This window comes from Luteococcus sediminum, from assembly GCF_054783495.1.
On record NZ_BAAGQL010000006.1, the window covers coordinates 1 to 186,436 of the forward strand.

162 protein-coding genes, 2 tRNA genes and 6 pseudogenes are annotated in these 186,436 nt (G+C 68.8%); 80 read left to right on the forward strand and 90 right to left on the reverse strand.

Going from position 1 to position 186,436, the window contains the following annotated elements:
• The 3 genes and pseudogenes from ACYVKA_RS04180 to ACYVKA_RS04190 all read right to left on the reverse strand — a co-directional run.
• A pseudogene (locus ACYVKA_RS04180) lies at positions 1-476 on the reverse strand (hypothetical protein); the annotation flags it as partial.
• Positions 477-878: 402 nt separating this feature from the next.
• Entirely contained in the window at positions 879-2,237 is a 1,359-nt protein-coding gene (locus ACYVKA_RS04185; protein WP_460703228.1) for a HAMP domain-containing sensor histidine kinase, read from the reverse strand.
• A gap of 38 nt (positions 2,238-2,275) precedes the next feature.
• The gene (locus ACYVKA_RS04190; protein ID WP_460703230.1) at positions 2,276-2,941 is read right to left on the reverse strand and encodes a response regulator transcription factor; all 666 of its coding nucleotides are present in this window, start codon (positions 2,939-2,941) and stop codon (positions 2,276-2,278) included.
• Positions 2,942-3,141: 200 nt separating this feature from the next.
• Here ACYVKA_RS04190 and ACYVKA_RS04195 point away from each other — a divergent pair, with 200 nt between their 5' ends.
• Together ACYVKA_RS04195 and ACYVKA_RS04200 are read left to right on the forward strand one after the other, a co-directional pair.
• A complete protein-coding gene (locus ACYVKA_RS04195; RefSeq protein ID WP_460703232.1) occupies positions 3,142-4,536 on the forward strand; it encodes a sensor histidine kinase in 1,395 nt (464 codons plus the stop codon).
• A gap of 5 nt (positions 4,537-4,541) precedes the next feature.
• The gene (locus ACYVKA_RS04200) at positions 4,542-5,213 is read left to right on the forward strand and encodes a response regulator (protein WP_460703475.1); all 672 of its coding nucleotides are present in this window, start codon (positions 4,542-4,544) and stop codon (positions 5,211-5,213) included.
• A 118-nt stretch (positions 5,214-5,331) separates the two neighbouring features.
• On the opposite strand, the gene ACYVKA_RS04205 is transcribed toward ACYVKA_RS04200, so the two are convergent.
• A complete protein-coding gene (locus tag ACYVKA_RS04205; protein ID WP_460703234.1) occupies positions 5,332-6,099 on the reverse strand; it encodes a nuclear transport factor 2 family protein in 768 nt (255 codons plus the stop codon).
• 176 nt (positions 6,100-6,275) lie between these two features.
• On the opposite strand from ACYVKA_RS04205, the gene ACYVKA_RS04210 reads away from it, so the two are divergent.
• The 4 genes from ACYVKA_RS04210 to ACYVKA_RS04225 all read left to right on the forward strand — a co-directional run bounded on the left by ACYVKA_RS04210 (position 6,276) and on the right by ACYVKA_RS04225 (position 10,892).
• Positions 6,276-7,658, forward strand: coding sequence for an NAD-dependent succinate-semialdehyde dehydrogenase (locus ACYVKA_RS04210; protein ID WP_460703236.1), 1,383 nt, complete (start codon positions 6,276-6,278; stop codon positions 7,656-7,658).
• Positions 7,659-7,952: 294 nt separating this feature from the next.
• Complete coding sequence (locus tag ACYVKA_RS04215) at positions 7,953-8,834, forward strand: ABC transporter ATP-binding protein (RefSeq protein WP_394275652.1); 882 nt, start codon at positions 7,953-7,955, stop codon at positions 8,832-8,834.
• Positions 8,831-10,060, forward strand: a complete 1,230-nt coding sequence (locus tag ACYVKA_RS04220) for an ABC transporter permease (RefSeq protein ID WP_460703238.1) — start codon at positions 8,831-8,833, stop codon at positions 10,058-10,060. The genes ACYVKA_RS04215 and ACYVKA_RS04220 overlap by 4 nt, the downstream gene beginning before the upstream one ends.
• A gap of 88 nt (positions 10,061-10,148) precedes the next feature.
• Complete coding sequence (locus ACYVKA_RS04225) at positions 10,149-10,892, forward strand: VIT1/CCC1 transporter family protein (RefSeq protein WP_394275650.1); 744 nt, start codon at positions 10,149-10,151, stop codon at positions 10,890-10,892.
• A gap of 69 nt (positions 10,893-10,961) precedes the next feature.
• Here ACYVKA_RS04225 and ACYVKA_RS04230 read toward each other — a convergent pair.
• From ACYVKA_RS04230 to dnaN, 11 genes are all read right to left on the reverse strand, one after another.
• Positions 10,962-11,035 (reverse strand) — tRNA-Ile (locus ACYVKA_RS04230).
• Between the two features lie 66 nt (positions 11,036-11,101).
• Positions 11,102-11,716: a DUF3566 domain-containing protein gene (locus ACYVKA_RS04235; protein WP_460703240.1), complete on the reverse strand. Its 615-nt coding sequence runs from the start codon at positions 11,714-11,716 to the stop codon at positions 11,102-11,104.
• Positions 11,709-14,360, reverse strand: coding sequence for a DNA gyrase subunit A (gyrA, locus tag ACYVKA_RS04240; protein WP_460703477.1), 2,652 nt, complete (start codon positions 14,358-14,360; stop codon positions 11,709-11,711). The genes ACYVKA_RS04235 and gyrA overlap by 8 nt, the downstream gene beginning before the upstream one ends.
• Before the next feature lie 252 nt (positions 14,361-14,612).
• A complete protein-coding gene (gene gyrB, locus ACYVKA_RS04245) occupies positions 14,613-16,598 on the reverse strand; it encodes a DNA topoisomerase (ATP-hydrolyzing) subunit B (protein ID WP_460703479.1) in 1,986 nt (661 codons plus the stop codon).
• A gap of 371 nt (positions 16,599-16,969) precedes the next feature.
• Positions 16,970-17,608, reverse strand: coding sequence for a DciA family protein (locus tag ACYVKA_RS04250; RefSeq protein ID WP_394275070.1), 639 nt, complete (start codon positions 17,606-17,608; stop codon positions 16,970-16,972).
• Entirely contained in the window at positions 17,605-18,903 is a 1,299-nt protein-coding gene (gene recF, locus ACYVKA_RS04255) for a DNA replication/repair protein RecF (RefSeq protein WP_460703242.1), read from the reverse strand. Before recF ends, ACYVKA_RS04250 begins: the two co-directional genes overlap by 4 nt.
• A gap of 157 nt (positions 18,904-19,060) precedes the next feature.
• The gene (gene gnd / locus ACYVKA_RS04260; protein ID WP_460703244.1) at positions 19,061-19,981 is read right to left on the reverse strand and encodes a phosphogluconate dehydrogenase (NAD(+)-dependent, decarboxylating); all 921 of its coding nucleotides are present in this window, start codon (positions 19,979-19,981) and stop codon (positions 19,061-19,063) included.
• 174 nt (positions 19,982-20,155) lie between these two features.
• Positions 20,156-21,679 (reverse strand): acetaldehyde dehydrogenase ExaC, encoded by a 1,524-nt coding sequence (gene exaC, locus ACYVKA_RS04265; RefSeq protein WP_460703246.1) that lies wholly within the window; start codon positions 21,677-21,679, stop codon positions 20,156-20,158.
• A 417-nt stretch (positions 21,680-22,096) separates the two neighbouring features.
• Entirely contained in the window at positions 22,097-22,249 is a 153-nt protein-coding gene (locus ACYVKA_RS04270) for a hypothetical protein (RefSeq protein ID WP_460703248.1), read from the reverse strand.
• Positions 22,250-22,310: 61 nt separating this feature from the next.
• Complete coding sequence (locus ACYVKA_RS04275; RefSeq protein WP_460703250.1) at positions 22,311-22,469, reverse strand: hypothetical protein; 159 nt, start codon at positions 22,467-22,469, stop codon at positions 22,311-22,313.
• Between the two features lie 48 nt (positions 22,470-22,517).
• Positions 22,518-23,678: a DNA polymerase III subunit beta gene (dnaN, locus tag ACYVKA_RS04280; RefSeq protein ID WP_394275075.1), complete on the reverse strand. Its 1,161-nt coding sequence runs from the start codon at positions 23,676-23,678 to the stop codon at positions 22,518-22,520.
• A 575-nt stretch (positions 23,679-24,253) separates the two neighbouring features.
• On the opposite strand from dnaN, the gene ACYVKA_RS04285 reads away from it, so the two are divergent.
• Complete coding sequence (locus tag ACYVKA_RS04285; protein WP_460703252.1) at positions 24,254-24,898, forward strand: TetR/AcrR family transcriptional regulator; 645 nt, start codon at positions 24,254-24,256, stop codon at positions 24,896-24,898.
• Here the strand turns inward: ACYVKA_RS04285 and dnaA are convergent.
• Complete coding sequence (dnaA, locus tag ACYVKA_RS04290) at positions 24,879-26,327, reverse strand: chromosomal replication initiator protein DnaA (RefSeq protein WP_460703481.1); 1,449 nt, start codon at positions 26,325-26,327, stop codon at positions 24,879-24,881. The genes ACYVKA_RS04285 and dnaA overlap by 20 nt on opposite strands.
• A 542-nt stretch (positions 26,328-26,869) precedes the next feature.
• Here dnaA and rpmH point away from each other — a divergent pair.
• The 8 genes and pseudogenes from rpmH to ACYVKA_RS04330 all read left to right on the forward strand — a co-directional run bounded on the left by rpmH (position 26,870) and on the right by ACYVKA_RS04330 (position 34,804).
• On the forward strand, positions 26,870-27,007 hold the full coding sequence (gene rpmH / locus ACYVKA_RS04295; protein ID WP_394275078.1) for a 50S ribosomal protein L34: 138 nt from the start codon (positions 26,870-26,872) through the stop codon (positions 27,005-27,007).
• A gap of 9 nt (positions 27,008-27,016) precedes the next feature.
• A complete protein-coding gene (rnpA, locus tag ACYVKA_RS04300) occupies positions 27,017-27,385 on the forward strand; it encodes a ribonuclease P protein component (protein ID WP_394275079.1) in 369 nt (122 codons plus the stop codon).
• A gap of 11 nt (positions 27,386-27,396) precedes the next feature.
• Positions 27,397-27,615: pseudogene (gene yidD / locus ACYVKA_RS04305) on the forward strand (membrane protein insertion efficiency factor YidD); the annotation flags it as partial.
• A 137-nt stretch (positions 27,616-27,752) separates the two neighbouring features.
• A complete protein-coding gene (gene yidC, locus ACYVKA_RS04310; RefSeq protein WP_460703254.1) occupies positions 27,753-28,877 on the forward strand; it encodes a membrane protein insertase YidC in 1,125 nt (374 codons plus the stop codon).
• A gap of 220 nt (positions 28,878-29,097) precedes the next feature.
• Complete coding sequence (locus ACYVKA_RS04315) at positions 29,098-29,655, forward strand: Jag family protein (RefSeq protein WP_460703483.1); 558 nt, start codon at positions 29,098-29,100, stop codon at positions 29,653-29,655.
• 2,341 nt (positions 29,656-31,996) lie between these two features.
• On the forward strand, positions 31,997-32,611 hold the full coding sequence (rsmG, locus tag ACYVKA_RS04320; protein ID WP_460703256.1) for a 16S rRNA (guanine(527)-N(7))-methyltransferase RsmG: 615 nt from the start codon (positions 31,997-31,999) through the stop codon (positions 32,609-32,611).
• A gap of 487 nt (positions 32,612-33,098) precedes the next feature.
• Positions 33,099-33,866 carry a ParA family protein gene (locus ACYVKA_RS04325; RefSeq protein ID WP_460703258.1) on the forward strand — a complete coding sequence of 256 codons (768 nt, stop codon included), beginning with the start codon at positions 33,099-33,101 and terminating at the stop codon, positions 33,864-33,866.
• On the forward strand, positions 33,866-34,804 hold the full coding sequence (locus tag ACYVKA_RS04330) for a ParB/RepB/Spo0J family partition protein (protein WP_460703260.1): 939 nt from the start codon (positions 33,866-33,868) through the stop codon (positions 34,802-34,804). Before ACYVKA_RS04325 ends, ACYVKA_RS04330 begins: the two co-directional genes overlap by 1 nt.
• 88 nt (positions 34,805-34,892) lie before the next feature.
• Here ACYVKA_RS04330 and ACYVKA_RS04335 read toward each other — a convergent pair whose 3' ends face one another.
• The 4 genes from ACYVKA_RS04335 to ACYVKA_RS04350 all read right to left on the reverse strand — a co-directional run bounded on the left by ACYVKA_RS04335 (position 34,893) and on the right by ACYVKA_RS04350 (position 38,379).
• Positions 34,893-35,294: a DUF3817 domain-containing protein gene (locus ACYVKA_RS04335; protein WP_460703261.1), complete on the reverse strand. Its 402-nt coding sequence runs from the start codon at positions 35,292-35,294 to the stop codon at positions 34,893-34,895.
• Positions 35,295-35,317: 23 nt separating this feature from the next.
• On the reverse strand, positions 35,318-36,034 hold the full coding sequence (locus ACYVKA_RS04340; RefSeq protein ID WP_460703263.1) for an SURF1 family protein: 717 nt from the start codon (positions 36,032-36,034) through the stop codon (positions 35,318-35,320).
• Positions 36,031-36,981, reverse strand: coding sequence for a D-alanine--D-alanine ligase family protein (locus tag ACYVKA_RS04345; RefSeq protein ID WP_394275086.1), 951 nt, complete (start codon positions 36,979-36,981; stop codon positions 36,031-36,033). The genes ACYVKA_RS04340 and ACYVKA_RS04345 overlap by 4 nt, the downstream gene beginning before the upstream one ends.
• 63 nt (positions 36,982-37,044) lie before the next feature.
• A complete protein-coding gene (locus tag ACYVKA_RS04350) occupies positions 37,045-38,379 on the reverse strand; it encodes an aminotransferase-like domain-containing protein (protein WP_460703265.1) in 1,335 nt (444 codons plus the stop codon).
• A 97-nt stretch (positions 38,380-38,476) separates the two neighbouring features.
• Here ACYVKA_RS04350 and ACYVKA_RS04355 point away from each other — a divergent pair, with 97 nt between their 5' ends.
• Positions 38,477-39,088, forward strand: a complete 612-nt coding sequence (locus ACYVKA_RS04355) for a hypothetical protein (protein WP_460703267.1) — start codon at positions 38,477-38,479, stop codon at positions 39,086-39,088.
• A gap of 85 nt (positions 39,089-39,173) precedes the next feature.
• On the opposite strand, the gene ACYVKA_RS04360 is transcribed toward ACYVKA_RS04355, so the two are convergent.
• From ACYVKA_RS04360 to trxB, 5 genes are all read right to left on the reverse strand, one after another.
• Complete coding sequence (locus ACYVKA_RS04360; protein ID WP_460703269.1) at positions 39,174-39,767, reverse strand: transglycosylase family protein; 594 nt, start codon at positions 39,765-39,767, stop codon at positions 39,174-39,176.
• Between the two features lie 186 nt (positions 39,768-39,953).
• Positions 39,954-40,406 carry an OsmC family protein gene (locus ACYVKA_RS04365; RefSeq protein ID WP_460703271.1) on the reverse strand — a complete coding sequence of 151 codons (453 nt, stop codon included), beginning with the start codon at positions 40,404-40,406 and terminating at the stop codon, positions 39,954-39,956.
• On the reverse strand, positions 40,403-41,029 hold the full coding sequence (locus tag ACYVKA_RS04370) for a hypothetical protein (protein WP_394275091.1): 627 nt from the start codon (positions 41,027-41,029) through the stop codon (positions 40,403-40,405). Before ACYVKA_RS04370 ends, ACYVKA_RS04365 begins: the two co-directional genes overlap by 4 nt.
• Before the next feature lie 78 nt (positions 41,030-41,107).
• Positions 41,108-41,431, reverse strand: coding sequence for a thioredoxin (gene trxA / locus ACYVKA_RS04375; protein ID WP_394277035.1), 324 nt, complete (start codon positions 41,429-41,431; stop codon positions 41,108-41,110).
• 64 nt (positions 41,432-41,495) lie between these two features.
• Positions 41,496-42,524 (reverse strand): thioredoxin-disulfide reductase, encoded by a 1,029-nt coding sequence (gene trxB, locus ACYVKA_RS04380; RefSeq protein WP_460703273.1) that lies wholly within the window; start codon positions 42,522-42,524, stop codon positions 41,496-41,498.
• Positions 42,525-42,735: 211 nt separating this feature from the next.
• Here trxB and ACYVKA_RS04385 point away from each other — a divergent pair, with 211 nt between their 5' ends.
• Entirely contained in the window at positions 42,736-43,245 is a 510-nt protein-coding gene (locus ACYVKA_RS04385; RefSeq protein WP_460703275.1) for an arsenate-mycothiol transferase ArsC, read from the forward strand.
• Between the two features lie 225 nt (positions 43,246-43,470).
• Here ACYVKA_RS04385 and ACYVKA_RS04390 read toward each other — a convergent pair whose 3' ends face one another.
• On the reverse strand, positions 43,471-44,421 hold the full coding sequence (locus ACYVKA_RS04390) for a sugar-binding transcriptional regulator (RefSeq protein ID WP_460703277.1): 951 nt from the start codon (positions 44,419-44,421) through the stop codon (positions 43,471-43,473).
• Positions 44,422-44,608: 187 nt separating this feature from the next.
• Between ACYVKA_RS04390 and ACYVKA_RS04395 the strand changes: the two genes are divergently transcribed.
• From ACYVKA_RS04395 to ACYVKA_RS04405, 3 genes are all read left to right on the forward strand, one after another.
• Complete coding sequence (locus tag ACYVKA_RS04395) at positions 44,609-45,370, forward strand: MIP/aquaporin family protein (RefSeq protein ID WP_460703279.1); 762 nt, start codon at positions 44,609-44,611, stop codon at positions 45,368-45,370.
• A gap of 57 nt (positions 45,371-45,427) precedes the next feature.
• Positions 45,428-46,945 carry a glycerol kinase GlpK gene (gene glpK / locus ACYVKA_RS04400; RefSeq protein ID WP_460703281.1) on the forward strand — a complete coding sequence of 506 codons (1,518 nt, stop codon included), beginning with the start codon at positions 45,428-45,430 and terminating at the stop codon, positions 46,943-46,945.
• 335 nt (positions 46,946-47,280) lie between these two features.
• On the forward strand, positions 47,281-47,838 hold the full coding sequence (locus ACYVKA_RS04405) for a TetR/AcrR family transcriptional regulator (protein ID WP_460703283.1): 558 nt from the start codon (positions 47,281-47,283) through the stop codon (positions 47,836-47,838).
• 101 nt (positions 47,839-47,939) lie between these two features.
• Here the strand turns inward: ACYVKA_RS04405 and ACYVKA_RS04410 are convergent, their stop codons facing one another.
• The 9 genes from ACYVKA_RS04410 to ACYVKA_RS04450 all read right to left on the reverse strand — a co-directional run bounded on the left by ACYVKA_RS04410 (position 47,940) and on the right by ACYVKA_RS04450 (position 61,060).
• Positions 47,940-49,859, reverse strand: coding sequence for a protein kinase family protein (locus ACYVKA_RS04410; protein WP_460703285.1), 1,920 nt, complete (start codon positions 49,857-49,859; stop codon positions 47,940-47,942).
• Between the two features lie 35 nt (positions 49,860-49,894).
• Complete coding sequence (locus tag ACYVKA_RS04415; RefSeq protein ID WP_460703287.1) at positions 49,895-51,976, reverse strand: DUF6049 family protein; 2,082 nt, start codon at positions 51,974-51,976, stop codon at positions 49,895-49,897.
• 36 nt (positions 51,977-52,012) lie between these two features.
• A complete protein-coding gene (locus ACYVKA_RS04420; protein ID WP_460703289.1) occupies positions 52,013-53,485 on the reverse strand; it encodes a CCA tRNA nucleotidyltransferase in 1,473 nt (490 codons plus the stop codon).
• 31 nt (positions 53,486-53,516) lie between these two features.
• Positions 53,517-54,866 (reverse strand): sodium:proton antiporter, encoded by a 1,350-nt coding sequence (locus ACYVKA_RS04425; RefSeq protein ID WP_460703291.1) that lies wholly within the window; start codon positions 54,864-54,866, stop codon positions 53,517-53,519.
• Positions 54,867-54,917: 51 nt separating this feature from the next.
• Positions 54,918-55,790: an EamA family transporter gene (locus ACYVKA_RS04430; protein ID WP_460703293.1), complete on the reverse strand. Its 873-nt coding sequence runs from the start codon at positions 55,788-55,790 to the stop codon at positions 54,918-54,920.
• 140 nt (positions 55,791-55,930) lie between these two features.
• On the reverse strand, positions 55,931-56,296 hold the full coding sequence (locus ACYVKA_RS04435) for a GntR family transcriptional regulator (protein WP_460703295.1): 366 nt from the start codon (positions 56,294-56,296) through the stop codon (positions 55,931-55,933).
• Positions 56,293-57,213 (reverse strand): hypothetical protein, encoded by a 921-nt coding sequence (locus tag ACYVKA_RS04440; RefSeq protein WP_460703297.1) that lies wholly within the window; start codon positions 57,211-57,213, stop codon positions 56,293-56,295. Before ACYVKA_RS04440 ends, ACYVKA_RS04435 begins: the two co-directional genes overlap by 4 nt.
• Positions 57,214-57,472: 259 nt before the next feature.
• Positions 57,473-58,357 (reverse strand): mechanosensitive ion channel family protein, encoded by an 885-nt coding sequence (locus ACYVKA_RS04445; protein ID WP_460703299.1) that lies wholly within the window; start codon positions 58,355-58,357, stop codon positions 57,473-57,475.
• A gap of 759 nt (positions 58,358-59,116) precedes the next feature.
• The gene (locus ACYVKA_RS04450) at positions 59,117-61,060 is read right to left on the reverse strand and encodes a penicillin-binding transpeptidase domain-containing protein (RefSeq protein WP_460703301.1); all 1,944 of its coding nucleotides are present in this window, start codon (positions 61,058-61,060) and stop codon (positions 59,117-59,119) included.
• Positions 61,061-61,216: 156 nt separating this feature from the next.
• Between ACYVKA_RS04450 and ACYVKA_RS04455 the strand changes: the two genes are divergently transcribed.
• Together ACYVKA_RS04455 and ACYVKA_RS04460 are read left to right on the forward strand one after the other, a co-directional pair.
• Entirely contained in the window at positions 61,217-62,374 is a 1,158-nt protein-coding gene (locus ACYVKA_RS04455; protein WP_460703303.1) for an LLM class flavin-dependent oxidoreductase, read from the forward strand.
• Positions 62,375-62,644: 270 nt separating this feature from the next.
• A complete protein-coding gene (locus ACYVKA_RS04460) occupies positions 62,645-62,923 on the forward strand; it encodes a hypothetical protein (RefSeq protein WP_460703305.1) in 279 nt (92 codons plus the stop codon).
• Between the two features lie 56 nt (positions 62,924-62,979).
• Here ACYVKA_RS04460 and ACYVKA_RS04465 read toward each other — a convergent pair whose 3' ends face one another.
• Positions 62,980-64,314 carry an MATE family efflux transporter gene (locus tag ACYVKA_RS04465; protein ID WP_460703307.1) on the reverse strand — a complete coding sequence of 445 codons (1,335 nt, stop codon included), beginning with the start codon at positions 64,312-64,314 and terminating at the stop codon, positions 62,980-62,982.
• A gap of 87 nt (positions 64,315-64,401) precedes the next feature.
• Here ACYVKA_RS04465 and ACYVKA_RS04470 point away from each other — a divergent pair, with 87 nt between their 5' ends.
• The 11 genes from ACYVKA_RS04470 (at position 64,402) to ACYVKA_RS04520 (ending at position 74,631) form a co-directional block, all read left to right on the forward strand.
• Positions 64,402-65,055: a CE1759 family FMN reductase gene (locus ACYVKA_RS04470; protein WP_460703309.1), complete on the forward strand. Its 654-nt coding sequence runs from the start codon at positions 64,402-64,404 to the stop codon at positions 65,053-65,055.
• Between the two features lie 113 nt (positions 65,056-65,168).
• Positions 65,169-65,402 (forward strand): hypothetical protein, encoded by a 234-nt coding sequence (locus ACYVKA_RS04475; protein ID WP_460703311.1) that lies wholly within the window; start codon positions 65,169-65,171, stop codon positions 65,400-65,402.
• Between the two features lie 443 nt (positions 65,403-65,845).
• The gene (locus ACYVKA_RS04480) at positions 65,846-66,430 is read left to right on the forward strand and encodes an SAF domain-containing protein (RefSeq protein WP_460703313.1); all 585 of its coding nucleotides are present in this window, start codon (positions 65,846-65,848) and stop codon (positions 66,428-66,430) included.
• A 1-nt stretch (position 66,431) separates the two neighbouring features.
• Positions 66,432-67,283 carry a hypothetical protein gene (locus ACYVKA_RS04485; RefSeq protein WP_460703315.1) on the forward strand — a complete coding sequence of 284 codons (852 nt, stop codon included), beginning with the start codon at positions 66,432-66,434 and terminating at the stop codon, positions 67,281-67,283.
• A complete protein-coding gene (locus tag ACYVKA_RS04490; protein ID WP_460703317.1) occupies positions 67,280-68,737 on the forward strand; it encodes a CpaF family protein in 1,458 nt (485 codons plus the stop codon). The genes ACYVKA_RS04485 and ACYVKA_RS04490 overlap by 4 nt, the downstream gene beginning before the upstream one ends.
• Positions 68,734-69,615 carry a type II secretion system F family protein gene (locus tag ACYVKA_RS04495; protein ID WP_460703319.1) on the forward strand — a complete coding sequence of 294 codons (882 nt, stop codon included), beginning with the start codon at positions 68,734-68,736 and terminating at the stop codon, positions 69,613-69,615. Before ACYVKA_RS04490 ends, ACYVKA_RS04495 begins: the two co-directional genes overlap by 4 nt.
• On the forward strand, positions 69,608-70,510 hold the full coding sequence (locus ACYVKA_RS04500; protein ID WP_460703321.1) for a type II secretion system F family protein: 903 nt from the start codon (positions 69,608-69,610) through the stop codon (positions 70,508-70,510). Before ACYVKA_RS04495 ends, ACYVKA_RS04500 begins: the two co-directional genes overlap by 8 nt.
• Positions 70,511-70,607: 97 nt before the next feature.
• Complete coding sequence (locus ACYVKA_RS04505; protein WP_394276919.1) at positions 70,608-70,820, forward strand: hypothetical protein; 213 nt, start codon at positions 70,608-70,610, stop codon at positions 70,818-70,820.
• Between the two features lie 6 nt (positions 70,821-70,826).
• A complete protein-coding gene (locus tag ACYVKA_RS04510) occupies positions 70,827-71,210 on the forward strand; it encodes a TadE/TadG family type IV pilus assembly protein (protein WP_394276920.1) in 384 nt (127 codons plus the stop codon).
• Complete coding sequence (locus ACYVKA_RS04515) at positions 71,207-71,662, forward strand: TadE/TadG family type IV pilus assembly protein (RefSeq protein WP_394276921.1); 456 nt, start codon at positions 71,207-71,209, stop codon at positions 71,660-71,662. Before ACYVKA_RS04510 ends, ACYVKA_RS04515 begins: the two co-directional genes overlap by 4 nt.
• Positions 71,659-74,631, forward strand: a complete 2,973-nt coding sequence (locus ACYVKA_RS04520) for a LysM peptidoglycan-binding domain-containing protein (RefSeq protein ID WP_460703323.1) — start codon at positions 71,659-71,661, stop codon at positions 74,629-74,631. Before ACYVKA_RS04515 ends, ACYVKA_RS04520 begins: the two co-directional genes overlap by 4 nt.
• Positions 74,632-74,748: 117 nt before the next feature.
• On the opposite strand, the gene ACYVKA_RS04525 is transcribed toward ACYVKA_RS04520, so the two are convergent.
• A complete protein-coding gene (locus ACYVKA_RS04525; protein ID WP_460703325.1) occupies positions 74,749-75,474 on the reverse strand; it encodes a GDSL-type esterase/lipase family protein in 726 nt (241 codons plus the stop codon).
• Positions 75,475-75,554: 80 nt separating this feature from the next.
• On the opposite strand from ACYVKA_RS04525, the gene ACYVKA_RS04530 reads away from it, so the two are divergent.
• Positions 75,555-76,109, forward strand: a complete 555-nt coding sequence (locus ACYVKA_RS04530; RefSeq protein WP_394276924.1) for an NADPH-dependent FMN reductase — start codon at positions 75,555-75,557, stop codon at positions 76,107-76,109.
• A gap of 80 nt (positions 76,110-76,189) precedes the next feature.
• Here the strand turns inward: ACYVKA_RS04530 and ACYVKA_RS04535 are convergent, their stop codons facing one another.
• The 3 genes from ACYVKA_RS04535 to ACYVKA_RS04545 all read right to left on the reverse strand — a co-directional run bounded on the left by ACYVKA_RS04535 (position 76,190) and on the right by ACYVKA_RS04545 (position 79,450).
• Positions 76,190-76,966: a fructosamine kinase family protein gene (locus ACYVKA_RS04535; protein WP_394276925.1), complete on the reverse strand. Its 777-nt coding sequence runs from the start codon at positions 76,964-76,966 to the stop codon at positions 76,190-76,192.
• Positions 76,967-76,968: 2 nt separating this feature from the next.
• Complete coding sequence (locus tag ACYVKA_RS04540) at positions 76,969-77,163, reverse strand: hypothetical protein (RefSeq protein WP_394276926.1); 195 nt, start codon at positions 77,161-77,163, stop codon at positions 76,969-76,971.
• Between the two features lie 73 nt (positions 77,164-77,236).
• Positions 77,237-79,450, reverse strand: coding sequence for an MMPL family transporter (locus ACYVKA_RS04545; RefSeq protein ID WP_460703327.1), 2,214 nt, complete (start codon positions 79,448-79,450; stop codon positions 77,237-77,239).
• Between the two features lie 108 nt (positions 79,451-79,558).
• Between ACYVKA_RS04545 and ACYVKA_RS04550 the strand changes: the two genes are divergently transcribed.
• The 6 genes from ACYVKA_RS04550 (at position 79,559) to ACYVKA_RS04575 (ending at position 86,409) form a co-directional block, all read left to right on the forward strand.
• The gene (locus tag ACYVKA_RS04550; RefSeq protein ID WP_394276928.1) at positions 79,559-80,380 is read left to right on the forward strand and encodes a sensor histidine kinase; all 822 of its coding nucleotides are present in this window, start codon (positions 79,559-79,561) and stop codon (positions 80,378-80,380) included.
• A complete protein-coding gene (locus ACYVKA_RS04555) occupies positions 80,370-81,077 on the forward strand; it encodes a response regulator transcription factor (RefSeq protein ID WP_460703330.1) in 708 nt (235 codons plus the stop codon). Before ACYVKA_RS04550 ends, ACYVKA_RS04555 begins: the two co-directional genes overlap by 11 nt.
• The gene (locus tag ACYVKA_RS04560; protein ID WP_460703332.1) at positions 81,074-82,102 is read left to right on the forward strand and encodes an extracellular solute-binding protein; all 1,029 of its coding nucleotides are present in this window, start codon (positions 81,074-81,076) and stop codon (positions 82,100-82,102) included. Before ACYVKA_RS04555 ends, ACYVKA_RS04560 begins: the two co-directional genes overlap by 4 nt.
• On the forward strand, positions 82,099-83,688 hold the full coding sequence (locus tag ACYVKA_RS04565; protein WP_460703334.1) for an ABC transporter permease subunit: 1,590 nt from the start codon (positions 82,099-82,101) through the stop codon (positions 83,686-83,688). Before ACYVKA_RS04560 ends, ACYVKA_RS04565 begins: the two co-directional genes overlap by 4 nt.
• Before the next feature lie 17 nt (positions 83,689-83,705).
• Positions 83,706-84,839 (forward strand): ABC transporter ATP-binding protein, encoded by a 1,134-nt coding sequence (locus ACYVKA_RS04570; RefSeq protein WP_460703336.1) that lies wholly within the window; start codon positions 83,706-83,708, stop codon positions 84,837-84,839.
• Between the two features lie 184 nt (positions 84,840-85,023).
• Positions 85,024-86,409, forward strand: a complete 1,386-nt coding sequence (locus ACYVKA_RS04575; protein WP_460703338.1) for an MFS transporter — start codon at positions 85,024-85,026, stop codon at positions 86,407-86,409.
• Between the two features lie 77 nt (positions 86,410-86,486).
• On the opposite strand, the gene ACYVKA_RS04580 is transcribed toward ACYVKA_RS04575, so the two are convergent.
• On the reverse strand, positions 86,487-87,686 hold the full coding sequence (locus ACYVKA_RS04580; protein ID WP_394276934.1) for an AAA family ATPase: 1,200 nt from the start codon (positions 87,684-87,686) through the stop codon (positions 86,487-86,489).
• Between the two features lie 550 nt (positions 87,687-88,236).
• Between ACYVKA_RS04580 and ACYVKA_RS04585 the strand changes: the two genes are divergently transcribed.
• From ACYVKA_RS04585 to ACYVKA_RS04600, 4 genes are read left to right on the forward strand one after another with little or no spacing between them, the layout of a single operon-like run.
• Positions 88,237-89,169 carry a siderophore ABC transporter substrate-binding protein gene (locus ACYVKA_RS04585; RefSeq protein WP_460703339.1) on the forward strand — a complete coding sequence of 311 codons (933 nt, stop codon included), beginning with the start codon at positions 88,237-88,239 and terminating at the stop codon, positions 89,167-89,169.
• Positions 89,166-90,260 (forward strand): ABC transporter permease, encoded by a 1,095-nt coding sequence (locus tag ACYVKA_RS04590; protein WP_460703340.1) that lies wholly within the window; start codon positions 89,166-89,168, stop codon positions 90,258-90,260. Before ACYVKA_RS04585 ends, ACYVKA_RS04590 begins: the two co-directional genes overlap by 4 nt.
• Positions 90,257-91,216 carry an iron chelate uptake ABC transporter family permease subunit gene (locus ACYVKA_RS04595; protein WP_460703342.1) on the forward strand — a complete coding sequence of 320 codons (960 nt, stop codon included), beginning with the start codon at positions 90,257-90,259 and terminating at the stop codon, positions 91,214-91,216. Before ACYVKA_RS04590 ends, ACYVKA_RS04595 begins: the two co-directional genes overlap by 4 nt.
• Positions 91,213-91,974, forward strand: a complete 762-nt coding sequence (locus ACYVKA_RS04600) for an iron ABC transporter ATP-binding protein (RefSeq protein ID WP_394276938.1) — start codon at positions 91,213-91,215, stop codon at positions 91,972-91,974. The genes ACYVKA_RS04595 and ACYVKA_RS04600 overlap by 4 nt, the downstream gene beginning before the upstream one ends.
• Before the next feature lie 140 nt (positions 91,975-92,114).
• On the opposite strand, the gene ACYVKA_RS04605 is transcribed toward ACYVKA_RS04600, so the two are convergent.
• A complete protein-coding gene (locus ACYVKA_RS04605; protein ID WP_460703344.1) occupies positions 92,115-93,530 on the reverse strand; it encodes a nitronate monooxygenase in 1,416 nt (471 codons plus the stop codon).
• Between the two features lie 142 nt (positions 93,531-93,672).
• A complete protein-coding gene (locus ACYVKA_RS04610) occupies positions 93,673-95,940 on the reverse strand; it encodes a 6-phosphofructokinase (protein ID WP_460703346.1) in 2,268 nt (755 codons plus the stop codon).
• Positions 95,941-96,098: 158 nt separating this feature from the next.
• Here ACYVKA_RS04610 and ACYVKA_RS04615 point away from each other — a divergent pair, with 158 nt between their 5' ends.
• A complete protein-coding gene (locus tag ACYVKA_RS04615; protein ID WP_394276941.1) occupies positions 96,099-96,542 on the forward strand; it encodes a hypothetical protein in 444 nt (147 codons plus the stop codon).
• A 114-nt stretch (positions 96,543-96,656) separates the two neighbouring features.
• On the opposite strand, the gene ACYVKA_RS04620 is transcribed toward ACYVKA_RS04615, so the two are convergent.
• From ACYVKA_RS04620 to ACYVKA_RS04635, 4 genes and pseudogenes are all read right to left on the reverse strand, one after another.
• Positions 96,657-98,528: a Na+/H+ antiporter gene (locus ACYVKA_RS04620; protein WP_460703348.1), complete on the reverse strand. Its 1,872-nt coding sequence runs from the start codon at positions 98,526-98,528 to the stop codon at positions 96,657-96,659.
• Positions 98,529-98,629: 101 nt separating this feature from the next.
• The gene (locus ACYVKA_RS04625; RefSeq protein WP_460703485.1) at positions 98,630-99,571 is read right to left on the reverse strand and encodes a diacylglycerol/lipid kinase family protein; all 942 of its coding nucleotides are present in this window, start codon (positions 99,569-99,571) and stop codon (positions 98,630-98,632) included.
• 2 nt (positions 99,572-99,573) lie between these two features.
• A complete protein-coding gene (locus tag ACYVKA_RS04630) occupies positions 99,574-100,800 on the reverse strand; it encodes an FAD/NAD(P)-binding protein (RefSeq protein WP_460703350.1) in 1,227 nt (408 codons plus the stop codon).
• A 46-nt stretch (positions 100,801-100,846) separates the two neighbouring features.
• A pseudogene (locus ACYVKA_RS04635) lies at positions 100,847-101,023 on the reverse strand (FAD/NAD(P)-binding protein); the annotation flags it as partial.
• A 518-nt stretch (positions 101,024-101,541) separates the two neighbouring features.
• Here ACYVKA_RS04635 and ACYVKA_RS04640 point away from each other — a divergent pair.
• From ACYVKA_RS04640 to ACYVKA_RS04655, 4 genes are read left to right on the forward strand one after another with little or no spacing between them, the layout of a single operon-like run.
• Positions 101,542-102,507, forward strand: a complete 966-nt coding sequence (locus ACYVKA_RS04640) for a transporter substrate-binding domain-containing protein (protein WP_460703352.1) — start codon at positions 101,542-101,544, stop codon at positions 102,505-102,507.
• 2 nt (positions 102,508-102,509) lie between these two features.
• Positions 102,510-103,169, forward strand: coding sequence for an amino acid ABC transporter permease (locus tag ACYVKA_RS04645; protein WP_460703354.1), 660 nt, complete (start codon positions 102,510-102,512; stop codon positions 103,167-103,169).
• Complete coding sequence (locus ACYVKA_RS04650) at positions 103,150-103,830, forward strand: amino acid ABC transporter permease (RefSeq protein ID WP_460703356.1); 681 nt, start codon at positions 103,150-103,152, stop codon at positions 103,828-103,830. Before ACYVKA_RS04645 ends, ACYVKA_RS04650 begins: the two co-directional genes overlap by 20 nt.
• On the forward strand, positions 103,827-104,615 hold the full coding sequence (locus ACYVKA_RS04655) for an amino acid ABC transporter ATP-binding protein (protein WP_460703358.1): 789 nt from the start codon (positions 103,827-103,829) through the stop codon (positions 104,613-104,615). Before ACYVKA_RS04650 ends, ACYVKA_RS04655 begins: the two co-directional genes overlap by 4 nt.
• Before the next feature lie 51 nt (positions 104,616-104,666).
• On the opposite strand, the gene pdxH is transcribed toward ACYVKA_RS04655, so the two are convergent.
• The gene (gene pdxH, locus ACYVKA_RS04660) at positions 104,667-105,299 is read right to left on the reverse strand and encodes a pyridoxamine 5'-phosphate oxidase (protein WP_460703360.1); all 633 of its coding nucleotides are present in this window, start codon (positions 105,297-105,299) and stop codon (positions 104,667-104,669) included.
• Between the two features lie 56 nt (positions 105,300-105,355).
• Here pdxH and ACYVKA_RS04665 point away from each other — a divergent pair, with 56 nt between their 5' ends.
• Positions 105,356-106,039, forward strand: a complete 684-nt coding sequence (locus ACYVKA_RS04665; RefSeq protein WP_460703362.1) for a hypothetical protein — start codon at positions 105,356-105,358, stop codon at positions 106,037-106,039.
• 4 nt (positions 106,040-106,043) lie between these two features.
• Here ACYVKA_RS04665 and ACYVKA_RS04670 read toward each other — a convergent pair whose 3' ends face one another.
• Positions 106,044-106,727: a class I SAM-dependent methyltransferase gene (locus tag ACYVKA_RS04670; RefSeq protein WP_460703364.1), complete on the reverse strand. Its 684-nt coding sequence runs from the start codon at positions 106,725-106,727 to the stop codon at positions 106,044-106,046.
• 132 nt (positions 106,728-106,859) lie between these two features.
• On the opposite strand from ACYVKA_RS04670, the gene ACYVKA_RS04675 reads away from it, so the two are divergent.
• Positions 106,860-107,702 carry a hypothetical protein gene (locus ACYVKA_RS04675; protein ID WP_460703366.1) on the forward strand — a complete coding sequence of 281 codons (843 nt, stop codon included), beginning with the start codon at positions 106,860-106,862 and terminating at the stop codon, positions 107,700-107,702.
• A 94-nt stretch (positions 107,703-107,796) separates the two neighbouring features.
• Entirely contained in the window at positions 107,797-108,840 is a 1,044-nt protein-coding gene (locus ACYVKA_RS04680) for an NAD(P)-dependent alcohol dehydrogenase (protein WP_460703368.1), read from the forward strand.
• A gap of 151 nt (positions 108,841-108,991) precedes the next feature.
• Here ACYVKA_RS04680 and ACYVKA_RS04685 read toward each other — a convergent pair whose 3' ends face one another.
• Entirely contained in the window at positions 108,992-110,386 is a 1,395-nt protein-coding gene (locus ACYVKA_RS04685) for a DASS family sodium-coupled anion symporter (RefSeq protein ID WP_460703370.1), read from the reverse strand.
• Between the two features lie 738 nt (positions 110,387-111,124).
• On the opposite strand from ACYVKA_RS04685, the gene ttdA reads away from it, so the two are divergent.
• The 3 genes from ttdA to ACYVKA_RS04700 all read left to right on the forward strand — a co-directional run bounded on the left by ttdA (position 111,125) and on the right by ACYVKA_RS04700 (position 113,999).
• Positions 111,125-112,027, forward strand: a complete 903-nt coding sequence (gene ttdA, locus ACYVKA_RS04690) for a L(+)-tartrate dehydratase subunit alpha (protein ID WP_394277524.1) — start codon at positions 111,125-111,127, stop codon at positions 112,025-112,027.
• A gap of 53 nt (positions 112,028-112,080) precedes the next feature.
• Positions 112,081-112,821, forward strand: coding sequence for a L(+)-tartrate dehydratase subunit beta (gene ttdB / locus ACYVKA_RS04695; RefSeq protein WP_460703372.1), 741 nt, complete (start codon positions 112,081-112,083; stop codon positions 112,819-112,821).
• Positions 112,822-112,886: 65 nt separating this feature from the next.
• Positions 112,887-113,999, forward strand: coding sequence for a helix-turn-helix domain-containing protein (locus ACYVKA_RS04700; RefSeq protein WP_460703374.1), 1,113 nt, complete (start codon positions 112,887-112,889; stop codon positions 113,997-113,999).
• Between the two features lie 6 nt (positions 114,000-114,005).
• On the opposite strand, the gene ACYVKA_RS04705 is transcribed toward ACYVKA_RS04700, so the two are convergent.
• The 4 genes from ACYVKA_RS04705 to ACYVKA_RS04720 form a co-directional block, all read right to left on the reverse strand.
• Positions 114,006-115,370 carry a citrate:proton symporter gene (locus ACYVKA_RS04705; RefSeq protein WP_460703376.1) on the reverse strand — a complete coding sequence of 455 codons (1,365 nt, stop codon included), beginning with the start codon at positions 115,368-115,370 and terminating at the stop codon, positions 114,006-114,008.
• A 232-nt stretch (positions 115,371-115,602) separates the two neighbouring features.
• A complete protein-coding gene (locus tag ACYVKA_RS04710; RefSeq protein WP_460703378.1) occupies positions 115,603-116,004 on the reverse strand; it encodes a VanZ family protein in 402 nt (133 codons plus the stop codon).
• 46 nt (positions 116,005-116,050) lie between these two features.
• Positions 116,051-116,539: a MarR family winged helix-turn-helix transcriptional regulator gene (locus tag ACYVKA_RS04715; RefSeq protein ID WP_460703380.1), complete on the reverse strand. Its 489-nt coding sequence runs from the start codon at positions 116,537-116,539 to the stop codon at positions 116,051-116,053.
• A 142-nt stretch (positions 116,540-116,681) separates the two neighbouring features.
• Positions 116,682-117,569 carry a D-hexose-6-phosphate mutarotase gene (locus tag ACYVKA_RS04720; protein ID WP_460703382.1) on the reverse strand — a complete coding sequence of 296 codons (888 nt, stop codon included), beginning with the start codon at positions 117,567-117,569 and terminating at the stop codon, positions 116,682-116,684.
• Between the two features lie 64 nt (positions 117,570-117,633).
• On the opposite strand from ACYVKA_RS04720, the gene ACYVKA_RS04725 reads away from it, so the two are divergent.
• A complete protein-coding gene (locus tag ACYVKA_RS04725; RefSeq protein WP_460703384.1) occupies positions 117,634-119,988 on the forward strand; it encodes an ATP-binding cassette domain-containing protein in 2,355 nt (784 codons plus the stop codon).
• 82 nt (positions 119,989-120,070) lie between these two features.
• Here the strand turns inward: ACYVKA_RS04725 and ACYVKA_RS04730 are convergent, their stop codons facing one another.
• Positions 120,071-121,300, reverse strand: a complete 1,230-nt coding sequence (locus tag ACYVKA_RS04730) for a cytochrome P450 (protein WP_460703386.1) — start codon at positions 121,298-121,300, stop codon at positions 120,071-120,073.
• An 82-nt stretch (positions 121,301-121,382) separates the two neighbouring features.
• On the opposite strand from ACYVKA_RS04730, the gene ACYVKA_RS04735 reads away from it, so the two are divergent.
• A complete protein-coding gene (locus ACYVKA_RS04735; RefSeq protein WP_460703388.1) occupies positions 121,383-121,919 on the forward strand; it encodes a methylated-DNA--[protein]-cysteine S-methyltransferase in 537 nt (178 codons plus the stop codon).
• 18 nt (positions 121,920-121,937) lie between these two features.
• On the opposite strand, the gene ACYVKA_RS04740 is transcribed toward ACYVKA_RS04735, so the two are convergent.
• The gene (locus ACYVKA_RS04740; protein WP_394275285.1) at positions 121,938-122,429 is read right to left on the reverse strand and encodes a DUF456 domain-containing protein; all 492 of its coding nucleotides are present in this window, start codon (positions 122,427-122,429) and stop codon (positions 121,938-121,940) included.
• A gap of 80 nt (positions 122,430-122,509) precedes the next feature.
• On the opposite strand from ACYVKA_RS04740, the gene ACYVKA_RS04745 reads away from it, so the two are divergent.
• Entirely contained in the window at positions 122,510-123,310 is an 801-nt protein-coding gene (locus ACYVKA_RS04745) for a PIG-L deacetylase family protein (protein ID WP_460703391.1), read from the forward strand.
• Between the two features lie 43 nt (positions 123,311-123,353).
• Positions 123,354-123,782 (forward strand): thioesterase family protein, encoded by a 429-nt coding sequence (locus tag ACYVKA_RS04750; RefSeq protein ID WP_460703393.1) that lies wholly within the window; start codon positions 123,354-123,356, stop codon positions 123,780-123,782.
• 30 nt (positions 123,783-123,812) lie between these two features.
• Here ACYVKA_RS04750 and ACYVKA_RS04755 read toward each other — a convergent pair whose 3' ends face one another.
• Positions 123,813-124,796, reverse strand: a complete 984-nt coding sequence (locus ACYVKA_RS04755) for a ribose-phosphate diphosphokinase (RefSeq protein WP_394275288.1) — start codon at positions 124,794-124,796, stop codon at positions 123,813-123,815.
• Positions 124,797-124,946: 150 nt separating this feature from the next.
• Between ACYVKA_RS04755 and ACYVKA_RS04760 the strand changes: the two genes are divergently transcribed.
• Positions 124,947-125,348, forward strand: coding sequence for a hypothetical protein (locus ACYVKA_RS04760; protein WP_460703395.1), 402 nt, complete (start codon positions 124,947-124,949; stop codon positions 125,346-125,348).
• 72 nt (positions 125,349-125,420) lie between these two features.
• Here ACYVKA_RS04760 and ACYVKA_RS04765 read toward each other — a convergent pair whose 3' ends face one another.
• Complete coding sequence (locus ACYVKA_RS04765; protein ID WP_460703397.1) at positions 125,421-126,251, reverse strand: TetR/AcrR family transcriptional regulator; 831 nt, start codon at positions 126,249-126,251, stop codon at positions 125,421-125,423.
• A 63-nt stretch (positions 126,252-126,314) separates the two neighbouring features.
• Here ACYVKA_RS04765 and ACYVKA_RS04770 point away from each other — a divergent pair, with 63 nt between their 5' ends.
• Complete coding sequence (locus ACYVKA_RS04770; RefSeq protein WP_394275291.1) at positions 126,315-126,680, forward strand: cytochrome b5 domain-containing protein; 366 nt, start codon at positions 126,315-126,317, stop codon at positions 126,678-126,680.
• A gap of 79 nt (positions 126,681-126,759) precedes the next feature.
• On the opposite strand, the gene ACYVKA_RS04775 is transcribed toward ACYVKA_RS04770, so the two are convergent.
• From ACYVKA_RS04775 to ACYVKA_RS04815, 9 genes are all read right to left on the reverse strand, one after another.
• On the reverse strand, positions 126,760-128,766 hold the full coding sequence (locus ACYVKA_RS04775) for a glycosyltransferase (RefSeq protein WP_460703399.1): 2,007 nt from the start codon (positions 128,764-128,766) through the stop codon (positions 126,760-126,762).
• Positions 128,723-129,688 carry a metallophosphoesterase gene (locus tag ACYVKA_RS04780; protein WP_460703401.1) on the reverse strand — a complete coding sequence of 322 codons (966 nt, stop codon included), beginning with the start codon at positions 129,686-129,688 and terminating at the stop codon, positions 128,723-128,725. Before ACYVKA_RS04780 ends, ACYVKA_RS04775 begins: the two co-directional genes overlap by 44 nt.
• Before the next feature lie 143 nt (positions 129,689-129,831).
• Positions 129,832-129,902: transfer RNA gene (locus ACYVKA_RS04785), tRNA-Gly, on the reverse strand.
• A gap of 217 nt (positions 129,903-130,119) precedes the next feature.
• Positions 130,120-131,493 (reverse strand): S8 family serine peptidase, encoded by a 1,374-nt coding sequence (locus tag ACYVKA_RS04790; RefSeq protein WP_460703403.1) that lies wholly within the window; start codon positions 131,491-131,493, stop codon positions 130,120-130,122.
• A 192-nt stretch (positions 131,494-131,685) separates the two neighbouring features.
• A complete protein-coding gene (locus ACYVKA_RS04795) occupies positions 131,686-134,046 on the reverse strand; it encodes a nitric-oxide reductase large subunit (protein ID WP_460703405.1) in 2,361 nt (786 codons plus the stop codon).
• A gap of 347 nt (positions 134,047-134,393) precedes the next feature.
• Positions 134,394-134,654, reverse strand: a complete 261-nt coding sequence (locus ACYVKA_RS04800; RefSeq protein WP_394276571.1) for an HPr family phosphocarrier protein — start codon at positions 134,652-134,654, stop codon at positions 134,394-134,396.
• Between the two features lie 58 nt (positions 134,655-134,712).
• A complete protein-coding gene (locus ACYVKA_RS04805; RefSeq protein ID WP_460703407.1) occupies positions 134,713-136,755 on the reverse strand; it encodes a PTS fructose transporter subunit IIABC in 2,043 nt (680 codons plus the stop codon).
• A 51-nt stretch (positions 136,756-136,806) separates the two neighbouring features.
• Positions 136,807-137,766 carry a 1-phosphofructokinase family hexose kinase gene (locus ACYVKA_RS04810; protein ID WP_460703409.1) on the reverse strand — a complete coding sequence of 320 codons (960 nt, stop codon included), beginning with the start codon at positions 137,764-137,766 and terminating at the stop codon, positions 136,807-136,809.
• Positions 137,763-138,530 carry a DeoR/GlpR family DNA-binding transcription regulator gene (locus ACYVKA_RS04815; protein ID WP_394276568.1) on the reverse strand — a complete coding sequence of 256 codons (768 nt, stop codon included), beginning with the start codon at positions 138,528-138,530 and terminating at the stop codon, positions 137,763-137,765. Before ACYVKA_RS04815 ends, ACYVKA_RS04810 begins: the two co-directional genes overlap by 4 nt.
• Positions 138,531-138,813: 283 nt before the next feature.
• On the opposite strand from ACYVKA_RS04815, the gene ptsP reads away from it, so the two are divergent.
• Positions 138,814-140,478, forward strand: a complete 1,665-nt coding sequence (gene ptsP / locus ACYVKA_RS04820; RefSeq protein WP_460703411.1) for a phosphoenolpyruvate--protein phosphotransferase — start codon at positions 138,814-138,816, stop codon at positions 140,476-140,478.
• A gap of 193 nt (positions 140,479-140,671) precedes the next feature.
• Positions 140,672-140,983 (forward strand): hypothetical protein, encoded by a 312-nt coding sequence (locus ACYVKA_RS04825; protein WP_394276566.1) that lies wholly within the window; start codon positions 140,672-140,674, stop codon positions 140,981-140,983.
• Between the two features lie 95 nt (positions 140,984-141,078).
• On the opposite strand, the gene ACYVKA_RS04830 is transcribed toward ACYVKA_RS04825, so the two are convergent.
• The 3 genes and pseudogenes from ACYVKA_RS04830 to ACYVKA_RS04840 all read right to left on the reverse strand — a co-directional run bounded on the left by ACYVKA_RS04830 (position 141,079) and on the right by ACYVKA_RS04840 (position 143,451).
• Positions 141,079-141,582: a universal stress protein gene (locus ACYVKA_RS04830; protein ID WP_460703413.1), complete on the reverse strand. Its 504-nt coding sequence runs from the start codon at positions 141,580-141,582 to the stop codon at positions 141,079-141,081.
• A gap of 673 nt (positions 141,583-142,255) precedes the next feature.
• Positions 142,256-142,963: pseudogene (locus ACYVKA_RS04835) on the reverse strand (MFS transporter); the annotation flags it as partial.
• Positions 142,960-143,451, reverse strand: coding sequence for an SRPBCC family protein (locus tag ACYVKA_RS04840; protein WP_460703415.1), 492 nt, complete (start codon positions 143,449-143,451; stop codon positions 142,960-142,962). The pseudogene ACYVKA_RS04835 and the gene ACYVKA_RS04840, both read right to left, overlap by 4 nt.
• A 281-nt stretch (positions 143,452-143,732) precedes the next feature.
• On the opposite strand from ACYVKA_RS04840, the gene ACYVKA_RS04845 reads away from it, so the two are divergent.
• Positions 143,733-145,841, forward strand: coding sequence for an ArnT family glycosyltransferase (locus ACYVKA_RS04845; protein ID WP_460703417.1), 2,109 nt, complete (start codon positions 143,733-143,735; stop codon positions 145,839-145,841).
• A 157-nt stretch (positions 145,842-145,998) separates the two neighbouring features.
• Here ACYVKA_RS04845 and ACYVKA_RS04850 read toward each other — a convergent pair whose 3' ends face one another.
• Genes ACYVKA_RS04850 through modA form a run of 3 tightly spaced genes read right to left on the reverse strand, consistent with a single transcriptional unit; the run spans position 145,999 to position 148,598 of the window.
• Entirely contained in the window at positions 145,999-146,961 is a 963-nt protein-coding gene (locus tag ACYVKA_RS04850) for a TIGR00730 family Rossman fold protein (RefSeq protein ID WP_460703419.1), read from the reverse strand.
• A gap of 42 nt (positions 146,962-147,003) precedes the next feature.
• A complete protein-coding gene (locus ACYVKA_RS04855; protein ID WP_460703421.1) occupies positions 147,004-147,813 on the reverse strand; it encodes an ABC transporter permease in 810 nt (269 codons plus the stop codon).
• The gene (gene modA, locus ACYVKA_RS04860) at positions 147,810-148,598 is read right to left on the reverse strand and encodes a molybdate ABC transporter substrate-binding protein (RefSeq protein ID WP_460703423.1); all 789 of its coding nucleotides are present in this window, start codon (positions 148,596-148,598) and stop codon (positions 147,810-147,812) included. Before modA ends, ACYVKA_RS04855 begins: the two co-directional genes overlap by 4 nt.
• 94 nt (positions 148,599-148,692) lie before the next feature.
• Here modA and ACYVKA_RS04865 point away from each other — a divergent pair, with 94 nt between their 5' ends.
• Together ACYVKA_RS04865 and ACYVKA_RS04870 are read left to right on the forward strand one after the other, a co-directional pair.
• Complete coding sequence (locus tag ACYVKA_RS04865) at positions 148,693-150,138, forward strand: hypothetical protein (RefSeq protein WP_460703425.1); 1,446 nt, start codon at positions 148,693-148,695, stop codon at positions 150,136-150,138.
• Between the two features lie 41 nt (positions 150,139-150,179).
• Complete coding sequence (locus ACYVKA_RS04870; RefSeq protein ID WP_460703427.1) at positions 150,180-150,827, forward strand: HAD family hydrolase; 648 nt, start codon at positions 150,180-150,182, stop codon at positions 150,825-150,827.
• A gap of 75 nt (positions 150,828-150,902) precedes the next feature.
• On the opposite strand, the gene ACYVKA_RS04875 is transcribed toward ACYVKA_RS04870, so the two are convergent.
• Together ACYVKA_RS04875 and ACYVKA_RS04880 are read right to left on the reverse strand one after the other, a co-directional pair.
• Positions 150,903-151,064 (reverse strand): hypothetical protein, encoded by a 162-nt coding sequence (locus ACYVKA_RS04875; protein WP_394276557.1) that lies wholly within the window; start codon positions 151,062-151,064, stop codon positions 150,903-150,905.
• Positions 151,065-151,214: 150 nt separating this feature from the next.
• On the reverse strand, positions 151,215-151,370 hold the full coding sequence (locus ACYVKA_RS04880) for a hypothetical protein (protein WP_394276556.1): 156 nt from the start codon (positions 151,368-151,370) through the stop codon (positions 151,215-151,217).
• A gap of 411 nt (positions 151,371-151,781) precedes the next feature.
• Between ACYVKA_RS04880 and ACYVKA_RS04885 the strand changes: the two genes are divergently transcribed.
• The gene (locus ACYVKA_RS04885) at positions 151,782-153,539 is read left to right on the forward strand and encodes a DEAD/DEAH box helicase (protein ID WP_394276555.1); all 1,758 of its coding nucleotides are present in this window, start codon (positions 151,782-151,784) and stop codon (positions 153,537-153,539) included.
• 162 nt (positions 153,540-153,701) lie between these two features.
• On the forward strand, positions 153,702-154,547 hold the full coding sequence (locus ACYVKA_RS04890; protein ID WP_460703429.1) for a type IV toxin-antitoxin system AbiEi family antitoxin domain-containing protein: 846 nt from the start codon (positions 153,702-153,704) through the stop codon (positions 154,545-154,547).
• 184 nt (positions 154,548-154,731) lie between these two features.
• On the opposite strand, the gene ACYVKA_RS04895 is transcribed toward ACYVKA_RS04890, so the two are convergent.
• The 3 genes from ACYVKA_RS04895 to ald all read right to left on the reverse strand — a co-directional run bounded on the left by ACYVKA_RS04895 (position 154,732) and on the right by ald (position 159,637).
• On the reverse strand, positions 154,732-154,878 hold the full coding sequence (locus ACYVKA_RS04895; RefSeq protein ID WP_394276553.1) for a hypothetical protein: 147 nt from the start codon (positions 154,876-154,878) through the stop codon (positions 154,732-154,734).
• Positions 154,879-155,022: 144 nt separating this feature from the next.
• Positions 155,023-158,412: a hypothetical protein gene (locus ACYVKA_RS04900; RefSeq protein ID WP_460703431.1), complete on the reverse strand. Its 3,390-nt coding sequence runs from the start codon at positions 158,410-158,412 to the stop codon at positions 155,023-155,025.
• A gap of 106 nt (positions 158,413-158,518) precedes the next feature.
• Positions 158,519-159,637: an alanine dehydrogenase gene (gene ald / locus ACYVKA_RS04905; RefSeq protein WP_460703433.1), complete on the reverse strand. Its 1,119-nt coding sequence runs from the start codon at positions 159,635-159,637 to the stop codon at positions 158,519-158,521.
• Positions 159,638-160,100: 463 nt separating this feature from the next.
• Here ald and glpA point away from each other — a divergent pair.
• The 3 genes and pseudogenes from glpA to ACYVKA_RS04920 all read left to right on the forward strand — a co-directional run.
• Positions 160,101-161,651, forward strand: a pseudogene (gene glpA / locus ACYVKA_RS04910) (anaerobic glycerol-3-phosphate dehydrogenase subunit GlpA); the annotation flags it as partial.
• 197 nt (positions 161,652-161,848) lie between these two features.
• Entirely contained in the window at positions 161,849-163,111 is a 1,263-nt protein-coding gene (glpB, locus tag ACYVKA_RS04915; RefSeq protein ID WP_460703435.1) for a glycerol-3-phosphate dehydrogenase subunit GlpB, read from the forward strand.
• A gap of 116 nt (positions 163,112-163,227) precedes the next feature.
• On the forward strand, positions 163,228-164,478 hold the full coding sequence (locus tag ACYVKA_RS04920; protein ID WP_394276733.1) for an anaerobic glycerol-3-phosphate dehydrogenase subunit C: 1,251 nt from the start codon (positions 163,228-163,230) through the stop codon (positions 164,476-164,478).
• 185 nt (positions 164,479-164,663) lie between these two features.
• On the opposite strand, the gene ACYVKA_RS04925 is transcribed toward ACYVKA_RS04920, so the two are convergent.
• The 4 genes from ACYVKA_RS04925 to ACYVKA_RS04940 all read right to left on the reverse strand — a co-directional run bounded on the left by ACYVKA_RS04925 (position 164,664) and on the right by ACYVKA_RS04940 (position 167,790).
• Positions 164,664-166,235, reverse strand: coding sequence for a DEAD/DEAH box helicase (locus tag ACYVKA_RS04925; RefSeq protein WP_460703437.1), 1,572 nt, complete (start codon positions 166,233-166,235; stop codon positions 164,664-164,666).
• Between the two features lie 228 nt (positions 166,236-166,463).
• Positions 166,464-166,664: a hypothetical protein gene (locus tag ACYVKA_RS04930; RefSeq protein WP_460703439.1), complete on the reverse strand. Its 201-nt coding sequence runs from the start codon at positions 166,662-166,664 to the stop codon at positions 166,464-166,466.
• Positions 166,637-166,858: a hypothetical protein gene (locus ACYVKA_RS04935; protein WP_460703441.1), complete on the reverse strand. Its 222-nt coding sequence runs from the start codon at positions 166,856-166,858 to the stop codon at positions 166,637-166,639. The genes ACYVKA_RS04930 and ACYVKA_RS04935 overlap by 28 nt, the downstream gene beginning before the upstream one ends.
• Positions 166,859-167,046: 188 nt before the next feature.
• Positions 167,047-167,790 carry a FadR/GntR family transcriptional regulator gene (locus ACYVKA_RS04940; protein ID WP_460703443.1) on the reverse strand — a complete coding sequence of 248 codons (744 nt, stop codon included), beginning with the start codon at positions 167,788-167,790 and terminating at the stop codon, positions 167,047-167,049.
• Positions 167,791-168,161: 371 nt separating this feature from the next.
• On the opposite strand from ACYVKA_RS04940, the gene ACYVKA_RS04945 reads away from it, so the two are divergent.
• From ACYVKA_RS04945 to ACYVKA_RS04960, 4 genes and pseudogenes are all read left to right on the forward strand, one after another.
• Positions 168,162-170,054 (forward strand): BCCT family transporter, encoded by a 1,893-nt coding sequence (locus ACYVKA_RS04945; RefSeq protein WP_460703445.1) that lies wholly within the window; start codon positions 168,162-168,164, stop codon positions 170,052-170,054.
• Positions 170,055-170,160: 106 nt separating this feature from the next.
• Positions 170,161-170,394 (forward strand): annotated as a pseudogene (amrB, locus tag ACYVKA_RS04950) (AmmeMemoRadiSam system protein B); the annotation flags it as partial.
• Positions 170,313-170,960, forward strand: coding sequence for an AmmeMemoRadiSam system protein B (gene amrB, locus ACYVKA_RS04955; RefSeq protein ID WP_460703447.1), 648 nt, complete (start codon positions 170,313-170,315; stop codon positions 170,958-170,960). The pseudogene amrB (ACYVKA_RS04950) and the gene amrB (ACYVKA_RS04955), both read left to right, overlap by 82 nt.
• A 92-nt stretch (positions 170,961-171,052) precedes the next feature.
• Positions 171,053-172,063 carry an NAD(P)H-dependent flavin oxidoreductase gene (locus tag ACYVKA_RS04960; protein WP_460703449.1) on the forward strand — a complete coding sequence of 337 codons (1,011 nt, stop codon included), beginning with the start codon at positions 171,053-171,055 and terminating at the stop codon, positions 172,061-172,063.
• Between the two features lie 92 nt (positions 172,064-172,155).
• Here ACYVKA_RS04960 and ACYVKA_RS04965 read toward each other — a convergent pair whose 3' ends face one another.
• The 3 genes from ACYVKA_RS04965 to ACYVKA_RS04975 all read right to left on the reverse strand — a co-directional run bounded on the left by ACYVKA_RS04965 (position 172,156) and on the right by ACYVKA_RS04975 (position 175,334).
• A complete protein-coding gene (locus tag ACYVKA_RS04965) occupies positions 172,156-174,279 on the reverse strand; it encodes a catalase (RefSeq protein WP_460703451.1) in 2,124 nt (707 codons plus the stop codon).
• Positions 174,280-174,425: 146 nt separating this feature from the next.
• On the reverse strand, positions 174,426-174,587 hold the full coding sequence (locus ACYVKA_RS04970; protein WP_460703453.1) for a hypothetical protein: 162 nt from the start codon (positions 174,585-174,587) through the stop codon (positions 174,426-174,428).
• 150 nt (positions 174,588-174,737) lie between these two features.
• Positions 174,738-175,334, reverse strand: a complete 597-nt coding sequence (locus ACYVKA_RS04975; protein WP_460703455.1) for a hypothetical protein — start codon at positions 175,332-175,334, stop codon at positions 174,738-174,740.
• A gap of 461 nt (positions 175,335-175,795) precedes the next feature.
• Here ACYVKA_RS04975 and ACYVKA_RS04980 point away from each other — a divergent pair, with 461 nt between their 5' ends.
• A complete protein-coding gene (locus tag ACYVKA_RS04980) occupies positions 175,796-176,590 on the forward strand; it encodes a transposase (protein WP_460703457.1) in 795 nt (264 codons plus the stop codon).
• Positions 176,591-176,909: 319 nt separating this feature from the next.
• Here ACYVKA_RS04980 and ACYVKA_RS04985 read toward each other — a convergent pair whose 3' ends face one another.
• Together ACYVKA_RS04985 and ACYVKA_RS04990 are read right to left on the reverse strand one after the other, a co-directional pair.
• Positions 176,910-178,526: a UvrD-helicase domain-containing protein gene (locus ACYVKA_RS04985; RefSeq protein ID WP_460703459.1), complete on the reverse strand. Its 1,617-nt coding sequence runs from the start codon at positions 178,524-178,526 to the stop codon at positions 176,910-176,912.
• Positions 178,523-180,271, reverse strand: a complete 1,749-nt coding sequence (locus tag ACYVKA_RS04990; protein ID WP_460703461.1) for a DUF2813 domain-containing protein — start codon at positions 180,269-180,271, stop codon at positions 178,523-178,525. The genes ACYVKA_RS04985 and ACYVKA_RS04990 overlap by 4 nt, the downstream gene beginning before the upstream one ends.
• A 204-nt stretch (positions 180,272-180,475) precedes the next feature.
• Between ACYVKA_RS04990 and ACYVKA_RS04995 the strand changes: the two genes are divergently transcribed.
• Positions 180,476-180,898: a recombinase family protein gene (locus tag ACYVKA_RS04995; protein WP_460703463.1), complete on the forward strand. Its 423-nt coding sequence runs from the start codon at positions 180,476-180,478 to the stop codon at positions 180,896-180,898.
• Here the strand turns inward: ACYVKA_RS04995 and ACYVKA_RS05000 are convergent.
• The 3 genes from ACYVKA_RS05000 to ACYVKA_RS05010 form a co-directional block, all read right to left on the reverse strand.
• Positions 180,843-181,505, reverse strand: a complete 663-nt coding sequence (locus ACYVKA_RS05000; protein ID WP_460703465.1) for a DUF4231 domain-containing protein — start codon at positions 181,503-181,505, stop codon at positions 180,843-180,845. The two genes, ACYVKA_RS04995 and ACYVKA_RS05000, sit on opposite strands and share 56 nt — an antisense overlap.
• Entirely contained in the window at positions 181,505-182,050 is a 546-nt protein-coding gene (locus ACYVKA_RS05005; RefSeq protein WP_460703467.1) for a TIR domain-containing protein, read from the reverse strand. Before ACYVKA_RS05005 ends, ACYVKA_RS05000 begins: the two co-directional genes overlap by 1 nt.
• A gap of 239 nt (positions 182,051-182,289) precedes the next feature.
• A complete protein-coding gene (locus tag ACYVKA_RS05010; RefSeq protein ID WP_460703469.1) occupies positions 182,290-183,537 on the reverse strand; it encodes an AAA family ATPase in 1,248 nt (415 codons plus the stop codon).
• 527 nt (positions 183,538-184,064) lie between these two features.
• Between ACYVKA_RS05010 and ACYVKA_RS05015 the strand changes: the two genes are divergently transcribed.
• From ACYVKA_RS05015 to ACYVKA_RS05025, 3 genes are all read left to right on the forward strand, one after another.
• Positions 184,065-184,850, forward strand: a complete 786-nt coding sequence (locus ACYVKA_RS05015) for a hypothetical protein (protein ID WP_460703471.1) — start codon at positions 184,065-184,067, stop codon at positions 184,848-184,850.
• 71 nt (positions 184,851-184,921) lie between these two features.
• Positions 184,922-185,344, forward strand: a complete 423-nt coding sequence (locus ACYVKA_RS05020) for a recombinase family protein (RefSeq protein WP_460703487.1) — start codon at positions 184,922-184,924, stop codon at positions 185,342-185,344.
• Between the two features lie 69 nt (positions 185,345-185,413).
• On the forward strand, positions 185,414-186,436 hold a 1,023-nt coding region (locus ACYVKA_RS05025; protein WP_460703473.1), incomplete at its 3' end, for a tyrosine-type recombinase/integrase.

Below are 186,436 nucleotides of genomic sequence, written 5' to 3' on the forward strand. Positions count from 1 at the left end.
GGGGTCACCACGGGCTTGCTGGGCTCGGGGGTCACCACGGGCTTGCTGGGCTCGGGGGTCACCACAGGCTTGCTGGGCTCGGGCGTGGGCGTCTCGCCGGGCTCACAGGGCCCACCGGAGGGATTGCACTCCTCACCGGGGGTGGGCTCGGGCGTCACCACAGGCTTGCTGGGCTCCGGGGTCACCTCGGGAGTGGGTTCTGGCGTGGGACGGGGCGTGGGCGTCTCGCCGGGCTCAGAGGGCCCACCGGAGGACGGGGTCTCCTTGCCCGAGGACGGGGCCTCCTTGCTCGGCTCGGCCGTCGGGCGCACCTCGGGGGTGGGCTCGGCGGGGGCAGTCACGCTCGGCGTCGGCTCGGCAGAGCCGCCCGACGGAGTGGCGAAGGCCGCACCGGTGCCGAACCAGCTTCCGCCGGCCAGAACCAGGGCACCAGCGCAAGAGGCGGAGCGGATGGTCGTACGGGTGATGGAACGCATCAGGTGCGATCCCCTTTCCTGACAATGCGCGGTATTGCCGCGCTCCCCCGAGCGCGGGACATCAATCCGCTTCATCGCCAGTGCTGATTCCCAGTCACCTTGGTGACTTCCCCCGGGAATACATGGCGACGTGTCTCCATCCTCGTCTGCCCAGCGGGAAATAGCCAGCACTTGATTTATAGCGTTTGACTAGGGACTCCACTGCATCACCCCTAGTCAAAACGATTCTGATGGTGGACTGAAAAGGAAGATCAGCACAAGAACAGGCATCCTCAGGAAAACCTGCAGGGAAAGAACGACTCATCTCATCATATTATTTATGATGGCGTACATAGATATTGATCACGTAACACTTCTTTCCAATGAACAGAAGCAGAAACAAAATATGTCGATCGTCTTGAATCAGGCAGCGACGGAACGTCGCGCCAGAGGGATGGACATCTCGAAGCAGGCTCCGGGCTGCCTCACCTGGCCATCCTCGTCCAGCGGGAGCAGCTCCTGCACGTCATCGCGATAGACCACATCGCCGCCATGTGCCCTGGCATAGCCCCGGGCGATCGGAAGCCCCAGTCCCGAGCCCTTGGTGGTCGTGGCCGTGCTCGACAGCCGCACCAGACGGTCAAAGACGCGCTCACGGTCCTCCGGGGCAATGCCAGTGCCTGAATCAACCACCCGCAGCACCGCCGTCGCGATGCCACCCTGACCGTCCTCGGTCGACAGGTCGATCACGATCCAACCGTCAGGGGCAGCCGCCCGCCCCGCATTGTCCACCAGGTTGCGCAGCACACTGGTGATGCCCTGCCGGTCCGCATTGACCAGCAAGTTGTCCCCCTGGACGATCACCTCGAGATTGGGATAGACCAGCTGCAGGCGACGCTGCTCCGCCAGGGCAAGGTCGCCCAGGTCGAGCAGCTCCATGTTCAGGGTGGGGCCAGCATCCACCCGGGCAGCCTCCAACAAGCTGTTCACCAGGTGCCCGCCACGACTGGCCTCCCGCCCCAACAGAAAAGCCAGCTGCTCCCGGTCCTCGTCCGCACCCGGGGGCAACTGGATGAGCGACTCCGCCGCGGCCTGGATCCCCGCCATCGGCGTCTTGAGCTCGTGCGCCGCATCCGACAGGAAACCCTGCATCTGCTCAGCCGACGCCCGGGCCTGCGCCTCCGCGGCACGGGCGCGGATCTCGGCACCCTCCAGCTCGTCGAGCATCTCGTCGATGGCGGCCGCAGTGCGGCCCACCTCCGTGTCGGTGTGCGTCGCAGCCATTCGGATCCCGCGCTCCCCCTCGGTGATGCGATTGGCACGGTCGGCCATCACATCGAGCGGCTTGAGCGCCACGTCGGTGATCGCCACCGTGAGCAGGCTCGCCCCCACGATCCCGAGGACCCCCACCAGCACCAGCGCCCCATCCAGCGAGCGCCTGGCCGCGATCGCGGGCTCGGTCGACTCCCAGATCGTCACCTCCGCCCCCTTGAGCGGACCGGAGGTCTCCAACGGGAACCTCACAAAGCGTGACTGGTCCTGGGGCGGCGGATCGCCCATGGTGCGCCCGTCGGCGAGTCCGTCCACGAAGACATGGGTCGCCCCACGCCCCACCTGCGCCACGATCTGCTCGGCACCGATCGACGGGTCCTTCGCCAAGCTCTGGGCATGGGCCAGCCCGTCATTGAGGCGCGTCTCCATCTCGTTGACCTGGCGGTTCATGAAGACGGCATCAGTGACGATGCCAACCCCCAGCATGGTGAGCGCGAGAACCACGAACATGGCCCCCAGCACTCGGGCCCGGATTGACCGGCGACCGATCACGTAGTGCCCAGCCGGTACCCGCGGCCACGGACCGTGTGGATGACACGGGGTCCGTGGGCCTCGAGTCGGCGCCGCAGGCTGGAGATGTGGACTTCGACGATGTTCTCGTCGTAGCCGTCATATCCCCACACCGCGGTGAGGAGCTGGGTCTTGGACACCACGCGCTCGGGGTGTTTGGCCAGCTGGCTCAACAGGCGTCGCTCGGTCTCGGTCAGGTCGATGGTGACCCCATTGCGGGTGACGCTGGCAGCGTCGTCGGCGATCGTCATGTCGCCAACCGTGACGGTGCTGCCCATGGATCCAGTGCGGCGCAAGACGGCCTCGATGCGGGCCATCAGTTCCACCATGGCGAAGGGCTTTGCCAGATAGTCGTCCGCGCCCTGGCTCAGGCCGCGGATCCTGTCCGTCATCTCGTCACGCGCGGTCAGCATCAGCACCCCGGCACGTGAGAGCTTGCGCACCACGTCCAGAAGTTCGAAACCATCCCGCCCCCCGGGAAGCATGACGTCGAGGATGACCAGATCAGGCTGGCTCGAGGTGATGGCACGCTCCAGGTCAGTCCCGTCCGGCAAGGCCTGTGCCAGGTGCCCCTGCGAACGCAGGGCCGACACGACCGAGGCCCTGATGACCTCGGAGTCCTCAACAATCAATACCTTGCTCACATTCACATTCTGCATGGTCCACCCCCGATGTGCGAGCAGGTGGGGTCGGTTTCGACACGTGCCCTTTCGACATTCCAAGACCTGCCGTGGACTGCACGAGACAATTGTCCAAACGGAACATGCCCTCCGGAAGTCTCGGACAGCCGAATCCCCCCTACGACGGAGCCGCGCGGACGTCTGAGATGCCTAGGCTGATCGTCATGGACTGGTTGGGTGTGTTGGGCGGCGACGACGCATGGGAGCGGGACAATCCCCCCATCTCGCGCCAGGACTGGATCATCGCCCTGGCCGTGATGGCCGGCGTGGCGCTGATGCTGGAACTCTTCCGGGCCTTCGCCCCCGCAGACCAGATGCGATCGCCCTGGGTGCAGTACCTGATGCTCGCCGGCCAGTGCCTGCCCCTGGTAGCGCGACGGCGCCATCCGCTCGTCGTGGCCATGCTCGGCTTCCTTGGCTTCTTCGTCGCCTACACCTATGTTCCCGAGCTCGGCTACCAGACCTTCACCATGGCCATCACCTTCTTCGCCCTCTACTCAGGCACGGCCTGGGCCAGTGACCGTCGCCAGGCCGCCCTGGTGCTCGGCGGCCTGTTGGTGGCGATGATGGTCTGGGTGGCCTGGGACGTCTCGCTGGGCCGCGCCATCGACAACTTCCGGACGATGCGCGACGAGGAGGACCTGGGCCACGGGATCCTGCCGCCGCTGGTCTCATGGGTCCTCTACTCGACCGTCGCGAACCTGGTCTACGTGCTCGGGGCCATCGCCATGGGACAGTCGGCCTGGCGCCAGGCGCGCGACCGTGCCCTGCTGGAACGCTCCGCCCGCACCATCGAGCAGCAGAGCCGCGAGCTGCAGGAGCAGGCCGTGGTGCAGGAGCGACTGCGCATCGCCCGCGAACTGCACGATGTCGTCGCCCACCACGTCTCGGTGATGGGGATCCAGGCGGCCGGCGCGCGGCGGCTGCTCGACCGCGACCCCTCGGCCGCAACCCAGGCGCTGGAGAACGTGGAGGACTCCGCGCGCCAGGCCGTCACCCAGATGCGCGGCCTGTTGGGGGCCCTGCGCGGCTCTGGCGAGCAGGACCCGTCCGATGGCCTCGACACCAGCCGCGATCCCCAGCCCTCCTTGGCCGAGCTGGACTCGCTGGTGCACTGCTTCCGGGCCGACGGACTGTCGGTGGAGCTGTCGCGCGTCGAGCACCGACCGGGAGCGCTCGAGTCACTTCCCCTGCCGGTGCAGCTGTCGCTCTACCGCACGGTGCAGGAGGCGCTGAGCAATGTGGTGCGCCACTCCACCGCGACCCGGGCCAGCGTCACGCTGCGCTCCGACCAGCGCGGTGGGGAGGACTTCGTCGAGGTGGAGGTGCTCGACGACGGCCGGCCCCGCGCCGGGACCAGCGGTTCAGGCCTGGGGCTGCTCGGGATGCGTGAGCGGGTCCATTCGCACGGCGGCAGCTCCGAGATCGGCCCTCGGGTCACCGGCGGCCACCGGGTGCGGGTCCGCTTCCCCGTCCCGTCGACGCCGGGCACGCCCACAGGCACCCCAAACCCAGTGACCCCGACCCCAGTGACCCCAGCAACCGGAGCCAGGCCATGACCCCCATCACCGTCCTGCTGGCCGACGACCAGGCCCTGGTCCGCAGTGGCTTCCAGATGATCCTGTCCATCGAGGACGACATCGACGTGGTGGCAACCGCCGCCAACGGGCAGGAGGCCGTCGACCTGGCTCGGCGCCTGCGCCCCGACATCACCCTGATGGACGTCCAGATGCCTGTGCTGGATGGGATCGCCGCTACCCGCACGGTGGTGGCCGAGGAACTCTCGCGCGTGGTGGTGCTGACCACCTTCGACCGCGACGACTACCTCTTCGACGCCCTGGAGGCGGGTGCTGCGGGTTTCCTGCTCAAGAATGCCGAGCCGGAGCGGCTGGTGGATGCCATCCGCGTCGTCGCCCAGGGGCAAGGCCTGTTGGCCCCCGATGTCACCACGCGGGTGATCCGTCGCATGACCCGCCACGAGGCGGCACGGCAGACGGGCAGCGCGTCCGCCACACCGCCGACCCTCCCCCATGGGGTGGAGCTGACCGCCCGCGAGACGGAGGTGCTGCAGCTGGTGGCCGAGGGGATGAGCAACCACGAGATCGCCGACCACCTGGTGGTGGGCGAGGCGACGGTCAAGACGCACGTCTCGAACGTGCTCGCCAAGCTCGGGGTGCGCGACCGGGTCCAGGCGGTTGTCTGGGCCCACCGCGCCGGCCTGGCGCTGCGCGGCTGAACCCTCCCCGCCCCCGAGACGCCGTGATTGCAGCACATACGGCCACGGAGGCAATTTGAACGTGTCGTGCGCCGCGGGGGGCGCAATTCCGGCGTCGCAGCCCGAGAAGTCACCGGCCTCAGAAGACGCCGTGGCTGTGGACGGCGTCCAGATCGCTCGGCACCTCGGCGATCGCGTCCCACAGCTCGACGATGGCACCGTCCTTCACCCGCCACAGCTCGCAATAGGAGTGCCGCTTGCCGTTGATCGAGCCCTCCGAATGGGTCAGGACGAACTGCCCGTCGGCAATGGTGCGATGGGTCCTGTCGTAGACCAAGCCCTCGCCCGAGGTGCGCAGATCCTCGAGGAAGTCCACAACGGCCTCGACGCCATCGGCGATGTCCGGTGAGTGCTGCAGGAAGACCCCGTCGCGGGTGAACTCCCGGAATCCCTCGTAGTCGCCCCCGATGAGGGTCCTGATGAAGAAGTCGGTGACCAGCTCCCGGTTGGCCTCGGTGCGTTCCCGATCTATCACCTCAATGGGGCCGGTCAGCTGGGTGCGGCCCGAGGCATTCGGCTCCTGCCGCGGCACCAGGGTGTCCCAGTGCTCGACAATCTGGCCGTCGCGCACCCGGTAGATGTCGAAGCCGACCAGCTCGGTCTCGTCGAGCCCCACGAAACTGCCGTGCAGCGCCACCAGGTCGCCGTCGGACAGCACCCTGGAATTGCGATGACGCAGGCCTTCACCGCATTCCTCAACGAGTGTGGCCAGTGCCTGCGCATCACCCGCCACCAGTGGCGAGTGCTCGACGAAATCCTCGGCGAATTCCGTCTCCAGCACTGTCCTGTCGTGCTGGTCGAACAGGCGGTTGTGGACATCGAGCACGAATTCCGCGACCTGGTCCATGACATCTCCTCGTGTCGAGTGACTGCACTGCCAGCGCAATCCTAGGTATCCGCGCGGTGGCGCAACCGCCCCGATCCGTGCACCGGAATGTCCTTGCAGAACTCTGGATTCGCCGTCGTGGGCGTGGATGGTCTGGCCAGAATCATGACCATGGTGCACCAGGACAGGAGCAGAACATGAGTGATGGATACCGCGTCGAGAATCCCGCCACGGGCGAGGTCATCGAAAGCATGGAATTCGTCAGCGAGGCGGAGCTGGATGACCTCCTGGCGCAAAGTCGCCAGGCCTGGGAACGGTGGAGCCGCCGCCCCATGTCGGAGCGCATGGAGGTGGTCTCCCGAGTGGCCACGCTCTTCGACGAGAGGAAGGATGAACTCGCCCGGATCATCGGCACCGAGATGGGCAAGCGCCTCTCGGAGGGCGTCGAGGAGGCCGAGTACTCGTCGGCGATCTTCCAGTACTACGCCGACAACGGCGAGAAGTTCAGCCAGGACCTCCAGCTCGACGCCGACGGTGCCAAGGCAGTGCTGCAGCGTCGCCCCATCGGAGTGCTGCTCGGTGTGATGCCGTGGAACTTCCCCTACTACCAGGTGGCCCGTTTCGCAGCACCCAACCTGGTGCTGGGCAATGCGATCATCCTCAAGCACGCCGAGATCTGTGCCCGCTCCGCCACCGCCATCGCCGAGATCATGGAGGAGGCCGGGGTGCCACAGGGCGTCTACCAGAACGTCTTCGCCGACCATGACCAGATCTCCACACTGGTGGCCGACCCCCGCATCGCAGGGGTCTGTCTGACCGGTTCGGAACGCGCCGGTGCGGCCATCGCGGAACAGGCTGGGCGCGCCCTGAAGAAGGTGGTCCTGGAACTCGGCGGTTCCGATCCGTACATCGTGCTGGACGCCGGCGACCCCACCGAGGCAGCCCGCAATGCCTTCTCCACCCGCATGTACAACACGGGCCAGGCCTGCGACTCGAACAAGCGAATGATCGTGATGGACGACATCTACGACGACTTCGTGGCCGAGCTCGAACGCCTCGCCGGGCAGATGACGCCCGGCACCTTCGAGACCGAGGACGAGACGGTCTACACCCCGTTGTCCTCGCGTCCGGCCGCGGAGAAGCTGAAGGACCAGATCGACCGGGCCGTCGCAGCCGGCGCCACGTTGCGTGTCGGGGGTGAGCTGTCCGACCAGGGTGCCTACATCAGCCCGGCCGTGCTCACCGATGTTCCGCGGGGCTCCGACATCTACCACGAGGAGTTCTTCGGGCCCGTCTGCGTGGTCTACAAGGTCTCCAGCGACGAGGAGGCCCTGGAGCTGGCCAATGACTCCCACTTCGGCCTGGGCGGCTCGGTCTTCTCCCAGGACACCAAACGGGCCGAGCGGGTGGGTGAGGGCCTCGAGGTGGGAATGGTGAAGATCAACACCCACGCCGCCGAGGGCAAGGCCATCCCCTTCGGCGGGGTGAAGCGCTCGGGTTATGGGCGTGAGCTCGGACCCGTGGGAATGGACGAGTTCGTGAACAAGCGCCTCCACTGGGTGGGCGGCGACAAGCCCTGACGGCGAGACCTCCACTGCGGGCGGCACACCATGTGGTGTGCCGCCCGCAGTGCCGTTACGGCCCGTCCGAGGATCGGCTGAGCCCAGTTCCCCGGTGACCGTGCTGGAAATGCAGCCCATACGGCCACGGATGACATTTGAACGTGTCGTGCGCCGTATGGGGCGCAATTGCAGCACCTGTGCCGCGAGACCCCCCCCCGCGGGGATGAAGAAGGATTTCCCCCGCGGGAGGGATGTGCCCCGATTCGCCACTTGACAGGCTGGAGCCATCATCGGTCCCAGTCAGGAGGCGCCATGCTGGAAGTCCAGCACCTCACCCGTCGCTACGGCGACACCCTGGCCGTCGACGACGTCAGCTTTGATGTCGGCAGCGGCCAGATGATCGGCTTCGTCGGCGGCAATGGCGCCGGCAAGACCACGACGATGCGCATGTTGATGGGCCTGCTGGCCCCCGACGAGGGCCAGGTGCTGTGGCAGGGGCGTCCGGCCACCGCCACCGACCGCTCCCACTTCGGCTACATGCCCGAAGAGCGCGGGCTCTACCCCAAGCAGGCGATCGCCGACCAGCTGGTCTACCTGGCCCGGCTCAAGGGCATGGGGGCCACCGCTGCCCGCACTGAGACGATGGAACTGCTGGAACGCTTCGGCCTGGCCGACCGCTCCAAGGACAAGCTGGAGAAGCTCTCCCTGGGCAACCAGCAGCGGGTCCAGATCGCCGCCGCCGTGATGGCCTCGCCCACCTGCCTGGTGCTCGACGAGCCCTTCAGCGGCCTCGACCCGGCCGCCATCGACCAGATGGCCGACCTGCTTCGCGAGCGCACCGCCACAGGGGTGCCCACCCTGTTCAGCAGCCACCAGCTCGACCTGGTCGACCGGCTCTGCGACGGCCTGGTGATCCTGGCCAACGGTCGCGTCGTGGCCAGCGGCAGCCGCGAGCAGCTCGAATCCAGCGGACGGGTCCGCCACCGCCTGGTGACCAGCAACGATGCCGGCTGGGTCCGCGAGATCCCCGGCCTGGTCGCCCTCGACGTCGACGGCGGCACCGCCCTGCTGGAGCTCGTTGAGCCCGGCACCGAGCGGGTGCTGCTCACCGAGGCACTCGCCCGCGGCGAGGTGCTGGAGTTCAGCCGCGTTCGTCCCACCCTGTCCGAGATCTACCGCGAGGTGACGGCATGACCCACACACAGACCACTGCGATGGCCAACGACAACCAAACAGGCCACGGCGGACGGGCCCAGGCCCCGTGGATCACGGTGATGACCCGCGAGATCCTGGTGAAGGTCACCGACAAGGCCTACATCATCGGCACCCTGGTCACGCTGGCCCTGGTCCTGGGCTCGATGGGGGCCTCCGCCTGGTTCAGCGGCCGCGCCGACCACAGCACCGTGGCGGTCGTCGACACCCGCTCGCAGCAGTTCGCCTCCAGCCTCGATGCGCTCACCAAGGCTGCCAATGACCAGAACTCGGTCGAGGTGACCAAGGTCACCGATGCCGCGGCCGGGCAGGAGCTGGTGCGTGCCGGCGATGCCGATGCCCTCCTGGTGCCCAAGGGTGCCGGCTGGGAGCTCACCTTCAAGGACTCCCCCGGCTCCGACGTGGTGCAGCTGGTGCAGCAGGCGGCCTCCAACCAGGTGATGGCCGCCACCGCCCAGAAGGCCGGCACCTCCTTGGCGGAGCTGACCGCCGCCAGTACCGTCGAGACCACCCTGCTGGAGGGTGACTCCTCGCGCTCCCAGGCCGCGACGGTGATGGGGCTGGTCTTCGCGGTGCTGTTCATGATGTCGGCGATGACCTACGGCATGCAGATCGCCCAGTCGGTGATCGAGGAGAAGCAGTCGCGCATCGTCGAGATCCTGGTGGCCGCCATCCCGGTACGCCAGCTGCTGGCAGGCAAGGTGCTCGGCAACACCGTGATGGCCCTGGTCCAGATGGCGCTGCTGATCGGCGCCGGCCTGGTGGGGGCGAGCTTCGTGCCGCGCTTCTCCGACGTCCTGCCCTCTCTCACCACCGCGGTGGGATGGTACCTGCTGCTCTTCCTCGCCAGTTTCCTTGCCCTGGCGTGCATCTGGGCTGCGGCCGGGGCCATGGGCACCCGCAGCGAGGACCTGCAGCAGACCGGTGCGCCGATGATCTACCTGCTGATGGGCGTCTACTTCGCCGGCTTCATGGCCACCGGCACCTGGAAGGTGGTGCTCAGCTATGTGCCGATCATCTCGGGCATCCTGATGCCGGCCCGGATCGTCGAGGGCACCGCGCAGTGGTGGGACGGGCTGGCCGCCCTGGCGCTCAACCTGGCCTTCGCCGCGGTCACCGTCATCGTCGGCGAGCGGATCTACCGGCGGGCGCTGCTGCGCACCCAGGGACGCCTGGGCTACCGGGAGGCCCTGCGCCTCAAGGGATGAGACCCGACCACGGCAAGGCTTGCCTTCGGTGACAGCGGTGCCCCCAGCCTGCATGCTTGGGGCACTGTTGTTCGACCAAGGAGCGTCCATGACCAGCCAGGCATCTCACGACATCGCCGACGGTGGGTCAGAGCCGCCCCGGGGCCACGCCGAGAGCACCGTCGGGGACCGGTTGAACTGGCTGCGCGCAGCTGTGTTGGGAGCCAATGACGGCATCGTCTCCGTTGCGGCGTTGTTGATCGGCGTGGCCGGCGCCCACGCCACCGCGAGCACACTGCTCACTGCCGGCGTGGCCGGGATCTCCTCAGGGGCCCTGTCGATGGGGGTCGGGGAGTACGTCTCGGTCAGTGCACAGCGTGACTCGGAGAAGGCCCTGGTCGACAAGGAGCGCACCGAACTGGAGCAGCTCCCGCAGCAGGAGATGGACGAGATGGCGCAGATGCTCCAGGAGCTCGGGGTACGGCCCGAGACGGCACGGCAGGCGGCTGCCGAGATCCACGAGGACGAGCCGCTGGCCGCCCATACCCAGCTGGAACTCGGGATCGATCCCGAGGCCACCGTCAAGCCCGTCGAGGCGGCGCTTGCCTCCACCGCCGCCTTCACGGTCGGCGGCCTGGTGCCACTGCTGGCGGTGTTGCTGGCCCCGCACAGCATGGTGGTCCCAGTGGTGGGAGTGTCGGTGCTGCTGGCCCTCGCTCTCACCGGGGTGAGCTCGGCCAGACTGGGGCATGCCCCGGTGCCAAGGGCAGTGGTGCGCAATGTCGTCGGCGGCCTGCTGGCAATGGCGATCACCTTCGGCATCGGCCGCCTCTTCGGCGCCACCATCGGCTGACCGGCACTGCCGGCCAGCCCTCGGACACAGAAGATCCCCCGACGGGTAACCGTCGGGGGATCACTTCTGTGGGCCTAACTGGACTTGAACCAGTGACCTCTGCCTTATCAGGGCAGCGCTCTAACCGACTGAGCTATAGGCCCGCAGTCACTCTCGCAACGAAGAATGACTCTAGTGCACCAGCAGACTTCAGCACAAATCCGGCGGAATCAGTCCTCGGCCAGCGTCACCTCGAGGCCGCCGATCACGGTGGCGGCCAAGTTGTAGAGGAAGCTGAACAGGGTGGCCAGAGCCGTGAGCAGCACCACGTTCAAGGCGCTGATCGAGGCCGCGAAGCCCAGCACCTTGTGGGTGTTGACGTAGTCCTCCAGACGGAAGACGGTCTCGCTGCTGGGGTGCGAGGCCAGGTCGGTGACGGCCTTGTTGACGGCATCGAAGACGCCCGAGGCGTTGATGATGCCCCACACCACCCAGGTGGCGATGAAGAAGACGATGCCGCCGGCGATGGTGAACAGGAAGGCCGTCTTCATCACCGACCACGGATCCAGCCGCGACAGGCGAAGCCGTGCCCGACGGGTCCGCCGCGTACCCGGCACGGCGGAGGTGCCGTCACTGGCGGTGGCCACCACGGCCCGCTCCTTGAGGTCGCTCATCTTGCCACCCACGGTCGTCCCGGCTTCACTGAGACGCTGCCGGGCACGGTCCCAGGCAGTGGCGCCCGAACCGTCGTCGGGCGACGCGTCGACGACGCTGACGTCCTTGCCCTCCGCGGACTTCTGGGCAGCCTTGGCGCCGGTATTGGCAGCCTTGCTGGGATCACTCACCGGATTCCTCCTGCTCATCGGTGACCATCTGGGTCGAATCCTGCTCACCAACGGTAGCTGCCGCAGTGCCACCCGCGCTCGCCGACTCGGCGGTGAGATCCGACTCCTCGGCCAGTTCCTCATCGGCGGCCTCGGGATTGAGCGCGATCACGGCCACCTCGTCGTCCCCGCGGACCCCGACGAACTTCACGCCCATCGTGTCGCGGCCCTTGGCGGGCACGTCGGAGACATTGCTGCGGGTGATCTGGCCGGAGACCTTGATGGCGATCACCTCGTCGCCCTCGCTCACCACCAGGCCACCCACCAGGTCTCCCCGGTCGTCGGCGAGCTTCATCGCCTTGATGCCCAGGCCGCCACGGCCCTGCTGGCGGTACTCGCTGACCGCCGTGCGCTTGGCGAAGCCCTCCGAGGTGACGGTGAAGACGAAGCGGTCGTCCTCGGGCATGTCGGCATCGATCACGGCCATGCTGAGCAGTTCGTCGCCGTCGCGGAACTTCATGCCGGTCACGCCGCTGGTGGCACGGCCCATCGGGCGCAGCTGCTCGTCATTGGCGCCGAAGCGGATCGCCTGGCCCTTCTTCGAGACCAGCAGCACGTCATCGGCCTGGCTCACCAACTGGGCACCGATCAGCTCGTCGTCCTCGTCGCGGAACCTCACCGCGATCACGCCGGCCTGGCGCGAGGAGTCGTACTGCTCCAGTTCGGTCTTCTTCACCAGCCCCTTGCGGGTGGCCAGCAGCAGGTAGTCGGCGTCCTGGTAGCTGCGCAGCGTCAGCACCTGCGCGATCTTCTCCTCCGGCAGGAAGCTCAGCAGGCCGGCGACGTGGCCGCCCTTCGCGTCGCGGCCACCCTCGGGCAGCTGCCAGGCCTTGATCCGGTAGACCCGGCCCATGTTGGTGAAGAAGAGCACCCAGTGGTGCGCGGTGGTGGCGAACAGGTGCTGCACCTCGTCGTCGGTGCGCAGGCTGGCACCCCGGACCCCCCTGCCGCCGCGGCGCTGCACCCGGTAGCTGTCGGTCTTGGTGCGCTTGGCATAGCCGCCGTGGGTGATGGTGACCACCACGTCCTCGTCGGGGATGAAGTCCTCCTCGGAGAAGTCACCCTCGGCCGCGACGAACTTGGTGCGTCGCTCGTCACCGTACTTCTCGGCGATCTCGGCCAGCTCGGTCGAGATGATCTGGCGCTGGCGTGCCTCGTTGGCGAGGATGTCCTTCAGGTCGGCGATCAGCGTCTCGATCTCGGCCAAGCGGTCGACGATCTTCTGGCGCTCCAGGGCGGCCAGGCGGCGCAGCTGCATGTCGAGGATGGCGGTGGCCTGCTTCTCGTCGATGTCGAGCAGCGCGATCAGGCCGTCGCGGGCCTCCTCGGTGGTGCGCGAGCGACGGATCAGCGCGATGACCTCGTCGAGCAGGTCCAGGGCCTTGACCAGGCCGCGCAGGATGTGGGCTCGTCCCTGGGCCTCCTGCAGCTGGAAGGCGGTGCGGCGGCGGATGACCTCGATCTGGTGGTCCACCCAGTAGCTGATGAACTGGTCCAGGCGCAGGGTGCGGGGCACCTCGTCGACCAGGGCCAGCATGTTGCAGCCGAAAGTGTCCTGCAGCTGGGTGTGCTTGTAGAGGTTGTTCAGCACCACCTTGGGCTGGGCATCACGCTTGAGGATGATCACCAGGCGCTGGCCGGCGCGCGAGGAGGTCTCGTCGCGCATGTCGGCGATGCCGTTGATCTTGCCGGCATTGACCAGGTCGGCGATCTTCTTGGCCAGGTTGTCGGGATTGCACATGTACGGCAATTCCTTGGCCACCAGCATGGTGCGGCCGTTCTTGTCCTCCTCGATGTCGACCACGGCGCGCATCGTCACCGAGCCGCGGCCGGTGCGGTAGGCATCCTCGATGCCCTGGCGACCGACGATCGTGGCGCCCAGCGGGAAGTCGGGGCCTTTGATCCGTTCCATGGCGGCCTCGAGCAGCTCCTCCTCGCTGGCCTCGGGGTGCTCCAGGGCCCACTGGACGGCCTGGGTGACCTCGCGCAGGTTGTGCGTGGGGATGTTGGTGGCCATGCCGACCGCGATGCCGGTGGAGCCGTTGACCAGCAGGTTCGGGAAGCGCGCCGGCAGGACCACCGGCTCCATCTCACGGTTGTCGTAGTTGGGGCGGAAGTCGACGGTGTCCTGGTCGATCTCGCGGACCATCTCCATCGCCATCGGCGCCATCTTGCACTCGGTGTAACGCATGGCGGCGGCCGGGTCATTGCCGGGGGAACCGAAGTTGCCCTGGCCATTGATCAGCAGAGCGCGCATCACCCAGGGCTGCGCCAGGCGCACCATGGTGTCGTAGATGGCCGAGTCGCCGTGGGGGTGGTACTTGCCCATCACCTCGCCGACGACGCGCGAGCACTTGTTCCAGCCGCGGTCGGGGCGGTAGCCGCCGTCGTACATGGCGTAGAGCACACGGCGGTGCACGGGCTTGAGGCCGTCGCGCACGTCCGGCAGCGCACGCCCGACGATGACACTCATCGCGTAGTCCAGGTAGGACTTCTGGATCTCGTCGTTCAGGTCGATCGGCTGGGTGCGGCCCTGGGCGGGGGTGACGATCTCGTCGACGGTGCTGATCTCACCCTCGGCCAGCGCATTGCCGTCCTCGGCCATGATCGCCTCGACGGGCGACAGGTCGGCGGAATTGGCCTGCTCGTCGCTGCCCTGCGGTTCCTGCGGGGTTTCACTCATCTGTGTTGTCCCTTGTCAGTTAAGTGCTGCGTGAAGGTCTGTGTTCTGGTGTGGGCCTCGACAAGCTCGGCCGTCGTCGTCCCCTTCTGCTGGTTGAGCACAGCTGCGAGCCTGCGAGGAGCGAAGCGTGCGAGACCACCAGGGTCCAAGGGGACTGGAAGCCCCCTTCGGGGCTCAGATGTCGAGGAAGCGGACGTCCTTGGCATTGCGCTGGATGAAGGCGCGGCGCTCCTCGACGTCCTCACCCATCAGGATCGCGAAGTTCTGGTCGGCCAGGGCCGCGTCGGCCAGGGTCACCTGCAACAGCACGCGTCCGTCGGGATCCATCGTGGTGTCCCACAGGTCCTGGGCATCCATCTCGCCAAGGCCCTTGTAGCGCTGGATCGGGTTCACGTTGGGCAGCTTCTTGCCCGACGCGATCCCGGCATCGCGCAGCGCGTCACGCTCCTCGTCGTTGTAGGCCAGCTCGTGGGGAGCATTGGTCCAGCGCAGCCGGAAGAGCGGCGGCTGGGCCAGGTAGACGTGGCCGCCCTCGATCAGCTTCGGCATGAAGCGGAAGAGCAGGGTCAGCAGCAGGGTGCGGATGTGGGCGCCGTCGACGTCGGCATCGGCCATCAGGACGAGCTTGTGGTAGCGCAGCTTGTCCAGGTCGAAGTCCTCGTGCACGCCGGTGCCCAGCGCGTTGATGATCGCCTCGACCTCCTGGTTCTGCAGGATGCGGTCCAGGCGGGCCTTCTCGACGTTCAGGATCTTGCCGCGGATCGGCAGGATGGCCTGGGTGCGCGGGTCACGCCCACCCTTGGCCGAACCGCCGGCGGAGTCACCCTCGACGATGAACATCTCGCACTCGACGGGATTGTTGCTGGAGCAGTCGGCCAGCTTGCCCGGCAGGCCACCCCCACCCAGCAGTCCCTTGCGGGTGCGGGCCATGTCGCGCGCCTTGCGGGCTGCGATGCGGGCCTGGGCCGCGGCCTGAGACTTGCGCACGATGTCCTTGCCCTCGGACGGGTGCATCTCGAACCAGTCGCCGAGCTTCTCGTTGACCACCCGCTGCACGAAGCTGCGCGCCTCGGTGTTGCCCAGCTTGGTCTTGGTCTGGCCCTCGAACTGCGGCTCGGAGAGCATGATCGAGATGATCGCGGTGAGGCCCTCGCGGATGTCGTCGCCGCTGACGCGGTCCTCGCGCTTTTTGACCATGCCCCAGGCCTCGCCCCACTTGTTGACCGTGTTGGTCAGTGCGGCGCGGAAGCCCTCCTCGTGAGTGCCGCCCTCGATCGTGTTGATCGTGTTGGCGAAGGTGTGCACGCTCGAGGTGTAGGAGGTGTTCCACTGCATCGCGACCTCCACGCCCATGCCCGCCTCGGGCATGTGGGCCTCGACATTGATCACGGTCGGGTGGATCGGCTCACGGGTGCCATTGATGTACTTGACGTAGTCGACCAGGCCCTCGTCGGCGCGGAAGACGTCGGAGTTCTGGTTGCCCTCGGCATCGACGTGGTCGGGACGAAGGTCGGTGATGCTGATCTCGAGGCCCTTGTTCAGGAAGGCCATCTCGCGGAACCGCGTCGCCAGCGTCTCGTAGGAGTAGTTGGTGGTCTCGAAGATCTCCGGGCTGGCCCAGAAGGTGACCTTGGTCCCGGTCTCCTCGGTGGGCTCGCATTGCTTCAGGTCATGCTCGGGGACGCCCAGGTGGAAGGTCTGCTCCCAGCGGTAGCCGTCACGCTTCACCTCGACGGTGAACTTGCTCGACAGCGCGTTCACCACCGACGAGCCGACGCCGTGCAGGCCACCGGAGACCTTGTAGCCGCCGTCGCCGAACTTGCCGCCGGCGTGCAGCACGGTCAGTGCAACGGTGACGGCGGGCAGCCCGTGGGTGGGGTGCATCTTGACGGGGAAGCCACGGCCGTGGTCGGCCACCGCGATGCCGCCCTCGGGCAGGATCTCCACCTCGATGGACTTGCCGTAGCCGGCCAGCGCCTCGTCGACGGAATTGTCAACGATCTCGTAGACCAGGTGGTGCAGGCCACGCTCGCCGGTGGAGCCGATGTACATGCCGGGGCGCTTGCGGACGGCCTCGAGGCCCTCCAGCACTTGGATCTGGCCGGCGTCGTAGCTGCCGGCAGCCACCGAGTGGTCGCCCGCGTCGGTGAGGCCCTCCAGACGGGCCGCATCGTTGTCGTCGACGACCGCGTCCGCGCCAGTCTCCGGGCTGGTGGATTCACTCACCTGTGGTGCTCCTTGCTCGCATGGGTCCGTCCCGGCAGGGGCCTCGCGGCCCGTCACGTGACGGCAGTAGTCCAACGGGGAAATTCTACCGCACGGCACCGCAGATCGCGCATCTGGCGGGGCCGTGACGAGCACCCAATGCCCCTGAGTCGCCCTGCAGCCCCTCCGTAAGCGTCCAGAATGGGGTCCACCTAGGCCCCCAGCGGGCCCGGGGGCCACACGGGCCGCTGTGGGCCCTTTCGGGGTCGGGGACTTGTCTGCACCGTGGGTCTGCTCACTGGCCGATGGCATCGCCCCGGCGCGGCTCAGCCGTAGGTGTCGCGGGGTCCGCGTCCATCACGCACCGAGCGTGAGCCGTGCTTCCAGCTGGGGGCATTGGGACCCTTCACCACCACGCGGGTGACGGTGCCGTCACCCAGCTGGCGGTTGAGCTCGGCGACCAGACTGGGGGCGAGCATCCGCAGGTTGGTGGCCCAGGCCGTTGACTCGCACCGCACGGTGAGCACGGTGTCGACATAGGCCTCCGGCTGGGAGTGCTGGGCATTGGTGGCACCCACCAGCTGGTCCCAGCTCATCAGCAGGTTGCGCAGGTTCACCTCGCGCTGCCAGCCCCGCTCGGCGATGACGCGCCCCAGCGCATTGCCGAGTGGCTGCGGGTCGCGGGCATCAGGTCCCGAGCCGGACAGGGTCGCGCCCTGGCCCCACTGGCTGCGTCGCTTCCTGCGACGGCGGGTTGCCGAGGGGTTCACCCCCCTGGGCGGCGGCAGCAGGGAGCGAGTGGCCTCGGCAACCTGGCTGGCCAGGTCCGTCCCCAGGGGGTCGTGGCGGGCGAGCAGTTCACGCTCCTGTTCCACCTCCTGTTCCACCTCATCGACGGGCCGCTCCACAGCCCGCCCATCCGACCAGGATTCGTTGCCCCACAAGGATTCAGAGGACTCCGTCATGATTCATCCCCAGCCGTCCCCATGCTGTCCACCGACCCATCCACAGAGTTTTCCACAGGCTGTGGAGTGAGCTGTGCCACAGTCTGCGCAGCCTCGCCCTCCACTGTCTCCAGGGGCTCCCCGTCCAGGCCCGCGGGCACCACGGTCCTGGCCTGCACCCGGTAGCGACGCCCCTGCGGCTGGCCGTCCTGCCCCATGGTCAGCATCGCTGGCACGTCGGCGGGCACCGCCGCAGTGACCAGCACCTGCTCGGCCCCGCGCACGTGCTCGGCCAGCCGCAGCCGACGGGTGCTGTCCAGTTCGGCGAAGACGTCGTCCAGCACCAGCACCGGCTCGATTCCGTCGGCCCGCAGCAGCTCATAGGTGCCCAGCCGCAGCGCCAGGGCCAGTGACCAGCACTCGCCGTGGCTGGCATAACCCTTGGCCGGCAGCTGGCCGATGAACAGCATCAGGTCATCGCGGTGCGGGCCCACGAGGCTCACACCACGAGCCAGTTCGTCACGGCGCCGTTCGGCCATCTGGTCCACGAGGCGACGCTCCAGCAGTTCCCGGCCGGGCTCCTCTGCGGGAGTGGGTTCCAGGTCCAGGGAGGTCTTGTACTCGGCCCGCACCACATCATTGGTGGGCGCGATCTCCTCATAGGCCCTGGTCACATGGGGCATCAGGTCGGTGATCGTGTCCAGCCGGGCGTGCAGCAACTCACCGCCGATGCGGGCCAGCTGCTCGTCCCAGGCGTCAAGGGTGGCCATCGCGTACTCGTCATCGCGCTGGCCCGGCTTCGCCAAGGACTTCAGCAGGGTGTTGCGCTGCTTGAGGGCCTTCTCGTAGTCGCTCTTGACGCCGGCCATCCGCGGCCAGCGGGTGGCGACGATCTGGTCCAGGAAACGTCGCCGGTCCGACGGGTCGCCCTTGACCACCGACAAGTCCTCCGGGCTGAACACCACGGTGCGCAGCACCCCGCAGATCTCGCGCGCCCTGGGCAGCGGATTGCGGTTGACCCGCGCACGATTGGCCCTGCCCGGGTTCACCTCCACCTCGAGCAGCAGCTGGCGGGGGTCGTCGCTGGCCGCCTGCACCCGGCCGCGCACGATCGCCTGGGTGCAGCCGGCCCGCACCAGCGGCGCCTCGGAGCTCACCCGGTGCGATCCCATGTGCGACAGGTACTCGACCGCTTCCACCAGGTTGGTCTTGCCCTGGCCGTTCTTCCCGACGAAGATCGTCACGCCCGGCCCCAGCTCGACATCGGCGCTGGGATAGCAGCGCCAGTCGGTGAGGTTGAGGTGGTGGACGAACATGCCCACCAGTCTATGGGCGGCGTCTGACAGTCCCGGATGGCTGGCGTGGGTCCAGCGCGGCACCAGGCTTCGGCACCGAGAATCCGTGAACGCAACGGGGTCCAAGACCGTTCCACGTGGAACGATCTTGGACCCCACCCGCTGCCTTCGACCAAGATCAGGCGGGATTGCCACCCTCGCGCGCCGGGAGAGTGCCGTCGGGCTGGGCAGCGACGACGCCGTGACCGCCGAACTCATTGCGCATCGCCGCGATCATCTTCATGGCCGGCTTCTCCTCCTGCTGGCTGACGAAGCGGGCGAACAGGCTGGCGGCGATGGTGGGCACCGGAACGCCCATGTCGACGGCCGCAGTCACGGTCCAGCGGCCCTCACCGGAGTCCTCGGCGATGTCGTCGATCTTGTCCAGGTGCGGATCCTTGTGCAGGGCGTCGACCATCAGGTCCAGCAGCCAGGACCGGATCACCGTGCCCTCCTTCCAGCTCTCGAAGGTGGCGGGCACGTCCTCGACGATCTCGGCGGCCTCCAGCAGCTCCCAGCCCTCGGCATAGGCCTGCATGACGGCGTACTCGATGCCGTTGTGCACCATCTTCGCAAAGTGCCCGGCGCCGTGCCTGCCGGCGTGCACGAAGCCGTGCTCCCCCTCCGGCTTGAGGGCGTCGAAGATGGGCTGGACGACGGCGACGTCCTTGGCCTCACCGCCCACCATCAGTGCATAGCCGTTGTCGAGGCCCCAGACACCGCCCGAGACGCCGACGTCGAGGAAGCCGACATCCTTGGAGGCCATCAGCTCGGCATGCGCCGCGTCCTTGTTCCAGGGCGAGTTGCCGCCGTCGATCACGATGTCGCCGGGGCCCAGCAGGTCGGCAAGGGTGATGATGGTCTCCTCCACGACCTTCGTGGGCAGCATCACCCAGACCACCTTGGGCCCCTCGGTCAGCTGCGCCACCATCTGCTCGAGGCTGCCGACGTCGGAGAGCTCCGGGTTGACGTCATAGCCTACGACGGTGTGCCCGGCGCGGCGGATGCGCTCGCGCATGTTGCCACCCATCTTGCCCAGGCCGACGAGTCCGATCTGCATGTGGATCCTCCCAAGACGTGTGCTGGGCGCCGATGGGCCGCAGCGGGTACCCCATGAGCCTAGGCAGGCCCGCTCGGGATCTGTTGGTCCTCGGGCTCGACTTCGCCCACAGCGTCAGGGGCGCACTGCCGCAGCAGTCCGCCCCTGACGGCTCCACCGCTCCTTCCGCGTGGCTCAGAAGAAGCCCATCGCGTCGGTGGAGTAGCTCACCAGCATGTTCTTGGTCTGCTGGTAGTGGTCGAGCATCATCTTGTGGTTCTCGCGGCCGATGCCCGACTGCTTGTAGCCACCGAAGGCCGCATGGGCCGGGTAGTGGTGGTAGCAGTTGGTCCACACGCGGCCGGCCTGGATGCCACGTCCCAGCCGGTAGGCGCGGTGCATGCTGCGGGTCCACAGGCCAGCACCCAGGCCGTAGATGGAGTCGTTGGCGATGGCCAGCGCCTCGTCGTCGTCGCGGAAACGGGTGAGCGAGACCACCGGCCCGAAGATCTCCTCCTGGAAGATCCGCATCTTGTTGTGGCCCTCGAAGATCGTGGGCTGGATGTAGTAGCCGTCCTTCAGGTCCCCGGGCAATTCGCAGGCGTCACCGCCGGTGAGCAGCTTCGCGCCCTCGTCCTTGCCGATCTGCAGGTAGCGCAGGATCTTGTCGTGCTGCTCCTTGCTGGCCTGGGCCCCCATCATCGTCTCGGTGTCCAGCGGGTTGCCCTGCGTGACGGCTTCGACGCGCTTGAGTCCGTCGGCGACGAAGCGGTCGAAGATCGAGTCCTGCACCAGCGCGCGGCTGGGGCAGGTGCACACCTCTCCCTGGTTGAGGGCGAACATGGCGAAGCCCTCGAGCGTCTTGTCGTAGAAGGCGTCGTCGGCGTCGGCGATGTCGTCGCAGAAGATGTTGGGGCTCTTGCCGCCGAGCTCCAGGGTGACATCGGTGATGTTCCTGGCTGCGGCCTCCATGATGAGGCGGCCGGTGGAGGTTTCGCCGGTGAAGGCGATCTTGGCGATGCGCGGCGAGCCGGACAGTGGGGCCCCGGCTTCGGCGCCGAAGCCGTTGACGATGTTGACCACGCCGGCGGGGAGAAGGTCGCCGATGATCTCGAAGAGTTTGAGGATGCTCCAGGGCGTCTGCTCGGCGGGCTTGAGGACGACGGAATTGCCGGCGGCCAGGGCGGGGGCCAGCTTCCAGACGGCCATCAGGATGGGGAAGTTCCAGGGGATGATCTGGCCGACGACGCCGAGCGGTTCGTGGAAGTGGTAGGCGACGGTGTGCTCGTCGATCTGGCTGATGCCACCCTCCTGGGCGCGCAGGCAGCCGGCGAAATAGCGGAAGTGGTCGACGGCCAGTGGGATGTCGGCATTGAGGGTCTCGCGCACCGCCTTGCCGTTGTCCCAGGTCTCGATGACGGCGATGTCGGTGAGGTGCTGCTCCATCCGGTCGGCGATGCGCAGCAGGATGTTGGCGCGGTCCGTCTCGGAGGTGCGGCCCCAGGCGGGGGCTGCGGCGTGGGCGGCATCGAGCGCTTTCTCGATGTCGGCGGCATTGCCTCGGGCGACGCGGGTGAAGACCTGGCCGGTGACGGGAGTGGTCACCTCGAAGTACTCGCCGCTGTCGGGGGCGACCCATTCGTTGTTGATCCAGTGGCCGTAGGTCTCGGCGACGGTGATGGAGGACTCGCTGGTGCCGGGCGGTGAATAGGTGGTCATGGTCTTTCCCATCGACGGTGAAGGGTGTGATTTTCATCACACCCTAGACGCTGGGCAAGGACACCGGAAGGCACCCCCATACATCCTGTGGCCCTTTCGGTTGGTCTTCCACCGCAAAAGGCCCACAGGATCAGCGCGGCTCACGGTTCAGCAGGTCAAGGAGATCGTGGGCACGCTGTCGTTGAACCCGGGGTGTCGACAGGCCACGGTGCCGTTGGGGAGCAGTCCGCTCCCCTGCGCTGCTGCCCCGCAAGTGCCTGTCGCGACGAGGGTGGCGTGCATCTGCTCGGAGGGTGATCTGACGACCCTTGGCCTCGGCCACCGAGACGGCGTCGTGGACGGCCGCAGCCCACTCGACCAGGACGTAGTCGTCCCCACTGCCGCAACCTGGGGGTCTGCTGCTCGAGCAGCGGCACGTCACCGGGGGGTGAGCTTCTGGGCGTCCAACGCCGCGGCCGCGCCCACGTTGCAGCCGGCCTCCTGGGTGATGGTGGGAACCATGTACGGGGTGGCCTTGGGAATCAGGCCGGTCACTCCCCCGCCGTCCTCGTCGCCGACCAGCACGCCCATCACACCGGTGCCGTGGTTGGGATCGGCTCCTCGTCACTTCTGCAGGGTCCCGATCCAGGTGTCACTGCGCACCGGACAGGTGGGGTCCTCGTGCTGCGTGTCCCGGGATGACCTCCCAGGAGCCCTTGCCGCGAGACTTCTCCACCGGGTCGACGACGACGCGGGGGTGCAGCTCCTTGTCGGGCTGGGAACTGTCGGCACGGCATGGTCCCACAGACACTGGGGTCCCGGATATGCTCCGGGACCCCAGTGTGTGGTTGGTTCTCGCTCAGTTGGGAAGGCGCATCAGCATGATCACGTGCTTGTAGTCGGGCAGGGGGTCGCCATCCAGGTCGGACAGGCCCGTCACCAGGCAGGGCTTGCCGGGAGCGGTGAAGGAGAAGTGGACATAGGGGGTGTCGAGCACGTTGAGGGCGTCCGACAGGTAGTGCGGGTTGAAGCCGGCAGCCATCATCTGGTCCGGGTCGCCGGTGTGGTTCTCGACGATGGCCTCGATTGCCTCGGAGGCCTGGGCCTGGTCTCCGGTGGCGGCCTCGAGGGCCACCTGACCGTCGCCGATGATCATGCGCAGCGGCGTGTTGCGCTCGGCCACCAGGGCCACGCGCTTGACCGAGGCGATCAGCTCGGCAGTGCTGACGCGCACCGAGACGGCCGCCTTGACGTCCATCAGGTGGCGGACCTTGGGGAACTCGCCGTCGAGCAGGCGGGTGGTGATCTGGCGGGTTCCGCCGCTGCCCTCGCCCTCGAAACCGATGAGGCCGTCCCCGGCCGAGGCATTCGACAGGCTCATGGTGACGTTCTCGCCGGAGACCATGCTCTTGGCGGTCTCCCCCAGCACCTTGGCCGGCACGAGGGCAGCACCGGAGGACTGGGAGTCAGTGGGGCGCCAGCTGAGTTCCTTGAGTGCCATGCGGTAGCGGTCGGTGGCCAGCAGCGAGAGGGTCTCGCCCTCGATCTCGACGCGCACGCCGGTGAAGACGGGCAGCAGCTCGTCGCGTCCGGCGGCCACGGTCACCTGGCTGACGGCCTTGGCGAAGTCGTCGCTGGCGACGGCACCGGTGGCTGAGGGCATCTCGGGCAGGTTCGGGTAGTCGGCAACAGGCAGCGTCTGCAGGGTGAAGCGGGCCGAGCCGCAGACCAGCTCCATCTTCGACGCATCGCTGGTCAGCTCGACCGGCTTGTTGGGCAGGCTACGGGCAATGTCGGCCAGGAGCCGACCGGAGACCAGGGCCTCGCCCTGCTCCAGGACGTCGGCAGCGACATTGATCTGCGCGGAGGTCTCGTAGTCGAAGCTCGACATGGTGATGCCCTGCTCGTCGGTCCTGATCAGCAGACCGGCCAGGATCGGGACGCTGGGTCGGCTTGGCAGGCTGCGGGCAGCCCAGGCAACGGCCTCGGCCATCACATCGCGTTCCACGCGGATCTTCACGGCGTCCCCTTCGTCTACGAGCTCGGGTCAATGGCGGCAACGCTGTCGTGGTGACAGTCGACCGCGTGGAAATCATATCCGGTCGGGCGAAGCTGTCGGCGAATGGCGCCAGCAGCCTCCATGGCGGGTGAAGGGTTTTGCCCGCCACGGTGATGGCGGGCAAGAAGAGTGGCAATCCTTCGGCCGCCATGGAGGCCTTGGCCGTGCCAGTCGGGTCCTTGTTGATGGCCTCCTTGCCCGCCATGGCGGGCAAGGTTTTCCCCAGAATCGAGTGCAAGCAACTTTGAAGACCCTTTGAGATGTCTAGTTCCGTAGTAGTCACAGCTTCTGTGGAGGCTGTGGAAAACCCGCGTTGATGCTTGTCGATGGCGGCTCGGCGGCCGATCAGGGCTGTGGATGAGGTGCACCCGACGGTGGACGCAGTGTGGAGGCCGACGAGGCCCTCGAATGCCATCCACCGGCCGCCCACAGGACTTCTGTGAGTTGTCCACAGTTGTCCACAGCCCTTCTGTGGACAACTGTGGAGGTTGGGCGGGCTACGCTTCGCGAAAGGACCAGATGGCGGGAGAGGCAGAGTGGCTGAACAGCATGTGACGAGCCCCAAGGGCGACCGACGACGCACGCAGATCCTGGACGAGGCGGTCCGGCTCTTCGGCGAGATCGGCTACCGGGGCACCTCGCTGCGCGACATCGCCGCACGGGTGGGCATCACCCATCCGGGCCTGCTGTACCACTTCCACTCCAAGGAGGAGTTGCTCCTGGCGGTGTTGGCCCGCCGTGATGAGGAGGACTGCCACCGCTTCGGCGGCGACAGTGCCGAACCGCTGGAATCCCTGCGAGGGGTGGTGAGCACGATGGAGCACAACCAGGCCCACCATGGCATCGTCGAGCTGTTCACCACGCTCGCGGCCGAGGCCACCGATGACTCCCATCCCGCACACGACTACTTCCGCACGCGCTATCAGGAGCTGTTGACGGCCCAGACCAGGACCTTCGAGATCGCCGCGTGGCGTGGCCTGCTGGCCGAGGGAGTCGACCCCGCCCTGGCGGCGCGCAGCCTGGTGGCCCTGATGGACGGCCTGCAGGTGCAGTGGCTCTACCACCAGGACCAGGTGCAGATGGCGATCGAGGTGGAAGCCCACCTCGATCGCCTGCTGGTGCGGCCGCTGGCCGAACTGGAGCAGGCGCAGACAGCGGCGGTTACTGGCCCTGCTGCTTGATCCGGTTGGTGAGCTCGGTCACCTGGTTGAAGACGCTGCGCCGCTCGCGCAGCAGCTCGCGGATCTTGCGGTCGGCATGCATCACCGTGGTGTGGTCCTTGCCGCCGAAGAGCTGGCCGATCTTGGGAAGGCTCATGTCGGTGAGCTCACGGCACAGGTACATGGCGATCTGGCGTGCCGTCACCAGCACATGGGTGCGTGAGGTGCCGGTCAGCTCGTCCATGGTGATGCCGAAGTAGGAGGCCGTCTCGTTCATGATCAACTGCGGCGTGACCTCGGCCTCCTGACCCTCGGGGATCAGGTCCTTGAGCACGATCTTGGCAAGATCAAGATCAACTTCCTGGCGCTGCAGGCTGGCGAAGGCGGTGACGCGGATCAGCGCACCCTCCAGCTCGCGGATGTTGGTCTGGATCTTCGAGGCGATGAACTCCAGCACGTCCGGGCCGGCCGTCAGGTTCTGCGTCGCGGCCATCCGCTTGAGGATGGCGATGCGGGTCTCGAGGTCCGGCGGCTGGATGTCGGTGATCAGGCCCCACTCGAAGCGGCTCCGCAGGCGTGGCTCGAGCGCCTCCAGCAGTTTCGGCGGCCGGTCGGAGGTCATCACGATCTGCTTCTGGGCGTTGTGCAGCGTGTTGAAGGTGTGGAAGAACTCCTCCTGCGTCTGGATCTTCGACTCCAGGAACTGGATGTCGTCGATCAGCAGGACGTCGACCTCGCGGTAGGCACGCCGGAACTCCGGCGTGCGGTTGTTGCTGATGGCGTTGATGAAGTCATTGGTCAGCTCTTCGGTGCTGACGTACTTCACCCGGACTCGGTCATAGTAGGCGCGCACGTAGTGGCCGATGGCGTGCAGCAGGTGCGTCTTGCCCAGGCCCGACTCGCCGTAGATCATCAGCGGGTTGTAGCTCTTGCCCGGTGCCTCGGCGACGGCGGCTGCGGCGGCATGTGCGAAGCGGTTCGACGACCCGATCACGAAGGTCTCGAAGGTGTACTTCGGGTTGAGGCGGTCGACGTCCTGTCCGGCGGCGGGCGTGGCGACGGGCGGGGGCAGGGTGGCGCTGCCGGGCCGTGGGCGGGGTGCGTCCGCCTTCGGGATGAACTGGGCCGGCTCCGGGTCGAACTCGTCGGGGTCCTCGTCACGCTCGGGCACCTCGAGGCTGAGCTCCAGGTCCGGCTCGACGGTGATCGCCAGTCGCATCTGGCGGTGGAAGAAGTCCGAGAGGGCCTCCTCGATCTGCACGCGCAGACGGGTCTCGATGCGTTCCCGCGTGAACTCGTTGGGGACGGCGACCATGACGGTGGACTCGTGCATCGTGAGCGGCTTCGTGCTGCGCAACCAGGCGCGGTTGGGCCGGTCCGCGATCGCCTGGATGTGCTTCCAGGCCTTGTCCAGTCGTGCAGCAGGATCCTCCGGCGCCGAAGGAGCCATGTGCTCGGACGAATTGTTCACTGGAGACCCATCACGCCCCGACGGACCAGGGCCGTGCTCCTCGCGGGGTCCGAGGTGCCCTTCGCCCTAGGGGCGACTGTGCGGTGCGGCCCGCCATCGACGAGCCGCCAAGTATCCACATAGTTTTCCACAGGGTGTGGGCAAAGGGCCAGCTCGCGCCTCCCCGCGGGCCGAGCTGCTGTGGAAAAGCCTGTGCAGGTGGACATGACGATACGGTCGGCCACAGTTCCCCGGCAAGGGTGGAAACGATCTGTCCGGGCCTGGTGGGTCGCTGCAGTCACGGACATCCGGACCACGTCCATGGAATCCCATCAATGTGGTTCGGCACGCCGCAGGATCCTGGGGCGTGCATCCACGGGGCCCGGACGGGGAGTAGTCTTCCCGGTTTGCCCTTCGGACTCGCCTACCCGTATCGTTGACCAGTCGCCGGCCGTCGGTGACGTACTTCCCCGCGCCGGAAAAGGTATTCACGTGCCATCCGTCCGGGTTCCGCCAAACGAGGACAAAAGGGAGTAATCCCCGTGAGCAAGCGTACTTTCCAGCCCAGCAACCGCCGCCGTAGCCGCACCCATGGTTTCCGCGCCCGCATGAGCACCCGCGCCGGCCGCGCCATCCTGGCTGCGCGTCGCCGCAAGGGTCGCTCCGAGCTGTCTGCCTGACGAGGCAGGGTGCTCCCCGCCCAGGCCCGGATGCGTCACGCATCCGACTTCCGCGAAACCATTCGCGGGGGGGTCAGGGCGGCGAGGCCAACTCTCGTCGTGCATGCACACACGACGACCAGCCCGCCGTCACAGGTGGGCTTCGTCGTCTCCAAGGCCGTAGGCAATGCCGTCACCCGCAACAGGGTGAAGCGTCGCCTGCGGCATCTTGTGCTTCCCCTGATGGACGCCACACCGGGCATGTCCGTGGTGGTGCGGGCGCTGCCCGCGGCCGCCACCGATCCCGACCGGCTCGCGGGTGACCTGGCCTCGGCCTGGACCCGTTGCGCCGAGCGTCTGCAGGTGCGCGCCGCCACCGATGCGAAGGGATGCTCGTGAAGTATCCACTGATCGCCTTCGTGCGGTTCTGGCGTGCCTTCATCTCGCCCTATTACGGCGACGTGTGCAAGTACTACCCCTCGTGCTCCGCCTATGGCCTGCGGGCGCTGCAGGAGCGAGGGGCCATGGTTGGCTCCGTGCTGACCGTCTGGCGCATCCTGCGCTGCAATCCCTGGTCGTCAGGTGGTTACGACCCGGTTCCCGGAACTCCCGAAGCCGCGCAATGGCAGGCCGAACAGGCCGCCCGCCCAGCCCACCAGCACGCTGGTGAGGATGTTGGGCGGCGCGATGAGCGGGAGCACTCCGCCACAGCCTCGTCCGTCGCCGTGGCGGCGGGCATCTCCCACGACACCAGAGGTGAAATCTGATGGCCCCACTGCAAACCCTTCTGCTCTTCTTCGGGCTGAAGGACGTCTTCATGGACCTGGGCAGCGCAATCATGCAGCCCATCTACTGGGCCGTCTCCGGCCTGATCGTGCTCTTCCACAAGCTGTGGTCGCCGGTCTTCGGCACCGACAAGGGGATCACCTGGGTGCTGACCATCGTCTCGCTGGTGGTGGTGATCCGAACCCTGCTGATCCCGATCTTCGTCAAGCAGATCAACTCCGCACGAGACATGCAGCTGATCCAGCCCAAGGTGAAGGCGCTGCAGGAGAAGTATGCCAATGACCGTGAGCGGCTCGGCCAGGAGACGATGAAGCTCTACCGGGAGGAGGGCGTCAATCCGATGGCCTCCTGCCTGCCGGCGCTGCTGCAGATGCCCATCTTCCTGGCGCTCTTCCGCGTCCTCGAGGGCGCTGCTCGCAACCCGATCGTCCCCCGTGGCCACTTCTTCAAGACCAATCCCGATGTGGTGCAGTCGCTGCACGACGCGACCGTCGGCGGTGCCCAGCTGGCCGGACGATTCCTGCCCTTCACCGGCCTGGGTGCGAACCAGATTCTTGCTGCCGTGCTGATCATCCTGATGACCGCGGTGCTGTTCATCCAGCAGCGCGAGCTGATGCAGCGCAACATGCCCCCGGAGGCCCTGACCGGGCCGATGGCGCAGCAGCAGAAGATGATGCTCTACATGTTCCCGATCATGTACATGATCGGTGGTGTCAGCATCCCGATCGGTGTGCTGATCTACTGGCTCACCACCAACCTGTGGACCCTGGCGCAGCAGTGGATCCTGATCCGCAACAACCCGACGCCGAACACCCCAGCCCACGTCGACTGGCAGGAGCGCATGCGTCGCAAGGGCAAGGATCCCGATGCCATCGAGGCTGCCCGTCGGGCCAAGCGCCAGCGCACCCGCAAGGCCAAGGTCTTCACCCCGGCCGCAGCCACCACCACGGCTGACGAGGGCGGCTCCAGCGTCGCCCCGCGCCCCGGTGTGGCACGCCAGCAGGTGACCCGCCAGACGGTCCGGCGTGGTCCTGAGGGCGGCAAGCAGACCGTACAGCGCCAGCAGCCGGCCCGCCAGACCCGTCAGGCACGCAAGAAGAAGTAATCCGCTGGTGGCGGGGGGAATGGACACAAGGCCGTGCCCTCCCCGCCATCGGTGGCCCACGACCCGGTGACACTGTCACTGCCCTTCCAGCGAGGAGAACACCATGAGCGAAGAGCCCACCACCCCGGAGGTTCCCGTCGAGATCGTCGACGAGGCGGCCGTCGTCGAGGCTCCCGAGGCCCCGGCCACCCAGACTGCCGAGGATGCGTCACAGGAGGGCCTGGAGGCCGACCAGGAGGCCCTGGGGGGTACTGCCGACTCCCCGGACGAGTCTGACGACGACGAGTCTGAGGACCAGGATTGCGAGGACGACGACGAGGACGAGGATCCCCTGGACACCGAGGGCGACATCGCCGCCGACTACCTGGAGGAACTGCTCGACATCGCCGACCTGGACGGCGACATCGACACCTTCAGCGAGGGTGGCCGGGCGCACGTCGCGATCGTCACAGACAGCCAGACCCTGGTCGGCAAGGGCGGTGAGGTCCTGGATGCCCTGCAGGAGCTGGCCCGGCTGGCCGTGATGACCGAGACCGGCCACCGCAGCCGCCTGATGCTGGACATCGCGGGTCACCGCGAGCGTCGTCGCAAGGAGCTGCGGGTGCTGGCCCACGACGCCATTGCCGAGGTGAAGACCTCCGGTGAGGCCGTGCGGCTGACGCCCATGAACCCCTTCGAGCGCAAGATCGTCCACGATGCCGTGGCAGACGCTGGCCTGGTCAGTGAGAGCGAGGGTACTGAGCCCCAGCGTCGCGTCGTGGTGCTCCCGGCGGACTGACCACGATGGGTCGCGGACCCGACTGCTGCCCGAGGGGCCGGACGATCGTCCGGCCCCTCGGTCGTTCGTGACAACAAGAGCGGGCCGGAAGCGATGCCAATCACCCGGAAATAGACATATAAATCCATATATCGACAAAGATATAGGAAGATGTGGCCACTGACACGTCGCGCTCTCCCGGGCGCCGTCCCTGATCTTCCGAGCTGTTCACGAGGGCAGCGATCGCTCCAGTCGCCGTGGAGGAACTGGAAGGTCCTGCCCTTGAGGGCGAGCGAGAGATGACCAGGTGGCCGGACTGATCCGCACGGGTCCTCGAGCCCAACAGCTCGTGTGGACGAGCCCAACAGCTCCTGTGGACGAGCATCGTCACTGTGGACAAGGGGCATCGATGGCGGGCGAGAGGGAAGACACGCTCTGGCCTCCGCCTCTCGGATCAGCAGGCCGTGAGGCAGGCTGGCGCAGGATGGCGGGCGAGACAGATGGGCCCTGGTCCGGCGGATCCCCTGGCCAGCATGACTCCTCGCAGCGGTGCTGGTGGGCGTCCATGGCATGGCGGGCGGTGAGGGCGTCGTCAGTGAAGGCACGGCGATCTGAAGGGTAGTGCCCGCCCATCGAGCGCCGCGTGCGAACCCGCAGGAGGGGCGCTCTGCCGACCGCATGGGGAACCATTGTGTGCAATAGGGCATGGCTCAGCCTGAGGTTCCGCAGTGGGGTGTGGGAGGGACCGCATCCGTGACATGACGGGTTCTTGACATCGGGACACACAGTGCGTGATTGAACTCCCGGGCAGTGCGTTAATGGCCGGGTCTTGCCCACCGCGATCCCGACTCTCGTTGGGCCTGTTCGTCACCCCGTGGCCATTCCGGGATGAGGACGAAGGCCTGGTGAAGTCAGTCGCACCGGATCAGCTGGTCCGCTCCTCTGCACCGTCCCGAGTTCTGGATCGGTAGCTCCCGCCTCCTATATCGCTTGTCAGCATGATCAAATGTGTAGCGGAGCTCGGATGCTTCCTTGTGCCCTTGTCGACAACAGGAGGGGCCAGCAGTGGGGCAGTCAGGTCTGTGGCTGCGCAACTTGGACCAGGGCCGGCCCATCACCGGCTGCTTGACCGCACTGCAGCTTCCCGGGAGGGGACTGGGCACCAATCCTCTGGGGCAGCTTTCGGACGGAACTCAGGCGAGCAACGAGGTGACACGACTCGAGCTGTAAATCGAGCCGTGGAGGCCTGCGGCTTTGAGCCTGGGGAACCTCCTCGGGCTTGGGCGATTCTTTGGCGAGCTCCGCCAGGACAGGAACATGGACAGTAGTGGCCCGTGTAACCCCGTTCCCTTCGGCTTTGGTGACTTTGGCAGGTTTGATGGTTGACCAGGATCAAGGCATTCGCGGGGCGGTCCGCGTCGAACATGACAGTGAAGGCAACTGATGAGCAATTGGCAAGTCATGGGCTTCTTCGCTCCCCAACGCCAGCTGAGGTAAGCACGTGAGTGCTGACACGTGGTCGATCGAAGAGTCGGTGAGCTCGAGTGCGTGAAGATAGAACTGCAGGCAAGATCCGCCCCGTGCGTCCCGTGATGTCACGCGACCGTTGTACTCGACCTCGGAGTCGCTGACGCTGAACCTGATGCAAGGGGAGGCTGGTTGGCGGCGCGCATGGGTTGACCTCGCAGTTTCTTTGGCTGGTCAGGACGCTGATCTTGGACCAGGCCCTGTGGTGGCGGGATACGGGCGACCCATCCATGTTTCACGTGGAACATGGATGGGTCGCCATGAAGGACGGCGTGCGACCCGAGCCTCAAAGATGAGGGCTGAGGCGGTCTGCTGCCGCGAAGGCATCGGGCGCGTGGCACCGGACGACCATCGGCCTGGGGACCGTATGCCTGCCGACGGGTCATACGCGAGCCATGCGACACAGTCACCCGTCACCGACCGGCCTGCACCGGCGGACGGACTTCGTTGCTGTGGAGTGGACGCGAGGGGGTAGCGCGGATGGCGCGACCGCAGCGCGGGATGGAGGCGCGGCGTGGAGGTCCTGCCGCCGGCGATGGGACTGGACTGCCAGGTCCGGTACTGGGTAGGCCGGCGAGCCCACGGGCATCACCCTCATCTGCTGGGCGCGCCAGGCATGAGGAGACTCGTCGCTCGGTCCAGGCCTCTGCTTGAGTGGTTGGATCATGGCGGGCGTCCCAAGGCGTCCATCGAGTGGGCGAACCACCTGTGCTCTTGTCGAGGGGATGCCCTTGGGTCGGGCGGCAGCCCAGACCGGGCAATCAGCCCCCGATTCAGGTCGACAGGGGTTCGTCCAACCATCCCGTAGGCTTGGAGAGTCGACACTAGGAGGGGCATGAACCCGGCACAGCAGGCCAAAGAGATTTATCGAGATAAATATTCAACGATTTCTCGTTATGTCGATATATTGTCAACCAAGGGCATCGACTGGGGACTCATCGGTCCTCGCGAGCGAGACAGGCTCTGGGATCGGCATGTTCTGAACAGTGCAGCTTTGGCTGACCTGATCCCGGAGGGTGCTCATGTGGTGGATGTCGGCAGTGGTGCCGGGCTTCCTGGGATCCCTCTGGCGGTGCTTCGTCCTGATCTGGACATCACCCTGCTGGAGCCCCTCCTGCGACGCCACACCTTCTTGACGGAGACCGTGGATGATCTTGGTCTGGAGGGGCGGGTACACCCCCTTCGTGGACGAGCCGAGGACTGTGACAAGACCTTCGATGTGGTCACATGCCGTGCCGTTGCCAACGTCACCAAACTTCTTCGTTGGTGCACTCCACTGTTCTATCCGCACGGGCGACTCATCGCGCTCAAGGGCTCCTCGGTTGACCAAGAGCTCGCTGATGCCTCGCGCCTGCTCGAGTCGAGCCGACTGGAGGCTTCGGTCTTCCAGGTTCGCGCTCACCCCCTGGCAGAGGTGACCCAGGCCTTGGTGCTCGAGCCCTTGCGCTGACGTTTCACGTGAAACGAGCGTGCAGGCTCGTTGAGTCGGCACAGGGCATCGAGTCCTTGACATCGAGTCCTTGACATCGAGTCCTTGGCATCGCGTCGTCGGTGCCCGCCACCGGGTGCAGGGAGGATTGGACCGGATCATGCGCCACCACGAGGACCCTGTGGTGCTCATATCACCGGAAGGGGACCCGTCTTTCGGGGTCCTTCCCGTAGCGCGATCGAACCTTTCCCGGTTGACTTGATGTCCGAACCCCCGGTCCAGGCATGGGAATGGTCCAGTAGGATTGTCGAGACTCAGCAGTTTGAGTGGCTCTGCACCAGGAAGCGAGCATGTTTCACGTGAAACTGGGGCAGGCAACCGACGACTTCGAAGGGCGACACCGCTTGTGAGCACTGCCAGCACCCCCGCGCAGCGCATTCCCGGAACCCCGCGGATCATCCCGAGGGACCAGAAGCGCGATTTTCCCAAGCCCTCGCATCCACGCGTCATGTGCGTCGTCAACCAGAAGGGCGGTGTGGGCAAGACGACAACGACCGTCAACTTGGCCTCGGCGCTGGCCGATGGTGGCCTGAATGTCCTGGTGATGGACCTCGACCCCCAGGGAAATGCCTCGACTGCCCTTGGCGTGGATCACGCACCCGGTACTCATGGAACCTATGAAGTGCTTCTGGACGGGGTGCCGATCAGGGAGGTGGAGGTCAGCTCACCGGAGGCATCCGGCCTGACGGTGGTGCCGGCCACTGTGGACCTGGCGGGCGCAGAACTCCAGCTCGTGGGGATGGTGGGGCGGGAACAGCGTCTGGCTCGTGCCATTCGCAACCACCTCAAGACCGCAGATGTCGACTACATCCTCTTCGACTGCCCCCCGTCGCTAGGGCTTTTGACCCTGAATGCCTTGGTTGCCGCTGGCGAGGTCATCATCCCCATCCAGACCGAGTACTACGCGCTCGAGGGTGTCTCACAGTTGATGAACACGATTGCCGTGGTGCAGCGGGAACTCAACCCCGATCTGGACCTCTCCACCGTGATCCTCACCATGTTTGATGCCAGGACCAAGCTCTCGGCCCAGGTGGCCCGCGAGGTCCGTCGGCACTTCGACGCCCAGACCCTCAATGCCCAGATCCCCCGCAGCGTGCGCATCGCCGAGGCCCCGAGCTATGGCCAGACGCTGCTCCAATTCGATCCCTCCTCCGCCGGGGCCAAGGCCTACTGGCGCGCAGCCCAGGAGATCGCCACCCGTGGAAAGGCTCGCTGATGCCCGCAAAACACCAGTCAGGACTCGGACGGGGGCTGGGAGAACTCTTCCAGCGCACGGACGTCGACGAGACGCCCACGGTTGCCGCCGTCGTTGACGCAGCGGTGGACGAGAAGTCGGCACCGCTGGAGGACGGCTCCTACCTGCAGATGGTGCCGGTGGACCGCATCCGTCCCAACCCCAAGCAGCCCAGGACCGTCTTCGATGAAGAGGCCCTGGATGAGCTGGTCGAGTCGATCAAGGAGGTCGGAGTCCTCCAGCCGATCGTCGTGCGACGCGTCAGTCAGGACGGCGACCAAGATCAGTTCGAGTTGATCATGGGCGAGCGGCGCTGGCGCGCCACCACCGCAGCCGGGTTCGAAGCCGTGCCTGCGATCGTTCGGGGAACCGACGACGGGGACCTGCTGCGCGATGCCCTGCTCGAGAACCTGCATCGCGCCCAGTTGAATCCCCTGGAAGAGGCGGCCGCATACCAGCAGATGCTGGGGGACTTCGGATGCACCCAGGAGGAACTGGCGCACCGGATCAAGCGCTCGCGTCCCCAGATCTCCAACACGATTCGCCTGCTACGTCTGCCTGCTCCCGTGCAGCGGCGTGTCGCCGCCGGCGTGCTGTCTGCCGGGCACGCGCGCGCCCTGCTGATGGTTGAGGACCCCGTGGCGCAGGAGCAGCTCGCACAGCGGGTCGTCGCCGAGGGGCTGTCCGTGCGTGCCACGGAGGAGATCGTGGCAATGATGGGCGACGAGGACAAGCCCGCCCGTCGGTCACGTCGTGCCAAGGAACCGTCGCCCCGGGCGGTCGAGCTCTCCGGTGAGCTCTCGGACCACTTCGACACGCGCGTCAAGGTCGACATCGGCCGCAACAAGGGCAAGATCACGATCGAGTTCGCCAGCGAAGAGGACCTGGATCGGATCCTCAACATCGTGAATGGGCGGTGACAAGGTCTTTCACTCGTAAGTTGGTAAATAGATTTGGGGCTTTGTCGACATCTCGACAAAGCCCCAAATCTATTTGATGATTGGTTTCCTAGAGCGCGGTGCCCTCGCTGCCAGTCACCGCGTGGCTCCACTTCTGGAGCTTGGTCAACACGTCCTTGCGGGCGTAGTGCTCCGCCACGAAGGAGAGGAAGGGGATGGTGCCGGCCAGGGCGATGCTGATGAGCTCCTTCCACGACCAGCGGGCGCGGCGGCCCAGGTCGTAGGCGGTGATCAGCAGGAACATGTAGAGCCATCCGTGCGGGACGCCGGTCCAGCTCACCACCCGGTCGTCATCCATCAGGTACTTCATCGGCATGCCCACGCACACCAGCAGCACCAGCAGGATGCCCGTGGCGTAGGCGAAGAAGCGGTAGCGACCCAGGGCGCTGCGGATGCCCCTCAGGTCCTCCTCGGTCAGGTCCTCGAAATCATCGTCGCGGGTCTCAGTCACGCACCCAGCCTACTGACCCGCAGTCACTGCCCCAGCCCTGCCGCATTCCTGCGGTCATTGGCCCCGATGGAGCGTACGGCCACCACGGTGACGACCACCCCGAAGATGGCGAAGGCCCACCACTGCATGGCATAGCCCCGGTTGCGCTCCTTGCCGCCGCCCACGTCGGGGATCTCGGCCTCCTTGGGGGACAGGCCCTGCGCGGTGGAGTCCTGTGCGCGCTGCGTGATGAAGCCGTCGACCATGGGAGCCGGCCACTGTTGGGCCAGGATCTCCAGACGGACAGCCCCCTGGGTGCCGGGGGGTGCGTCCGAGGGCACGGGGATGCTCGGCTTGCCCTGGGTGGGCAGGATGATGCCCTGGACCGTCTGCGGGCCCTTGGGTGCTGCCGGAGCCACTGACGTTCCGACGGGCAAGGTGCCACGCACCACCGGGAGCGTACGACCACCCTCGGTCTGGAAGGCAGAGACCACCTGCAGGGGATGGTCGGTGCCGACCAGCACCTGCGGCAGGTCGAGGTAGTGGCCCTGCACGGTCACCTGGCGGCCATAGAGGTCGCCCACCTTGCCCTGCTCGGTCAGGTTGGACTCCAGGTCCCGTGCAGGCTCCTTCGCACGCGCCTCGGCGCTGCCCTCGGCCTGGCTCTGGAAGACCTCCATCTGCCACAGTCCGAGGAAGACCATCAGCAGGCTCAGGGCACCTCCCAGCGCGATGACCAGCAACTGCTTCAACCGGGTCATGCCCGCTCCGCCTCGTCGACCAGGCCTCCGAAGACCTCCCCGAGGGACAAGCCGGCCGCCTCGAGGGCCAGCGGAGCCAGTGAGGTCTCCGTCATCCCCGGCGCGACATTGCCCTCCAGGAACCAGGCCCGTCCCTCATCGTCGACGATCATGTCGACGCGGACCAGACCGTCAAGATCAAGAGCGTCGACCACCAGGCGAGCAAGATCAACTGCGGACTGTTCGGCCCGATCGTCCACGTCGGCGGGCACGATGAAACGGGTGGCCCCGGAGGTGTAGCGGGCAGCGTAGTCGTAGATGCCCTGGCTCGGGCGGATCTCGACGGCGGGCAGCACCCGTACCTGGTCGCCCTTGACGATCACCGTGACAGCGAGCTCCGTGCCGGCCACGTATTCCTCCACGATGGCCACGTCACCATAGGCATAGGCGGCCACCATGGCGGGCCGCAGCTCGTCGGCGGAGTTGACCTTGGTGGTGCCCAGGGCCGAGCCGCTGCGTGAGGGCTTGACGATCAGCGGGAAGCTCATGCGCTCACCCAATGCCTCCACCAGGCGGGCAGCACCCAGCTCGCGGAAGATCTCGTGCGGCAGTGCCACCTGGGCCGGCACCCGTCCGCCGCGCCGGGCCACCAGCAGGCCGGCGATGGACTTGTCGAAGGTGGTGCGGCACGCGGCCCCACTGCAGCCCACATAGGCGATGTCGAGCAGTTCCAGGACCTCGCGCAGGGCGCCGTCCTCACCCACGCCTCCATGCAGCATCGGCACGACGACGGCCTGCGGCTGTGCGGTCAGCTCGGCCACCAGGTCGGGGCCCACGTCGGTCTCGGTCACCTGGTGCCCGCGTCGGCGCAGCGCCTCGGCGACGCGGCGTCCGGAGCGCTGGGAGACCTCGCGCTCGTGGGACAGGCCGCCGGCCAGCACGATGACGGGTGCGAACTTCTTCGCCATGGGATCCTCCACTGCTGTCAGGGGTGTCGTGCGGGGGTGCTGGTCATTGGGCGCAGCGTCGGCTCAGACCGTCTCGGGACCTGGGCCCACGGCGCGGCTGACGTGCATGGGCGAGCGGTCCAGCCCGAAGGTCTGGTGCAGCTCCAGTTCCTGGTTGACCACCTCGGCCAGGCGCCGGACCCCTTCGTGGATGCGCTCGGGGGTGGGGAAGCAGTAGCTCAGGCGCACATTGCGGCTGCCCAGGCCGTCGGCGTAGAAGGCCGTGCCCGGGGTGAAGGCCACGCGGGCGGTGACCGCACGAGGCAGCATCGCCTGCGAGTCCAGCCCCTCGGGCAGCGTCACCCAGACGAAGAATCCGCCCTCGGGGTGGGTCCACGTGGTGCCCGGGGGCATGAACTCGTCCAAGGCATGGAGCATGGCATCGCGCCGGGCGCGGTACATGTCCTTGAAGGAGGTGATCTGGGCCCTCCAGTCGTGGTTGGCCAGATAGGAGCCGACCGCGTACTGGCTGAAGACCGGGGGGCATAGCGTCGCAGACTCCTGGGCCAGCACGAGCTTCTCGCGCACCGCATGTGGCGCGAGCACCCACCCCACCCGGAAGCCGGGGGCGAAGGTCTTGGAGAACGAACCCAGGTAGACCACCTGCTCGTCGTCGAGGGACCGGATGGCCGGGATCGGGTCGGAGTCGAGGGTCAGGAGCCCGTAGGGATTGTCCTCGACCATGAGGATCCCGAACTCACGGCAGATCTCCAGCACCTGGCGGCGGCGCTCCAGGGTCATCGTGATGCCCGACGGGTTGTTGAAGTTGGGGATCGTGTACAGGAACTTGGGTCGCTTGCCCGCTTCGGTGCAGGCGCGTGCCGCCGAACGCAGGGCTTCGGGCAGCAGCCCGTGCTCGTCCATCGCGACGTGCACCACCTCGGCCTGGTAGCTGCCGAAGGTGCCCAGGGCGCCCACATAGCTGGGGGCCTCGGCCAGGATGACGTCGCCGGGATCGCAGAAGATGCGGGTCACCAGGTCGAGCCCCTGCTGGGAGCCGCAGGTGACCGTCACGTCGTCCGGATGGGCCTGGATCCCCTCCAGTGCCATCACCTCGCAGATCTGCTCCCGGATGAAGGGCTCACCCTGGCCGGAGCCGTACTGCATGGCCTGGGTGCCGCGCTCCCGGATGAGCGTGGAGATGTTCTGCGCCACGACGTCCAGCGGCAGGTCGGCGATGTTGGGCATGCCGCCGGCCAGCGAGACCACCTCGGGCCGGTTGGCCACCGCGAACAGCGCGCGCACGGCACTGGCGCGCATCTGGTGGGTGCGCTGCGAATAGCTGGAGTGGTAGTCGTCCAGCCGGGTGTCACGTCGTCGTTCTTCAGGCAGGCTCACCCCTCCACTGTGCCACGTCATTGCCGCCGGCACCGGTCATGACGGGCCTCGGACGCCCCCGCGGGCTGCGTCGGGGCCTCGTACCATGGGCGGTGACGAGCCGAGACGAGGAGGGGCCATGGGTGCACGCCAGACGCGGCCAGTGCTGCCCACGGACCTCGCAGGGCTCGACATCGACTGTCCTCGCAGCCCCGGCCTGCGGACCGTCCTGACCGACGCGCACGCCGCCTGGGCCCATGCTGCCATGCAGGCCTGGGGACTGTGCGGGATGCGCTCGGAGCAGGGTTCGGTCGTTCTGGTCTGCCCGGCCCTGCACCTGCCCGCTGGCCACCCGCTGCAGCAGTGGTCCCGCCCGGCCGGGGCCGCCCACGTGCTGGCCCTGTCCGTGGCCGGGGACGGCCTGTCCGGGCAGGTTCCCACGCGCTGGCTGGTGCAGTCGCTGGCGCGCCGCCTGCGGGGCCGGGCCAGCGGCCTGGAGGCGGCGGGAAGCCGCTCGGGTGGGATGGGGGACTGCACCGCCGCCCCGGCCGCCTGGCTGGAGGGGGCGGGTTTCGTCGTCGTCGAGGGCTCCCGTGGCGACGGGCTGGTGCACCTGCAGCTCGACCTGGGGCGCACGGTGCCATGGGCTCGCGGTGCCGAGCTGGCCCGGCGCGCGGCCGGCCGGCTGCTGCCCAGCCCCTGGGGACGCCCCGAGCCGACAGGCCGCGACCTCGCCCGTCGCGAGGGCTGAATTTCCTTCGGAGCCGGACTCGTCGGAACCGGCCGGGAACGACGAGAGCCCCGCCGAAACGGGGCTCTCGTGGATGTTGCCGTGATCAGGCGACGCGGACCTTCTGGCCGACCTTGATCATGTTGGGGTTCTTGATGGTCGACTTGTTGAGCTGCCAGACCTTCTTCCAGGAGCCGGCGCCATTGCGCTTGGCGATCTTGCCCAGGGTGTCGCCGCTCTTGACGGTGACGTACTTGGCGCCCTTGACCGACTTGGCGGGGGCCACGGCGGCGGCCTTCTTCTTCGGCGCCACGGTCTTCACGCTGGAGGTGACACCGGTGGAGACGGCCAGGCCGTTGGCGCGGGTCAGGCCGGCCTTGCGGGAGCAGACGGGCCAGGCGCCGGGGCCCTGGACCTTGAGCGTCTTCTTGGCAATCTCGATCTGCTGGGCCTTGGTGGCCTTGTTGGCGGTGGGGGCGTACTTGCCGCCGCCGAAGGCCAGCCAGGTGGAGCGGCTGAACTGGAGGCCGCCGTAGTAGCCGTTGCCGGTGTTGATCGACCAGTTGCCGGTCGACTCGCACTGGGCGACGCGGTCCCAGACGGTGCCGGCAGCCTGGGCGGGGGCGGCGGCCGAGAGGCCGATGCCGGCGCTCAGAGCCGTCGCGGCGGCCAGGGAGACGATGGTGGAGGTCTTGTTCATGGGTGCCAACCTAGGCAAGCCTGAACATTTCTCAAAATCGCTCTCAGGAAAAATCGCCGTTCTGGCTGGATGTCGCTCGTGCCAGGGTGCTAACGCACGGGTATTTGCGCTGGTCAGATGCCCAACAGGGGGTGGTGGGGAAGCTGAAGGCCTAAGATATGAAATCCGTCACATCTGTCCGATGGCTCAGTTCTCAGGATCTCCGGCCACCGGGCGACCGTCGACGGACATCTCCACCGGTGTGACGTGCTCCACCGTGCGCGAGACCGTGCAGTCGCGGTCATGGGAGAGCTTCACCAGGCGCTCCACCAGGCCAGCAGCCTCCCGGCCCCGGGCATCGTCCCCGAAGGCCAGGTGGAAGTCGACGGCCACGTCGCGCAGCCGCACGCCGCCCGTCTCGTCCACCATCTTCTCGGCGCTGACCTCGACCTCGAAATGCTCGGCCTCCGCGCGGCGGGCGGTCACCACGTCGACGTCGATCGCACTGCAGGCCCCGATCGCGGCCAGCAGGAGTTCGACGGGGGAGAAGCTCTCGTCATCGCTGCCCACGTGCACCTGCACCCCGGCGCGGTTGGTTGCCACATAGTGCCCGGTCGCGGTGCGCTCGAGGCCCACCTGGAACTTCGGCTGGTCGCTCACCGCGACAGCTCCTTCGAGAAGCGATGGGTCAGGGTCATCAGATCGGTGCGGGTCAGGCCGACCAGGTCCACCACCATCACGGCGGTGTCGTCCACGATCACGGCACAACCCTCACGGTTGGTGTCGATGCTGGTGCCGCAGTAGCCGTCGGCGGTGGCCACCACCGCATTCATGCCCAGGTCCGTCATGAACTTCTTGGCATCCTTCTCGGGCCGGCTCATCAGCAACACCGCCGAGTTCTGCCCACCCTTGGCATAGGTGGCCGCGATCGTCTGCTTCCTGGTCGTCGGGTTGGCCGAGGGGCTCTCGGCCGCGCTGGCATCGCGCGAGTACTCGCCCATCTGCAGCGGCGGGACCATCGCCCACGGCGTCTTCGACGGGCCGGCGGTGACGACCACCTGCGGCTTGGCAGCATTGATCCGCCAAGCGGCGTAACCGGCACCACCCGCGGCCAGCAGCAGGGCCAGCAGGCCCACGAGCACCAGCAGCCAGCGCGGGAAGCGCCGGGCATGGATCACGGGACCGGCCTCCAGCTCGTCAGGACCGGTGCTGGAGTCCACGGCATAGAAGCCCTGGCTGCCGTCGGGCGTGGCGGGGCCATGACCCCCAGGTGTCGTGCTCATGGCCCCAAACCTAGTGGACACACCACGGGCGTGGCAGCTGGAGGCTGCCACGCCCGTGGTCCGAGGGGTCCGGGATGCTCAGATGAACTCGCCCAGCGCCTTGAGCAGCGCACCCTTGGTCTTGGCGCCCTGCAGCACCTTCACCACCTGGCCGCCCTGCCAGACCTGGAGGGTCGGCAGCGAGAGGATGCCCTGTTCGGTGGGCACACGGGTATTGGCATTGGTGTCCATCGTGACGAAGTCCATCCGGTCACCGACCTCATTGGCCAGCTCGGCCACGATCGGCGACAGCTGCTTGCACGGCGAGCACCAGTCGGCCCAGTAGTCCACCAGGACCGGCTTGCTGTTCTTGACGACCTCGGCATCGAAGCTCTGGTCGGTGACTTCCTTGACTGCGCCCATGGGCATCTCCTTCAGGTGGTCATTCCCACGACGGGCCCTTGGTGCCAGCCGGGGATCGGTGGGGTCAGGCCTGGACGTTCTCGTCGGCCAGGTCGGCCAGGAAACGCTCGGCGTCCAGGGCGGCCTTGCAGCCGGAGCCGGCCGCGGTGATGGCCTGGCGGTAGGTGTGGTCGACCAGGTCTCCGCAGGCGAAGACGCCCGACAGGTTGGTCCTGGTGCCATTGGGCTCCACCAGGACGTAGCCGGCCGCGTCGAGCTCGACCTGGTCGACCATCAGCTCCGAGCGGGGGTCGTGGCCGATGGCGACGAACAGGCCGTTGACGGGCAGTTCCTTGGTCTCGCCGGTCACGTTGTTCTTCAACGTGACCGTCTCCAGCGCCTTGTCGCCGCCCATCGAGACGACCTCGGAATTCCACTCGATGGTGATCTTCGGGTCATTCATCGCGCGGGCGGCCATGATCTTGCTGGCGCGCAGCTCGTCGCGGCGCACCACCATCGTCACGCTCGATCCGAAGCGGCTCAGGAAGGTGGCCTCCTCGACGGCGGAGTCGCCGCCGCCGACGACCACGATCGGCTTGTCCTTGAAGAAGAAGCCGTCGCAGGTGGCGCACCAGCTGACGCCGCGGCCGGAGAACTTGTCCTCGTCCTCGAGTCCCAGGCGGCGGTAGCCGGAACCGGTGGCCAGGATGACGGCCCTGGCGCGGTAGGTGCGGCCCTCGGAGTCCTTGACGACCTTGATCGGGCCGGTGAGGTCCAGCTCGACGGCGTCATCGGTGACCAGCTCGGCGCCGAAACGCTCGGCCTGGGCCCGCATGTTGTTCATCAGCTCGGGGCCCATCACGCCCTCGGTGTAACCGGGGTAGTTCTCCACCTCGGTGGTGTTCATCAGGGCACCCCCGGCGGAAAAGGCGCCCTCGATGACCAGGGGCTTGAGGTCGGCGCGCGCGGTGTAGATGGCGGCGGTGTACCCGGCAGGACCGGACCCGACGATGACCACGTCGCGCACCTCGCCGTCGCCCTCCTGGGTGGTGGTGGGCGTCGCCTCGGGGGTGGTGTCATCCAGCGTGATGTCACCCAGTGTGATCATGCTCATGTCGTCCTCTCGCGTGATGCGGCATGCCGCCCACGATCCTAGTCAGGAGCCGGCCAACGGTGGCGGCCGCAGCCGGTGCTACTCGAGCAGTGCAACCTCCGGGCCGGGCAGGCTATTCCCCAGCAGCGAACACGGCCGCCAGGATCCGGGTCGCTGGCTGCAGCGGGCCCTCGGGTGGGGCAGCATGGGAGCTCCCACCGCAAGGAGCCCCATGTCCAAGCACGACGATTCCAAGACCAAGGATTCTGGGAACAAGGATTCCCGCCACGACCACCTCGGGGCCGACACCTCGTCGGCCGGCGGTCGGCGTCCTCACGTGTTGTTCGTGTGCCAGTCCAATGGTGGCAAGAGCCAGATCGCTGCCGCACTGCTGCGCTGGCGGGCAGGTGAGCGCGTCGAGGTGACCAGTGCGGGCACCCGACCCGCCGACGGACTCGACGAGCGGGCGCGGCGCTCGGTGGAGGCCATCGGGGCGAGCTTCGACGGCGAGGAGCCAAGGAAACTCACCAAGCAGATGCTGCGCCAGGCCGACCGTGTGGTGGTGCTGGGCAGCAATGCGGTGGTCGAGCCAGTCTCGGACATGACCGCCCCCATCGAACGATGGGTGCTCGACGAGCCCTCCGAGCGCGGCATCCAGGGCTCCGACCGGATGGACCTGGTGCGCGACGAGATCGACGCCCACGTCGCCCAGCTGCTGGCCGAGGTCGACGGCAAGCACTGACTCGTTCGAGTCTGCCAATCCTGGGGTCCGGTCGATCCCGGGTTTGGCCGATCCCGGGTCTGGCCGCGGCGAGAACCAGGTGACTGGCCACCTCGTCCGGTGTGGCAGCTCGGGATTCGCCAGTGCCCCCACGGCTGTCAGGTCACCGGCCGAGGACACCGGGTGTTCGCACCGTTGCACGTGAAAGGCCGGCGGCTCCTGCCCGTCTGCGCCCAGGGCAACGGCTCAGGACCGCTCCACCAGCGCCCTGGCCGTGGCCTCGTCCAGTACGACGTCGGTCGCTACCCCGGCTCGCAGCGCCCCGAGCAGCGGTGCCACCTTGGCAGTGCCGGCCACGATGCAGATGCGTCGCGGGATGCGTCGCAATTGGTTCGGGGGGATCCCGGAGGCGCGGGCATTGAGCGGGATGTCGGCCCAGGTGCCGTCCTCGCGCAGGAAGACCGTGTTGACATCGCCGACCACCTTGTGCTCGTCCAGTTGCTGCATGTCGTCGGAGTCCAGGTAGCCGTTGGCGTAGACGTGCGAGGGCAGCTCCGCGGCCAGGCCGCCGACCCCGAACAGGGCCAGGCCAATCTGCTGGTGGAGGGCCAGCACCCGACGCACGCTGCGCTCGCGCCACATCGCCTGTTTGGTCTCGGCATGGTCGAAGAAGGCGGGGACGGGGAAGGGCACCACCTGTGAGCCGAAGGCCTTGGCGAAGCACTGGTTGATGGCCTCCACGTGGGGCATGCCGGAACCCGTGGCGCTCGCCGCACCATTCATCTGCACCACCGTGGTGTCCTGCACGAGCCGGGGCTGCAGGTACTGCACCACGCTGGCCAGCGTGGTGCCCCAGGCGGTGCCGACCACCATCGAGTCGGTGATTGCCTCGCTCACCAGTTGCCCCGCCGCGCGGGCCACGCGATCAAGCCGGTGGACGTCGGAGGAGCCGTCCCGCACCGGAACGACGTGCGCCCGCACGCCGAAGCGTCGTCCCAACTGGTCGGCCAGGGAACTGCGCGGCCCGGCGGGGTCCGTGAGCGTGATCTGCACCACCCCCGTCTCCCGCGCCTGTTTGAGCAACCGCGAGACGGTACTGCGCGAGATCCTCAACTGCCGCGCGATGGCGTCCATGGTCTCGCCCTGCACGTAGTACAGCGAGGCGGCCAGGAAGACCTCGTCCGCGCGCTCGTTCATGTGTCCAGAGTATTGCTGAACATTGGTGCAGTGAACTCCATCATCGGTGCACGGTGTGGTGGAATGTCATCGCACCGGGCCACACCCCCGCACCGGACACGTGGACGACACGGATGTCGCCCACGCAATACGTGAACCGCATCGTCGGACGGACACATCGAGGTGTCCGCCCAAGAAAGGCACCACCATGGTTCTCCTGGAAGCGTCCACAGTGTCGCTGCCGGTCATCTTCGGATCCGAGTTCATCGGCACCGCCATCCTCATCCTGCTGGGCGTCGGCGTCGTGGCCAACAACCTGCTCGGCAGGAGCAAGGGCTTCGGCGGCGGAGCCCTGCACATCAACTTCGGCTGGGGCCTGGGCGTCTTCATGGGCGTCTACGCCGCCTACAAGACCGGCGGACACCTCAACCCCGCCGTCACCCTCGGTCTCGCCGCGGCCGGCAAGGCCGAACTTGCCCCCGGCGTGCCCACCAACGCCACCAACATCGCCGTCTACCTCGTCGCCCAGATGCTGGGCGCCATGGTCGGTGCGGGCCTGGCCTGGGCTGCCTACAAGCAGCACTACGACGATCCCGGCGCCGAGCCCGCAGCCAAGCTGGGCACCTTTGCCACCGGACCCGAGATCCGCAACCCCTTCTGGAACTGCCTCACCGAGGCCATCGCCACCTTCGTGCTGATCTTCTGGGTGCTCACCTCCGGCTACACCCAGGGCGTCACCGTCGGACCGCTGGCCGTCGCGCTCGTGATCGTCGGCATCGGCGCCTCCCTGGGCGGCCCGACCGGTTATGCCATCAACCCGGTGCGCGACCTCGGACCGCGCATCATGCACGCCGTCCTGCCGATCAAGGGCAAGGGCGGATCGGACTGGGGCTACGCCTGGGTGCCGGTCGTCGGGCCCCTGGTCGGGGCCATGGTGGCAGCCGGTGTCTACCGGATCTTCTGGAGCTGACCCCACCCACCGCACCACCCCGTTGACTCCGCAGTACCCAAGGAAGGGAACAAGGACATGAGCAAGGACTACATCCTGGCGATCGACCAGGGCACCACCAGCAGCCGCGCGATCATCTTCGACCATGCCGGCGACATCGTCTCGGTCGGCCAGGAGGAGCACGAGCAGATCTTCCCGCGCGCCGGGTGGGTCGAGCACGACCCCGAGGAGATCTGGACCAATGTGCGCGAGGTCGTCGCCAGCGCCCTGAGCAAGGCCAGCATGAACCGCCACCGCATCGCCGCGGTCGGCATCACCAACCAGCGCGAGACCACCGTGGTGTGGAACAAGGAGACCGGCAAGCCGGTCCACAATGCCATCGTCTGGCAGGACACCCGCACCCAGAAGATCTGCAAGGAGCTCGCCCAGGGCGACGACGACCGCTACAAGGACCGCGTCGGCCTGCCGCTGGCCACCTACTTCTGCGGCCCCAAGGTGAAGTGGATCCTCGACAACGTCGACGGAGCCCGTGAGGATGCCGAGGCCGGCAAGCTGCTGATGGGCACCATGGACAGTTGGGTGCTGTGGAACATGACCGGCGGCATCGACGGCGGCGTCCACGTCACCGACGTCACCAATGCCTCTCGCACCATGCTGATGGACCTCAAGAGCCTCAGCTGGGACGAGGAGATCGCCGCCGAAATGACGATCCCGATGAGCATGCTGCCCGAGATCAGGAGCTCCGCCGAGGTATACGGCTTCGGACGCAAGGAAGGGATGCTGATGGACATCCCCATCGCCGGCATCCTCGGCGACCAGCAGGCCGCCACCTTCGGCCAGGCCTGCTTCGAGAAGGGCATGGCCAAGAACACCTACGGCACCGGCTGCTTCATGCTGATGAACACCGGCGAGGAGCCGGTGCCCAGCAAGAATGGCCTGCTCACCACCGTGGCCTACAAGATCGGTGACCAGAAGCCGGTCTACGCCCTCGAGGGCTCCATCGCCGTGGCCGGATCGCTGGTGCAGTGGCTGCGCGACAACCTCAAGATGTTCGACTCGGCCCCCGAGATCGAGAAGCTGGCGGCCAGCGTCGAGGACAACGGCGGCGCCTACTTCGTGCCCGCCTTCAGCGGACTCTTCGCCCCCTACTGGCGCTCCGATGCCCGTGGCGCGCTGGTGGGCCTGACCCGTTACGTCAACCGCGGCCACATCGCCCGCGCCGTGCTCGAGTCCACCGCCTACCAGACACGCGAGGTCCTGGAGGCCATGGAGACCGATTCCGGCGTGAAGCTGGCCGAGCTCAGGGTGGACGGCGGCATGACCGCCAACGAGACCCTGATGCAGTTCCAGGCCGACCAGGTGAGAGTGTCCGTCGTGCGGCCGAAGGTGGCCGAGACCACCGCGCTGGGCGCCGCCTACGCCGCCGGCATCGCCACCGGCTTCTGGGAGGGCGAGCAGGACGTCATCGACAACTGGAGCGAGGACAAGCGCTGGGAGCCCGGCTGCGAGCAGGACGAGCGCGAGCGCCTCTTCCGCAACTGGAAGAAGGCCGTCACCAAGACCTTCGACTGGGTGGACGACGACGTCAAGGAGTGAGTGCAGGACTGCCCGAACCGGGCTGCACGGACGGTGCCGCGGGATTCCCGCGGCACCGTCCGTCTTCGGGGACAATGCCGCGACACCGACGGAAGCTGGAGCTTTGGTGGCCTGGTCGCCCAGTCGTCACAGCGCACGCTCAGGACTGGCAGGAAGCGCCGTGGCCATGCCGCACAAGGCGATTGCGGCCCTCCAAGGTGCCCTGCCTGCTGCCGTCCTGCTGATGCAGGGCCACGTCCAGAGCAGAAATATGACGGAGTGCCTACCTGATGTGGTGCAGAATTGCGCATGCCCTTCATCAGGGCACAGACTCCATTGTTCAGGGGGACAACGAAATGGCAAAGGACGTGCGCGAGCGCATGGTGGCGGGGGCCACCAAACTGCTCGCATCCAAGGGACTGCAGGCAACATCCTTCAGCGAGGTCATCGAGCTGACGGACACGCCTCGTGGGTCCATCTACCACCACTTCCCAGGGGGCAAGGACGAGCTGGTGCTTGCCGCCCTGGAACACTCACAGCAGTTGATGCTCGACGAGCTCGGTCGCGCCCACGGGACCAGCGCCGAACAGGTGCTCGAGACCGTGGTGGCAGTGTGGCGCCAGCTGCTCGCCCAGACCGAGGTGAGCACCGGCTGCCCGGCGACCGCAGTCACCGTGGCCACCGACTCCGACGAGCTCCTGCAGGCCGCCTCGGGCGTCTTCACCAGCTGGTTCGAGCGCCTGTCCGAGCTCTTCGAGAAGGGCGGCCTGGACGCCATCACCGCCAAGAGCTTCGCCAGCATCGTGCTGGCCACCGTCGAGGGTGCCGTCGTGCTGGCCCGCGCCGAGCGCAGCCTGCAGGCCTATGACCGCAGTGTCGCCCTGCTCGGCCGCCTGCTGGCCACCCTGCGCTGACCTACCTGCGCGGACAACCGGACACCCGGATGCGGTCGAGCCCGGCCCCAGGGGCCGGGCTCGACCGCATCCGTCGCCAGTGGTGCCCAGGCCGGCGGTGCTCAGGAGAGCACCTCCACCTCCGCAACGGCACCGCGGTAACGATTGTTGCCCACGCTGGGGAGGCTGGTGAGGTAGACCATCACGAACCGGCTCTGCACCGCCTGCTCGGGACGGAGCTCAACGGTGGTGCCCGCCTTCGGATTGGAGGCCACCCGCGACCAGCGGTCGATGCCCGCCATCGGGGCCGTCGGGGCCGACGGGTCGGCCGGCACCCGCAACTCCACGCCCGTGGGCTGGCCCTGCAGCGTCACCTTCACGCCGCTCACGTCACGGCGCTCACCCAGGTCGAGCACCAGCCCCACGCCCGGCTTCAGGCGCCCCATCTGGGCGCTGTTGAGGTAGACCAACGTCTGCCAGGCGGTCGCCGGATCGCCGTCGTGGGCCCGGGCCAGCTGTCCCGGGTTCTCCTCGCCATTGCCGCCGTCGGCGGTCGGGTCGAAATCCTCCACCGCGACGATCTCGACCGCCTCCGGCTGCTTGCCAGCAGCCCGGCCGTCGCCATCCGAACCACCCAGCACCAGCCGCAGCAGGCCGCCCAGGATCGCCAGCACCACCAGTGCCACCAGAACCCAACGCCAGCGCCACTGCTGCGGACGATGGGAGTGCATCCGCTGGGTGACCGCTACCGCCGCCTTGCCTTCGGGGACCTTGCCTTCGGAGACCTTGCCGCTCGCGCTCCTGCCGCCCGAGCCCTGGTCGTTCGAGCTCTTGTCGTTCGTGTCCTTGTCGTTCGTGTCCTTGTCGTTCGGGGCGGGCGTGCTCGGGGCCGGCGTGCTCGGGGTCGAAGGACTCGAAGGCGTGCGGTTCTCGTCCCGGGACAGCGGACCGGCCGAGCTCCACGCGGCGACCGGCGCAGCAGCCTCCGCACCGACCGCCGGGGACAGCACCGTCGCACCGTCATCGTGGCCAACAGCCGCCATTCCCACGGCGGTCTCGGCCAGCGGACCGGTGTCCTCCTCCGCCTGGGGCGCCACCGGATAGCGCATCCGCCGCTCCAGGTCTGCGGCCGCATCCGCGCTGCCCAGCACCTGGGTCAGCGCCTTGGCCAGCTGGTTCGCGGTGCGCAGCGGCATCTGCTGACGACGCGGTTGGGCGGACAGCACCTGGTCACAGATCTCGTCGAGGGCAGGAGACACCCCCGCACGCACCTGGCGCGGAGTCAACCAGCCATGCTCATCGGTGGGGGCCGGCAGCAGCCCCCAGGTGCGCACCGGATGGCCGTCCTCGCCCACATCCCCGGCCACGGGCCAGCGTGCCACCAGGCTGGCATAGAGCACCTGGCCGATGGCGGTGACATCGCCCTGCTCCAGCTCGGACCAGGCCAGGGTCTCGTCGCCCGGCTGCGGGTACATCGCGGCCTCGATCAGCAAGCCGACGATCTTCACATTGCCCGTGGCGGTGATGATCACGGTGTCCGGGTTGATTCGCTGGTGGAACAGGCCCTCGGCGTGCATCGACTGCATCGCGTCGGCCAGCTCGCGCGCCACCCACGCCGCCTCCAACGCACTCAACGGGCCCTGGCGCAGCAGCCTCTCCAGCGACTCACCGGGCGCGAACTCGCAGACCACCAGCGACGGATCGGCCGTCTGCTCACCCACCACCGCGTCCAGTACCCGCAGGAAGCGCGAGTCGGTGGCGAAAGCCGCCTTGCGGGCCGACTCCAGCACCCGCGAGGTGCGGGGATCGTCGTGGGCCAGCACGTGCACCAGCACTGAACGGGAGAGCTTCTGGTCGAAGGCACGCCAGGTCAGGGTGCCGCCACGCTGCGCGAGCTGCTGCTCCAGACGGTAGCGGCCGGCATGGACCTGCCCCGCCTGCACCACGGGTGATGCGGCCGGCACCTGCCCAACCTGCGCCGGCTCGTTGGTGGCCATCACCGGCTGCAGCGTCTGCGTCAGCTCGTCCTCACCGTCACTCATCACGTCCCCGTCCTGTGCTGTGCCACGGCCCAGCCTCACCTGGCCCCCGTGACGTTAGCCGATTCACGCCGTTCCCGTTGTACCTGTCTGATCCGCACGGCCGTCCCCGCCAGGAAGACGACACCGGAACAGATGATGATCAGCCACCCGACGCGCCCCGCCTGGGTGGCGGTCACCGTCAGGTTGCGCGGTGGCCCCACCGGCGTGCCCTGCGGTGTGACCAGCTGCGCCTGGACCCCCACCGGCCCGTTCGCGCGCGCATCGACGACCATCTTGACCGTCGTCCGCTCGCCGGGCCCCACCGAGTGCACCGCACTGTCGCGCACCTGGATGCGCTGCGGGTTCTCACTGGTGAAGACCACCTTGGCGTGCACCGTCTCGTCCAGGCCATTGCTGATGGTCACCGGCACCTGCTGCTCCGGGCCACTGGTGACGAAGTCCTCCACCACGTGCAACCGCACCGGCGCACCCGAGAGCACCTGGGTCTGCTCCTCGCGGACCCGCGCCAGCCAGGACAGCGCCTGGCCACGGTGGCGTCCCCACTCGCTGCTCAATGCCTGACCCAGGACCTGGTGGCCCAGCCTGTGGGGGTCCTCGCCCTGCCTGGCCGTCAGTTCGCCGCGGGCCGCCAGCTCGCCCTCAGCCGCGTCGAGCGCCGCCATCCAGGCCTGGTCGTTGACCCGTGAGGGGGCCTTGGCCAGCGCCAGCTTCGGAGCCTGATCTGCCGAGGAGAGCAGGCTGGTGACCGGTGTCCGGGTGCGCCAGGGGGCCGCGGTCGTCTCGGCGCTGGCCTGCTCGGTGGTGGTCACCAGCGAGACCACCGGTTCCCGGGCCAGGAACTGCTGCGCCTGCAGGCCGGCCGCCACCTGGTCGGGTGTCGTCGACGGTTCAGGACCGGGCGCTCCGTTGAACAGGTCGGTGCGCACCCGCACCACGGTGGCGGGGCCGTCGGCGGTCAGCTTCTGCACCGCGGCCGTCGAGGCGGTGTCGGAGACCAGCACCAGGGATGGGGACAAGTTTCGCGCCGCCACCAGCGAGGCCTCGTCCAGCAGGCCACCGGCAGGAGCCAGGGCCAGCGGCCGGCCAGCCAGCAGGTGGCCATCGGGCAGGGGGGCGGCCGCGTCGGCCACCACCCGGGCGTGCCCACTGCCCGCAGCAAGCGCCAGGTCGGGGGTGCCGGCGGGAAGTCGCCACGTCTGTCCCTTCGCGACACGCGCCTCCACGCGGGCCAGGAAGTCCTTGGCAAGACGGCTTCCGGCGGTCGTCGAGGCCTGGGGCGTCGACCCCTTGGCAGCGCGCACCTGGTAGCCAGCGGCCATCGCCTGCAGGGAATCAACCAGGGTTGGATCCACCAGCAGGGCAGTGCCGGGCTGCTCGGCCAGAGTCATCAGGTCGGCCAGGCGCCCCTGCAGCTCCCCGGCCAGGTGGTCGTCGACGAAGACCTTCTCTCCCACCCGCGAAGGACGGCTGGACAGCTGGACCACTGCGGTGCTGGGGGCATGACGCACCGCACCGTCGTCGGGCGTGCGCACGAAGAAGGTGCGCGCTCGGCCCAAGGTCTGGTTCTCCTGCCCCAGTGGGATGCCGCGGACGTGCACCCCCACCAGATGGACGCCAGGCGCATCAAGTCCCAATGAGTCCTCACCGGTGATTGCCGCTTCAACCGTGAAGGGGGCGCTCTGGCCCGGATCGAGAGTCAGCCTCCCCCCTGGAAAGGACTGGCTGATCTGGCTGCCCACGTCGGTGATGGTGAACACATTGCCGAGCTCGGGCGAGAGCAGCCGGGCACCGAGGGGCTGTTCGGGCGGGCTCCGGCGAGCTGCCTCCAGGCCCTCAGAGGTGGTGATCGCGGCCGAATCGCTCCACACATGCGCCTGGACCTCGCGCAGCGAGACCCCGCCGGTGTTCTTCACGGTGCCCACCATGCGCAGTCTCTGGCCAGCGGAGCCACTGACCGGTGCGGCATGCTCGATGCGCACCGTCACGGCCTGCTCGGCGGCGGGCGCCGCATGGGCAGGCGGAACCAAGGACAGGCCTCCCGACGGGACCAACAGCGGGCCAAGGGCCAACAGCACCACCGCGAGGACCGCCCCCAGGACGTACGGCAGCCTGCCCATGGCGGTGCCTGACGTTGGGGAAGTCACCGCTCAAGCCTAGTTGGCCCCGGTCTGTCGCTGCTGCCACCACGCGCGCAGCTCCTGCTCCGCACGCTCGGGTCCGAGCTGGCCCTGGTCGATGCGCTTCTCGAGCAGGAACTTGTAGGCCTCGCCCACCTCGCGGCCCGGCCGCAGCCCGAGGATCTGCATGATCTGGTCCCCGTTGAGGTCCGGGCGCATCGAGTCGAGCTCCTCCCGCTCGGCCAGCACCTCGATGCGTCGTTCCAGGTCGTCATAGGCGGCACGCAGCCGGGCCGCCCGTCGTTGGTTGCGGGTGGTGCAGTCGCTGCGAGTCAGGATGTGCAGCCGCTCAAGCTGGTCCCCCGCGTCGCGCACATACCGTCGCACCGCCGAATCGGTCCAGGACCCGTCGCCATAGCCGTGGAAGCGCAGGTGCTGCTCCACCAGCTGGCTGACGGCCTTGGTCTGGTCGGTGGGGAAGCGCAACGCCCGCATCCGCTTGCGGGCGAGCTTGGCCCCCACCAGGTCGTGGTGGTGGAAGCTCACCGAGCCGTCGTCCTCGAAGACGCGGGTCGCGGGCTTGCCGATGTCGTGCAGCAACGCAGCCAGCCGCAGCACCAGGTCGGGCTGGTGGCCGCGGGACTTCTCCAGCGCGATGGCCTGGTCGAGCACCACCAGCGAGTGCACGTAGACGTCCTTGTGGCGGTTGTGCTCGTCCTGGGTCTGGCGCAGCGCCGACAGCTCCGGCAGCACCCGGTCGGCCAGGCCGGTGGTCACCAGCAGGTTCAGCCCCGGCCGCGGATGGTCGGTGAGCAGCAGCTTGGACAGCTCGTCGCGTACCCGCTCGGCGCTGATGATGCCGATCCGATCGGCCATCTCGGTCATCGCCCGCTGCACGTCAGGGGCAACGGTGAACTGCAGCTGGCTGGCGAAGCGGGCAGCCCGCATCATCCGCAGCGGGTCGTCGGAGAAGGACCGCTCGGCGGTGAAGGGGGTGCGCAGCACGCAGGCCGCCAGGTCGGCCAGGCCCCCGTAAGGGTCCACGAAACGCTGGTTCACCACGTCATGGGCCATCGCGTTGACCGTGAAGTCACGACGCACCAGGTCGCCGGCGATGTCGTCGCCGAAGTTCACCTCCGGCTTGCGGGAGTCCGAGCGGTAGATGTCGGCGCGGAAGGTGGTGATCTCGATCTGCCAGGTGGTGCCGGCCGACTTCTTCTGCGCGCCGATGGTGCCGAAGTCCTTGCCGATGTCCCAGACGGCCTTCGTCCAGCCGCGCAGCAGCTTCTCGATCTCGTCGGGACGGGCGCTGGTGGTGAAGTCCAGGTCGTGCTGCAGCACGCCCAGCAGGGCATCACGCACCGGCCCGCCCACCAGGTAGAGCTCGTGCCCGGCGTCCGCGAAGAGCTCACCCAACTCGCCCACGACGGGGGTGCTCGCCAGCAGCTGGGCGACCTTGTCGGTCTGCTGGCTGGTCAGTGCGGGGCTGGTCTGTTCGTTCTGGGGCACCGCAGGAGTCTAACGGTCGGTGGCGAGGGGCTCAGGCAGCGACGGCCTTGCGTCCCGTGAGCGTCCGCACCGCGGCCAGGCCCAGGATCGCGACGGCCAGCACCCAACCCAGGATGTGGGCCCACAACGGGTCGGCGATGAAGACCAGCACCATGGCGGCCAGCACCGGCGCCAGCTCGCGCAAGCTCCACACGATGTAGCCGCCGAAGCTGGGCATCTCCCGTCCGGCCTCCTCGGCCACCGAGCGCACCATGAAGTTGGGACCGTTGCCGATGTAGGTCATCGCACCGCAGGTCACCGCACCCAGGCTGATGGCCACCAGGTAGAGCTCGGGCACGCCGGCCACGCGCGGGTCACCCGGCAGCTTGCTGGCCAGCTCGAAGAAGGTGGCATAGGTGGGGGCGTTGTCGAGCACCGCGCTCAGGCCGCCCGAGAACAGGTAGAAGGTGATCTCGTTCAGCGGCAGCTTCGGCGCGAGCGAACCCAGGTACTGCAGGGCCGTGATCATCGTCGCGAAGATGCCCAGGAAGAGCGCCGCCACCTCCAGGATGGGGGCCCAGCTGAACTCGTTGAGCTTCATACGCACCTCGCGGCTGCCGGCGAACCAGCTGATGGCCGACAGCGCGATCATCGCGATCTCGCGCCAGGGCGTCGACAGGAAGGCGACCGAGGCAACCACGCCGGCCAGCAGGATCAGCTGCCAGGCCCCGTACAGCTTCAGCGGGACGACCTCGGTGCGGTCGCGCTCCAGGTGGGCCTTGTCCTCGCGGGCATAGAACATGTGGTCCATGCCGTGGTGGGCGGCCAGCAGCAGCACGTTGATGAACAGCCACTCCGGGAACAGGTTGAAGGTCCACGTGAAGGGCACGCCGCGCAGCATTCCCAGGAACAGCGGCGGATCACCCAGCGGGGTCAGCAGACCGCCACAGTTGGCCACGACGAAGATCGCGAAGACGATCGTGTGCATCGCGTACTTGCGTTCCTTGTTGGTGTTCAGCAGCGGACGGATCAGCAGCATCGCCGCACCGGTGGTGCCGATGAAACTGGCCAGGACGGCGCCGATGGCCAGGAAGATCGTGTTGTTGCGCGGCGTGGCACGGATGTCACCGGCCAGGTGGATCCCGCCGGAGATCACGAAGAGCGACCCGAGCAGGCAGATGAAGCTGACGTACTCCTCCACCGCGTGCACCACCAGGTGGGGGTGGCCCGACAGCCAGACCCAGGCGACGACCGGCAGGCCGAGCAGCATGGCCACGCCCAGCTGCGTCCGCGGCTTCTCCCAGTGGTGCGCCAGCGAGGGCACCAGCGGGGCGATGGCGATGCACAAGAGCATCGTCGCGAAGGGAAGGACTGACCACCATGGCACCTGCATGGGGGTCATCTTGGCAGGTGTGTGCGATGTCGTGCGCCATCGGGGGTGCTGGCGTGTGGATCAGGCGGAGCTGCGCGTGGCGCCGATCGAGGCACTGATGACGCAGGCCATCGCCACCAGGTCGGTGCCGCTGAGCCGCTCACCCAACAGGATCAGCGCAGCCAGCGCCGCCACCGCCGGCTCCAGGCTCATGAGGATTCCGAAGACCCGGGTGGGCAACTTCTTGAGGGCCACTATCTCAAGGCTGTAAGGGATCGCCGTTGACAACAGGCCCACTCCCAGGCCCACCAGCAGCACCGGTACCGCCCACAGGGAGGCCCCACTGCTGTGCAGGGCCGGCGCCGTCACCACCGCCGCCCCGATCAGGCAGGAGAGCAGGAGGGCGTCGATGGCGCTCCAGCTCTCACCGACCTTTGCGGCCGTGAGGATGTAGCCACCCCAACAGGCGGCCGCCAGCAGGGCGAAGGCCACCCCCAGCGGGTCGAGCGGGGTGGGAGTGATGCCGAGCAGGGCCACGCCGGCCAGTGCCAGCACCGGCCACAGCAGGTCGCGGGCATGGCGGGAGCCGAGCACGCCCACGGTGAGTGGGCCCAGGAATTCCAGGGTGACCGCGATGCCGACGGGTAGCCGGGCCAAGGCCTGGTAGACCGCGGCATTCATGCCCACCAGGCAGACGGCATAGGCCAGCAGTGGCATCCACTGATGGGCTTGCGCCGGCGTGGCGCTTGGATGGCGGCGTCGGTGTGCCCGCGTGGCGGCAGTGGCCAGCAACAGCACCAGGCTCGCCCCGACCAGACGCAGCCACAGCATTCCGAGCGGGCCGACCACGGGGAAGGTCTGCTTCGCGACGGTCGCCCCCACCTGCACCGACGCGCTCGACAGCAGCACCAGCACGATGGCGGCGCCGCTGGGGCGGGTCACGGGTTCAGGCACCAGGCCAGCCTTTCATGCAGCGCCGGGAAGCCCCAGCCCTGCTGAAAATGCCCCTCAAACGGCCATCGAGGGAATTTGAACGTGTCGGGTGCCGTATGTGTGGCAATTTCTGCGCGCCTGATGGGTCGGCACCTCACAGGTCAGTGTCCGAGGGCTTGGTCCAGGGCCTCACGGATGGCCCGCTCGTCGGCCCCGAGTTGCCGGGCGCGGGCCACAAAGGTCTTCGTCAGCGTCGTCAGTGCCGATCCCGGGTCCACTTGGAGGCGCCCGATCACTGTCGTGCCTGCACGACGGGCCGTCGAGACGAACCCGGCGGCCTCCAGCTCCTTGTAGGCCCGCGCCACCGTGCCGGGCGCCACCCCCAGGTCTCCGGCCAACTGGCGCACCGGCGGCAGCTTCGATCCGTGCACCAGGCTCCCCGTGGTGATGGCGTGGGCGATCTGGCGTCGCAGCTGCTCGAAGGGTGGGGTCGGGTCGTGCTCATCCAGGGCGATGGGCAGGGTCACAGGACCGACCCCATCGCCGTGGCTCCCGACGCGGGAGTGGACCTCACGGGCATCCCCCGTCCTGGCACCAGGAGCACCGAGATGGCCCAGGTGCAGGCCAGCAAGGCGCACAAGGCGGAGACCACCAGCGCGAGGGCGAGCCAGGGGAAGGGTTCCAGCACCATCATCGCGGCCAGCAGGGAACAGGCGAGCAGGCTTCCGGCGACTCCGAGCAGGGCCGCGGCCGTCATGGCCTCGGCATTGCGCATACGGGCCTGGTCGTCGATCGCCACCACGACCGGGTCGGCACCATTGCGCGGCCGCCGCAGGACCAGGCCCAGCCCCAGGACGAGTACGAGCAGCACGCCGACCAGCACGACGGCGATCGGCATCGAGTACCAGGTGCCGGGGAAGGGCCCCTTGGTGCTGACCACCACACCCGGGTCCCCGGGACTCTGCAGCACCCGCCACTCGAAGGCGCGCCCGATGATGCCCATGCCGTCGGGACTCGTGTTCTGGTGGGCTGCACACCAGGTGAGCAGGGCGAGGAGACTGGCGCTCGTGGCCCCCAGCCCGAGGAGGAGGGCGCGGGGCAGGTAGCTGACGGGGTTGCGGGTCTCCAGCCCGGCGATGCCCGGCGTGCGGGCGCTGCGCCAGAGCCGGGCCTCCGTGGCGACGAGGGCCAGCACCAGGACCAGGGAGAACAACGACGGCGCCAACAGCACTCCACGTCCCAGCGGGAGGACCATGGCGGCAGCGATGCCCAGCACGGTTCCCGCCGCCACACCGATCCGTCGGGCAAGGATGCTGGCCCGGTCGAGGTGGGCGAGTCCCGGATGGGTGGCGGGGTCGGCCAGCAGGCGGGTGCGCCGCCGTTGGGTGAACATGCCCGTCAGGACGAAGGCGAGCGGTACGGCGACCAGTGCGATGAGGACCATGGCGGGCTCCCGGAACGACCTGATTTTGTATCAGGTGATTGATACAAGAATCCGTCGAAGGGGTTGCATGTGTCAAGGGGTTGATACAAATTCGGCGCGCGGACACTGAAATTGCAGCGCATACGGCGGCGAAGGAAATTTGAACGTGCCGGGTGCCGTATGGGCTGCATTTCTGGCGGCTCGAGCGCATGTCGGGCAGGGGGTAGGACGCACGGCAGTACGGGGCAGGTGGGACTGGGCTGAGTCGGTTGGCCTCGACTCAGGTGGGTCGGGGCGCCGCCCAGGCGGCGATGGGGCCGCGGATGCCGGCCTCGTCGAGGGCCTGCTTGGCCCGCTCGCGCAGTTCGCGCTGGACGCCCCACTGGTGGTTGGCCAGGCATTTCGCGGTCAGCCGCAGGGTCATCGCCTGGGCCGTGACCGCCTCCACGCCGAGCACCTCCGCCGGATCGACGAGGACGTCCACGAAGTCCTCGTCCTCGCTGAAGCGCGCAGCCACCTTGTCGAGCACCTCGATGGCGCGCGATGCGTTCTCACCGGGGTGGACCGGGATGTCCACCGTCGCGCTGCTCCACCCCTGCGAGACATTGCCCAAGGTGGTGATCTCGCCATTGCGCAGGTACCAGAGCATCCCGCTGGCATCGCGGACGCTGGTGACGCGAAGCCCCACGTGCTCCACGGTGCCGGTCACCTCGCCGCTGGTGATGACGTCGCCCACACCGAACTGGTCCTCGACGATCAGGAAGAGCCCGCTGAGCACGTCCTTGACCAGGCTCTGCGCGCCGAAGGCCAGGGCGACGCCGCCGACACCGGCCGAGGCCAGCAGGGGTGCCAAGTTGATCCCGAGATCGCCCAGGATCATCAGGACGGCCGTGACCGAGATCACCAGCGTCGCCGCGCTCCCGAGCACCGAGCCCATGGTCGCCGCGCGGGCGGTCTGGCGGCGCGATTCCAGGCCAGCGGCCTGGGCGATGACCTGACCGGGCCGGCCAAGCCGTTCCAGGTGCTGCAGGGTGCGCTGGGTGGACAGGGCGACGATGCGCCGGATGGCGACCTGGACGATCCAGCGGGCGAGCAGCGCCACCACGATGATGATGCCGATGGTGATGGCATCACTCGGCCAGTCGAAGGTGATCAGGGGCGTCATGGCACCCATTGTGACGGTTCGGCCCGCCGTCCCCGAAGGGCTGGCGGGCCGAACTGGTCGTTCCGGTGCCTGTCAGCGTCGGCAGGTGGGCACTCCTTGAACACCCTGCAGATGATGGGGTCGCAGGGATCTGGGGTGGATCCGAGGGGTGGGTGACGGACATGGTGAGCCTCCTCGAGACGAGGGGAGGCGTCTGCATTCTCCTTCGTGGACAGGGAATGCGTATAGCGTCAAAGCTCAAGGTGGTACTTCTTCTGGCTGATTGGCCACGGCGCGTGGGGTCACGCGCTCGAAGCGCTCCACTGCCGCTCGAATCATGGGGGAACGGGGCTTCGCGCGAGGCTGCGGCAGTGGCTGGCTGGCGAGAGTCCCGAGGTGATACTCGCCGGGGTCCGGTTCCCTCTGGACATCTTCGCGATGGCTTCGGGCTGGGGCTCGGTGTGGACCCTGGCGACCTCGGCGGTGGTCTGCGGGGGTGGTGGCCTGGCGTCGGGCTCTCGCCCGGTCCTGTGTGTGCAGACCTGGGGAACTGTGGCGCTCGTCAGCGCGATGAGGGGCACGAGCAGTTCCTGGGTGGGTTTTGCGACGCTGAACAGCAATTCTTCACTCAGCACTGGCGACAAGCACGCCACGCAACGGGTGACCCAATGGACATCAATGCTGACCATTCGTCCAGGAACTCGCTTGGTGGCCAGGCGGATTCTCTGCCCGACAAGCGTTTCTGGGTATTTGTCCAAGTGGCCGAAGGGTGATTTTCTCTCACGCGCCGGACAGGAAGGCCTTGATCACCGGGGCTGCATCCTGCGAACCCGAGCGGCCGTCGTGGACCATGGCCGAGACCGCGTACTGGCCGTTCCAGGCGATCATCCAGGCGTGCGTCCTGGGTGGCGTGGCGGTGCCGTACTCGGCGGTGCCGGTCTTGGCGCCGGTCATCTGGCCGGCCAGCACCTTGCCCGATCCGTCGCTGACCACGGCCTTCATCAGCGCCTGCAGTTGGCTGGCCTCGGCGGGGGTGAGCGTCGGTTCCTTCTGGGTGGGCTTCTTCTCGGCCACCAGCCAGGGCACCACCGTGTGGCCGGAGGCGACGGAGGCGGCCACCCCTGCCATCGCCATTGGGGAGGCCTCGACGGTGCCCTGGCCGATCATGTCGGCGGCCTTCGTCACCGGGTCCTTGGCAGTGGGCACCGCGCCGAAGAAGGAGCCGAAGCCAGCGTCGTGGTCCACGCCCATGCCCAGGCTCTGCGCGGCCTGCGCCAGGTCATCGGCGTCCAGGCGCTCGCGCTCGGCGATGAAGGCGGTGTTGCAGGAGTTCGCCAGTGCGTCGGACAGCGTGATGGTGCCGACCTTGCTGGCGGGAAAGTCGGAGTAGTTGGTGAAGACGCGCCCGTTGACGGTGACCTGCTTGGTGCAGGGGACCGGGCTGGTGGGGGTGAGCCCCTTGCGCAGCAGGGCCAAGGAGCTGGCCACCTTGAAGGTGGAGCCGGGGGCGAAGTGGCCCTGGGTGGCCACCGGCTGGCCGCCGGTGGCTGTCGAGGTGGCGGCGGCCAGCACGTCGCCGGTGCCCACCTTGACCACCACCAGTGAGGCGATGCCCTTCTGGCCGGACAGGGCCTTCTCCGCACGCTCCTGGAGGGTCCGGTCCAGACTGGTGGCCACCGGGCTCCCGGGCTTCGCCGGGCTGGTGAACAGGCGCTTGACCACGGGGGACGCGCTGGGCGACGGGCTCGCGCCGGTTTGGTCCGTGGGGCTGGTTGTGGGGCTGGGCGTGGGGCTGGAGCGTCGGACCACCTCGACGGTGTGCCCAACGGCGCCGCGCAGGCGGGCGTCGTGGCGGGCCTGCAGGCCGCTGGTGCCGACGATGTCGCCGGGCAGCACGTCCCCCTTGGCCTTGGCCACCTGCTCGGCCGAGGCCTCGCCGGCGCCGCCGAGGATGCCGACGGCGAAGCTGGCGCTGGGGGCCAGTGGCAGCTCGACGGGCAGGACGGCGACCCCGGGCATGGTCTTGGCGGCCGCGGGAACCTTGCCCTGGCGCAGGGTGATGGCCGGGACAAAGGCGCTCGGGCCGGCGCTGGAGACCCGCTTGGCGTAGGCGTCTGCGTCGATGTCGACGAGCTGGGCCAGGGTGCGGGCGGTGGTCTGGACGCTGGCCTGGGGCACCGACTTGTCGACCCCGACGCGCCAGGCGGTGGTCTGTTCCACCAGGGCCTGGCCATCCGCGCCGGTGATGGCGGCGCGGGTGGGCACGTCGCGCGTGTGGCGCAGTCGGGTGCTGGCGTCGAGGTCGGGCTGGACCACCTGGGGTTCCCAGCGCACCCGCCACTGCTGGCCGGCGAGTTCGAGGGTGGCGGTGCTGGTCCAGTCCCAGGTCTGGCTGCCCAGCGGAAGCCGGTGGGCCAGTTGTGCCGTCGCGGTTCCTGCCTTGTGGTCATAGCTGACCTGGCCTGGCGTGACGGTGGGGCGCAATCCGTCCATGCCGCCGACGAGCACGTCGAGCTCCTTCTGGGCGGCGCTGGCGGGGACCGACAGCGGGACGGCGGACAGGTCGTGGCTGCTCAGCCCCTTGGCCAGGGCGGTGAGGCTGGCGTCGGCGGCGGGGGCCCCGTCGGGCGGGGTGGTGGAGGAGCTGTCGGTGCAGCCGGTGAGCATGGCCAGGGCCGCGAGACCGGCCAGGGTGGACTTTGCAATCGATGCTGGGTTTCGCATGGCGCCTCCTGGGGGATTGGGCCGATCGTAACCGTCCGTCGGCGCCTCGGGGGCTTCTGGCGGCGGGTCGGGAATAGCTGGCACCCAGCTGCGGTTAAAGTAGATGAAACCTCAACTACCTGTTGGGGCGATCCTCTGCAGATCGAAGGAGCAGTCATGCAGATCGGCATCTTCACCATCGGCGACGTCACCGCCGATCCCACCAGCGGCACGATCCCCACCGAGAGCCAGCGGATCAAGGCCACCGTCGCGATCGCGAAGAAGGCCGAGGAGATCGGGCTTGACGTCTTCGCCACCGGCGAGCACCACAACCCGCCCTTCATCGCCCCGGCCAACCCGCCGATCCTGATGGCGCACCTGGCCGCCGTGACCCAGACGCTCATCCTGTCGACGGCCACCACCCTGATCACCACCAACGACCCGGTGCGCATCGCCGAGGACTACGCCTATGCGCAGCACCTGGCCGACGGCCGCATCGACCTGATGCTCGGCCGCGGCAACACCGGCCCGGTCTACCCCTGGTTCGGCAAGGACATCCGCCAGGGCATCAACCTGGCCCTGGAGAACTACAACCTGCTGCACCGGCTGTGGCGCGAGGACGTCGTGGACTGGAAGGGCAAGTTCCGCACGCCCCTGCAGGGCTTCACCGCCACGCCCCGTCCGCTCGACGAGGTGCCGCCCTTCGTCTGGCACGGCTCGATCCGTTCCCCGGAGATCGCCGAACAGGCCGCATACTACGGTGACGGCTTCTTCCACAACAACATCTTCTGGAACATCGAGCACACCATGCAGATGGTCGACCTGTACCGCCAGCGCTACCAGCACTACGGCCACGGCCGGGCGCAGGATGCGATCGTCGGGCTGGGGGGACAGTTCTTCATGCGCAAGAACTCGCAGGACGCGGTCAAGGAGTTCCGCCCCTACTTCGACAATGCGCCGGTCTACGGACACGGCCCGTCGCTGGAGGAGTTCAGCTCCATGACCCCGCTGACGGTCGGATCGCCCCAACAGGTGCTGGAACGCTACCTGGGAATGACCGAGAAGGTGGGCCACTACCAGCGCCAGCTCTTCCTGATCGACCACGCCGGCCTGCCGCTCAAGACCGTGCTGGAGCAGCTGGACCTGCTGGGTGACATCCTGCCCGAGATGCGCAGGGGCTATGCCCAGGGGCGTCCGTCCAACATCCCCGAGGCGCCCACCCACGCATCGATGGTGGCCGAGCGGGGTGCCGTCGCCGAGGCGGCACAGCACCACTTCGGTGACAAGAAGGACATCTGGACCGGGACCAGCGACCGCGACCAGAACGATCTTTGAGCGGCGCCCCGGGAAGAAGATCGGGTCAGATGTCCAGAAGCTCTTGTGGGCCAGGGGTCGGCGACGGTTCGCCGACCCCTGGCCGTGTGATGATCGTTGCCGAGGCCGCAGTCGCCCCGGTCACGCTTGTCCCCAGATGACGGGACAATTCCGGGCTCGGAACTGAAGACACCTTGTGGGAAGTCCCGACGACTGCGGATCTGGCGCGATGGGCACGTACCGTCGTTGGCGAGGCCCGAGTCGGGGGACCGGTGTCATCAGAAGGGAATCATGAAGGCAACTTCACTGACCATGGGGGCACTGTGTGTTGCCGGGATCTTCTCGGCTGCCGCGACGGCCCACACCGCCGGCATCAAGGCGATCTGGATCGCCCTGGCGATGATTGCACTGGCGCCGATGCTCGGGCTGGAACTGAGCGTACGCCGCAAGCAGGAGCCGGCCTTGGCCGTCGCCGCCCCGGCCGTGGTCGCATCCGGTGCCGAGGCCGTCGAGAGTGAACAGCTGGCCGAGGTGATCCACGTCGACTTCAGACGGGGCCGCGCCGCCTGATCCGGCGCACCTGGTCCGCATTGCCGGGACCAGCGCCTGAATTCCCATCGCCCGCCTCAGGCACCCAGCCGCATCCACGCCGTCGAGCGGGAACGCACCGCCAGCGTCGCCAAGCGGGCCAACAGGTAGCCGCCGTAGGCGAACCACAGCCAGACCACGCCCGCCTGCAGGTGGTTGACCAGCAGCGCCAGCGGCAGGTAGGCCAGCGTCGCCACCAGCCCGGCCCCGGCCAGGTAGCGGGCATCGCCGGCGCCGATCAGCACGCCGTCGAGCACGAAGACCACGCCCGCGGCCGGGGTGATCACCGCCAGCACCACCAACAGCCGGGACAGCAGGTGCTGCACGTCGGTGTCGGCGGTGAAGACCGGCACCAGCAGCGGGCGCACCAGTACCAGCAGCAGCGCGAAGACCACCCCGCCACCGGCGCCCCACCAGCACAGCCTCGCCGTGATGGAGCGCACCCGGTCGGGGTCGCCGGCGCCCAGGCAGTGGCCCACCAGGGCCTGCGCGGCGATCGCCAGTGCGTCCAGCGCCAGGCACAGGAAGGCCCAGATCGAGTTGTTCACCTGGTGGGCAGCCAGGCCCACCTGCCCGGTTCGCGCGGCGACGGCGACGGTGGCGGCCAGGCTGACCTGCAGCCAGACGCTGCGCAGCACCAGCCAGACGCCGCCCTGGGCAGCCTCCAGGACGCCGTGCAGCCGGATGCCCATCGGGGTGCCGACGGCCCGGGCACCGCGCAGCACGACGGTGGCCAGTACCGCCGAACCGATCGCCTGGGCCAGCAGCGTGCCCAGGGCGGAACCGCGGATGCCCATGTCCAGCTGGTACATGAACAGGTAGTTGAGCCCGATGTTGGCCAAGTTCATCGTCACCGCCACCCGCAATGGGGTGCGGGTGTCCTTCAGCCCGCGCAGCACCCCGGTCGAGGCCAGCATCAGCAGCAGCAACGGCAGGCCCCAGCCGGCGGTGCGCAGGTAGCTGACGGCTTGCGCGGTGACCTCCGGGCTCGCGCCGTACCACCCGACCACCGTCGGGGCCGCTCCTTGCAGGGCCAGGGCCAGCACCAGGCCGAGACCGAGGCCCAGTGCCATGCCGTCGATGCCACCGGCCAGCGCACGGGCATGGTCGCCCGCACCGATGCGCCGCGCCACCGAACTGGTGGTGCCGTAGGCGAGGAAGACGCACAGGCCGTTGATGATGGCCAGCACGCTGGTGGCCAGGCCCAGGCCGGCCAGTTGGGTGGTGCCGAGGTGGCCCACCATGGCCGAGTCGGCCATCAGCAGCAGGGGTTCGCTCACCAGGGTGGCGAAGGCGGGGATGGCCAGGGCGGCGATCTCGCGCCCGATCCCCGGGGCGTTCCTGCGGTCGCGCTGCTCGACGGGGGTGCTCACCGGCCCCACTCTAGGACGGGCCGGCGGAGGCAGCGGCCGGGAATGTGGCGGCCGCCGCAGGTGTTGTCGTGGTGAAAGGGTGAGTACATGAACATCGTTGCCATCAGCGCTGGACTGGGGGATCCGTCCAGCAGCCACATGCTTGCCGAGCGCCTCGCGACGGCGACCGGTGCCGACCAGGTGCGCCACGTCGAGCTGCGCCTGGTTGCGCACGAACTGGTCAATGCCCTGCTCACCAGGGTGCAGTCGCCGGCCCTGGCCGAGCTGGTGGAGGCGGTCGTCGACTCCGACGGCTTGGTGGTGGTCAGCCCCGTCTTCAACGCGCAGCACTCCGGACTGTTCAAGATGTTCTTCGACGTCCTGCACGAGGGTGCGCTGCTCGACAAGCCGGTCCTGCTCGCCGCCACGGGCGGCAGCTCGCGCCATTCGCTGGCCATCGACTCCACCATGCTGCCGCTGTTCTTCTACCTGAAGGCCGCCGTGGTGCCCACCAGCGTCTTCGCCGCCACCGAGGACTGGGGCCATTCCAGTTCGGGTCTGGACGATCGCATCGTGAAGGCCGCCCAGGAGCTGGCCGAGATGGTGCGACTGCGCTCCGGTGACTCGCTGGCCGAGCGGGTCGACGACGAGCAGCCTGCCTCGCGGCTGGCCGAGCCTTCGAAGGCGAAGGGGGCCAAGCGGGCCGACGCCGACGACATCACGCTCAGCAAGAGCTTCCAGGAGATGTTCGACGCGATCTGATCCTCGGCGCGAGCGGTGTTCGACGCGAGCGGTGTTCGACATGATCTGGGGCTCACACCCGCCGCATCGCTGCCACACAGACGACGCACAGGCTTCGTCGCGAATGTGGAGCCATGAACACGACGAGCAACCAGACCCCCGCCCCCACCACCCGCACTGGCGCCCTGCGCCGGACCATGGCCGGCCTGCTGGCCGCCGGCACCATCGCCTTCGGCGGCCTCGGCACCCTCTCGCCCGCCGACGCCTCGGCCGCCGGTGTGCGCCAGCAGGCCGTCGCAGTGCAGACCACCAGCCTCCAGGTGTCCCCGGCCACCACCGGCTCCGAGCCCAGGCGCGGCGGCGAGTGAGCAGAACTCGACTGGCACCGTCCATCCGGTGAAATCTTCAGGAAAGTGGGGCATCCCCGCACCGCAGCCCCGTTGATTCCCGTGACCACGGGAAATGCGGCCTTTTCCCCGGTCTGGGGCCAGTTGGTGGCGTCACCCCGCATCCAACCGCCCCGGCTACTGGCGATGATCTTGCAGACAAGGGAATCGTCTCTCCCGGGGCCATCTGTTGTCCATGACGGGCTCTTCCAGGAGCACGTCGACAGCCGTCATTATGACGGTGGGCGGGTTTGGGACATTCGTGCAACTCTCGCCGCATGGCACGCACGAGCACTGCCAGGAAGTCATCGCCGATACGGTTGTCGGCCACGCCTTCCGGCAGCCCCACCACCGACACCGGAGCACCAGAGGCCTCTGCACAGACGCCTCTGGCCCGGGCAGCAGCAACCCCCTTGGGCGCCCACTTGAGGCCACGCCGCAGTCCGCGCCTGGTCGCAGCCGGAGTGCTGCTCGCCAGTCTCGGCGGCCTCGGCGGGGCCATGGCCTACCAGCAGGCCTCACACGCCAACCAGGTGCTGGTGACCACCCGCACCGTGCCCCGCGGCAGCGAACTGCGCCCGTCGGACCTGGCCGTGGTCACCATCGGTCAGGCACCCGGGGTGCACACCGTGCCCGCCGAGCAGCTCTCCAGCCTGGTCGGACGCCATGCGCTGGTGGACCTGCCCCAGGGCTCCCTGATAGGTGCCTCGTCGATCGGTGAGCTCGCGTTGCAGCCCGGACTCACCCAGCTCGGCCTCAAGCTCGCCCCCGGCCGCCTGCCCAACCAGGCCCTGCCGCAGGGAACTCCCGTCCAGCTGGTCGAAGTGACCTCCGACAAGGCCGAATCCACCTCACTGCTGGTCGATGCTCAGGTGGTGGTGGCCCCCAGCACCCTGCCCGACGGCAGCACCCGCGTGCTCGACGTCTCCGTCCCCGAGGCCCAGGCGCAGCGCTTGGCCGACCTCGCCGCCCGCGACCTGCTGGTCGTGGTGCGACGCCCCGGAGGCTGAGATGGCCCTCATCGTGCTCACCAGCGCCGCGGGATCCCCCGGCGTCACCACCAGCGCGCTGGGCCTGGCCTTGCAGTGGCCGCGCGATGTGCTGCTGGTCGACGCCGACCGCGATCCCGCCCAGGCCCTCCAGTCCGGCTGGTTGCGGGGCGCCGACCTGGCCGGCCGGGGACTGGCCGCCCTGGCCGGTGCCCACCGTGAACACCGCTCCCTGTCTGAGGAGCTGTGGCTGCAGACCATCCCGCTGGACCAACAGCCTGACCAGCGCACCCCCGAGACGATGCTCGAGGCCGGCGACGAGGCCCGGCGACGACCCGAGCGACGTTTCCTTCCCGGCTTCACCCATCCCGGCGCGGTGAGCCTGTTCACCCCGGTCTGGCAAGGGCTCTGCGATGCCCTGCTGGCCCTCGACCAGGTGGGCACCGACGTGCTCGTCGACGCCGGACGGATCGGCCGCGATGGACTGCCCGAACCGCTGGTGGCGGCCGCACACCTGGCGTTGGTGACCTGCCGCAGCTCCCTGCCCTCACTGGCCGGGGTACGCCTGCACCTGCCGACCCTCCAGGCCCAGGCCGAGGGGGCGGCCACCCACGTCGAACTGCTGGTGGTCGGCCCCAACCGGCCCTATGCCAGTGCCGAGATCGGCACCCAGTTCGGCTGCCCCGGCCACAGCCTTGCCTGGGAGCCCCGCCACGCCGCAGTGCTCTCCGACGGGAGCCCACCGCCCCGCGGACTCGGCCAAGGAGCCTTGGCGCGCAGCCACCGCGCGCTGGCCTCCAGCCTCGCCGAGCAGAGCCGTCGTCGCTCCGAGGTGGTCGCCGGGACCCGCTCCAGCCAGGACTGGGGCAAATGATGGCACGTCAGGATGCCGTCACCCCCGAGCTGGGGAAGGCACTGGCCGGGCTCGGCGCTCCCCGCCCGGTGAACCACCGGCCCCAGTGGTCCGTGCCCCGCCCCGCCGCCGCAGCCGAGGACGTCGTGCCCGGCCCGCAGGTGGACTGGGAGGTGGTGGTGCTGTTGCGCCGCCGCGCCTCAGAGCAGATCACCGACGCCAGCGAGCACTTCAGCAGCGACCGCGGCCACGCGATGGGCGCCGAGGACCGCCGCATGATGGGCCGATCGGTCATCCGCCAGGTGGTGCGCGGCCATGCCGAGGAGCTGGCCCGGCAGGGGCAGGCGCTGTGGCCGCTGGAGCTGGAACAGGCCTATGCCGCTGCCGTGGAGAATGCGATCTTCGGCTACGGCCGGCTGCAACCGCTGTTCGAGATCCCCGATGCGGAGAACATCGAGATCCACGGCTGGGACGGTGTCGTCGTGCAGTACGGCGACGGCCGTCGCGAACCGCACCCGCCCGTCGCCAGCTCCGACGAGGAACTGGTGGAGGCGATCAGGTTCCTCGGCGAGTCGGCCAACCCGAGCCGTCCCTTCGACGACGCACACCCGATGATGACCCTGGCGCTGGGCAACCGCTTCCGCCTGCACGCGATCGCCTTCGGCCTGAGCTACCGGCCCAGCATCATCATCCGCCAGCACATCCTCACCTCGATCAGCCTACGCCAGCTGGCCGAGGGCGGCATGATGCCGCTGGAGGTGGCCAAGCTGCTCCACGAGGCGATCCTGGCCCGCAAGTCGATCGTCGTCTCCGGGGACCAGGGCGCAGGAAAGACCACCTTGCTGCGTGCCCTGATCGACGCGATCCCTGCCACCGAACGCTTCGGCACCCTGGAGACCGACTACGAGCTGCTCACCCACCTGCAACCGGGCCGCACGAACATGCTGGCCCTGCAGGCGCGCATCGGCATGGGGGAGCGGGGTGCCGATGGCAGCCGCACCGGAGAGTTCACCATCGGCGACCTGATCCCCGAGGCCCTGCGGCAGAACCTGTCGCGCCTGGTGGTGGGCGAGGTGCGTGGCGGAGAGGCCGCGGCCATGTTCGAAGCCATGCAGTCGGGCGCCGGCTCGCTGAGCACCACCCACTCCCACTCGGCGGCCTCCACCATGGACCGCCTCGCCTCGCGCGTCGCCCAGGGCGGCGTGCTGGGCATCGACGAGGCCTACCGGCAGATCGCGCACAACATCCACCTGCTGGTGCACGTGCGGCTGGTCGACGACACCTGGCGCGGCGGGACCCGCAGCCGCCACATCAGCGAGATCCGGCTGCTCACCGGCGCCATCGAGGGCGGACGGCCCGTCACCCACCTCGTCTACCGGGCCGGGACGGCCACCCGGCAACCGGTCTGGCACCTCGATCCACAGCTTGTGGACGAGCTGGTCGAGTTCGACGGCAGTTTCGAGGCCTCACGATGAACCAAGTGGTGGCCGGACTGTGTGCCGCGGCCGTCGTCGCGGGCCTGTTGCTGCTTGTGGACGGGATTCGACCCCGGCCACGAGAGTTTTCCACAGGTTCGTCCACAGATCTGTGGAGAAGTCTGGGTCAACGGTGGACGAAGCGCTCCCGAGCCTGGCGGATCCGTGCCGGACTGGCCGCCGCCGGCGCCCTCGTGCTCTTCCTCGTCACCGGCTGGCCCGTGATGTTGCTCGCCACCCCCGCGCTGGTGATGGGGCTGCCCGCCCTGCTCGCCGACCCGCCCAATCGCGACATCGAGGTGCTGGAGGCCCTCGACCGCTGGGTGCGCTCGCTGGTCTCGTCGCTGCCCACCGGCAAGTCCATCACCGACGCCATCCGCGCCACCGCACCCCAGGCGCCGGCCACCATCCGCACCCCGGTGCAGCTGGTGGTCGCCCGGCTGGAGGCGCGCTGGACCACCCGCGAGGCCCTGCTGGCCCTGGCCGACGACCTCGACAGCCCCGACGCCGATGCCGTCATCGCCGCCCTGGTGCTGGCCGCCCAGCGCGGCGGGCAGGGCGCCACCGCCACCCTGTCGGGCCTGGCCGATTCCATCCAGGCAAGGCTTCGCGCCCTGCGCGAGATCGAATCGGAACGCTCCAAGCCGCGCATCGTGGTGCGCCAGGTGACCGTGATCAGCATCGTCGCGCTGTCCGTGGCGGTGGTGGCCAGCCCCGGCTTCTTCGCCCCCTACGGCAGCCCGATCGGGCAGCTGATGGTCTGCCTGCTGCTGGCCGGCTATGTCGGCTCGCTGATGGCGATGCGTCGGGTGACCCGTCCGCGCCAGCGCGAACGCATCCTGCGCCGCCCGGGCCTCGCGGAGGTGGGCCATGCCTGACCTGACGATTGCCGTGGTCGCCCTGTGCGGCTGCCTGCTGGCCGGTGGCCTCTTCCTGGTGGGGCTGGGGCTGCGCGGACGCCCGCCCCGGCTCGACGACGCCCTGGCATCTCTTGCCGGGCAGCAGTCCGCCGAGACCGTGGAGCGGGTCGAGGTCACCGATGAGGAGCTGCTGCCGCGGCTCGGTGCCTGGGCCTTCACGCGGCTGCGGCTTCCCTTGTCGGCTCGCAGCCGGCAACTGCTGGCCTTGCGGGGACGCTCCATCGGGGACTTCGTCGCCGAGAAGCTGTTGCTGGTGCTGCTCGGGCTGGCCACGCCGCTGCTGGCCACCGCCGCCCTGCAGGGCATGGGGCAGCTGGTGCGTCCCGTGCCGCTGGTCGCCTCGATCGCGTGCGCGGTGGTGGGCTGGGTCTGGCCCGACATCGCCCTGCGCCGCTCCGACGAGGGAGTGCGTGCCGATGCCGGCGAAGCGCTCTACACCTACTTCGACCTGGTGACGCTGGAGCGGCTGGCCAATGCCTCGGCCAGCCAGGCGATGCTGCAGGCCGCGAGCCTGTCCGACTCGGTGCTGTTCACGCGCCTGCGCACCGCCCTGGAGCGTTCCCGGCTGGAACAGCGCCCGCCGTGGCAGGAGCTGCACCGGCTCTCCCAGGAGCTCTCGCTGCCGCAGATTGCCGACATCGCCGACGTGATGCGCCTCGACGAGCAGGGTGCCGCGCTCACCCCGGCCCTGCGGGCGCGCGTCGCCGAGCTGCGCGATGCCCACCTGGGCAGGGAGAAGCTCGCCGCCCAGCAGGTCTCGGAACGGATGACGGTCTGGATGGTCATCCCGTCGATGATCTTCGGCCTGGCCTTCCTGACCCCGCCGATCCTCACGCTGCTGGGGCTCGGATGAGTTCTCCACAGCTGTCCACAGATTTCCCGTCAATTGTCCACAGACCTGTGGACAACTGACAGCCCGTCGCCACACTCCTGTTGAAAGGAAACCTGACATGAATCGCAAGAACGTGAACCTCGACCTCCTGGTCGGCCTCGTCGTCTGCCTGCTCCACCCCATCGAGCCGCCCGGCGCCGGTGGGCGACGTGACGAGCGCGGCTTGTCCCAGTCCACCGAGAACGCGGTCCTGCTGGCCGGCGCGGTCGCCATCGCGATCATCGTCGTCACCGCCGTGAAGGCCTATGTCACCAAGAACATGCCCAAGTAGGACCCGATGAAGCCCCGCCTGCCCGCCCCGCCAGTGCCCCGCACCGAGCGCGGCATGTCCGAGTCGATCCAGTGGGCCGTGCTGCTGCCGGTCCTGCTGCTCAGCGTGCTCGGCATCATCCAGGCCGGCATCGTCCTGCACGCCCGCACCGCCGCCCACCATGCCGCCCTGGCCGGGGCGGAGGCCCAGTCGCTGGCCGGGCAGGGCAGTGGCGTCGCAGAGCGGGTGGCCCGCGAGGTCGCGGGCCAGTCAGGCCTGCTCGACGTGCAGGTGCGGGTCGGCGGGGCCGGTGAGGTGACCGTCGACGTGGAGGGTCGCGTGGACGGCTTCTTCCCGATCGGCCCGCGCACCGTTCAGGCCCACGCCGAGATGCCCAGGGAGGCGCCATGAGCCGTATCAACAGGGCTCCGGCGGAGCCTCGCTGCGACGAGCGCGGCTCGGTGGCCCTCGAACTGGTGCTGGTGGTACCCGTGCTCGTGCTGGTGCTGTGCGTGCTCACGGCCGGCTGGCGGCTGTGGACGGCCCGCACCCAGGTGCAGCAGGCCGCCTCGGCCGCCGCCCGCGCCGCGACCTTGGAACGAGAAGCCGGCGCCGCCCGGGCACGGGCTGTGCAGGTGGCCCAGGCCAGCCTCCAGGTACCCGGGCTGCAGTGCGGGGACCAGCGGATCGACATCAACCTGTCCGGCTTCTCCACAGCCCCCGGCGCCGAGGCCGACGTGGCCGTGATGGTCTCCTGCCGGATTCCGCTCGCCGACCTGCTGGTTCCCGGACTGCCCGGCTCCTGGCAGGTGCAGGCCGACCAGTCCCACCGACTCGACACCTTCAGGGAGAGACGACCATGACGCGCGTGCTGAGGGGCCTGGGCTCGCTGGTGACCCTCGTGCTGCTGGTGGCCGGTGCCCCGCTCCTGCTGTTGCGGACCGGACGGCTGGGAGGCATCACCGGCCTCGACTGGGACGCGCTGGTGCGGGTGCCCGACACCGGCGCCTTCCTGCTGGCCGTCATCACCTTGGTCGGATGGGTGGCCTGGGCGGTGGTCCTCGCCTCGGTGCTGGCCGAGCTGGCACGACTGGTGAGCCGGGGACGGGTGCGCATCCGGATTCCTGGCGCCGGCTTGGCTCAGTCCGTGGTCGCCGTGTTGGTGGCGGCCGTGGCGGCCATGGTGGTGCCACCTGCCTCGGCAGCGGCGCAGCAGGCGGAGCGTCCGGCGCCCATCACCGCCAGCGCGCACCCGCACGCGCCTGCCAGTCCGTTCGCGCGTCCCGAGGCTCCCGTGCCGAGCGCGGCTCCGGATGGCTCCGTCCCGGACCGCACGGCGCAGACCCCTGCTCCTGAGACTCCACCCGGGCCGCAGCTGCGCACCCACCGCGTGGTGGCCGGTGACGACCTGTGGAGCATCGCGGAAGAGCACTACGGCGACGGCACCCGCTGGCGCCAGATCGCTGCCGAGAACCAGATCAGCGACGTCACCCGTCTGGAGGTCGGGGCCGAGCTGCGCCTGCCGGGTCTTGCCGTGGCGAAGCCGGGAACCGACAAGACGGAACCGGCAGGCCCACGGGAGCACGTCGTCGCCCCCGGCGAGAGCCTCAGCCAGATCGCCGCCGACGAGCTGGGCGACCGGGAGCGCTGGCCCGAGATCCAGCAGCTGAACGAGTCCGCAGTCACCGATCCGGACGTGGTGCAGCCCGGATGGCGGCTGACCCTGCCCGACGCGCCCTCCCGCGACCGGCAGCCCCCGGACCCCACCGAGCAGGCCGGGGATCGCGCGGGGGCCGCGGCCTCACAGCCGACGAGCTCGCAACCGACCAGCCAGCAGAGCCGGCCCAGCCAGTCCGATGGGTCCAGTCGACCCAGTCAGCCCGACGGGTCCAGTCGACCCAGTCAGTCGGGCGAGCCCAGCCGATCCTCGGAGCCCTCCCAATCCCCTGGGGCCGTGCAGGGCCCGACCCGACCTGCCCAGCCGTCCCGGGCGAGCCTCGCCCCGACGCAGGCTCCCGAGCTGGAGGCGACCTCGCAGACCCTCGACGTGCTGGGGGACCCGAGCCGGGCCGTGCTCGGGGGCATGGGGGTGCTGCTGGCCGCAGCCATCAGTTCCGCCCTGGTGGCGCGACGACGCGAACAGCTCGGCGGGCGGGGCCTTGGCCGCCGGATCACGTTGCCGGACCGTGAGGGCCTGAGGCTGGAGTCGGCGATGGCCAGGGCAGCCTCGACGGTGCAGGAGGCTCCGGTGGAGGCCTGCCCGACCTCGGTGCTGCTCGGCGAGACTGACAATGGCGAACCCGTACTGCACGACCTGGAGGCCGTCCGCAGCACCGCCGTCCTGGGTGATCCTGAGGGGGTCGCCGGTCTGCTGGCGGCCACCACCACCGGTTTGGCCCTGCAGCCCTGGTCGGCCGAGAGCCGGCTGGTACTCGTTGGTGAACTGCCCTGGATGTCGCTGTTGGACCATCCGCAGCTCACCCACCTGCCCGATGCGGAGCAGGGCCTCACCCACTTGGAGCGCAGCCTGGCGGCCCGGCGGGTCGCGCTGGGGCGGGCCCGGCTCGAGGTCGAGGCGCGGGACGGGAATGTCGACCTGGAGCGCCTGCGCCAGGACCCCGACCGGTGGGAGGCCTGGGCGCCTCAGGTGCACGTCTTCGCCGAGGCGCTGGACGAGCAACAGTGGCGCCGCATCACCGCCGGTCTCGACGGCGCCGCCGTGGGGATCAGTGTGCTGGCCGCCGCCCGGACGGTGCCGCGCTGCGGGGAGATCATCGAGGTCACCGCGCAGCCGTCCGGAGAAGAGCCCGCCCCCGACCAGGGCGTCCATGACCAGGGCACACCGGGCGAGGACGCGCAGGACGAGGTGCCCGCCACCCCGCCGGTCGCACGCCTGTGCTCCACCGGCGAGACCTTCACCGCCCACCAGCTGCAGACGCGCGTGCGACGAGCCCTGGTCGGGCTTCTGCAGGCCAGCAGCGGCGACGAGGACCTCCCAGCCCCATGGTGGGCCGACGACCTACCCCCCACCATCACGCCCATCGACCAGCGCAGCGCTGTCCACGAGCTCGACGAGGAGACCCCTGTGGCACCCACCGGTGAAGACCACCCGATCCTCAAGCTGCTCGGCCCGATCGAGTTGGATGGCGCGCAAGGACCGGAACCGACCCGGGCTCGTCGCCAGTGCATCGAGTACGCCGCGTGGATCCACTGCAATCCCTGCGCCACGGCGACGATGATGGCCCGCCAGCTACTGGTGGCCGAGGGCACCCGCCGCTCCAACATGAGCCGACTGCGCACCTGGCTGGGTACCGACGCCAACGGCGAGCCCTACCTGCCCGATGCCTACTCCGGACGCATCCAGCTGCACCCTGGCGTCAGCACCGACTGGGAACGGGTGCAGCTGCTGGTGGGCCGCGGGGTGAACCACACCGACACCGGCACCCTCACCGAGGTGCTGCGGATGGTCCGCGGCGCCCCGCTGGCCGATGCGGCGCCGGGGCAGTGGCACTGGGCCGAGGAGCTGCGCTGCGACATGGCCTCGGTGGTGCGCGACGTCGGTGTCGTGCTGGCGGAGCGGGCCCTGCAGGCCGGCGACGTCGACCTGGCCCGGTGGGCCGCCAGCCGCGCCCTGGTCGTCGCCCCCAGTGACGAGATGCTGCTGCGCGCCCGGATCCGCACCGAGCACCGGGCCGGCAACCGCCTGGAGGTGGAGCGACTGGTGATGCAGGCCACCCGTGCAGCCCGCGCCCAAGGGGTTGACCTCGACGACCAGACGGTCATGCTCGTGCAGGAGGTGATGGAAGGACGCCAGCGCGCGCGAGGTGCGTGACTGGTGTCCTGCGCAGTCCGGCAGCAGTCCAGCAGCAGCGCGGACACGGGCGCGGCCGAGGCTGTGGCCACGGTGGCCAACAGCGCGACCAGGGGTGTGGCTGACGGCGTGGCCGGCTCAGAGGTTCGCCGCCACCGTCTGGGCCAGCAATTGCTGGCCATCGGCGCCCAAGTGGATGCCGTCGTCGGCGAAGATCCCTCCCTGCCCGGGAGCAGTTGCGCCGTCACCCAACTCGTCCACCGGCACGAAGACGGCACCCGCCCCGTCGCACGCCCGGCGGCTGGCCCGGTCCAGGGCAGCGGCATCGGCGCGCAGCAGCCCGGACAGAGGCCAGCGCACCGGCTGCGCGTCGGCCACCGGGGGGACACCGAGCACCACCAGGCGTCGCCCGTCGCGGCGCAGCAGGCGCAGCGTCGCCGTCAGCTCCTCGCCCCACTGGCGCACCTCCCGGCGGGAGAGCAGGTCGTTGAAGCCCACCGCCAGCACCACCACCTGAGCCGAGGGTGCCACCAGCTGCACCAGACGGCCATGCACGTCGGCGATGTCGGCGTCGTCCTCGGCCACCACCTGCCACAGCACCTCGCACCGCTCCCGGTCAGCCAGCAGCTGCCCGAGCAGGCCGGGCAGTGCCTGGGCAGCACTCCCCAGACCGGCGCCGGCGGCTGTCCGGTCGCCCAGCAGCACCAGGTGCAGCCGCTCCAGGGAGCCCGCCGGCGCCCCCGCGTCCCGCACGGTGGGCCGGCACACCCCGTGCCGGTCGGCGGGAGAGGAGGTCAGGCCGGTCAGCGACTCGCGGCCCTGCCGCACGGCCACCGGGCGCAGCATCGACAGCAACGGGTTCATGCCCGAAATCCTAGGCATCGGGAACAGTCCGCGGGAGAATGGCGCCGTACGGAGAGTAGAAAGTTCAACGAAGGAGAGTCATGAAGATCGCCATCATCGTCGGCAGCACCCGCGACAACCGCGTCGGACGTGGCATCGCCGACTGGGTCGCCGCCCGCGCCGAGACCCGCACCGACGCCACCTTCGAGCTGGTCGACCTGGCCGACGTCAACCTTCCGATGCTCTCGAGCGCCGTCCCTCCGGCCGGCCTCAACAAGCAGTACACCGAGCCCGAGGTGCAGGCCTGGAGCCAGAAGATCGACGAGTTCGACGGCTTCGTCTTCGTCACCCCCGAGTACAACCACGGCGTGCCCGCCGCCATGAAGAACTCGGTGGACGTCATCGGGCCGGAGTGGATGAAGAAGGCCATCGCCTTCGTCGGCTACGGGGCATCCGGCGGCGTGCGCTCCGTCGAGAACTGGCGCACCATCGTCGCCAACTTCAACATGTACGACATCCGCAATGCCCTGGAGATCAACATCTTCACCGAGATCGGCGAGGACGGCTTCGAGCCGAGCGAGCGCCGCGTCGCCGAGATCGCCGACCTCTTCGACACCCTGGTGCCCGCCGCGAAGGCCATGGCCACCCTGCGCTGAGGCGCAACCCTCGACGAGTACACGACCGGCGTCGAGGCGTGCTCCTCACACCCCGGTGCCGCGTTTCACGTGAAGCATCCTCAGCACAAGCGCCGCGCGGCGCTCCCGGCCTGGGCGCCGTAGCCGCCACCGAAGAGCACCGCATGCACCAGCAGGGGATGCAGCTGGTGCAGGGCCGTGCGCTCGCGCCAGCCGTCACCGGCGCCCCAGGCCTCGGCCCACGCGTCGCCGAGGCGTCGAAGGTGCGGGGCGCCGAAGAGGTCAAGCATCGCCAGGTCGGTCTCGGCGTGCCCGCCATGGGCTGCCGGGTCGATCAGCACGGCGCCGTCCCGGGTGAACTGCAGGTTGCCCGCCCACAGGTCGCCGTGGATGCGGGCGGCGGGACGGTCGTCGTCGAAGTCACCGTCGACCAGGCGCGCGCAGGCCCTTTCCACGGCATCAAGCGAGGCAGCGTCGAGCGAGCCGGCGTCGAAGGCCCGGCGCGCGAAGGGCAGCACCCGGAAGTTCGCGTAGAACTCGCCCCAGCGCGGCATCGGGGCCGACGGCATCGGCAGCAGCGCGTCGCCGATGAAGCCATCGCCCTGCCACCCCGTGGGGGCCGCGCCGAACCCGGGCGCGCCGAACAGGTGGGTGCGGGCCAGTGCCCGCCCGAAGTCCTCTGCGGCCTCGACGGTCGCCAAGCCGGGCACCAGTTCCGGTTCGCTGAGGTGGTGCTCGTCGAAGTCCAGCACCTCGACCACCGCGGCGCCGCCCTCCGCCGTCGCCTCAGCGAGCCAGCCGAGCCCAGCCGCCTCCCAGGCGAACAGGCCCCGGGGCGCCCCGGCGCGACGCTTGGTGAAGATCGGTTCCCCAGCCATGGTCAGCGGAGTCCGCGGATGCGATCCTTCAGGCTCTTGGCCTGGGGCTTGGACTCGTCGACCCGCTCATCGAGCTCGATCCAGCGGGAATCACAACCGGGGCAGCGATAGACGGGAGCGCCCTCGACCTTCTCGCCGGTCTTGAGGATGCCGCAGCCGTCCTCGCAGGGATGGGTTTCGATGAAGCGTGCTGGCATGGTCCAATCCTGCCCGACCGGTCAATGCCTGCCGCCCTCAGTCCTCGATGGCGCGTCAGTCCTCGATCGCGCGTCAGTCCTCGATGGCGCGTCGCGGCCTCGCCACAGGTCCGGGCTCCGGCGGGGCGGCATGCTCGGGCTGGACGGGCATGGCCGGGTCAGCTGCCACCGTCGACGCGCTGGTCCCGGCCGTCCCGGCAGCTCCAGCAGCCCCAGCAGTCTGCTCGGACGCGGCCGTCGCGGGCTCTCCCGGCCCGAACCGTCGCGGCCACCAGAAGCGGTCGCCCAGCAGCAGCGCCAGCGAGGGCACCAGCACCGTGCGCACCACCAGGGTGTCGAGCAGCACGCCGATGAAGATCACCACGCCCAGCTGCGCCAGCACCACCAGCGGCAGCACGCCAAGCACGGCGAAGACCGCAGCGAGCAGGATTCCGGCGCTGGTGATGACGCCACCGGTGGCGGTCAGCGCCCGCAGCATGCCCTTGCGGCTGCCGAAGGTCTTGGCCTCCTCGCTGGCGCGGGTCACCAGGAAGACGTTGTAGTCCACGCCCAGCGCCACCAGGAAGACGAAGGCATAGAGCGGCACCGAACCGTCCATCCGCTCGAAGCCCAGCAGGCCGAAGACCCACCAGGACAGGCCCAGCGCCGAGACATAGGTGAGCAGCACGGTGCCCACCAGCACCACGGGCGCCACCAGCGAGCGCAGCAGCAGCACCAGGGCCGCGAAGACCAGGCCCAGCACGACCGGGAAGATCACCAGGCGGTCGCGGGCATTGCCGTCCGCCTTGTCGATGCGCTGCGCCTCGGTGCCGCCCACATGGGTCCCGGACAGGTCGCCCACGGCCTCGCGGATGGCGAGCACGGCATCGCTCGACTGCTGGCTGCCGGGGGTCGCGTCGACGATCGCCTGCAGCTCCAGCACGCCGGCGCCCTGCGCGGTGGGATTGACCTGGCTGACGCCCTCGACGCCCTTCACGGCGGCGACGACCTTCTGCACCTGCTCGGGCTGGGTGGTGATGACCACCGGGTTGGCGGCGCCGGCCGGGTAGGACTCGGCCAGGCGTTCGGCGGCGGCGATCGCCTCGGGTTTCTTGAGGAACTGGTCGGCGTCGCTGAGCCCGGTCGAGATCTGTGTCAGGCCGATGGCGCCCAGCGCCAGCAGCAGGGTGGAGCAGACGGCCACCGCGCCTGGCCGTCGCTCGACGAAGCGGCCCACGCGGGACCACACGGAGGTCTGGCTCTCGGCCAGCGAGGCCTCGCCCACCGTCGGGGTGCGGGGCCAGAAGATGCCCCGCGGGAAGGCCACCAGCGCGCCGGGCAGCGCCACCAGCACGAAGAAGGCGGCCACCAGCACGCCCACGGCGCAGGCGACGCCCAGGCCGCGAGTGCTGGGGAAGACCGACAGCACCAGGGTCATCAGGCCGACGAAGACCGTCGACGAACTGGCCACGACGGGCTCGACGGTGCGTCGGGCCGCCACCCGCATGGCCTCGTGCCGGTCCTCGTGGCGGCGCAGCTCGTCGCGGTAGCGCGAGATCAGCAGCAGGGCGTAATCGGTGCCGGCGCCGAAGACCAGCACCGACAGGATGCCGGTGGTCGACTCGTCCCAGGCCAGACCCGCCAGCGACAGCACGTGGGTGGCCAGCACGGCCGCGAACCGGTCGGCGATGCCCACCACCATCAGTGGGACGATCCACAGCACCGGCGAGCGGTAGGTGAAGACCAGCAGGATCGCCACCACCAGCGCGGTGGAGCCGAGCAGCTTCACATTGGCCCCGTCGAAGACGGCTCCGAGGTCGGTCTGGATGGCGGCCGGGCCCGTCACCTGCGAACTGACTCCAGCAGGCAGGCCCTTGGCTGCCTCGGCCCGCAGGGCGGTGACCTGGTCGTCGTACTCGCTGGCACCGACACCCTTGACGGTGACCGGCACCATGACGGCGGTGCCGTCCTGGCTGGGGATCACCGGCGGACGCTCCTGCCCCGTGATCTGGGCGGCCTTCTGCGCCAGGGCTGCCATGGCGGCACGGTCGAGCCGGCCTTCGGTGGTGAACAGCACGATCGCGGTGCTGGAGTTCTTGTCCGGCAGCTTCTGCTGCGCCTCGGCGACGAGGGCCGACTCCCGCCCGGCGGGCAGCTGGTCGAGGCTGGACCGCTCATGGGCGGCCTCGCCGAGACCCACCATCGCCCCGACCGCGGCCAGCAGCAGCGCCAGCGTCAGCAGGGGCCAGGCCCAGGGGCGTCGCCGGGCGCTCCCAGCAGTGGCAGGGGTGGTGGGGGAAGTGCTCACGGTGTCGCCTTCGTCGGTGCTGTCGCTGGGAGGGGTCGGGGTCAATCTAGCGGGAGGCACTGATGGCCCGGGCAGGCACGCCAGCAGCGGGCGTGCCACCATGGCCGAGTGTTCCTGACCCTCTTCACGTGCCTGGTGCTCGGGGTGGCCTGTGTCGTGCTGGCCATCCTGTGGCTTCGGGCCCGTCGCGAGCTGGCGGCATCCGAAGCCACCCGCGAACGGCTGGCCGAGCTGGTGGAGGCGCGCGTCGAACGCCCGAACCTGTTCGGCCACGAGGTCCGCACGCCCCTGGCCCTGGTGCACGGCGCGGCAGAGCTGTTGGCCGAGCAGAGCCCCGGCCCCCTCAACGAGCGGCAACGCGAGTTCGTCGAGACGATCGCCACCAATTCGCGGCAGGTGATCGCCATGGCAGAGGACCTGCTCGTCGAGGCGCAGCTGCAGGAGGACATCTTCGAGCCACGCCTGCAGGAGCTCGAACTGCGAGGGCTGGTGCGCGCCACGGTGCGCGAGGTACGACGGGTGACCAGTGCCACCCTCGTCCTGGTCGATGCCGGGGCGCCCATCGTGGTGCGTGCAGACCCGGACCTGCTGCGCCAGGCCCTGTGGAATCTGGTGAACAATGCCGTGCGACATGCCGGCGACCAGGAGACGGTGACCGTCGAGGTGCAGACCAGTGGAAACGAGGCGGTGCTGCAGGTGACCGACCAGGGCCGCGGGATGGACTGGCAGGAGCGGGAGCGGCTCTTCGAGCCCTATGCCGTAGGTGCCTCGCGCCGCCCCGGAACCGGACTGGGGATGATGGTGACGCGACGGATCATCGAGCGCCACGGGGGACGCATCCTGGTGGACACCCAACCGGGGCATGGCACATCAATGCTGCTGGTGCTTCCAGTGCTCGATGGGGACGAGGAGGACGGCAATGAGTGGTGAGGCTGGGCGCGTGCTGGTGGTCGACGACGAGACGCAGATGCTCGGCATCGTCGCCTTCGCCCTCGAGACGCAGGGTTTCGAGGCAGTGCAGGCCCGCAGCGTCGAGGAGGCCTGGCGGCGGTTCTGCCAGGAGCACTTCGACCTGGTGGTCCTGGACGTGACCCTTCCTGGAGCCAGCGGGGTGCAGCTGTGCGAGCGTCTGCGGGTCGATTCCCAGGTTCCCGTGATCCTGCTGACGGCACGGGCTGCGGAGTCAGATCGCATCGCCGGACTGCTCGCAGGCGCCGATGACTACGTCACCAAGCCGTTCTCTCCTCGGGAGCTGGCCCTGCGCGCACAGGCGATCGTGCGCCGGACGCGTGCAGTCACGCCCGCCGACCAACTGGTGACCAATGGTCCGTTGGAGATCGACCCGGTCCGTCGCCGTGCCCGGCTCGACGGTCGAATCCTGCAGCTCAGCGACGTGGAGGGGCGGCTGTTGTTGGCCCTGGCACGACACGTCGGCCACGTGGTCACCTGGTCGGAGCTGCTCAACGAGGTGTGGGGCACAGGGGAGCACGCCGGCGGGCGCGACATGATCAAGACCACCGTGTACCGCCTGCGCCAGCACCTGGGGGACGGGGAGTGGATCACCTCGGTCCGCGGCAGTGGCTACCTGATGCCGGTCGTGGAGGACACCCGCCCGGACCCGTCATGACGCCAGGCCGTGCCCGGCGCGGGTGGCTGCTGCGGCTCGTCACAACTTGGACCGTCCTGCTGGTCGTGGCATCGGTCCTTGTCCAGAGCGCCCGGCGGGAGCGTTCACTGAGCGTGCTCTGCAGTTCCGTCGAGGAGGCGTGCGAGCAGTGGACGCGCACCTTCACCGAACACACCGGTGTCGAGGTGGTGATGGTGCGGATGAGCTCCGGGGAGGCGCTGACACAGGTGCTCCGCGCCGACGGCGAGTTCGACGTCTGGCATGGCGGCCCTTCCGATCTCTACGAAGTGGCCCGTGCCCACGGCCAGCTGGTTGCCCACCGCAGCCCGCAGGCCGCCTTCGTCCCCGCCCGCTTCAAGGCCCGCGACGGCAGTTGGACCGGGGTCTACCGAGGCATGCTGGGTTTCTGCTCGAACCGTCGGGTCCTGGACCAGCTGGGAGTGCCCCCGCCCCGTCGCTGGGAGGACCTGCTCGACAAGCGGCTGGCCGGTGCCGTCTCAATGCCAGACCCCCGCACCTCGGGGACTGGATGGACGATGCTGTGGACAGTGCGGCAGCACACAGGCAGTGACGAGGCGACAATGCAGTGGCTGGATCGGCTGCAACCCAATGTCCTGCAGTACACCAGCTCGGGCGTGGCCCCGAGTGGCATCGTTGCGCGCGGCGAGGCGGCCGTGGGCGTCACCTTCACCCAGCACTGCGTGCGGGCCCAGGACCGCGGGGCGCAGCAGCTGCTGGTGGGCCACCCGCAGGGAGCCACCGGCGCCGAGACCGGAGCCGTCGCGATCCTGCGCTCGGGCAGCAATGACGCGCTGGCCCGCAGCTATGTCGACTTCTCCATCAGCCCCGCCTCCCAGGCCCCCGCGGGTGACCTGGCGGTGCAGCAGCTGCCGACCCGCTCCGACGTCCCCACCGATCCCCGCCTGCAGCTTCCTGCCGGGACCGTCGAGCTGGTACCGCCGGACCGGACGGCCTCCCGCCGCCAAGAGCTGGTGCAGGCCTTCGACCGCGAGGTGCACCCGTGACGGCCAGGCGCGTGGCCTCCCGCGCACCGGTGGCCTGGGCCGCGCTGTCCATCGGCCTGGTGGCCCTGGCCCTGCTGCCGCCCCTGCAGCGGGCCGGCGCCGGACGTGGTGCGGCGCTGTCGACGCTCTCGGCCCAGGCCCCGGTGCTGGGCAACACGGTGCTGTTGGGCCTGGGCCAAGCAGCGGCGGTCGCGGTGCTGGCAGGCGTCCTGGCGCTGGCCCACTCCCACGACTTCCGAGGCCGCCGGTTGCAGCACCTGCTGCTGGTGGCACCCCTGCTGCTGCCGCCCTGGGCGATGGCCCTGGCGCTGGTGGTGCTCTTTGGACGGGCTGGTCTGCTGCCTGATCCTACCGGTCGCAGCATCTACGGGGCAGATGGGCTGTTGCTGGCCGGGAGCCTGCAGATGCTGCCGCTTGGATACCTCGGGATGCTCGTAGGGCGTCGCGGCGTTGACCAGCGAGCCATTGACCAGGCCCGCGTGCTCGGAGTGCCGGGGCCGGTGGCCAGGCGGCGGTTCGCGTGGCCACGGCTGGCAGAGGCGACGGTTGCGGTGGGCGTGATGGTCTTTGTGGAGGCCATCACCGACCTGGCCAACCCGCTCGTGCTGGGCGGCGGCTTCGAGGTGCTCGCCTCACGTGTCCATCTGGCCGTGGCGACCGAGTACGACTTGGCAGGCGCTGCCGCACTGGCCGTCGGGCTGGCCCTGCCGACTCTGCTGCTCTCGGTTCCGGCCCTGCGTTCCTCGGTGCGGGCCAGTCACCTGCACGTGCTGCGCTCGCCGGCGCCGGCCCAGCGAACCAGGCCGGAAGGGACTGTCTGGCTCGCGGTCGCCGTCGCCTGGGTCGTCGCCGGGGTGAACACGGCCCTGCTGGCCACCGTGGTGCTCGGATCCCTTGGCCTGGGCTCGGGCGACAGTCCCGGCATCCAGTACCTGGGGGCGGCCGTCCAAGGTCGGGGACGTGAGGCCTTGGGCCACAGCCTCGCCCTGGCCCTGCTGGTGCTGCCCCCACTGGCGGTCACGGCGGTGGGCCTGGCCCTGGTGGCGCGACGCTCCGGAGCCTGTGGCCAAGTGGTGCGCGCCAGCCTGTGGCTGCTCGGAGCACTCCCCGGCGTGCTGGTGGGGGTTTCCCTCCTACTGGTGGTGAACCAGGTCGGGAGCGGTCGGGCCGCTTCCCAGGCCTTCGGGTGGATGACGGCCGTCGCGATCGGCCTGGTACACCTGCTGCGGACGCTACCCAGTGCGGTGGAACAGCTGCTGGCGGTGTTGGACCAGCAACCCCGTGGTGTCGAAGAGACGGCCCGGCTGCTCGAGCCGCGGCGCGGGCGGCGCTTCGTCGCACACCGGTGGCCGCTGCTGGCCCCGGTGATGGGGCAGGTTCTGGTCACCAGCTTCCTGCGCACCCTGACGGCAGTCAGCTCGGTGGTCTTCCTCACCAATTCACACGTCGCCCTCAGCAGCGTGCGGGCACTGTCGCAGATCGACGTCGGTCACGTGGCAGGCTCGTGCGCGACCGCGGTCTGGCTCTCGGCCCTGGGGCTGTTGGTGGTCGCGGCGTGCCGCCCGGTGCGACCGACCGGCGAGTGACTAGGAGGGGAGGCAGCATGCTGCGTGCGCAGGGCCTCGGTCTGCACATCGGCGGCCAGGCCGTGCTCGAAGACGTGACGCTGAGCGTCGACGAGGGCCGTTCCCTGGCAGTCGTCGGAGCCTCGGGCAGTGGCAAGACGACCTTGCTGCGTGTCCTTGCGGGACTCGAGACCAGCCATGCGGGGCGGGTCTGGGTGGCCGGGCGTGAGGTGACGGGGCTGGAGCCGCACGAGCGGGGCATGGCCATGCTCAGCCAGGAGGCCGACCTGTTCGACGACCTCAACGTGCGCCAGAACATCGCCTTCGGCCTGGCCGCCACCGGACTGCCGCGCTCCCAGTGGGAGGAGCGTGTGGAGGTGATGGTGCTGCGCCTCGGACTGGTGGGCCTTGAACATCGCTGGCCACACCAGCTTTCGGGAGGCCAACGGCGACGGGTCGGGCTGGCGCGGGCCTTGGTGGTGCAGCCGAAGGTCCTGCTGCTCGACGAGCCGCTGGTGGGTCTGGACGACGCGATGCGCCTGCAGTTCGCGATCCTGCTGCGCCAGCAGCAGCGACGCTTCGGCACCACCGTCGTGCATGTCACGCACGACCAGCAGGAGGCCCTCTCGTCGGGCGACCGGCTGGCGGTGATGCAGCACGGCCGCGTGGTGCAGCAGGGCAGCGCGCAGGAGGTGCACGCTCGGCCCAGCACCACACAGGTGGCCGCCTTCCTGGGGCAGACCACCTTCCTCGACGTGCAGGTGCTGGAGGTGGCGGCCGGGCAGGACCACACGGGGGGTGCCCGGGCCAGGGTCAGGGTGCTTGGCCAGGAGCTCGAGGTGGCCGCCCATCCCGACCTCGCGGAGCACCCGATCGGGCTGTCGGGTCCTGGCCGGCAGCGGGCCTGTCTGATGGTGCGGCCGCACGCCGTCCAGGTGGAGGCACTCGCCGGGCCGGGCACTGGGGGATGGCGCACCGTCGATGTCTACGACGAGGTGGGTCTGGTGCAACTGGAACTGTTCTGCGGTGACCACCTGCTACATGTGGTCGAGACAGAGCGCGGCAACCTGCAGGTGCGCTCGCCCTTGGGTCTCTCACTGCTGCCCGGAACGACGGTCCGGGTCCGCCTGCTGCCCGAGCACTGTTGGCTGCTGCCGGGAGCGGGCAGCTGAGGGCGGGGCCGGAGCAGTCCAGGTGGAGGCTCCGCGCAGGGGTTTGGTGACAGGCGCGCAGGGGGTTGGTGACAGGACTGTCACCAATTGTCACCGAAAGAGGCAGCATCTGGGGTCTGGGGCATTCGACGATGGGTGGGCAATGGTGCACCCTCGTGCACCCCCTCTCCATTGGGAGCACGTCATGTCACACACCGCCACCCAGGGGCAGCGCAGCTGGCTCTCCTCACCGCCGCCCGCGCCGCGACTTCCCGCCGACGAGCAGGCCGCCAAGTACCCCAGCTGGCGCCTGCGCGTCTTCCTGGGCATCTTCCTCGGCTACGCGGGCTTCTACCTGATCCGCAACAACATTCCCCTGGTCGCCACGGTGCTGATGGACCAGGGCAAGCTCGACAAGGTCGACATCGGCCTGATCGCCAATGCCGCCCTGATCGCCTACGGGTTGAGCAAGTTCTTCATGGCGACGCTCTCCGACCGGTCCAATGCGCGCTACTTCCTGCCGCTCGGCCTGGCGTTGTCGGCCCTGGTGAACCTGGCCGTCGCCTTCGTCCCCGCGATCTCCGCCTCCGTGGCGGTCTTCAGCTTGGTGATGTTCGTCAACGGCTGGTTCCAGGGAATGGGCTGGCCGCCCTGCGGCCGAGTGCTCGTGCACTGGTTCAGCACCAATGAGCGCGGCTGGAAGACGGCCATCTGGAACTGCGCCCACAACGTGGGCGGCATGGCCGTGGGTGCGCTGGCGGCCTGGGGCCTTGCCCTGTCGGGTGGGGCCTGGCAGGCCGCCTTCTGGCTGCCGGCCATCTTCGCCCTGGTGGTGGCCGCCATCGCCTTCGTGCTGATCCGCGACACCCCCGAGTCGATCGGCCTGGCGCCGATCGAGGAGTTCCGTGACGACCCGGCCAAGGTGGAGGCCTCCGAAGTCTCCACCGAGCAGCTCGGCTACTGGCAGACCATCGTCAAGCACGTCCTGCTGCGCCCGACGATGATCTACCTGGCCCTGGCCAATGTCTTCGTCTACGCCCTGCGCTATGGCGTGCTGAGCTGGACCCCCACCTACCTCAAGGAGGTCCACCAGGTCTCGGTGACCAAGGGCATCGCAGGCTTCAGCCTGTTCGAGCTGGCCGGCATCTTCGGCACCCTGGCCTGTGGCCTGATCTCCGACCGCGTCTTCAAGGGCAACCGGACCAAGACCGGCATCACCTTCCTGCTGGGCGTGGGAATCTTCCTGGTGGCCTACTGGCTGAGCCCGGTCGGCACGCCCTACTGGCTGCTGATGGTCTACCTGTTCTTCATCGGCGCCTTCATCTACGGCCCGGTCATGCTGATCGGCCTGCAGGCCCTCGACATGTCGGCCAAGAGCGTCGCCGGAACCGCGGCCGGCTTCACCGGCCTGTTCGGCTACGTGATCGGCGCGACGATGGCCTCCACCGGTGTCGGCTGGGTGGTCCACCACTACGGGTGGAGCACCACCTTCGCCGTACTCACCGGCTGTGTCATCGCCGCAATGGTGCTGATCGCCCTCGTCGGCCCCGAGGAGAAGCGACTCATGGAGCACCACGCCAGCCGCCGCTGAGCTGCCAGTGGCACTGCCGTCGTCCAGCATCACCTGGGCGACGGCAGTGCCGTGTCCGGACCCACCCGGGGTTGGACTCAGACCTGCTGCGCGCGCAGGTAGCGCCCGAAGTGGGGGACGGTGAAGGCCACCTTGCCGCGCTCGGTGGCGTAGATGAGCCCCTTCTTCATCAGGGCGTCGCGGGCGGGGGACAGGCTCTGCGGCTTGCGGCCCAGGAGGTCCGCGACGGCGGCGGTGGGCACCTGGCTGGCATCGTCACCGGGATGCTCGTCGTCGCCGGAGGCGGCCTCGGCCATGGCGCGCAGGTAGTCGCGTTCGGCGGGGGTGGCGCGTTCGAAGCGGGAGCCGAAGAAGCCGACGGCGAGCTCGGCCTCGGCCTCGGGGGTGGCGACCCGGACGTCGTCGGCGGTGATCGGGCTGGCCGGGGCGAGGTCCCAGACGACCTTGCCGTAGGCCTGGATGAAATAGGGGTAGCCGCCGGTGAGCTCGTACATGGCGTCGAGGGCCTCTGCCTCGAAGGCTGCCTCCTCGTCCTCGGCGGGCAGGGTGAGCGCCAGGTCGGCGGCCTGGCGGTCGAGCCGGTCGATGCGGTTGTAGCGGAAGAGTCGTTCGGAATAGCTCTTGGAGGCGCTCAGCACCGCGGGCAGGTGGGGCAGGCCGGCGCCGACGATCACCAGCGGCAGGCGCTGCTGGCTGATCTCGTGGACGGCGGCGCACAGCGCCGAGAGGTCGTCGGGGCGCAGGTCCTGCATCTCGTCGATGGAGACGGCCACGCCCACCCCCTGGTCTGCGGCGAGCCCGCCGATGTCGGTGAACAACTCCACCAGGTCGATCTCGATGTCACCGGAGTCGGCGCGGCCCTTGGCGGCGGGCACGGTGATCCCGGGATTCCAGCGCTCGCTGATCTTGGCGCCGGGCTTGGCCTCGCGCTCGACGAAGGCGCGGATGGTGCCCAGCACGGCATCGGCGTCGGGATGTGCGAGTTCCCGCACCGCCATGTGCAGGGCGGCGGCCAGCGGGCGCCTGATCGGCTGGTCGGGGCGCGCCTCGAACTTGCCGGTGCCCCACTTGGCCCGCACCGCCTGACCACGCAGGGCATTGAGCAGGACGGTCTTGCCGACGCCGCGCAGTCCGGTGAGCACGATGGAGCGTTCCGGGCGTCCCCGGGCGATGCGTTCCAGTACGACGTCGAAGGCGCGTAGTTGCTCGTCGCGGCCGGCGAGCTCGGGCGGGCGCTGGCCTGCCCCGGGGGCGTAGGGATTGCGGACGGGATCCATGGATCAGACTTTATGCGGGTCTCTACGAAATATCCGAGAGTTGTCCAGGTTGTGCGATCGCTGGTCCGCCGACCGACGCCCTTCAGCCACTGGGGCCTCTACTCGGGCCCGACGGCGACAGGCCCCGAACAGATGTATTGCACCCGGAGCAGGTGTGCCCTGGCTTGAGGGGATCTCGGCGCCCCGCCGGCTGATCTGCGGAGATGATCGTCCATTCTGCCGTAGTATTCCAAATTCGTTAGATTCGGTGAGACTCCAGCAGATTCGTGATCAGTGCCCCGGAATTCTTCCACCATCTAGTGATCCCTCCAGAGCATGGAAGATTCGGTCATCGGAAAGGTGTCCTGTCTGGATGGGCTCGGGCTGGCATCGATGCCCCCTGACGGACGCTCACGTGATTAAGGAAACTGGAACCTTTCCAAAATTGCCGCCTGGCGTGACAATCAGTGGCATGTTTGCTTAGGCTGGCCTTACTTAGGTGAGCCTAAGCGCGATACTTCCGCCCAGTGATCCCACAAGACCCAGTGATCCCACAAGACAGGAACCAACGATGCTCCGCCGCTTCCCCGCCGTCGTCGCCGCCACGATGGCCCTCGCCCTCGCCGCCTGTGGCCAGTCCAGCACCGAGCCCGCTGCCTCCACCGACGAGAAGGTCACCATCAAGCACGTCCAGGGAAGCACCGAGCTGCCGAAGAACCCCGAGAAGGTCGTCGTCCTCGACTACTCCAGCCTCGACTCGATGAAGGCCCTCGGTCTGTCCGAGAAGGTCGTCGGCGTCCCCACCAAGACGCTGCCGAAGTTCCTGGACGAGTTCAAGGACGAGGAGAATGTCGGCACCCTGCAGGAGCCCGACATCGAGAAGATCGCCGCCCTGGAGCCCGACGCGATCATCATCGCCGGCCGCACCGCCGCCAAGTACGAGGAGCTCTCCAAGGTCGCCCCGACGGTGAACCTGGCCGTCGACGGCACCAAGTACATCGCCTCCAGCAAGCAGAGCGTCACCAACCTGGGCACCATCTTCGGCGTCGAGGAGCAGGCTGCCAGCAAGTTCGCCGAGGTCGAGAAGGCCATCGACGAGACCAAGGCCTCCGCCAGCAAGGGTGGCAAGAACCTGTTCGTCCTCACCAGCGGCGGCAAGCTCTCCGCCTACGGCCCCGGCAGCCGCTTCGGCTACGTCTACGACGTCTTCGGTGTGAAGCCCGCCGCCACCAACCTGAAGACCGAAAGCCACGGCCAGGCCATCAGCAACGAGTTCATCGCCACCACCAACCCCGACTCGATGTTCGTCATCGACCGCGACGCCACCATCGGCGCCCAGGGCCAGAGCGCCGCGAAGATCCTCGACAACGCCCTGGTCAACAAGACCTCGGCCGCCAAGAACAAGAAGATCACCTACCTCGACGGCTCCCGCTGGTACCTGTTGGGCTCCGGCCTCGACAACACCGTGGAAATGGCCAAGGAGCTCCAGGGAGGACTCTCGTGAGCCTGGTCCTCGACCGCGAGCAGACGGCCACGCGCCCGTCCCCGCACCGTGACCTGACCGCGCAGCCCGCCGTGCCCACCAGCACGGCGGGCTCCGCCGCGTCTGGAGCCACCCCCGTCGCCACCGCGGAAGTCACCCGGAGCCGCTCCGCCAGCCTCCCGATGGGCGTTCGCGGCCTGCTCGCCCTGGCCGCCGCCCTGCTCGTCATCCTCGGTCTCGCCGCCGCCTCCCTGGTGGTGGGTGTCGCCGACCTCGACGGCCACGTACTGCTGCACTCCCGCGTGCCCCGCACCCTCGCCCTGGTGCTCGCCGGCAGCGCCCTGGCCGTCAGCGGCCAGATCATGCAGCTGCTCACCCGCAATGTCTTCGTCGAGCCCTCCACCGCCGGCACGATGGAATTCGCCACCGCCGGCCTGCTCGTCAGCGCCCTGGTCTGGCCCGGCGCCCCGATGATCGCCAAGATGGGCTTCGGCGCCGTCGCGGCCCTGCTGGGCACCGCCCTGTTCCTGCGCATCCTGGCCCGTATCCCGCTGCGCGACATGCTCGTCACCCCGCTGGTCGGCATGATGCTCGGCGGCGTCGTCAGTGCCGGGGTCACCTTCGTCGCCTACCGCACCGACCTGATGCAGTCGCTCAGCTCATGGACCACCGGCGACTTCTCCGCCGTCCTCTCGGGCCGCTACGAGCTGCTCTGGGTCGCCGGCGCGCTCACCCTGCTCGCCAGCTTCCTCGCCGACCGCTTCACCGTCGCCGGCATGGGCGAGGCCTTCACCACCAACCTCGGCCTCGACCACCGCCGCACCGTCATGGTCGGCATGGCCGTCGCCGCCGTCGTCAGCGCCACCGTCGTGGTCACCGTCGGGGCCCTGCCCTTCCTCGGCCTGGTGGTCCCCAACATCGTGCGCAGCGTCATCGGCGACAACTGCCGACGCAGCGTGCCGTGGGTGGCGCTGCTCGGCGCTGGCTTCGTGCTCGCCTGTGACCTGCTGGCGCGGCTGGTGATCCACCCCTTCGAGATGCCGATCGGCACCGTCATGGGCATCGTCGGCGCCGCCGCCTTCCTCGTGATCCTGCTGCGGGGAAGGCGTTGAGCGGCGCAGGCCTCACCCCGGCCCGTCGCCTGCTGCTGATCGCCCTCGCCACAGTCCTGGCCGCCGGGCTCTACATCGGCCACCAGATGCCCAGCTCCGGCTACCTGGTGCAGCGCCGCGTCACCACCGTCACCACCCTGCTGCTGGTGGCCGTGGCGATCGGCGTGGCCACGGTGCTCTTCCACACCGTCACCGCCAACCGCATCCTCACCCCCTCGATCATGGGGCTGGACGCGCTCTACCTGGCGCTGCAGACCGCCTCGGTCTTCTTCCTCGGAACCATCGGCCCCGGCAAGGGAGTCCAGTTCGTCGTCACCCTCGTGGCGATGGTCGCCTTCTCGCTGCTGCTCTTCCACGTGCTGCTGGTACGCCTCAACCGCTCCGTGACGATGATGGTGCTCGTCGGCGTCCTGCTCGGCGGTCTCTTCCGCGGCCTGTCCAGCTTCATGCAGCGCCTGCTCGACCCCGACGCCTTCCTCGTGCTCAGCGACCGCTTCTTCGCCGACTTCACCGGCGCCCCGCTCGAGCTGCTCGCGATCAGCGCCGCCATCGTCGCGCTGGCGGTCATCTGGGTCTGGCGGCAGCGACGTGAACTCGACGTCGTCGCCCTGGGCCGCGACGTCGCCATCGGCCTGGGCGTCGACCACCGCCGCGCCAGCCTGCGCCACCTGGCCGTCGTCGCCCTACTGGTGGGCACCTCCACCGCCCTGGTCGGCCCCACCATGTTCTTCGGCCTGCTCGTCGCCCACCTGGCCTACCGGCTGGTCGGCAGCCACCTGCACGCCCACACCCTGCCCGCCGTCGTCCTGCTCGGCGCCGTCACCCTGATCGGGGGCCAGTTCCTCTTCGAACGCCTGATGGGCTTCGAGGGCAGCCTGTCGATGGTGGTCGAGTTCGTCGGCGGCATCACCTTCATCGTCCTGCTCCTGCGATCGAGTGCCGGGAGGCCCGCATGATCACCACCGAGAAGCTCCAGGCCCGCTACGGCACCACCGTCGTGGTCGACGACGTGACGCTGGAGATCCCCGAGAAGGGGGTCACCGCATTGGTCGGCCCCAATGGCGCCGGCAAGTCGACGCTGCTGGCCATGATCTCGCGGCTGCTCGCCCCCGCCGAGGGACGCGTCCTGGTCAACGGCCTCGACGTCACCACCACCCCCAGCGACGAGCTGGCCCGCAAGCTCGCGATCCTGCGCCAGGACAACCACCTGGCCGTGCGGCTGACCGTGCGCGACCTGGTGGCCTTCGGCCGCTACCCCCATTCCAAGGGGCGTCTGACCGTCGACGACCAGGCCCACATCGACGCCGCCCTGGACTACCTCGACCTCGCCCCGCTGGCCGGCCGCTTCCTCGATGAGCTCTCCGGCGGCCAGCGCCAGCGCGCCTTCGTCGCCATGGTGCTGGCCCAGGACACCGACCACATCCTGCTCGACGAGCCGCTCAACAACCTCGACATGGCCCACGGGGTGCGGATGATGCGCCAGATGCGCCGCGCCGCCGACGAGCTGGGCAAGAGCATCGTCATCGTGCTGCACGACCTCAATGCCGCCAGCGTCTACGCCGACCACATCGTGGTGATGGCCGATGGCCGCGTGGTGGCCACCGGCAGTCCGGCCGAGATCATGCAGGACGAGCTGCTCAGTGAGGTCTTCGGCCTGCCGATCCGGGTGCGTGAGATCGACGGGAACCTGATCGCGCTGCACTACGCGCGCTGAGCCCCTCTCCGGGGCCGCTCTGAGGGCATGTGGCGCAGGAATCGACACACATGCGGCGGCGAAGGACATGTGAACGTGTCGTGCGCCGCCAGGGGCGCAATTTCGGCAGCGCGACCGCGCCAGCAGATCGGGCCAGCAGATCAGCGGCCGAGCAGGAAGCCCACGGCCTCGCGCGCCGTCCATCCCTGGGGATGGATCTGCAGCAGCTGACGTGCCCCCTCGAGGTCCTGGCCCAGGGTGATGCCCATGGCCTCCTTGTAGCCGTCCTTGCGCTCCTGGCCCAGACCGATGTTGGCGGTCAGGCAGTTGCACAGGCACTTGCGGCCCACCGTGTCCTCCAGCTTGCCGCCCTTCTTGAGGTAGGCGTCGACGGGTTCGGAGGCGCAGCGGTAACCGATGGTGCCGTTCTCGCGCTGGTAGGGCTCACGCAGGTAGCTCAGGTCGCACAGGCGCGGACGGGCCTCGTAGACCTCGGGGTCGGACAGGGTGCCGGCCACCTGGGCGATCTTGAAGGGGAAGCCGGTGGGGGAGGCTCGGGGGTCGTTGCGCACCTCGAGGACCCCCTCGCAGATCTCGTCGAGCATCTTCTTGCGGATGGGCTCGGTGAAGCCCGACTCGGCGGCCAGGGCGAAGACGGTGCCGCACTGGACGCCCTCGGCGCCGGCCTCGCGCACGGCCTGCACCTGCTCGGGGGTGGAGACGCCGCCGGCCACCCAGAAGGGCGAGCCGACCTGCTTCATCTTGGCGAGGTCGGCCAGGTCCCGGTCGGAGTAGATCGGGTCGCCTGCCTCGTCGAGGGTCATCTTGCCGCGCGGTGGGGCGGAGTGGCCGCCGGCCACCGGGCCCTCGACGACGAAGCCGAAGGGCTTGATCTTCTCGTCTCGGTTGAGGAAGTTGGCCAGCGAGTGCACCGAGATGATCGCCAGGAAGCGGGGCGTGGGCAGCGGGCTCATGGGCTGGCCGAGGATGGCGGTCGGGTCGGCCTCCTGCCAGGCCTCCTCGCCGCCTTCGACGCCGACGTGCACGCCGCCGGGGCGCCCGGCCGACAGGTCGCGCAGCAGCTGCGGGATCTCGCGCGGGATGCCGGCACCCATCAGGACGTAGTCGACGCCTGCGAGCACGGCACCGAGTGCACACAGCGGGGTGGCCATCTGGATCTTCTCCAGGAAGTTGATGCCGACGATGCCGTCGTGGCCCTCCTTGGCCAGCCAGGTCTCGACGAAATTGCCCACGACGGTCAGGTCGGCGACGGCCTGGCCGGGGTTGATGGTGATGGTGGGGATGGGGCGGTAGGGCGAGCCCTGGCGACCACCTTCCTGGAAGTACTTGTCCCAGACGCGCTCGGCCATCTCGGGGTAGGGGAAGGCGTCCAGTGCGCGACGGCAGCGGCCGCCGGGGTCGCCGTCCTGGAGCTTGCGGGCCAGGACTGCGTCGAGAGCGGTGCCGGAGACGACGCCCAGCTCACCGGCGAGGCTCACCTCGCGGGCCAGCTGCCAGCTGGAGACGGCGACACCCATGCCGCCCTGGATGACGGTGGGAAGGGGGCGTTCGGTCATCTGGTCCTCCGAAGATACGCATCCGTAAGTTACGTGTGCGTAACCTACGGTAGCGTAGGGATTTCGGACTGGACAGTACCAATTCTTTGTCTGGCGGCAAGCGCCGGCCCCGAACAGTCCCAGCTCGGGGCCAGCACCCACTTCACAGCGAGGTGTGTTCCGGGGTGTCCGGCTCGTAGGCGACATCGGCGAAGACCTCCTGCAGCCCCATCCACCACTGCTGGCGAGGACGGCGAAAGCGCGGGTCGATGTGCTCCATCAGATGCCCCAGGGGCGCCTTCTCGATCGAACCGCCGGTCAACCCGATGTAGTAGGAACCCGGATCAACCTGGGCCCAGCCCTCGTCCAGCGCCGTGATGGCGCGCGAGACCAGGCGGGTGGCCAGCAGACGGTCGAAGGGGGTCGGCGCACCACCCTGCTGCACGTGGCCCAGGATCGAGGAGCGCACGTCGAACTCCTCCTTGCCCTCCTCCTCCAGCAGCTTGGCCAGGAAGTCGGTGTCGTAGTGCTCGCTGGCCTCCTCGTTGCGGATGGCCAGGAAGAGCCGGCGCCCGCCCTCGAAGGAGCCGCGCAGCCATTCCATGTCGCGGTACAGGTCGCCCAGACTGATGCCCGTCTCGTGCAGGTAGACCCGCTCGGCACCGGCGGCCAGGCCACTGACCAGCGCCAGGTAGCCGCAGTAGCGGCCCATCGTCTCCACCACGAAGGCACGCTTGGTGGCGGTGCCCGACATCTTGATCCGGTCAATCGCGTCGACGATCACGTTCAGCGCGGTGTCGGCGCCGATCGCCAGCTCCGAACCGGGGATGTTGTTGTCGATGGTGGCCGGGACGCACACGGTCGGGATCTGGAAGGCCGGGTAGCGGTCACGCTCGCTGTGCAGCAGGTGCGCGGCGCGGTAGGCATTCCAGCCACCGATCACCAGCAGTGCGTCCACCCTGTGGTCCTCCAGCGCCCGGCTGATCGGGTACAGGTGCTCCACCGACGGCACGGTGCGACGGATCCCCAGCTCGGCACCACCCTCGCCGGTCCAGCCCTCCACGTCGCTCCAGCCAAGCTCCTCGATCTCGCCGTCGCGCATGCCGACGAATCCATTGTGCACGCCCAGCATGGTGTGGCCACGGCTGATGCCCAGCCGCACCGCCGCCCGCGCCGCCGTGTTCATGCCCGGCGCCAGGCCACCGGCGTGCACGATCGCGATCCGCTTCGAGCTGCGGTCGGGATCCACCCTGGTGGGCTCGGCCAGCTCATGGAAGATCTGGCGCATCTCGGTGAAGGAGCCGCCCCGCAGCCGCATCGCCCCGGCGTGGTCACCGGCCTCGATCAGGCGCGGCACCTCACGGGTCTGCTCGACAGCCTTCATCAGCTCCACTGCCGCCACCCTGTTGCCGCGCAGACCCATCACCATGCCCGGGCTGTCGGGGGTGGCGGCGAGCACCTCCTTGGCAGCCTCGTGCCCCAGCCAGGTCGACGCCCACCGGTCATAGGCGCTGGGCTTGCCGCCGCGCTGCACGTGGCCCAGGATCGTCACCCGTGCGTCCTCGCCCAGCCTCTCCTCCAAGGTGGAGCGCACGTACTCGCTGGTGATCGGATTGCCTTCACGGTCCTGCGCACCCTCGGCGATGATGACGATCGAGTCGCGTCGCCCGGCATCCCTGCCCCGCTTGAGCTCGGCGCACATCTTCTCCTCCCAGCCCTCGGCCGGGGGGTTCTCGGGGATCAGGCAGTAGTCGCAGCCGCCCGCGACCGAGGCCATCAGCGCCAGGTAGCCGCAGTGGCGTCCCATCACCTCCACCACGAAGCTGCGCTGGTGGCTGGCGGCGGTGCTGGCCAGGTCGTCGATGGCGTCGACGATGCGGTGCAGTGCGGTGTCGGCGCCGATGGTCATGTCGGTGCCCACCAGGTCGTTGTCGATGGAGCCGACCATGCCGGCGATCATCAGCGTCGGGTGCGCCTCGGCCTGCTCGCGGGTGATGCGGCCCTCGGTGGCGAGCTCGTCGAGCAGCCCGGGCCACTCCTGGCGGAACATGTCCAGGCCCGAGAGCGAGCCGTCGCCACCGATCACGACCAGGCGGTCGATGCCGTGCCCGACGAGGTTGGCGGCGGCCTTCAGCCGGCCGGCGCGCTCCCGGAACTCCTTGCTGCGGAAGGTGCCGATCACGGTGCCGCCGCGGTGCAGGATGGAGCCAACGTCGTCCCAGCCGAACTTCTTGATGCCCTCGCCGCCGTCGATCATTCCCTGGTAGCCCTCGAAGATGGCGTAGGGCTCGGCACCCAGCCGGATCGCGGTGCGCACCGTCGCGCGCACGGCGGCATTCATGCCCTGGGCGTCACCGCCGGAGGTGAGGATTCCGAGCCGGACCGGCTCGTGGGGCTGGACAGGGGCGGGGGTCTGCTCGTCAGTGATCACCCTTCCATTCTGGCCGAGCGTGCCCGGGCAACAACCAGCGCGGGCCGGTTGTTGCCCGGGAATTCACCTGGGGTCAGGCCGGGGATGCTGTGGAGACCAAGGGATACTGGGAGGCCATGGCCCGCCCGGGCCGCCTGACGACGAGGGGAAGCTCTTCCATGTGGCGAAAGATCATGGTGGTCGTGCTCGGCCTGGCGATGGCCGCCAGCATGGGGCTCGGCGCGCTGAGCATGCAGCCCAGCGCCGAACAGAAGGCCCAGCAGCGCGCCGATGAGCTGATGACCAGCTATGACGAGCAGGCCCAGCGCTTCTGGACCACCGGCAGCAGCCAGTGGCCCGTGATCGAGCAGACCTTTGCCGGGGTGCGCGAGTCCGTCGCAAAGCAGGGCCTCGAGATCATCCGCGCCACCAGTGACAGCAGCATCGAGCAGGCGAGCCAGGACAATGGCCGCACCGTCGTCGAGGCCTCCACCCGCCTGGACTGGACGGTCACCGGCGACAAGGCCCCCGAGGGCGCACAGTCCGGCCACACCTACCGCCACGTGCTCACCTTCGACGAGGCCGGCACCCTGCTGTCGGACCAGGTGACACCCGAGGAGTGAGGGGCTCGTCCACAAACCACATCGAGAGCGGCCGTCGATGCACAGGGAGCATCGACGGCCGCTGCGGATGTGGTTTGTGGACGCGCGTGGTTTGTGGACGCGTGTGGAAGCCGCTCAGTCGTCGCCGGCGGCCAGCAGCTCGTCCACGTAGCACCAGCGCCAGGACTCCCCGGGCTCGATCGAGCGCATCGTCGCGTGGCCGGTCCGTTCGAAGTGTCGGGTGGCATGCATCCCCACCGAGGAGTCGCAGCAGCCCACGTGGCCGCAGTCCAGGCACAGGCGCAGGTGCACCGGGTCGGTGCCCTCCTGTTCACACTCGGCGCACACGCCCGGGGTCAGCGGCTCCACCCACATCGGGGCCCCGCCCAGGTGGTCACACGGCGCCTGCGGCAGGTGGGGGCGCAGCGGCGCGCGGTGGACCTTGCGGGCCGCCTCGGTGTAGTGGAAGATGCTGGCCTCCTCGACGTCGAGCGAGTTCAGCACCTGCGCCAGCACCTCGTGCTCGGCCTGGCCGGCATCCCGGATCTTCAGCACCGTGTCGCGCTCGGCGACGATCGCCTCGCTGCGCAGCCGGCGCCAGGTCTGCGAGGGGGTCTCCAGCTCGTCCTCGGTGCGGCCCAGGCGCTCCCAGACCGAGTTGATCCGCTGCTGGCCCAGCTCCTCGAGCCGCTGGACGGTGGACTCGTCACCGGGATGGGCCTTCTCGCGGGCCCGCTCCAGGCCAGCCGCCACGGCGTGCTGGTAGATGGTGGCCTCCTGCAGGGTGTCCTCGCGCGGGTCGGGACCGTGGACGCCGATGCGGCGGGCCACCATCGGCAGGGTCAGTCCCTGCAGCAGCAGCGAGCCGATCGTCACCGCCAGCGCGACCAGGATCAGCACCGAGCGGTAGGGCGTGTCCAGCGGCAGGGTGAGGGCGGCGGCCAGCGTGACCACGCCGCGCATGCCGGCCCAGCTGATCACCACGGACTCGCGCGCCGGGGTGGTCTGGCGGGTCGGGCCGATGTGCACCAGCAGGCGGGTGCCCAGCACCCACACCACGCGCAGCACCACCACGGCCAGCAGGCTGGCAGCACAGACGGCCAGCACGTCGAGGGTGCTCAGGTCGCTGCCGCGGGCATTGTTGACGATGGTGCGCACCTGCAGGCCGATGAGCAGGAAGACGGCATTCTCGAGCAGGAACTGGATGGTGTGCCAGTTGACCCGCTGCGCCAGCCGGGTCTGGCCCGACTGGATGCGCGGTGAGGTGTGGCCCAGCACCAGGCCGGTGACCACCACCGCCAGCACGCCTGAGCCGTGCAGCTCCTCGGCGGGCACGAAGGCGATGAAGGGCGCCAGGATGCTCAGCGTGGTTCCAGTGACGGCATCCTCGGTCAGGCGCATGCACAGCCCCATCACCTTGGCCACCACCAGCCCGACGACGACGGCCACCACCACGGCCCGGACGAAGTCGAGCAGCACCCCGCCGACGGTCACGCTGGCACCCATCGCGGCGATGGCGGTGCGCAAGGTCACCAGGGCGGTGGCGTCATTGACCAGGCTCTCGCCCTCCAGCACCGAGACGACCCGCCGTGGCAGGCCGACGGAGCGGGCGACGGCACTGGCCGCCACCGCGTCCGGGGGTGCGACGACGGCGCCGATGGCGAAGGCGGCCGGCCACGGCACGTCGATCATCGAGTGCACCAACACGCCCACCCCGGCGGTGGTGAACAGCACCAGGCCGATGCTGAGCCAGCCGATGGCGGGGATGTTGCGCCGGAAGTCCACCAGCGAGGTGTTGATCGCCGAGGCGTAGAGCAGCGGCGGCAGGGCCCCGATGATCACCATTTCGGGAGAGAGCTCGGGGGCGTGGATGCCGGGGAGGTAGCTGCCCAGCAGGCCGACCACCAGCAGGGCCAGGGGGGCGTTGAGGCCGGTGCGCCGGCAGGCGGCGGTGACCGCGAGGACGACCACGAGGAAGGCGGTCACCCCCAGTACGAGATGTTCCATGGTCGAAAGTGTGACAGCGCCCAGAACACTGTCCGCACCACCTCGTCGCGTGCGAACGTGGCCCCGCCCCCCCCGGGTGGAGGTGCGGCGGACGAGGAGTTTCAGTCGGTCGCCGCCCGGCTCGGGGGCACCTGGGTCTCGGGGGCCGGTTCGGGCAGGGGGGCGCGCACCAGCAGCGCTCCCGGCTCGACGCGTACCCGCATCATGCGGTGCCGGCCCATCGGGTCGCCGTCCACCTGCACCCGGCGAGGGCGTCGCACCCGTACCACATAGGACTCGGCCTCGCTCTGGTGGATCGACGGGTGTCCCCGGTGGCTTCGGGTGAGCAGGTGCCACAGCGCCGCCGTCCAGCCCAGCAGTCCCTTGGGGGCGAACAGCAGCAGGTCGAGCAGTCCGTCGTCCACCCGGGCGGCCTGCAGCAGGGCGACGCCGCCCTGCACCGATCCGCAGTTGCCCACCAGGACGCTGCGCACGTGCTGGTCGTGGCGCTGGCCGTCGCTGGCGGTGACCCAGGCGTGCATGCCGCGGGTGAACAGCTTGGAGGCGCCGGTGAGCCCATAGCCGAGCCAGCCGAGCCGGGCCTTGACCGCCTCGGAGGTGTCGGCCATCGTCTCGGCGTCCAGCCCCATCCCGACCATCACCAGGAAGGCCTGTTCGGGGAGGTGGTCCAGGCGCACCATGCCCACGTCGATGGGGCGATCGCCGGCCTGCAGCGCTGCCTCGAAGGCCTCGGACACACCGCTGATGGGGGTGCCCAGGTTGCGGGCCAGCAGGTTACCGGTGCCTCCGGGCAGCAGGCCCAGGGCGGTGCCGGTGCCGGCCAGTTCGCTGGCGACGGTGCGCGCCGTCCCGTCGCCGCCCAGGGCGCAGACCAGTTCCGCGCCGGACTCGAGGGCCTGGCGGGTCTGGCCTGCACCCGGGTCGTCGGCGGTGGTCTCGAGCCACAGCAGCTCGTGGCCGTGGCTGCGGGCGATCTCCTCCAGCTCGTCGCGCATCGAGGGGATGTCGGACAGCTTGGTGGGATTGGCCACCACCGCGATCATGCTCACCGCCCCACGGTAACCGCCTGGTCAACCAGTCGTCGTGCCCAGACCATGCCGAGGTCGCTGGCCGGATGGTCCAGGGTGTCGTTGCCGATCACCACGTCCTCGATCGGCAGCCCGATCATCGACAGCCCGATCATCGACAGCCCGGGGACGGGTGTGCCGCCGGCGTCGATGCACTGGGCCTGCGGGGTGCTGTCGAGGCCGCGGCGCCCGTGGGCGACGCGCACCAGTCCCTGCCGGGCCAGCGAGTCCACCAGCGGCGTGCGGGCGCTGCGCATGCCCGGGGGGCTGAGCAGTGCGTCGATGACGACGTCTGGTTGGCTGTCGCCCTCGGGGATCCCGGTGACGTGCGAGTCGATCTGGACGCCGGCCTCGAGCCAGGACAGGTCGATGATGCCGCGCTCGCACAGCCCGGCCAGGCGGATGGCGGCCGGTAGCGGCGGCCCGAAGGAGAAGCGCTCCAGCACGTTGACCGCGAGCAGGTATTCCTGCCACACCTCGGGATCGGGCACATGGAAGGAGAGTTGCTTGATGGCCGTGTTGCGCAGCCGTGACCAGGCCCAGCCCAGCATCCAGCCGGGGCCTGGGCGGCGGGCCCGCTCCGCGACCGCGATGGAGCGGTGCAGTGAGGCCAGGGCACGCGAGCGTTCCGGCAGGCCGGGCTCCCAGCCGGTGTCCAGCGTCGAGGTGGTGTCCTGTTCGGCCTGGCTTCGCTCGACGCCGGTGAGCACCAGCATCTCGACGGCGGCCTGGCGGACGGTCTCGATGACGGCGATGGGGTCCTCCGGCATGGAGCGGCCCAGAACCTCCAGCAGCTCCTTCTCGTCGGGAAGCGGGTCGAAGCCGTGGACGGGGGTGGCGTGGGCCAGGCGTCCGGAACGTCCCACCGGCAGGATACGGGCGGGCCAGCGCGAGGGGTCGCGCCCCTCGGTGAGGTCTGCGACGACGTCGACGAAGGTGAACCCGGCGCCGCGGGTGGCCACCGTGCAGCCCGGGGGCACGTGCTCCTCGTCCAGCCACTCGGTGACCGGGTAGACCTTCTCCACCAGTCGGGTGGACTGGTCGGGATTCCACTGGTGCGGGAGCCGCTGGTCGTGGTCGGGGGCGTGGCCGGTGGCCAGCAGCACTTCGTCGACCACCTGCGGCATGGAGGCGCTGACCAGCCAGCCGTTCTCGGCCGGGGTGGCTGCGGGCGACGTCGATGGCCGGGTGGATTCCCTGGTCACGCAGCCACTGGGCCAGTGGGGGCAGCGGGGGCAGGTGGACCTGGCTGGGGGCGAGGTTGAGCCGCATGTGGTCGGGCTGGTCCACCTGGAAGCCGGCCCCGCCGCCGGACGGGTACGGGTCGTAGCAGTGCACCTCGAGGGGTTCGTCCCCCCTCCACTGGGTGACGAGGTCGCAGAGGGGATAGATGCCGCGCGGGCCCTGCCCGATGATTGCCACCTTCATCGGATGGAGTCGCTGTCGACGGGACGGGAAACGGGGGTGGTGGCGGGGGGCGGGGGGAGAACATGGTCCCCATCATCATCCACGAGTCGGGCTCCTCGGCAACGCCGCACGGGACGATTCCTTGCCATGCAGGAAATCGGGTCATCTGTTCCAAGTAGTGGTCGGGGTGCTTCATCCAGTGGGCGGCCCACGTGTGCAGGGTGGTAGCGTTGAGGCATGTCGTTGAAGCGTCACATGATGCAGCACACCCCGTACGCCATGGGCGTTCGGGCCGGTTGTCGCTGACCGACGCCCCCGGGCCCCAGGCCACCGAGGAGCGCCGCTCCCCACCCCGCACGACCCGTCTCCGGGTCCGTCCCGGCCCACGACATGGCCACCCGCAGATGCCGCTGGACAAGTGTCACTGGACAGGTGTCACCGAACAGTCCTGCACCAGTGGCCGTCGCACGCCGGGGACCACATCACGACTGCCGCAACGGCACCCATGAACACCCGCATCCCACGCCACTGGAGGACCCATGTCCACGCCCGTCCCGCCCCACTCCGACCGCGAGGTCGACGACGTCGTCAATGCCCACTCCCGCCGCCGCCCCGGCTGGGTGGTTCCGGTGGCCGTCCTGGCCGCCCTCGCCCTGCTCGGCGCCCTGCTGTGGGGGCTGACCAGCCGCAAGTCCCCCGAGCAGCCCGCCGCACCGGCCGCGAACCCCAGCTCGGAGCAGGCCGTCGCCGGCAGCGCCCGCACCGTCGAGCAGATCAAGGCCGACGGCACCGTGCGGCTGGGCGTCTTCAGCGACAAGGCCCCCTTCGGTTCCGTCGACGCCAACGGCAACTACGTCGGCTACGACATCGTCTACGCCGAGCGGATCGCCAAGGACCTCGGAGTGAAGGCCGAACTGGTGCCGGTCGAGGCCGCCAGCCGCGTCGAGTTCCTCACCAGCGGCAAGGTCGATGCCATCCTGGCCAACTTCACCGTCACCCCCGAGCGCCAGCAGAAGGTCGACTTCGCCAAGCCCTACATGAAGGTCTCCCTGGGCGTGGTCAGCCCCACCCAAGCCCAGGTCACCGAGGCTGCCCAGCTGAAGGACAAGAAGGTCATCGTCGTCAAGGGCACCACCGCCGAGACCTACCTCACCAAGGAGCACCCGGAGCTGCAGCTGCTGAGCTTCGAGCAGTACACCGAGGCCACCAATGCCCTGCTCGACGGCCGCGGTGACGCCTGGGTCACCGACAACACCGAGGCCCTGGCCTTCAGCCTGCAGAACCAGGACAAGTTCGTCACCGGGATCTCCACGCTCGGCCCCACCGACACCATCGCCGCCGCCGTGCAGAAGGGCAACACCAGCCTGCGCACCTGGCTCGACGAACAGATCGTCGAACTGGGCAAGGAGAACTTCTTCCACGCCAACTTCGACAAGACCCTCAAGCCTGCCTACGGCGAGGCCGCCAAGGCCGACGACCTGGTCGTCGAGGGCGGCGAGGCCTGACGGTGCAGCTTGACGTGATCGAGCGCTACCTGCCGCTCTACGGCCAGGCAGCACTGGTGACCCTGCAGATCTCCCTGCTCGGCATCGTGCTCGCCCTGGCCGTGGGGCTGGTGGGGGCGCTGCTGCGCGAGGCGCGCGTGCCGGTGCTCTCCCAGCTGGTGGCCGCCTATGTGGAGGTGGCCCGCAACACCCCGTTGATCGTGCAGCTCTTCTTCATCTACTTCGGCCTGCCCAAGGCGGGCGTGCTGCTCTCGGCCACCACCAGTGCCGTGGTGGGCCTGGCCTTCCTGGGCGGTGCCTACATGACCGAGGCCTTCCGCAGCGGGCTGGAGTCGGTGGGGCGCATCCAGTGGGAGTCGGCCACCAGCCTGGGCATGGGGCGCGGCCAGGTGCTGCGCCACGTCGTCGTGCCCCAGGCCGTGAGCCGGTGCATGCCCGCCCTGGTGGCCAACACCATCTTCCTGGTGAAGGAGACCAGCGTGGTCAGCGTCGTCGCCCTGCCGGACCTGGTCTTCCGCGCCAAGGAACTGATCGGTCGCGAGTACAACACTCCCGAGGCCCTGGTGCTGCTGGTGGCCTTCTACCTGCTCATCCTGCTGCCGATCTCGCTGCTGGGCCGCTGGCTCGAAGGGAGGGTCCGCCATGCCGAGTTCGGGAATTGAGGTGCTCTTCGAGGGGCACAACTTCCTGCGTCTGCTGCAGGGCCTGTGGGTGACGGTCTCCATCGCCCTGTCCGCGATGGCCGTCTCCGTGGTGCTGGGCACCCTGCTCGGCGTGGTGATGACCAACCGCAGCCGCGGCGTGCAGCTGGTCACCCGGCTCTACCTGGAGTTCGTGCGGATCATGCCGCAGCTGGTGCTGCTCTTCGTGGTCTACTTCAGCCTGTCCACCAGCGCCGGCATCAACCTGGGTGGCCGGACCGCCGCGGTGATCGTCTTCGTCGTGTGGGGCACCGCCGAGATGGGCGACCTGGTGCGCGGCGCCATCGAGTCCATCCCCCGCCACCAGCGCGAGAGCGCCCTGGCGCTGGGCATGACGCGCTCCCAGGCCATGCGCACCGTGGTGCTGCCGCAGACCCTGCGCAGGTTGCTGCCGCTGGCGATGAACCTGACCGCACGCATGGTGATGACCACCTCGCTGGTGGTGCTGATCGGCGTTGTCGAGGTGCTCAAGACCGGCCAGCAGATCATCGACGCCAACCGCTTCAGCCATCCCGACGCGGCCCTGTGGGTCTACGGGGCCATCTTCGGGCTCTACTTCCTGGCCTGCTGGCCGCTGTCGATGCTGTCGCGTCATCTCGAGAAGAAGTGGAAGGACCAATGAGCCCCCTCCAGGACATCCCCGACGAGCGGGCGGCCGACGCGCCGGCGCCGCTGCTGCAGGCCAGCGACGTGCGCAAGACCTATCCCAATGGCGTCACCGCCCTCGACGGCGTCGATCTTGCCGTGGGACGTGGCGAGGTGGTCGTCGTGGTGGGACCCTCGGGCTGCGGAAAGTCGACCCTGCTGCGCACCCTCAACGGGCTGGAGGAGATCCAGGGCGGCACCATCACCCTCGACGGGACCCAGCTCGGATCCCGCCAGCTGCCGTGGACCGCGGCCCGGCAGCGCATCGGCATGGTCTTCCAGAGCTATGAGCTCTTCGGTCACCTCAGCGTCATGGACAACCTGCTGCTGGGGCCGCTCACGGTGCAGAAGGCCAACCGCCCCGAGGCGGCGCGCCGGGCAGCCCAGCTGCTCAAGCGGGTGGGCCTGCTGGACCGGGCCGACGCCTTCCCGCGGCAGCTGTCCGGCGGCCAGAAGCAGCGCGTGGCGATCATCCGGGCGCTGATGATGCAGCCGGAGGTCTTGCTGCTCGACGAGGTGACCGCCAGCCTCGACCCGGAGATGGTGCGCGAGGTGCTCGACGTGGTGGCCGAGCTGGCCCGCGACGGCATGACCATGGTGATCGTCACCCACGAGATGGGATTCGCCCGCAGCATCGCCGACCGGATCGTCTTCATGGACCACGGCAAGGTGGTGGAGCAGGACAGCCCCCTGGGTTTCTTCACCGCCCCGAAGACCGAGCGGGCGCGCCAGTTCCTCAACATCTTCGAGTACGAGATCTGAGGCGCCGCCCGGGCTCGGGTGGCTGGGCGGATGGGTGGCTGGGCGGCTGCCTCAGGGAGCCAGCCGGTCGCGCTGCCAGGCGTCGTCGAGGAGCTGGTAGCGCAGCCGGTCGTGCAGGCGGCTCGGGCGGCCCTGCCAGAATTCGACGAGCTCGGGGACCAGCCGGTAGCCGCCCCACTGCGGCGGGCGCGGCACCTGGTCGCCGAAGCGCTCGGCGGCGGCGCGCTGGTTGGCCTCCAGCACCTCGCGCGAGTCGATCGGCTCGCTCTGCGGGGAGGCCCAGGCCTCCAGCTGCGAGGCCACCGGCCGCACCGCGAAGTAGTCGTCGGAGACCTGGGCGGGCACCTGCTCCACCCGGCCCTCGACGCGCACCTGGCGCTCCAGCTGCGGCCAGTGGAAGAGCAGCGCGGCCTGCGGGTTGGCGGCCAGCTCGCGGCCCTTGCGCGAGGTGTAGCTGGTGAAGAAGACCAGGCCCTGGTCGTCGACCTCCTTGAGCAGCACGATCCGGCTCGACGGGCGGCCGTCGGCCCCGACGGTGGCCAGCGTCATCGCATTGGGGTCGAGGATGTCGCTGGCACTGGCTGCCTCGAACCAGGCCCGGAACTGCTCCAGCGGATCGGCCGCGCTGGCGGCCTCGTCCAGGGCCTCGCCCTGGTAGTCACGTCGCATGCCATGGATGTCCATGACCCTGATCCTAGGACGGGACCCTGATCCCAGGACGGTCTGGATAGCGTGGAGCCATGAACCAGCTCCACGACGACCACCTCAGGGCCCTGTACCGCGAGATCCTGCGCCCCGCCTTCCCCGACGACGAGCTGGTCACCGAGGACGACTTCGTGGCCGGCTGCCACCGGCAGGACTACCTGCTGCACGAACTGGCCGACGACGGGCAGACCGTCGCCCTGGCCGTCGCGGAGCACCATCCCGCCTCGCAGGTGCTGTTGTTCAGCTGGCTGGCGGTGCGGCCGGGGGTGCGCGGCGGTGGCTTCGGCGGGCGCGTCTTCGACGCTGCCCTGGCCGCATGGGAGGAGCTGCTGCACCCTGTCCTGGTGCTGGGCGAGGTGGAGCACCCTTCCACCACCCCGCACAGCATCGACTTCGGTGACCCCGCCGCGCGGGTGCGCTTCTACCACCGGCGCGGTGTGCGCGCCCTGCCCGTCCCCTATGCCCAGCCGCCGCTGCGCGAGGGCGGACGGGCCGTCGAGGGGCTGCTGCTGGTGGTGCTGCGGCACGACGGCCACGTTCCGGGGACCAGCATTCCCGCCGAGCCGGTGCGACGCTTCCTGGGCGACTGGCTGGAGGGCCAGCCGATTTCCCATCGGGCGCTGGCCGCGATCGAGCCGGGCAGGATGGCAACCCTGGCCCTGGACCTGCCCAGTGCCCAGCTGCCCAACCCGCCCCGGCGCAGGGGGATGCGCTCCTGACTGCTCAGACCCGCCGGGCCAGCAGTACCACGTCGGTGTCGTGGTCGGTGCCGCGCCCGGAGCTGACCTGGCGGGCGCGGCGCTCGTGCACCAGCAGCTGCCAGCCCTCGGTCTGCTGCAGCAGCGGTGCCAGGTCGTCGGGCTGGATGACATCGGAATGGTCCATTCCCCCGTGCTCATTGACCCCGTGCTCATTGACCCCGTGCTCCTGGCCCTCGTGCTCGCCCTCGCGCGGGGTGAAGTCGTGGTGCACGTAGAGCAGGTGACCCCCGGGGGCCACCAGGCTGAGCAGACGCTGCTCAGTGCCCTGGCCCTTGAACAGCACCGGGTACATGGCGCTGACCAGGTCGAAGCCCGCCGTCGGGAGCTCGGCCTCGTGGAAGGGCGCCACCACCGGATCCACCCGAACCCCCACGGAGCTGGCCGCCGCGAGGGTGCGCTCCAGGGCCTTGCCGGAGATGTCCAGGCCGGTCACGCGCCAGCCCCGGGTGGCCAGCCAGACCGAGTCGGCGCCCTCACCACAACCGATGTCGAGTGCACGGCCCGGGGTCAGGTCGCTCGCCCTGGCCACCAGCGACTGGTTCGGTGCGCCGCTCCACACGCGCTCACCCGAGTAGCGCTCGTCCCATTCGGCGGCGGTCGGCATGGGCTTGGGGGCGGCGTCCTTGCCGTGCTCATGAGTGCTCATGGCCCGAGACTAGCCACCCGCGGTGACACCCTCCGGTGCAACCCCGCACGTCCCGCCGTGGCGGCACCGATTTGCGTCCGGGGTGCGGCCTGGGAAAGCCTTGGCCCAGAGTCCCGGGGGAGGTGGAGAGCAGTGACGAGTCGAATGCGCGCCGCGGTGATGCCGCTGGCGGGTGCCGTCCTCGCCCTCGTGATGGCCCTCGGATCGGCCCTGGTCCCCGCCGCCGCCGCCCCGAAGGATGCCGCTGGCGTCGGCGATCCCGTCGCCGGGATCCCGCAGCCGTGCCTCACGACGCAGTCCTGGCCGGCCCAGGCCACGCCAGGCCAGACGCGCAAGCAGCTGGCCGAGCTCACGGGCATCGAGCTGGTCGGCCCGCAGTGGGAGGACCCGAAGAACAGGCCCTTGGTGCGCATCGTCTGGGAGACCCTCGGCGCCCTGGCGTGCACCGACTACCTCGCCACCATCACGAAGAACCATCCCGGCTTCGAGCTCAATGCCGCCCCGATCAGCGGCTGGGCCTTCGGCGACTGGGGCCTGACCCGTCCCGGGGCCGTCACCATCGACCTGGCCAAGTGGCACGAGCCCTACGCCGCCGGCGACCGTGGGCGCCTGGTGCGCCTGCTGGTCCACGAGCTCGGCCACGCCTGGGCCCGCACCCCCGAGGCCCAGAAGGCCTACACCCGCTTCGAGTCGCTCTACGCCCGCACCGGCAACTTCAGCGACTACGGCAGGGGCAGCGCCAACGAGAACTTCTCCGAAGTCATCGGCTACTACGTCGCCCGGTGCGCCGCGAAGAACCCCTATGACTCCGCCGTGGCCAACCACGGCCAGTTCGACGCCTACTACGAGCTGGTGCGCGACGAGGTCTTCGACGGCCGCGAGTTCGGCCCCGCGGTGGGCCGCACCCCCGACTGCACCCTCGCCGCCCCCAAGCCGGTGGTCACCCGCGTCCCCAAGGAACAGCTCGACCGGTGAGGCGGCCCTTCGCGTCGAGGGGAATAGACTTCCAGCTGGAAAGTGCCGCGCCACAATGGGTGCTGGTCAGACAATCCCACCCAAGGAGCCACCCATGCCCGAGGTCCTCGCCTACGCGACCGACGACAGCACCTGCCAGTTCCACAAGACCACCATCACCCGTCGCGAGCCCGGCCCCACCGAGGTCTTCTTCGAGGTGAAGTACGCCGGCATCTGCCACTCCGACATCCACACCGCCCGTGAAGAATGGGGCCCGGTGGTCGGCTGGCCGCTGGTGCCCGGCCACGAGCTGGCCGGCATCGTCACCCAGGTGGGCTCCGAGGTGACCAAGTTCGCCGTCGGTGACAAGGTCGGTGTCGGCTGCTTCGTCGACTCCTGTGGCCAGTGCGAGTACTGCGAGCAGGGTCAGGAGCAGTTCTGCGTCGAGGGCAACATCGGCACCTACAACGCCATCGGCCGCGACGGCAAGTCCACCGACGGTGGCTACAGCCAGGGCATCACCGTCGAGCAGGACTACGTCCTGCACATCCCCGAGTCGATCCCCTTCGAGAAGTCCGCGCCGCTGCTGTGCGCCGGAATCACCACGTACTCCCCGCTGAAGCGCTGGGGCGCCGGCGAGGGCAAGAAGGTCGCCGTCGTCGGCATGGGTGGCCTGGGCCACATGGGCGTGCAGATCGCCGCCGCCATGGGTGCCGAGGTCAGCGTCATCTCGCAGACCATGAGCAAGGAGGCCGACGGCAAGAAGTTCGGCGCCGAGCACTACTACGCCACCAGCGAGGAGGGCACGCTGGACAAGCTGCGCGGCACCTTCGACCTGGTGCTGTCCACCATCAGCGCGGACTACGACGTCGACGCCCTGCTCGGCACCCTCAAGGTGGACGGCGCTCTGGTGAACGTCGGCGCGCCCGAGAAGCCCGTCGACCTGCACGTGTTCAGCCTGATCATCGGCAACAAGATCTTCGCCGGCTCCAACATCGGTGGCATCGCCGAGACCCAGGAGATGCTCGACTTCTGCGCCGAGCACGGCATCGCCCCGCAGGTCGAGATGATCGCCGGTGAGGACATCACCGAGGCCTACGACAAGGTCGTCGGCTCCAAGGTGCGCTACCGCTACGTGATCGACACCTCCACCTTCTGACCAGGAGGATTGTGCGGGCCCGGTCGTCAGTGACGGCCGGGCCCGTGGTCATTCTCGGGTCTGACCGTGTGCTGGGGTCCGTCCGGGGCTTGGGGCCCTGCGCCGCCGCGCGCCAGCAGGAGGGTCGCCAGTGCGACCGCTCGGGCCGGTGTCACCAGACCCCGATGACGTTCCACCACAGGGGCCCGATGAGCAACCACACCAGCAGGTGCATGATGCCCAGCACCAGGCCGTTGCGCCACCAGGCACCCATCTCCACGTAACCAGCGCCGAAGTAGAGCGGCGCGGGGCCGTTTCCGTAGTGGGTCAGGCAACCCATCAGGGTGGGGATCGCTCCGAGGAAGGCCAGCAGGGGGATGCCGGGCAGCCCCAGCGAGAGCCCGACGCCCAGGAAGACGGCGAACATCGACGCGGTGTGGGCGGTGCCGCTGGCGAACAGGTAGTGGGACAGGGCATAGACCGTCGTCAGTGCGGCGAAGGCGACGGCCTGGTTCATGCCGCCCATGTGTCCCCCCACCTGTTTGCCGAACCAGCCGATGAAACCGAGCTTGTTCAGATAGGTGCCCATCATCACCAGTGCCGCGAACCAGGTGAGGGTGTCCCAGGCGGCCTTCTCGCCCTTCATCTGTTCCCAGGTCAGGGCGCCGGTCACCAGCAGGACCCCCAATCCCAGCAGGGCGACGGTGGTGGCATTCATCACGTCATCGCCCATGACCCACAGGGTGATCATGAGCGCGAAGACGCCCAGGGTCACCCATTCGTTGCGGCTGACCTTGCCCAGGCGCTTCAGCTCGGCGGCTGCCATGGCCGGGGCCTCCGGGGTCTTCTTCAGCGATGGCGGATAGATCACGTAGAGCACGATCGGCACCAGGATCGCGCCCACCAGTCCGGGCAGTGCCGTGGCCTTCAGCCAGCCGCCCCAGTCCGCGTGGACCCCAAGGTCTGCGGCGAGCTTGGCGGCCATCGCATTGGGCGCCGCCCCGGTGAAGAAGATGACCGAGACGGCCAGGTTGAGGTTGTAGCAGGCCAGCGCCAGGTAGGCGCCGATCCGACGATGGGTGCTCGGGTCCTCCGTGTGGGATCCAGAGGTCTCGGCGATCGACTTGAAGACGGGGTAGATGTATCCCGAGCGGGCCGTGTTGGACGGGATGGCCGGCGAGGTGAGCAGGTCCGCCAGGCCCAGGCCATAGGCCAGGCCCAGGGTGCTGCGCCCGAAGCCCCTGACGAAGAGGTACGCGAGGCGCTCGCCCAGCCCCGAGGAGATCACGGCGCGGGCGGCGAAGAAGGCGGAGACGATCAGCCAGATGGTGCCATTGCTGAAGCCGGACAGGGCATTGGAGATGGCCTCCTTCGGGTCGCCGGGGGCGACGACGCGGGTCGCTGCGCACAAGGCCATGGCGATCACGGACAGGCTGCCCATCGGCGCGGCCTTGGTGATGATCGCGACGATGGTGCCCAGGAAGATTGCGAACAGATGCCAAGCCGGTGCGTCCAGACCGGACGGGGCGGGCTTGAACCACAACACGACGCCGATCAGTACGGACACCGCCATCCACAGAGGGCGCACCTCATGGTCGGGAGAGTTCGGTGGCGAAGGCTTCGTGGGCGCTTTCACGGTGTTCGGCCGGTCGATCGTGTGGTCCGTCATGGCTGGGTCCCCTCTGTCCTGCTGGGCCGGCAACAGGGCGGCCCCACCTGCTGACCAGCCTCTCGGGCTGGATGGTGACTGGTCTGTGCCGATCTGCATCAGCTGGAAGAGGGGAGGGATATCTGGGGAATCCGAAGGGGGCAGCCCAGGGGGTTTGTCCCTCTCAAGAATCACCCTCCCCGGAATGCAGGATGACGAGCAGCGATGATCCGCTGGCAGGAACTTCATGATGTCCTTGACTTGCCAATCTCCCCATTCGGCCGTTCGAGATCTGACAGGCGAACGGGACGGGACATGCTTACGCGGCAGGGCTCGCTGGGTGTCGTCCCCGAACTGGAGTGACGACGAGACGACCTATGTGTGTGGGGCACGTCGAAGGGGGTGCTTTTGCAGTGGCGCTCGGGTGGCCATGCCCCTCAATGCGGAGTGATTGAGGAGGTGACTAGCTCAGATGCTTCTTGCCGAGATGGCTCATCTCCAGCGGTCGGTGCATCCCCACGACGTCCGGGTCCGCTCTGGAGGCTGGAGGGCGTTCGATGAAGTGGCCAAGATCCGCACAGACCGGTCTCGTGCGATCCGGAAGTGTTGGTGCCAGAGCACGACAGACATACGACCCCAGAACAAGGAGGTGCCGCGATGACACAGGAACTGGTGGGTCTCGAGAAGATCACCGACACCGTGGCCAAGTTCACCGCCATCGTCAGCCGTCGACTGCCCGACGATGTCACCAACCGGCTCACCACGCTGGCCACCGAGGAACGCCAGCCGATGGCCCTGATGATCTACGACACGATGAAGAAGAACCAGGAGCTCGCCGGCGAACTGGAACGTCCCAGCTGCCAGGACACGGGCCTGGTGCAGATCTTCGTCCAGGTCGGGTCGCACTTCCCCTACATCGACGGGTTGTCCGAAGCCCTCAAGGAAGCGATCGGCGAGGCGACCAGGATCGCCCCGCTGCGTCATAACACCGTGGAGACCTTCGACGAGTACAACACGGGAACCAATGTCGGTTCCAAGTCGCCGTGGATCTACTGGGACGTCGCCGAGGGCCGGGATGACCTGCAGCTGCACGTCTACCTGGCTGGCGGCGGCTGCTCCCTGCCCGGACAGGGTCGCACCCTGATGCCCGGCGAGGGCTACGAGGGTGCGGTGAAGTTCGTGATGGACGTCATGACCTCCTACGGTCTCAATGCCTGCCCGCCACTGCTGGTGGGCGTGGGCATCGGGAGCTCCATCGACGCGGCAGCCTTCATGAGCAAGCTGGCCCTGATGCGTCCCGTGCACTCGCACAGTGTCAACGAGGTGGCGGCCCAGCTGGAGCTGGACCTGGAGGAGGCCATCAACTCCATCGGCCTTGGGCCGCAGGGCCTGGGGGGCACCAAGTCCGTCATGGGTGTCAACATCGAGAACTCCGCCCGTCACCCATCGGTGCTGTCCGTGGCCGTCAACACCGGGTGCTGGTCCCACCGTCGCGGCACCATCCACTTCGACAAGGACCTGAACTACGAACTCCTCACCCACGAGGGCGTCGAGCTCTGAACGGCTCCGCCGTTGCCGCCAGACACACACCATCACCACCTTGGAGAGCAGAGATGAGCACTGACACCACCATCGACCAGCCCACCAGTGCCGCGGAGGAGACGAGCATTCCTGCCGTCCCTACCGTCGCGGCCGACATCCCACAACAGGACCCGTCAGAGGTCGATGTCGGCACCGGGCGCCGGATCACCCTGACCACACCCATCAGTCGCGAGGACCTCGAAGGCATCAAGATCGGTGACGTGATCTTCCTCGATGGACACATCACCACCTGCCGTGATGTCGCGCACCGTCGCCTGATCGAGTACGGCCGCGAACTGCCCGTCGACGTGCGCGACGGCGCGATCCTGCACGCCGGGCCCATCATCCGGAAGGTCGAGGGGGAGGACGACAAGTTCGAGGTCGTGTCCGTCGGCCCCACCACCTCCAGCCGCATGGAGAAGTTCGAGTACGAGTTCATCAAGCAGACCGGAGTGCGGCTGATCGTCGGCAAGGGAGGAATGGGGGCCGGCACCGAGGCCGGCTGTGCGGAGTTCGGGGCGCTCCACTGCGTCTTCCCAGCCGGCAATGCCGTGATCGCTGCCGTCGAGGTGGAGGAGGTGGAGGGAGCCGAGTGGCGAGACCTGGGCATGCCGGAGACCCTGTGGACCTTCCGGGTCAAGCAGTTCGGCCCCCTGATCGTCTCGATCGATGCCGAGGGAAACAACATCTTCGAGCAGAACAAGGTGGTCTACAACCAGCGCAAGGACGAGGCCCTGGAGAAGCTGTACGAGAAGGTTCGCTACATCAAGTGAGTGCCAGTCGGCCGTGGCCCGTCACCTGCAGGTGACGGGCCACTTTCCCTTCCTAGGATGGCGTCATGACCAAGGAGCCCCAGCTGGCGACGGCCGTCGCCGCACGCGACGAGTACCACCTGCGGATCGAACGCCCGCAACGGGGCATCCGGCTGAGCCAGTACGTCTACGAGATCGGCTCCTACCACTACAACTGGCACTCCGAACTGGAGCTGCTGGTGGCAGTGCGCGGCGAGATGGAAGTGGCGGCAGGGGGACGCATCACCAGCCTGCAGCCGGGAGACGTGGTTGTCATCAACTCCGGGGTCAGCCATGCCACCCTCAGCCAAGGAGAGGGCAGTCTGGCGCTGTTGCTGAAACTCGACCTGTGCTGGTTCGCGGACCTTTTCGAGGACCACAACCTGGTGCGCTTCGACCTGGCCTCCGACGAGCACACCCGAGGCCTGCCGGTCTTCGTCGAGATCCGCGCGCTGATGGCACGCATGATGCTGGACGGCACCGACACCAGCCCGACCGGACTGGTGCGCCACGAACGACTCCTCGCCCAGCTGCTGGACCTGCTGGTCACCCACTTCCCTCCCCGACTGGAAGGCCACGTGGCCGTCCAGGGCAATGAGTCCCGCAACAGGGCCATCGACCAGCTGTTGAACTACATCGACCACCACTATGCGGAACGGATCACCCTGGACCGGCTGGGTGCGGAGAGCGGATACAACCCGAGTTATGTCTCGCAGCTGTTCACCCGGCACCTGGGCGTCTCCACGCTGGACTACATCACGCGGGTCCGGCTGCGACAAGCTGCCCGCGACCTGTGCGATCCTGCCCTGAAGGTGGTGGACGTGGCGGCCAGCAATGGCTTCGCCGACGTCAAGGCCTTCAACGTCGCCTTCCGCAAGAGCTTCGGCAAGTCCCCGACCCAGTACCGGACACAACTGACCGAGCAGAGCCTGGCCGTCGATGCCCGCTTCAAGCAGATCTTTGCCCGACGCGACGACCGCGAGGTCACCACGTTGCTGCACCGGTGGGCCGCCCCGCTGGAGGATGCCTCGGATGACCTCGCGCTCCCGGCGGTACCCACCGATGATGCGCGTCGCCTGGTGGCGGATGCGCGTCGTCTGGTGGACGGATTGCAGGCCCTGGAGACCCGCCTGGGACAGATGGCCTCGGGTCTTGCCTGACCCCGGTCAGTAGGGGAGGGCGCCGGTCAGCCCGTAGACCAGCAGGTAGGTCGCCAAGACTGGCCAGAACCATCGCAGGTACTTCTTCTGGAAGTCGACGAAGTTCTGTTCCGTCTCACCGCAGAGCAGATACAGGGCGGGAATCACGGGGCTGACCAGACGGAAGGATTGTCCCACCATGGAGGCGACCGCGGCCTGCATCGGAGTGATGCCGAACTGTTGCATCACGCCACTGAGCACGGAGGCGATGCCGAAGTAGAAGGCATCCTGGGGCAGGAAGACAATGGCGGGAGTGGCGATGACGGCATAGACCGGAGCCATGTGGGAGCCCAAGCTGGTGGGAATGGCTCCGGCGATGGTGTGGGCGAGGGCCGCGGCCATCCCCGAGCCGGTGAGGACTCCTGAGAAGACGCCGGCGCCAAGGGTGGCAATGGTGGTTGGCAGGACATCGGAGGCAATCTCCTCGATCCGCTCGGTCGCCTGGTCGACATCAGGAAAGTTGATGACCAGAGCGATGGCCGACAGCAGCAGGAAGACGACCGCGCCGTGGGCCAGGTCCATGATGAGCAGGGTCAGGCCACCCAGGGTCAGCAGCAGGTTCACCCAGAACAGTCGGGGACGCTTCAGCTCCGGATCCTTGTCCCGTACGGCGCGCAGCATGGCTTCGATCTGCTCGGGTCCCACCGAGGCGCTGGATGCCGGATCGAAGTGGATCCGGGCCCGTTCCTTGAGACCGATCCGGTAAGCAATCAAGAGCACGACCACCTGGGCCGCCAGCAACCCGGGGAGCAGTTGGCGGAAGAGGTCGATGAGGTCCACGTGCAGAGCGGCGGCCGCGGCGATCGTCGGGCCTCCCCACGGAAGCTGGTTCCAGATGCCGATGGGGGCGACGATCACGATCGCGAGCGTCCACAGGGCCAGGCCCAGCTGCTTGTACAGCGCACGGAAGGCCGCGAGGCAGATGATGATCGTCGTCGTGGTGTCCCCATTGAGGGAGACGACGCTGGCGACGGCGGCGGTGGACATGATGACCTTGAGCGGGTCGCCCTTGGCCTTCTTGATGAAGAACTCGGCGACAGGATCGAACAGGCCCACATTGAGCATCAGGTCGAAATAGAAGATGGAGAACAGGATCGTCGTCGCGGGCGCGATCACGCCCCAGGCGACCTTGCCGGTCTCGGGGTTGACCTTGAAGAAGACCCCTTGCTGGATCCAGGTGAAGACTTCCAGCACGCCCTGACCGGTGGTCAAGCATGCGAGGATCCCGAAGACGAGGGGCACCAGGGTGAGGGCCACGAAGACCTGGAGCTTCTTGCGGGACAGCGCAACGATGAAGACCAGGATCATCGCGAGGCCAAGGATCGAGAGCATTCCTGCCTCCAACGGACAAGGTCCTCCACCATGAGGACGATGTACCCACTGTTCTGGAGTGCAGGGGGTCCGGGCTGCCCAATTCTCTGACAGTCCGTGAAGGATTATCGCCAGCGCACGGGTCTGCAGTCCACGTGGTCAGAGCTGGGACAGCTAACGATTCCACGTACTTGTGAGCCGTCCCCACAAGCCCTTACAGGTCATCGGGGGGGCAGAGGGGCAAGTGCCGTAGCTACAGTTCTGCCGCTTCGTGTCGCTGCTCAGTGACCTTGCGGGCATTGCCTGTGCCGCGGCGCGCCAGCAGGAGGGTTGTCAGCACGACTGCCACGCCGACCCCCAGGGCGTCGGCGACGAAGTCTTGCCAGTCACCGCTGCGGCCGGGCACGAATCGCCACTGCACCACCTCGCTGACCACGCCGTGGGCCAGGTTCGCCAGCGCCACCACCATCCGCCGGCCCAGTGCCAGGGCGAAGGACAGCGTGACGCCGAGGAAGAGCAGGAAGTGGACGAGCTTGTCGCTGACCGGCAGGCCGCCGGCATCGGGCGGACTGGGGGTGTATAGCCCCCACAGCTGCACGGCGAGGACCAGCAGGCCCCCGACGAGCCAGGAGCGGCGTACCGGGTGGGGGATCATCCAGTCACTGTGCCATGGGGGCGGGCCCGGTGGCCGTCGCGTCCGGTCAGCGGCTGCTGCCGCCGGCGCGCACGCCGATGGTGTGGGCCTGAATGCCCTGGTTGACACGCTCCAGGACATCCAGCACGTCGGCGAGCGCCTGGGGATCCAGGTCGGCCAGCACACTGCCCAGGGTCGCCTTGAGCGGGCCGGAGAAGTTCTCGGCGCTCTGGAGTCCGGTCTCGGAGAGCTTGAGCAGCACCTTGCGGCGGTCACGCGGGTCGGCCTCGCGGGTGACGTGGCCGGACTGGGACAGGCGCTCCACCAGGTAGGTGACGGCGCCACTGCTCAGGTGCAGGTGGTTGGCGAGCTCGCCGGCGGTGAGGTGGCGATCCTCGAGCTGGGCGGCCCGGATCAGCTGCAGGGCGCGGAAGTCGGTCAGGTACAGGCCCTGGTTCTCCGCGCAGGCGTGGCTCAGGTTGTCGTGGGACTGGACGAGGTTCTGCAGCAGCCGTCCCAACTGCTGCACTTCGGGCTTCTTGTCGGAGGATGGCACGAAGGCCAGAGTATCCACGGCATTGATGAAAGACACAACTGACGACCCGTAATTCTTCTTCAACATTTGAGTTCGCAAACATCGACACGCCGAGAGCTGTCCGCAGCAGCCCTCCCGAGGCTGCTGCGGATCGGCCCAGAGCTCAGGGCAGGATGATCGCCAGGGTCATCGAATGACTCTCGCCCGGCGCCAGATGTACGGCATTGGCAAGGACGTTTGCCGTTTCGACGCAGCACATCCCGGTCCACTCCTCGTCGCCGAAGTCGCCCATCCGCGCCGACTTCTCGGTCCACGGGTTCCAGACGACCGTGTTTGCCGACTGCGCCTTCTCCACCGTGACGACCCGTCCGGCCCCCTCGTCGAGGATTCGACAGGTGCCATCGTCGAAATAGACCCGGTCGGTTTCACTGGTGAATTCAATTGCGCCTTGCTGGACTCGCTCGCCACCACTGACCTTGTCCAGATAGCGCACCTGGTCCAGCCCGTCGACCTGCACCCGGCGGGCATCGGAGAGGCTGAAGTAGGTGTGCAGTGCCTCCTCGAAGTCCAGCTCCTGCTCCCCTGCCGTCACGGTGAGGGTGAGTTGCAGCGCCGAGCCCATCGAGACCACCAGGCGCGCCGTGAAGTCCTCGGGGAAGCCGCCCAGGTCGTCCACCTGGGCAGCGGTCAGCACCAGGGCCAGCCTCGCCTCCCCGCTGTCGTCCACCTCGGCCGCGTCCAGGGTCCACTGCGACAGGCGGGCGAAGCCGTGCGCGGGAGTCATGTCGCCGTTGCGTCCAGGCCCGAACCAGGGGAAGCAGACCGGAACCCCGCCACGGATGGCCTTGCCGGGCTGGAAGAACGAGTGCTGGCTCATCCACAGCACCGGCTCGGCCCCGGCGGGCGTCCACTCGGCCACATGGCCACCCTGGGCGTAGACCAGCCCGGTGGCCAGCGGGGTGCTGATGCGCCACGCGTCCAGCCCGTTGACGGTCTCGGCGGTGATGCCCTGCGGCAGGGACGCAATGTCGGGAATCAAGGAATTGCTCATGGTGCGACGCTATCCCCATCCAGCCTCGGGGTGTGGGGCAGTCCCACCTGTTTCACTGGATGGCATGAGCACAGCGGCAGACCAGCACGACACCATCCGCGTCCAGGGGGCCCGTGAGAACAACCTGCGCGAGGTCAGCCTGGAACTGCCCAAGCGCCGCCTGAGCGTCTTCACCGGCGTCTCCGGCTCGGGCAAGAGCTCGCTGGTCTTCGCGACGATCGCTGCCGAGAGCCAGCGAATGATCAACGAGACCTACTCGGCCTTCCTGCAGGGCATGATGCCCAGCCTCGGCCGCCCCGACGTCGACCTGCTCGAGGGACTGACCACCGCCATCGTCGTCGACCAGGAACCGATGGGCGCCAACCCCCGCTCCACCGTCGGCACCGCCACCGATGTCAACGCCACCCTGCGCGTGCTGTTCAGCCGCATCGCCGAACCGCACATCGGCGGACCCAAGGCCTATGCCTTCAACATCCCCTCGGTCAGCGGCGGCGGCGCGATCACCACGACCAAGGGCGGGCGCCAGGTCAAGGAGCACAAGACCTTCACCGTCACCGGCGGCATGTGCCCGCGCTGCGAGGGCACCGGCAGGGTGGGCGACTTCGACCTGGACCAGCTCTACGACGCCGAACTCGGCCTGGCCGACGGTGCCCTCAAGGTCCCCGGCTACTCCATGGAGGGCTGGTACGGCCGTCTCTTCGAGGGCTCCGGCTACTTCGACATGGCCAAGCCGATCACGTCCTACACCACGCGGGAGCTCGACGACCTGCTGTACCGCGAGCCCACCAAGATCAAGGTCGACGGCATCAACCTCACCTACGAGGGCCTCATCCCGCGCATCCAGAAGTCCATGCTCAGCAAGGACGTCGAACAGATGCAGCCACACATCCGGGCCTTCGTCGAGCGTGCCGTGGTCTTCCGCACCTGCCCCGAGTGCGAGGGCACCCGCCTGAGCGAGGGCGCCCGCACCTCGCTGGTGCAGGGTCGTTCCATCGCCGACCTCTGCCAGATGCAGGTGAGCGACCTGGCCGACTGGCTGGCCGGCCTCGACGACCCGTCGGTGGCCCCGCTGGTGGCCCAGCTGCGCCACCAGGTGGACTCCTTCGTCGACATCGGCCTGGGCTACCTCTCGCTCGACTGCCCCACCGGAACCCTCTCGGGCGGCGAGTCGCAGCGGCTCAAGATGATCCGCCACCTGGGCAGTGCGCTCACCGACGTCACCTATGTCTTCGACGAGCCCAGCGTCGGCCTGCACCCGCACGACATTGCCCGGATGAACGAGCTGCTGCAACGCCTGCGCAACAAGGGCAACACCGTGCTGGTGGTGGAGCACAAGCCCGAAATGATCGCCATCGCCGACCACGTCGTCGACCTCGGCCCCGGGGCCGGACGCCAGGGCGGCACGATCTGCTTCGAGGGCACCGTCGAGGGCCTGCGCGCCAGCGACACCCTCACCGGACGCCACCTCGACGACCGTGCCCGGCTCAAGGACTCGCTGCGCACCCCCACCGGCGCCATCAAGATCCGCGGCGCCGACGAGAACAACCTGACCGGCGTCGACGTCGACATCCCCACCGGGGTGCTGACCGTGGTCACCGGCGTCGCCGGCTCGGGCAAGAGCACCCTGGTCCGCAACCACCTCTCGAGCCGCGACGGGGTGGTGACCGTCGACCAGGGCGTCATCAAGGGCTCGCGGCGCAGCAACCCGGCCACCTGGACGGGCCTGCTGGAACCGATCCGCAAGGCCTTCGCCAAGGCCAACGGGGTCAAGCCCGCCCTGTTCAGCCCCAACTCCGAAGGCGCCTGCCCCACCTGCAGGGGTGCCGGTGTGATCTACACCGAGCTGGGCTTCATGGACACCGTCGCCAGCACCTGCGAGGACTGCGAGGGGCGCCGCTTCGACGCCTCGGTGCTGCAGTACCGGCTGGGCGGCAAGGACATCGCCGAGGTGCTGCAGATGGGCGTCGACGAGGCCCTGGCGCACTTCAGCGAGGGGGAGGCCAGGATCCCGGCGGCGCAGAAGATCCTGACCAACCTGGCCGATGTCGGGCTCGGCTACGTCACCCTCGGCCAGCCACTCACCACGCTCTCGGGCGGCGAGCGCCAGCGGCTCAAGCTTGCCGACCAGATGGCCGAAAAGGGCGGGGTCCACGTCCTCGACGAACCCACCACCGGCCTGCACCTGGCTGACGTGGAGCAGCTGCTCGGCCTGCTGGACCAACTGGTGGACTCCGGGAAGACGGTGGTGGTGATCGAGCACCACCAGGCCGTGATGGCCCACGCCGACTGGATCGTCGACATGGGGCCGGGAGCCGGCCACGACGGCGGCCGGGTCGTCTTCCAGGGCACCCCCGCCCAGCTCGTCGACGACGGCAGCACCCTCACCGGGCAGTACCTCAAGGAGTACGTGGCGGGCTGAAGCCTCGTGGCGGCGCAGGCATTGCAGCACATACGGCCACGAAGGACATTTGAACGTGTCGTGCGCCGCCAGGGATGCATTTTCAGCGCGTGTCGGCGAGTTCCAGCTCGATCGAGCGCACCTCGTAGCCCTTGATCATCTCGTCCCAGCCGATCCGGGGGCGGCTGGCCAGGCGCACCGGCAGCGCCAGCAGCTTCTGCAGCAGCACGTCGGCCTCCTGGATCGCCAGCGAGTTGCCGGGGCACTTGTGGGGGCCGTCGCCGAAGCTCATCACCTCGTCACCCACTTTCGGGGGAAGCTCGCGGCCGGGGCACAGGTCCAGCGGCGACTCCCCGACCACGGCACGCTGCGCGTTGATGCTGCGGATGTGGATGTCGACCAGGGCACCGGAGGGGATGGTGTGGGTCTGGCCGTCGAACTCCACCTCGATCGGCGTGGTGGTGCGGCGCAGCAGGTGTCCGACGATCGGTTCCAGGCGCAGGATCTCGTGCAGCACCTCGTACCTGCCGGGCTTGTCGGCCGACAGGTAGCGCTCGCGCAGCTCGTCGTCCTCCAGCAGGTGCCAGACGGCCATTCCGATGTACTCCCGGGTGGTGACCATGCCGGCCGCGGCATAGGTGACGCACTCGATGAGGATCTCCAGCTGGGAGTAGCCCTCGTCGAGCAGGTGACTGATGACATCGTCCTGGCGCTTGACCTTGCGGGCCTTGATGGCGGGGCGCACGTCGCGCAGGTGGAAGGAGAGCAGCGGCAGCTGTCCGCGCAGGGCCAGGGCCTGCAGCCTCGCCCTCTCCACCAGACCACGGCGCTCACCGGACTCGGCGGTCTCCTTGAGGGCGGGGATCTGGAAGAAGCGCTCCAGTCGGCGCGCCATCTGGTCGGTGGGGGAGTCGGTCAGCCCCACCACCTGCGCGGCCACCATCACGGAGTAGAGCAGGGAGAGCTGGGCGAGGTCGGTGCGGCCCTCACGGCGGAAGTCGTCGACCAGCTGGGTCGCATAGCGGTCCATCAGCTCGTGGTAGTTCGCCTCCACCGTCCTGGGTGCGAAGTAGCGGGCGATCGCCGCGCGCTGTTTGCGGTGGGTGGTGCCGTCGGCATAGAGGATCGGGGGACGCATGCCGCTCATGGCCAGCTGTTCGGCATTGAAGCCTCCCTGCAGGGCCTCGCGATTGCGCAGCACCAGCCGGGCGACGGCCAGGTCGCGCACCTGCCAGATGCCGTCGACCATCTCGAGGGCGGGTTCGGGCCGGTCTCCGGGGCGGTGGGTCTTGCGACGGTCCCGTTCGCTGACGGGGCATCCCTGCTGGCTCATCTGGTCCTCCTCGCGGTCAAGGCTTCATTGTGGCCGACCAGAGGTTCGGGGGTTCGGGGCGGGGGCCGCATAGGCTGCTGTCATGGACGAGATGCGCCGCTGCGTCATCGAGAGCCTGCTGGGGCCGCTCACCCTGGTGGTCGACGGTCCTTCGCTGGTGGGGCTCTACTTCGACGACCACCGGGTGAAGAAGGAGCGTGCGCTCCAGGGGGAGATGGTCGATGCCGGGGCCGATCCGGTGCTGGGCGAGGCGACGGCCCAGGTGCGTGCCTACTTGGCGGGCGGGCGCACGAGCTTCGAGCTGCCCCTGGCCCCGAGTGGTGGCAGCGCCCTCGACCGTCGCGTCTGGGACGAGCTCGGCCGCATCGGGCTGGGCGAGACGGTCACCTACGGCCAGGTGGCCCGGGAGCTCGGCAATCCGCGGATGGCCCAGGCCGTCGGGGGGGCGGTGGGGCGCAATCCGATCTGCCTCGTGCTGCCCTGCCACCGGGTGGTGGGGGCATCGGGCGCGCTCACCGGCTATGCGGGCGGCCCGTGGCGCAAGCGCTGGCTGCTCGACCACGAGGCCTGGCTGGCGGGGCGCAGTGCCCTCGCACCGGGGCCTCCGGTGCGGCCCTGACCCCGGGGAAGGTCAGTCTCAGAAGACGCCAGTCAGCATGCTGGTGGTGAGCACCGCCGTGGCGGCCAGGGCGCAGCCCAGCTCGATGCACATGCCGATGCCGATTGCCTTCAGCGCCACCATCGAGGTGCGGCCGGCGGTGGCGATGTCCTTCACCCGCACCAGTTCGGCACAGAACAGGCCGAAGACGAAGCCGAGCACCAGGCCCACCACTGGCACCAGGAAGGAGCCGGCCACGGCACAGACCACACCCACCACGATCGGCCAGCGCGGCACCTCGACCCGCTGCAGGTCGCGTCTGGTGAGCAGCAGCGACGAACCGGCGCCGATGGCCAGCAGGACGGCTGACACGCCGAAGGCGATCCATCCCCAGCTGGAATTGCCCCACACCGCCCAGACCAGGGCGGCCACACCGACGGTGATGCTGCCGGGCAGGACGGGGACGACGATGCCGCTGAGGCCCACGAGGATGAGCAGGGCGCAGATCACGGCGAGCACGGCAGGGGTCATGGTTCCAGACTAGGGGAGCGGTGGCCGGACACCGCCCCAAATGGTCCAGTGCTCAACGACATGCGTGGAATCATTGGTCCATGACCACCATCGTCTTCCTGCACGCCCATCCCGACGACGAGGCCTCCAGCACGGCCGGCTCCATGGCCCGCGCCGCACGTCGCGGGGACCGGGTGGTGGTGGTCTATGCGACCAATGGCGACCACGGCGAGGTGCCCGAGGACCTGCACGAGGGCGAGACCCTCGTCGACCGTCGCCGCAGCGAGGCCCGGGCCTCCGCCGAGGTGCTCGGCACCGCCCGCGTCGAGTGGCTGGGCTACAAGGACTCGGGCATGACCGGCTGGGACATGAATGCCGAGCCGGGAGCCTTCTGCAATGCCGACCTGGACGAGGCCGCGGGACGTCTGGCGCGCATCCTCGACGAGGAGGACGCCGACGTGCTGGTGGGCTACGACTGGCACGGCAACTACGGCCACCCGGACCACGTCAGGGTGCACCCGGTGGCCTACCGCGCCGCACAGCTGGCCCGTCGCCGTCCCCGGGTGCTGGAGAGCACCGCCAACCGCGACCGGATGGCGGCAGGCTTCCAGGCCGCCCGCGAGGCCGGACTGGAGATGGACTTCGACCCCCACGGTCCGGCCGACGACGGCAACCCGATGGGCACCCCCGAGGCCGAGATCCACTGGGCCGTCGACGTCACCGAGGTGGTGGGGCTCAAGCGGCAGGCGCTGTTGTGCCATGCCAGCCAGACCACCGACATCGGCATGCTCACCGGCATGCCGGACGAGGTCTTCCTGGCCGGCTTCGGCCACGAGCACTACCGCGAACACGGACGCCCCAACGGAATGCAGCCCGGCTGGCCCTTCACGCCCCTCGACTGAGCACCCTTCCCAATCCCCGTGCACATTGGCAAACTGTCGGGGCATGAGCCAGATCACGGTGGGCCAGACCCACACCATGACCTATGTGGTGCCCGAGGACAGGTGCGTGCCCGACGTGCTGCCCGAGTCGCCCGAGTTCCAGAGCGTCCCGCGGGTCTTCGCCACGGCCTACTTCGTCGCGGTCATGGAATGGGCCTGCATGGAGGCGTTGCGGCCGCACCTGGACGAGGGGCAGTGCAGCGTGGGCACGCACGTCGAGCTCTCCCACACCGGCGCCACCCTGTCCGGCATGACGGTGCGTTACGAATGCACCGTCACCCAGGTCGATGGGATCACCGTCTGGTGGCGGGTGGAGGCCTTCGACGACCTGGGGCCGATCGGCGAGGGGCGTCATTCCCGCGCCGTACTCGACCAGGCACGTTTCGAGGCGGGCCTGGCCAAGCGGGCGAAAAAGGCAGGCCTGCTCCGCTAGCGCGGGGCGACCGGCCTTCTCGGGTGCCGCTCAGAAGAGCCCGTCGCGGGGCGGCGGCGGGGCGTACTGCGGGTCGACGCCGCGGAAGAGCTTGCTCACGCTCTTGCCCGCGTGCGTGCGGCGGATGGCCTCGCTGAAGAGCTGGCCGACGCTGCGCACCTCGAGCTGCGTCCAGCCGGGATGGTCCTGCGGGACGGTGTTGGTGGTGACCACCTCGGTGATCATGTGGTGGCCCTGGAGCCGCTCGACGGCCTTGCCGCTGAACAGGCCGTGCGTGGTGCAGATCGAGGCCTGCTGGCAGCCGAACTCCTCGAGCTTGTCCAGCAGTTCCAGGATGGAACCGCCGGTGGCGATCTCGTCGTCGATGACGATGGCCTTCTTGCCCACGACGTCGCCGACGATGGAGTCGATGACCACCTTGTCGTCACTGACCCGCTTCTTGCTGCCGGCGGCCATCGGAATGCCCAGCAGGCGGGCGAAGGTGGCGGCCTCCTTCGCATTGCCGAAGTCGGGGGAGACGACCACCCAGTCGGACAGGTCCTTGCCCTTGTAGTGGTCGGCCAGCACGCCGATGGCGGTGAGCTGGTCCACCGGCATCGAGAAGAATCCCTGCACCTGCGGGGAGTGCAGGCTCATCGTGAGCACCCGGGTGGCGCCGGCGGTCTTCAGCATGTCGGCCACCAGACGGCCACCCATCGAGATGCGGCTGGCGTCCTTCTTGTCGCTGCGCGCATAGGCGTAGTGGGGCATGACCGCGGTGATGTACTCCGCGGAGGCGCCGCGGGCTGCGTCGATCATCAGCAGCAGCTCCATCAGGTTCTCCTGCGTCGGGGGAACCAGCGGCTGCACGATGTAGACATCGCGTCGCCGGCAGTTGGCCAGCAGCTGCGCCTGGATGCAGTCATTGCTGAAGCGCTTGATGTCCACCCCGCTGAGCTCGACCCCCAGGTTGCCGCAGATCTCCTGCGCCAGTTGCCGGTGGGCCGTTCCGGAGAAAACGACGATGTCCTTCACGTGGTGCCTTCCATCGGAGCTGTCGGCTGAATCCTATCCCCCAGTGCGCCGTCCGCAGGGCCGGGGATTGAAACCAGTACTCGTGACACGCGGGCACCGCGGGCCACTGACGATGACGGCTGCATGGCGCTGATCGCCTAGGCTCGGTGCATGGCCAACACCCTTCTCGCCCCCCTGTCCCGCCTGAAGACCACCGCCCTGGTGATCATCGCCTCCGTGCTGATCCAGCTCGGCCTCGGCATCGCGATGCTCACCGGTTCCTGGTCGCTGGCCGACGCCCACGGCGGCTTCGGCTACCTGACCTTCCTCGCGAGCCTGGTGGCCGCCGTCTTCGCCTTCCAGGCCAGCAAGGCCGATCCCACCGCGAAGGGCCTGCTCTTCCACACCCTGAGCCTGCCGGTGCTCGCGCTGGTCCAGATCGGCATGGTCGAGGCCGGCGGCGGCAGCGAGGCCATCAAGTGGATCCACGTCGTGCTCGGCCTGGCCTTCATCGGTGCCGCGGTGAGCCTGTACAGCCTGCTCAACAAGCGCACGACCGCCAGCCGCATCTGACCCTGTTCCTGCGCGGGTCTTCCTGCGCCAAGGGCCCCGACCGGACGGTCGGGGCCCTTCGTCGTGTGTGGGTCAAGCGCCCAGGGAACGAGCAGTTGCCGCGAAGTCCTGTCGGGCCTGATTGATCCGCTCCGGTGTCCAGTCGACGGTGGGGTCCGGCTCCAGGTGGGTGAGCAGCACCTGCGCCAGCGCCACCTCGGCCTGTGACCACGCGGCGGGTACGCCCCCGAAGGGGGTCATCTCGCTGCGCTCGTCGAGCCAGTCCGGTTGGGTGAGGGCGCGCGAGAGGATCCCGCGCATGGTCAGGCCGGCCAGTTCGGAGAGCGCGACGAAGCCTTCTCGTCCCTGCCAGGGCTGACGCTGCCGGTAGCCGATCAGGTGGGTGAGTCCCTGGTAGACCTCCGCGCGGCGTTCCACGAAGGCGCGCTCCATCTCTACCAGTGCCTGCCCGACCGTCTCCCGCAGTTGGTCGTCGGGCAGCGCCTGGTGGGTGGTGGCCAAGGCCATGAAGACGCGCCAGTGAGGTGATGCGAGCAGGCGGCGCACGTCGGCATCGATGCTGACGCGCAGTGCCTCCACCACCAGCTGCCGGCGACCGGTCTCCGTGTCGAGCTGGTCGTCGTGGGCGGTCAGGATCTCCTGCAGGCGTGCCAAGTCCTGGCTGCCCTCCGGGATGAGCGTGGTTCGCCGCACGGTTTCGACCAGGGCATCGGCAAGGAAGTCGTCGCGACGGGGCCAGTACCGGTAGGCGCTGGCGCGCGAGACGCCCGCCTCGGTGATCAGCTTCTCGACGCGGATGGCATCGAGCCCCACGCCGAGCCCTTCGTCGACTAGTCGCTGGACGGCAAGGTCGAGCAGTCTCTGGCGGGTCTCCTGTTCGGAGAGGCAGGTTCTCGCGGTCATGAGACACAGTGTATCTTCATCCGTATGAGACATGATGTATCAAACTCTCGGAGGAGTGGAGCCATGTGGTGGACCATTGCAGTTGTCGTCGGGATGGCCCTGGTGGTGGTCTGGATGGTGATGAAGCCACCGGCCAATGTCGGCGACCGGTCAAAGCTTGGGCGCACCTTCAGCGCCGCCGAACAGCACCGGATCGAGAGCCGCAGGGTCACGGCCCAGCAGCTCGGCGACGCCACCTGCGAGGACGGGCAGGCCTGCTGGATCGCCGTCGACGGCATCGTCTACGACATGGGCGGCTTCCCGAAGTGGGCCCGCGGCCGACATCACGGCGTAGAGGCAGGCCAGGACTGCACCGAGGCCTTCGTCGGCTCCGGCCATGCCGTGACCGTACTGCAGAAGATGCCCGTGGTGGGCGGTTACGACGGGTGAGGCAGCCGACACGGGGAGTTCTGTTCAGCCGCCGATGGCCAGCACCCGAGTCGCGCCCCGTGGTGCGTGTGGCACCATCTCAGGCCTGCGGCCCCTTCACGGCCAGCCCGACACTGGTGACGATCCCCTCGCGCTGGCCGCCCGAATGGACGATCTCGGTGCCCGAGGGCTGCACCGTCAGCTGCGTCTGGTGCTGGCGCAGGGCCTCGACGACCGTCGGCAGCGTCTCGGGCAGGTCGAACCACTCGACGTCGAAGCCGGGCTCATCGCGCACCTCGGCGAAGCGCACCCCGCTGCGGGCCGCCGCGATGCGGGCGACGTGGTGCAGACGCACGTGGTCGGGATGTCCGTAGCCACCGCCCAGGTCGTAGCCGATCACCAGGTCGGGCTGCCAGGCCTGAACCAGCGCCATCAGGTCGGCCACCTCGTCCTCGATGTCTCCGGAGGTGAGGCTGTGCTCGTCGCCGGCATCGGCAGGACCGGCCAGCCCCTCGCGCACCCAGACCATCCCCGAGTCGCGGTAGCGGCGCGGCTCGAGACCGGCCGCCCGGGCGGGTTCGGTGCCCAGGAAGACATGCCGCTCGATGCCCAGTGCGCGCAGGGCGCTGGCGAGCTCCTCCTGCCGGTGCGCCTCCAGGCCGGCACCGGCCAGGCGGGAGAGCGGCCCGGGGACGACCTCGCCCCTCTCGCCGCGAGTCGCCGTCACCAGGTCACAGGCGATCCCGAGCGAGCGCATGTGGGTCACCAGGGCACCGGTGGACAGCGTCTCGTCGTCGGGATGGGCGTGGACGAACAGGGCCCGGCGCACGCCGTCGAGGGCGCCACGGCGCTGCTCGGCCCGACCGGGGTCCAGCAGCGTGCGGTAGTGGCTCTCCAACTGCACCGCCACCTCCTCCCAGCCGAAGCCGAGGGCCCGCTCGCGTCCGGCGGTGCCCATCCGCACCATGCGGTGCGGGTCGCGCAGCAGCTCGGTCAGGGTGTCGGTCCAGGCCTCGGCGGTGCGCTCCTGCACCAGCACCCCGGTGAGGCCGTCGACGACCACCTCGCGCAGGCCTCCCGAGTCGGCGCTGACCACGGGCACGCCGCAGGCCGAGGCCTCCAGCGCGACCAGGCCGAAAGTCTCGGAATAGGAGGGCACCAGCACGGCCCGGGCGCCTCGGATCAGGCGGGCCAGGTCCTCTCGGGACTGCGAACCCAGCCAGCAGACCTGGTTGGTGATGCCCAGGCTGTGCGAGAGGTCGATCAGTTCCTGCCGGTAGTCGGCGAAGTCCTGGCTGGCCTCACCGGCGATCACCAGCGTGGGACGGATCTCCTCCGGGATCCCGGCCAGTGCGACGAGCGCCAGGTCGGGCGCCTTCAGCGGCTGCAGCCGGGCGGCGAAGAGCAGGAAACCATTGGGATTGGGCGCGACGCACACCCGGCCGTACTGGGGCGGCTCGTCGGGTCCGGTGAGCTCGGGGGCCCAGCGGCGGCAATGGCCGTCCGTCGGGTGGAAGAGGCTCGAGTCGACGCCGGGGTGCACGACGACGACGCGGGCCGGGTCGGCGCCGCAGCGCTCGATGATGGTGCGGGCCTCGTAGCGGCTGACGGCCACCACCAGGTCCGATTCGCGGGCGATCAGGCGCTCGCCGGCATTGCGGCCGGGGGACTCGGGCGGTTCGCCCTCGCTCAGCGGGTCGCCGGGAAGGGCTGCCACCGAGTGGAAGCTCTGGACGTGCGGCACGCCCCAGGCCTTGGCGACGGGCAGTGCCGCTACGCCGCTCATCCAGTGCTGGGAGTGGATCACCTCATAGGGCTCCAGCTCGCGCAGCGCGGTGGAGAAGTCCTCGATCCACTCCTCCTGGGCGCTCTTGGCCAGCGGCTCGGTGGGGCCGGCGACGAGCTGGCGCACCACCACTCCTGGGTGGACCTCCACCAGGTCGGGCTGGTCGGTGTTGTCGCGCCGGGTCACCAGCTCCACCTGGTGCCCCCGATCGGCCAGCGCCTTGGCCTGGTGCAGCTCCACGACGTTCATGCCGCCGGCATCCTTCGAGCCCGGTGCGTCAAGGGGCGAGGTGTGCAGGGAGATGAAACCGATCCGAGCCATGCAGGGAACCTAGCAGTCTCAGGAAGGGTGGATCGTGATGAGGGTGATCTGTGACTGGTCGAACAGCCGCAACGGGATCGACTGCCCCACGCCCGAGTCGATGTAGAGCTGGGCGCTGCCCGCGTCGAACAGGCCCTTGTCGAGGCGCGGGAAGAGCCCGCCGCCGCCAGTCGAACAGGCCCTTGTCGAGGCGCGGGAAGAGCCCGCCGCCGCCAGGGGTGTGGATGGCGCCAATGCCGGGAATGCGCACCTGCCCGCCGTGGGTGTGGCCGCAGATGGCCAGTTCGGCATCGCTGGCGGCGAGGTCGTCGAAGACCTGCGGGGAGTGGGTCAGCACCAGCTGGAAGGCGTCCTCGCGGGTGCCCTGCATGGCTTTGTCCAGGTCGCCGACGCCGGTGTAGTAGTCGTCGGTGCCGACCACGTCGAGCTTGCCCCAGGGGCCGTCGAAGGTGACGTTGGTGTTCTGCAGGACGGTGGCGCCGTTGGCCTGGGCCATCTCGACGACGGGGCCCACCCGGCCCTCCCAGTGGTCGTGGTTGCCGGGGACGACGTGGACGGGGATGCCGAGCGCCGCCAGGTCGGCGAACCAGGCGTCGACACGGTTCAGGTCCTCGGTGTACATGTTGATCAGGTCGCCGGTGACGGCGATCAGGTCGGGGTCCTGTTCCCGGACCATCTCGATGACCTCCTGGCGCTGCGGCATGGAGACGTCGTGCAGGTCGGTCATCTGCATCACCCGTAGTGGCCGGCCGCTGACCCTGGGACTGGACAGTTCCAGGGTGGCCAGCTTGGTGTGGGTCACTTCGTACCAGCTCATCGTCACGACCAGGCAGAGCAGCAGGATGCCGACCAGCAGCAGCCGTCCGACCCAGCGCAGCACCCGTCGCAGGCGGGACGGGCTGGGGTCGGCGGTCTGGCTCATGCGCCCGAGCCTAGGTGGGTGGCGCTGGGACGCGGCTGAGGGTGTGGCGCTGGGGGCGCGGGGGCTGGGGGCGCGGGGGCTGGGGGCAATGGGTTCGGGCATGGCGAAGGGCCGCTGCCAGAGGCAGCGGCCCTTCGATGCGGAGCGGGCGCCGGGAATTGCACCAAGCTCTCCCACCAGGAAGGTGGGTGTTCTGCTACTGAACTACACCCGCAAGACCACCCACACTACCGCCGGGCTTCGGTTGACCCAAAATCCGCGGTGCTGCTGGCCCTTTCGGCGCTGATGGAACTGCGCCGCTGCTGAAAACGGCCTCCTGGCGGCGCACGACACGTTCAAATGTCCTCCGTGGCCGTATGGGCTGCAATTACTGCGCGACTGCCCGGAACCAGGCGGCTCGGGGTCAGGTTGCGCGCGTCGGGCGGTCGGGATCAGGCGGCGCGGACGGCCGCGTAGCTGTCGAGCTGCCCCGCCCCGGTGCAGGAGTTCTTGCGGGGGGTGCCGGTGCACTCGCTGCCCAGGCCCTTCACGGCCGGGGCCTTGGTGGTGGTGAGCAGGCGCTGGGTGACCTCGCCGACGCCCAGCTTCGGGTTGCGCGAGCGCATCAGGGCGATGGTGCCGGCCACCTGCGGCGCGGCCTGCGAGGTGCCGGTGCGGGTGGTGAACCGGTTGCCGGTGGTGGTGGCGTAGACAGCCTCACCGGGGGCGGCGATGTCCACCATTCCCTTGCCGAAGCTGGAGAAGGCGGACAGGCGGCCCTTGGTGTCCACGGAGGCGACGTTGACCACCAGAGGGCTCTCGGCCAGCGGGTCGTGGCAGCTCTCGCCGCGCTGCCAGCTCACGTCCATCGAGGCATTGCCGGCCGACTGCACCTGCACCACGCCGCGCTTGTTGGCATAGGCGATGGCGCGGTTCACCGCGGTGAGGGCCGGGCCACCGATGTTCAGCTCACCGCACCACAGGTCGAACAGGTTGAGCGAGGTGTTGGTGACGGCCAGCTGGCGGGTGCCCGACCAGACCAGGCCGCAGACGATGTACTCGGGGAAGGACTCGCCATTGCCGTTGACCACCTTCACCGAGGCGACGTGGGCACCGGGTGCGACGCCGGTGACGCCGTAGCCATTGCGGGCGGCGGCGATGGTGCCGGCGACGTGGGTCCCGTGCGGGTCGCTGCCGCGCCAGGCGCCCTTGGCGGTGTTGGGCCGGCCGCCGGCGGTGCAGTCCACCGAGTCAGCGGCGCTGAAGTTGGGGGCCAGGTCACGGTGGCGGTCGTCGACGCCCGTGTCGAGCACGCCAACCACCACCGACGACGATCCTGGGGTGAGCTTCTGCGCCTGCACCGCCCGGTCCTGGGCGAGGTGCTTCTGGCGCGGGGCCAGCGGGTCGGCCTTGCCCACCTTCGTCGCGGTCGCGGTGATCCGTCGTCCGGGTGAGGAGACGGCCACCGAGCGGTTCACGGTGACGCGGTCGCGCGCGGCCTCGTTGCGGGCATCCCCCACGCTGAGCACGGAGCGGTCACGCAGCGCCATCAGCTTCTTGGCATAGCCGGCGCGGGTGGAGCGCACGACGATGACGCCGATCTGCGGCCAGGCCTGCACCACCTGGCCGCCGGCCTTGACGGCGGCCCTCTGCGCGGCGGCGGTCTGGCCGGCGGTGCGGGCATTGACCAGGTAGGCGCGGGGTGTCGCGGCGGCGTCGGCCTCCGGAGTCAGCGAGCCCACGGTGAGGATGCCGACGACGGCCAGCACGGTGCTCAGCAGCAGGGCCAGGTGGCGGCTGGTGCGGGGCTGGGTGGTGCTGGTCATGGATCTGCCTCTCGAACTGTGGGTGCTGCGCCTTCGAGGTCCATCAGACACCCCACCAGGCCCGAAAAGTCGCTTGGTCGGTGTGGGTAGGCGAAGTCTTCGCTGAGCTTCTTTCAGGTGCTCGCGGGCATGACGAGGGGTGCCGGACGATGATGCGTCCGGCACCCCTGTGGTGGCGATGGAATCGGCTTGTCAGTGCCTGTTGGACACCTCCTGGTCGAGCGATGCGCCCGGCTGCGGGGCCACCCGTCCGGCCCGGTGGATGGGCTCGTGGGAGCGGTAGGAGTGGCCGGTGAGCAGGCCAACCATGAACATGCCGATGGCCAGCGCTCCCAGGGCGAACACGATGTCGCCGGGGGTGCGCAGCCAGCGCAGCGCGGTGAGGGTGGGGCTGGCAAGGAAGTCGGAGCTGCGCGCCCACCAGGTTCCCCGTTCGATGCTGGCCCAGGCCTGGGCCAGGCCGAGCGGCAGCAGGCTGAGCAGGCTCATCATCAGCAGGCCGCCGTTGAGCCCCCAGAAGCCCCATCGCAGCCACCGCTCGTTCCATTCGCGCCCGGGCATCAGGCTGCGCACGCAGAAGAGCATCAGGCCGATGCCGAGCATGCCGTAGACGCCGAACAGGGCGGTGTGGGCGTGTAGCGGCGTCAGGTTGAGGCCCTGGACGTAGAACAGCGAGATGGGTGGGTTGATCAGGAAGCCGAAGACGCCGGCGCCGAGCATGTTCCAGAAGGAGACCGAGACGAAGAAGTAGATGGCCCACTTGTAACCGGCCACCCATTCGCCCACCTTGAGGATGCGCAGGTTGCGGATGGCCTCGAAGCCGATCAGGGCCAGCGGCACCACCTCGAGGGCGCTGAAGGCGGCGCTGAGGGCCATCACGACATCGTCGGAGCCGGCGAAGTAGAGGTGGTGGCCGGTGCCGATGATGCCGCCGAAGAGGAAGACGGTGGTCGACGCAATCGTGGCGGTGGCGGCCATGCCGGAGCGCACCAGGCCCAGGCGGCTGAACAGGAAGGCGATCACGACCGTCGCGAAGACCTCGAAGAAACCCTCCACCCACAGGTGGACCACCCACCAGCGCCAGTACTCGGTGATCGACAGGTGGGTGTCGTGGCCCATGCCGAAGGCGGCGCCGAAGAAGGAGGCGATCGCCAGGCAGCTCATCAGCAGCATCACCACGAGGCTGCGCTGCGATCCCGAGGCCAGCGGCGCCTCGCTGGTGGGGGTGATGTGCTCGCCGTGGCTGGCCCCTCGCACGGCCGGCCACATGCCGCGTGCCATCAGGAAGAACCAGAGGAAGAGGCCGATGAACAGCCCGATCTGCCAGGCGCGGGCCAGGTCGAGGTATTCCATGCCGGTGGTGCCGAGCCACCAGCTCAGCTCGGTGCCGTAGCCCATCTGGCCGCGGATGGAGAGCCACTGGCCGGCCATCGAGCCGAGCACGACGACGATGAGGGCCCAGAAGAGCACGTTGACGCCGAGCTTCTGCAGCCGTGGTTCGCGTCCACCGACGGCGGGGGCGACGTACAGCCCGGTGGCCAGCCAGGCGGTGGCGATCCACAGGATGCCCAGCTGGGTGTGCCAGGTGCGCACCACGGGATAGGGCAGGACGCGGTCGATCGGGATGCCGTAGAGCGCACCGCCCTCCACGCCGTAGTGCGCCGAGAGGATTCCGACGGCGATCTGCAGCACGAACAGGCCGCCGACGGCGAAGAAGTACTTGAGCGTGGCCCGTTGAGAGGGGGTGGGCTGGTAGCCGAGCAGGGGGTCGTCGTCGGGCGGGGTGTCGGTGACCTCGTTGTCGTCGTGCAGGTTGTGGTACCAGACCATGCCGGCGATGCCGCCGAGCAGCAGGATGAAGCTGACGATGCTCCACAGCACGTTGGTGGTGGTGGGGGTGTTGCCCACCAGCGGCTCGTGCGGCCAGTTGGCGGTGTAGGACTCGCTGCCGTCTGGGCGGTCGGTGGAGGCGGCCCAGCTGGACCACCAGAAGAAGGCGTTCATGTCGGCCATGGCCTGCGCGTCGGCCACGGAGCCCTTGGCGATGGCATAGGGCTCGTTGCCGTCGCGGAAGACCTGGGCGTAGTGCTCGGCATTGGCGCGGTAGGCCTCGGCCCGGCCCGGTGCGAGCGTGATGGTCCCGGTGGCGGGGTCGTGGGTGTTGGTGCGCATTGCCTGCTTGGCGCGTGCCTGCAGCGCCGCCTGGCGTTCCGGGTCGAGCTCCTGGAAGCTCTTGGCCCCCTCCTGGGCGGCGTAGTGGTCGAGCAGGAAGGTGGTCTCGCGGTGCAGCCAGTCGGCGGTCCAGTCGGGGGCGACGTAGGCGCCGTGGCCCCAGACCGAGCCGACCTGTTGTCCGCCGATGGACTGCCAGACCCGCTGGCCGTCCATCACCTGGCCGGCCTCGACGACGACGCTGCCGTCGGCGGCCACCACCTGGGTGGGGATGGGTGGCTTGGAGTGGTCGATGCGCACGCCCATGTAGAGCAGGACGGCGAAGGAGCCCAGCACGACGACGGCCAGTGCGGTCCACCAGCGGCGGTCGCGGGGGTTCATGGAGGTCTTCGGGGGCTGGGGCGCGGCATCTCCAAGACCTGCCTGGGATACTGCTTTCGTTCTGGACAAGGGATCTCCTTTTTTCACGGAATTAGCCGTATAAATAATCTCCCACATTCGTCCCGATGGCCAGACCCCGGGGTGCACCTTGTGGTCCACCAGCACCCTCGTCCAGAAACCACACTGAGAAGACCCCTCGCTGCCGTGGGTGCAATGACGCCCGCTGTCGATGTGGTTTGTGGACGGCGCCCCCGGATCACGCGCCCCGGATCACCTGCCCGGGCACGACGAAGGGGCCGGACGACGATGCGTCCGGCCCCTTCGGGGTACTGCGGGTCAGGCTGGTGTCACTCGGCGTCCAGGTCGCGCTCGACCAGGGCGGCGATCTTCTCGACGGCCTCGGCGTTGTCGCTCTCGACGGTGACCTGGGCGCCCTTCTCGGCACCGAGGGTCATGATGAGCAGCGGCGAGCTGGCGTCGACGGCCTCTTCACCGTCGACGGCCAGGGTGACCTCGTCGTCGAACTCGCCAGCGGCCTCGGCGATGATCGCGGCGGGACGGGCGTGCAGGCCGACGCTGGAGCCGACGGTAACAGTCTTGCTAGCCATGGTGTTCTCCTTGCTGTGGATCACTACGTGATGGTGATGGATTCAATTGTGACTGATGTCAGGCCGCAACGGCAGCCGGGGCCTCGGAGTTCCTCTTTCCGAGAGATTTGAGGATGATCACGAGGGCCGCCGAGATGACGGTGCCGACGGCGATCGCGATGAGGAACTTCCACCAGGTGCCGTCCATGGCGAACAGGACGAAGGCACCGCCGTGGGGTGCGCGTGACTGCGCCCCCAGGGCCATGCTCAGGGCACCGGTGACTGCGCCACCGACCATGGTGGCCGGGATGATGCGCAGCGGGTCGGCAGCGGCGAAGGGGATCGCACCCTCGCTGATGAAGGAGGCGCCCAGCAGCCACGAGGCGCGGCCGTTCTCCTGCTCCACCTTGGTGAACAGCTTGGGACGCAGGGCCGTGGCCAGGGCCAGCGCGAGCGGCGGCACCATTCCGGCGGCCATCACGGCGGCCATCACCTTGAACGAGGACGTGGTGCCGGCGCTCAGCCCGGCGGTTGCGAACAGGTACGCGGCCTTGTTGACGGGCCCGCCGAGGTCGAAGCACATCATGAGCCCCAGGATCACGCCCAGGCCGATGATCGAGGCGCCGGTCATCCCGTTGAGGCCATTGGTCATCATGCGCATCAGCACGGCGATCGGACGGGCCAGTACGAGGTAGAGCGACCCACCGGCCACCAGTGTGGCGAGCAGCGGGATGATCACCACGGGCATCAGGCCGCGCAGCCAGCGAGGAACGCGCCAGCCACCGATCCAGGCGGCGACGGCACCGGCGATCAGTCCGCCGACCAGGGCGCCGAGGAAGCCGGCACCCGTCGCACCGGCCACGGCCCCGGCGACGAAGCCGGGCACGATGCCGGGGCGGTCGGCCATGGCGAAGGCGATGTAGCCGCCCAGGGCTGGCAGCAGGAAGCTCATGGCCGTGGCGCCCAGGGTGAACAGCAGCGCGCCGAGGTAGGCGGTCAGCGGCAGGTGGCCCATCGCGTGTGGTGCCAGGGCGGCATCGGGCAGGTTGGTGATCGAGTTCTTGGTGATGATGTCGGTGGCATTGGTGGTGATGTCATAGCCGCCCAGCAGGAAGCCCAGCGCGATCAGCAGGCCGCCGGCGGCGACGAAGGGCACCATGTAGCTGACGCCGGTCATCAGGGCCTGCTGGATGCGCTTGCCGAACGACAGCTGGCTCTTGGCGCCGCCGGCGCCGGAGTCGGCAGCGGCCGAGGCGTCACCGGCGACGCGCGGCGCCTTCGGGTCCTTGGCGGCGGCCAGGGCCTCCTCGATCATCTTCTTCGGCTCGTTGATGGCGCGCTTGACACCCGACTCGACCATGGGCAGGCCGGCGAAGCGCTCCCGGCCCTTGACGCCCACGTCGGTGGCGAAGATGACGGCGCTGGCGCGCTTGATCTGCTCTGCCGTGACTGGGTCGGTGGCGGTGGAGCCCTGGGGCTCGGTGACGATCTCGACGCCCATCTCGTCACCGGCCCCGGTGAGGTAGTCGGCGGCCATGTAGGTGTGGGCGATGCCAGTGGGGCAGGCGGTGATGGCGATGATCGACGGCGTGCCGGAGTCGGCCGCGGGGGCCGCGTCCCCGCCGATCGGCACCACATTGCCAGGCTGGCCGGGGGCCGCCTCGGGGCCATTGGGCTCGACGGCGCTGCGGACCAGCTCGACAACCTCGTCCTGGGTGCGGGCCTCGCGCAGGGCCACGAGGAAGTCCTTCTTCACCAGGGCACGGGCCAGCTTGGTGAGCAGCTTCATGTGGTCGGCGCCACCGTGCTCGCTGGCGGCGATCAGGAAGACCAGGTCGGCGCGGCCGTCCTTGGCCCCGAAGTCGACGGGCGTGGTGAGGCGGGCGAAGCCGAGCGAGGCCGTGTTGACCCCGGCTGAGCGGCAGTGGGGGATGGCGAAGCCGCCGGGCATGCCGGTGGGCGACTTGGCCTCGCGGGCCAGCGCGTCGGTGGCCAGCTGGTCGGCGTCTGCTCGTCCGGTGGCGGCGACGATGCCGGCCAGGGAGCGGATCACCTCCTGCTTGGTCTCGCCCAGGTGGACGTCGAGCGCCACCAGTCCGGGCTCGATGAGTGAGGTGGACATCGGTGTACCTTCCATTTTCTCTTGCAGGTCTGTGACGGGGACGCGGTGGCGTCAGTCGATCCGGGTGACGTGCACCTGGTCGACGGGGGCCTGGCTGGGCCCCGGCAGCTGTGATCCGGGCAGGGCGGCGGCGCCGCTGCCCCAGGCGACGGCGCGTCGCAGGCGCTCCTCGGGAGGCAGGTCGTCGCAGTCGGCCATCAGGTAGCCGGCCAGCGAGGAGTCGCCGGCGCCGACGGTGGAGGCGACGGTGATGCTGGGGGCGGCGGCATGCCAGGCGCCCTCCTCGGTGACCAGCAGCGCGCCGGAGCCGCCGAGGGTCACCAGCACCTGGCCGATGCCGCGGGCGGTGAGCTGGCGGGCGGCCTCGAGCACCGGGCTCCAGTTGCCCTCGGCGGCCTGGCGCTCCAGCTCCAGCCCGTCGGTGCCGGTGATCTGGCCGAGTTCCTCGGAGTTCGGCTTGACCAGGTCGGGGGCGGCCTCGGGCAGGTGGCGGGCCAGCGCCATCAGGGGGGCGTCGGAGGTGTCGACGGCGATGCGCACGCCGAGCGGGCGCAGGTGACGGACCAGGTCGGCGTACCAGTCGGTGGGGGCGCCGGGCGGCAGGGATCCGCACAGGGCCACCCAGCGGGCCTGGTGTGCGCTGGCCAGCAGCACATTGCGCAGGGCCACCTGGCGTTCCTCGTCGAGTGGGCTGCCGGGTTCGTTGAGCTTGGTGGTGGTGCCGTCGGCCTCCACCAGGGTGAGGTTGGCGCGCACCGGCTGCCCGGTGGACACCCCCCGGTGCGCGACGCCGAGGGCCCGAAGGCCCTGGATGACAGGGTCGTAGTCGTCGGCGGGCAGCACGGCGAGGCCGGGCCGTCCGGCCAGGTGGACGGCGCGGGCGACGTTGACGCCCTTGCCCCCGGCTTCGGCGCTGACCTCGCCCAGGCGGTTGACGCCGCCGCGGGCCAGGCCTCCCTCGAGCCGGGCGGTGCGGTCGAGGCTGGGATTGGCGGTGAAGGTGACGATCATGCGAGGACGACCTCGATTCCTTGTTGGGTGAGAAGCTCGCTCTGCTTCGGGGTGATGGCGTCGGTGACCAGTACGTCGATGGCGTCCAGTGGCGCGAAGGTGCAGGCGGTCTGGACGTCGAACTTGGAGCTGTCGAGCAGTGCGATGGTGCGCCGGGCACGGGCGACCATCTGTTCCTTGGCGACGGCCTCCTCGGCGTCGGGGGTGGACAGGCCGTGCTCCAGGGAGAGCCCGTTGGCGGCGATGAAGCAGACGTCGGTGTGCAGTCGGCCGAGCGCGGCAACCAGGGCTCCACCGACGCAGGCCTGGGTGAGGCCCTTGACGCGCCCGCCGAGCAGCTGGACGTCGGCACTGGTGCGGCTCGACAGGCTGGCGGCGATCGGGAGGCTGTTGGTGAAGAAGGACAGGCGGGTCTCGGTGGGAACCTGCGCGGCAAGGCGTCCGGTGGTGGTGCCGGAGTCGACCAGCACCGAGGCATAGGGCTGTTCGGGCAGCAGGCGGACGGCGGCTGCGGCGATGCGGTCCTTCTGTTCGCTGTGGCTCTTCTCGCGTTCGGCCAGGGCGAGGTCGCCCAGCTGGAGGATGGTGGCGGGCATCGCGCCGCCGTGGACGCGACGCAGGATGCCGTGCCGGTCGAGTACCTCGAGGTCGCGGCGGATGGTCTCGGGGGTGACGTCGAAACGGGCGGCCGCCTGGGTGACCTGGACGCGCCCCTCGCCGTGCGCGATCTGCACCAGCAGGGTGCGTCTCTCCTCGGCGTACATGGCGTCCTCCTCGACCCCTGTGGCGGCCCATCCAGCAAATACAACATGAAACAACGGCGATCCATGTCTGCGTCGGTTTTTATCGTATGTGATTGTGTGAGAACTGGCAAGGGTCAATTGCTGACCAGACGGTGAAATGTGGGCCCCCGTGTTCTATTGTGGGGGCACTGCCTGCGGCGTCGCAGGCACGACCGCCCGCCTGCGGCCACAGATTCGAACCGGGACGATCCGGAACGAACCGACTGCGGACACCGGGGCGTCACGCACACCGAAGGGTTCCCACATGAGCACCGCCACCGAGTACCGCGGCACCGGAGTCGTCCCCGGCGTCGCCCACGCCCCTGCGATCTGGACCGCACCGCGTCCGCAGCTGCCCGAGCACAGCCCCACCATCCCCGAGGGGGGCCGCGAGGAGGAGGTCGCCCGCTTCTCCGCCGCCGCCGCCACCGTCGCCGGCCGCCTGGCCGAGCGCGCCTCCCACGCCACCGGCGTCGCCGCCAACGTCCTGGAGGCCAATGCCTCGCTCGCCCGGGACAAGGGCTGGCACAAGGCCATCATCAAGCTCGTCAACAAGGGCGTCCCCGCCCCGCAGGCCACCGCCCGGGCCACCGACGAGTTCGTCGCCATGTTCGAGAAGATCGGCGGCCTGATGGCCGAGCGCGCCACCGACCTGCGTGACATCCGTGATCGCGTCATCGCCGAGCTGCTCGGACGCCCCGAGCCCGGCGTGCCCGCCCCGTCCGAGCCGTCGATCCTGCTCGCCGACGACCTGGCCCCCGCCGACACCGCCGGCCTCGACCCCACCCTGGTCATCGGCCTGGTCACCGAGCTGGGCGGCCCCACCAGCCACACCGCCATCATCAGCCGCCAGCTCGGCATCCCCTGCATCGTGGCCGTTGACGGCCTGTCCGCCATCGCCACCGGTGAGCTGCTGCTCGTCGACGGTGAACAGGGCACCATCCGCCTCGGCGTCGACGCCGCCTCCGCCACCTCGCTGGTCGAGGCCGACGAGCAGCGCCGCGAGGCGATCCGCAGCTGGCGCGGCCCCGCCCAGCTGGCCGACGGCACCCCCGTCGACGTGCTGGCCAATGTGCAGGACGGTGCCGGTGCCGCCCGTGCCGCCGCCTCCGAGGCCCAGGGCATCGGCCTGTTCCGCACCGAGCTGTGCTTCCTCTCGGCCGAGAAGGAGCCCACCGTCGAGGAGCAGACTGCGATCTATGCCGACGTCATCAACGCCTTCCCCGGCAAGAAGGTCGTCGTGCGCACCCTCGACGCCGGCAGCGACAAGCCGCTGAAGTTCGCCAACATGGACGAGGAGGAGAACCCGGCCATGGGCGTGCGCGGCATCCGCATCGCCACCGACCAACCGGCCATCCTCACCAACCAGCTCGACGCCATCCAGGCCGCCAGCAAGGGCGAACCCACCTGGGTGATGGCCCCGATGATCGCCACCGTCGACGAGGCCAGGAGCTTCGCCGAGCAGTGCCGTGAGCGTGGGCTCAAGCCCGGCATCATGGTCGAGGTGCCGGCCGTGGCCGTGCAGGCCGAGAAGTTCCTGGAGCACGTCGAGTTCATGAGCATCGGCACCAATGACCTCACCCAGTACACGATGGCCGCCGACCGGATGAGCGCCAAGCTCGCCAGCCTCACCACGCCGTGGCAGCCGGCCGTGCTGGAACTGATCGCGATGACCGCCGCCGCGGGCCAGAAGCTGGGCAAGCCCGTGGGCGTGTGCGGTGAGGCCGCCGCCTCGCCGGTGCTCGCCTGCGTGCTGGTCGGCATGGGTGTCACCTCGCTGTCGATGGCCGTCGCCGCCATCCCGGCGGTCGGCGCCCAGCTGGCGCAGGTGACCCCGGAGCAGTGCAAGGCCGCAGCCCAGGCTGCCTTGGCTGCAGCCGATCCGACGGCAGCCGCCGAGGCTGCGCGCACGGCGCTCGCCCAGGCCTGACCCGGCCGGGTCCCGTCCACGGGCCCCCGCACGCACCGCTTCCAGACCGGCTGCCTGCGGGGGCCCTTCGCGTCTGCGCCAAGAGGCCACTGAGAACGCCCCCGACGAGTGACGGGGAATGCGATGCCGGTGGCTAGAGTTGACCCCCGCTGCGGGCGCATCGGCCTCCGCAACATGCCAGAAGGAAGATTCGATGCTGTTCACCGCACCCCCCGGAGGGATCCTGCTGGCTGACGAGACCGTGTTGCGCGGCAAGCTGGACGCCGTGCTCGACGCCCAGGGTCACGTCTGGGTCCGCCCCGTGGACCAGGAAGAGCCGCGTCTGGTTGCCGACGGCCCCGTCCCGCCCGGCCTCGGCATCGACCTGGTGGTCACCCGCCTGTCGATCGACCCCGGCAAGGACGACTCGGGTCGCAACATGCCCACCTCGCTGGCGGCCCGTCCCCGCGACGACGACGGTTACATCGACGACGAGGAGGACCGGGTGGGCGACCAGCTCTGGTGAGCCCCGCCTGGCCGCCAGCGCCAACGGATGACGCCGTGGGCGTGGAACTAGGTTCCACACCCACGGCGTCTCGTTCAGCCCATGGCACGGTCGGCTCAGGCCGACTGCGGCACCTCCAGCTCGGTCACCGGCATCGGCGGGCGCACGATCAGCACCTCGCAGGTGGCGCGGCGCACCACGTCAGTGGCCACCGTGCCCAGCAGCCGCTCGGCGATCGAACGGTCCCGGATGGCGCCGATGACGATCAGCTCGGCGCCGTGCTGGCCGGCGGTCTGTAGCAGCGCCGCGGCCGGGTCACCCTCCACCAGCAGGGCCGCCTTGACCGTCGCCCCGTACTCACCGGCCACCTCGACGGCCTTCATCACCGCCTGCTCGGCCGCCTCGCGGCCCTTCACCTGGTTGATGATGGCCAGGTCGCCGCCCATGGTGGTGGTGTTCTTGGCTTCGACGCGCCCGGCCAGGCTCGACCAGGCGCACACGACCACCAGCTCGGCCTGCTCGTGCGAGGCCAGCCAGGCGGCGCGGGCCACGGTCGGCTCGGCCAGTTCGGAGCCATCGGTGCCGACGACGATCGTGCCGTAGTTGTTCATGCGTGCCATGTCATACTCCTGCCTGGGTGATGACGTCCTCGACGTCCTTGACGATTGGGGGCTCCTTGATGAAGAGCATCACAACGCCGGCGATGGCCAGCATGATGCCCGCGAAGCTCAGCGCACGCGCCGGGTCGCTGCCCAGGAAGTGCTTGAAGACCCAGCCGAAGGTGAGGGTCTGGATGAGCATCGGGATGACGATCATCATGTTGACCAGGCCCATGTAGACGCCATAGCGGCTCGACGGGACCATGCGCACGATCATGATGTAGGGCACGCCCATGATGGAGGCCCAGGCGATGCCGAGACCCACGATGGCAATGATCTGGCCCACCGCGCTGTTCATGTGCGGGAAGACCAGTAGGCTCACGGTGGCGCACCACAGGCAGATGGCGTGCACCCACTTGGCGCCGAGCTTCTTGGCCAGCGCCACCAGGCCGAAGGCAACGCAGAAGGTGACGATGTTGTAGGTGGCGTTCACCTTGCCGGCCTGCGCACTGGCCAGCTGGCCGCCGACCGAGTTCAGGTCGGTCGTGTTGTGCAGCACCTTGGCGATGGCCAGGGCGACGTACTGCCAGTAGCAGTTCATCGCGTACCACTGGAAGAAGTAGACGCCCGCCAGCACCTTCATCGGGGTGGGCATGTCGACCACGGCATCGGTGATGTCGCGGAAGAACTTCTTGACGCCGCCGCCCTCGGCCTTGGCGGCACGGATCTCGGCCAGCTCGGCCGCGCTCGGCTCGTTCTCGGGAGTGGTGGTGACCGAGATCAGCACGGTGACCAGCGAGCAGACCGAGCCCAGCATGAAGGCACCGAAAGCCCACTTCGGGACGCCGTGGCCACTACCCAGCCCGAAGATCCACTGGAAGAAGGTGATCGACAGGTTGGCGAGGGTGATGCCCAGGCCGGTGAAGAAGGACTGCGCCAGGAAGCCCTTGCCGAGCTGCGAGGGGGGCAGCTTGTCGGCGATGAAGGCGCGGTAGGGCTCCATTGCGGTGTTGTTGCTGGCATCCAGGATCCACAGCAGCAGCGCCGCGACCCAGACCGCCCAGACGAAGGGGAACAGGAAGAGGCAGACTGCGCAGCCGATGGCGCCGATCAGGAAGAAGGGGCGGCGACGGCCGCGGAAGAAGCCCTTCTCCACCCAGGTGCCGTCCGAGAGGGCGCCGATGATGGGCTGGATCAGCAGGCCGGTGATGGGGCCGGCGAGGTTCAGCAGCGGGAGGTCCTCGGGCGAGGCGCCGAGCATCGAGTAGAGCGGCGTCATCGCCGTCTGCTGCATGCCGAAGGAGTACTGGATGCCGAAGAAGCCGAGGTTCATGAGCAGGATCTGCTTCATGCTCATCAGCGACTTCTGCTGCACCCGGGCGGTGGTGGTGGTGGCGGTCATCGACGGCCCCCATCGGTGCGGCTGCCGGCGGCATTGGCCTGCAGCCAGGCATCGAGGCGCTCGAGCTCGAGCGCCCAGCCGTCGGTGTGCAGCTGGGACTGCGAGGGGTCATAGGGGCCCTGGATGATGCGCACCAGAGTTCGTCCGCGGCGGCCCAGCTGGGTGAACTCGACGCGCAGCTCCAGCGGCACGTGGGGATCGATGCCCTCGTCGCCCGTGATCCGTTGGCGGGCGACGAAGACGTCGGGGGCGAAGAATTCGGTGAAGACCGCGTCGGTGCCGACGACATGGCCGTCGGACTCGCGGACCTTGTCGTGGTGGTGGCGTCCGCCGGTGCGCAGGTCGCTGGTGATGGTGCTCTGGTCGACGTGCCAGCCGGGCGATCCGCGCCACTGCGACATCTTTCCGGGATCGGTGAAGGCTTCGAAGAGGACCTCGCGCGGGTACGGGAATTCCCGTTCCACGACGAGGATCTGGTGCTCTGTCATGGGTTGCCTGTTCTGCCGTGTGGGCCCTTGGCCCAGGGGTGTGTGGGAGAACGCTCCCACATCCGGGATCGTCTTCGTAAGTCAGTCCGGCCCCGAATCTTCCGGGCACGACCAGTCGGACATCGCGTGCTGCCGATTGCATCCGAACGGACACCGAACGGAGTCCGGATGGGGAATTCAGTCCGGCCCGAGGATCCACAGACGTCTCCCCGACGCCACACAGCAGACACATAGGCTCGCTCGGGAGTGTGTGGGAGTACCCGACGACGAAAGGTCTCCCGATGACCACCCTCCCCCTGCTGCGCGGCAGCCGACCAGCCGCCCTCGACAGGCTCGGCCAACGCGCGGAGGAGCCCACCGGCTCCACCGTCCAGCCCCGCCGCGGCCGCACGGCCCGGATCCTGCTCGGCGACGAGTCCGACCCCGCCTGGGCTCGTCCCGGCCTGTGGGCGCTGCTGGCCCTCAGCGCCATGGTCTACCTGTGGAACCTGACCAACAGCGGTTACGCCAATGACTTCTACGCCGCCGCGGTGAAGTCGGGCACCCAGAGCTGGACCGCCTGGCTCTTCGGCTCGCTCGACTCCGCCAATGCGATCACCGTCGACAAACCCCCGGCCTCGCTGTGGGTGATGGGCCTCAGCGCCCGCCTGTTCGGCTTCTCCTCCTTCTCGCTGCTGCTGCCGCAGGCGCTGATGGGCATCGGCACCGTCGCGACGGTCGCCGCCGCGGTGCGTCGCTGGCACGGTCACGCCGCCGGCCTGGTCGCCGGTGCACTGGTGCTGGTCACCCCCGTCGCCGCGATGATGTTCCGCTTCGACAATCCCGACGCGATGCTCACCCTGCTGATGTCGCTGGCCGGCTACTGCGTCGTGCGTGCCATCGAGACGAGCCGTGGCCGCACCGCCCTGCGCTGGATGGTGGCCGCCGGAGCCGCGATCGGCTTCGCCTTCCTCACCAAGATGCTGCAGGGCATGCTCGTGCTGCCAGGCTTCGTGCTGGCCTATGCCCTGGCCGCTCCCCGCAGCATCCGGGCCCGCCTCGGGCACCTGCTCGCCGCCCTGCTCTCGATGGTCGTCTCGGCCGGCTGGTTCGTCGCCCTCGTCTCGCTGTGGCCCGCCGCCAGGCGCGCCTACATCGGTGGCTCCACCAACAACTCGCTGTGGGAACTGGCACTGGGCTACAACGGCCTGGGTCGCATCCTCGGCGGCGCCGGCAATGGCGGTGGCGGCCAGGGTGGTGGCCCCGGCGGTGGCTTCGGTGGCAGCACCGGCATCACCCGCATGTTCAACAGCCAGTTCGCCACCGAGACCAGCTGGTTCCTGCCCGCCGCGCTGATCCTGCTCCTCGCCGGCCTTGCCGCTCGTGGCCTGGCCCCTCGCACCGACCGGGTGCGTGCCTCGCTGGTGGTCTGGGGCGGCTGGATGGTCTCCACCGCCCTGGTGCTCAGCTTCATGGAGGGCACCGTCCACACCTACTACGCCATCGCCCTGACCCCCGGAATCGCCGCCACCATTGCGGTGGCGGGTCGGGAACTGGTCGAGCAGGGTCGTCGGGAAGGCGCGGTGGGCATCGTCTGGCGCACCGTGGTGGCGCTGGCCGTCGCCGTCACCGCCGGGTGGGGATTCCACCTGCTGGAGACCAGCGCCGACGGCTGGAACAGCTGGCTGCGGTGGGTCGCCCTCGTGGGTGGCCTGGCCGGTGCCCTGGCCTACCTGGTCCTGGGCATCTCGCAGCGCAAGCAGCTGCAGACCCTGGCCCTGGCAGCCCTGATCGCAGGATCCGTTGCCGCCGTCACCCCGGCGGCAGCCTGGACCGTCGCCACGGTGAACGTCGGCCACACGGGCTCGATGCCCACCTCGGGTCCCGCCGTCGCCGGCAGCGCCATGGGTGGAATGGGTGGCGGACAGCGGGGTGGCACGCCTCCGACCGGCACCGCTCCGACCGGTACCGCTCCGACCGGTACCGCTCCGACCGGCACCGCTCCGACCGGCACCCAGCAGGGGCAGTCGAGCACCGGCAGCGCTCCCACCGGGAACGGGGGTGGCGACGCCGAGCAGACCAGCTCCGCACTGACCGAGCTGCTCAGTTCCATCAGCTCCAGGTGGTCTGCCGCGGTGATCGGTGACCAGACGGCCGCCGGCTACATCCTCGACTCGGACACCGCCGTGATGTCGATCGGCGGATGGTCGGGCAGTGACGAGAACGTCACCCTCGAGCAGTTCAAGGCCTACGCCGCCAACGGGGACATCAGCTACTTCATCTCCGGTGGTGGCAGGGGTGGACCCGGCGGGGACAGTGGCTCCGGCGCCGAGATCAGCCAGTGGGTGCAGGAGAACTTCACCGCGAAGACCGTCGGCGGCGCCACCGTCTATGACCTGACCAGCAGCTGACCCCACCCGTTCCACGTGGAACGTCGGGTACCACGCCCCCGGCCCCTTCGGGTCGGGGGCGTGCTGGCATGGGGCAGTAAATGCAGCGCATACGGCGGCCAACGAGATTTGAACGTGTCGTGCGCCGCCAGCGGCGCATTTCCAGCAGCCTGCGGGCTCAACTCCACTTCTCGCGCGCGGGATGCCAGCCGCGCAGCAGCCCCAGCAGCTCCTCGGGCGAGCCGGCCACCACCAGCGACTCGCGGAAGCGGGCATCCAGGAATCCCTTGTCCACCATGGAGTCGACCATCGCCAGCAGCGGCTGCCAGAAACCGCCCACGTCGTAGAGGGCCACCGGCTTGGCATGGAGGCCGAGCTGCTGCCAGGTCCAGGCCTCGAAGAGCTCCTCCAAGGTGCCGATCCCGCCGGGCAGGGCGACGAAGGCGTCGCCGAGCTCGGTCATCCGCTGCTTGCGCTGGTGAATGGTGTCCACCACGTGCAGGTCCGTCAGTCCGGGGTGGGCGAGCTCGCGGTCCAGCAGGTGCTGCGGGATCACGCCGGTCACCAGGCCCCCGGCCGCCAGCGCGGCGTCGGCGACCCGGCCCATCAGGCCGACATGCCCGCCGCCGTAGGCGATGGCGATGCCGTGGTCGGCCAGGTGGGTCGCCAGCTCCGCGACCGCTTCGCCCAGCCGGGCATCGGTTCCGGCGCTGGCCCCGGTGAAGACCGTCACGGTGCGCAGCGGTGAGGCCAGCGCCGGCAGCACCCGGAACTCCAGCATCGGCGCCAGGTCGGCGGGAAGCGGCTCGTCGGGCGAGAGCCAGCGCATCTCCTCGATCTCGGCGGCCACCGTCGGCACCCCCTCCAGCGGGTGGCTGTAGACGGTGGAGAGCAGCGAGTGCCCGGCCTCGTTGGCGGCCTCGGAGCGGAAGCGTCCCACCAGCTCCAGGCGGTCGAGCCGCAGCTCCAGGCCCAGCTCCTCGGCGATCTCGCGCACCGCCGTGCGGTCGGGGGACTCGTCGGCCTCCGGCTTGCCGCCGGGCAGCATGAATCGGGTGGTGCCGCGCTTGCGTACGGTCAGTACCCGGCCCTGGTCGTCGCGCAGGACGACGGCGCTGACGGTGATGGTGGGTCCAGGCATGGGTCTCCTCGAGGTGGCAGGTGGGTGGAAGCAGGGGAGGTCTCAGTCGGTGCCGTGCAGCAGGGATGGCAGCCAGCTGCCGCGCAGCGCCACCAGCACGGTGATGCAGACGGCCAGCAGCACCACAGACAGTGCGATCGCGGCGTCGGGATCCCCCTGCATGGCCAGGTAGACGGCCAGCGGCATGGTCTGGGTGGTGCCGGGGAAGTTGCCGGCGAAGGTGATGGTGGCGCCGAACTCGCCCAGGGCCCGCGCCCAGCACAGCACCAGGCCGGAGACCAGGCTGGGCACCTGCAGTGGCAGGGTGATGTGCCACAGCACCTGGCGTGGGCCGGCGCCCATCGTCTGCGCCGCCTCCTCCAGCTCCCGGTCGCGCTGGCGCAGCGATCCCTCGAAACCTACCACCAGGAAGGGCATGGCGACGAAGACCTGGGCCATCACGACGGCGGCCGTGGTGAAGCCCAGGCGGATCCCGAACCATGCCTCCAGTGGCTGGCCGAGCAGGCCCATCCGTCCGAAGGCCATCAGCAGCGCGACACCGCCCACCACCGGTGGCAGCACCAGCGGCACGGTCACCAGGGCGCGCAGCCAGGTGGCGATGCGCGGCGGGCAGTGCACCAGCAGCCAGGCCAGCGGCACGCCGAGCACCAGGCAGATGAGGGTGGCGACGGCGGAGGTGCCCAGCGAGAGCCCCAGGGCGTGCCCCACGGTGGGGCCCTGGACGATGCTGGCCATGCGTCCCCAGGGGGCGCGGACCAGCAGGGCCAGCAGTGGCAGTGCCAGGAAGGCGGCACCGACGAACCCCACCGCCACCAGCGGCGCGGAGGTGGGCCGCGCACCACGCCGGGTCACGGGAGGAAGCCGTCGGCGGCCAGCACCTTCTGGCCCTGCTCGGACAGGACCAGGTCGACGAAGGCCTGGGCCGTCGCGAGCTGCCGGCTGGAACGCAGGGTCGCGATCGGGTAGCTGGTGCGGGCATTGCGGCCGTCCGGGATCTCGATGCCGCGCACGGATTCGCCGGCGGCCCGCACGTCGGTGACGTAGACGATGCCGGCATCGGCCTCGCCGAGAGCGACCCGGGTGAGCACTGCCTTCACGTCGGGTTCCCAGCTGGAGGGGCTCACCGAGAGGTGGTCGGCCTGGAGCACCTGCTGGCTGGCGGCGCCGCACGGCACCTGGACGTCGCACAGGGCCACGTCCAGACCGGGCCGGGCCAGGTCGTCGAGGCGCGTGACGCGACCTGGGTTGCCGGCCGCGACCACCACCTGCATCTCGTTGCGGGCGAAGGTCACCGGACTGCCGACGGCACCGGCGTGTTCGGCGATGCGCATGGTGGCGGGCGAGGCGGCGGCGAAGACATCGGCCGGGGCGCCCTGCCCGATCTGTGCGGCCAGTGTCGAGGACCCGCCGAAGCTGAACTGCACCGTGCTTCCCGGGTGCTGCTGCTCGAAGATCCGGCCCAGCTCGCTGAAGCTCTCCTTGAGACTGGCCGCGGCGAAGACGGTGATGGTGCGCTGTCCGGTCGAGGCGGCGGGGCTCGCGGGTGCCTCGGCGCCTCCCAGGGGGCTGCACCCGCCCAGCGCGCCGGCCGCCACCAGGGCGGCAGCGCCGGCTGTCACGGGGCGGGGGATGGGCATGGCCCCCATCCAATCGCATGGAGCAAGCGCCGACGAAACGCCGTGGCCCGCCCGATCGTCCCCCTTCCAGCACTGCGCCACATAGTCTCGAGGCATGACACGTCGCCCGGTAGCCCACGCCGCGCTCCTGCGCGCCCTGGCGCCGGTGGCTGCCCTGGGGCTGCTGGCATCGTGCACCGCCCCGGAGCCGCCGGGCGTCCCCTCGCAGCGGCCGGGGGTGAAGGGCGCCGACGTCTCGACGAGCTCGCAGCCGCCGCAGCCCAGCACCTCGCAGTCCGACGACCCGGCACCCCCGCTTGCCGTGAGGTGGAGCCTGGATGACGTGATTCCCGCCACCGACGTGCGCAATGTGGCTGGCCGTGCAGTGCTGGTGGTGAGCAAGGGTGGCGCCTTCGAGCTGCAGGTGCTGGACCTGCGCACCGGCGGGGTGCAGTGGGCACACCGGGTGGGAACTTCGCTGGTGCCCACCTCGGCCCCCATGTCGGTGACGGCCCTGGCCAATCGGCATGTCGCCGTGCTGGAACCGCTGCCCGGCAAGGATGGCCGGGCCCGGATGCGACTGCTCGACGTGGAGCAGGACGGGACGGCGGTCGCCAGCACCGGCATCCACCAGTTCATCAGCTTCCCCCGGCCGTGCGACGACGACTCCGGTTGGGTCTGCGCGAGCGCGTTGAAGGGTAGCGGGGTGGTGCAGTTTCGGCTGTCGGCCACGGGCGGTGCCGTGCAGCGGACCGTGCCGCAGGTGGGGGACAGCTACACCGAGATCGGCCCGCGGGGCATGGTCCGTTTCCTCGACGCAGGCTCACGCCGGCCGACCATCGGAATGCTCTCCGAGGGGAAGTTGCTGTGGAAGAAGCCCGAGCGTGAGCTCTTCGGCTCGATGGTGCCCGAGGAGGGCTGGGTGGTGCGCCAGCAGGGCACCGTGGTCTACGGCACGGTGACCCTGCCCCGTGCCCAGGTGACCGACCCGATGCCGCGCCGGATGGCCAGCTTCGGCCTGGACGGTCGCACCGGGCGGCTGCTGTGGCGCACCACCGGCGCCGACCTGGGATGCAGCGCCCGCCGCGACGTCGAGCTGGTCTGCCAGTGGCAGGCCGGCACGATGCGTCGTGACGGCCGGGTCATCGATGGGCGGATGGTCGTCTCGCGTATCGACCTGCGCACCGGCCAGCCGCTGTGGAGCACCCGCCCCTTCTTCGTGCAGGGCCAGGGGGTGGCCCAGCTGGGCACCAGCGGCGACGGCGTCGTGGTCACCGAGCCGGAGTCGCGCACCCACATCGATGCGGTGACCGGCACCACGCGGCCGGCCACCGCCAGCGACATCACCTGGCACCAGGTGCACACCCGGGTGCCGGAGCCCGTCGTCGAGCCGCGAGGGGACCGTCCCGGGGTGAGCCGCCGTGCCCGGTTGAACCGGCCGGTGCCGGTCTCGGACCCGCTCCGCATCCATGGTCCGCTGCCGCCGGGGGTGGGGGCCCAGTTCGGGCGGACCCAGGTCTTCGCGATGCCGGGACGGGTGGTGGCGGTCCAGCTGCCCTGACGCGTCCGTTCGGCGCGGCGGGGCGTCGCTAGGCTGGCGCCATGCCGCTGCTCCTGCTGGACCTGGACAACACCATCATCGACCGTGCCGCCGCCTTCCGCGGCTGGGCCGTCGACCTCCTCGCCGAACGGGGCGCCGATCCGGGACTGCTGGAAGAGATGGTGCGGGCCGACGGCGACGGCCTGCGCCCCAAGCCCGAGGTGGCCCTCGACCTGCAGTCCCTGCTGGGGTTGGACGAGCAGGAGACGGGATCGATCGTCGCGGTGCTCCGCCAGGGGGTGCTGGACCACGTCAGCGTGGCGCCGGAGGTGGTCGGGGCCCTGGGCCGGGCGAGTGCGGCCGGCTGGACCCCCTTCGTCGTCACCAATGGCGTGGTGCCGCAGCAGGACCTGAAGATCACCCGACTGGGACTGGATGCCCATCTGGCCGGCTGGGTGGTGAGCGATGTGGTGGGTGTGCGCAAGCCCGATCCGCGCATCTTCGACATCGCCGCCGAGCAGGCCGGGCAGTCGCTGGAGGGGGCGTGGATGGTGGGTGATGCCCATGACACCGACATTGCCGGGGCGCAGGCGGCGGGCATCCGGTCGATCTACCTGAGCCGTGGGCGGCAGTGGCCCCAGGGCCAGCCGGAGCCGACGGCCTTCGCCGACTCCTTCGTCGAGGCGATCGAGATCGTGCTGGGCAGCTGAGCCACCCCAGACGTGACGACGGTCCGCGCTGAGCGTCGGGCGCGGACCGTCGTGTGTCTTGGAGGTGTTTGCCGTTCAGGCGGCGATGAGGGTGGGCTTGCTGTATTCGCGGACGGTCTCGGGCGTGGCCAGGAGGACGTCGACGGTGTCCCGGGGGGCGGGGGTGTCGAGGATCCAGAGGGTTGCAGCGCCGGCCCACAGTGCGACGACGAGCAGTACAAGGATGATCGGGGTCATGACATCTCCTGCGGTTCGAGCGGCCTACTGCGCCGTACCTCTGCGATGAGGTGGTCTGACACTAGCGCCTCAGCAAAGCTTCAGGGAAGTAGCTGACACCAAAACTCGGCGTGTCAGGGAACTTTGGTCGGGGGGCGGGATCCCGTGCGTTCAGGCGGCCTCGTGCAGGCTGTCATTGCGGGTGGTCTCATCGCGGTGCGCGAGTGCGGCATCGATGCCGTGGCGGGTGGTGGCGGCCGACTCGCCCAGCACGACGAGGGTGGCGGCGACGACGAGCAGCAGGACGATCAGGGCGAGGGCGATCATGACTTGTTCTCCAAGTAGAAACGACAGTTACTTGTTGCTCCAAGCCCCCGCAAGGAGTTCATTGCTCCGGTGGATCTGCTTCTGTGACGAGGATTCCCCGTGTTTGGATGGCTGGCTTCCCGTCTCTTGCCAGCATGTCATTCCCCGACCGCACGACGCAAATAAAACGGTAAAGTTGGCGAAGATCTTCAGCTCCACGACGTGAAAACCTGATTGTTGCAAGCCACGACAGGATGTAGTCGTGATTGCTGCGCATCGAGCCACTGGCAGGGGCGGGGGCGTTGCCCGGCCGTGTGGGAAGCGCTCGGGTAGTCTCTGGGGTCCCATGCGCCATCCCAGATCAGTGCCCAGCACCACCCCCGCCCGCTGCGCCCACGACCCGGCCGCGCCGGCTTCGACAGGACCCGGCGCATGAGCACCTCTGCCTTCGAGCACATCTCCCCGGCCTGGCCGGGCCGTGCCCCCTGGGGCACGGCCCGCAGCTTGCGCGCCTGGCAGCAGGAGGCCCTCGACACCTACCTGGCCGACGAACCCCGCGACTTCCTCGCCGTCGCCACCCCCGGCGCCGGCAAGACCACCTTCGCCCTGCGCATCGCCGCCGAGCTGCTGCACCGGCGCATCGTCACCCGGATCACCGTCATCGCCCCCACCGAGCACCTCAAGGTGCAGTGGGCAGAGGCCGCCGCCAAGGTGGGCATCAACATCGACCCCGGCTTGGGCGGCTCGATGCGCGGCCGGTCCAAGGAGTACGACGGCATCGCCGTGACCTATGCCGGCGTCGCCGCGCGCGTGCACCACTACCGCGCCCGCACCGAGAACTTCAAGACCCTGGTCATCCTCGACGAGGTGCACCACGCCGGCGACGCGTTGAGCTGGGGCGACGCGATCCAGGAGGCCTTCGAGCCCGCCACCCGGCGCCTGGCCCTGACCGGCACCCCCTTCCGCTCCGACGAGACGCCGATCCCCTTCGTCACCTACGAGGAGCTGCCGTCGGGTGCGCGCCAGTCACGCGCTGACTACACCTACGGCTATGCCGAGGCCCTGCGTGACAATGTCGTGCGTCCGGTGCTCTTCATGGCCTACGGCGGCCCGATGCGCTGGCGCACCAAGGCCGGCGAGGTGCTGGCCGCGAACCTGGGCGAGGCCCTGACCAAGGACCTCACCGCCCACGCCTGGCGCACCGCGCTGGACCCCAAGGGGGAGTGGATGGGGCAGGTGCTGCGCGCCGCCGACATCCGCCTGGGCGAGGTGCGTCGCCACGTCCCCGACGCCGGAGGGCTGGTGATCGCCACCAACCAGACCCAGGCCCGCGCCTACGCCCGGATGCTGCAGCAGATCACCGACGAGAAACCCACCGTCGTGCTCAGCGACGAGATGGGCGCCAGCAAGCGGATCGAGGACTTCAGCGAGGGCACCGGACGCTGGCTCGTCGCCGTGCGCATGGTCAGCGAGGGTGTCGACGTCCCACGCCTGTCGGTGGGGGTCTATGCCACCGCCACCAGCACCCCGCTCTTCTTCGCCCAGGCCATCGGACGCTTCGTGCGCACCCGTCGCCGCGGCGAGGTGGCCACCATCTTCCTGCCGACGGTACCCATCATCCTGTCCCACGCCTCCCACATGGAGGAGCAGCGCGACCACGTGCTCGGCGGCCGCAAGAAGGGCGAGGACGACCTGTTCGCCCAGGAGGAGCTGCTGGTGGAGGCCGCCAACAAGGACCAGAAGGCCTCCGACGACCTCTTCGGCGAGTGGGAGGCGCTGGAGTCGGTGGCCCAGTTCGACCACGTCATGTTCGACTCGCAGCAGTTCGGGCTCAATGCCGAACCCAGCTCCGACGAGGAACGCGACTACCTGGGCCTGCCGGGCCTGCTCGAGCCCGACCAGGTGGCCGACCTGCTCAAGGAGCGGCAGCGCCGCCAGCTCAAGCGGCAGGAGCGCCGCGACCGCAAGGAGAAGGTGCCGCTGGAGGTGAGCCTGCACCGGGCCCTGGAGACCCGCCGCAAGGAGCTCAACTCCCTGGTGAGCCAGTACGCCCGCTCGCGCGGCGTGCCGCACTCCCACATCCACGCCGAGCTGCGGCGCCAGGCCGGTGGCCCGAGCCTGGCGAAGGCCACCACGGACGAGGTCGACGCGAGGATCCGGCTGATCCGCAAGTGGCACAACGGGCGCTGAGCCCCCTGGACCGCCGGCCCCGTCCACAAACCACATCGAGAGCACCCGTTGGTGTCGTGGGCGCAGTGACGACTGCCGTGGGTGTGGTTTGTGGACGACGCGTTGTCCACAGGGGGTCCATCGCGGTGACTTTTTCTGGCCCATCGCCCACACAGTCCTGGCATGGATGGCAATGGTGGCCCCTGCGGGGGCATCTGGACGGCCAAGGACCTCATCGACGCGGGGCTGGGGCAGTCGGCGGTGCGCAGGCTGCTGGTGGAGGGTCGCTTGCGCAGGGTGCGGCGGGGCTGGTACGCGGAACCAGCTGCCGATCCGGCCGTGGTGCGCGCCGTGGCACTCGGCGGTGCTCTGGGCTGTGTGTCCGCCTTGGCCCGGGCGGGGGTGTGGGTGCCGCCCACTTCCGAGGTGCACGTGCGGACCTCGCGGTGGCGGCAGCAGGTGATGCCACCCGGCGTGCTGCGGTGCCCACCTGTGGGAGGGCCGGACGAGGTGCCGGTACAGGCCGTGGACCCGGTGGAGGTGGCGCTGCGCTCGGCATGGTTCTGCCAACCGGACGAGTCGCTGGTCGCGCTGATGGACTCGGTGGTGCACCTGGGACTGCTGCCGGGCGCGCAGCTCGAGGGGATCCTGGGGTCCACGGTCAGGGCGAGGGCGCTGGTCGTCCGCTGCGACCGTGCCGAGTCCGGCACCGAGAGCCGGGTGCGGCTACGGCTGCGCGCCAGGAGGATCCCGTTGCGGCCGCAGGTCTGGGTGACCCCTCGCGACAGGGTGGACCTCCTGGTGGGGGAACGGCTGGTGATCGAGGTCGACAGCCGCGCGCACCACACGGGCGAGGACAACTACCGGTGTGACAGGGACCGGGACCTGCGGCTGAGGGCGTTGGGCTTCATCGTGGTGCGGCTGACCCATGAACAGGTGATGTACCGCTGGGACGAGGTGGAGCCGGCGCTCCTGGCGATGGTTCGCCGCGGGGACCAGTGGTGGGGCGCGCGGCGAGGCGCGGCGTGAGGCCAGGCTTCCGCCACGGCGATCCACAAACCACATCCAGGAGCGCCCTGGGCGCACCAGCCGCACCAGGGGTCCCTCTCGATGTGGTTTGTGGACGAGGACGAGGGCACCCCGGACGCAGCTGTGCCCCTGACCGCTCAGGGCGGGTCCGGGGCACAGGTCCGTGGGATGTGGTGGGGAGTCCTCAGCGCAGCCGCGCGAAGGGCGCGACCGGGGTGGATTCTGCGGCCAGAGCCGGGATCGCCATCAGTGAGGTGGCGGCAAGCAGGGCCACGGCTGCGACTCGGCGACGAAGTCGTAGCTCGGAGTGGGGTTCTGAGCTGGTCTTCATGAATTCGACAGTATGACTCGTCTGCTGGCCTCGCAAGGGCTTGCCGAGGAATCGCGTTCACTTGGCATGCCAAGTGAACGCCCGGGGGCATCGGCGCTGGTCACGGCCCCGGCACCAGACCGGGGCCGTGACCAGCCTCGAGCATCAGTCGAAGCTCACCTGGCGGCCCAGGGTTCCGGTGAGCTGGCGCAGGTAGGCGGTGGACTGCACCGTGGCCAGGTCCTGCTGCACCGAGGCCAGCCGCTGGTCGAGGTGCAGGCGGCGCACCGGACGCGCATTCTCGGCCTTGCGGACGAAGGGTGACAGGTCGGCGATGCCCTGCTTGAGCTGGGCGATGTCGGCGGCCTGCTTGGCACTCAACCGCTGCGCGTACCAACCGGAGTCGAGGACGACCTGGCGGGTGAACAGGGCCCGGAACTCCGGCGAGTCCAGCGTCCAGCCCTTCTCGCTGCGTCCGTGGGCCATGATCTCGAGCAGCGCCCGCAGCGGCGGGGTGGCCAGCTCGATGGTGCCGTCGGCGAAGTAGGTGGTGGCCACCCGCTCATGGGTGGCCACCACCACGTCCACGCTCTCGCAGAAGACGTCCAGGTCCTGCTCCTCGGGCCGCAGCATCTCGGGGGTGAAGACCATGTCCGGGTGCAGGAAGATGCGCCCGAAGTAGGTGGTGGCGAAGAGCTCATTCATCCGGTAGCCCAGCCGGCTGGCCTGGATGGTGCGACCGTCGTGCTCGAAGTCGGCCATCTTCTCCAGGAAGCCGCCGGCCACCAGCGCCTCGGCGCGGCGCTCATCCGGTGTCATGCGGCTGAAGATCTCGGGCACCAGCAGCGAGATGTCGTGGTCGACGCGCACCTTGGGCCCGATCACCCCTGCCGAGCTGAGCCAGCCGTCGGTCTCGGTGAGCACATAGCTGAGCAGTGCGGCGTTGAGGTCGATGATCGAGGGCAGGGCATTGAAGGGCCCCTTGGTCATCGCGCCCTCGCTGCCGGCGCCGGTGGTGGAGGGTGACTTGCCGGTCATGGAACTGATGAACTCCATGAACAGCTCCGGCAGCTCCATGTGGTGCAGCGGGTTGTAGGCGCACAGCGGCGGCACGCCCGGCTCGGCGGCGTTGTTGCGACGCCCGGCGGCCACCACGTGCACCGGCATCCGCAGCGGCTGCGCGGTGTCCACCTTGCGTTCCAGGTGGACGGCCAGGTCGGCTGCGGCGGTGCCCTCGGGATTGGTCAGGTCGGGGCGGCGCTGCAGGTAGCGGGGATTCTTCGAGCGCTTGCCGTCGACGATCCGGGGCTCGGAGGAGATGGCCAGGAAGGACGGGTGGGCGTCGTCGGGCTGTTCGGCGAAGTCGACGATCCGTTGGCGCATCGGCTCGGTGAACAGGCTCAGGCCGGCGGCATCGGCCACGATCTCGCGGGCGCGCTGTCGGGTGATCGGCTCGAAGTTGCTGATGAAGGAGCCGTCACCGGCCATGTCCTTCTCGGTCTGCTTGTCGTAACCGCGGTGGATGGCGTCGTCGGGGCGCTGGAAGAGCAGCTGCTCGCAGTTGCCGACGTACTTGGCGCTCGGCGCCTCAGGCGCGTCCGGGTCGGGCGCCACCACCGAGGCGGTGATGTCGTCTTCGGTCTGCACCTTCATGGCTGGGGAGAAGTCGGGCCGCAGGCTGAACAGGCGCCATCCGCCGTCGGACTCGAAGCCGACGCGCAGCATGTTGACCATGATGTCCACACCGTCGAGGCGCAGCGCATTGCCCTGGCGGCCGTTGATGCGTCCGACGGTGAAGTGACTGCGCCAGTCGTCGCCCCATTCGGGCTTGTAGTAGCGCTTGACGGTGAAGACCAGTTCACTGATGTGGGCGGGGATGGTCGACAGCCACTGGTTGTACTCGTCGGTGTACTCCTCGCGGCGGGTGAGCAGCTTGATCACCGAGCCCAGCGAGCGGTCGGCCGACAGCAGCGGGCGGGTGTCGTGGGCGGCCTCGTCGCGGAAGCGCTGCGAGTAGTCGTGCTCGAGCAGGGCCTGCACCTGGTCCATGTCGTGCTCGAAGTCGGCCACATAGGCCTGGCCGAAGACGAAGGCGTCGAGCAGGCTCTTGCTGATCTCGCTCTTGCCGCCGCCCGAGACGGTGGCGGGCTTGTGCAACTGGGTGGACCAGGGCGAGGTGCCGATCAGGTGCCACTGGGTGGCGTCGGCATCGCGCTGCTTGGCGTGCACCCGGTAGCCGTTCGGAGCCAGGTAGGTGACGCCGGCCAGCAGTTGGGTGCTGCCCTCGCTGCCGTCGGGATTGGTCCAGCTGACCGTCTGGGTGCGCATCGAGTAGCTGGCCTTGCCGGGAACCACCACCAGGTGCGGCTGCTGCAGGTCGATGGCGTGGCCTGCGGGCTGCATCTCGAAGCGCTCCGGGTTGCGGGCCACCACGTCGGCGACGGTGTAGTCGTCGGGGGTGAAGGTGTCGCGCCACTCCTGGCCGAGGTTGTAGGCGGGGAAGGCCAAGGCGCCGCCGGAGTGCTCCTCCTCGGCCAGGCCGAAGAGGTTGGCCGAGTAGGAGATCTGGGTCTTGACCTCCTTCTTGCAGTAGCCGAAGTAGTTGTCGGCGATGACGGTGACGATCACGCCGCGTTCATCGCGGGCGCACACCTTGAAGGCCTGGCCGCCGTTGTAGCACTCGTCCTCGCGCTCCCAGCACATGCCGTCGCGCTGCTGGCGCTCGGTGGCCTGGCTGACGTGCGGCAGCCCGAGCTGCTTCTTGGTGAGGGTGCGCAGGTGCGGTGCGAGGATGACGGCGCCGGTGGTGCCGGTCCATCCCTGCGGGTCGAGCGAGGCGTCGTTCTCGGGCAGGTAGGGGTCTCTGCCGTTGCCGAAGATGCCTTCGACGAAGTCGAGGTTGGAGACCAGGCCGCCGGGCGCGATGAAGCGCACCTCCATGGTGCGTTCGCGGGTGGAGCCGGGCACTGCAGGCACGACGAGCGGGCGCAGCATCAGCGAGACGAAGCAGGCGGCCTTGCGGTTCTGGTTGGCGGTGAAGGGCAGCTGCAGGTCGGCCTCGGGCGGCTGGAAGGCGGCCTCGAGCAGGCGGGCGAAGACCTCGACGGGCACGGCCAGCTTGTCGTCCTGGATGGGCAGGCCGCCCTCGGCGACGTGGAAGACGCCGGCGGTGGTGCGGCGGTCGTTGGCGGGATTGTGCAGCACGCCATTGGCCAGGCGGTAGGAGGAGAGCAGTTCGGAGCAGAACTGGTCGCCGTCGTGGGGCAGGCTCAGGGCGCGGGCCAGGCCGGGGGTGTCGAGGACGAGGGTGCTGTGGGGCAGCTGCGGCTGGATGCCAGTGACCGAGAGGTAGTCGTCGAGGAAGGCCTGGATGCGCATGTCGGCGGCGCACAGGCGCTCGCCGAGGCGTCGGGAGAGCTCGCGTTGGCGGGCGATGATGGGAGCGACGAGCTCCCCACCGCGCAGCCCCTCCTCCTGGGTGGCCAGGGGGAGACCGAGCAGTGCCAGGCGCAGGTTGATTGCGGCGATCTCTTGGGCGGGGATGGTGGTGGTCATGACTCCATCCAACTCCACGCCGGGGGCACGGGGAAGGGGCGGGGTGGACTTGCCACCCCGCCCCTCGCCCAGTACCGCAGGGGTTCTCAGTCCCTTGTGGCCGATGTCACTCGCCGAGCACCTCGGACAGCGGGGTGAAGGGCAGGGCGAAGGCCTCGGCGACGCCCTCGTAGGTGATCTTGCCGTCGTAGGTGTTGAGGCCCTTGGCGAGCGCCGCGTTCTCCTGCAGGGCCTTCTTCCATCCCTTGTCGGCCAGCTGGACGGCGTAGGGCAGGGTGGCATTGGTCAGTGCCCAGGTGGAGGTGTTGGGCACCGCACCGGGCATGTTGGCCACGCAGTAGAAGACCGAGTCGTGCACCTCGAAGGTGGGGTCGTCGTGCGTGGTCGGGTGGGAGTCCTCGAAGCAGCCGCCCTGGTCGATGGCGACGTCGACCAGCACCGAACCGGGCTTCATGCCCTTGACCATCTCGTTGGTGACGAGCTTGGGGGCCTTCTTGCCGGGGATCAGGACGGTGCCGATCACCATGTCGGCCTCGGCGACCTGCTGCTGGACGGTCAGCGAGCTGGAGGCCAGGGCGTGCACCTTGTTGCCGTAGCGCCAGTAGGAGTTGCGCAGCTTGTTGAGGTCGACGTCGAGGATGGTCACGTCGGCGCCCATGCCCATGGCGATCTGGGCGGCATTCTGGCCGGCGACACCGCCGCCGAGGATGACGACCTTGGCCTGCTGGACGCCGCCCACACCGCCCATGAGGACGCCGCGGCCGCCGGAGGCCTTCATCAGGGTGTGTGCGCCCACCTGGGGTGCCAGGCAGCCGGCCACCTCGGACATCGGGTAGAGCAGCGGCAGGGCGCGGTCGGGCGTCTGGACCGTCTCGTAGGCGATGCCGATGGTCTTGGACTGCAGCAGTGCGTCGGTCTGGGGGCGGTCGGCGGCCAGGTGCAGGTAGGTGAACAGGATCAGGTTCTCGCGCAGGTACTTGTACTCGGCCTCGATGGGCTCCTTGACCTTGATCACCATGTCGGCGATGGCCCAGGTCTGCTCCGCATCAGGCAGGATCTTGGCGCCCTGGGCCTCGAACTCCTCGTCGGTGATCGACGAGCCGAGGCCGGCACCCTTCTGGACATAGACCTCGTGGCCGTGCGTGACGAGTTCGTGCACGCCCACGGGGGTGATGCCGACGCGATACTCGCGGTTCTTGATCTCTGTAGGCACTGAAATCTTCATTGAGTTCAGCCTTTCTCGCTGGGATTGAGATGACTCGACGCTAACACCGAGGGGTCCTTCTGCCGTGGTGGGTGGCCTGTTGTGGGGGTGTCCGGACTGGTCCTTCGCCTCCAGAGCGCGTTTGGAACGTGCCAACTCTCCCGTGGGTCGCGCACGCGGCTTCCGAAGGGATGGTGGCGAAGTCCACAACTGGCGGTTGTCTAGGTCTTTCGCCTTCGTTGGTGAAGTCAGGGGGTGAGATTCCACACAGGTTCACGAAGGGTGCACGAAGAACCCGTGTTCCGCCACCTCCTGGTCGTGATTGCACATTCGTTCACAGCGTGTGGCACATCGTGCACTTCGGCGGAGATCAGGCGGCAGCCATCGCCTTTTGTCACAGGCGGTGCCTAGGCTCGTGGCATCGGCGCACTGGCGCCACACGGATCATGCGCGATGGCGCGCGGACCGCAGAGGGGAGATCTCGATGAGACGGATGCAGGCCGACGTGGTCGTCGTCGGCGGCGGCGCGACGGGGGCAGGAGTCGTGCGCGATGTCGCGATGCGCGGCTATTCCGCCGTGCTGGTGGACCGTGCCGACCTGGGCCAGGGAACCACCGGGCGCTACCACGGGCTGCTGCACTCCGGTGGCCGCTATGTGGTCTCCGATCCCCACTCGGCCACCGAGTGCGCGCGCGAGAACGCCATCGTCACCCGCATCCACGCCGATGCCGTCGAGGCCACCGGTGGCCTGTTCGTCGTCACCCCCGAGGACAGCGAGGAGTATGCCGACAAGTTCGGCCCCGCCGCCCTGGCCACCGGGGTGCCGTGCGAGGAGATCGGCATCGCAGAGGCGCTGCGTCGTGAACCGCGCCTCAACCCGGGCATCAAGCGCGCCTTCGCCGTTCAGGACGGCACCGTCGACGGCTGGCAGATGGTCTGGGGCGCCGCCCACAGCGCCATGGACCACGGCGCGAAGGTGCTCACCTACCACAGCGTCACCCGCATCGAGCGCGACGGCGACCAGGTCTCCGCGGTGTTGTGCACCGACATGAAGAGCCTCGACCAGGTGCGCATCGACTGCCGCTTCGTCATCAATGCCGGCGGCCCCTGGGCCGGGCAGATCGCCCACATGGCCGACTGTCCCGGCGTCGACGTGGTGCCGGGCCGCGGCATCATGATCGCGATGAACCATCGCCTGGTGAACCAGGTGGTCAACCGCTGCATCTACCCGGCCGACGGCGACATCCTGGTACCGGTCCACACCGTCTCGATCATCGGCACCACCGACGTGAAGGCGGACGATCCCGACAAGCTCGAGATCCCGCGCGACGAGGTGCAGCAGATGCTCGACTCGGGCGAGGCGCTGGTCCCCGGATTCCGCCAGGCGCGCGCGGTGCATGCCTGGAGCGGTGCCCGACCGCTGGTCAAGGACTCCCGCGTCAGCGCCACTGACACCCGCCACATGAGCCGCGGCATGAGCATCATCGACCACGAGGCCCGCGACGGGCTCAAGGGCCTGCTGACGATCAGCGGCGGCAAGCTGACCACCTACCGCCTGATGGCCAAGAACATCGTCGACGTCATGTGCGAGCAGCTGGGCGAGGATCGCCCCTGCACCACCGAGACCGAGGCGGTGCCGGGCAGCGAGAAGCAGAAGAACTACCACGTCACCCATCGGCTCGCCGAGCGCGAGGCCGACCGGCTGGAGGACCAGATCATCTGCGAGTGCGAGCTGGTCAGCCGCCGCCAGCTCACCGGGCTGATGGCCGAGCAGCCCGACGCCATCCTCGACGACCTGCGCCGCCAGCTGCGGCTGGGCATGGGCCCCTGCCAGGGTGGTTTCTGTTCCACCCGGGCCGCGGGGATCGCAGTCGAGGAAGGAGTCTCGAGCGTCGAGCGGGCCACCGAGCAGCTGCGTGACTTCCTGGGCAACCGCTGGGTGGGGCTGTGGCCGATCCTCTACGGCGACCAGGTGCGCCAGACCGCCCTCGACAACTGGATCGTCAAGGGCACCCTCGACGTGGAGCACCTGCCCGGCAGCGACGTGCAGCTGGTGCCGGGTGAGGGCGAGGGGCAGTTCGACGTGCCCAGCCACCAGGCTGCCCCCGAGGGCCGTTCCCAGACGGAACAGGCCTCGATGGCAGCGGGCGAGAAACAAGGGGCGGCGGCCGAGGCGAGCAGCAACAGCTCGGACCCGGAGTTGGCCAGCCGGAGCGAGAACGAGGAGCAGAAGTGAGTGAGGTCATCGTCATCGGTGCCGGGCTGGCCGGTCTGACCGCCGCCCTGCGCCTTCGCCAGGAGAACCACAGCGTCACCCTGCTCACCAAGGGGATCGGTGGCCTGCAGCTGGGTCAGGGCACGCTCGACGTGCTCGGCTATGCCGGCCCGCGTCGGGTGGAGCGTCCGCTGGAGGAGATGGCGGCCTTCGTCGCCGAGCACCCCGAGCATCCCTATGCAGTACTGGGGCGCGGCCCCGTGGAGCGCGGCATTGACTGGCTGCGCACAGTGCTGGGCGAGGAGCAACTGGTGGGGGAGGCCGACACCAACCGGCTCTACCCGACCGCGGTCGGGGCAATGCGTCCCACCGCCCTGGTACCACCCTCGATGGCCGCTGGCGAGCTCGTCCCTGGCAAGAAGCTGCTGGTGGTGGGCGTGCGCGAGCTGAAGGACTTTCCGGCGGCCCTGGTGGCCGGGAACCTGGCTCGCACCCCGCTGGCTGGCGGATCCGTGGAGGCCCGCGCCGAGACCATCAGCTTCAAGGCCTTCGGGACCGGAGTCGACTTCTCGGCGCTGGCCATGGCGCGGGCGCTGGACGAGCCGGTTCGTCGCCGCGAGCTGGTGGCGGCGCTCAAGCCGCTGGTACGCGAGGGGGAGAGCGTGGGTCTTCCCGCGATCCTGGGCGCCAACGACGCCACCGCCTGGCGCGACATCGCCGAGCAGCTGGGGGCCCCGGTCTTCGAGATCCCGCTGCCGCCCCCGTCGGTGCCGGGCTGGCGCCAGAACGAGGCGCTGGTGCAGGCCGTGAAGGATGCCCGCGTCCGGCTGGTCAACGGCACCAGGGTGCTGCGCTCCCGCGTGGAGGACGGCCGGGTGAAGGGCGTCACCATCAAGGGCACTGGACGCGAGGTGGAGTACACCGCCGACCACTTCGTGTTGGCCACCGGTGGCTTCGAGTCGGGTGCGCTGGTGCTGGACAGCCACAATGAGCTGCACGAGTCGGTCTTCGGCCTACCGGTGCGCGGCGGGCGGATCGACGACCTGGTGCACGGTGACTACTGGGGCGCCGACCAGCCCCTGTTCGCCGCTGGCCTGGCCGTCGACGACCGGATGCGACCGCTGGATGCCGACGGCGCCGCGGTCCACCCCAACCTGCACGCCTGTGGCGGCATCCTCGCCGGGGCGCAGCGATGGAGCGAGAAATCGGGCGAGGGGATCGCCCTGGGCAGTGCGATGTGCGTTGCCGAGGCCGTCCTGGCCGATCTGGAGGAGAAGTGATGACTGAGGCGAACAAGCCGACCGACCGGGCCGTGGCGGGCCACGAGGCCGAGACGACGGAAGCGCGGGTGGAGGCCCTGGCGCCGGTGCAGCAGCGCGAGGCGGCCAAGCAGGCCATGAACCATGCCCTGGACGAGCTGACCCGAACCACCCTGGACCACTGCGTCAAGTGCACGATCTGCGAGACGGCCTGCCCGGTCGCCCGGGTGACGCCGCTGTTCAGCGGACCCAAGTTCGTCGGGCCGCAGGCCGAGCGCTTCCGCGACGGCGAGAGCGTCGACCACTCGCTGGACTACTGCTCCAGCTGTGGCATCTGTACCCTGTCGTGCCCGCAGGGGGTCAAGATCGCCGAGCTGAACTCGCAGGCGCGCGCGGTGATGAAGAAGGACAACATGCCGATCCGCGACCGGCTGATCACCCAGACCATGCTCGAGGGCGCGGTGATGAGCCCGCTGGCGCCGGTGGCCAATGCCGCGCTGGGCATGAAGCCGGTACGCACCGTGATCGAGAAGGTGGTGGGCGTCCACCGCGACGCCCCGATGCCCGAGGCCCACCGCGAGACCCTGCGCGCCTGGCTCAGGAAGCGCCCGGCCCGCACGACCCCTGCCACCAAGGGGCCGGTGGTCTTCTTCACCGGCTGCGCCGGCGGCTACTTCGAGACCGAGACCAGCAAGAAGTCGATCGAGGTGCTGGAGCACCTGGGCTACGAGGTGCTGGTGCCCAAGCAGGGGTGCTGCGGTCTGGCCGAGCAGTCCAACGGCCTGTTCGAGCAGGCGACCAAGAGCGTGCTGAAGCTGTGCCGCCAGCTGCAGTCCGCCGGCAAGGACCTGACGATCATCAGCGCCTCCGGCTCCTGCGTGGGCATGCTGAAGCACGAGGCGCACGAGATCATGGGCGTCGATGCCGAGGAGCTCAAGGACGTGGGTACCCGAAGCCGCGACATCAGCGAGTTCCTGCTGGAACTGGCCGATGCCGGTGAGCTGCCGCTGGACTTCCAGCCGATGGACATCGAGATCCCCTACCACCAGCCCTGCCAGGTGAAGAGCCAGGGCATGGGCATGCCCGCGCTGCACCTGCTGGAGCTGATCCCGGGCGTCACGGTGGCCGAGAGCGGCCAGCCCTGCTGTGGCATCGCCGGCACCTACGGCCTGAAGAAGGAGAAGTACGAGGTGGCGCAGGCCGTCGGCAAACCGGTCTTCGAGCACATGAAGAAGCATGACCACGGGGTGGGTGCCTGTGACACCGAGACATGCCGTTGGCAGATCCGCAAGGGCACGGGCATGAAGATCGTGCACCCCATCGAGATTCTGCACCACGCCTACGGGCTCTCGGATGACCTGCTGCCGGGAGCGGGCCCGAAGGACTGAGGCACCTTCACACAGGCCACGGCCCGGGCCGCGACGACACCGTCGTGCCCGGGCCGTGGCCCTGTCCCGGGGGTCGGGGGCCTGTTCGGGCCGCAACGACAGGATCTCGGAAGATCTGGCCCCCAGGGGGGACCAGATCTTCCGAGATCTTCGTCAAGTGCCGGGATTGGCTCCCGGAGCCGGGATCAGCGGCTGCGGCGACGGCCCGCGGAGGCCGAGAAGTCGGCTGCGCCGCCGGTGTTGCCTGCGGGTGCCGCGACGGATCCCCTGCCGCCGCGACGGTCGCCGACCTGTGGGGTCGCCGCCTGGCGGGAGGTGCCCTCACCGCTGCCGCCCCGGCCACGGGTGCCGCGGCGACGGCCCGGGCCGGTACCGCCGGCCAACTGGCCCTGGCTGGCGGTGCCGCGGCCCTGGCCGCCGCGACGGCCGCCATTGCCGCGGCCACCGCCCCGGCCGTGACCGTTCTGGGCCTGACCGTTCTGGGCCTGGCCGTTCTGGGCCTGGCCGTTCTGGGCCTGCTCCACCTTCGTCGGCTGCGCGATGGCCATGGCCTCGTCCGGGGAGACGAAGCTGCGCTCACCGGGGGCGAGGTCGTCGAGGATGGCGCGCTCGCTGCCCGAGACGGTGGGGCGGATCTTCGCGGCCCGCATCAGGCCGCGGACCTCCTGGCGCTGGTCGGGCGTGGCGATGGTGACCACGGTGCCCGCCTTGCCGGCGCGGGCGGTGCGGCCCGAGCGGTGCAGGTAGGCCTTGTGCTCGGCCGGCGGGTCGGCGTGCACCACCAGGCCGACGTCGTCGACGTGGATGCCGCGGGCGGCGATGTCGGTGGCCACCAGGGTCTGGACCCGTCCGGAGTGGAAGGCGTCCATGTTGCGGGTGCGGGCATTCTGCGCGAGGTTGCCGTGCAGGTCGACGGCGGGGATGCCGCGGGCCAGCAGCTGCTTGGCGAGCTTCTTGGCGCCGTGCTTGGTGCGGGTGAACAGGATCGTCTTGCCGGGGGCCGCGGCCAGGTCGGCCAGCACGTCGGTCTTGTCGTCCTTGTGCACCTCGATCAGGTGGTGGTCCATCGTCGAGACGGGGCTCACGGCGGAGTCTGCCTCGTGGGTGACGGGCTGGTGCAGGTAGCGCTTGACCAGGACGTCGATGCCGTTGTCGAGGGTGGCGCTGAACAGCATCTTCTGTGCGTCGGCGGGCACCTTGTCGAGGATGCGGCGCACCATGGGCAGGAAGCCCATGTCGGCCATGTGGTCGGCCTCGTCGATGATGACGATCTCGACGGCGGACAGGTCGACGGCGCCCTGGCCCATCAGGTCGAGCAGGCGGCCAGGGCAGGCGATGAGGGCGTCGACGCCGCGCGCCAGCGCCTTCACCTGCGGGTTCTGGCCGACGCCGCCGAAGATGGTCAGGCTCACCATGCTGCTGCTCTTCTCCAGCGGGAGGAGGGATTCCTCGATCTGGCTGGCGAGCTCGCGGGTGGGGGCGAGCACCAGGGCGCGGGGCCGCTTGGCGCTGCGTCGGGTGGTGGAGGCCTCGAGGCGGGCGACCATGGGCAGCAGGAAGGCGTAGGTCTTGCCCGAGCCGGTTCGGCCGCGGCCGAGCACGTCGCGCCCGGCGAGGCTGTCGGGCAGGGTGGCCTGCTGGATGGGGGTGGGGCTGGTGATGCCGCGTGCGGCGAGTGCCTCGGCCAGGTGCTGCGGGACGCCGAGCTCGACGAATCCGGTGGGCGCGGGGCTGGTGGACACAGTGGTGGTGGGCACAGTGGTGCTGTCAGTCAAGAGAAAATACCAATCACGATCGGTGTCTTGCACGGCGCGCTCAGCTTTCATCCGTCCGTGTGACGGTGCGGCGCGGCCAGCGGAGCTCTCTGGGAAGGGCGTCCGATCACCGAGGGTCCGCGGCAAGACTGGGCGGACCGACGGATTCACTCTACCCCAGCCGGGAGATGGCACCGACCGATCGGCTCCGCCGGTGCCCGGGCCGTGGGCTCAGGCGAAGGTCCAGCTCCGCTTGCTGAGCCCGAACCAGAAGTCGTCGATGGTGCTCCCGTTGTCGATTCCCCCGGTGGCCTCGGCGGCACCCAGTGCGATGTAGAGGGGCGACCAGTGCTCGGTGTGGGGGTGGGCCTCGTGGGCGCCGGGGGCCTTGGACTCGAAGTCAATCAGGGCGTCCAGGTCACGGGCCTGCATCGCCTCGGCGGCCCACTGGTCGAACTCGGTGCTGACGGCGGGCGGGGGTCCATCGCCAGGTCGGGCGCTGGGGGTGCGTCGTAGGTGACCTGGTAGTACTTCTCGGGGAAGCCCCAGAAGTCGTAGGTGAGCCCGGGGGAGTTCTGGAAGGCGCTGACGGTGATCGGGGACCTTTCCCAGTGTGCCTGGACCACCAGGATGTTCTTCGGCTTCGGGAGCTGGGCCGACCGCTGGTGCAGTTCTTCGGTCCAGGTGACGTCCTCGTCCAGCGGCGGGGCGCCGTGGCTGAGGAAGAGGATGGGCTGGCGGTTTGGGGGGCCATATCCAGTGCAATATGGTTAAATATTGAACTATTTCCCGCTTCCTTCTTCTCACGAATTCTTCAGGTGAGCGGGCGACCCATCGGCAGCATCCGGTAGGCGTGGCGGATGTGTTCCTCGATCCGGTCGGCGGCCAGGCCCCCGTCGCGGGCCAGCAGTGCCTCGAGGATGCCCCGGTGCTGGCCGCACAGGGACTCGCGGAACTCCGGCCACTCGTCCATCTGCTGCTCGGCCTGCAGGATGGGGGTGCGCAGGCTGGTGCGCACCCCCCGGGTCAGGTCGCTGACCAGCGTGTTGCCAGCGGCCGTGGCGATGCGGATGTGGAAGTCGGTGTCCACCTCGTTGAAGGACTCGGGATCGTGCACCCGGTCCATGTCGTCCAGCATCGAGGACAAGGCCTCCAAGTCCTCGTCGTCGAGCCGCTCGACGGCCAGCAGGGCGGTGCTGCGCTCCAGGGCGATGCGGGTCACCACCACCTCGTCGAGCGGGAACTGGCTCAGGGCCACCTGCAGCCGCAGGAGCCGCCCCAGTGCCTCGCTGCGCTCACTGATCACCCGCGTGCCGGACAGTGCCCCGCTGCCCACCCGGCTCGCCAGCACCCCCTGTGCTTCCAGCGTGCGGATGGCCTCGCGGATGGCGGGACGGCTCACCTGCAGCTGTTGCGCCAGCTCGCGCTCGGCGGGCAGGCGGTCGCCGACGCGAAGCTGGCCTTCCAGGATCAGGCTCTCGATGTGGTGCAGCACCGTCTCGAAGGCGCGCGGCGCGTCGCTGCGGCTCGCCTCGATGCTGCCAGTGGTCTGGCTCATGGACACAGTGTCGCACCCCGGGGACCGGATGCCGACGCCTCACGACGCGCAAGGCCTCGATCGCCGGTTGGCTTGCCTTGACTGCCACGGATCCCGAGATGGGGCGCACGGAGACGGGAGCCGGTCCGCAACCGGGCGCGCACGGGTCTTCGATCAGCCGTCACGGTCTTCCTGCGGGGCATCCGAACAGCCCGACGTGCTGTGCGACCCTTTGGCCAATGGCCTTGTCAGAAGATAGCGTCGTGTGGTTCGTCAATCCCAGGAGGCACGTCCACATGGCCGAGCAAGAGCGACCCACGAGCGGCACGGGGCCACACCAGCCGCACAAACACCAACCACAGGACCACCAACCGAGCAGGGGAACGCGCGCAGTGCGCCCCGAGACCGAGCAGGCCGCCGCCCAAGGCCGCCGCCCCTCCAGCCCCCGCTCCGCGAGCCACCAGCGCGAGATCATCGACAGCGGCGGGGCCGGCATCGCCCGGGCCTTCGGCCAGGGCCGGCGCATCGACCACTCCCCGCACCCCGCCCTCGAGCCCTTGCCCGAGGCAATGACCAATGAGACCCCCGGCAAGCTCGACAAGGTCGTCTTCGGTACCACGGCCCTGCTGTCGATCGCCTTCGTCGTCTGGGGCGCACTGGCCCCCACCCAGCTCAACACTGCTTCCGGCCACGGCCTGGAATGGGTCGTCGGCAACACTGGCTGGCTCTTCGCGACGGCCGCCACCGGCTTCGTCTTCTTCGTCCTGTGGCTGGCCGCCAGCAAGTACGGCAGCATCCCGCTGGGCCGCGACGGCGAGGAGCCCGAATTCTCCACCGCCTCGTGGATCGCCATGATGTTCAGCGCCGGCATGGGCATCGGCCTGATGTTCTACGGCGCCGCCGAGCCCCTGACCCACTTCGTCACCCCGCCGCCCGGCACTGGTGAAGCGGACGTCAAGAAGGCCATGGCCACCACGCTCTTCCACTGGGGCCTGCACCCCTGGGCCATCTACGCGATCGTCGGAGTGGCCATCGCCTACGGCGTCTTCCGCAAGGGACGTCCGCTGACCATCAGCGCCGTCTTCGAGCCCCTGCTGGGCAAGCGCCAGACCTACGGCCCCGGCGGCAAGGTCATCGACATCTTCGCCATCTTCGCCACCCTCTTCGGCTCGGCCACCTCTCTGGGCCTGGGCGCACTGCAGATCGCGGAGGGCGCCAGGATCGTCGGCTGGCTCGACGAGGCGGGCAACCGTTTCCTGGTGGTGCTGATCACCGTGCTGACCATCTGCTTCATCCTGTCGGCCGTCTCCGGTGTCGGCCGCGGCATCCAGTACCTGTCGAACATCAACATGGTGCTGGCCCTGGTGCTGGCCCTGTTCGTCTTCGTGCTCGGTCCAACCGTGTTCATCCTGAACCTCATCCCGTCGACGCTGGGCACCTACCTGCAGGACCTGATGATGATGAGCGCCCGCACCGCCGTCGCCGGCGAGGAGACCTCGTCCTGGCTGGCCGGCTGGACCATCTTCTACTGGGCCTGGTGGGTCAGCTGGACCCCCTTCGTCGGCATGTTCATCGCCCGCATCTCCCGCGGCCGCACCATCCGCCAGTTCGTCTCCGGCGTGCTGCTGGTGCCCAGCGCGGTGAGCCTGGCCTGGTTCGCCATCTTCGGTGGCGCCGCCATCAAGGCCGAGCAGCTGGGCGCCAAGCTGAGCGAGGCCGGCGGCGAGGAGGCGACCCTGTTCGCGCTGCTCGACACCATGCCGCTGGCCACCATCACCTCGGTGCTGGTGATGATCCTGGTGGGCATCTTCTTCGTCTCCGGTGCCGATGCCGCCTCGATCGTGATGGGCACCCTGAGCGAGAACGGCACCATCGAGCCGCGCCGTCCCACCGTGATCTTCTGGGGCGTCGCCACCGGCGCCGTCGCGGCGATCATGCTGGTTACCGGCGGTGAGGACGCCCTGGGGGGGCTGCAGCAGATCATCATCGTCGCGGGCCTGCCCTTCATGCTGATCATGATCGGCATGGCCGTCGCGCTGGTGAAGGACCTGACCAATGATCCGATGATCGTGCGCGGACGGTACGCCAAGGCCGCCGTGGAGCAGGCCATCGTCGAGGGTGTCACCGCCCACGGCGACGACTTCCACCTGCTGGTGGACCACGCCGAACCCGAGCAGGGCGTCGGTTCGAAGGTGGACACCTCCACGATCACCGCGGTCACTGCCGAGAACGAGGAGTACGCCCGCGAGCAGTACGAGCAGGAGAAGGCCCAGCGCGGACAGTGATCCCGCAGGTGCCGCGACGACGGTGCACCCCCCACCCGGGGGCGCACCGTCGTCGCATTCCGTGGTAGGACTGAAATCCAGCGCATTCGCCCGGAGAGGTCCAGCCATGCCCACCCGAGCCGCCACGGCCGCAGGGATGCACTACCCGACCAGTGCCGTCTCGGTCGCGGGCCTGGTGAACGACCTCTTCGACGCCCTCCCCCCATCCTTCGGCAAGCCCGTCAGCCGGCTGGTCCTCGTCCCGCACTCCCCGATGGTGTGGGCGGGGCCGCTGGTGGCCGCCGGCCATGCCCGTCTCGACCCCGATGTGCGGCGCATCGTGCTGCTCGGCCCCCTGCACCGTGCCAGGGGCGATGCCCCAGCATCGAGGCTGGCATCATCACCACCCGCCAGGACGGGATCGCCACCCCGCTCGGTGTGGTGCGCACCTGGCCCGGCACGGACCTCGACGGCATGGACGCGGTGCGCTGTGATGACCAGCTGCATGCGGTGGAGCCCTCGCTGGAGGGTCAGCTGGCCTTCCTGCAGAACCGCTTCGCGGTCTTCCAGGTGCTGCCGCTGCTGACGGTGGGCCAGGTGACCGGGCCGCTGACCGAGGTGCTCGACCTGCTCTGGCGGGACAGCGCGACGGCCGTCATCGTGACCAGCGACCTGGGCCAGGCACTGCCCGTCGGCGAGCTGCGCCGGCGCGACGCCGAGGCCCTGCAGGCAGTGGTCGAGGGCCGGGAGCTGGACGCTGCCCAGGCCTGCCACCACGTCTCCATCAATGCCGCCGTCCAGCTGGCCCGCCGCCACGGCCTGAGCGCTGAGCTGCTGGGCCACGACAGCTCGCGGATCGGGCGCACCCGCGTCGCGGGATCACGCGATGGCCGGGTCCACGGCTCCGGGACCCTCGTGTGGAGCTGACCGGCAGCGACCCTGACCGGCAGCGACCCTGACCGGCGGGGATACTGGAGCCAGGCCTTCCTGGCTCGAAACCGTCGCGCGAAGGAGTCCCGATGACCAGCACCGACCTGCCCCTCGCACTGCCACTGGTAGTGGCACCGATGGCGGGCGGCCCCACCAGCCCGGCACTGGTGGCCGCGGTCTGCGCCGAGGGTGGCACCGGCTTCCTGCCCGGCGGCTACCTCACCGACGAGGCCCTCGGGCAGAAGCTCGACGAGCTCGACGCCCTGCTGGCGTCCTCCGGTCACTCCGAGGCGCCCCATGGCGTCAACCTGTTCGTCCCCGCCCCCGCCGACAGGGCCCGCGACGAGCAGGCCGTCACCGACTACGCCGCGGCCCTGGGCGAGGGTGCCGGCGAGCCCCGCTGGGACGACGACGACCACTATGCCGCCAAGCTGTCGCTGCTGGTCGAGCGGCCGGTGCGGATGGTGAGCTTCACCTTCGGCTGCCCCAGCGCCGACGACGTCGCCCGGCTCAAGGCCGTCGGCAGCCGGGTGCTGGTGACCGTCACCGACCACGACGAGGCCGTTGCCGCCAAGGACGCGGGCGCCGATGCGCTGGTGGTGCAGGGATTCGACGCTGGCGGCCACCGCAGCACCCACGACGTCGCCAAACAGCCCAACCGCCGCGACGCCCTGGCCCTGCTGCCCGAACTGGCCGACCTGGAGATGCCGATGATCGGCGCTGGGGGAGTGGCCACCCGGGGCGACGTGCAGCGCCTGCTCGCCGCCGGCGCGATCGCCGTGGCCGTCGGCACCGCCTTCCTGCGCTGCCCCGAGGCCGGCACCAGCCAGACCCACCGCCGGATGCTCCTTGCGGGCCGCGCCACCCGCATCACCCGCGCCTTCAGCGGACGCCCGGCCCGCGGCATCGTCAACGACTTCATGGAGGCCCACGAGGACGCCCCGGCCGTCTACCCGCAGGTGGACCAGGTGACCAAGCCGCTGCGCGCCGCCGCGGCCGCCCGCGACGACGGCCAGGCCATCAGCGCCTGGGCCGGCACCGGCTGGGCCGCCGCCCAGGACCTGCCCGCCGCCGAGGTCTTCGCCGCCCTGCTGCCCTGAACCGGCCCCAGCGGACGCGGCGAGGCCCCGGGGAGTCGGACTCCCCGGGGCCTCGCCGCCAACCGACGGTCACGTCAGCCGATGGTTCCAGCTCACTTGGCAGGTGCGGTGACGTCGCGCTCCCAGAAGCGCAGGGTGCCGAAGGCCTTGACCGCCGCCTTCGGATCCTCCAGCAGCACCCAGCCCTCGTCGGGCTTCACGCCGGCCGCCACCAGCAGCGCCGAGGCATCGGCGGTGTAGCCGCTCACCTTGTAGTTGTCATGGGCCTCGGTGACGAAGTCACGCGCCTGCGGGATGTCGGCAAGCGTGGCCGCGGCCTCCTTGGTGACCAGCACGGCGACGGCGTCGTAGAGCGCCGCCTTCACACCCTTGATGAACTGCCCGCCGGGCTGCTTGGCGCCGTCGGACAGGGTCACCCCGCCGACGGCGGGGGTGATGACCTCCACCTGCCCGCCCACGCCGGTGACCTCGGCCACCAGCGCCTTCAACTGCTTGGCATCGGTGCCCTCGCCCACCAGCAGGCCCAACTTGCGGCCGCCGAAGTCCTTCGGGCCGTTCTTGAGGATGCTCAGCGCCGGCGACGGATCCAGGTCGTGGCGCGGGGCCACCGCAGCCTTCGAGGCCTCCGGCAGCTCCATGGCCAGGCCGTCGGCCACCTGCTGGGCCAGCTTCTCGTCCACATTGCGCAGGTTGCCCAGCATGCGGGTGCGGATCTGCGGCACCTCGCACTTGCTCAGCTCGAAGACGAAGGCGTCGACGATGTGCTGCTGCTCCACCGGGGTCTGCGAGGCGTAGAACTGGTGTGCCTGCGAGTAGTGGTCGGCGAAGGACTCCGGACGGGTCTGGCGCATGGTGCCGTCGACCGGGGTCTGGAAGGGCTGGTAGCCCTTCTCGGGGCTCTCGCGCGGGCCGCGGTCGTCGCCGGTCCACGAGTTCGGCTCGTAGTTGGCGCGGCCGGCATGCTGCTGGGTCTGCATGTGGCCGTCGCGGTGGAAGTTGTGCATCGGGCACTTGGGGGCATTGACCGGGATCTGGGTGAAGTTGGTCGAGCCCAGGCGCTTCAGCTGCGTGTCGAGGTAGCTGAAGTTGCGGCCCTGCAGCAGCGGGTCATTGGTGAAGTCGATGCCGCGCACGATGTTCTGCGTCATGAAGGCGACCTGCTCGGTCTCCTCGAAGTGGTTGCTGGTGGTGCGGTTCAGCGTCATCTTGCCGATCGGGCGCACCGGAACCAGTTCCTCGGGGATGATCTTGGTCGGGTCGAGGATGTCGAAGTCGAAGGAGTCGGCGAAGGCGTCGTCGAAGACCTGCACGCCCAGCTCCCACTCGGGGAAGTCGCCGGCGCTGATCGAGTCCCACAGGTCGCGACGGTGGAAATCGGGATCGGCGCCGTTGATGCTGAGCGCCTCGGGCCAGGTGACCGACTGCATGCCCTGCAGCGGCTTCCAGTGGAACTTCACGAAGTGCGACTCGCCTGCCTCGTTGATGAAGCGGAAGGTGTGCACGCCGAAGCCCTCCATGAAGCGGAAGGAGCGCGGGATGGCGCGGTCGCTCATCGCCCACAGCACCGTGTGGGTGCTCTCGGGCATCAGCGAGACGAAGTCCCAGAAGGTGTCATGGGCGCTCTGGGCCTGCGGGAAGCCACGGTCGGGCTCCTCCTTCACCGCGTGCACCAGGTCGGGGAACTTGAAGGCGTCCTGGACGAAGAAGACCGGGGCATTGTTGCCCACCAGGTCCCAGTTGCCCTCACGCGTGTAGAACTTCGTCGCGAAGCCGCGGATGTCGCGGGCCAGGTCGAAGGAGCCCTTGTTGCCGGCGACGGTGGAGAAGCGGACGAAGACCTCGGTCTTCTCCCCGGCGCGCTGGAAGATGTCGGCGCAGGTCAGCTCGGACAGGCTCTCGTAGGTCTCGAAGACGCCGTGGGCGCCCGAGCCGCGAGCGTGCACGACGCGCTCCGGGATGCGCTCGTGGTCGAAGTGGAAGATCTTGTCGCGAAAGATGTGGTCCTGCAGCGCGACCGGGCCGCGGTTGCCGGCGGTCACCTGGTTCTGGTTGGTGGCGACCGGGTGGCCTTGGGTGTCGGTCAGGACATCGTCGGTGCCGGTGGCCTGCTGGTGGGTCTCGCCACCCTGGCCGGTCGGGTCGTCGAGGGTGACGGGATTGTCCGCGGCGGGCTGGGCCGGGTACTTGGGGGTGTACTCGTCGGGCGTGGGAGTCATCATCGATCCTTCCGTGGCTCGTCAGAGCCGAGACAGCAGTCGCTATGCCTCCCACACTGGCGCGAAGATGCCCCGCAGGCCACACCCCCAAGGGGATTGGGGGCCGTGTTCAGCTGTCGGTGGACAGATTCGGGGCTCGGTCGGGATCAGCCCAGGCGAAGGCCCCACAATTCGTCGCCCGTGATGAACAGCATCCGGCGGTCGGCGTCGAAGGCCACATTGGAGACCGTGCCGGGCACAGGGATCTCCGCGAGGTGCGACGCATCGGCGTCGTGGACGTGCACGGCACGGTCGGCGCTGCTCCACACCCGGCCCTCCGCTCCACCCGTCCTGACGGGTCCAGACGGTAGACGCTGGTGTGGTCAAGCTCCGGCGTGGCCGGGTAGTCCTCCTGGGGCTTGCTGATCCCGAAGATGGGGTCGGTGAACCAGATGGCGCCGTCGCGGGCCACCGTCACGTCATTGGGGGGTCAGCCGACGGCCGTCGAAGCTGTCCGTGAGCACGGTCGTGGAGCCGTCGGCGTGCACCTCGCTGATCGCGCGCCGCCCGTGCTCGTACTGCACCAGCCGATCGTCCACCAGGAGTACCTGCGCACGACCCTTCCATTCCTCACGGACCAACCCTGAAGGGAGCTCGCACCGTTTCATCCTGGGTGGTGCGGAACGACTTGCCAGCCAGTGGGGACAAGGGGCCGACGTGCTGGACCCAACCCCGGTCTTCCCCGCTTGGAACACCATCGCCCCTGACAGCCCGCCTGAGCCAAGCCCGGCACAGCATGGTCGTGGCATGACAGCGCGTTGTTCGACTTCGTCATGCAAAGCGCCTGACAAAATCCGGCGCTCGCGTGCGATGAGCGCGTGCTGCGTCTCGGGTGACTGCTTGGCGAAGTGCCGCTGCCGGCGGGTCTCACCGTCCGACAGCCAAGTCCAAGCCAGCAAGGCGCCGACTGCCACCGGCGCGAGCACGATCACGAGCCACGCGGGCAGGTGGCCCATCAGTGCGGCGACTCCCGCCGCGCTGAGAGTGACGGCAGTGCCGCCGATCTTGAGGGTCATGTGTCTCCTCGGAAGGGTTGTCGAGGCTCTTGGTGGGTGCGGTGTGTCGCTAGACGGTATGGGTGACCCCGATCGGGGGTGAAGCTCTGGCAGGCCGGGGCCTCACCGCGCAACGATTCGTGGGTTGCCGGACAGGGGCGTCCTGTCTGGCCTTTCCGACATACGTGGGAGGCCCCGGTTGTTTACCGAGCGTACGAGTGTTGGCCTGGACGTGCATGCCCGCAGCGTCGTGGCGCATGCCATGGACGTCCAGACCGGCGAGATCTTCAAAGCAAGACTCTGCCCCGACCCCGCCGAAGTGACGGCATGGATCAAGGCCCTGCCCGGACCAGCGGCGGCGATCTATGAAGCCGGCCCAACCGGCTATGGCCTGGCCAGGACGTTGCTGGCCAGTGACATCAGCACGGTCGTTGCGGCCCCATCCAAACTGCAACGCCCCTCAGGCAGCCGCGTGAAGACCGATGCGATCGACGCCGAACACCCGTCAGTTGCGGCTGGATGCGTACTCGGCGGTCACCGTCCCCGACGAGCTCACCGAAGCTGCCCGCGACCTCGTCCGCGCCCGCGAGGACTGCCGCAGTGATCTGATGCGAGCCCGACACCGGCTCTCGAAGCTCCTGCTGCGCCACGGGATCGTCTACTCGGGCGGGCAGGCCTGGGTCGGCGCCCACGACGCCTGGCTCAAGCGGCAGCGCTTCGACTCGCCCCTGGTTCAGGCCGCGTTCGACGAAGCCTACGACAGTGTGATCACGATCACGGCCCGCCGTGATCGTCTCGATGAACGCATCGCCGCGATGGCTGCCGACAGTCCGTGGAGCGACACCGTCCGTCGGCTCGGCTGTTTGCGCGGGATCTCCACCCTGACTGGGTTCGGGTTGGCGGTCGAGATCGGCGACTGGACCCGGTTCACCGGCAACTCGATCGGCTCGTTCGTCGGCCTGATCCCCTCGGAGAACTCATCCGGCCAGTCCCGCTCGCTCGGGCCGATCACCAAGACCGGCAACAGTCACGCGCGCCGACTCCTGGTTGAGGCCGCCTGGCATCACCAGCACCGCTACGTCCCCGGCAAGACGATCCGCGACCGCTGGGACCTCGCCTCCCCGGCCGCCCGGGCCCGCGGAGACCTGGGCAACCGACGCCTCAACCATCGCTGGAACCAGTTCAAGAAGCGCAAGAAGCGACCCATCGTCGCCAACGCCGCGATCGCCCGCGAACTCGCCGGCTGGTGCTGGTCGCTCGCCGTCCTCGAGGACTGAACCCGAGGCCACAAACTTGGCCCGAGGACCGGCCGGCGAGGGGTGACGCAGCGACCGGAACGACCCGCGATACAACTATGAGCAGCCGCCCTGACCGGCGGCGACGCTCGACTCTAGACACGCGTGACGTTCCGAGCCGAAAGCACCGTCCTGCGGTAACCAACCCGCGAATATCAGACTGACATCGCCGTCGACAGACACGCGAAACCCCTCGTCAAAACCACTTCGGGTCAACACAAGGAGAGGCGCCACCAAACATCCAGCCTGGTGGCGCCTCGTCCTGCCCTCTTGACAAAACCCACACCCATATCAGTTGTTCCTAGTCCGTATTCGGCTGCATGCTCGAAAGCCTGGTCAATGGGGCGACCTGGGCTGGGTGTCCATGGCCCACGAGAAGTAGCACGACTCGGTATCGCGCGCGTGAGAATACAACGTAGAGCAGACGGCTCGTGTTCACGTATGGGGGCTGCTCGCGGTTGCCGAAGAAGTCGGTCGCTCGGAGGATGACGATGGTCGCATCGGCCTCACGGCCCTTTGTCTGATGCAAGTTCATCAACTGGACCTCGCCTGGATCGTCGGCAACGTCGGTCAACAGCCCGGATGCCGCTTGCTTTGCCTCACGTGCCAGAGCAAGCACTCCACCTCGGTCGCCGCGTGACCGCTTCGCCCGCGCAACCATCGGGAGTAGCAGTTTACCGGCCTGACTCCAGGCGCGACCCTTGCTCGGCAGCCCGATGTCTGAGTGGGCAAGTCGCGCGATCTTCGCGGCGCTGTCCATAGATGCATCCTTGAGCGAGTCTTGGATGTCAGTGAGCCGTGCCTGAAGGATCGTTGAACCCCCGCCCTCCATGATGTCGCGGGCTAGGCGCGGGACATGCGAACCCTTCTGCGCACTGGCGACGAACACCGCAAGCGACTGCACAACATCGCTCCATGGACTCTGGCCCTGGGCATACCTGCACATCTCCACCTGGGCCAGGAGCGCCAGGCTCATGGCGTCGGAGAGCCCGGCGATGTCGTGGTCGATGCCCTCTTCGTTGAGGCCGTCTGAGAGGGAGGCGAGCATGTCGTTGTGGTGACAGTAGACCCCGACGCTGAGTCCGTCCTCAGTCAGGGCACGCACACGAGCGGCTACAGTCTCCGCCTCATGCTGTGAGTCAATCTCACTTTCGACTGCGAGCCGACCGGTACTCAGCCCCGTACGGATCGCATCATGCTCGAAGTCACGGCGCATGATCGCCTCAGCGATTGCAGGGATCAGCCCGGTTGGGTCTCGGTGGGAGGCGGGCGGCAAGGTCACCACCCCGTCAGGGCCGGCCTCGCGAGCGGCTTCATTAATCCGCTCAGGGTGCACTCCGTCTGCGCTGCGGAAGGTGTAGATGCACTGATTGGGGTCGCCTAGGAGGATGCGCCGGGATCGGGGAGAGACAGCATCGACTAGACGCGCCTGAAACGTGTCGGTGTCCTGAAACTCGTCCACGATGACCAAGCCCCAGCGACGCTCGACGTGCTGACGCACAGCCTCGGACGCTTCGATCAGTTTCAACGCCACGGGAATTAGGTCGTCGTACTCCAGTGACTCTGGCTCGTTCAAGAGTCTGTGGTAGGCGGGCGGTCTCAGAACCGGGTTCTCGTGCCCCAAGATCGCCCCGAAGCGACGGACGATTGACCACGCCAGGGCGTGGAATGTGGTCACCTCGACGAAAGGGCTCCAGGGCCCGACGACACCCCGTGCGCGCTGGAGCACACGACTCACAGACGCACGCGAGAACGAGAGGAACAGCACGCGGTCGGGTCCATCCTGACGCTCCAGATGAGCACGAGCGGCGGCGCATGCAGTCGTGGTCTTGCCTGTGCCCGCGCCTCCCAGCACGACCATCAGAGGTAGCGTCGAGTCGATGACAGGTCTTTGTTCAGTCGTCGGTTCGAAGTTCATCGGTCGCTCAGGTCCACTCGACCGCCCGAACCGTCATGGAGTTCCCTGAGTACTGCCGCCGCGATAGGTGGGACATGGCCCCTGGGAAGCGCTTCGACCCACGGAGCGTGTAGTCCAGGCTTCCTCTTCAGCAGTTTCCGGTCGAGCACCGCCCCCGAGAGAGTGGTGCCATCTGTCGTGTCTAGGTCGGCCAGATCGGGTAAGCCCCAATCGGATGGCACCAGACCGTAGCCCGCGACGATGCCCCGGATCGCTCTCCGTAGCGCGAGCGCGTCCAGCCCATGGACGAGCGCCCGTTCGATAGCAGTCCGTTCCGGCAACACGATGAGTTGCTCGGTCAGGTCCTCCAGTTCCGTGTAAAGGTCCTCGTCCGCCCCCGGAGAATCGTTGTCCACCACGGCGCGCACATGGAAGCCAAGTTCGATTGCGAGCCGCGCCAGGTCCGCCAGCCTGTCCTTGCCGCCCGTCTCTCCTGGAGCGCTCAACAGCCTCATGCCACGGCTTGATAGGTCACCTTCCGCGTGCCCGAGCAACACCATCCTTCGCGCGACCGCTTGTAGCCCTTCGACATCGTGCGGCCCTTCCAGAAGCACAACAGTACGGCTGGTGCACGCTGCCAGAAGGTGAGGCAGCAGGTCCCGGCGAGCGCGCCTGACCTTCCTGTCTGACGAGGTTGCCAGCCGGTGTTGCTCGCGCGAGCCGTGACTGCGGGTGAGACGGACGATCTCCTCCGGCTTGAACGCTCGGAGCGAATCCGCCCTGCGGGTGCTGATCCAGGTCTGGCTGGACGCCCTCCCGAGCCGCAGCGCCAGGTGCTCTGCTCCCGAAGCGTCGAGGGTGTCATCGAAGTCATCGGCGATGACCACTAACCCCTGATCGGAGGCCCGCTTAGCGGCGGCTACTGCCTCGGCACTCGCCACGACCGCCCGAGCAGTCGAGCCGTGACTCGTTAACGGCAGCATCCCTCCCTCACCGAGTTCCAAGGCGGGACGCAGGGCGCGCAGCAACCCGGCCAGCGAACCGTCCTCAGCGACAAAGGACACGTCAGCCGGGTCATCGACGCCGAGGAGCGCTGTGACCCCGGCGTCGAGGACCTCCGTGACGGTCTCCGAGACGGCTTCGCTCTGACTGAAGGTCTCTGTGGCTTCTTCAACGTCTCCCATCAGCCCGTCGAGTGCCTCCCGCACCGCGTCCGGGCGGGCGTCGTCCATCAGCCCCCGGAACGCGCCCTCAACCCGCACCTGGAGCGGTGCCTCACTCTGGACCCATGCGACAGGCAGCGCCTCGCGCTCCACCCGTCGCGCGCGAGCGAAGGAGTCGTTGTCTGGGTCGCTGTCTCGCGCCCAATCCACCCAGTGCTCACCGGTGTCAGTCTCGTCGTCATACCGGGCGCGGTAACACAGACGAACACCCAACTCGGGCTCACACTCATCATCTTTCGTGGCGGGGAGGCCGCTCTCCGGGTTCAGCAACTCCAGCCTTGCGTCAAGCAACTGCTCCAGGTCGTCGCCAAGATTGGTCAGCGTGACCTCAACCTCGGTCAGAGAGTCCGTAACCGGGTGATGAATGTCGAGCGGGTCAACCCGCGCGCTGGTGCTCCTCGGGTGCAGGACTCTGCGCAAGGCCAAGAGGAGGTCGGATCTCCCAGCCCTTGGCTCACCAATGAGGGCGACGTGTCCGTTGAGGCGCAAGTCCGCCGACTGGAAGCCACGGAACCGTTGCACACGAACGCGGCGCACGAACATTGACCAACCTCCTCGTTGACGACTGACGACCGACGTGGCAAGCATGCCCGAAAACGACCGTTAGTGAAGCACCGCCACGCGCAAGGGCTGAGCGGTCGATTCGGCGTCTCAGAACCCGTGTCCGGTATCTACGCCCGAAACCAGAGTGTCAGAGGCTTCTGAGACGGTGAGAGTGAAGCACCCGACAAGAGAAGGACTCGGACCATGGCACTCATCGGATACGCCCGCGTGAGCACCCAAGATCAGCACATGGACCTCCAGCGCGACGCCCTCCAGGCAGCAGGCGTGGAGAGAGTCTTCGAGGAGGCTGCCTCGGGAGCCAAAACGGACCGACCGGAGTTGGCAGCGTGCATGGACTACCTCCGCACAGGTGACACTTTGGCAGTCTGGCGATTGGATCGACTAGGGCGGTCCCTTCCCCATCTGCTGGAAGTCGTTGACTTGTTGCGAGATCGGGGCGTGCACTTCCGTAGCCTCACGGAGGGCTTCGATACCAGCACTGCCGGGGGGCGAATGATCTTCTCAGTGCTCGGTGCGCTCGCAGAGATGGAACGTGCTCTAATCCAGGAGCTTATCTACACGCCGCGACCCGATGTGAGTGACGTGGGTTTGCTACACGCGTGCTGACGTGTCTCGCCGATATCCTGCACGNGGCGATCCTCCAACCAGTCGCCCGCTTTCGATTTACCTCAGCCTTCTTCGCATACCACTGCTGTTGATCTTCGGTTCGACCTGTGACGTACGCGCTTCTGCGCCCCTCGAAGTCACTATCTCGAAGGTCTTGCATCCCTGGGGTTACGAGTGGGCCGGGCGAGGTAATCGTGATGCGATCGGATGCTTCCTTCCCAATCTTGGCCAGTCGCTCGCGCAAGATTGCTTGAGCCTGCGACGAGTCAAGATCAACCCTGAACGGGTCGGCACCGACGGCATACCTCCAGGCCAGCGTCTTTGCCGATTCCGCGAGTGCGCGACCGTCATACCACTGCTCCTCCGGCTTGCGTGCCCAGCCGGCGAGTTCTGCGATCAGCGCCAAAGTGAAACCTCCGAGGATGATCGCTGCCGCGAGATCGAGACGTCCCGCCCGAAGCGAGAAGACTGCTCCGAGCGCGGCCACGACACTGCCCCCCAGCCTCATCTGCTCAAAGCGCAGAGTCCACCTTTGCCCGCTTCCAGACGCCTTGTCCGCGTCTTGCCAGAATCCGGGGAGGTCGGCGTCAGTCAGAGGTCGGGCCATCAGCAAGAGGAGTTGTAGGACCGGAGGTCACGGGTGTTGTCTACCAGGTAAGCACGCGTGCTGCGCGCCTCGTAAGCGGTCTCGATGAGACTAGCCAGGCTGCTGGCGCTGGTCGGGTACTTCCACCATCGGGCGTACCCATCCTCCCCGTCCACGTTGTCCGCAACACGGGCGGGGAGTTGCTTGTCGTAGTAGTCAGCGGCAGAGGGCAGCGTGATGGCCAGCAGCCCGCTCCGGCTGGCCGTAGGGGTGTTGCGCAGCGAAGCAGCCACCTCCCAGTCCACGAACTTTCGGGCCCATGTGCACTTGCCCACTAGCACGATGGTCACCGTCGTGTCCCGAAGGTACTTCTCCCGAATCCTCGCTTTGATGTAGTCCTCGTTGTCGCTGTTGATGATGTCGCCCGCCATGCTGGCTCCGATGCCCCGCGCGATGAGAACGTCCTGATCGTGATCGAAGTCCTGGATGAACTGCTGTACTTCGGACTCGTCATCGTGGTGATACGAGATGAAGCACTTGCGACGGGTGTGGCTACCGAGTCCCATGAGACGCCCTCCTCTAGGGCCTGCCCCGTTGCCGACCCTGCGCCAAGACTAGGAGTCAACCCATCCCGCGAGGCAGGGACGCGCCGGGCCCACTCCTAAGGTCCGCTGAGAATTGGCGCCCCTCCCGCCCTTGCGCCCGGCGGGCGGCGAGACGCAGCATGAAAGTGCAGAGGCCCCGAGCCGCTCCCCTGGCGATCCAGGCGGGCGATACGGGGCCTCTGCCGTGCGTCGTGAGAGGGTCAGACGGCCTGCGGGTACTTCTTCGCGAGAGCGGTCTGCACGTCGGCCTCGGTGAGCGTGGTCATCGCCTCACGGGATAGAGCGGAGCCTCCGACGCGCCCCGCCCGAGCGGTCCTTACGGCATCGAGCATCTGCCTCGCGCTCCTCGCGTTCGCCCAGCCCTGCGGAGGTGCGGCGACGAGGCGCCGATAGCCACGCTCCAGCACGTCCAGAGCCTCTGGGGTGAAGGAGTCCTGTCCCTGGCCCGCCATGCTCGCAGTGATCTGCACCAGCGTGGGCGCGTCGTAGGCAGGGAACTTGATCGTCTCGCAGAAGCGACTCGCGAGGCCGGGGTTCACGGTGAGGAACTGCTGCATCTCACTTTCGTACCCCGCGACGATCACACAAAGGTCCGAGCGGGTGTTCTCCATGAAGGCGAGCAGTTCCGCAACCGCCTCGGGGCCGAAGTCCTGGGTCGTGCTGGGGACGAGCGCATAGGCCTCATCGAGGAAGAAGACCCCACCACGCGCCTCCTCCAACTTCCCGCGCGTCTTGCCTGCGGTCTCCCCGATGTGAGGTGCCACGAGGTCCTGCCTGGATACCTCAACCACACGGTCCGTAGGGAGCAGCCCGAGCGCGCAGAGGACCTCACCCCAGACGCGCGCAACCTCTGTCTTGCCGACCCCCGGAGGGCCGGTGAAGACAGCGTGCATCCCGATCTCGCTACGCTCCACGCCGAGCGCCTGCGCGCGCTGCACCTCGAAATTGACGCGATTCGCCACGGCCCGCACCTGCTCCGCGACGGGCTCCAGCCCGATCAGGCCATCTAGGCGGGCGAGCACGCGGTTCAGCCGCTGCGGGTCGGAGAGGTCGACGCGCCCGGGCTGCATCTCGCGCTCTGGCGCTGGTGCGATGGGCGCCAGGGGTGCGGGTCCCGTTGCCTGTTCCGGACGGGACAGGGGAGGCTGAGGCTGCTGAGGGGGACGGTTGAACAGCGGTGCGGCGGTCCCTGTATCAGCAGCAGGGGCGGTCCCAGCCGCACCTCCCGGCTGGGACTTGCGCCGGAGCGCACCCACCAGCCCTCCGAGCACCGCTCCACCCGGAGCGCCGACCAGGAGCCCGCCCATCGCCATGGCCAGGATCAGGGTGACTGGCAGGGGCACTCCCTCTCGGCTGGCGTCCCCCAGCATCTCGCCCGTGGCGAAGACGCTCACGACGATGAACCCGAGCGCGGCGCCCCACGCCGCATGCTTTCCCACTCGCTTCATGGCCTTACCTTTCCACTCGCCTCTGACGACCCCGGTTGCCTTCGAGGCCTTCCGGCCCCTGCCCGCTTCCCGCCCGTTCCTGGCCTAGTGCCACCCCTTTGCTCCGGCGGAGCCGCCGCCACGATGGCCGCTGCCACCGAGGGGTCGGCAGCCGCCGCCCGGATCGCCCCGCGCACCCACCGCCACCGGGATAGGCGACTTGTCTCCACGAGGTCCGCGAGCATCTGCGCGGTTTCCTCATCCAGCGTGGCCTGGACGGACCGTGCTGCTGTCATGGTTCTCAAACCTAGTCTGTTTGACGATTCTGTAGTATCATCATACATAGTTGCTTTGCTGATCAGGAGGACCCATGGCAACGGAACCAGTCGTCATCGACATCGATGAGTCGCGGAGCCGGATCGCCCCCGCGATACCGCAGGAGGCTGCGGACAACCTCTCGAAGACCCTCCGCCTTCTTGTCCCGCTAGCACGCGCCGCGCGCGTGGCTACCTGCGGGCTCAACACCACTGAGTACGAGGAGATGCACCATGTGCGGCGACCATGAGCATGGCGAACGCCGCTGCGGCTGCTGCGATCCCGCGGCTCGGCGCGCTGCCCGCCGCGAGGCCCGCATGCGAGAAAGGGGCCTAGAGACCGATCCGGACCGCGCCTTCTGCGCCGCCACCGTGGCCGAGCGGGCCGCAATGACCGACGAGCACCCCGAGGCTGCTTTCGATCCCAGCCCGACCGTGCGCGCGGCTGCCGCCCGAGGGCCGCTGACCGAGGAGGTCGAGACCGCGCTGGCGGGGGACGAGACTGCGAGGTTGAGGCGATCGCTCGCCAGTAACCCCGCTTGCACCGCTGCGACGCTGGACGCCCTGAGCATGGACGAGGACCAGGCGGTGCGGGTGGCCGTTTCCAAGCACACCTCCACTCCGCCCGAGACCCTGGAGGTGATGGCCGCCGAACTGGACCGCAGACGTGATCTCGCAATCGCACGCGCCCTGGCCAGCAACCCCCATACACCCATCCGCACGCTGGAGGACTTGCTCCAGATTGGCACCGGGGGTTGGCGGACGCTGGCCGGGGCGGCGCTGCGCGAGCGTGCCGAGGTTGCCGCTGGAGCCGTGCTAGACGGTGCCGAGCGTGCGGGGGATGGCCATCGATGCGACGCGGATCGCGGCGGCGGACGACCTGGACGACGTTCTGGGGGCGATCCTGACGGCCAAGACTGCAAAGGTCGCGAAAGAAATGGCGCCCACGCCCCTGTCCCGTGTCCGTCTGGGGTGTGCTCGATGGACGGCACCGGACGGCAACTACAGCCGTCCGGCTGAGGTCGGTAGTGGCATAGATGGACAGAACTGAAGGGGAGGTCTAGATCGTGACCGGACAAACTGTGGCGTATGTGCGGGTGAGCAGCACAGACCAGAACGTCGCGCGGCAGCACCAGAGCATCCGCGAGGCCGTGGGTGAGCCTGACCGCATCTTCGAGGACCAGTGCAGCGGAGGGACCGCAAACCGCCCCGGACTTGCCGCTCTCCTGGCCCACCTCCGAGAGGACGATGCGCTGGTGGCGAGCAGCATGGACCGGCTGGCTAGGTCGGTGATCGACCTGCACGCGCTGGTGGACGGGCTGACCGACCGAGGGGTGAGCGTCCGGTTCCTGCGCGAGGGGCTGTCCTTCCGCCCCGGTGAGTCTGACCCGACCGGAAGGCTGCTCCTGGGGGTCATGGGCTCAGTCGCCGCCTTCGAGCGTGCCATGATCCGCGAGCTTATCTACACGCCGCGACCCGATGTGAGTGACGTGGGTTTGCTACACGCGTGCTGACGTGTCTCGCCGATATCCTGCACGAAGTGAGTGACGTGGGTTACATTCCGAAATGTGGATGGACCGTTGATGGTCGAGAAGGCGATTGGTCCTGTCGACGGCAGAGTCACGTGGCTGGTACTCGATGACAACCTGGATCCGGTCGATGAGGTCACCCAGTTCGCCTTGTACCTTGATGGTGGTGGCGCGAGCCTAAATACTGTCCGGGCTTATGTTCCTCGCGTCGCCCGTTTCCTGAACTGGTGTCACGTGCAGGGCGTGGATTGGTCGAGGATCTCTTTGCCCCATCTCGTTTTGTACAAGCGGACGCTGGAGGCGGAGCCGACGCCGGCGGGACGAACACGGACAGGCAAGACAGTGAACGCGCACATCACTGCCGTCATTGAGTTTTTTCGTTTCTGTGCTCGGGCGGGTTTCATCGAGTCCGTTGTCGTTGACAGGTTTGTCGAGGTGAAGCATCTACGGTTTCTGCCTGGAGGGATGCCGCGCCGCGAAGGCGGTGTAGAGCGGATCGTCACGGCCAAGGTGATCAAGGCCAAGGAGGTCACTCGGCCGCCGGAAGCGCTGAACGAGGATGAGGTAAACGCGCTTCTTGCCGCGGCCGGCAACATCAGAGACCTGTTCTTGATTCAGTTGATGGTCGAGACCGGCTTGCGGGTTGGTGAAACGTTGGGCTTGCACCGGGAAGATTTGCACTTCCTGCCGGATTCACGGGCTCTGGGTTGCGCGGTTCTGGGTGCCCACTTGCACGTGCGGCGACGGGTCAATGACAACAACGCGCTGGCGAAGAGCCACTATCCGCGTAGCGTCCCCGTCGGATCCGCGGTCGTGGAAACCTATCGTGATTATCAGTACGAGCGCGATCGGCTCGTTCCTCAGTCTTGCTCGGCTTTCGTGTTCCTCAACATGTACGCGACCACCGGCCGGGACTCTCCTATGAAGTACCAAAACACCCGAAATTGCTTGCGCCGGGTCGCGCAGCGAGCAGGTGTTGAGGCGCGGTTGCACATGCTGCGGCACACCGCGGGAACCGCGTGGGCGAGGTCGGGCACTCCGATTGATGTGGTCCAGAAGCTCCTTGGCCATCAGAAC

Coding starts and splice junctions, on each gene's coding strand:
- ACYVKA_RS04185 (WP_460703228.1), bottom strand. CDS start 2,237: ATGTTCGTGGTTCTCGCGCTCACCATGCTGGGGGTTGGCATCGTCACT.
- ACYVKA_RS04195 (WP_460703232.1), top strand. CDS start 3,142: ATGGACTGGTTGGGTGTGTTGGGCGGCGACGACGCATGGGAGCGGGAC.
- ACYVKA_RS04205 (WP_460703234.1), bottom strand. CDS start 6,099: ATGGACCAGGTCGCGGAATTCGTGCTCGATGTCCACAACCGCCTGTTC.
- ACYVKA_RS04210 (WP_460703236.1), top strand. CDS start 6,276: ATGAGTGATGGATACCGCGTCGAGAATCCCGCCACGGGCGAGGTCATC.
- ACYVKA_RS04215 (WP_394275652.1), top strand. CDS start 7,953: ATGCTGGAAGTCCAGCACCTCACCCGTCGCTACGGCGACACCCTGGCC.
- ACYVKA_RS04220 (WP_460703238.1), top strand. CDS start 8,831: ATGACCCACACACAGACCACTGCGATGGCCAACGACAACCAAACAGGC.
- ACYVKA_RS04225 (WP_394275650.1), top strand. CDS start 10,149: ATGACCAGCCAGGCATCTCACGACATCGCCGACGGTGGGTCAGAGCCG.
- gyrA (WP_460703477.1), bottom strand. CDS start 14,360: ATGGCCGAGGACGGCAATGCGCTGGCCGAGGGTGAGATCAGCACCGTC.
- ACYVKA_RS04250 (WP_394275070.1), bottom strand. CDS start 17,608: ATGACGGAGTCCTCTGAATCCTTGTGGGGCAACGAATCCTGGTCGGAT.
- recF (WP_460703242.1), bottom strand. CDS start 18,903: ATGTTCGTCCACCACCTCAACCTCACCGACTGGCGCTGCTATCCCAGC.
- gnd (WP_460703244.1), bottom strand. CDS start 19,981: ATGCAGATCGGACTCGTCGGCCTGGGCAAGATGGGTGGCAACATGCGC.
- exaC (WP_460703246.1), bottom strand. CDS start 21,679: ATGACCACCTATTCACCGCCCGGCACCAGCGAGTCCTCCATCACCGTC.
- ACYVKA_RS04270 (WP_460703248.1), bottom strand. CDS start 22,249: ATGGGCGTGCTGGTCGGCGACGAGGACGGCGGGGGAGTGACCGGCCTG.
- dnaA (WP_460703481.1), bottom strand. CDS start 26,327: ATGGCTCCTTCGGCGCCGGAGGATCCTGCTGCACGACTGGACAAGGCC.
- yidC (WP_460703254.1), top strand. CDS start 27,753: ATGGCCCCACTGCAAACCCTTCTGCTCTTCTTCGGGCTGAAGGACGTC.
- rsmG (WP_460703256.1), top strand. CDS start 31,997: ATGAACCCGGCACAGCAGGCCAAAGAGATTTATCGAGATAAATATTCA.
- ACYVKA_RS04325 (WP_460703258.1), top strand. CDS start 33,099: ATGTGCGTCGTCAACCAGAAGGGCGGTGTGGGCAAGACGACAACGACC.
- ACYVKA_RS04330 (WP_460703260.1), top strand. CDS start 33,866: ATGCCCGCAAAACACCAGTCAGGACTCGGACGGGGGCTGGGAGAACTC.
- ACYVKA_RS04340 (WP_460703263.1), bottom strand. CDS start 36,034: ATGACCCGGTTGAAGCAGTTGCTGGTCATCGCGCTGGGAGGTGCCCTG.
- ACYVKA_RS04345 (WP_394275086.1), bottom strand. CDS start 36,981: ATGGCGAAGAAGTTCGCACCCGTCATCGTGCTGGCCGGCGGCCTGTCC.
- ACYVKA_RS04350 (WP_460703265.1), bottom strand. CDS start 38,379: ATGACGTGGCACAGTGGAGGGGTGAGCCTGCCTGAAGAACGACGACGT.
- ACYVKA_RS04355 (WP_460703267.1), top strand. CDS start 38,477: ATGGGTGCACGCCAGACGCGGCCAGTGCTGCCCACGGACCTCGCAGGG.
- ACYVKA_RS04360 (WP_460703269.1), bottom strand. CDS start 39,767: ATGAACAAGACCTCCACCATCGTCTCCCTGGCCGCCGCGACGGCTCTG.
- ACYVKA_RS04370 (WP_394275091.1), bottom strand. CDS start 41,029: ATGAGCACGACACCTGGGGGTCATGGCCCCGCCACGCCCGACGGCAGC.
- trxA (WP_394277035.1), bottom strand. CDS start 41,431: ATGGGCGCAGTCAAGGAAGTCACCGACCAGAGCTTCGATGCCGAGGTC.
- trxB (WP_460703273.1), bottom strand. CDS start 42,524: ATGAGCATGATCACACTGGGTGACATCACGCTGGATGACACCACCCCC.
- ACYVKA_RS04385 (WP_460703275.1), top strand. CDS start 42,736: ATGTCCAAGCACGACGATTCCAAGACCAAGGATTCTGGGAACAAGGAT.
- ACYVKA_RS04390 (WP_460703277.1), bottom strand. CDS start 44,421: ATGAACGAGCGCGCGGACGAGGTCTTCCTGGCCGCCTCGCTGTACTAC.
- ACYVKA_RS04395 (WP_460703279.1), top strand. CDS start 44,609: ATGGTTCTCCTGGAAGCGTCCACAGTGTCGCTGCCGGTCATCTTCGGA.
- glpK (WP_460703281.1), top strand. CDS start 45,428: ATGAGCAAGGACTACATCCTGGCGATCGACCAGGGCACCACCAGCAGC.
- ACYVKA_RS04405 (WP_460703283.1), top strand. CDS start 47,281: ATGGCAAAGGACGTGCGCGAGCGCATGGTGGCGGGGGCCACCAAACTG.
- ACYVKA_RS04410 (WP_460703285.1), bottom strand. CDS start 49,859: ATGAGTGACGGTGAGGACGAGCTGACGCAGACGCTGCAGCCGGTGATG.
- ACYVKA_RS04415 (WP_460703287.1), bottom strand. CDS start 51,976: ATGGGCAGGCTGCCGTACGTCCTGGGGGCGGTCCTCGCGGTGGTGCTG.
- ACYVKA_RS04425 (WP_460703291.1), bottom strand. CDS start 54,866: ATGACCCCCATGCAGGTGCCATGGTGGTCAGTCCTTCCCTTCGCGACG.
- ACYVKA_RS04440 (WP_460703297.1), bottom strand. CDS start 57,213: ATGGTCCTCATCGCACTGGTCGCCGTACCGCTCGCCTTCGTCCTGACG.
- ACYVKA_RS04445 (WP_460703299.1), bottom strand. CDS start 58,357: ATGACGCCCCTGATCACCTTCGACTGGCCGAGTGATGCCATCACCATC.
- ACYVKA_RS04450 (WP_460703301.1), bottom strand. CDS start 61,060: ATGCGAAACCCAGCATCGATTGCAAAGTCCACCCTGGCCGGTCTCGCG.
- ACYVKA_RS04455 (WP_460703303.1), top strand. CDS start 61,217: ATGCAGATCGGCATCTTCACCATCGGCGACGTCACCGCCGATCCCACC.
- ACYVKA_RS04460 (WP_460703305.1), top strand. CDS start 62,645: ATGAAGGCAACTTCACTGACCATGGGGGCACTGTGTGTTGCCGGGATC.
- ACYVKA_RS04470 (WP_460703309.1), top strand. CDS start 64,402: ATGAACATCGTTGCCATCAGCGCTGGACTGGGGGATCCGTCCAGCAGC.
- ACYVKA_RS04475 (WP_460703311.1), top strand. CDS start 65,169: ATGAACACGACGAGCAACCAGACCCCCGCCCCCACCACCCGCACTGGC.
- ACYVKA_RS04485 (WP_460703315.1), top strand. CDS start 66,432: ATGGCCCTCATCGTGCTCACCAGCGCCGCGGGATCCCCCGGCGTCACC.
- ACYVKA_RS04490 (WP_460703317.1), top strand. CDS start 67,280: ATGATGGCACGTCAGGATGCCGTCACCCCCGAGCTGGGGAAGGCACTG.
- ACYVKA_RS04495 (WP_460703319.1), top strand. CDS start 68,734: ATGAACCAAGTGGTGGCCGGACTGTGTGCCGCGGCCGTCGTCGCGGGC.
- ACYVKA_RS04500 (WP_460703321.1), top strand. CDS start 69,608: ATGCCTGACCTGACGATTGCCGTGGTCGCCCTGTGCGGCTGCCTGCTG.
- ACYVKA_RS04505 (WP_394276919.1), top strand. CDS start 70,608: ATGAATCGCAAGAACGTGAACCTCGACCTCCTGGTCGGCCTCGTCGTC.
- ACYVKA_RS04510 (WP_394276920.1), top strand. CDS start 70,827: ATGAAGCCCCGCCTGCCCGCCCCGCCAGTGCCCCGCACCGAGCGCGGC.
- ACYVKA_RS04515 (WP_394276921.1), top strand. CDS start 71,207: ATGAGCCGTATCAACAGGGCTCCGGCGGAGCCTCGCTGCGACGAGCGC.
- ACYVKA_RS04520 (WP_460703323.1), top strand. CDS start 71,659: ATGACGCGCGTGCTGAGGGGCCTGGGCTCGCTGGTGACCCTCGTGCTG.
- ACYVKA_RS04525 (WP_460703325.1), bottom strand. CDS start 75,474: ATGAACCCGTTGCTGTCGATGCTGCGCCCGGTGGCCGTGCGGCAGGGC.
- ACYVKA_RS04530 (WP_394276924.1), top strand. CDS start 75,555: ATGAAGATCGCCATCATCGTCGGCAGCACCCGCGACAACCGCGTCGGA.
- ACYVKA_RS04535 (WP_394276925.1), bottom strand. CDS start 76,966: ATGGCTGGGGAACCGATCTTCACCAAGCGTCGCGCCGGGGCGCCCCGG.
- ACYVKA_RS04540 (WP_394276926.1), bottom strand. CDS start 77,163: ATGCCAGCACGCTTCATCGAAACCCATCCCTGCGAGGACGGCTGCGGC.
- ACYVKA_RS04555 (WP_460703330.1), top strand. CDS start 80,370: ATGAGTGGTGAGGCTGGGCGCGTGCTGGTGGTCGACGACGAGACGCAG.
- ACYVKA_RS04560 (WP_460703332.1), top strand. CDS start 81,074: ATGACGCCAGGCCGTGCCCGGCGCGGGTGGCTGCTGCGGCTCGTCACA.
- ACYVKA_RS04570 (WP_460703336.1), top strand. CDS start 83,706: ATGCTGCGTGCGCAGGGCCTCGGTCTGCACATCGGCGGCCAGGCCGTG.
- ACYVKA_RS04575 (WP_460703338.1), top strand. CDS start 85,024: ATGTCACACACCGCCACCCAGGGGCAGCGCAGCTGGCTCTCCTCACCG.
- ACYVKA_RS04580 (WP_394276934.1), bottom strand. CDS start 87,686: ATGGATCCCGTCCGCAATCCCTACGCCCCCGGGGCAGGCCAGCGCCCG.
- ACYVKA_RS04585 (WP_460703339.1), top strand. CDS start 88,237: ATGCTCCGCCGCTTCCCCGCCGTCGTCGCCGCCACGATGGCCCTCGCC.
- ACYVKA_RS04600 (WP_394276938.1), top strand. CDS start 91,213: ATGATCACCACCGAGAAGCTCCAGGCCCGCTACGGCACCACCGTCGTG.
- ACYVKA_RS04605 (WP_460703344.1), bottom strand. CDS start 93,530: ATGACCGAACGCCCCCTTCCCACCGTCATCCAGGGCGGCATGGGTGTC.
- ACYVKA_RS04615 (WP_394276941.1), top strand. CDS start 96,099: ATGTGGCGAAAGATCATGGTGGTCGTGCTCGGCCTGGCGATGGCCGCC.
- ACYVKA_RS04620 (WP_460703348.1), bottom strand. CDS start 98,528: ATGGAACATCTCGTACTGGGGGTGACCGCCTTCCTCGTGGTCGTCCTC.
- ACYVKA_RS04625 (WP_460703485.1), bottom strand. CDS start 99,571: ATGATCGCGGTGGTGGCCAATCCCACCAAGCTGTCCGACATCCCCTCG.
- ACYVKA_RS04640 (WP_460703352.1), top strand. CDS start 101,542: ATGTCCACGCCCGTCCCGCCCCACTCCGACCGCGAGGTCGACGACGTC.
- ACYVKA_RS04650 (WP_460703356.1), top strand. CDS start 103,150: ATGCCGAGTTCGGGAATTGAGGTGCTCTTCGAGGGGCACAACTTCCTG.
- ACYVKA_RS04655 (WP_460703358.1), top strand. CDS start 103,827: ATGAGCCCCCTCCAGGACATCCCCGACGAGCGGGCGGCCGACGCGCCG.
- pdxH (WP_460703360.1), bottom strand. CDS start 105,299: ATGGACATCCATGGCATGCGACGTGACTACCAGGGCGAGGCCCTGGAC.
- ACYVKA_RS04665 (WP_460703362.1), top strand. CDS start 105,356: ATGAACCAGCTCCACGACGACCACCTCAGGGCCCTGTACCGCGAGATC.
- ACYVKA_RS04670 (WP_460703364.1), bottom strand. CDS start 106,727: ATGAGCACTCATGAGCACGGCAAGGACGCCGCCCCCAAGCCCATGCCG.
- ACYVKA_RS04680 (WP_460703368.1), top strand. CDS start 107,797: ATGCCCGAGGTCCTCGCCTACGCGACCGACGACAGCACCTGCCAGTTC.
- ttdA (WP_394277524.1), top strand. CDS start 111,125: ATGACACAGGAACTGGTGGGTCTCGAGAAGATCACCGACACCGTGGCC.
- ttdB (WP_460703372.1), top strand. CDS start 112,081: ATGAGCACTGACACCACCATCGACCAGCCCACCAGTGCCGCGGAGGAG.
- ACYVKA_RS04700 (WP_460703374.1), top strand. CDS start 112,887: ATGACCAAGGAGCCCCAGCTGGCGACGGCCGTCGCCGCACGCGACGAG.
- ACYVKA_RS04705 (WP_460703376.1), bottom strand. CDS start 115,370: ATGCTCTCGATCCTTGGCCTCGCGATGATCCTGGTCTTCATCGTTGCG.
- ACYVKA_RS04710 (WP_460703378.1), bottom strand. CDS start 116,004: ATGATCCCCCACCCGGTACGCCGCTCCTGGCTCGTCGGGGGCCTGCTG.
- ACYVKA_RS04720 (WP_460703382.1), bottom strand. CDS start 117,569: ATGAGCAATTCCTTGATTCCCGACATTGCGTCCCTGCCGCAGGGCATC.
- ACYVKA_RS04725 (WP_460703384.1), top strand. CDS start 117,634: ATGAGCACAGCGGCAGACCAGCACGACACCATCCGCGTCCAGGGGGCC.
- ACYVKA_RS04730 (WP_460703386.1), bottom strand. CDS start 121,300: ATGAGCCAGCAGGGATGCCCCGTCAGCGAACGGGACCGTCGCAAGACC.
- ACYVKA_RS04735 (WP_460703388.1), top strand. CDS start 121,383: ATGGACGAGATGCGCCGCTGCGTCATCGAGAGCCTGCTGGGGCCGCTC.
- ACYVKA_RS04740 (WP_394275285.1), bottom strand. CDS start 122,429: ATGACCCCTGCCGTGCTCGCCGTGATCTGCGCCCTGCTCATCCTCGTG.
- ACYVKA_RS04745 (WP_460703391.1), top strand. CDS start 122,510: ATGACCACCATCGTCTTCCTGCACGCCCATCCCGACGACGAGGCCTCC.
- ACYVKA_RS04750 (WP_460703393.1), top strand. CDS start 123,354: ATGAGCCAGATCACGGTGGGCCAGACCCACACCATGACCTATGTGGTG.
- ACYVKA_RS04760 (WP_460703395.1), top strand. CDS start 124,947: ATGGCCAACACCCTTCTCGCCCCCCTGTCCCGCCTGAAGACCACCGCC.
- ACYVKA_RS04765 (WP_460703397.1), bottom strand. CDS start 126,251: ATGACCGCGAGAACCTGCCTCTCCGAACAGGAGACCCGCCAGAGACTG.
- ACYVKA_RS04770 (WP_394275291.1), top strand. CDS start 126,315: ATGTGGTGGACCATTGCAGTTGTCGTCGGGATGGCCCTGGTGGTGGTC.
- ACYVKA_RS04775 (WP_460703399.1), bottom strand. CDS start 128,766: ATGGCTCGGATCGGTTTCATCTCCCTGCACACCTCGCCCCTTGACGCA.
- ACYVKA_RS04780 (WP_460703401.1), bottom strand. CDS start 129,688: ATGAGCCAGACCGCCGACCCCAGCCCGTCCCGCCTGCGACGGGTGCTG.
- ACYVKA_RS04790 (WP_460703403.1), bottom strand. CDS start 131,493: ATGACCAGCACCACCCAGCCCCGCACCAGCCGCCACCTGGCCCTGCTG.
- ACYVKA_RS04795 (WP_460703405.1), bottom strand. CDS start 134,046: ATGAACCCCCGCGACCGCCGCTGGTGGACCGCACTGGCCGTCGTCGTG.
- ACYVKA_RS04800 (WP_394276571.1), bottom strand. CDS start 134,654: ATGGCTAGCAAGACTGTTACCGTCGGCTCCAGCGTCGGCCTGCACGCC.
- ACYVKA_RS04805 (WP_460703407.1), bottom strand. CDS start 136,755: ATGTCCACCTCACTCATCGAGCCCGGACTGGTGGCGCTCGACGTCCAC.
- ACYVKA_RS04810 (WP_460703409.1), bottom strand. CDS start 137,766: ATGATCGTCACCTTCACCGCCAATCCCAGCCTCGACCGCACCGCCCGG.
- ACYVKA_RS04815 (WP_394276568.1), bottom strand. CDS start 138,530: ATGTACGCCGAGGAGAGACGCACCCTGCTGGTGCAGATCGCGCACGGC.
- ptsP (WP_460703411.1), top strand. CDS start 138,814: ATGAGCACCGCCACCGAGTACCGCGGCACCGGAGTCGTCCCCGGCGTC.
- ACYVKA_RS04825 (WP_394276566.1), top strand. CDS start 140,672: ATGCTGTTCACCGCACCCCCCGGAGGGATCCTGCTGGCTGACGAGACC.
- ACYVKA_RS04830 (WP_460703413.1), bottom strand. CDS start 141,582: ATGGCACGCATGAACAACTACGGCACGATCGTCGTCGGCACCGATGGC.
- ACYVKA_RS04840 (WP_460703415.1), bottom strand. CDS start 143,451: ATGACAGAGCACCAGATCCTCGTCGTGGAACGGGAATTCCCGTACCCG.
- ACYVKA_RS04845 (WP_460703417.1), top strand. CDS start 143,733: ATGACCACCCTCCCCCTGCTGCGCGGCAGCCGACCAGCCGCCCTCGAC.
- ACYVKA_RS04850 (WP_460703419.1), bottom strand. CDS start 146,961: ATGCCTGGACCCACCATCACCGTCAGCGCCGTCGTCCTGCGCGACGAC.
- modA (WP_460703423.1), bottom strand. CDS start 148,598: ATGCCCATCCCCCGCCCCGTGACAGCCGGCGCTGCCGCCCTGGTGGCG.
- ACYVKA_RS04865 (WP_460703425.1), top strand. CDS start 148,693: ATGACACGTCGCCCGGTAGCCCACGCCGCGCTCCTGCGCGCCCTGGCG.
- ACYVKA_RS04870 (WP_460703427.1), top strand. CDS start 150,180: ATGCCGCTGCTCCTGCTGGACCTGGACAACACCATCATCGACCGTGCC.
- ACYVKA_RS04875 (WP_394276557.1), bottom strand. CDS start 151,064: ATGACCCCGATCATCCTTGTACTGCTCGTCGTCGCACTGTGGGCCGGC.
- ACYVKA_RS04880 (WP_394276556.1), bottom strand. CDS start 151,370: ATGATCGCCCTCGCCCTGATCGTCCTGCTGCTCGTCGTCGCCGCCACC.
- ACYVKA_RS04885 (WP_394276555.1), top strand. CDS start 151,782: ATGAGCACCTCTGCCTTCGAGCACATCTCCCCGGCCTGGCCGGGCCGT.
- ACYVKA_RS04890 (WP_460703429.1), top strand. CDS start 153,702: ATGGATGGCAATGGTGGCCCCTGCGGGGGCATCTGGACGGCCAAGGAC.
- ACYVKA_RS04895 (WP_394276553.1), bottom strand. CDS start 154,878: ATGAAGACCAGCTCAGAACCCCACTCCGAGCTACGACTTCGTCGCCGA.
- ACYVKA_RS04900 (WP_460703431.1), bottom strand. CDS start 158,412: ATGACCACCACCATCCCCGCCCAAGAGATCGCCGCAATCAACCTGCGC.
- ald (WP_460703433.1), bottom strand. CDS start 159,637: ATGAAGATTTCAGTGCCTACAGAGATCAAGAACCGCGAGTATCGCGTC.
- ACYVKA_RS04920 (WP_394276733.1), top strand. CDS start 163,228: ATGAACCATGCCCTGGACGAGCTGACCCGAACCACCCTGGACCACTGC.
- ACYVKA_RS04930 (WP_460703439.1), bottom strand. CDS start 166,664: ATGCAGGCCCGTGACCTGGACGCCCTGATTGACTTCGAGTCCAAGGCC.
- ACYVKA_RS04940 (WP_460703443.1), bottom strand. CDS start 167,790: ATGAGCCAGACCACTGGCAGCATCGAGGCGAGCCGCAGCGACGCGCCG.
- ACYVKA_RS04960 (WP_460703449.1), top strand. CDS start 171,053: ATGACCAGCACCGACCTGCCCCTCGCACTGCCACTGGTAGTGGCACCG.
- ACYVKA_RS04965 (WP_460703451.1), bottom strand. CDS start 174,279: ATGACTCCCACGCCCGACGAGTACACCCCCAAGTACCCGGCCCAGCCC.
- ACYVKA_RS04975 (WP_460703455.1), bottom strand. CDS start 175,334: ATGACCCTCAAGATCGGCGGCACTGCCGTCACTCTCAGCGCGGCGGGA.
- ACYVKA_RS04980 (WP_460703457.1), top strand. CDS start 175,796: ATGCGATCGACGCCGAACACCCGTCAGTTGCGGCTGGATGCGTACTCG.
- ACYVKA_RS04985 (WP_460703459.1), bottom strand. CDS start 178,526: ATGAACTTCGAACCGACGACTGAACAAAGACCTGTCATCGACTCGACG.
- ACYVKA_RS04990 (WP_460703461.1), bottom strand. CDS start 180,271: ATGTTCGTGCGCCGCGTTCGTGTGCAACGGTTCCGTGGCTTCCAGTCG.
- ACYVKA_RS04995 (WP_460703463.1), top strand. CDS start 180,476: ATGGCACTCATCGGATACGCCCGCGTGAGCACCCAAGATCAGCACATG.
- ACYVKA_RS05005 (WP_460703467.1), bottom strand. CDS start 182,050: ATGGGACTCGGTAGCCACACCCGTCGCAAGTGCTTCATCTCGTATCAC.
- ACYVKA_RS05010 (WP_460703469.1), bottom strand. CDS start 183,537: ATGAAGCGAGTGGGAAAGCATGCGGCGTGGGGCGCCGCGCTCGGGTTC.
- ACYVKA_RS05015 (WP_460703471.1), top strand. CDS start 184,065: ATGTGCGGCGACCATGAGCATGGCGAACGCCGCTGCGGCTGCTGCGAT.